This is a genomic window from Natronotalea proteinilytica, assembly GCF_055379935.1.
Window position 1 is genome coordinate 692,056 of sequence record NZ_AP043947.1, and the last position, 230,686, is coordinate 922,741.

Sequence of the window (230,686 nt, forward strand, 5' to 3'; positions counted from 1 at the left end):
GCCTCGTCCAATTCCCGAAGCCAGGTTGGTGGGGTCAAAAAGAGCACGTCCTACTCCCATACCCTCCAGCCATTGCGCCGGAATGTCGAAATAGATCAACAGATATCGTGCAGCCCCCAGTGCGGCCAAGAGTCCGCCCATGCGTAATGCGGGCGCCACGAGGGTCGACAGGTGTTCGCGATCGGCGTGCTTCCATTTGTTATGATGCCACCATGTGCCGCCCATGAGGAGCCAAATCAGAAGGAACGCTCCTACACCGCTAAGGAGCCGGTCGATGCGTTCTTGCTGTAAGATGAGGCGTTGGCTTACCGAGGGAAGGATAACCTGGACGTGTCCTACGATGCGCTGGTGTAAGTCGTACAGGTACAGCGATACTGCTGAGGGCGATGAGGGGTCGGGTAGGTCATATCCCCACGACACATCAATTGGAAGACGGACGCGGTGCGACCAGTCATCGCTAATACGATACGCTTCCAGGAAGCGGTTTTGCACGGGCGGAGATACGTCAACGAGGCGCATCAGTCGTACAGCCCCTACAACGCGGTCATTGTCACGTACCGGAACCCAGACGACCAGTGCGGTGCGTACGCCATTTTGGGAGACGATGGACACCTGTGTTTCAGAGAGAAAGGCTTCGTGGTCGGGGGCACGGTCAAGTGGCATGCTAAAGCCTGCCCAGGCCAGCAGACGTGGTGTCGGGGAGTAGACCTCGACGGCAGTCCGGTCGTCTAGATTGAGCGTAGCGAGGTAATTGGTGAGTGGCGTAGGACGCACCGGGCCAGAGGCCGTGCGCAAGCCGCGCACGATGGTTGAGTCGGTTGCAAATGTTTGGGCCTGGCGCACCAGGCGCGTGCGTAGGGATTTGTATCGATCAATGATCTGGTTCTGTACGCGCTCGACTTGGTCGCTCGTACGGGCTTCTACACTGGATTCGGTCATGAAGCTGCGCCACCCCCATAGAGCAAGGAGGCATACTACAAGCAGCCCAGTAATAATCCAGTACGTGCGGAAGCGTGCCGAGCGTATGCTCATTCGTAGACGATCCATCCATGAGAGCCTCAAGTACTGTACATGTTAACGACGCTCGGCCTCAACACGCAACTCATGGAGGATCCAATGGGGGGGATCTGAATCAAAACGAACAATTACACGGACGGGGCCGTCGGCTCGTGTGTGCTGGAAGTGCCCCATCACAAAAAAACTATCATCGGCCCATGCAGTACGCTGCACGGCAAACTGTTTGGGCGGATGCTGGCGCAGAAAATTACGCATTACGTAGAAGCCCTGCGAAGCGCTGTAGAACGACCGTGAACCGAGCAGGCTAAGCTCTACACGGTCGGCGGCTGTAGCGAATAGGGCCTCCGGGTCGCCATGTTGAAACGCGGTAGTCACACGGTCTACAGCAGGGGCGGTGTCTACCGAGTCGGGTAATGACGATTGGGCCCAGGACGCAGCGGGTACGAAAAATCCGCTGATTAGGCAGAAAGCGAGTAGGATGCGCAGGGGGCGCGCTATAAGTTGCAACGGCGGGGCAAGCATGAACGGTACCATAGAACCAGGCAGAGCACGACGCGAGAGGGAGGCGACACACGTCACAAACTACAAGGCTCTCCGAACAGCATACGATACAGAGCGCCTCGATTATAGATGGACGCAAGGACCATACCCATCCTACTGCTCCGTTAGATTGGCATCTTTCAAGAGTTCTGTGGGCGGCGTTGATTGCCGTATCTGTGGTAGCATCCTGTTCTTCCCAGAGAAGCTGTCCTATTGATCCACGCGACCCACACCGGTACCTTTGAAGTGGGAGGCACGGCGTTAAACCAGGAGGTATTGCCTATCCGGAGCAAGTGTAAAAGGTGGATGAACGCGTACATACCGTCTTATAAACGATACGGTTTGGCCAAATGGGCGTCTACGCACCTGTACAATATTGCCCCTGCCCTCCACAGCGTTCAGGTGTGATATGACATTAGCTGTTGACCACAGAAAGGGGGCGGATGCGAGCGACTTTTGATGCGAGGCCAGCACCTACCACCGTATCTACCACTTGGCCAACGGCTTCTTTTGTTTGCACACCGCCGTCGTTGTCAGTGAGGGGCAGTTCGGAAGGGACCTCCTGCTCGCTGATGGTGCGCCCTGCGCCATGGCACGCTGAGCCGTAGCTCTTCTTCATGCTATCGCGTGTGGCGAGCATGACGTATGAGGTATCGTTGCGTTCGCCCGGTACAATCACGGGCTGCCCGAGCGCGCGGTATGGAAGCGAAATGCCAGGTGTGCCCGGCCCAAAGGCACGTGCGGCTCCCTTGCGGTGTACGTAGCAGCGCACATGACGGTCTTCGATCTGATGCATCTCCACATGGCCCAGTGTATGAGCTACATCGTACACCGTGCGGAGCCGATCGCCGAGCCCGCCGAGTGCATCATCGGCTGCTTCACGAACGCGGTGGGCCAGCACCTGTCGGTTGGCATACGCGTAGTTGGCAGCAGCGCGCATGGCACCGATGTAGTCTTCGGCCTCAGGGGCGTCTAATGGGACAAATGCGAGATCCGGCGAGGGGGGCGTTGCATCGTACGACGGACCGGCTTCTTGAAACCGTGCGATATAGTCATCACAGACCTGGCGTCCATAGCCACGCGATCCGCAGTGAATGAGCACGGTAAGGCGCCCCTTGCGAAGCCCCATCGTAAGCCCAGCAGCGCGATTGTAGACCTCCTCAACCACGCCCACCTCAATGAAATGGGCTCCACTGCCCAGCGTACCCAGTTGACGTGCACCGGCATCGCGGGCAGCGGCGCTCACCTTGTCGGGCTTTGCCTCATTGAGCCGCCCGCCTTCTTCGGCGCGTACCAAATCATCCTGGCGGGCCATGTCATTACGAAGCGCCCATTGCGCGCCCGATTGGGCCACATGGTCTACTTCACTTTTGTTGAGATGCAGCGATCCTTCGGCGTCATTGCCACAAGGAATCGTATCACAAAGCGCATCGTAAAAGCCGTCGAGGTTGTCTTCAATATCCGAGAGACGGATCGACGACCCGAGCAGCCGCACACCGGTGTTGATGTCGCGCCCCACCGCGGCGGGGGCAATTGCACCCACCGGATACTTCGACACCGCTACAATGCCAACCGGTGCCCCCTTGCCAGGGGATACGTCGGGCATCACAACAAGGTGGCCGACAAGGCCCGGTAGAGAGGCCGTGTCAATAATTTGTTGGACCATGGGGCCGCGTAAAATGCGTTCAAGCAGCGCCTCATTGGCTAAGAATCGCACGGGAACGCGCATGTCAGCATGCGCAGACGCAGGCAATTCCCAGGTGAAGTCGTTGAGTTGCGCTACATCGGAACGATCCATATACACCGGGGGAGGAGCCACTTAGCGTGCAAGTGCACCTAAGCTAGCTCATCTATTTTGTTGTGGGCAAAAATAAACGTAGAGTAGTTTAATCACCGTAACATTTTACGTGTTCCGTTTCGGGTGGCGAACAGGGCGTGCAGCCAAGAAGTATAGAGCATTCACTGTTCGTAAGTTGCTGGTTGCTGATAGACGTGCCTGTGTTTTCGCTTGCTCTTCCCGATCGATTTGCCACGGCGTCGTTTAGCAACTATGTCCCCGCACATCCTACTCAGAAAAAGGGGGCCAACGCCGTGCAAGCGTTCGTCGAATCGGCTCCGTGGAACGTTTCGTGGTCGGATCGTCTGCAGCGCTTGTGGACCTCCGGCCGTGTCCCCCGCGGGTTGTATCTGGTTGGTCCTGTAGGAACGGGGAAAACGCATTTGCTGGCGGCCGCCTATCATGCTTTAGAGCCCGATACCCCGTGCGGATTCGCACATAGCCGCACCTTGTTTCAGCAAACGGCTCCCCCTCAAGAGGTAGCCGCCTTTATTGCACGCCAGTGCACCGTGCTTTGCTTAGACGAAGTGGAGATCGACGATCCGGCCAATGAGGCACGTCTTGTTCATACGCTTCAGGCGCTGAACGATGCCGGCGTCTTTCTGCTCGCCACCAGCAACGTGCGTCCAGAGGCCTTTGAGCGCACAAACGTAGGAGCCAGCCGATTTCCGCAATTTCTACGCAACGCGTTTGGCGATCGGTACACGCTGCATCCCGTGCAGGGCCCCGATCATCGGCGTGAGCATCCCGAGGCCCGGCCGGGCACCATCTGGGTGGGCTCGCCCGAAACGACGCGCCCACGGCTGCAGCAGGCCGTAGCCGACGGATGGTGTCTTTCGTTCGATGCCTTTCGCACACGCAGCCAGACGACAGCGCACGAGCAGCTGGTCGAATCCCTTATCGCGCACAAGAAGCTGGGGCTGTACGACGTCTCCATTCAAGACACCGACGACGCGCTGCGCCTTCTGCGCGTGGTGGATGCGCTGTACACAGCGCCATCTCCTCCCACGCTGTATATGACCTCCTCCACCCCTCCCGATGACTGGTTTGCCCCCGACCAGTTTGCCGGGCTTGCACAGGCCATCGCTGAAAAGTTCACGCGCACTGTGTCGCGGTTGCATGCTATGTGTACCGTAGAGCATGTAACTGAAGCGCCCGTCACCGCAGATGCGGCGCCCTCACGCTAAATCATTGCAGGAATACGCATCCGTTGGTGCGCAAGGCCCTCTCTGACTACGCAGCCTGAACTACTCAGCATGGTCGAGTGGCATCGCTTCGATAATATCGATGGGGGTGCCCCACATGCGCATTGAGGGAGCACCGGGGTTGGCTTCCCCCTCAAAGCGGATTTCCAGCCCTTCGGTTCGAAGCGAATCGGGAAGCGTATCTCCGGGGTCGTACTGCGTGCTATCTCTCGCAATGATGCCCCAGAATCCTCCTTCCATTTCTTTGAATACTACTGTCCCCGTGGTATTCACCACATTATCCGGGTCAGGGCCTTCGTCCTCTCCCGGAGATGGAGCGGCCCCACCCTGCCCATTTGATAGCGGCGGTTCCGAAGCGCTGCATGCAACGCAGAGGCTCCCCACAAGAAGCAGGACAATCCAGAGAGACGGCTTCAGCGTAGTCATCATGGCTCAACTATGTGGGTTTAATCATCGTGAAAACGAAAGCAAGTAACCCTCAATCATTCCAAACAGGTCGTGCAACGCGAAAGAAAACGGAAACGCGTACGGTGCAAGGTGTATGTATCAGTCCAATGTCGTCATCATCAAGCTGTTTTGCACATTATGAATACTCCTGCGGAGGCACAACGTTTGTCGGCCCAAATCAGCGGACGCGTACAGGGTGTCGGCTTCCGATATTTCACCCGCACCACGGCCCAACAGTTGGGCGTTGTGGGCTGGGTACGTAACGAACCCGACGGTACCGTTCGTCTTGAGGCGGAAGGTCGCCAGGAGGCCCTCAATACGTTGCTGGATGCGGTGCATGACGGACCGCCCTCGGCACGCGTTGAAGAGGTTGATGTGACGTGGGACGCTGCCCAAGGAGAGTTCGAGCATTTTGAGGTCGCGTACACATGAGCCGTCCTCCTAAGCGTATTCATGCCGCTCTGCAGTGGGGGGCGCAGCAGCTTGCCAATACCGGCCAGCGCCCCGATCAACAGGCGCGCTGGCTCCTGGCCGAGGTATGCGGCCAGTCCACAACGTCGCTCTTGGTTCAGGGGGATACGACGCTTTCAGAGGCCAACCGAACGGCATTTGCCACACTCATCGCGCGCCGCAGGTCGGGTGAGCCGCTGCAGCATGTGCTGGGTCATACCGAGTTTTACGGACTGCGCTTGGCTGTAAATGATGATGTGCTGGTGCCGCGCCCGGAAACGGAGATCGTTGTCGAGAAAGGGCTACAGCTTATCGCCGGATGCACGACGCCTCGCGTATTCGACGCAGGCACAGGAAGCGGGTGCATCGCTTGTGCCATAAAACACGAGCGTCCGTCGGCGGAGGTGGCGGCGGGCGATGTATCGGAGGCGGCACTCCGCGTGGCACAGCGCAATGCAGCGGCACTGGACCTGCACATCGACTGGATGCACTTCGATATGGCCGCCTATGACGCCAGGGCGAATGCCCCCACCGACCTGGATCTGCTCATCTCAAACCCGCCCTACATCCCCGATAGCGAAGCCGATACGCTCGACCCGGTGGTGCGCAATTACGATCCGCCCGAGGCGCTGTTTGCCGGCGATGATGCGCTGCATTTCTACCGGGCGCTCGCCGATTGGGGACGCCACGCTGTGAAGCCCGGCGGATACCTGCTCGTGGAAACGCACGACGAGGGCGCGACCGCGGTGGCCGAGTTGTTTCGCGCACACGGCTGGACCAATGTGGACTGGGCGCGCGACTTGGCTGACCGGCCCCGCATGGTATGGGGGCAGCCGCCTGCGGAGTCGTCTGCGTGATAATCACTTCCCCAACACCATGATACTCGTCGCGATGCTCCGCGTCGCGACGAAGCGGTGGACGCTCTGCGTCCCAACAGACCGTATCGACCACGGTTATCCCGCTGATGAACCCAAGGGGAATCTTCCAGCTGTCAGGTGTGACAGACCAATAGCGTCTTTATCAATGCACGGCAGAAGAGCGGCCATACACGGCAGCAACTTCGCGGTGCATCACGGCGTGTCGATCGGCGGTTTCTTCGGGGGTGTCAGCATATCCGCCGGAAAGCAAGAGCACAGCAGGCACATCCTGCTGGTGGAGCGTGCGCAGCACGAAGCGGTCGCGCGCATGCAGCCCATCGCGAGTCAGAGCGAGGCGTCCGAATCGGTCGTCCGCCAGCACATCGATACCTGCCAGGTAGAACACGAGATCGGGGCGCGCTACGTCGAGCACGGCGGGCAAATGCGTGGTTAGCGTATCGAGATAGGCGTCGTCTGAGCAGCCATCGGGAAGGGGCACATCGTGGGAGGATGGCGGTTTTTGGAAGGGGTAGTTTTTGGCGCCATGCATCGAGAAGGTGTACACGGTAGGCGTATCCGCAAAAAAGGCCGCATTGCCATTGCCCTGATGCACATCCAGATCGACGATGCAGACGCGGTTTACCCAGCACGCGCGCCGCAACACCTGAATGGCCACAGCCACATCATTCAACACACAGAAGCCCTCTCCATGACCGGGCATCGCGTGGTGCGTCCCGCCGGCTAAGTTGGCCGCTACGCCGTCTTCGAGCGCCATGTAGGCCGCGTTGAGGGTTCCCTGCACAGCCACGCGCGAGCGGTGCACGAGGCGCGGCGACCACGGCAGGCCCATGCGCCGTTCTTCCTTGCGCGAGAGCGTGCCCTCGGCCAGGGCGTTCAGGTAGGACGCGGTATGCACCTGCAGCAGATCCGACCAGTCAGCCTGGCGCGGTGCTACGACATCCTGGGGGGACAGCAGCCCCTCGTTAAGCAGAAGTGCGTGCAATGCAGGAAACTTGCCCATCGGAAACGGATGCCCGTCGGGCAACGGAACGTAGTACGCATCGCAATAGCTGGCGCGCATGCAATCAACTCGAAAACGATGGGAAGACGGCAGGCGGTTTACTCGTCGGCATAGTCGTCGAGGGCCTGCTCTTGGTAGGCGCCGGTACCTACATAGCGAACCAGGAGCAGGAAGTCCTCGCGATCGACCGCGCCGGGTAGCGTGCCGATGTGCTCAGCCTGGTCGTCCATGAAAATGAGCGTTGGAAAGCCGTGCGCCCCAAATGCACTGGCCAGTTCGGGGCCCGTGTACGTTTCTCCCTCAAAGACATGCTCCTCCTCCGGGTCGTCGGCGTTCAAGCGAACCATCACAAAGTGCTCGTGCATGAGTTCTTGCACCTCGGCATCGGCGTAGACCTCTTCTTCAAGCCGCTGACAGTGGGGACACCACGGAGCGTACACATCAATAAAGACGGACTTGCCCTCGGCTTCCGCCGTTGTAAAGGCCTCCTCCATGGAACTTATAGGCATGTCTGCCTCCTGAAAGGTGCCGTCTGGACTCGACTGGGCAAGGGCAGACAGCGGCGTGGCTACAAGCGCGCCCATAACGAAAACCAGAACAAGTGGGGCGATGCGAGACGAAGCCGTATCCATAGGAAAAGTAGAATCAAGGAGAAAAACAGGACCATTACGATAGAACTTGATACGACAAGGTTCCAGAAGCAGTTGCTACGAAGGGACATGCCCTTTCCGTCCGCGCTCAGTGATTTCGACCAGTCCAAGCAGAAACACCGTAAGCACCGCCGCGGGTAGGGTGCCTTCGAGGATGAGTCCGAGATCGGCGCGACGAATGCCGGTGAGGATCGGCTGTCCGTATCCCCCGGCCCCAATCAGCGCTCCCAGCGTGGCCGTGCCCACGTTGATGACCACAGCAATCTTGATTCCGGCAAAGACCGATGCGGCCGCCAGCGGAAGCTCCACGCGACGAAGCATGGCCCACGCCGTCAGACCAAGTGCACGGGCCGACTCAAGCAGCGGCGGGTCGATGTCGCGCAGGCCGGTGTATGTATTCCACACAATGGGGAGCAGGCTGTAGATGACCAGCGCCGTTACCGCGGGCACGTACCCCACGCCCAGCGGCGGCACCATCAGCGCGAGCAGCGCCAGCGACGGCACGGTGTAGGTAAGTCCAACCGCCAGCAGAATCCCAGGTCCTACCCACGCTGTTTTCGCGGCGACGATGCCAAGCGGAATGCTCAGCAGCACGGCCAGCACAAGCGACACCCCGGTGAGGGCCAGATGCTCTTGCGTGCGCGTCCACACGCGATTGGCACGCGTGTCGGAGGTCATCGCGGCGGATGGCGCAATGCCCAGTGCGCGCTCGACAAACGCGGCGGCAACCTCGCGTTCGGGACGATCTTGCACGGCGGCTTCGGCGTTTAGGGCGCGTATGGTGTCAGCAGGAAAACGTCCCTCCAGGGCTTTCAGCGCATCGACTGCCGACGGCGCACGTTCTTGCAGATCGGCGCGATAGAGCAGCACCGCCTGATAGTCGGGAAAGTGGTCTCTGTCATCGTGCAAGACGCGCAGGCCGTAGCGTTCAATTTCAGCGTCGGTCGAGTAGAGGTCTATCACATCGAGCGCTTCGTTGGCGATGGCACGGTACGCCAGATCGTGATCGAGCCCTTGCGGATCGAATGGGAGATCGTACGCCTGTCGCAGCGCGGGCCAGCCGTCGCCGCGATCCATAAACTCGTTGGTGAACCCGACCCGCAGGTCAGGATGCTCGCGCAGGTCCGAGATGCGGGTGATGCCACGCGCTTCGGCGTGCTCCGGACGCATCCCCAGCGCATAGGTGTTGTTGAAGCCGAGCTCGCCGGTCATGCGGATGCCATGGCGGGCCAGCACATCGGGCAGGGTGTCGGGCGTCACGTCGGCATCCGCCAGAATCTCTTCGATGAGTGTGCCGGTGTATTCGGGATACGCATCGATGTCGCCGCGCACGAGTGCCTCCCACAGAAAGCGAGAGCCGCCCAGCTGTTCGCGATGCTGCACCTGCAGGCCGGTATCGTTTAGCGCGTGGGTAGCCACCCAGCCCAGCACCACGCTCTCGGTGAACGCTTTTGAACCCACGGTGAGCGTCGAATCTTGCGCGGCGGCAGGCCCCGCGCTAAGGCAGCACAGGAGCAGGGCAAAGCAGAAGAAGCGAAGCATAGCAGAAAGGCTCTACGTATCGAGTGCGGAGGCGAGCGATCGCTGCGCCTGCACAAAGTCAGACACGAAACGGGATGCGGGATCGTTGAGAAGCGCACGGAAGGGGGCGTGCTGTGCTACGCTGCCCTCTCGTAGCAGCACAATCTGGTCGCCAAAGTAGGCGGCCTCGTGCAGGTTGTGGGTCACGAGCACCACGGTCTTGTTGAGTGTTTGGAAGATGCGCCGCAGGTCGGTCTGCAGGTCGGCACGGATGAGCGGGTCGAGCGCCCCCAGCGGTTCGTCGAGCAGCAGAAGCGGCGGGTCGAGCATGAGCGCACGCATCAGACTCACGCGCTGCCGTTGCCCGCCCGACAGCTGCGGAGGATGCACCGAAAGGCGCTCGGCGGGAAGCTGCACCAGATCCACCAGCGTGCGGATGCGCTCCTCGATGCGGTCGCTCGACCAGCCGAGGTGTCGGGGCAGGAGCGCCACGTTCTCGCGGGCACTCAGATGCGGGAAGAGCCCGCCTTTCTGAATGACGTATCCCATACGGTGACGCAGCGCACGCATGTCGGAGGCGGCAAGGGGCGTATCTTGAACGGAAACCGTGCCCGTATCCGGCTGAATGAGGCCGATGATCAGTCGCAGCAGCGTTGACTTGCCGCATCCGCTGGGTCCGATGAGCACGGTCGTCTTCCCCTCCGTTATGTCGAGCGAGACATCGTCGACGGCACGGGTTGTGTCGAATGTTTTGGTGACGTTGCGGAGTGTGACCATGGGCAGGTGGGAAGCAGAAATAGGGGCCCGGAGGATGGACTACGCGTAGCCAATCCACACCGCTCCCACCAGGGCCAGAGCGCTCAGGGCGAGCAGCTTCAGAATGAGCGGTCCGATAAAACGCAGCCAGCGATCGTACGGGATGCCAGCCAGTCCGAGGATGCCCATGAGCACCGGATTTGTGGGCACGATCATATTCATGAGGCCATCGCCCAGCTGAAAGGCAAGCACACTAATCTGGCGGGATACGCCGAGCAGATCGCCAATCGGCGCCATGAGCGGCATCGTCACGAACGCCTGTCCGCTGCCCGAGGGGATGACCAGGTTCAGCACGCTTTGCACGAAGAGCATGCCCACGGCGGCCACCTCGGCGGTGCCCCACTCCAGCAGCGAGGCGCCGGCGTACACAACCGTGTGCAGGACCTCCGCATCCTCCATGATAAGTGCAATCGCTCGGGCCACTCCGATGAGCAGGGCGGTGCCGGCAAGTTGAGCCGCGCCTTTTGAAAATGCCTTTGCGGCTGCATCTGCCCCGAGCCGCCCGACCGGAGCCGCCACCAGCGCGAGCACGATGAACAGCCCGCTGAGCTCTGTGAGGTACCACCCGTACTGAATGATGCCCCACACCAGCACGCCAAGCGCACCCACTGTAATGGCGAAGACGCCCCAGTGGTGATTCTGCAGTGCGGGGATATCGCCCAGGTCGTGCTCCTGCGCGGCGGGCACATCGTGCACCAGGCTCTGCATCGGGTCCTGTTGGATGCGACGGGCATAGCGCCATACGTGGTGAACGCCTACCGCGAGAAATGGAACGATGAGCGCAGCGCGGTATCCCATCCCCGAACCGGGGGCGACATCCGCCACGTCTTGCGCCACCAGCAACGTAAACGGATTGAGCAGCGCTACCCCGTATCCGATGCCATAGCCTACCACCATCGTGCCGATAGCCACGATGGCATCCAGCTTCATAGCCAGACACAGCGCCACGAGAATGATGGCGAACGGAATGTACTCCTCCGCCATGCCGAAGGTCGCCGAAGCGCCGGCGAACATCGCCATACCGCCCGTGATGAGCAGGAGGGGCGACTGTCCGAAGCGGTCGAGCACGCGTCCGAGCATTGCGTCGATGGTGCCGGTTTCGCGCACCACGGCCAGCGCACCGCCTACGATAAGCACAAAGAAGATGATGCCCTGCGCATCGGCCAGCGCTCGGGGGATGACGGTAAACAGCTCGGTGATAGAAGCCCCGTTTTGTTCATCGAGCGTCTCGAAGGTGCCAGGCACGACCACCTCGCGGCCCTCCTCGTCGGTAGTCATCTCGAAGGCGCCCGCCGGAATTATGTGCGTGGCCGTCCATGCGATAAGCAGAAAGCCGAGAAGGAGCACCAGCGTGTGCGGCACCGAAACGCGTTCGAGGAGGTTGCGAAGCATGAAGTAGTGTTGTGTAGCAGGTCAAAGTTTGGGTGGACAACGCCCCCCGCTTTATGTTTTCATCTTGAGCGGAGCAGCTGCGTTTAGCAGGGGCGGAGTCTGACACAAGCGCAGCGAGATCCCGGATCAGGTCCGGGACAGGCGAGCGCAGCGAATAAAGATCTCCTCCGAAATGGGCAAGGCTGTTGGTTTGCCAGTAGCTGCTGAGCGCCGACGAGATGTTTCGACGCGCTCCGGGCCCTGGGGGGGCCTTCGCTTGCTCAACATGACAGGAAATATGGACTGGGGCGATTCGGTGCGAGCCCCCGTCCATACCATAACATTCATGTATGACACAGCAGTAGCTGGTGGAACGGGGAAGAAAGCGGGCCCTTAATGCGATGAAGGATAAGGCTTTCCACACAGTTTCGCAATCGTATGGTTATCGCACCACCGTTAGGCGCCGGGTTTCGGTGAAGTTCTCGCCCTGCACACGTACGAAGTAGGCACCGCTGGAGAGCGTGCTTACAGGTACCTGCAGCGTTTCGAGGCGGTCGGGGGTGGGAGTGTCTTCGTAGAGTGTCTGCACGCGGCGCCCCACCACGTCATACAGCGTAACGGTAACCGACTGCGCCTCCTGCACAGCAAAGCCGAGCGTCGCCTGGGCGTGTGCCGGATTGGGATAGGGCGCATCCACACGATATGGCTCAGCGAGGGTCACCTCGGCCTCCACCGGGTCGTGGTGCGTGGTCGTGCCATCGGTGTCCACCTGACGGAGGCGAAAGGTGTGCACACCCAACTCCAGATCGTCGATGGCTATCTGATACGTCTGCGGTTCATCGGTGGTGCCAGCGCCTTCCACAAAGGTGTAGTCGCTGTAGTCATCCGCATCCGAAGCACGGTGCTCCACATAAAAGCCTGCATTGTTGGATTCGGAGGCCGTCTCCCATGCAAGGGTTGCTGTTTCCTGATCGACTGAAGCGGTAAACTCCGACAGTTCCACTGGCAGCGGGGCCTCGGGGCCCACATGCAGGCGGAGGTTGGGCAGGTCTCCGCTATTTGTTTCTGCGGCACTTGCCACGGTGGGCGTCGGATGATGCGCAGTGGATGGATCTGCCGCTTCTTGATTGGAGTCAGCGACTGTGTTCGATGCATCAGTTGTTGGACTCGTGAACGTGGGGTATTCCCCTTCACGCAGGTTGTAGAAGGCACCTGTGTCTTTATCTTCGAGGGTCACGTTCCAGTCTGCCGGGATGTCTTCAAGGCGTTTAGCAGCCAGTTCGTAGTCAGCTTCCGCGGTGATGTCAAGATCGAGGTTCAACTCAACTTGTGTATCAGGAAGGGGCAAGTGACGGTGGGTAAACAGCGCATCGGTCTCTTCTATGGTGAAGGCCACCTGGGCGTATTCAGTAGCGAACGAGCCAAGCTGGTAGGCATCGAAGCGATCTTTGCCGGAATTGGCGTCGGGCGAGAACCGGACGCTGGCCGTTTCGGCGCGGCTGCCGTCGGTGGCGCGCAGTTCGAGCGTGAGGCCGGGACGCGTAACCGTTTGTTGGAGAGCAGGCGGATCGTCTACATTAATCTCCTTGTCGTTGGATGTAATTGGAAGGTTTGGATCATCTTCGTTGGCCTTCACAAAGAAGGTTTGGAAGGGGGCGATGACGCGAGCATCGGTGTCGGCTTCACCTTCCGTATACGTCACATAGCCACCATCGCCGCCATTGGAGTTAGCATCCCACACGTAGACCGTGGCGTCGATGTTGGTCGTGTTGGGTGAGATGCTTTCCCAGTCGATGGGCGCGGCGAATGGATTCCCAACCAGGTTCCATCCGTTCTCATTTGAGTCGGTGTTGTTACCAGTAAACGTGACAGTGGGACCGGCATCGCTACCGTCTGTTTCACTCGTCGACACCGGTCCGGTTACCGACAGCGTAACCGGAAATCCACTGGGACCGGCTCCTAAGTTGTTCTGGAAAAGGAAGGTCAGAATGCCCGTGCCGGGCGATACGGGGTTATCGAGATCAGCGATCGGTTCCCATCCCTCTTGACGGGTTTCATCGACATTGACGCTTTCGTTGTAGTCATACACCGAGATCTGATTGTCATTGACGTTCGTGGCGTTGCCACCACTGCCAGCCGACTGGGTCCACACATTCGAGAGTAGATTCCGATCGTTGTCCGAAGCGCCCGCGTCGTCAATTTTTGTTTCGAACGGCGTCGTCAGAAAGCGGAAGTGGGACTCGTTGTCGCTTTTTCCAATGAAGCGCTCCATCGTCACATCGCCGTCGACGCTGCCATCTGCGCTTCCTGTGATAAAGGCCGACTGGGTTTCGGTGGAGGGCAGGGTTAGGGTGCGGTTGGTCGCGTCCACATCAAGTACGCCGCGGGTTAGCGTGAGAAGCCCGGCGATCTCCATATCCGAATCAAGAATGACGCGGTCGGTAGCGTTCGCTTTATCAAGAATGACAAACGGGATTTCAAGCAGTTCGCTGGATGAGGTGTTGACAATGTTCTGGTTGCCTGCTCCTGCGAAGAAGACCGCCCGATCGTTAGCTGCGAAGGTGCCCGCATTGGTCCAGTCGCCTAAGAGGCGGAGGTCGCCCCCGATTTCGCTGGAGAGTTCGAGCGTTGCATTGGATTTGATATCAAGATCGCCGAGAATGACAAGCGCTTCGGTCATTTCGTTCCCTGTCTCGTTCATCGTGAGCGTACCGCCCGCCTCGATGGTGAGAGATCCGGCCATTTCGCGTTCTGTGTCTTCCCCGTCGTTGGCGCCCAGGTCCAGAGTTGTGCCGCCTGCGATCTGCACATTGGTGGGATACCCGGGTCCGGAGTTATTGGACCACTCATCGGCACGTTCAAATACATTGCCGGTGTTGTACCGCAATGTAGCATTATTCCCATAGTTGGGCTCCAGCAATGTAAATCCATTTTCGTTAATCTGAAAAGTACCCTCTACGTCGAATGTGCCATCACCAGCGGCGGTACCACCAACGCCGTTTCCCACAGCGAGGGTATGGTCTTCAGACACGGTGAGCGTTGCGTTCTCGTCAATGTTGAGAGCACGATCTCCGGTTCCAGCGAGTGTACGCGAATCATTGAGTGTAACATCGGTCGTGCCGAGTACCTGTACGCGGAGGAGGCCGTCGTTTTCGGGCCACTCATCCGCACTAACCGTGATAGTATTGTTTTGAGCATATGCCAGCGTGGCAGTCTCGTAGGTGGGCGTGCCGTTATCGGCAATTGCTGCATTGTTGCCGTTCAGCGTGAGGGTGTTTGTGATCGTCTGGTCGCTGAGGTCTTGTGCGGTGTTGATTTGCAGGTTGTAGAACGTAAGTTCTGAAGTAGAGAGCCCAGCATCATCTGCAAGAATGACGGTGGAGGTTTCAGCGGTGAACGTGCCGTCTCCGGCGACATCAAGCGTGCCGCTGTCGCGAATGGTAAGTTCCTGGGCACCAAGGTTGATTTCGGCCCCGGACTCCACGTTGAGCGTGGTGGTGCCGCGGTTATCCTGCAGGTTCAGCGTGGTGCCGCCCTCAACGCGAACCGTTATGGGTTCGTCAGCGGATGGCCATTCGTTTGTTTGGTCATACGGTGCACTGACATCGTAAATAAGCGTTGTGCCGCTGCCATACACCGGGGAACTGCTCGCGAAGCCGCCAGGATTGATTTGCAGACTGTTTTCGATGGTAGATCCCCCGAGATTTACGGCTCCGGCGATCTCGATGTCATACAGCGTGAGCTCGTTGGTGAGCGTACCATCTGCATCAAACATGAGGGTGCCGGTTCCCGCATTGAAGGGGCCGTTGTTGGTGAGGGTCGCCGTCTCCTGAAACGTGAGGGTACCTGTGCTGGCATCGAAGGTGCCGTTGTTGGTGAAGGTGGCCTCGCTGCGCGTAGCGAGTGCCCCCGTGTCATCATCGGTGAGGGTGAGGGTGCGAGTGGTGCCATCGCTGCCCGTGAACGTGGCCCCGCTTTCAATTTCTATCGCGCGAATGGTGGCGTCGGTGTCCAGTGTGACAACGTCACCATTGGAGATAATCACTTCATCGCCTGCGCCAGGTACTTCGTTTGTGCTCCAGGTGCTGGGCGTATTCCAATCGCCATCGTTAACACTGCGAATGACCTCGGTATTGGTCATCTGTAGGCTGTTGAAGAAGAGGTTGCTTTCATCATCGTTGGTGGTGTCATCCACAAAGAACTCGATTTGGGCAATGCCGCCAGCGTCGATGGTTGTGTTCGTGCCCGATTCAGTCCCGCCCAGACCTCCGCTACGGTCGACTTGCCACGCGAGGTCGTTGTTCTCGTCACGTTCAAAAGTGAAGGAAAAGACCGTTTCTTCGCTGTAGTCATTATTAAACAGGTCATTTCCGAACAAGGTATAGGCGTCGTTCCCGACATTAAAGTTAGCGATAAAGTCTCCGTTGGAGTCTCGCAGGTTGAACCCTTTGTTTCCATTTCGAAAGTTGACCGCAATATCGAACGTTAGCACATCGCCCTCCTCAAGAGCGCGGGGCAGGTCTCGAAAGGCTTGTGAAAGCTGATTGCTATGTCCAAACATGCCGAAGGCCTCGCCAGCGGTGTTTATATCGCCGCCGTTGTCGTTTGGAGCCAAACTGCGCGAATCGCCGATGAAGTGGCCTGAATTGTCGCCGTCGTCTTGTAGACCCCAGTCGCCAAAGCCGAATCCGCCATTGTCGCTGTTATCCCAACTGGAATCATACGTGTCATCGCTTGCATCGTCTTCTCCCAGAATAAAGTCTTGCCCCTGCACCGGCACAGTCCAAATACCTACAAGCAGAAACAGTATCGCCGCTTTACTTAGCACGGTCATTATTTTTGACATTTGTATTGTGTGCTTCATTAGTACCCTGCTTCAATCGTTCATTGGTGGATGTCAGCGCCTACGGAGCAGCTACACGGTGGATGTAAGCGCTTACATTGACATTGTTAAGGAATCAATAACTAAATGTCAAGCAAAAATCAGGAATTGGTGTGCTGCTGAGAGGAGTGCAGAGGCATGAGCGCAGCCACGAGAAACAGTCCGACCGCTGTGCCCAGCACCACCCCGGTGAGCGCACGCGAGAGCGGGATGTTTGTCCAGAGTCCAAGCCACGGCCCGATCCAGTCGATCAGTGCGGGAAGGACGCCCACTGCGAGCCATCCAGCGGAAAGCGGACGAAGGGTGCGTCGGACCAATCCCCACCATCCTCCTATCGCCACCCCAATGACGGCCCCGCTGTAGATCCCGATGCAGCGGTCGCACACCGCCAGGGCTGCTCCGTCGATGTGCGGCATACGAGCGGGCAGTTGGTGGCAAAATGGGGCGAATGCCTGCATGAACACGGCCTGCAGGTGGGTGGGTAGCCAAGGGGGAGCCAAGGCGAAAAGCAGCAGGATAAACGCCGCGCCTTGCAGCCCCATCCACCCCCAATAGGCACGTGATCTAGTGTCAAATGATGGAGGCATGTTACAGGTAGCGTGCCATGTGATCTTACGTTTAAAGGGAGGGGAAAACGGAACACCCAAGGAGGCGTCAGGTTCAGCCTTATGGAATTGTTAGCACCCGGCACGCCCGAGTGCTAATAACAATTTGATTTGTACTGAACGCCTTACTATTCACTATCACGGAGGGATTGATTATGGCAAGTATCCAACCTCTGGGCGACCGCGTTGTGGTCGAGCCCAAACCTGCAGAAGAGAAGACCGATAGCGGTCTGTACATTCCCGATTCGGCCCAAGAGAAGCCGCAAAAAGGCACTGTTGTGGCCATCGGCCCCGGTCGCGTAGAAAACGGCAACAAGATTGATTTGACCGTTAATGAAGGCGACCAAGTGCTGTACGGTAAATACTCGGGCACCGAGGTGACGCTCGACGGAAAAGACTTTCTGATCATGCGTGAGAGCGACATCTTCGGCGTCGTGGAAGACTAACTTCCCTTCGTTGCTGCAGCCTCATCGTGGAGGTTTGCAGTTCGTGTCTCGCACTCCACCATACTATTAAACCAACCATCCAATTATGGCTAAACAAATTGTATTTGACGCAGAGGCGCGCAACGCGCTGAAAGAAGGCGTTGACAAACTTGCTCGTGCTGTTAAAGTGACGCTTGGCCCGAAAGGCCGCAACGTCGTCATCGAAAAATCCTTTGGTGCGCCCACCGTTACGAAAGACGGTGTTTCGGTAGCGAAGGAAATCGAGCTGGAGAAGAAGCTCGAGAACGTAGGTGCGCAAATGGTTAAAGAGGTCGCCTCGAAGACCTCTGACGTAGCCGGCGACGGTACCACCACCGCGACCGTGCTCGCCCAGGCCATCATGACGCAAGGTCTGAAGAGCGTGACGGCTGGGTCGAACCCGATGGATCTGAAGCGCGGCATTGAAGCGGCAGCGCAAGCCATCGTGGCAGATCTGCACACGCAGAGCAACCCGGTTGAAGGCAAAGATCGCATCAGCCAGGTCGCCACGATCTCGGCCAACAATGACGATGCGATTGGAAAGCTCATTGCCGATGCGTTTGACCGCGTAGGCACTGATGGAGTCATCACGGTTGAAGAAGCCAGCGGCATCGAGACGTACCTCGAAGTCGTGGAAGGCATGCAGTTCGACCGTGGCTACCTGTCGCCGTACTTCGTCACCGACTCCGACGAAATGGAGGCGGTCCTCGAAGACGCCTATGTGCTGATCCACGACGACAAGATCAGCAACATGAAGGACCTGCTGCCGATCCTCGAGAAGGCATCGCAGGCCGGCAAGCCGCTGCTCATCATTGCGGAGAACATCGAAGGCGAAGCGCTTGCCACGCTCGTGGTGAACAAGCTGCGCGGCACGCTGAAGGTTGCAGCCGTGAAAGCGCCTGGCTTTGGCGATCGCCGCAAGGCCATGCTCGAAGACATTGGCGTACTCACCGGTGGCACCGTCATCAGTGAGGAGAAAGGCTATCGCCTCGAAAACGCCACGCTCGACTACCTCGGGCAGGCCAACCGCATCACGATCGATAAAGATACCACGACGATCGTGGACGGTGCCGGTGCTGAGGAGCAGATCAATGCGCGCGCCAACCAGATCCGCCAGCAGATCGATAACTCTTCCTCCGACTACGACCGCGACAAGCTGCAGGAGCGTCTCGCGAAGCTCTCGGGCGGTGTAGCGGTACTGAAAGTTGGTGCTGCGACCGAGCCGGAGATGAAAGAGAAGAAAGCCCGCGTAGAAGATGCGCTGCACGCCACACGCGCTGCCGTTGAAGAAGGCGTGCTGCCTGGTGGCGGCGTAGCCTACCTGCGTGCGCTCCATACGCTCGATAACCTTGATGTCGAGAATCAAGATCAGGAGATCGGTATCTCGATTGTGCGCCGCGCACTCGAAGATCCGCTCCGCCAGATTGCCTCGAATGCAGGCATGGAAGGCTCGATTGTGGTGCAGCGTGTGAAAGAGGGCGAAGGCGACTTCGGCTTCAACGCCCGCACCGAAGAGTACGGACAGCTGCTGGAGCAAGGCGTGCTGGATCCGACGAAGGTCTCGCGTAGCGCGCTTGAGAACGCCGCGTCGGTTGCCGGACTGCTGCTAACCACCGAATCCGTGATCGCGGATCGTCAGTCTGAAGATGACGACAACGGCGGTGGCGGCGGTGCCCCCGCTGGCGGCGGTGGAATGCCTGCCGGAATGGGCGGAATGGGCGGAATGGGTGGCATGATGTAACGCACCCCGTTTCGCGCACACTGCGCGTAACACAACGCTGAACGCCAAGCGGCGACGCTCCACATTCGGGGCGTCGCCGCTTTTTTTTGTCCGATTGAGTAAGCACACCAGAGGTGTGATCTACAGCTCCTCTACGTCGCTATCAAGGACACACGTTTTCTGGAAAAGGCGTATGCGCCAGCGATGTTGTGAACACGAGCAACAGCTAAAGAGCACAACGTGTCCATGGCTTCGCGGCGATGTGGAGGGGCCAAAGATCATGCCGGTTGTACACCGCGACGGGTATTCGGTGAGTGAGGGTTCTTGATTCTGTTCTTCCTTTCAGACGTTGTCACCTTGAAAGAAGCGCAGTTGGAAGAGCCTCTTATCACGTCTCTACACCCCGAACGACTCGCCGCAGGCGCAGGTACGTGAGGCTTGCGGATTCGCGAAATGAAAGCCGTCGCCATCTAGCCCATCGGTGAAATCCAACTCCGAGCCGTCAAGATAAAGTGCACTGCGTGCATCAGCGATGACCGCAATGTCATTGACCTGGTGCTGTGTGTCTTCGTCTTGCAGCGTCGTATCCCACCCCAAGTCATAGGTCAAGCCAGAACAGCCTCCGGGGACTACCGCGATGCGCAAATACGTATCGCTAACATCCACCGATTCCTCTTGCGCAACGGTGCGAAGTTGGTTTTGAGCACGTTCCGTGATATCGATCTGCATAGCCAACACAGCAGTTTGGTTTGCAAAATACGGGCATGATGCATGTACCTGTCTCGCTGTTTGCAGGTTTCTTGTCGGGCGAGCTGCGCCGCCCTGTCAAACTGCAATAAAATGGCAACGCGCCGCGGAAAAGCCGGAACGCCCTCCTATTGTAGAGGTTGTAATCGCGAGTTTACATGACAAGCAACAAGTGTAAACCTGGGTTTACGCTGTTGTTCTCCCTTCGCGCCCTGTACGATTACGGACCCCAACGCCCCATGAGTACTTCCGAAACCGAATATCTCGAAAGTGTGGCCAACCAGGAGTATGAGCATGGTTGGCGCACCGATATCGAGAGCGAGACGCTTCCCAAAGGGCTGGACGAGGATATCGTCCGCTACATCTCTGAGCGCAAGAAAGAACCGGAATGGTTGCTTGAGTGGCGTCTGAAAGCATTCCGGTACTTTGAAAGCCAGGTAGAGGCGGGCAACTATCCGGATTGGGCCCATCTCGACTACGTGAAGCCTGATTTTCAGGATATGCGCTACTTCTCGGCGCCAAAGGAAAAGGCCAACTATGAGAGCCTTGACGAGGTGCCTGACGAGATTCTCGAGACGTTTGAGCGTCTGGGCATTCCGCTTCAAGAGCAAAAAGCGCTCACCGGCGTCGCGGTGGATGCCGTCATGGATAGCGTGTCGGTGGCCACCACCTTCAAAGAGAAGCTGAAGGAGGCCGGCGTCATCTTTATGTCGTTCGGTGAAGCTGCCCGTGAGCATCCCGAGATTGTGAAGCAGTACCTCGGGCGTGTGGTGCCGTACACCGACAATCTGTTCGCTGCTCTCAACTCGGCGGTCTTCAGCGACGGTTCGTTCGTCTACGTTCCCGAGGGTGTTACCTGCCCTATGGAGCTGTCAACCTACTTCCGCATCAACGAACAGAACACCGGGCAGTTTGAGCGCACGCTCATCATTGCCGAGCCAGACAGCTACGTAAGCTACCTGGAGGGTTGCACAGCACCCATGAATCAGGAGCATCAGCTGCACGCCGCAGTGGTAGAGCTTATCGCCCACGAAGATGCCGAGATCAAGTACTCTACCATTCAGAACTGGTACCCAGGCACCAAAGATGGTGAGGGCGGCGTGTACAACCTCGTGACGAAGCGGGGTATTTGCGAAGGCGACCGCTCGAAGATCAGCTGGACCCAGCTCGAAACCGGCTCAGCCGTCACGCAGAAGTATCCGTCTGTTATCCTGAAGGGCGACGAGTCCGTCGGGGAGTTCTACTCGGTGGCATTCACCAAGGGGCATCAGCAGGCCGACACCGGCACGAAGATGCACCACATCGGCAAAAACACGAAGAGCACCATTATCTCGAAAGGGATCTCCGCGGGTGTGAGCAACAACAGCTATCGCGGACTGGTGAAGGTTGGCAAGAATGCGGAGGGCGCTCGCAACTTCTCGCAGTGCGATTCGCTGCTGCTGGGCGACCAGTGTGGCGCACACACCTTCCCGTATATCGAGATCGGCCACCCTTCGGCCAAGGTGGAGCACGAAGCGACCACTTCGAAGGTCGGCGAGGATCAGATGTTCTACTGTCACCAGCGCGGTCTGGGCGAAGAAGAAGCGCTCAAGCTGATCGTGAATGGCTTCTGCCAAGAGATCCTGGCAGAGTTGCCTATGGAGTTTGCGGTAGAGGCGAAAGAGCTGCTTGCTATCGAACTTGAAGGCAGCGTCGGATAGCTTCCCCTTCGACCTAATACCCCCTTGCATGGCCTAACGGGAGGAGTCGCACCCCGGCGTCCCCCTGGCTCCTCCCGGCCATGCATCTGTGTACCCCCTGTTTTTTCGTATCATTGAAACCACAAATACCACATGGCACTGCTTGAAATTAAAGACCTTCACGTTGGCGTTGAAGGCGAAGACATCGAAATTCTGAAAGGCGTAGATCTCACCGTGAACGCCGGTGAAGTTCACGCTGTAATGGGTCCGAACGGATCGGGCAAGAGCACGCTGGCTGCCATCTTGGCTGGCCGCGAAGAGTATGAGGTAACCAGCGGATCCGTCACGTACAAAGGCGAAGACCTGCTGGACCTTGAAGCTGAAGAGCGCGCCGAAGAAGGCGTTTTCCTCGCGTTTCAATACCCGGTTGAGCTGCCGGGCGTGAGCATGACGAACTTCCTGCGCGAGGCGGTCAACTCTGTGCGCGAAGCGCGTGGTGAAGAGGAGTTGGGTGCTGCCGACTTTCTGAAGCTGGTGCGCGAACGCGCCAAGCTGGTAGATCTGGATCCCAGCCTCACCAAGCGGTCGGTCAACGAAGGCTTTTCCGGTGGCGAGAAGAAGCGCAACGAGATTTTCCAGCTCGCTATGCTGGAGCCAACCCTCGCAGTGCTCGACGAAACGGATTCGGGCCTCGACATCGATGCGCTGCGCACAGTGTCCGACGGGGTAAACAAGCTGCGCTCTGACGACCGAGCGTTCATCCTCATCACGCACTACCAGCGTCTGCTCGACTACATCGAGCCAGACCACGTACACGTCATGGTGGATGGCCGCATTGCAGAGTCGGGCGACAAGGACTTGGCGCTCCGCCTCGAAGAAGAGGGCTACGAGCGCTTCCGTCGCGAACCGGCAGCGGTGTAATCCTGTGCGGCCCACGGTTGCTTTCCATGCACGGTGGGCCGCCGCCCTTTTGTCTCGCTGATTCGCAACGTATCCCGCATTCCTATGTCTACCACTACCCTCGATACCAGCGCCCAACCCATCGACCGGTTCGTCTCGGCTTTTCAGGTGAACCACGGGCAGGCGCTCAATGGCGCAAACACCTCGGTGGCACGCCATCGTGAGGACGCCATCGCCCGATTCAAAGAGCTGGGCGTTCCCACACGCAAACAAGAAGCGTGGAAGTACACCAACATCGCCACGGTGCTCGACCGTTCGTACGCGCTTCCCCTGGCGCCTGCTCGTCCCGACGTATCGGCCGATGACCTTGCGCCGTTTCTGATTGATGACCTGGACGTGCACCTACTCGTTCTGGTGAACGGGCGCCCCGACCTGTCGCTCTCGCGTCTCGACGATTTGCCTGCCGATGTTACGGTGGCTCCGCTCGCTGAGTCGGGCGACCATCCGGCGTTTGAAGCGCACTATGGCGAATATGCCAACGTGGAGGAGCAGGCCCTCACCGCGCTCAACACAGCGTTTGCTCAAGACGGCGCATTTGTGCATGTACCTTCCGGTACCACCGTAGAGCAGCCGCTTTTGATTCTGCACGTGAATGCAGCGCAGCAAGACCTGCTGATGCAGCCACGTCATCTGTTTGTCGTTGAAGACGATGCCAAAGCCCACATTATTGGGCGGCAGGTGAGCCTCTCGGAGGCCCGTACCTTCACCAACAGCGTCACCGAAATGTACGTGGGCGCGCGCGGCTACCTCGATCACTACGTGCTGCAAGAAGAGCACAACGCGGCCTCACAGGTTACGAACCGCTTCGGCTACCACGAAGAAGAGAGCGTGCTTTCAACCGATACGTTCGTCTTCGATGGCGAGGTGGTCCGTAACAACCTTACGCTTACCCCCGCTGGAGCCCATTGCGAAACGAACCTGTACGGGCTGGTTCTGGGGTATGGCGATATGCATGTGGACAACAACACCCTCGTCGATCACGTCCACGCTGATTGCGAAAGCAACGAGCTGTACAAGCACATTCTGAATGATCGGTCTACCACGGTCTTCAACGGCAAGGTGTTTGTCCATCGCGACTCGCAACGCATCGACGCATACCAGTCAAACGATAGCCTGGTGCTGAGCGATGATGCCGACATCTACACCAAGCCGGAGCTGGAGATCTATGCCGATGATGTGGTATGCAGCCACGGCGCCACCGCCGGTCAGATCGACGAAGAAGGGTTGTTCTACCTCCGCTCGCGCGGACTGAATGAGGACCGCGCCCGCATCCTCATGATGCAGGCGTTTGCCCAAGACGTTATCGATGTGGTAGAGATTGAGCCGCTCAAAGCGCTCATCGAAACCCGCGTACAAGACCGCCTGCGCTCTTTTGCGTAACCCGGTCTGATGTCATCCGTTATACCGGAGCGTGGGCCTGCAGGGCACGCGTTCCGGTTTGCGGTTTACGCACCGACTTGTTTTCCCGACGTTAAACCCTCTTTTGCTCATGTCTGTATCTACTGCTCCTCGGTTTGACGTAGCTGCTATGCGCGATCAATTTCCCGCGCTCAAGCAGTCGGTGTATGACGACGATACGCCTCTCGTATATCTGGATAACGCGGCTACCACGCAGAAGCCGCAGCCGGTGCTCGATCGCCTGCAGCGCTACTACGCCCGCGAGAATAGCAACGTCCACCGGGGCGTGCACAAGCTAAGTCAAGATGCCACCGACTCGTTCGAGGAGGCCCGTGCCGAGGTGGCTCGCCTCATCAATGCACCCGCTACCGAGCAGATCATCTTCACACGCGGTTGCACCGAATCGCTCAACCTGGTGGCCCAGACGTTTGCACGGCCCCAGCTTGGTCCCGACGATACCGTGGTCGTCACGCACATGGAGCACCACTCCAACATTGTGCCGTGGCAGATGGCCTGCGAAGCAACCGGAGCCACGCTCAAGGTGTGGCCGATAAACGACGATGGCTCGCTCAACATGGAGGCCGGTGAACAGCTTCTGGCCGAAGAGCCATTCTTGCTTGCCATCGGACACGTTTCCAACGCGCTCGGCACCATCCATCCGATTGAAGCTATCATAGATACGGCTCACGCACACGGCGTACCGGTCGTAGTGGATGGCGCGCAATCCATTGCGCACCTTGAAGTGGATGTGCAAGCGCTCGATGCCGACTTCTATGCCTTTTCGGGCCACAAAATGTTTGGTCCCACTGGGATCGGTGTGCTGTACGGCAAGCGTGAACTGCTCGAGGAGTTGCCGCCCTATCACGGCGGAGGCGACATGATCGACGAGGTGTCGTTCGATGGCACAACGTACGCTGATCTGCCGCACCGTCTGGAAGCGGGCACGCCGCACATTGCTGGCGTCATCGGATTGGGCGCTGCTGCTCGGTTTTTGCAGCAGATCGATTACGATGCGATGCAGGCGCATGAAGATGAGGTCCTGCAGTACGCCCACGAACAGCTGGAGGCGATACCCGGACTGCGCCTCGTCGGTACAGCTGCCCACAAGACCAGCGTGTGCTCGTTTGTGCTCGACCATGCCCATCCGTACGACGCTGGAACCATCTTAGACCGCTTGGGCATTGCTGTACGCACCGGGCATCACTGCACACAACCGCTCATGGAGCGACTCGACCTTCCCGGCACCATCCGCGCCTCGTTTGCCCTCTACAACACCCGCAACGACGTAGATCGCCTCGTGGAAGGCCTCGATCGCGTTCAACACATGTTCGGATAGCCCGCCTTCACTCTTTTGCTCATTTTGTTGATCCCGATGGCTACCGATACAATTGACGACCGCGCGCAACGCATCGTAGACGACTTTGCCCTCTTTGATGACTGGATGGGACGTTACGAGTACCTTATTGAAATTGGCAAGGACCTGCCGCCGATGGATGAGGCACTGAAGCACGATGCTAATCGTATTCACGGCTGCCAGTCGAAGGTGTGGATTCATACCGACCTCGACAATGGCCACATGCAGTTTGATGGCGACAGCGATGCAATGATTACTAAGGGCCTTGCGGGCCTGCTCATTCGCGTACTTAACGACCAACCGCCCGAAGCAGTACGCGACGCCGATCTGTCATTTATCAACGACATTGGGATGCGCGAGCACCTGTCTTCAACCCGCAACAACGGACTGCACGCCATGATCGAGCAGATTCGTGAACGAGCCGAAGCCATAGAGCGGGCTGCTAACTCCGACGCTGTTTCATCTTAAGATCCTACATACCGTTATGTCTGACACTGCCGCCCAACCAACCGACGAAGCCGCCAACGAAACGGCCAGCGAGACAGAGGATCCGCGCCTCGATGACAACCGCTCGTTGGAAGTGCCCGACGTGGTTCCTGCACACATGCAAGATGATCCGGAGGAGCATACCCAGCTTTATCGCATGATCGTTGATGCGGTCTCTGAGATCTACGATCCGGAGATCCCCGTCAACGTGTTCGACCTTGGCCTCATCTACAACATCGACATCCACGACGATAAGCATGTCGATGTGCTGATGACACTCACAGCGCCCAACTGCCCAGCCGCTGGCATTCTTCCCGGGCAGGTGGAAGACGCTGTGCGCTTCGTCGATGGCGTGAAGAGTGTGTACCTCGAACTCAGCTTTCATCCTCCGTTTACGCCCCAAATGATGTCGGAAGAGGCGCAGCTTGAACTGGGCTTTATGTAATGCACCGTACCCTCCGACTCCAACGTGAGTGTTCTCGTTCATGACCTCCTTGTTTGCTCGCCGTGAAATACGCCTCCACTCTTGCCATGGCCACCCACCTGCTCGCCGAGGGGCGGGTTGGGGATGTCGTGCGCATGGTGGAGCCGTTAATCGAGCAATCCAGTGCAGAGTTCGACTCCGATGCAGAGCCGGGAACGCTGCGCTTGCATGCACTGTGGGCCCAAGTGCTTTGCACAGCACGTCTTGATCCCAATGCCGCGCAAACACATCTTCCTGCTCAGCACACCGAGTTGAACCACGCACCAACGCGTGCACGGGCCGAGGTCGCTCTGTGGAACGGATGGGTGGATGTGCTAAAGGGGACTAGCAAAGACGTGCTTGCCCGCGCCCTGGCGCGCCTCGACGCTGCCGAACGGTTGTTCGAGAGCGTGCTGCATCAGCCCGGACGCTATTGGGTTTTGATAGGACGTGCACAGGCATACTTTGCGCTGGATGAGTATCACTTGATGCGTCACACGCTTGACGAGGCGCAGGCGTTGGGTACGCATCAGCAGCATGCTCTGGGACGTCTTTGGCTGCACGATTTGCAAGTTCCAGCGCTTCGGTTTCAGGGGCATTACGACAAAGCCACGCAGCATGTTGAACAGCTCAAAGAAACGGCGCACTCGCTAGAGCAATCGCGCTGGGTGGGGCACGCGCAGGCGCAAGAGGCGGCGCTGGCGTACGATCAGGGGGCCGCCCCCGATGTGATCGTAGAGCGCGCCACCACTGCCGAAACGCGGCTTCAAGGCACCACAAACTGCCGCCCGTATCCACTCCTGGCCGCCTACCACGCCCACATCGGAGCCCTCATGCGTGCGAGTCAGTGGAGCGAGGCTCGGGCCTGCCTCGACGATGCGCTGCATGCAATGCGCGACTATCCGCTCGGCGAGGTGCACCTTCACTCGTTACGTGTGCGTCTTGCTCTGCGTATGGGTAATTTGGATGCCGCCCGCGAACGATTGCGTACCGTCATCGAACGAGCCGACCGGTTGCCCCACGGGCTGCACCGGTCGCACTTGGCTCTCCTGCGCGCTGAGGTTGCCCACCGAGCGCACGATCGTAGTACCGCCAATCAGTGGACCGAACGTGCCTACCAGAATGCGCGTGAAACAGGACATCAGGGCAATCAGCTGCGCGCGCTGCTGGCCCACGCACAACGGGCCCTTGCTTGCGACGATAGCGATTTGGCGCGAACTTATATGCAACGTGCCGAATCATACGACAGCTATCGGTCGGTGCTTCCCTTTGCCGCGTCGTGGATGCACACCGAAGCAACGCTCGCCGCCCACAGCATCGACGATAACGAGTCGGCTTCCTACGCAGTGCGGCGCTATCTGCAAGCCCGCGACACCTATCTCTTGATGGGTGATTCTTTGTCTGCCGCCCAGGCGACGCTTGCGTCGATATCTCCGGCCGACCATCTCAATGCACCTCCGCTGGAGCTGCCCGATGCCTTGAATGAGGCTGCGGATGCCTTCACCAATGCGCGGCGTCCCGACGAAGCAGCTCAGGCGGCCCGCGCGCGGCGACGCTTTGCAGCTTCTACGCCTGCGGCAGACCACACCCCGCTCTACCAACGGCTGGGCCACTTGGCCCGTGCGTGTGCCGAAAGCGCGCCCACCCATGCCAGTATTGGCACCGCGTGCAGCCACTTTCTTCAAGCAGATAACCACGTGCGTGGCCTCCAACTCATGTACCGACCGCGTCACGCACGTGCTGCCTGCCGCGTGGCCGACATAGGACACACCGATACCGATACCACAACGACCCTCTCATATCCCACCACAGAAGAGCCGCGCCTGAAACTGACGCTCCACACAACGGCTCCGATTCCCGACCTATCGCGTGCTATAACGATCCGCCTGCCGGTGGTGCTTATGGCGCTCGACCGCGTACCATCTTCTCACGGAGCCTCCTCGGTCGCGTCTTCGTCTGTTCGCTTCCCAGATGCGTTCATCGCTGAAAGCACTGCGATGCAAACGTTAAAACGTCACATCCAGCGCGTGCACGCCAGTCATAGCCCAGTGCTCGTTACCGGCGAACCTGGTGCAGGCAAAGCCCTTGCCGCACGGGCAGTGCACGCCGTGAGTGAACGCCGAACCCACCCGCTTCATACGGTAGAGGGCGGCGCGCTACAGCAGCACGAATGGGCCGCTCACCTTTTTGGACGGATCGAAAACGGGATGTATACACCGGGCGTCTTTGATCAGGCAGATGGCGGCTCGGTGTTGCTTAAGGCCGTTCATCGGATTCCTCGCAGCGTGCAAGATCAATTGCTGCGGATGCTAAATACGGGCTGCATGTTTCCGGTTGGAAGCGACTCGTGTCGTCATGTAGATGTGCGTCTGTTAGCCACCGCTCCGTGGCCCGATGACGCGCCTCCTGAAACCGCTATGCGCCCAGAACTTGCCCACCGACTCGGCATCATTACCTTGCAGATGCCATCATTGCGCCACCGCCGCGAAGACATTCCGGTGCTGGTACGTCACCTCCTCAACACACTGCGCGCGCCTCAAACCCCGCTGGCCACCATTACTCAGCAAGCCCTCGATGCCCTCATGCAATATGAGTGGCCCGGCAACGTGCGCCAGCTCCGCAACGAAATTGAACGCGCCTTCATGGCCGTCCGAAACGAACCGACCCCCCATCTTACGCTCGACGTATTTTCGGCACCCATTCGTGAGAGCCAGTCAACAGAACCCCCTGCTACACACCCCTACGACGCACTTCTGAATAACGAAGCGTCGCTTGACGGCGTCTTGGCTCAAACCGAAAAAGCCGCTATTGAGCATGTGCTGCGTGCTCACGATGGCCATATCTCCGCCTCCGCCGATACGCTCGGCATTTCCCGACAGGGACTATACAAGAAGATGAAACGTCTCGATATAGATGCTCAGGCGGTTGTTGCCTCCTCGTAATCTTACTGATGTAGTACGCTGACCTATGATTCGCCTTGACCATGCCTCGATCATGACTGCTAACCTGGAGGCTTCTGTTGCATTCTATGAGAATGTGCTGGACCTGTCGTTGCGCGTGGTTGAAGACGATCCTATTCGCGATGGACGCCGGCGCGCCATGCTTACCGACTCGGAAGGGTGCGACCTCATCGAAATTATGGAGGTTACCGATATGGAGCATCCCACCGTACCGGGGCGCGGCGGTATCCATCACCTGGGGTTTGCGTTGCCCGAGGACGAATGGCACGCCTTACGCAGCCGGTTAGATGCCGAGGAGTATCCGTATCAGGAAGTCGGCCCCCGCCTGTTTGTCCGCGATGCTGATGGCCTTGTTCTGGAAATCGAAACGACGTAGTGACACCCCGCTCTGTTCAAGATAATGGCGTTTGAAAGAGGCACGTTTCAACCATTTTGACCTGCGACACAGCAGTAAGTGAAGTCAAGTGTCAATGTTGGTGTTCAGGGGGAGTGAAAGCCTGTCCGATGATAATAACAAAACACCTGTCATGGTGAGCACGCGACGGGCCCCACCCGGAGCACGCCGAACCATCTCCTCGGCGTTCAGCAGCTTAGGGTCGAGTGGGCAGCCTTTCTTCTCTCGCTGTCATCCCGACGCCCCCGGCGGAGGGATCTCAACGCCCGCCGTCCACCCATCTGACACCGCGCACAAAGAAACCACCCCGCTCTCCTGCAAAGAGAACACGCGGAAACAGAAGGACGCAGAGCGTCCATTCGTCCGTCGCGACGCAGAGCATCGCGACGAGGGGACAAGAGTGTGAGTTATTCTCGGTACATTAGGAGACACATGCGTTACCTGAAGATTGACCTGTGACACAGTACTACTGCCACACCTGAATCTTAGGGTAGAAATCTTAGGGTAGAGCATGAATTGCCAACACGCATAGTCATCCCAGCCAAGGCGCCCCAGCGCCGTAGAGCCGGGATCTTCTCTGGCAACGCAGTCGGATTATTGGCACCACACCACCCAAACTTTAGCGTGTAACGCAGCACTTACTGCGCTTTATCACCAGACTCTGCAGGGGGGGGCTGTGAAGCTGTAGGGCTATCATCAGGCGTGGTCGCATGCTCCCCCTGCTCTTTTGGCGTTGGGGCGTCTCCCGATGACGAGGGCGGTGTTTTAGAGCGACGCTTTCGCTTCGATGTGGGGGTGCGGCTCGATTTGGCACGTTCCAACTCTTCGCGCTTCGCTTCGATCTTAGACGGAATTTCGCTGATGCGTCGAGCCAGGGGACCTTTTTCCCGCTCACGACGCGATGGCAGCGGACCCATAACAAATCCGAAGGGCTTGAGTGCATCCACCTCGTCAAACACCACTTTCAACATAGCCCCCATGGGAATGAACAAGATCATGCCGGCAAAGCCCCACACTTGCGCGCCCAGAAAGAGCAGAAGCAAGGTGGTAAGCGCATTCATGCTCACTTGACTACCGACGATGGTGGGCGTGAACAGATTGCTTTCAAAAAGCTGGATCACGTAAAAGCTCACCAAAATGATCGCCGGATAGATCAACGAGTCCATGGTGAGAAACGCATAGACGACCGGCAAAATAGATCCGAGGATGGGGCCAATAAAAGGAATCACATTGAGCAAAGCCGCAAACACCCCGAAAAACACCGCATGGTTCACTCCAACCAGAAGGAGCATCACCGAGTTAATCACCGATAGGATGGCAATGACGATGAGCATGCCGGTGATGTATTGCTGAACCACCCGCTTCACGTTTTCGGCTACGCGCGACACATGCTTCGTGCGTTCCGGGTCGCCTTGCCCAAAGGCGCGGAGCACAAACTCCTTCAGCAGACTTCGAGAGATGACTAGAAAGAAAATGAAGACAGGCACTAGAAAGGCTGCCGTAATAGTGGAAGCGGCTCCGGCGAGGCCTCGTGCCAGATCGGCGGCGTTGTCGGCCAGGTATTCGACGGCGGTGGTCCCAAGCGTACCTAACTCAACGAGCCCTTCTATGCCGAACCACTCGCTCATGAGTGGTTCAACAGTAGTCAGCATTTCTTCGATGCGTCCCTGGATTTGGTCTGCATCTTGCGCAAACGAAGCCAACTGCGTATAGAAGAAAAATCCCAACCCAACTAGGGCTGCAGTAGCCAAGACCATGGTAAGCAGCCCGGCGGCAATACGGGGCACCTTATACCGCTCCATCCAGCCCGAAACGGGAGCCAGCAAGATGGCTAGAAAGAGCGCAAAGAGCAGAGGAATCAGCACGGTTTTTGCCACGATCATGGCATATACCGTAAGCACCCCGCCGGCCAATACGGCCGTGTAGGTAATGTACCAAGGGTACGAAGAAGCGGACATAGTGCAGGGAGTCGTCAGTAAGAGTGGGCTTCAGCCTGCACATGGCCCGCAATCAACTCCCGTAGTAATCAACGCAACTACGGAGTTGGCATGGCTGGAGCGTCATCATCAGCCTCGGGGGTTGGGGCCGATCCAGGCGAAGGAAGTGCTTCTCCTTCAGGCATGGTACCGCCCTCTTCGCGGACGCGCTCTTCCTCTTGACGAGCCAGGGTAATGGCTTGGTCAGCCCGTTCATAGTACGGGGAGTCTGAGCCTACGATGTCTTTCACCGCTTCAAACTCTTCAACAGCTTCATCCACGCGCCCAATGTACAGGTGCATGATGCCTCTATTGAAGCGCGCCTGAAAATGTTCGGGATCATCTTCAATGACCCGGTTGATCTCGTCTACCCCCCGCATAGGCTGATCGGTTTGAAGCATCGCAGTAGCCATGTCTGTACGCACGTCAAGGTTGTCAGGCTCTTGGTCAAGCACTTCCTGATACGCATCTACGACATGTGGAGCCACCTGTGGGATAGCGTTGCTCGTGCCTCCCTGTCCGAGCTGCTCCATCCAGCTATACAGCAGGTCGCCGGTACGACGCCATGCATCTGGGTCGTTGGTGGCTGTGGCCATGGCATGTTGTTCTTGCGCAGCACGTCCCAAATCGCCTATACCAATGTACAGATTCACCAGCTCCTGTTGGATCGTCTGCTGCATGAGCGACTCCTCTTCCTGTTCTATTGCTGCTTGTAACGAGTCGGCTTCTGCAGCGACATCGCCTGAGAGGTCTTCGGCATAGCGCGCCACGAGCTCATCAACGGTGAGTGTTTCGGTTGCGGGGCCACTTCCCATGGGAGCCGCTTCCCCTTCGGCGCGCTCGCTTGGATCGGCGCCAATCACATTGCCGGCCTGTTCTTCCGCAGCGGTGCGCGCAAGAGGGTCGCCTCCACGCTCGCTAAGGAGCGTAGACCCAAAGAGCACAGCAATCAACAACACAGCGCCGCCTCCTACCCACATCAACTTGCGGTTGATAGCGGCATCGTCAAAGTCATCGCTGGTGGCGTCGGAAGGCGTCGGTTCGGAAGAGGCAGCAGCCTCCTTGCCCGTAGGAAGCCCGGCTTCTGACGCGGGCACCGGGGTGCCTTGTTCGGTTGGCTGAGGACGCTCTGCCCCGCACTGCCTACAGAATCGGTCGTCTGCTTCGAATGCCGTGCCACATTCAGTACAGTACGCGGCACCATGTGCAGGAGAAGCGCCATCGCCTTGTGGCACCGGTGGAGTCTCCTGCGGCGGCTCCTCCGGTGCGGGAGATGCCTCCTCGTCTTCGTCGGATGCCTCGGTCGACTCAACAAGTACATAGCCACACAAATCACAGGCGGCGGCATCCGCAGCAATCTGGGCTCCACACGAGGGGCAAGGGATTGTAGAAGCCATCTGATCAAGAACAGGTCGATGGAAAAAAACAACATGCTAGCGTATGCAACTAACACGGATTACGAAAACGATACGGTATCGCCCTTGATTCGGAATGTTGTGCAAATCTGTGGCGCAGCACCCGATTGAGGGCACGTTGCATTGTCTACTCTCTATCCATTCCATAGCCCGTTACGGTACATTTACAAAGACCAAGCACGAACATCGAACGTCTCCGGGATTGTTGAAGTAGAGCACATGGTATTTATGGTGCTTTTCCTTATCCCATACTTTTATGGATGTCAACACGCATTATACCCAATGGCAGTGGCAGGCTCCACTCGGACTTCTTGCCGTAGGGGCTGGGGCCAGTTGGATAGGACATGCCACCCTTAAAAAGGCAGACTCAAACACGTCTGCAACCGCGTGGGTGCTTCATGGTACGGGAGCGCTTATCTTGTTTAACGCGGGGCTATGTCTCTTTGCAGATGCCACCAAGCACCGCATGCATTACGAGCGTTTGCATGAGGCGGACAAGGCGGCGCAACCGAACGATACCACACGCGTTTCTGAAGCAGCTTAGGACCTTCCCCTTCGTATCTGTTGGATTGAACGAGCAAGCCCTTGAGTCTTACCGTCGTTGCGAATCGCGTCCCGATACGAAAGTCCGAAGACGGCCAATGGACGCCCTCGGTAGGCGGGCTTTCTACGGCCCTCTTGCCCGTCCTTCGAGATCGAGGCGGAAGTTGGGTCGGCATGGGAGAAGATCCCAGCCTTCCCGAGCGCCAGCCGTACCCTGCCGACAATCCCGAATTTACCGTCCGCCGCGTTCCGCTAAGCTCCGAGGAACTCGACGGGTATTACTACGGCATGTCAAATCGGGCGCTGTGGCCGCTCTCGCACTATATGGTTCAGCACTTCGAGCCCAACCCCGACTTCATGGAGGTCTATCGCAGCGTCAACAAGCGCTTTGCGGATGCGGTGCTCGATGAAACCACCGGGGCCGATGACATTTGGGTGCAAGACTACCACTTGATGCTTGCCCCCCAATGGATTCGCGAAGAACGTCCTGATGCCACAATCGGCCACTTTTGGCACATCCCGTGGCCTGCCATGGAGGTCTTTCGCATCCTACCGTGGGCCCGCGAACTGCTGCGTGGCCTCTTGCACTGCGACCTAATTGGTGTGCATGTTGACGAATACGTCGATAACTTCCTTGAAAGTGCCGAGGTACTCCTGGGAGCCGATATTGACGGGCAAACAATCCATTACAACGGACGCTCAACCACCGTTGAGGCGCATCCCATTGGCATTGAAGTCGATCGCTTCAAGCAAATGGCCGAGAGCGCCGAGGTCAAAGAAAAGGCCGCCCGATTGCGTGACCGGCTCAACACCGAGTTTATCGTGATCGGCATCGATCGGCTCGATTACACGAAAGGCGTGCTTTCTCGGCTCCACGCCTTCGAGCGGTTCCTGGAGCGCAACCCGTCGTATCATGGACGCGTCAGCTTCTACCAGATTGCCACACCCAGCCGCACCCGCGTCGACTCCTACCAACAACTCAAGCGCGAGGTCGATGAAGCGGTGGGGCGCATCAACGGACAGTTTGCCCGGGATAACTGGGTGCCGGTCAATTATCGTTATCGTACGTATACGCAATTCGAACTGTGTGCCTTCTATCGCGCCGCTGATGCCGCACTTATCACCCCGCTACGCGATGGCATGAATGTGGTCACACAGGAATTTATTACCTCTACGCAGAACGGAGCCCTCATTTTAAGCGAGCTGACCGGGGCGGCATACCTTTTGCCCGAAGCTATTCATGTAAATCCGTACGACCGTGATGGGCTGGCCGACTCGATTCGCTTGGCACTAGAAATGCCTGAGTCCGAACGACGCTCTCGTCTTAAGGCCCTAAAAACCCACGTCGAAGCCCTCGATGTTCATCGGTGGGCCCGTAGGTTTTTAAATACCCTCACGCAGTAACGTTTGTCGTGGCATTATCTACCTTAAGTAGACGGTAATCGATGGACCTTACGAGATAAGACTAGTGGACACACCAGCTTCATCGTGTTCGTCCCTCTTCTTGCATGCCGCTGCACTCCATCGTGTGCTCCGCAGGCTCCCCACTTGGTAGCGTTCAGCGGAGCGTTGCTAGCGCTCCTCGCTGCCACATACTCGAAGGTTCTTTTGTGGGCCTACTTACCATTGAACCGCTACCCCATAGCGTACATGCAATCCCTTTTCAGACAAACACTGTAGGAAAATCCCTACTCGCCGTTTCTTTCTCGCAATGCTTAAGCCCCCATGTCTGAACCTCCTGTCGTTTCTGACCCCCTCTTCTTTCTTGACTACGATGGCACGCTTGCGCCAATCGTAGACGACCCCGCCCAGGCCGTGCCTCACCCGCAGGTGCCCCCGGTGCTGCGCCAGCTGCGCACGCAACATCCGCTCTGGATTGTAACGGGACGTGACTTAGAGAGCCTATCGAACTTGCTTTCCATCGCTATTCCTGCAATAGGACTGCACGGTGCTCAGCAAGGCGTCATCGGACAGTCTAGCGAGCCGCGTCTTCCCGACGATGCCGTTGAAGCGCTCTCTGACCTACAACAGCGTGTACCCGACGAAGAGGGAATCAACGTGGAGTCGAAACCACCTACGTTTGCCGTCCACTATCGCCATGCCCACAACCCAAACGATGCTCGCAAACGGCTGCGCGCATGGGTTGACACCGCGCCCTCGTTTCTCGATGCCATTTGGGGAAAGAAAGTGGTCGAGCTGCGCCACACCGACCACAACAAAGGGCGCGCCGTGCAAGACGTTACCCGCGACCATCCCAACCACACGCCCGTTTACATCGGTGATGACGTAACCGACGAAGATGCCTTTCGCGTGCTGGCCGATTACGACGCAGCGTGCACCATTAAGGTGGGTCCTGAAGACACAGCCGCTCAGTATCGGCTTGCAGATGTGGAGGCTGTGGTTGCTTATCTACGCCGCTATCTCCCCAGCAAAGGATAGGCGGTCACTCCCAATTGCTCCTCGTCGCGTGCCGGCATGTCTCCTGCTCTGCCGTATCTGCCTCGCCGGATGCTTGGTCATCCTGCAGAGGTGGGGGTGGAGGCTCTCCAAACCAACGGGGCGGGTCGTATCCCGATCCTCCAAAGGGGTGGCACCGACTCACACGGTAGATCGTCAGAATCAACCCTTTTACAGCGCCATACTCACGAAGCGCCTGTTCAGCGTACGATGAGCATGTAGGATGAAAGCGGCACGTAGGCGGCGTAAATGGCGAAATCGCATTTCGGTACAGCCACAGGAGCCCCAACAGCACGTAACGCGGCATTCGCCAGATCGTGCGCGCTATTCGATAAGTAATGTCTCGTAGCGTGTGCATAGCGTTACCCCATACGCCCATCTGATTCGAAGAGATTCGCTGACCTACCCAACAAAAAAAACCGCCTGTCCTCAAGGCAAAGAGAACAGGCGGAGCTATAGACGTTGTTGGTCAGAGTCGGCTACGCGGCGAGTGAGCTATTCAACCCGTACGCGCTGCCGTCCGATCTTGTAGCTACCGCTCTTGGCACGGATCTGCTTGACATATTCGCTGGGCACATCCACCGTGGTGTGGCCTGCGTGGATGTCGATACGCCCGATGGCGCTTCCAGGCATTTTGGTGGCGCTGGCCAGCGTACCCACGACCTGCCCGGGCCGCGTGTTGTTGCGTTTGCCGGTGTTCAGGCGCAGGCGCACCATGCCGTCTTCGTGCGAGGCAACGGGCTGGTCTGCTTTCTTGGGGGATGCAGGGCGGTTCGCCTTCGCGCGCTGCTTGCGAGCCACCTGAAGGGCGGCAGCGGCTACGTCGAGCGGGTCATGGCCTTCGTCGGCCAGCGCATCTACGATAGCGCGCTCGCGTGAGGTGTTGTTGGATGCAATCCACTCGGACACCTCAGAACGCAGCTTTGCATCTCGATGCGTCTGCACATCCGATTCGCTCGGTACGTCGGTACGAACAATGGTTCGCTTGATGTGGCGCTCGGTGTGCTTCAGGCGCTTGTGGCGGTTCGGCGTAACGAGCGTAAGCGCCGTGCCTGAGCGTCCGGCGCGTCCGGTGCGGCCCACGCGGTGCACATACACCTGCGGGTCACGCGGCAGGTTGTAATTGAAGACATGCGACACATGGTCGATATCGAGTCCGCGAGCGGCCACGTTGGTGCCGACCAGAATGGTAATGGCACCGCTCCGAAAGCGATCCAGCATGCGCTGCCGCTCGGGCTGGTCCATCTCGCCGTTGAGCGCCCCGGCGTTGTATCCCTTCGACTGCAGCGTATCGGCGAGCCGGAAGGTGTCGTTGCGGGTGCGTGCAAACACAATGGCGCTGGTGATGTCTTCCGTCTCCAGCAGACGCATGAGCGCTGGTGTGCGGTCGCGCTTCGACACGGGATAGTAGCGCTGTTCAATGCTGGATACGGTGCGCTCCTTCGGCTCCAGGCGGCATGACTCGGGATTGTTCAGTTGCTGCTTGGCGAGACGCTGAAAGTCATTCGACATCGTCGCCGAAAAGAAAGCTGTCTGCCGCTCATCGGGAGTGGCGCTGAGGATCGCCTTGATGTCGTCGATAAAGCCCATGCTGAGCATCTCATCGGCTTCATCGAGCACGGCAACCTGAACGGTGCTCAGGTCGAGGGCCTTCTTCCGGATAAGATCGAGCATGCGTCCGGGCGTGCCCACAACCACATCTACGCCCTTCTTAAGACGGCGAATTTGGCGCTGGTACGGCTGTCCACCGTAGATCGGCAGGACCCGAATGTTTAGTCGGTTGCCATAGGTATAGACCGCCTCGGCGACTTGTTTGGCGAGTTCGCGCGTGGGGGTCACGACGATGCCACGGAGCGTGCCGGTGCCTTCTCCAAGGGTATGGAGCATCGGAAGCGCAAAAGCTGCGGTTTTACCCATGCCGGTCTGCGCCTGCCCGACGACATCGCGTCCCGCCAGTTGTGCGGGGATGAGGGCTTCTTGAATGGGGGTAGGAGTGGTGTAGCCGCGTTCGCTCACGGTTTCGGCGAGCGAGGCATTCAGCCCGAGGGCTGTAAAAGAGGTTGACATAACACTGTGCATATTCAGAACGGGCCTTCGCGAGATGGGCCTCAGCGATAGCCTGCGAAAAACAATCCGCCACTTCGTCCTGTCCAGCAATGAGCCGGAAAACCGCACATGAGCAGTGGGGCGTCGGCTCCTCAAACGAGTCGGACGACCCAGGGTGCGGAAACTATGTCCCTGTACACGATGCTGCCGAGCGAAGGATGTGCACAGCGCGTTTGCTTCGTGCGAACACTATGGGGATTTGTGTACCATACGTCAGTGCGCAACGTGACAGCGTGTTGTGGTACGTGTTTAACAACGTGCCATCCGAGACGCGTGCCGTCTCGACAGCATTCGCCTTACAGGGCGTCGGGGACGCAAGCGGGGACTCGCCTCCGGTTGCGTTATAAACCGTATCCCACACAATTCCAACTTTGACCTGTAACAGCGCAGCCGTAGATGCCCTTCAATTATTGGCTCCCAATTGATCCATCGCGTCATACACATTATCGCGATGGGTGGCTGGGTTACGGATTCCAAAAAATCGGACCTCTGCGTCGTCGGAGCCCGATGAATAGAACGATAGATCGCCCAGACCCAGGAGGCGTTGTCCCAGGCTCTGGTTCAGCTCTACGCTGCGCAGGTCGGCCAGCCGAATGCTTTGCTGATTGCGCGAGATGATTCCTTGATGGCGCGATATACGGTTTTCGTCGATGGTGAACCGCCACGAATAGCGCTGCATCAAGATATATCCATAGAACAAGACCGCCGCCCCTGCGCAGACCAACGCCACAGGGAGTCCGATGCCTGTGATTCCAATGATAATAGCAGCAATGATAAGTCCGTTGGCCAGAAAAAGGGTAGGCCAGTAGTTGCGCCAAGCAGGACGCAATGAAATCTCGACGTTAGCCATACAAGGTAGCGGGTATTTGTCAGTAGGTTGATGGGATGCCAACCTACAAAAGCATGAAGCGGCGATCAAATCATGGTGCAGGCAACGAACGCAGCATGTGCACGTAGCAGAAAACCACGTACGGTTTATGTATTCAACGGCTTCTATCTGTGGCTACCGACTTGCTTTCTCACGTTCAGTTCGATGATGATGGTCTTATAGCAGCAATTGTGCAAGACCATGCCACCGGCGACGTACTCATGATGGCGTATATGAATGCTGCAACTCTGCAAGAAACGCTCGACACCGGACGCATGGTGTACTGGAGTCGGTCGCGCCAAGCTGTGTGGCGTAAGGGCGAAACGAGCGGCAATGTGCAGCATGTCCGCGAGGTTCGCATCGACTGCGATGGCGATGTATTGCTCTTTCAAGTGGAACAGGTCGGCGATGCAGCGTGCCATACGGGCCATCGCTCGTGCTTCTATCGCCGCGTAGATGATGGCTCTCTCGTACGTGACGGTACACAAGTCTTTGATCCTGACGAGGTGTACGGCGCGTAGTCCCAAAGCCGGCGTATCAACAGAGCCTCCAATAAACCCTTCCATATGTTATGGCGGAAATACTCGATGTATTGGGGTCGTACTGGATCAAGTCCCGATCGTTGTGTAAAGAGGTCTTCTGTCAGGCTTCAAAGTTAAGCGGCTTTGGGTACGGGATTGTTGGGCTGCCTATCAGCGTATTCGAGCTGCGCTCTCCATTGGACGTACGCGTCCATGGTGAGGTATCTCCGGCCATGGCCCCACTCTTCGTGCTGTTCAGCACAGAGCGCTCCGATCAACCGCCAGGCCGATTGCATATTTGGAAAGATACGCACGACCTTCTCGCGCCTACGGATCTCCTCAATGAACCGTTCGATCATGTTGCTCGTCCGGAGGCGGCGCCGGTACTTCGCGGGAAGGGCCAGGACAGCGGTGGCGTCTTCGAAGCCCGCTTCCAGTACTTTGAGAGCAGTCGGGGCCTTCTCCTGAAGCTCGGGCGTGACTCGCTCCAGCGCTTTGCGCGCATCCTCTGGGCTTGGGGCCTCCAGGATCTTGTCAAGCATCTCATGTACGCGCTCTTTGCGGGAGGCCGGCACGCGGTCGACTACGTTGCGCCGAAAGTGGGCCTGGCAGCGTTGCCATATCGAACCCGGGAAGCAACGCTGTATCGCTCCGCGTAGCCCTTCATGAGCATCTGAGGTGATCACCTCCACGCCCGAGAGCCCACGCGCCTTCAGGTTCGAGAGGAAGGTTCTCCAGCCTTCGCCCGTCTCACGAAAGCCGACGTTGATCCCGAGAATCTCCCGGTAGCCCTCTTCACTGATTCCTATGGCAATCATCATGTAACCCCTAATCACCGTAGTGGATCGCACGGCCTGCTGACGCCGCACCTTCACCTGCATCGCATCGACAATGAGGAAGGGGTATTCATGCTCTAACTCACGTTCGGCCCAGGCTGCTACCTGCTCATCAAGGGTCTGCGCCAGGCGCGAGACGGTCTGTCGGCTAAAGCGTCGCCCGCACAGCTCATTGGTAATCTTCTTCACCTTGCGGGTCGAGACGCCCTGGACCACCATCTCCATCAAGGCCAGCACGAGGGCTTTCTCGTTGCGTTGATAGCGCTCAAAGAGTTCCGTTTTGAAGGTGCCTTTGCGATCACGGGGCACCTCCAGTTCGAGCGTTCCAACACGCGTAGTGAGCTTGCGTGTGTAGGACCCATTGCGGTACCCCCGGCGCTGCTCGGTTTGTTCACTGGGTCCGGCACCGAGGTGCGCAGTCATCTCTGCCTGAAGCAACTGATTGAACAGCGCCTCGGTCAACACCTCCATGCCGCGCTCGCCAAAAAGCATCGCTTGGATTTTCTCTTCTGATATCGTAAACTGTAAGTCGGCCATCGTTGGTATGTTAGGTTTGTGATTGGTGGATCTTTCTATAACCTAACAGAAGACGGTGGCTTTTTTCTATCGGCTCGACTGCTTTACACAAGAATAAGGACTCAACCTCGTACTGGTGGGTGCTTGTCATTCTGATTGTATTCGTGTACAGCGCGTTTGAAGAGTGGCTGTCGTTTAAATCAAAGCAGCGCGAATTGGGAGCGTCAGCAGACGACTTAGAAGACCGATTAGATGCGATGCAACGGGAGTGGGATGCTGAGCGGGCCCAGCTTAAGCAGCGCATTGAGCATCTGGAAACAATTGTCACGAGCGAAACCTGGGATGCGCTCCACGACGACGCCACGGTGCCGCTTACGGATCAGCACGAGGAGCCATCACAGCAAGAGAAAGCAGAACGAGTGGCTCGCCATCTGCGCAACCGCTAAGCACGCTAGTGCTCTGTCACCCCTGAATGTTAGAGTACGGAGACCGTGACAAATTTTGTGTCCCAACCCCCACCAAAAAAACCTGTCATGGTGAGCGAAGCCGTACCCTCTCCTCTGCGTTCATCATCTTAGGGTCGAGTGGGCAGCCTTCCTTCTCTTGCTGTCATCCCGACGCCCCCGGCGGAGGGATCTCAACGTTCGCCGTCCACCCATCTGACACCGCGCACAAGCCCCCCGCTCTCCTGCAACGAGAACACGCGGAAACAGAAGGACGCAGAGCGTCCGCATTTCGTCGCGACGCGGAGGGGCCGAAGGTCATGCCGGTTGTACATCGCGACGAGGGGGCAAGGGGGGGCGTTTTGCTCGGTACGTTAGGGTGCAGCGTTACCTGAAGATTGACCTGTGACAGAGCACTAGTTAGGTGCGTGAGACACTCGCCCAGCGGCATCAGCAGATACGGGCAGTTCGAAGGCGAATGTCGATCCTTGGCCCTCTACGCTTTCTATCTGGAGCTGGGTGTTGTGTGCTCCCAACAGGTGCTTGACGATAGAAAGCCCCAGTCCCGATCCTCCACGGTGACGGGCCCGGCTTTTGTCAACGCGATAAAACCGCTCGGTCAGTCGATTTAGGTGCTCGGAAGCAATGCCAATTCCGTCATCTTCTACAGCAACTCGAACGCCCTCTCCAACGTGTTCTGCACGCAGGTGAACGTATCCGCTCGCTGTGTTGTACTTAATGGCGTTCTCAGTTAGGTTAGCGAGCACTTGTCGGATGCGCTCGCGATCGGCATGGGCGGGAGGCAAAGCAGACGGTACGGTAGAACGTAATGTGATGCCATGTTTTTCAGCTTTGGGACCCAGCATCTCAATCACTTCATGCATCAACGATTCAATGTCAACCGCTTCGATTTCAAGTGCCAACTGTTCGGTTTCGATGCGTGCGATCTGCGAAAGGTCGCTTGCCAACTGGTCGAGGCGCTGCGTGTTACGCATGATCTTTTCCAGAAAGGAACGGTTCACCGTCTCATCTTCAAGCGCCCCATCGAGTAAAGTCTCGGTAAACCCCTGAATTGAGAAAATGGGTGTTTTGAGTTCGTGCGACACGTTGCCGATAAACTCTCGTCGATACGTTTCCATGCGCCGCATATCATCAATCTCGCGGCTAATCATCTGTCCTGTTTGATACAGCTCCCATAGCAAGGCGTCGAGTTCGTCGCCACGGGGCGAGGGGCTGTCGCTGAGCGCCTCAAATTGATGGGCGCGCAAGTGTTTGAGGGTTGTTCGGAACTGCCGTAAACGGCGGGCCACGATCCACCACACAAATCCATAGGCCACGCCACCAAGTCCGGCGGCGCTCAACCCAACCACGGGCCACGATGCCTGAAGCATCAAAGCCCCGAGTGCTCCGACAAGGGCAACCGGGAGGGCAACTTTACAAGCAAGCCAATACGGATGGTGCGGCCAGCTTAACATAGGCTATCGCTGGTTGGATAAACCCGTAGGCTCAAGACGATCAGGCAGATGCGCTGTAAGGTCGGTAAGAGGCGGAGTTGGGGCTTCTTGAAAGCACTCAAACCGCACGCCGTCTCGCACGCTATCGAGCGGACGATGTTTTTCGATCACGGGCAGGTACGTTTCGTAGCAATGCAGGGCGGTGCGTGCCGTTTCCAGGTCGTTGTCAGAAACCGGTACGATGCAGTCGATGGCTTCGTCGGGCGAGCCGGTAAGATGTTCAGGACGGTCGCTGTCTTCGGCTTGTAACGTGAAAAAAGCCAGGCGCTTTACATCGACAACGCCGTCGCGTAGGGCAGCGCACACAACACGCTTTACGATGGCATGCGTTACAAGGTGGTCGGGGTGCCCACTGATGCCGTGAACGGCGTAGGTAACGACGACATCCGGTTGGAGGCGCACCATATGCTGCCGCACGACGGTTTCTATATTCAGCGGCGACAGGTCAGCGAGTTCGCCGTCGGGTAAGTTGAGTACGTTGAGCGAGCTTAAGTCGAGCGCCTCTGCCACGTGCTGCATTTCTCGGAATCGAACGGCTCCCATTTCGTCTTTTGAGTACTCCAGACGGTGCCGTTGCTTGGTTGCCTCGCCCCGTGTGAGCGTAAGAAGGTGCACATCGTGTCCCGCGGCCCGCTGACGTGCAAGGGCAGGCGCGGGGCCGAAGCATTCGTCATCGGGATGCGGAAATACGTAAAGCAGTGTGGCCATACAGGGATGGAAGTATGAGAAGAAGGCTATCTGTTAAAGACGTTCTGCTACCTACAGAATGAATACGTGAGGAGGTCAGTGCAAGATGCTAGGAGTCCTGCTGTTGTGCTGGGGCGGGCTCATCGGCGTCTTCAATGACTTGGCGAAAGGTGGTGCGCCCGGTGCGCAGCATCCGCCGTACGTACGGATGGCACAGTTGACAGTTATGGCCAAAGCATGCGATCTCCTGCAATTCAGCTACGGTAGATGCTCCTGTATCTTGTGCAATGATGTGCAGCCGTTCAAATGGCACGCTGTAGCAATAGCAACGGTCAATTGTTACAGACATAACGCGCTGGATTGACAGGTGGAGCAAAGTAGAGTAATGGAAAACGGGCGATTCAAGCGCAAGCCCCACAACTTGATAGTACGTACTGTTTATTCGCCATCGAATCAGGCTTGATACGATACTAGGTAGCTCAAAAGAAATATATTTACACCTTGTCATCGCGAGGAAGGAGCCTGCGACTGACGTGGCGCTGTGAGCGGCAGCGAACGAGTACTCCTGGGGTGCGATCTCATGCCCCCGACCTGGACGGTGCTGTCCGGCTTGATGGCACAAGATTGCCGCGTCGCTAGCGCTCCTCGCAATGACATAATCAAAGATACTTTTGTGGGTCTACTTAGAGCCGGAGCCACCATACCGTATCCTCTATTACACATAGGTGCTGCTTACCGAATCGTTTACTCTTCTTCGGCGGATAGTACAAGATGCGCAGGTGCGATGCCTGCGTCATAGCTTTGGAGCTGCGCGCCCTCGCGATCGTGCACTGTAATCGTACCAGGGTCAGCAAATGGGTTGTCGGGGTCGGGGCGTCCTAGATACAGTTGGTCATTGATGGGGGCGTAGGCAAGCGCTCCAATCGGTGGGCCATCAATGGGAATTTGTGTGGTTTCGGAGGGAACGTCCTGGCCATTTTCAGAGCGGGGCAGAATGTATCGCACTACGGTGTTTCCTTCGAGGGTAACGTACAGCTCCTGGTTAAACCCGTCAAAAAAGGCACGCTGCCGGTCGGCGGCAGAGGTAAGTTGGCCAGGCAAGTCGACTACATCTTCAGCCACAGCTGTCAGTGGATTGATGGTAAGCAACGTACCGTTGGTTTCTTCGACAACCTCTCCCTCCTCATTGTGGATCGTGGCTCCGCTGCAGGCTAGCACCAGTCTTTCTTGTCGGCTTGTGAACAGGGCACGCCCCCCATCGCAATCGGGGTTGATAGCCCCTTCTAAAGAGTATGTCCCCCGTTGAAAGATGGGAATCTGTGTCGCCTGTTCTCCATCCTCGTTTATTCCGCTCGTTGCAATGAACAGGCTGCTTCCTATGACGGTTAGCCCTTCAGGCGGTAAGTCCAGTTCGAGGCGTTCTTCAACCGTGCGTTCATTTACATTCACCACAACCACTTCAGGATTGGGGGGCTCTGCGTCAGCATTGTAGCTGGTGGCATACAGTCTAAATCCGTCAGTAATTATGTGCCGAGGGTGTTCAATGTCCTCGATGCGGCCTACTTCTTCTTTGGTCTCCAGGTCAAAAATTCCAATAGCCGATTCCTCCTCAAAAGCCACAAAAAGCTGGGTGTCGGTGACAACGTGGCTTTGGATAGAGGACGAAAAAGAGGGTGTTGTGCTAGCGGTTCCTTCTTCAGGGTCAATCGATGTAAGGCTACTTGTGCCTTCTCCAAAAGCCCCCGCATTTGCGCTGATCACTTCTGCAAGGCGGAAGGTGCTCTGTTCACCTGTCTCTACGTCTGTCAGGTTATCGCACCCAATCAACAGAACAATTAAGACACTGCCTACGACTATAGGCATCGTAGACCGTGCAAATATCGGAATACCGTTCATATTAGCGACCTCATGGACCAATCAGGCAAAAGCAGGCTGAGCGTGGGCACATCTTCCATTGGCGAAGTTATCCAACGTAATGGTGCATCACTTGCTATACCGCTGATGGTGGATTTCGATTCGCTGTGCAGAAGCTCCGGCGATATCTACTCCGCATATCCCGTTCGTGTATGGAGGGGAGCGCTGTCACAAGTCAGCTGTCACAAATCAATCATAGAATATGCCCTTGTGTCGATGCGCCAACAGCAGCACGTTGCTAAACAGATACGACGCGGGAGCGTCTCCGCAGGCGTCGCGACGCAGAGCATCGCGACGAGAGCGATACTGTTCGCTTAGAGCCTAAAGTCAAGAGAGACCTATCACCAGAGACCCATCACCAGCCTGCTTGCCTGCGGTCCGCAGTACGTGTGATTACTCTTGGGCGACACGGACTTCAATGTGTCCGGGAGCAATGCCAGCGTTGAACGACTCGATTTCGGCGCCGCCGGGTTCATGTACGGTTACCGTTCCGGCTGCTCCAAACGGATCATTGGGGGCGGGGCGCCCCAAGTACAGTTGGTCTTCCACCCCGTCATACGCAATCGCTCCAATCGGGTCCCCTTCGACGTCAATCGTCTCCAGATCGTTTGTGGCGGGATCGTAGCGTAGCACGGTCGTACCGTTGATGACAGCAAACATAGCGTTGTTCACAAAATCAAAGGCTACGCGTTGTTGTGCACTGGCCGAGGTGAGCTGGCCGTCGAGGTCTTGCTCATCAATAATTGAGCCATCGGTGTCCATTAAGCGAATAGCGCCGTCGGTTTCGTCGATGACCTCGAAGTCGTCGTTGAAGATGGTGGCTCCAGTACATGCCACAACAATTCGATTTTGCGTGTCGGGAAACAGCGCACGCGGAGCATCGCACTCTGGATCGAACGTCTCAACGACCTCGCGTTCGTTGCGGTCAATTACCACAATGGAGCCGTCTTCGTTACCCATCGCCACATACACACGGTCGTCAATCACCATGAGGCCTTCGGGGTTTTCATCGAGTTCGATGCGTGCTTCTACCGTACGCTCAGGCACGTTCGCCTCGACAACTTCAGGCGCGGATTCGCCGCTAAAGTCTTGTCGGGTTATATATGCAACCGTACCGTCTGATATAATGGTGCGGGGATTTTCGATGTCGGTGATGGAGCCAAGCTCGGCGGCCTCTTCCAGATCAAAGATGCCAACGGTGGCCGTTTCGCCAAACGCCACTAAGAACTGGTCTTGTAAAACGGTGTGACTCTGAATGTACGAATCGAATGTGTCTGTGGTAGTCGGATCTTGTTCGCCTGTGGGGTCAATGAATGTAAGACTGCTGTTTGCACCGCCAAAGGCGCCCGCATTCGCTACAATGACATCAGAGGATTGAAGCGCGGGAAAGCCGTCGTCAGTGTCTGCAAAGTCGCATCCGGCCAGCACGAGCAGGATGGCAGAAAGCAGAATCAGAGGATGGATCAGTCGGGTGCGTAGCATAGGTGTAAAGCGTAAACGGTTCAACTATAGCGTTATGTGTAGCGCAAGGTGCGCATGCTGTGGAGGCACCGGCTGGTTGTTCAGCACGGTGTATTCGACATCAAACAGGTTATTGATTTCCAGTTGGATAGCGAGCGTCATGTTGTCGTACGTATGGCGGATGCGCAGTTGAGCATCAGTTGTTAGATAGGGGGGCTGCGACTGCGACCCGTCGCTGGTGGTGTAGCGGCGTCCTACATAGCGTGTGGTGGCGCCTGCTTCGACAGGACCCATGGTAATTGTTGCATGGGGCTTGACCATGGCTGTGGGTACGTAGCGCAGCGGTTGGTTATACGAAGAGGCGTCGGGAGTAGAGCGATTCCGAGTTTGGGTGTAGGTGGCGTTTAGGCCGGTGTCCAGGTGGATGAAGGAGGCAACGCGCCATTGCGTGCTGGCTGTTGCTTCCACGCCGTGCGTACGTACACGCTCTATGTTACGGGGACTCCACACGCCGTTTTGGCCAGCCTGCCACACAATGCGGTCGGTATGGTGTTGCTGAAAAACAGTAGCCTCTACGCGTGTGGTCTGGTGGTGCCAACGCAGTCCCACATCCAGGCTCCACCCGCGTTCGGGGCGTAGGTCGGGTTGGCCGCCGGGCTGCCAGTAGCGGTCGTTGAGGGTGGACATGCGAAACGAACGCCCGGCATGCGCATGCAGGCGAAGGGCATCGTACGTGGGCCACGGTGTTGCGTTGAGGCCCAACCGTGGCGTAAGCGCCATGCGGTTGGTGCCGTCTGATACGCGATACGCATCGGCTCGGAGGGCAGGGAACAGCCGGATATGGTCCCACGAGCCTACGGTGCTAGCAAATGCGCTCATGTGTTGCTGCGTGGCCGCAGTGCGCAGGCTTGGGTGCTCGGCCCAATCAGACTGCACACGCAGTCCCTGGTTGAGTGCCCATCGCGAACTCATAGCTCCCTCCCATTCAGCCTCGGCCTGCGCGCTGTACGTATGCCCGGTGTCGTCGATGTTTTGAGAGGGATTCTGGTAGCGAATAGCATCATACTGTCCGAAGGCCCGTGTGGTGAGCGTACCGCTGGCCAGGCGCCACCGATGGTGGCCCCATACACGCAGGGTGCGGTCGTGCTGCCGTTCATCATTCTGCACCACTCCGCGCCCGCCAGGCAGCCCACGGTCGGTTTCGGTGTAGAGTCCCGCGAAGCGCGTCCGGTCGGTGTCGGCGGTATGCAGCGTGGCATAGGCGCTCACGTGAGCCCGGTCGGCATTGGCTCGGCGGCGGTCATCGAACGGAAAGTCGCCTTCGTGCTGCTGATAGGTTACCGCGGCGGTTCCAGCCCAGGTTGTGCCTCGCGTACCTGCATGCAACCGCGCCTGCCGGTGGCCATAGGCACCGGCTTCGGTTGTAAGCCCTACCGTAGGCTCCGAAGGGGTGCGCGTACGCAGTTGCACGGCTCCGCCCATGCCGTCGCTGCCGTACAGGGGAGCCGCAGGGCCATGCATCACCTCTACGGTTTCTAGCAATGATGTGGGCAATATCGACAGGTCGGTCTGGCCGAGTTGCGGATTCGCGATGCGGTGGCCATCTAAGAGCAAGAGGGTTTGCGAGGCGCCGGCCCCCCGCACCGAGGCAGTAGCGCTGCCATACGCACTTGCCCTACGCACATGCACGCCGGCGCGCCGTTCTAATAGATCGGCTACGCTGTATCCGCCCGTGCGTGCGAGTGCGGTGGAGTCAAAACGTGTGACAGGAGCGGGAAGGTCGTGCAGCGCGGTGGGAATGCGTGTGGCGGTGACGGTAAGACCGGGCAGGTCCACATGCCACGCTGTGGTGTCGGGCGGTGCGTTGGTATCCGACGAGGCATCGGGGGGAAATGAGTGGGAGGGAGTTGCAGCGGTCGCATGGCTGCCCACGGTAAGCATGCCCCATACAAGTAGCGCAACGATCCATTGATATATCGCCATGCCGCATGATGGGAGGGTCGCTGTCCCCACGCACCATGCATGACATCCAGCGGATGCACACATGCTGGGCCGCCGATGCCGGCCGGTGCGATATATCAACAGAGGTATGCCTTACCTATGGCATACCACGCAAATGGGCTCAACGCCGCTCCCTCTAGTCCCGGAGGAAGGTGACGAGTCGGCATCGCAGGCAGGTCTCCTGGCTTATCGAACGAACAGGGAGTTCCCATAGGCGCCGTCAATAAGGCATGATCCTTCCCACAGGCAACAGACCTGCAGTGGATATGCATCTTGACTACGCCGTTCGATTCACAGTTGCGGGTACAGCTCTCGATTCAGGCATGCGGCCCTCACGAAATTCCCTTTTCATCACTGCCATCATGCAGCGAACCTGTGATGCGGCAAGGCGGCATGCGGTAAAGCATCCACGCTTGCATCTAATAGTATAGCACGCCTCCGGGCAAAGAGTCCACTGCTTCACGCAATCCGAAAACAGAGGTGCCTATCCTCGCAGTCGACGGGCCCACTGGGCCGCGATGTCGGAGGCGTCCGAAGCATCGGGCGTGCGATCTGCTGAAGGTGGATCGAGGGGAGCCGCGTCGTCCGAGAAGCGGTCCCAAGCTTCGTGGGTTACGATGGTTTCGAGGTGCTGGATACGTTCGGTAAGGCGCTCATGCGTCACGTGTGCATCGGCCAGGTCGCTCTCCAACTGGTTTACGGTATCCTTTAGATGCTCCACTTCGGTGTGGCTGACCGGGTCGGTGGTGCCTTGCATTTCAGCCCGTTTAGCAACCCAGGTGCGCATCATGTCGCGCACGAAGTAGGCAATTAAGGCCAGCAGGAGCACCGTGTAGAGGTTCATGGGTCAGACCGATAGTGCTTGAGCGGTTAAGAGGAGGCTTAGGCGGTAGCAGCGGTGGGCAGTTTCATATCCTGCAGAATGCGTTCCATGCCCGCCGCAAACTTTTTGGATCCGCCATGGGAGGGGTGTCGCACGTACACCGATTCCACCCCGATCTCGTTGAACGCCCGCTCGGCTTTGCGTCCGATGGCTACAATGCGCTCGGGTTGCATGATGTCGAGCAAACCGTTCGTGAGGTCGTGCCAGGCGCGCACCTCAGTGCGACGGGGTGTGCGAATGGTGAGGGGATCGTCCGTGTCATGCGGATGCAGCGGCATGCTGTTCCAGATAAAAAAGTGCGGAAACGCCGGTGTCATCACGCGCCAGAAGATAGAGCCGCTGTACTCGGTGTGCGGCTCATCAGCGGTGCTGGTGCGCTGCCCCGATAGCGGAAAGGCATCATCAAGCAGTTGGTCTTCGCTCGTAATTGGGATGCCTGTGAAGCGGCATCCCCATGGTCCGGGAGCCTCGGCCATCATGAACAGGCGTGGGTCTTGCAGCGCGTCAAGGTAGCCACGCAGGTTGGCCCGTCGCACCGCTGGCGCCCCCGGCTGATCCAGTTCCGGATGGCGATCGTGGTACGGGTTGAACGCTTCTTTCGTTGAGGGAATGTCGAACAGATGCGTATCCAGAAGGGACCAGCAGGACTCAGTCATACAAGGTGGATAGATGGCCAATAAGCGCGCAGCATGCAGTACGCACCGACCACTGAAGCCGTTGCATGAACGCTCTGTAGACGCGAAGCCGCCGTCGGTTGCAGGCTCCCTTCTCGTGATGACAATGTTGGTCCCTAACATTCAGAGGAGGCACCTACTGCTCTGTCACACCTGATTGTTAGGGTATGGAGACCGTCCGAAACTCTGTATCCCAACCCCCTTCCAAAAAACCTGTCATGGTGAGCGCCCTGACCGCAGGGAAGAAGTGCTTTTAGAGTGCACGCGACGGGCCCAGCCCGGAGCACGTCGAACCATCTCCCCGACGCTCAGCAGGCTCTGATCGATCGAGTGGCCCTGCTCATTTCGAGGGAGATCTTTACTCACTGCGTTCATCAGTCGCTTCGCTCGTGTCAGGACTCCGCACCTGCTAGACGCAGTTGCTCCGCTCAAGATGACATCATTAAGACGGGGGTGTTGCAACCCGAAGATTGGGCTGTGACAGAGTACTACTGCTGTGTTACGCCTGAATCTTAGGTTAAAGCTTGAGCTATCAACGCTTATAGTCATCCCGGCCAAGACGCCCCAGCGCCGCAGAGACGAGATTCCCCCTGACAACGCAGTCGGATTATTGACTCCGCCTCACCCAAACTTTGACGTATGACAGTGCGGCAGTGTAGGGCTCATCTGAACGTTGCGGTTCGAGATTGTCGTTGTAGGGAAACAGCCTGCGATTCACTTTGACCAAACGGTCTCCAGGCACCCCTAAATCAAAACCATTTTCTCACAGCCCCACCGCCACCCCGTCCAAGCGGGGATCGGCGCTGCCATGATAGGTCGCCGTGCCGTCATCATCATACTGGATGTGCACGCCGTGCGCGCGGCCCCACCGGCTGCGCACGTTGAGCGGCCAGCCGCGGGCTTCCAGGTTCTCTTGCACGTCCTGCGGAAAGCCGTGGCGCTCCAGCCAGACGGTTTCGGGACGCCACTGGTGGTGAAACCGCGGGGCCGTAATGGCTTGTTCGATATCCATCTCGTGGTCAATCACATTCATGATTACCTGAAACACCGTCGTGATGATCGTGGACCCGCCCGGCGAGCCAATCACAAGCTGCAAGCGCCCGTCGGGATCTTCCACGATCGTGGGCGTCATCGAGGAGAGCATCCGCTTGTTCGGGGCCACCGCATTGCGTTTGGATCCGAGCAGGCCAAACTGGTTGGGCACGCCTGGCTTCAGGCTGAAGTCATCCATCTCGTTGTTCAGGAAAAACCCGGCGCCATCCACCACGACCTTCGAGCCGTACGCGCTGTTAATCGTCGTCGTTATGCTCACGGCCTGTCCGTCGGCATCCACGACCGAGTAGTGGGTGGTCTCCATCGACTCAGCGCCCGCGGGCACGCCATGCGACACCGAATCGCTCGGAGTGATGCGGTTGGGATCGACATCTGACATCCGGGTGTGCATAAACGCCGGGTCTAAAAGTCCGTCAATGGGCATCTCCACAAAGTCAGGATCGCCCATCCACTCGGCGCGGTCGGCATACACGCGGCGCATGGCCTCGCCCATTGCATGGATGGTGGCGCTGGCGTTGAGTCCGTATTCGGCCACGTCGTGGTCTTCGGCTGCGTTTAGCAGTTGCGCCAGGGCGACGCCACCGGAAGACGGCGGGCCCATCGACAGGACGCGGTGGTTGTGGTAGGTGGATACGACCGGTTCGCGCTCAACTGAGGTGTACGAGGCCAGATCGTCATGCGTGATGAGCCCATCGCCGCGCTGCATCTCAGCGACGATCAGATCGGCAGTTGGCCCCTCGTAAAAGCCGCTGCGTCCGTTCTCTCGGATGCGAATGAGCACGTTCGCCAGATCAGGCTGGTGCAGGATCTGCCCTGGTTCGTAGCGTCCGCCATGGTCGGAATCGTCTCCAAAATAGCGGCGCGTGCTATCGAAGGCATTGAAGTCATCTTGGGCGCGGTTGAGGGCCTGCGCTTGCGTTGGGAGGACCTCGAATCCGTTGACGGCCAGATCGATGGCGGGCGCCAGCACGGCCTCGCGGGAGAGGGTGCCGTACTTCTCCAGGGCGTGCAACAGCCCATCGACCGTGCCGGGCACACCCGAGGCGAGGTGGCCGCGGCGGCTCCGTTCTGGAACCGCGTTGCCTTGCGCATCCAGGTAGACATCGGGTGTAGCGGCGGCGGGAGCAGTTTCTCGGTGGTCGATGGTAAGCGCGGTGCCGTCAGGCTGGCGCAGCACCAGAAAGCCGCCCCCACCGAGGTTGCCGGCCCGTGGAAAGACGACCGCGAGCGCAAACCCGACAGCTACAGAAGCATCCACAGCGTTACCGCCCTGCTCCAACATCTGGCGTCCGGCTTCAGCCGCTGCGGGATGTGCGGCCACGACCATGCCCTCGGTGCCGTACTCCAGCGTAGCGAGCGACGTTGGCATGGGAGCCGCCGGTGCTACGGACGGCGTCAGCAGGGCGCCTCCCCATACAAGCAATACGAGAAGAGTGATGCGTGTGGTCGCGTAAAGAATGGAAGAGCGCATGGCGTGCAGGAGAATGGCGTAAGCGAAGTGGACGGACAGGCAGGGTAGAGCCTCTCTACTCATCAAGTGGGGGCGGCATCACGTAAGCCATTCCAAAGTAAACCAGAAACATGGGGCCGCCAGAAAACACCAGCGCGAGCACAAAAGCAACGCGCACCATAGAGGGGTCTAGCCCAAAGTATTCAGCCAATCCCCCGCACACGCCCATGAGCTTCTTCTCGCTTGACCGTCGTAACGTGTTGTCTTCCTCTTCTTCGGCTTCCTCTGTGTCAGATTCCTTTGTATCAGATTCCGTTGACGTACTTTTCTTTTTTGTGCGGCGCCCTGCGAACAGCCCATAGCCGATGAAAGCCAGTAACACCCCCAAAATGCCAAGCCCAATGCTCGGGTCAACGGCCGCCACGCTTAGTGAGAGCATGGGCAGCTCCGCCAAGATCAGCACGCCAACGATCACGAGCATGGCCAGCCCAGTGTACGTGGCAATACGGCCGAAGCGCCCCGACGACGGGTCGGAGGTGTCGTCGAGCAGGCGATCAAGGTCTTCGTCGGAAATGCTGTTGAGCTCGTCCTCTTCCAACGGCGAAAAGTCAAAGTTTGACGACTCGCGTGAGGATTCTTCGGAGGAAGGCGGACGAGGCGGACGCTTTCGTGTGGACATAAGACTGTAGGGCTACGAGGTAGTGCAACAGGAATTATTTTGGGGGGCAGTGGTAGCCAGCGGACCTACCCTCTCGGTTTCGCTGATGACATAGTCGGCGGGCACGTCGTGGGAGGCGGTCGGCAAGCAGTCTACCAAGCAGGCGTCGAAGGTAAGCACCATAGAGGCTGCCGACAGCGTAGGCAGAAAGCGGTCGTAGAAGCCAGCGCCATGCCCGATGCGGTGGCCGCGGCGGTCGGCGCCAAAGGCGGGGACAATCACAAGGTCAATGGCATCATTGGGAACGGGGGTTCCGGTAACGGGCTCTAACAGGCCCCAGCGGTTACGCTCCAGCGCGTCGGCATCGGTAAAGGTGCGCGCCTCCATGGCTGGAGATGCCGGGTCAAACGACGTAACGACAGGCAGCACCACCGTTTTGCCTGCTGCGGCACACCATCCGATGAGCGGACGCGTATCTAACTCGCCCCGGTCTAGAGCCGGCCAGTATGCGTGCACCACCTTCGCATGCTGCACGGCATCATGTGCTTGCGCACGCTTGCACACGAGGCGGCTACGTGCATTGTGGTCGGTAGGCGATAAAGCCCGCCGATATGCATTAAACTGTTGGCGTAACGTATCTTTCGAGGTCACAGGCGTGCGATCCGAATAACAATTTCACGACAGTATCTAAACGCTTTTGCCATTCACTTTGTTACGTGGGTGTTGTGTATAGTCGCTTCATCAACTACGTATTTTTGTATGGCTGATGCGCCTGATGAGTCTTCGAATCGTCTGGATGCGTTCAACGCGCACCGTGAGCGCATGAATGCGCGCATTCTTGAGGAGGGCGATCATCTGGGGGTCAAACGGTTTTTCAACCTGGATGACGCGGCCTACCGAGACGGTGCGCTCGACGGCTCAACCAAAGAGCTGCTCGGGCTCGTGGCCTCGGCGGTGCTGCGCTGCAACGATTGCATCGACTATCATCTGCAACAGTGCATAGAGGCCGGGTGGAGCGATGACGAAATTATGGATGCGTTGAACGTTGCACTGGTGGTAGGGGGCTCGATCGTGATTCCTCACCTCCGCCATGCCGTCGAAACGATTGATTTACTGCGTAGCCGCGAACAACCCGGCGAATAACGCATTCTTATGCGATGCTTGCAATACTGAAGCGGCCCGCTGTATCGCACAGCACCGCTGCTTGTATCGGCCTGCGAATGTATCCCAGACCGCGCCTCCCTTATGTTTGAGAGTCTTTCCGATAAGCTAGACAGCGCCTTGAAGTCCGTAACCGGACAAGGGCGCATTAACGAGTTGAACGTGGCAGAGACCATGCGCGAGATCCGTCGTGCATTGCTCAATGCCGACGTAAACTACAAGGTGGCGCGCGACATCACCAACCGGGTGAAAGAGAAAGCCACCGGTGAAGAGGTGCTGCAGTCGGTAACCCCCGGCGAGCAGCTTACCAAAATCGTGTACGATGAACTCACGCGTGTGCTTGGTGGTGAGCATGTTGGCATTGAAATGGCCGACCACCCTCCCACGGTGATACTGATTGCCGGTCTGCAAGGCTCGGGCAAGACCACGTTTGTAGCCAAACTTGCCCGGCATCTGCGCTCGAAAGGCCATGCCCCGCTGCTTGCCGCCGCCGACGTGTACCGTCCGGCAGCCGTAGACCAGCTGCGCACGCTGGCCGACCAGGTCAATGTGCCGGTGTATTCGGTTGAAGAGAACGGCACCATTGTGCAAGACGCCGTGCGCGTGGCGGATGAAGCCGTTGCCCATGCCCGTGAAAAGGCCCGCGATGTCGTAATTATCGACACAGCAGGCCGCATGCATGTGGATGAGGCTATGATGGAGGAGGTCTCTAACATCAAAGGGGCTGTTGATCCCAATGAAATTCTGTTTGTGGTCGATAGCATGACCGGGCAGGATGCCGTCAACACAGCCAAAGAGTTCAACGAGCAACTCGACTTTGACGGCGTGGTGCTCACCAAGCTTGATGGCGACACACGTGGGGGCGCGGCCCTTTCGATTCGTACCGTGGTCGAAAAGCCCATTAAGTTTGCTTCGACCGGTGAAAAGCTGGACGCGCTCACTGAATTCTATCCCGACCGCATGGCCCAGCGTATTCTGGGCATGGGCGACGTGGTTTCGTTTGTGGAGCGTGCACAAGAAGAGTACGACGAAGAGCAAGCGCAAAAGCTGAAGAAAAAGATCAAGTCGGAAGACTTCGATCTGCAAGACTTTTACGACCAGCTGCAGCGCATTCAAAACATGGGGTCGATCAAAGACCTTATTGGAATGATTCCCGGTGTGGGATCTCAGATGAAAGACCTCGATGTAGACGAGGATGCGTTCAAACACATCGAGGCCATGATTTTGTCGATGACCCCCGAGGAACGCTCCAACCCGCAAATTCTAAACGGCACGCGCCGGCGCCGTATTGCCCGTGGCAGCGGCATGGATGTCCGCGATGTGAACCAGTTGATCAAACAGTTCCGCGACATGAAGAAGATGATGAAGAGCATGTCGAAGCTCACCGGCAAAGGCCGGTCGATGAACATGCAGAAACTTATGAGCCGTTTTGGAGGCGGAAGTGGAGGCGGCAAGTTCCACGGATAACGCCGCCTTCCCCAACACCCCCGTACCTGAGCAGGCGGGTGCTGTACTCCCGCTTTGCACAGCAACTTGCATTGATACGTTATTCTTTTACGACCAACCACCCAACATACCTGTGTCAGTTAAACTTCGCATGCGTCGGTTAGGGCGCAAAAAGATTCCGGTGTTCTCCATTGTCGCAACCGATTCGCGCAACGCGCGAGACGGGCGGTACATTGAGGACTTGGGCCGCTACTACCCATTGGAGCAACCCGCTACCGTCAAAGTTGACGAGGAGCGTGTGCTCTACTGGTTGGACAACGGCGCACAACCCAGCGATACGGTGCGCAGCATCCTTAGCAAGCTTGGTGTGATGCTGCATCATCACCTCAAGAAGCAAGGCAAGTCGCCCGAGCAGATTGCCGAGGCCGTGGATGAACACATTGAGCGCCTGGAAGAGAAGGGGCAAGATGTGAAAATGACCGCAGAAATGCGTCGCCAGCAAGCGCTCGAAGAGGAGCGTAAGCGTGCTGCCGAGCTCGAAGAGAAGCGTCGTAAGGAAGAAGAGCGCCGCAAAGCAGAAGCCGAAGCAGCCAAGAAAAAAGCCGAAGAAGAGAAGGCTGCCCAAGAAGCGGCTGAGGCCGAAGAAGCAAAAGCGGAAGAAGCAAAAGCGGAAGAAGCACAGGCAGAAGAGACCAGCGCGGACGAGGCAGACGCTGCTGAAGCGGACGCATCTGCCGAGGCATCCGATGATGCCCAAGACGAGAGCGCTGATGATGAAGCCGCCGATGAGCAAAAAGCAAAAGGCGATGCCTAACTCTGCGGCTGATACCGGTCCTGCATCGCCCCCACCGGGTACGCTTGTGCAAGTTGGACGCGTAGGCAAGCCGCATGGGCTTGATGGCACCGTCAAAGTCATTCCCGAAACAGACGATCCGGAGCGTTTCAGTACCTTCGAGACGGTCTATATCGGGCGTGATGCTGACCACGCTACCGCCCACACGGTCACACAGGTACGGTTTCAGCCACACAAGCGGGGCACTACCGTGCTGCTTACCGTCGCATCAACGACGGACCGCACCGCTGCCGAGGCGCTGCGCCGAACCCAGGTGTACGTGCCCGAGTCTGCGCTCCACATTCCGGAAGGGATGTACCACATGCACGACCTGATTGGATGGGCCGTGTACGATGCCGATACCGAGGCACCGTTGGGCACCCTTACCGCCATCATGCCGCTTCCAGGTCCCGATGCCCTGGTCATCCAGACTGAATCGGGCCACGAGGCGCTGGTCCCGTTTGTGGAAGACCTGGTCCCGCACATCGACGACGAGGCCGAACGCCTGTATGTGCAACCCATTGAGGGATTGCTCGATGCAAACGAGTCGGATGCTCCTGCACCGCCTGCTGCGTAACCTGCTATGCACATAGACATCATCGCTGCCATTCCCGACCTGGTTCGGGAGCCGCTGCAGCACAGCATCGTAAAACGCGCACAGGAGGCCGGCCACGTTCGCATTGACGTGCACGATGTGCGCGACTATGCGACCGACAAACACCGCCAGATTGACGACTATCCGTTTGGTGGCGGGGCCGGCATGGTGCTCAAACCCGAGCCGCTGGTCCGCTGTATCGAAGCGTGTCAGGCGGAGGGCGAGGCCGATGCGGTGGTGTACCTCACCCCCGATGGCGAACGACTTCGCCAGCCGCGTGTCAACCGATTTGCGATGGCCGATCACCTGGTGCTTGTTGCTGGACACTACAAAGGCATCGATCAGCGCGTGCGCGATCATTTTGTGACCCACGAAATTTCGATTGGTGACTACGTGTTGTCAGGCGGCGAACTGCCCGCGCTTGTTCTGGCGGATGCGGTGGTACGACTGCTACCCGGTGTGCTGGGCGACGCGTCGTCGGCACTCACCGACTCGTTCCAAGACGGCCTACTCGATGCGCCCGCCTATACACGACCCGCCTCGTTCCGCGGACACGAGGTGCCCACAGTGCTTCGCTCCGGCAACCATCAGCGTATTGACGAATGGCGCGATGCTAAGCGACTTGAAAAGACACGCAATCGGCGTCCTGACTTATTAGACGACTGCGACAACGAATCGCCTTCCGCGTAACCGTTGTACTACAGCCCGTACTGCTAAAGCATGTATCCATCGTAGAAGCAGGGCTGCATTCCATTTGATGTTGAACCTTTTAATACACCAAAACCATGGCAACCAATCTGATCGACGTAATCGAAGCGACGCAACTGAAAGACGACCGGCCCGAGTTTGGAGCGGGCGACACGGTCACGGTGCACCTGCGCGTCGTGGAAGGCGATAAAGAGCGCATCCAAAAGTATGAGGGCGTTGTGCTCAAGAAACGAGGCAGTGGCCCCAGCACCACCTTTTGCGTCCGTAAGATCTCGGGCGGCATTGGGGTGGAGCGTGTCTTTCCACTGCACTCCCCACGCATCGCCCAAATTGATGTAAAACGTCGCGGACGCGTGCGCCGGTCCCGCTTGAACTACCTGCGCGAACGTTCCGGGAAGTCGGCTCGTATTCGTGAGCGGCGTACCAACGGCGAAGGATAACGCCTTGCCATCATTGGCTTTTGCCTGATACGTTGCTGAGTTATGTCGCTACGCGTTGCGCTGTGGGACCGCCCTCCTGCTGATGTGCTAACTACAGAAATCGCGAAGACAAACGCGTTTGCGGTAGAGCATCATGCACCTGCCCAGTGCACGGCGCAGGTGTTGCAAGATGAGGTAGACATTGCGCTCGTACCCACATACATGGCGCTGCAAGCTGCCGATGGCTTCGATGCGCTGCCCGGAGTGGGGGTGTCGGCATGGCAATATCCGTTTGCACGGCTTTTGTGGGATCAGGGGCTGCACGACTTTCCGGAAACCGTAGCCTACCCCCGCACCGCTGTTCAGGAGCGCTTCACCGCCCGTGTAATTTTGCACGAGCACTACGGCGCGGATCCGTCGTTCGTGGCGGTAGACACCGAAGACCCCGCCGAACTGCAAGCGCACTCCGCCGACGCTGCGCTGCTCGTTGGTGAAGCCGGTGCCCATTACGATGCTGGATCCGCCTTCGCGATGGATCTCGGCCGAGAGTGGTACGAACTCACCAACTATCCGATGGTGTGGGGCGTGTTCGTGATGAAACGCGGACGCCCAACCACTGCACTGGTTGAGCAGTTCATGGAAATCGGAAAGGCAGCCACCGAGCACCGCGCCGACTGGATACAGGCTCATCTGCCCTCCGACGCGTTGCACACCTTCTACGAAGATGATTTGCGTACCGGTATCGGACGCCTGGAGCGGGCCAGCCTCACCGATCTACGCACGTATTTGTTCTATTACAACGTGACCGACGAAATCCCCGACATGCCGTTCGTGTCGGAAGACCCGGATAGTGAATCAGAGTCCGAAGAGGCTGCCGAATCGTAGCTCTGGTCTAACGCTGGACGAAATTCCCTGTAGTACTTCCTTTCTCTGCTCGGGCCGGGTTGTCGCGATCGTTTGGCTGATGCACAGGCCAAGCTGATTCAACAGCGGCACGAGAACAGACCGTCAAGCGTACCCTGGCTACGTTGGGTGCACACTCTACCTCCGCGCGCCTTCCTTTTTTCGCTTTCCCCTTTGTCTATATGAGCAGCGGTGTCAAAACGATTGAGCGCAATAAGAAAGCGCGCTACGAGTACTTTATTGAAGACACGCTCGAAGCCGGCATTGTGCTTGCGGGATCCGAAGTGAAGTCTGCTAAAGACGGTAAAGCCAGTCTTGATGGCACCTACTGCTCGTTCGATAACAAGGGCGAGTTGCTCATGCACAACGCATACATCAAACCGTACAAGCAAGCCAGCCACTTCAACCACGAGCCGAGGCGTTCTCGAAAGCTGTTGTTGAAGCAAGGGCAGCTTGAGAAGTGGGCCGGTGCCTCTTCGAAAAAAGGCTACACCATTGTCCCTTTGGAAATGTACGTGCGTGACGGCTGGATCAAAGTTAAAATTGGTCTGACAAAAGGCAAAGATGTGCGCGACAAGCGTCAGACCGTGAAGAAGCGCGAGACCCAGCGCAAGCTGCGCGACGTCAAGCACGACTTTAACCGATAGCCGTCTGTTTGTGGCCCCCTGTTGTTCATCCCCCTTCGTTTGATCTGTTTCCACCATGCCTTTTCCCCCTGTAGATGATCAGCTAGCTGTGCTCATGCGTGGTGTAGCCGATCTGGTACCCGAAGACGAACTGCGCAAGAAGCTAGAGCACTCACGCACCACCGACACGCCCTTGCGAGTCAAGTTGGGATGCGACCCCAGTCGTCCCGACCTGCACCTGGGGCACACTGTGGTCCTGCGGAAGCTGCGCCAGTTTCAGGATCTGGGCCACCAGGCGGTGCTTATCGTGGGTGACTTTACCGGAATGATTGGCGACCCCTCAGGCCGTTCGAAGACGCGCCCAGCGCTCACGCTCGAAGAGACGCGTGAACACGGTCAGTCGTACTTCGAGCAAGCCGCGAAGGTGCTGGACCCGGAGCGCACCGAGATCCGCTACAACTCAGAGTGGCTCGACGAGATGTCGTTCAGCGAGGTGATTGAGCTCTCGGCGCAGTTTACAGTCGCGCGCATGCTGGAGCGCGACGATTTCAAGACGCGCTACGAAGCGGGCAAGCCCATCAGCGTGCACGAGTTTCTGTATCCGCTGGCCCAGGCCCAGGACTCGGTCGAAATACAGTCGGATGTGGAGCTGGGAGGTACCGATCAGCGCTTCAATCTGCTGGTAGGGCGGCACATCCAGCAGGCACAGGACCAGGATCCGCAGGTCTGCCTGATGGTGCCCCTGCTTGAAGGCACCGATGGCCACGAGAAAATGTCGAAATCGCTCGACAATGCCATTGGTATCACCGAAGCCCCCGAAGCGATGTACGGCAAGGTGATGTCGGTGCCTGATGAGTTGATCTACCGCTACACCGAGCTCGTTACGGATACGCCGCTCGATGACTTGCCGAACGTGAAGGCCCACGCTGAAGAAAATCCGCGTGATGCCAAGCACGACCTTGCGTACACCATCGTGCGCATGTACCACGACAAAGAGGCTGCCGAGGCGGCCCGCGATCACTTCGAGAAAACCGTGGTGCAGGGCGACACCCCCGACGACATTCCCGTCTTTACGGCGGAGTCGGCCAACGGCGAAATGGGCCTGCTGAACCTAATGACTAATGCCGGACTCACCGAGTCAAACAGCGAAGCGCGCCGTCTGATTAAGCAGGGAGCCGTGACCATCGACGACGAAACGGTGGACAACTGGCGCCACTCGGTAGATATGCAGAACGATCTGCCGTTTGTGCTGCAGGTCGGCAAGCGTCGGTACGCGCGCATCGAAGCGCCCGATGCGTAGTAAGCGTGCATCTCCATACAGATTTATGCGTTGAGCAGCCCAACGACCCACTACAGGACGTTGGGCTGTTTTGCATTGGTCTACGCACAAGTAACTGTTTATGGATCGCTCTTACGACTGGCTTACCGAGGCAGCACGCCAAGGCATCATCAGCGATGCCCAGGCGCAGGAACTGCAGGCATTTGCAGAAAAGAACGGCCCCGTTTCATCGTCTGTCGATGCAGGCACAGCCCAATTTGAAGGGGCCCACCTGCTCTATTACATGGGCGGTCTGATTGCCATCGGGGCTATGACGGTGTTCATGACGTTGGGATGGGAGCAGTTTGGTGGATGGGCGGTGTTTGGAATCGCGGTGCTCTATGCCGCCGGAGGGATGGCCATCACAGAACGGCTCTATCAAAACGCGCTGCGCATTCCTGCTGGACTTACAGCGGCGTTCGTGGTGGTACTGGCCCCTATGGCCGTCTATGGCATTCAGCTGGAGTTGGGGCTGTGGCCCGACGATGAGACCTATCGGGCCTGGCTTACCGGATTTGATGGGCGGGGGCTCGTGCTGCAGGTGGTAACGCTGCTCCTTGGGAGCGCGCTGTTGGTCCGCTACCGGCTCCCTTTCCTGCTGATGCCGCTCGTCGTTGTAGCCTGGTACATGATGATGAACACAACTCCGTACCTCACAACGACAGAACCGCCCCCCGATGTGCTGTACCGTACCGTTGCGCTGGGGGCCGGTGCCATTCTCATTGGAGGTGCCATATGGATTGATAGGCAACGATACACGCATGACTTTGCGTTCTGGCCCTACACGCTGGGCACCCTTTCGGTATGGGGGAGCCTAACGACCATAGCCATTGTGAGCACCTGGCCCTCGATTTGGTACGCGGGTATCTGCGTTGTGCTTATGGGCATTGGCGTGATGGTGCGGCGCCGCATCTTTACGATTGTAGGCGCACTGGGACTTGCAGGCTACCTCTTTTACCTAGCGCGCGACATCTTCCGCGATAGCATCTGGTTCCCGTTTGTGCTTACGTTTATCGGGCTTGGCATCATTGCGTTGGGGGTATGGTGGCAACGCAATGAGAAAACAATCCACCGACGCATTCAGGATACGCTTCCCTTTTGACAGGATTGGCACGGCACTACCAGGCCATGACTTTCATGCAGAAGACGGAGCCGCCTGCCTTCAGAAATTCGCTGGTGTCGAGCGGAACGGATACAAAGCCTGCTTCATGCAGACGCGCCTCGGTGGTGGTGCAGCCCTCCTGAATGAGGACATGGTGCGCATCCGGACAATGGGCATTGCAGGCAAACAGGTCGCGGGCTTCGTCTTCGGGGGCTTCGATGAGCGTTTCGAATCCGTGGCGCAGTAGTTCACGACCTTCCTCCGTGAAGGCGCCCGGGTAGTACAGCGCCGTGTGTGGATCCAGTACACTCAGGCAGGTATCCAGATGGTAGAAGTCAGGATCGTGCAGACCAAGCGCATAGACGGGTACATCCAGCAGTTCGTGCAGGGCCTCATACACACTCAGGTCGGTGCGAAAGCCGTATCCGCCCCATAGCGCGGCATGATCGGGGTGCCAGATGGCATCGCCCATCCCCTCAAACGAGCCCGAGGCGGACTCGGGAAGGGTGTGCACCTGGTATCCAAGTTCACTGAAGAACGTACGGTAGTGCGGCACCTCGTCGCGGCGCTCGGGGGCATGCATGCGACTGAGCACGACGCCTGTGTCGTGTGATCCGGACGTGCAGTACGGCAGGGTTTGGTTGGCACAGAACACCATATCGGGCAGTCCTGGGGCGCCCTCTACCACGTGCACATCCATGTCGAGTGCGGTGTATGCCGCCCGTATGGCCTTCCATTGCTGCCAGGCCACCTCGCGGTTCACCGACCCCACGTTCGCCTCCATATGAGGGTTGATGACATACTCCACATCGAAATGGGCAGGCGTGGTAAGTATGGCTCGGGTAGGGCGAGGAAGCGAGGGGGCTTCGGTAGGTGAGGGGACTGCAGCGTTAAGGGTTGTATACACCATGGGGACAGCCAGATTAAGCGTTAGGAGGATGCGTTGAGCGCAAGTTCAGCAAGAAAGCGCTGGGTGGTGCTCATGTCGATGTGCACGAAAGCACCTTCGTCGCGTATCTCTATATTCTCAAGCATTGCTTGCTGATCCTCGGTCCAACGATCTTGGGATTGCGCTCCAGAGAGAACGCCGTTCAACAGACGACGTACATCCCGCGCATTGTCGTGTGCGACGAGTGTGAGACGACTCTGCACGTTTTGCTGATCGAGTGTAAATGAAAGCCCCCCTTGGTCAGTAACTTGGGCCACGCGTGCTAGGCGGCGCTGCCATTCTTCGGCATCGTCGGCGTCGTCAATCTCATCAACGGTCTGCTCGATTTCGCGCGGCATATCGAGCAGGACCGACCACGCCGAACCGCCTTGCGCCGCATAGCCAATGAGTCCGCGTGTGGTGGCATCAACGGATAGCCCATCGCGGCCTTCGGTATGGCGTGCAAGCAGCGCGTCGATGTCGTTCGCGTGCCCGACAGCAATGCGGTTATCATCCAGCAGAGCGATGTGGGTCGACGAGTCTTCGAGGTCGGCATCCTCGGCTCGGTCGAATGCAAAGCGGTGGGTCGCTTCGTCAACAGGCCGGATGAGGTCGGAGGCATCAAGGAGCGCTTCGGCCAGGGCATCGCGCGTAAAGGTGGCGCTGAACACGGCCAGCGGACGTTCAAGCGCCTCCGGATCGGTATCATCCAGCAGTGGGGTGGCGCCAATGAGCACGGCGTTAAGATCGGTATCCGGGTCAAAGCCCGACGCCTCGATGAAGGCGTTCAGTTCGGCGCGCTGCTCGCGAGTGAGCGGGTCGAACGTCATGTCGCTATCCAGCAGCGTAAGCTGGATGCCACGGGCTCCAAAAAAGGAAATTCCCGCTTCCGTTTTGAGTTGTTGCAGATCCACCTGTGATATGCTCTGGGTGGATTCAGGGAAGGTGCCCAGCATCGACCAGGTGTCGGCTGGAACGTCGGGCGGGTCGGGGGTGCAAGCGGTGAGCAAGCCCAGGATAAGGAGGCCGCCAACAAGCGAACGTAAACGCAACATAACAGGGGGGGCATGGTGAGCAAAAACGCCGCTTCTATCACGAAACGACAGGAGACAGTGTTACAGGTTGAAGGCAGCGGCGGGGACGCAAGCGGTCTCCGGCTATGTATTTGACTCGCATCGCGCCGTTCTGTAGCCCGGGATCAGGAGCGGAGCGGATATCCCGGGCAGTCACTTAGGGCTGCACCTCCAGCACATACGCACCCCGAGCCTCCAGGTCTACAGCCGGACCGTCCTCGCCCTCTACAACAGGCACCTCTTCGTCTGTCATCATATCGGTGAGGCGAAGCGATTCGGGATCGTCAAACATGTCGTCCAGTGGGGCCTGATGCGCTTCGTCGTGACCGTTGATGAGCACGAGTACGGTCTCGTCGTTGTGGGTGCGCAGATAACGGTACACATCCACAAAATAGGTCGGCTGGTAGTGAGTCAGCTCGCCACGGCGCAGCGCAGGGGTGTCCTGGCGCAGATGCAGCAGGTCGCGCAGAAACTGAAAGACGGCCTGCTCTTCGTCGGTGCGGCCTTCCTCAGTAAAGGCATCGCGTGTGTGCCAGGGGAAGCCGCCGGGAAACGGTTCGCGCAGCTCGACATGGCTTTCGCCGCCCACCATGTTGATTTCGGTGCCGTACAGCAGTTGAGGAATCCCGCGCGTGGTGAGCAAGAGCGTAAGCATCTGCTTTACCTTTTGCGTATCGCCCTCGGCCTCGAAAATGCCCCGCGTCATATCGTGGTTGTCGATGAACGTCATGAGGCGCGTGGGATCGTCGTAAACGAAGTCCTGGGCGATCACTTCGTAGATTTCGCCCAACCCACCGGTACCAGCCAAATAGTCGCGCATGGCTTCAGAGAGGGCAAAGTCCATGACCGACGACATGTTAGTCTCGAAGTCGGTTTGAAGCGGGCTTCCTGTTTGAAATTGCGCCAGAAACGCCGGATTGTTATTCCAGATCTCGCCCACAAGGCTGAAGTTCGGATATTCTGTCTTGATGGCCTCGGCCCAGTCGGCCAAAAACTCCTGATAGGCATAGGGATAGGTGTCCTCACGGATGCCGTCGAGGCCGGTCGTTTCGATCCACCAGATGGAGTTCTGAATGAGATACGTGGCTACGAGCGGATCGCGCTGGTCGAGGTCGGGCATGGTTTCGACAAACCAGAAGGTGCGCAACAGCTCCTCGGTTTGTGGATCCGCGTAGGGGTCGCTGATTGACATCATGTAGTGCGCATCCAAGACATGGTCATCCTCGCTGCCATGCACCCAACTGTCGCGGGGCAGATTATCCATCCACGGGTGGCGCAGCCCAATGTGATTGCTCACATGGTCGTAAATCACCTTCATATCACGTGCATGCGCTTCGCTGACCAGCGTGCGGTAGTCATCGTTCGTGCCAAAGCGCGGGTCAATGCGATACAGATCGGTGGCCTTGTAGCCGTGGTAGCTGTCGATGCCCCGGTTTTCGAGAACCGGGTTGAGCCAGAGCGTCGTTACGCCCAGATCCTCCAGGTAGTCGAGCCGCTCGATCAGCCCCGGCAGGTCGCCACCGTGGCGCATCCCGACGTCATCGGGATCATACTCGTCGAGTGTGTCGTCGGTCTCGTAGGGGACCGACTCGCTGTCGGCGAAGCGGTCGGGCGTAATGAGATACACCACATCGTCAGCATCAAAGCCCTGGTGGCGCCCCTCCGTATCGGCACGCTCCTTCACCGGATAGTCCACGGTCACCTCGGTATTGGCATGCTGAAGCGTAAGCGTGTACGTCTGGGCGAGAGCGTCGTCGGCAATGCGAATGGTAACGAAGGCATAGCTATCGTTAGGAAGCGTTTTGACCTCGGTCACCTCTACGCCCGATTCAGGCACCGTGGCGGATACTTCGCTTAGGTCGTCGCCATACACCATCAGTTGCACCTCATTCCATTCCATGCCGACCCACCAGTTTTCAGGCTCCACGGCATCCACGGTCTGTGCAGAGGCCATGTGGATCCATCCAAAAAGCACAAGCAACGCACAGCCCAATGTGCGAGACAGCAAACGAATCATGATCTTGAGAGCGCATCAGGGAAAAGACAATGGGGACATCCGAATATAGGAAAATGGGAGCAGAGGTGCAGACGGAATCCCAGCCAAAGCCCGCAATCCCAAGAGATCGCCTGTTTCACGAAAACATCACGGGAATCTCCGAAGATGAGGGCTCTCGGATGGAATGCTGTGTGCATCGTTGTTGTCTTTAACACAAATGTACGCCCGATGCATGCTTCCCCCACCGGTTTTTGCTTGTAGAATATGCCTGCTGATGCCTCCGATGATTCTCTTACAGACGAGATGGCGGCTGAGCAGGCGCTTGTAGATCGTGCCCGTGAAGGCGATCAGGAAGCGTTTCGTTCCCTTGTGGAGCGCTACGAAGACATGGTGGCGGCTACGGTAACGGGTATGCTGGGCGCGGGCCCTGAAGCCGACGATGTAGGCCAACGCGTGTTCATCACGTTCTACAAAAAACTGGACCAGTACCGGGGCGACGGGGGCGTGGCGCCTTACCTGAACCGGATTGCCGTAAACACCGCCTTGAACGCGCTCAAGAAGCAGAAACGCCGCACCCAGCAGAGGGTCTCTCGGGATCAAGAAGAGCACACGCCGCTGCCTGACCCCGATAGCAGGGCCTCTATGCAAACATTTAGCTTGAAAGAGATAACCGAGGAGGCCTTGCAAACGCTCTCCCCCAAGCATCGCTCGGTGGTTGTGCTCCGGCTGATTCAGGGGTACTCGACCCGCGAAACGGCTGAGATCCTTGATGTACCGGACGGTACCGTTCTTTCACGGCTGCACCGTGCCCGCAAACAGCTTCAAACCCTTTTGGCTCCGCACGTGGATACCCATGCCTACCGATAAGCAACACGATCTTTTGATCCGGTCGCTCGATACCGACCTGCCCGACGAAGACCGCGAGGCGCTCGACGAGTGGCTGTCGGAGTCGCCCCAAGCGCGCACGTCTATGGCTGAGCACCAGGCCGTAGCCGACGCTGTGGCTGAGCAAGGTCCCTCATCGTTTCGCGAGGGGTTTGCAGATCGGGTCATGGCGGCGCTTCCCGACGACACCCCGCAGGCCCCTGCGCATGCCTCGCGAAACCAGAGACCGCCTCGTCGCCCCGCCGTCTCTCGCACGCCCGGATGGAGAAGATATACTGCAGCGGGCCTGGCCGTGGTGGCTACCCTGGCCATTGCGGTGCTGCTGATGCGCCCCTGGACCACAACCGTCGAGGTGCCGCCGGGCCCGCCCGAACAGGTTACCCTGAGCGATGGCACCACCGTTGAAATGAGCGGCGGTTCATCGTTGCACTACACCGACTCCTGGTTCCACCGCGAACGCCGCGCCACATTGCTTGGCGAAGCCTTTTTCGATGTTGCCACGAACGACCGCCCGTTTCGCGTAAACACACACAATGCCCAAATTCGCGTCCAGGGCACGACCTTCAACGTCCGCGCGTGGCCCGAAGCGATGGACAACGAAACCAGAGTGTCGCTGCAAACCGGACAGGTAGAGGTGCAATCGCTTGGCGAATCCGCGGTGGCACACGCCCTTTCGCCCGGCGAAACGACCGTAACACACGGCGATAGCACGCACGCCGTATCGGCTGAAATCGACCAGGTTACGGCCTGGCGATCGGGCGGATTGGCGTTTGTCGATCAGTCGCTTGCATCGGTGGCACAGGCACTGTACCACCGGTTTGGTGTTGAGGTCGAAATCGAAGACCCCACTCTCGGCGAACGCACCCTCACGTACCTGAATCCTGATCCAGAATCGCCCGGTTCGGTTATTGACGACATCTGCCACACGCTCGACCTGCAGTATCACCGCACCGCGCAGGGGTACCGTATCCACCCATAACACCGCGCCCGCCCCGTTCTTCCCGGCCAGCCCCCGCCTCGTTGTGGATTGGTTGCTTCCTCGGTTTTTTATTGGATGTGCTGCTGTGGCACTGCTTATGGGCGCGTTACAGCCTGTTGCCGCTCAGGCCCCCGCCGATACCCATACGGTATCCATGCAGGGCGTCCCGCTGGATGAAGCGCTAGAGCGGTTTGCCACGGCTACAGGCATAGCCCTCTCGTACACCCCCGACCTGGTGGATGGGCACGACGTGTACTGTGTGGAGGAGGACGCGCCTGTCGAATCGGCGCTGGCTTGCCTGCTCGATGGCAGCGGACTGACGTATCACCGACTGGCGTCCGGGACGTACGTGCTAACCGAAGTGCCTGAACACGAAGTGGCTTATGGACATCTGGTAGGCACCGTATCCGATAAAAAAGCGGATGTCCCGCTGGTGCAGGCGCATGTCTGGGTGCCCGAACTGGGGCGTGGAACGGCAACCAACCGGAGTGGACACTTTGCCCTGAGCGATCTGCTTCCCGGTACGTACACGGTGTACATCAGTCATGTGGGATACGGCACATACCGAGATACTGTGCAGGTTGCGTCGGAGGAGCGGACGCGGGTGGCAGCCGAGTTGGAGCACGAACCCACGCGCATCACGCCGCTGATTGTGGAAGGCTTGCAGCGTCCCGCCACCCACTCATCAGAGTCCGACCCGTCGGCAACGCACGTGGATGCCGAAGACCCGCCCATCGGATACGCTGCTGCCGAACCGGATGCCTTTCTGGCGCTTGATGCCCTGAGCGGGGTTCGGGTGAACAACGTCACCTCCGACTTACACGTGCAAGGAGGCGCCCCCGGCAGCACGCTGCTCCGCCTGGATGGCGTTCCCGTGCATCTGCCACGCAGCACAACGTTTGGATACATCGGCCCCTTCAACCCGCTCGCTATTGATCGCATCACGGTACGTCAGCCCGGATTTGACGCCCAGCATGGGGGCGCCACCGCTGGGGTGATCGAGGCCACCCACCGCCAGCCCGATGAGCGTGGGGTGGAAGCGCAGGCCGATCCGCTCAGCCTGAAAGCCACTGTCCACGGCACCCACACGTTTGGAGAAGACCGCACGCTCACGGCCATGACGACCGCCCGCGTAGGGCTCTGGGATGTGCATGCTCCTTCGGCCCTGGACCAGCGCCTGCAGTCGTGGAGCACCCCCGACCTGTTTCCGTTCCGCACGGTATCGTCGGTAGAGGTGCCGCTGCGCGATGATAGTGCTATCCGCCCCGACCAGCAACTTACCGATATACACACCTCGGCCCGGCTGCACCTTTCGCCCCTGCGCACCCTGCACGTATCGGGGTACCACGGGCAGCGCGGACTCTCTGGCCAGCACGATGCATTGGGGCCAGATTCAGCTCCGGATCCGCCGCTGATTACACTCAACGACGCGTATACGTGGACGAACACGCTGGGGCAGGCAAGCTACCACGCCGTTGTGGGCAACCGGACCCTCCTCACCACACAGGCCCGAGCCAGCCGGTATGTGCTACGCCACCAGTACGATGTGCTGGCCGCCGACTCTACGATCGACCGCGGCTTTACACAGGTTGGCCTTAGCGATGGCAACAGCGTACACACCGCCGCCCTCGAAGCGGATGTGGAGCACGCCCGCGGCAACTTTCATCTGCAGCTGGGCGCCGAGGCGGAGTGGATGCAAAGTGAATTTGGACTCTATGGCCTCCGCTTCTCCAGACCAACCTCCACTGACATTCCAAACTTTGTAAGCATATCCTTCGGAGCCAGTGATGCGCCCCAACGGGTAGCTCACCGCAACGAATCGGTGCAGGCGACGGTGTTTGCCAGCACCACCTGGTCGCCCACTGCAACACTCGACCTAACAGGAGGCACGCGGCTTACGTATCGTCCGCAGTCTGGCACCGTGTATGCCGAGCCCCGCCTGACGCTCCACCTTGCCCCATCCGAACGCCCCTGGTCGATGCAAACAGCGCTGGCCCTGCATCGCCAATTTACGTATCAGACCGATGCCAGCGTGCTGAACACCGGTGCCCTGCAATCGTCCACCCGCATCTGGTTGCCATTGGATGCCACCGTGCGTCCCCCAAAAACGGCGCACCTCACGCAAGAGTGGGTCATCCGTCCGCACGACCGCTGGACGTTTCGAGCCGAGGGATACGGAGCGCTTCAGATGCATGACCTTGCGGTGCGCTACGCAACACCCGGTGATGAATCTACGGCTGAGCGGGTGAGCCAGCAACACGACTTTCTGGCTCCAGCGCAGGGTTATCGCTATGGGGGTACCGTGGCCGCCGAATGGCGCAGCAGCCAGTTGCAGACGCAACTTCGATACACGCATGCCCAGGCCATGACACAGAGCAACGTCCGCTTCGATGGGCGCTGGACCTCGGCCCCCGACCGCGAGCCGCATCGCGTAGAGGCCGGCCTCGACTGGCACCTCAACACGCACCTGACCGCCAGCCTGCGCGGGCACGGCGTGTGGGGACGCACCTGGGGGTTTCGGCAGGCCTACTACGACTACTTCGGTGCCTCCGCTGATGCCCCTACCCAGGGCGCATTTGACCTAAGTCAGCCGGATGCGCACCGCCTTCCTCCGCTCTACCAGCTTGACCTCAGCATCGCATACACGCGCTCCGTACGCAATGCCATGCTGCAGGCCCGCATTGATCTGCACAACGCGACCGGGCGTGCCAACGTGGCCGAATGGCGACTCATCCAGGACGAAAACGACAACTGGATCCGCGACCCCTACCATCTACCCGGCCGCTTTCCTTCGATCGCCCTGCAAGTGCGGCTCTGAGGGGGGAGAGGGGGCTGATCACGCTCGTTATCTACACACTCAGCCCACTCGTACTGGGCATCGAGTTGGGCACGCTGCCGGGTGGACGAGGTGAAGGGAGGGCAAGTCGTTACTAAATCAGCAGAAGGCCGTCTATTCCGATGATGACTTAGCCTAGCCTTTTTTGCTGTAGAAGAAGTCGGGGGCGCGGCGTGACTTTCACCGTAGGGCGCTTTTGAGGTTGTCGTGGCTTGGCTCCTTCTCTTGAGTATTTCCTACTCCGATTGCGCCTCGTTGTCTTCTGTTTACGTTTAGGCATATCCAGATACCGTAATGATTCTGCAACTGACGATCCGCCCGGGATATTCGCTTTGCTTCTGATCCCGGGCTACAGAGCGGAACGACGTAAGCAAACCCGTAGCCGGGGACCGCTTGCGTCTCCGGCGATCTGTAGTCCATTGCTAAACGCGCATGCGACGGTTCACCGGCTACGAGCACTTACCGAAACTTCAGGAAGCGCTAAAGAACGCACTCCCTGACCAAGAATGAGATCACTGGGGAGAGCTTCTTCTCCCAACGTTTCAACTAAGTTTGCATCTTTGCCAGACGTAGAGAGAAGAGCGATTATAGAGGAACGGAGGGCTGTTTGCCTCAGCAAGATAGGGGTGTCTCGCTCAGTCCGCTCATGCTGGACGGGATAGAAGGCACCGCTACTCTTCGTTGAGGCAGGGCTTACGCATAGTGTGGAAAGGCGTTGGGGGCGTGGTCCAATCGTGCGTTTCCCGAACGCTCAAGAACAAGTGCAATGCGCCCGTAGGCCCAACATGAAGCGCGGGGAGATAATGATGCATGTCAGGCATCCACTCCTCTGGATCGGACCACGTGCCGTCTTGCCATTGGGTGTAATGGACCATGCCGCGCTTTTCATCATGGTTCATTGTGTGGTATGCTGCATGTAATCCACCGCATGGGTCCAGTGCTGTGCGTAAATGACGAAACCCACCCTCTTCAGACGCTCCCACTTGGGCAGGCTCGGTCCAAGTTCGGCCTCCATCCGAGGATGTAGAATGAAACACATGGGCTCGAAAGACACTGCGTCCCATCTGTTGGCCCCAGAGCAAGTGTAATGTACCCGAAGACACATCAATATGAAGTCGTGGTCGATTAGCATTATCAACTTGGTCAGCGTGGATGGCCTGCGATTCTGACCACGTTTTGCCTTCGTCATCTGACCACTTGATAAACAGCCGACCTTGGGGCCCATCCATTACAGGCGCAGTATACACCAGATAGAGACGGTCGTCTCCATCGCGTTTAAGAGTAGAGTAGACCGCATGTTCAACAACGGGAGATCGATCGACCCAGCTTTCACCATCGTAGCGTAGATACGTGACATCCGTCTCCTTCCGCGAAAGCATGTTGTCAAACTGGAGATGAAGCACCTCGTGCTCGTCCACAAAAAAGGCAGGCGGTTTCTGCGCGATCATTTCAACGGTCCCCTCAAATATAAGGCGAGGTTGTGACCAGCCTGCGTCGGCACGCTGAGCGTAATAGATCCCGTCATACTCACCAGGACGGGCATGAACCCCCTCTTGACTCTCTTCAATAGCCTTTTCGAGAGCTTCAGGGTCAGGTTCCATCCACACCATGTGCAGCGTTCCACTGTCGCTCAGGGCAACCTGCGGAAACGAGTAGGTGAGTGTATCTCTTCCAGGAGGTGGTGCCATTGGACCTTCATACAGCGAAGTGAATCCCGCGGCAGACGCCTGTGAAAAGTACGGAGCACGTTCAACGTAGTGCGGTTCATTTACAAACCACGGGAGCGGTACCGTATTTCCGGCAAGGATTAACTCTTCAGCATTGCTGGCTGCCGCAAAGTTATGAATCGGCCTACTATCTTGATCTGGAAGCTCTTCGGGCTCTGACCAATTCAGCAGACAGGAGCAGTTGCGCTCTTGAGCACAGACCTGTAGAACAGTGATGTGAGCCAGAACCAATGCGAACAGCGTTGACCACTTCACGGAATACATGTGATGGATAGGAGTGCGTGAAGAACAATAATTTTTGCTACATGTCGCGCTAACACTGCCCGTACGCAGCAGAAAAGGCAGTATTACTTCCGGATCCCCATCTGAAAAAGGCACTGTGCGTACTCCTGAGATTACAACTCACTTGTTCGCCAGAAAGATGATAGGTGAAAGACGTGGAGCACTGTGTGATTTCCCAGGATCTGCAAGTTCCTGTACTGGTGCCATTAAATGCTCCTACAGTAACTCTCTTTCTATTGCTCATTTGATTATAGGTATTCGGGTCATCCGGAAGGACCCAGCCGAGAGCCGTAAACCCTACAATGCGATATGAAGGTGGCTCATCACCGACAACAATGCTGGATACACCTCGTATTTGTCCTGTTCCAAATAGAGGCTCCACATCAGTTTCATTGTGTTCGTGTTCGGTCGTATCGCGAGACCTCAGTAAAGTGAGAAGTTCTTCAGGAGTGAGATTTTCTCCGTCCGTATTATTGATGGTGATGGCCCCATTGGGCTCTCCTGTCTCAAATCGTTCAAGGTCTCGAATGAAACTCTGCATCGCCTCATCTCCAACTTTCACCTCACCGGGTTTACCATTAATCGTCTCCTCATCTTCCATTGCTGAGTCAACATTTGCGGAATCACATCCGGCACAGATAACGAGGAGGATGAGCAATACACTCAAGTTGCGTGTTGTAGACGTAATCATCGCGTTCGGTTATGTGCTGTTAGCAGTGCATTCACTCTCCATGATTATGAACGTTTGTGATAGATACACGTCCTTTTATCTTTCCAACTCTCTTGACTTCTTTCTGAATTGAGCAGGCGTCATGTCTACACGGCGCTTGAACGCTTTCGTTAACGCACTCGCGCTGCTGTATCCTATGCTGTATCCGATGTGCGAGATGGCCACGTTGTTATACTCCACCAGCAAACGTTTTGCAAGTGCAATGCGATGGTGCAGGATGTACGCCTCCGGACTCATTCCAACGTGATGTTTGAAACGACACGAGATGTTGTGACCTCCAATACCACAGGCTCGTCGCACTTCACCGACACGTAAGTCCGAATCAAACAGACAGTGCTGAATTTCGTCGTAGAACGTACGCACGTCTGGAGGCCATGCAGAGTCCGAGGAGGGAAGGGTCTTCTTGTATGCCTTGCACTGTTCTTGGATGGATTCGAGGGAGGGGGCATACCGACGCGCATTTCTTTTGGGAATCATGTGTCATGTACACACAATCGTTCTCTTAAACCTAACGTCTTTTACTGATGCGTAACATTCTTCGGGGGAAGTGAGCGTCATCCACGGACCTGTACCGCCGCAGCAACGCCGCGGCGGTACGGGAAAAGATCTTGTCGGTAGTTTTTTGCTCTTGCTACGCCGTCATCGACGTTTTCTTCGGATGGACAGGGCGCAGCGCGTGGGGATCGGGCACGATGCTGTCGAGGACGCGGGCGGTGGAGAGCACGCCGGGCATGCCGGCTCCGGGATGCGTACCGGCGCCTGCAAAGTACAGGTGGTCGATATCTTCGCTCTCGTTGTGCGGACGGAACCAGGCGCTCTGCTGCAGCACCGGTTCTACGCTAAAGGCGGCACCCTTCAGGCTCTTGTACTCCATCTGGAACTCGCGCGGCGTAAGCATGCGGGAAGTCACGAGGTGCTCGCCCAGGTCGGGCATGACCGTTTCGGCCAGGTAGTCTTCGACCGACTGACGGTACGGCTCGGCCTGCACGCGCCAGTCTACACCGCTATCGAGATGCGGTACCGGACTCAGCACGTAGAAGGCGTCGTGCCCTTCGGGCGCCATCGACGGGTCGGTTTTGGTGGGACGGTGCAGGTAGAGGCTGAAGTCATCGGCCAGCTCCTGCTTGTTGAAGATGTCGTCGAGCAGGCTCTTGTAGCGCTCGCCCATCAGAATGGTGTGGTGCTCGATGTCTTCGTACGTCCGATCCGTGCCGAAGTACCAGACAAAGAGGCTCATGGAGTACTTCATGTTCTCCACGCGCTCGTCGGTCCACGTTTTGCGATCCGACGGGTGGATCATGTGGCGATAGGTGTACCCCACATCGGCATTCGACACCACGATGTCGGCATCGATGACCTCGCCGTCAGTGAGTCGCACGCCGCTGGCGCGTCCGCCGTCGACCAGAATCTGCTCCACATCGGTGCTGTAGCGCTGCGTGGTGCCATCGAGCTCGCTGATCAGGTTCGACAGGCCGCTCACGAGCGAGCCGGTGCCGCCCATGGCATACCACACCCCCCACTTGCGCTCCAGAAACGCGATGAGCGTGTAGATGGAGGTGGTGCTGAACGGATTGCCGCCTACCAGCAGCGGATGGAAGGAGAGTACCTTGCGGACTTTCGGGTGCTTGACGTACTTGGAGACGAGGCTGTAGACGGTACGATGGCTTTCCAGCTTCATCATCGCGGGCACGATCTTGAGCATATCGCTCAAGTTGTGAAACGGCACGTGTCCCAGTTCCTCAAAGCCGATCTCGAAGATCTCTTCGCTCTTTTCGAGGAAGCGCCGGTAGCCCTCGACATCTGACGGGTTGAACTTACGGATCTCGCGCTCCATAACGTCGGAGTCGCCCGAGTAGTCGAAGTGCGTGCCGTCGTGAAAGCGGATGCGGTAGAACGGGTCGACGGGCACCAGCTCCACGTCGTCTTCGAGCGATTTCCCACAGAGCGACCACAGTTCCTCAAACAGGAAGGGTGCGGTAACTACAGTAGGACCGGCGTCGAAGGTGAAGCCATCTTGCTTGAAGACGCGGGCGCGTCCGCCGGGCTGGTCGAGGCGATCCAGAAGCGTGACGCGGTAGCCCCGCACGCTCAGCCGAATGGCCGAAGCGAGTCCGCCCAGGCCGGCGCCGATAACGATGGCGTGCGGAGCGTCTGGGCCAGGGGATACGGGCTGAGTGGAGGTGTTGAGTGAGGCATCGTCGCGATGCACGAGGCGGTTCATCCAGGACATGAGCGGGGGGAAGCAATCGAAAGGAGCATAAACGCGAGCTGTGCAGCAGGGCACAGGCCAGATAAATCAACGAGCCACCGTTTTGGCCGGTTCGGGGGGAGGCGTCCAAAACTTGCAACAACTCAAAACCTGTTTGAGGATTGGTCTGGCGACGCTCGCTCACAGCCCCCAATAAGAAATCAACATACCAGGTTCTCAGACGGTGAGAGACAGAGATGTGTATTCTGCGTGCGGGGTCACGCAGCGTCGTCTACACCGCTTTCGGTTGTGTTCAGCACTTCATGCAAGGCCGTATACAATTTTTCAGCGGTAAAGGGTTTGGGTAAAAACTGGCGGGCCCCCGCCTCCATAGCCGCATCGGTTTGCCCGTCGGCTACGCCACTTGCAGCAATAATGGGCAGTGCTGGGTACGATTCGTTGAGCGCACGGATGAGGGCATGGCCATCCATGTTGGGCATGCGCAAGTCGGTGATTACAGCATCCAGCGCCTCATGATAATCCTCAACCATAGAAAGGGCCTCCTGGCCATCAGCGGCTACGATGGCACGATAGCCTGCGCTTTCAAGCGTTTGCTGCGCGGTGTCTCGGATAAACTCTTCATCATCTACAACCAGAATAACTTCGCCTTGTCCATGCGTCTCCGAGGAGGGCGTGTCGTTGTTCTCGGTTTCATTTCCGGACAGCGCAACGGGCAGGTAGACCCGAAAGGTGGTGCCCTCTCCTTTATCGCTGCGTACGTCGATAAAGCCATCGTGACTTTTCACGATGCTGTACGCACTGGAGAGCCCTAAGCCGGTGCCTTCTCCTTCGGGCTTTGTTGAAAAGAACGGCTCAAAGATTTTGTCGAGGTCGTCCTCAGGGATCCCCGTTCCCGTATCTGCTACTGTGATGCAGACATACGGCCCCGGCTTGGCGTCGATGTTGCGGCGGGCGTCCGTTTCCGACAATTCGACATTTTCGGCTTCAATCGAAAGCGTGCCGCCGTCGGGCATGGCGTCGCGGGCATTGACGCTCAGGTTCATGAGCACTTGTTGGATCTGGGTGGCATCGCCCACAATGGTGTTTAGATCGCCCACCTCCGTGTTGACCGTTACGTGGTCGGGGAAGGTTTCTTGGATGATGTTCTCTACTTCGTCGATCACAGCCGTGGGGTCTAGAGCCACGCGTTCGCCTTCCACGCCCCGTGCAAACGCCAGCACCTGCTCGACCATGTCGGAGCCCCGCTCAGCGCTTTTTTGAATCATGGAGAGGGTGCGCTTGGCCTGCTCGTCGTCGAAGCGTTGTTGCAGCACTTTAACGCCCAGCAAGATAGGTACAAGCAGGTTCCCTAGATCATGTGCAATACCGCCTACGAGTCGGCCAATGCTTTCCATGCGTTGCGAGCGCAAGAACTGCCGCTCTAGCTCCTTGCGTTCGGTAATATCGGTGTTGATAACCAGTACGGAAGACGGGGAGTTGGTGTTATCTCGCACCAGCGTCCAGCGGCTTTCAACGACCAGTTCGTCGCCCTCTTTGGTTTGCTGGCGTAGTTCACCCGTCCATTCGCCCTCCTCGTAGATGGTGGAGAAGCATTCCTCTTTGAGTTTTTCGCGCTGGCTGTCTGTATAGAGATGGTGGCGCGCCTTTTCGCCAAGCATTTCATCGGCGGTCCAGCCGGTGAGGCGTTCTGCGCTTTTATTCCAGTACACGACGGTGCCATCCATGTCGTAGGCAATAATCGCATCGCGCGCTTTGTCGAGCAAGGCGGCTTGCTCGCGGATGCGCTGGTCGGCCTGGGCGCGCTCAACGGCGTAACGGATGGTACGCTCTAACAGCGGAGCATCGATTTGCTCTTTGGAGAGATAGTCGGCCGCTCCGGCGGCCATAGCCGTGAGGTCAATTTCGAGGTCGCCTTGGCCGGTGAGCAGAATGATGGGGGTGCGCCCCCCGCGCTCATTGACAGCATTGAGTAGGTCGAGACCGGTATGCGTACCGAGTCGATAATCAACCAGGCACGCGTCGTAGGTGCCTGAAAGAATGGCCTGCAGCCCCTCCTGATAGCTGGTGGTCCAATCCAGGTTACAGTCGATGCTCTGCGCTTTTGAGAGCAACGCCTTGGTAATGATATAGTCGTCCTCGTCATCCTCTACAAGTAGGATGTCGAGCACTTCAGTGGTAGCCATCATTCCATCTCTTCATGCTGCGGAGGAAGCTTCACGATTTCGAACCAGAAGTCACCAAGCGTTTGGATCGCATCGGCCAGTCCGTCAAAGGTTACGGGTTTTGTGACAAAGGCGTTCACCCCCAGATCGTAGCTTTGCAAAATATCCTGCTCTGCTTCTGAGGTGGTCAGCACGATAATGGGAATGCGCCGCAGGCTGGGGTCAGACTTGATTAGCTTAAGCGCTTCTCGCCCGTCCATGCGAGGCATATTCAGGTCAAGCAAAATGAGGCCAGGCCGGGGGGCCTCTTCGGGATCACTATACGGCCCTTCATGCCGCAAGTATTGCATCAGTTCCTCGCCATCTTCGACCATAGAGATGGTGTTGGCAAGCCGACTTCGTTTTAGGGCTTGTCGGGTTAGTAAGCGGTCATCAGGGTCGTCTTCGGCAAGGAGGATGCGAATGCTTTCGTCACTCATCCAGGATCGTCTCTGTCGTTGGTTGGTCATGCTGGGTAGGCGCCGTAGGCGCGTCGTTGGAAGAGGTATGACGAATGGGCAGCCATACGGTGAAGGTGGTGCCTTCTTCGGGCACACTGGTTACGCCGATGCTGCCGTTGTGCCGTTCTACAATGCGGCGACAAATGGCCAATCCCATACCGGTGCCGTCGTAGTCACTGCGTCCGTGCAGTCGTTGAAACGGGGTAAAGATACGGTCTACGTACTTGTCTTCAAAGCCAATGCCGTTGTCGCTAACGTCGAGGCGGCACAACGGGCCTTCGGTGTCTTGCATCGACGTGGGCACCGCCGAAGCGTCTGCATCATCAAAGGTGTGGGCGCGCACTTCTACGTGGGGGGGCACATCAGAGCGGTGAAACTTGAGGGCGTTGCCAATCAGGTTTTGCAGCAACTGTCGCATTTGCGTAGCATCGGCCTCGAGGGTAGGCAGATCGTCCACATCCACCGTGCCGTTCACATCATCAATTTGCATGCTCAAGTCGTTGAGCACGTTCTGCACCAACTCGTTAAGATTTACCGGCTCAAAAGGGCGAGCCCGCGTGGTGATGCGCGAATAAACAAGCAAGTCGGAGATAAGCTGCGACATGCGGCGCGCGGCGTCTTCCATGCGCTCCAGGTAGTGCTGGCCGGTGTCATCCACAGCATCCCCGTAATCTTCGAGCATAAGGCTCGAAAACGCGCTTATTTTGCGGAGCGGCTCTTGTAGGTCGTGTGAGGCAATGTACGCAAAGTCGCGGAGCGCGCGGTTACGCTGTTCAAGCTTTTTATTCGCCACCGACATAGCCTGGGCCGCCTCGCGTCGCTCCGACACATCCCGAAAGGTAACCGCCACGCCGTCTTCAATCTTCACGGCCATCACCTGGTACCAGGTGCTTGTGCCGTCTAAGTTAGGGAGGCGCAGTTCATCTTGGTACGGCTCCTCGGTGCGTATCACCCGGACATATTCATCAAACAGTCCGTAATCGGCGTGTTCGGGCAATACGTTAAGCATGCGCGCACCGGTCATCTTCTTGGCCGATACGCTCATCAACTCTTCGGCGCGAGGGTTGATAAGCACGCACTCAAAGTCAACAATGGTGCCGCGCTTGTCGCGGATGGCGGAGTATACGATGATGCCGTCCAGCGAGCTGGTGAGCACACTCGACAGCACATCGCGCGAGGTTTGCAGGGCCTCGTCTTTCAGTTGCTCGTTGGTGATATCCTCAAAGCAGATGAACACGCCGTACGGCTCTTCGGTGTCGAGCTGGAACAGCGGACGGGCGTTCACGCGGATCCAGCGCGGCGGCGAATCGGGCGGATAGATGCCCATGACTTCATCGGTTACAGGGGTGCGCTCGTAGCACGCCACCCAGAACGGAAATTCGGTGTTGGCCAGCGGTGTGCCATCTGGACGTAGGCCGCGCCACTTGTCGTCGTTAAAGTGAGATCCAATGATCTCGGACCGGGGACGCCCAAAAATACGGGGGACGGCGTCGTTGCAGTCGCGAAACACGCCGTCGCTGTCCATAAGAAGGGCGCCGCCTTGGATCGTTTCGAGCAGCGTATCGAAGCGGGCCTCCACTTGCTGGCGCAGGCGATCGGTTTCGTGTTCGCTTGTTCGATCGGTTAGGTGAAGTAAGACGTGGGTGGGACGCTCGGCCTCGTTGAGCGTAACAGGTTGCATCTCCCAGTCAAACCATCGCATTCCCGATTCCGGAAAGGTCATCGGCCGCCGCCGTCCGGTGAGTGTGCGTGCCTCGCTAAGGGCACGCTCTATCGCTTCATGCCAGGCCCCCTCGGGGTCGTCGATGATTTCAAAAAGCGATTCTGTATCCGGCGCTTCCACTGCAAATGCACGCAGCTCGCGCGCCCACCGGTCGCTTTCGGCCACAATAGTACCAGATGCATCAACCAGGGCGATGGACCCTGGCATTGCGGCCACACAGTTGGACAGTGACGAAAGGGTAGCCATGACAAGTTACAGCAGCATCTATAATGGAAACGAGCAGCGTACGAATGAGAAGCGCTCCTCACAAACCGCGCCCTGAAAATGCAAACCAACCCAATGTTGGCGTGCTGGGACGTACAGACGGGAGTTGGGGGCACCCGTATGAGGCGAAAAAAGACATTGCACCAATCATAACTTTATGTAACGTACGTAACGGTCCTGTTATAATCAACCAGTTCGTTACGCAGCGTTTCCCACAAGGGGGCGTTTCATACGCAAAGGCGCCAAGCAGGCACACGCCACGCTGGATTGGTGCTATGCGTCGTGGACGTTGCGTGTGGCCTCTACATGGGCCTGGAGCGCCTCAAATGAATCGCCACCGTACTTTTTGAGGAACGCTTCGGCCAGTGTCCAGGCTACCGTGGCCTCGGCCACTGTGGAGGCCGCCGGTACACTGGTGATATCGCTACGTTCGTAGCGCGTTGGCTGCGCCTCGCCTGTCGCTACATCGACCGAGTCGAGCGGCTTGATAAGTGTGGGAATGGGCTTCATATAGCCGCGCACGACAATGGGCATTCCGTTCGTTGTGCCCCCTTCGAGTCCGCCGGCCCGGTTGGTGCGGCGCGGGTAGCGCTCGCCCTCGGCAGGCAAAATAGGGTCGTGCACTTTTGAGCCGGGGCGCCGGGCGTTGCGCACGCCATCGCCAATTTCGGCAGCCTTTTGGGCTTGGATTGAGCAAATGGCCTGCACAAGGCGTCCGTCGAGGCGACGATCCCAGTGCACGTAGGAGCCGAGTCCGGGGGGTACGCCGGTGGCAATCACCTCATACGCGCCGCCGAGGGAGTCGCGGTTGGACTTTGCTTCTTCGATGTGTTCAATGCACCGCGTTGTCATGTCGTCATCGAGCATACGGGTTTCACTGGCATCGGCCTGCTCGTACACGTTGCGCGCCCCCCCGTCGGATTCGATTAGGGTCTGTACGCGGTCGTACCATTCGTCAGGGCTGTCGTAGCCCACTTCTCCAATCCGCGTTACATGGCTGCCTACCTCTATGCCAAAGTGACGAAGCAGGGTGCGCGCCACCGAGCAGCACGCCACGCGCATGGCCGTTTCGCGTGCACTGCTGCGGTCGATGACGGGGCGCATATCATCGAAGTTGTACTTTTGCATGCCTGCCAGATCCGCATGGCCGGGGCGGGGCAGTGTCACTGGCTCGATGCCTTCACCATCTCCCTCTATAGCCATTTTTTCGGGCCAGCCTGCTTTGTCTTTTTTGTAGGCCCCGTTGTCGATGCGCATGGAAATGGGACTCCCCAGCGTCTTTTCAAAGCGCACGCCCGAGTAGATGTGGACTTTATCGTTTTCAATTTTGGAGCGTCCACCTCGTCCATAGCCCAGCCAGCGCCGCGCCAGATGTTCGTTGATGTCGGCGGGGCGCAGAGGGACATGCGCGGGCATGCCTTCTACGATGCCAATAAGCGCTTCGCCGTGGGACTCGCCTGCGGTTAGGTAACGGATCATAAACAGGGGGGACTGCAGAAGAAAAACCAGATGCCAGTATGCTGGCAAGAACTACATGGAAACACGTCTAACTCTCTGGTGCCACAATGGTTGAGCAGATAGGAGACCTTGGGCGTTAGGGCGTCGAAATGTCGTAGAAGGCTCCCGTTCCATCGCGCCGATGAACGCGCACAAGGACGCGGTCAGCGGTGGTGTCGTTCAACTGTTGCACTACGTCTTCGGCATCGGTAACAGATTGATCTTCGATGTGCGTGAGGACGACATCGCGGGGCATCCCAGCCCGATCGGCGGGGCCGCCGTTCTCAACAAAAGCAACATATGCGCCTCGATCAATGCCGAACGCGCGTTTGTGCGACTCAACAAGCGGACGCAGCCCCAATCCCCAATCGGGCAGATCGAGCGTGGGCGCCTCGTCATCCTCGGGCGGATCGGCGTCGGGCCCGTTAGGGGGGGCGGGCAGCGTATCTTGCGGATCCCCGCCTTCCAGTTCGTCAACCCATTCTTGATACGCAAGTGTCTCGCGGCCCATAAGCTCGATCTCTTTGGTTTCGATATGCCCAGAACGCCACACGCGTATTTGCATGGTATCGCCCGGACGCCGTTGCGCAACGGCGCTTTGCAGGGTGTTTGGAGCGTTGATCTCGCGTCCGTCAATGGAGAGCACCACATCGCCATCCTCGATTCCGCCGCGTGCGGCGGCGCCACCCGGGCGTACGGTACCGATGTACACACCGCGAATATCGTCCATATTGAGGCGGCGGGCACGCGGGGCGTCGACCTCTTCAATGCTCACGCCCAGATACCCGCGTTGAACTTCGCCATATTCAATCAGATCGGTGACAACGCGCTGCATAAGCTGAACGGGGACGGCAAATCCGTACCCCTCGCTCGCGCCGCTTTCGGTGGCAATGGCCGTATTGATGCCAACCAGATCGCCCTCCAGGTTGACCAGGGCGCCGCCCGAGTTGCCCGGGTTAATAGCGGCATCGGTCTGAATGAAGTCCTCGATGCTAAACGTGTCGTCAATGATGTCGACTTGGCGCCCCAGCGCGCTGACAATGCCTGCTGTAACGGTGGAGGTGAGTCGAAACGGGTTACCCACGGCCACCACCCAGTCGCCCACGCGTAGTGCGTCTGAGTTACCTAGCGAAACGGTGGGAAATGGGGCGCCCTCTTCTTCCACTTTCAGCACCGCCAGGTCGGTAGAGGGATCGCTGCCTACAATCGTTGCCTCGTACTGCCGCTTGTCGTGCAGGGTTACGTTAATGGTGCGCGCCCCTGCAACCACATGTTCGTTGGTTACGATATATCCTTCGCTGTTGAGGATGACCCCACTGCCCACACTGCGCTGCGGACGCGGCATAAAGCGATCCATTTCGTTTCCATCAAACTGGAAGGAGCGTTCATTCCCAGAGCGTCCTGTCTCGATTTGGATGAACACAACCGCCGGTGTTACGCGTTCGGCTACCGTCCGAAACGCTTCGTTGAGCGTTGCCAGTTCGGGCATCGACGCCGGGGTGGCGCCGGTGTCGGCCTCAGAGGGCGTGTGCCCGTAGGAGGGGGCTGAATTGTCACCAAGCTCAATGCGTGGGCGGGGGGCGTCGTCCTCATCGGCAAGTTCGGACGCCGAGGGCGATGTCCACAGCATGAACAGAATGCCAGCCAATAGCCCGACACATACCAAGCCGACGGCAATTCCGATTTGTAAAAGACGACGGGTAACCGGCATGGGAATGGGCTAATCTGCAGTGTAGAACGCGCCTATACAGTATAAAAAGCGCACAAGAAATCACCCACTGGGCAACCATATTGTTTCGTTTTGATAAAGGCGGGCGTGTCGTGCAGCACGCTCTTCGTGCCCGTAGGCAGCAGCAACCGCCAGCCCGCACGCCGGGTAGTCTGTGATAAACCCGTCTACACCATACGTTATGAGCTGCTTCATAGCTGCAGGTGCATTGACCGTCCAGGGCAGCACCTGCATGTTGCGCGCATGTGCGGCCTGAACCACGGTGCTATCCACCAGACGGTAATCGGGACTGTAGATGTGCGGCGTGTAGCCGAGAGCCTGGCAAGCTGCCTCAACGCCGCCCTCGTGGTCGCCTGCTACCAGTATCGACTGACGTATCGATGAGGCTGCGGTGCGCGTATACTGCAGGGTACGCACATCGAATGATTGCAGCGTAACGCGGTCGGAGACCCCCGCGGCATGCACCACATCCAGAAACCGTTGTGCAAACTCATCGGGCGGAGGCTGGTGCGTGCCTTCCCACTCCGGACGGCTTTTCGTTTCGATGTTGTAGAATACCGGTGCTCGTCCGATAGTGGCCGCGAGCGCTTCAGAGCGGGTGAGCACATCGTAGAGACGCGGCTTTATCGCCTGCATCGATGCCTGCTCGGGGAAATGGGGCGGCGTTTTGCATCCACAGTCGTAGGCAGCCACCTCGGCGTACGTCATCTGGTAGATGCTGGGCGGGTTGTCTTCTGGGAGGGAACTCCCATCGGGTGCAGTGCAAATGGCGGGATCCATCCAGGGCTCGTGTGATACGACCACTTCGCCATCCGTACTCACCACAATGTCGAGTTCCAGCGTAGGCACTCCCAGTGCAAGGGCACAGGCAAACGCCGGCCAGGTGTTCTCCGGACGCACGCCGCGGGCTCCACGATGGCCCTGCACATCAAACTGAGCCGGAACGCGAACAGGAGGGAATGTCGCTGAAGCAGTCATGGATGGATCGGTAAATGGGGGAGCGGATGAGACAGGCTGTCATTGCAGCAACGGCAATGGCAGCATCAAGATAGGGGACCGAGATCTACAAATCCACTTTTGGAGCCTGTTTGAGAGGGCCGCGACAGCACTCCGTGAAGAACCGCTAAGACCCCTTGTTGGGGAATGATTGTCCGCCTCAGAGTGGTTTTTGGGGGCACTTTTGCGTACATTGGTTTGTTAGGCAACTAACAGCCCTCTGCCTCTGATTGTGCGTTGCAGGGGGTTTTTCATTGTTACAACGAGTATCATACCCCTGGCAGCATGGAAGCAGACGACTCTCGCGTCATCCCTATCCAGATCGAGGAGGAGATGAAGTCCGCCTACATCGATTATTCGATGTCGGTGATTGTAAGCCGGGCGCTCCCCGATGTGCGCGATGGGCTTAAGCCCGTGCACCGCCGTGTGCTTTACGGCATGCACGAGCTGGGCCTTACGCAAGGATCGAATTACAAGAAGAGCGCCCGTATTGTGGGAGAGGTGCTGGGTAAGTACCACCCGCACGGCGACTCCTCAGTGTACGATACGCTGGTGCGTATGGCACAGCACTTTTCAATGCGCTATCCGCTGGTGGATGGCCAGGGCAACTTTGGCTCGGTTGATGGCGACTCAGCCGCAGCCATGCGTTATACCGAAGCCCGCATGGTGAAGATTGCCGAGCGCATGCTCGACGATCTCAACAAGGAAACGGTTGATACGCGCGAAAACTTCGACGGCACGCTCGAAGAGCCGACCGTACTACCTGCCGCGTTCCCAAACATGCTCGTAAACGGGGCCGATGGTATTGCGGTAGGAATGGCCACAAAGATTCCGCCCCACAACTTAGGCGAAGCCATCGATGCGGTGGTGGCCTACATCGACGACCCCGAGATTGACATCAGCGGGCTTATGCAGCACCTGCCTGCGCCCGATTTTCCCACGGGCGGCATCATCTACGGATATGCGGGGGTGCACGAAGCCTATCATACGGGCCGGGGCCGCGTTATTATGCGGGCCAAGATGCACGAGGAGGAGATCCGTAAAGGCCGTACGGCGCTGGTGATTACCGAAATTCCGTACCAGGTCAACAAGAGCACCCTCATTGAACGCATTGCCAAGCGCGTACGCAACGACCGCATCGAGGGCATCTCGGATCTGCGCGACGAAAGCGACCGCGACGGGATGCGCATTGTGGTGGAACTGAAGCAGGATGCGGTACCACTGGTGGTAAAAAACCAGCTCTACAAGCACTCGCGCCTGCAGGAGACGTTTGGCGTGAACATGGTGGCGCTTGTCAACGGGCGTCCCCGCGTGGTGAACCTGAAAGACGCGGTGCATCATTATGTGGAGCACCGCCACACCATCGTAGAGCGCCGCACCCGCTACGACCTAAAGAAGGCGCAGGCCCGAGCCCATGTGCTCGAAGGGTTGACGCGTGCGATGGACCAGCTGGATTCAGTGATTGCCATCATCCGCCACTCGCCCGACACCTCCGAAGCCCGCGAAAATCTGATTGCAGGACGCTATCCGGATACGCTCACCGAAGCCGATCTCGACGCGCTGGGCCTTCCGGCAGCCCATCCGGCTGAGCGCGAATCCGATACACCCATGGCAGAGCGCCTGCTCGACGACGACACGTTCGACGAGCGCGCCCGTCAGGATGCGCCCCACGCCTGGCTCACCGAAGACCAGGCCAATGCCATCTTGCGCCTGCGCTTGAGCCGCCTTACCGGACTCGAACGCGAGAAGATCGTGAACGAGTACCGCGACATCATGGCCAAGATCAAAGAACTGTACACCATCCTCGATGACCGCAGCGAGCGGATGGCCCTGATCCGCGAAGAGTTGCTGGAGGTCAAAGAAGCTTTTGACGATGAGCGCCGCACCGAAATCGATTACACCGGAGGCGGCGACATCATCATCGAAGACCTGATCGAACGCGAACACGTGGTGGTGACCGTAACCCATCAGGGACTCACCAAGCGCACCAGTGTAGATACGTATCGGTCGCAGGGACGCGGTGGCGTGGGACTGCGCGCCAGTGGCACCCGCGAAGACGATTACATCGAGCATCTGTTCGTGACGCACTCCCACGACATGCTCCTCTTCTTTACCGATCATGGCCAGTGCTACTGGCTCCGCGTCTTTGAAATCCCTGAAGGCAGTCGCACCGCCAAGGGCCGCTCAATCCGCAATCTTATCGAGATTGCCCCCGACGATCGGATTCGCGCCGTGCTCTCTGTTAGCAAGGAAGACTTCGAGGACGAGGACTTTCTGAACAACCACTATGTGCTGATGGCCACCCGCAAGGGGCAGGTCAAGAAAACCGTGTTGGAGGCGTTTAGTCGTCCACGCTCCAACGGCATCATCGCCATTTCAACTGATGAGGACGATGTGCTGCTGGAGGCCGCCCTTACCGCGGGAGACAACACCGTGGTGGTCGCCTCTTCGGGGGGACGCGCCGTGCATTTCCACGAAGACGATGTGCGTCCCACCGGACGCAACACGCAGGGCGTGCGGGGCATGACGCTGGACGAGGGGGAAACGCTCGTAGGCATGGTTTCAGTGGATCCTGGCCAGTCGCCCGATGTCTTCACGCTCTCTGCCAACGGCTACGGCAAACGCTCCGAACTCGATCGGTACCGTGTACAGGGGCGAGGCGGCAAGGGCCTCATCACCCTCAACAAAACCGACAAGACCGGGCCGCTATCGACAATCAAAGGGGTGAGCGATGCCCAAGATCTGATGGTCATCACGGAGAACGGCATTATGATTCGCACCAGCGTGGACGAGATTAGCACGATGGGCCGTAACACGCAGGGCGTTCGTGTCATCAACTTAAAGGATGATGATACCATTGCCGACGTAACGCGTGTGGCCCTTGATGATCTGGCCGATGCTGCTGAAGAGGAAGAAGCCGATGCGGATGCCTCTGATGAAGAAGAAGCCAGCGATGACAAGGCCCTGCCCCCGGCCCAATCGAACGGACAGGCCTGATGGTTTGACTGACTTTTTCCAGGTCAACGCTTCATTCCGATCCCTATATGCAAACGCCCCGCCCTTCACAATGAAGGCGCGGGGCGTTTTTTGTAACGGGAATTCGTTTCAGTAGATGATCTGGTAAGGGAGGCTACTGACTTATCGGACCAGCGATACCTTGCGCGTTTCGCTGAAGTCGTCGCCGGTAACCCGCACGAAGTACATGCCACTAGCCCACTGTTCTGCGGCTCCAATCTCGATCACCTGGGCCTGGTTGCCGTCGGCGCGCCGTTGGTCGCGGTATACGCGGCGGCCAATGGTATCATACACCTCAACCAGTACGTTCTGTGTATTCTGTGTGGTTAGGTCTAAACGGATGGGACCGCTTGTTGGATTGGGATACGCTCCGGTAAGGGCTGCGGTGTCATCCAGCGGAATCTCAACGTCAACCGCATCGCTAAACAGCACATCGTCATCCTCAGTGATGGAACGCACCCGATACTGGTAATCGCCTGCAGGCTGTAGACGCGAACGTAGGGTGGTCGCACTGACAGGCCCATCCATATCCGGCTTGACGTTCTCGATGCTAAAGACCGGCTCTTCGTCTTCACGGGGTTGTACCGCACGCTCCAGCTCGAATGTAAATCCACTTTCGCTTTGCAGATGTGCAGGAAGCTGCCAGCTCAGCGTCACATCACCGCGCCCCTGGTTCTCGCGGAGATCGATTTCAATGTCCTCTTCGGCAACAAATACATTTACTTCCCCATCGGCTGTAAACCCGCCTCGTGTTTCACCGTCACGCTCCCAACTCAACCGAAACACATGGTTCCCTAACTCCAAGTCACTGAACGTCTCATTATAAGCGCGTCCAGGCTGGGGCTGAATAGTTCGTCCTGTGTCGTCGAACCCATCTTCACCGTTGGCGTTTTCCGCAAAACAACGATCTCGGTCCTTAATCTCGCCGCCATTTTCAGCCACATCGTCATAGTAGGTGCAGCGTTCCAGGGTGTACGAGTCAATGTCATCGGCCTGCGAAGATTGAGTCCACTGAACGGTTACCTCATCGCGTGTGCTGGTGGTTACCGCAGCAAAGTCAAGCACCTCGGCGCCAATGAGTTCATCACAAGCCTGGGTGAGTGGCCAGCCCATGTCGGCTAGCAGTCCGCAAAAGATAGGGCCGGGGGTACGAGTCACCTCATTGAATCCGATTTGCGGACGCATGAGCGCATTTGGGTCGCCGCCGGGCGTGGTGTAAGTGTCTTGGTCGAAGTGAGCAATGCTCGATCCGGGTTGATAGCTGGATGGCGCATAGATTTTTGCGGGGACCGGGCCGGTGCTATTTTCAGCAGCCAAATCAGTGTTGGGTCCTTGCGCGAACAGCGCATCACTGGTTAGCGCATTTCCAAGATTGATTGAGGGATTCGGATACGTATCGCGATCAATGAGCTGGTTGAACGTGCCGGGGGTTGCCTCGTGTTGGAGCAGCACTTCAAGGACGCCCGGTATTTTGTCGTCCTCTGGGCGGTTTGGTCCTTGTCCAAGTCCCCAGTGCCCTTGTCCGCCAGACGCTACGCCCGTAAGATTGATGAAGTTAAGCCCGTGTCCAATCTCGTGCATGATCACCGTTGTAAAGTCAATTTCCGCTGGGCCGGGCGGTCCTTCTCCAAAGTGCCAATCTGTGCGGTTGCTGTTCACATTCACGATAATCTCCGGTTCGGTGGGCGATTGATTTTGCCCGGTCAGTGCATTGATGAGCGCATCGCCAAAAGCAACCTCCTGGCCATCTTCCAGCTCTACCGTGTAAAGGAAGCGAGGCCCAGCGGATGCAAGGACGCCCTGCCCTAGATCCTGAAACGAAGCATCAATCGTAATCGGTACGGATGAATCGATGTAGGTAGCCCAGATATCAGCCGCCCGCTGAAAGGCTTCTTGCGCTTCGTTGGTAAACCCCGAACCGTAATCGACATTGATTTCGGTTTGTTGTGACTTCGGGACTGCAGCCTTCGACTCAACAAACGTGTTCATATTAACCGGGTTGTTGTCGAGGTCGCACACGTCATCGTACGACATAACTTCCTCGAATGGGACCCGCTCTTTGATCACGAAGTCATCAGGCGCAGGGAAGGGGGCTTGCTGAGCCTGAACCGTAGGCCGACCAAATACAAACACGGCCATGAGTACAATGCCAATGACCCCGTAGCGAAACAGGGGGTGGGGGGGCGTCAACTGCATAGATTAAAAACCGTTATGATGGGCATAAACTACATCGAGCGTCTGTCGCTGCGTCATATACATGTGTCACACTACATGCGTCACATACAGCGGTGCAGCGAGATCTCTTACTGCATCACATCTTAAGTATAGCTTCCGGATACACAAACTGCAAAGAGAGGTTTTCCCGACCTGACTGTCTACACAGGCACGCGTAGCATTCAAGACCGACGGTAGTGCCGTGTCAGCCGGTTCAACATTGGCATCGCGAGGAGGGAGCCCTGCGACTGACGCTGCGCTGTGAGCGCTAGCGAACGAGTACTCCTGGGGTGCGATCTCATGCTGTTGATTGGGCGGCTGCATTCGGTCTGATAGCATGAGATTGCGTCGCTGCGCTCGCAATGACATGATTGTGGATTATTCTCGGTACGTTAAGGTGCCCGTGCGTGACCCGACGTTTGACACGGCAACAGCTTCTTTTTTCTTGTTTTGCTGGTATCAGGTTGGTATCATCAAACAGCCCCGCCTCTGCATAGTGAGGAGCGCGGGGCTGTCTAAGTCTCTCTTGAGGTCTTGACCTCGCTTGATGGAGCATGCAGAGTTGGTATTACCGCACACGCACAAACTGGCGATGCGTGCTAAAAGAGTCGCCCGTTACGCGCAGGAAATAGGTGCCACTGGAGAGCCCCAGGTCGTCGACCGAGAGCGAGAGCGGGGTTTCCGCGGCAACAGCGCCATCGTGTACGGTGGCCACGCGTTGCCCCAGTACGTTGTACACCGTGGCCGTTACGTCTTGAGCCTCGCGTACGGCAAGGTCAAACCGCGTGACGGAGGTGCTGGGGTTCGGATACGGAGACGACAGTTGATACGCCTCTTGCATGCCGATGTGAACGGTAAGCGGCGATTCGAGCGTTTCCGTGCCATCCACATCAATCTGACGGAGGCGAAACTCGTGCTCGCCGACCGATAGCTCGTCTGTCGTGAAGCTGTACGACTGCGGCTCATCGGTCGTGCCATAGCCTTCTACAAAGCCGAGCTCGCTAAACGTTGTGGCTTCCTCCTGTACAGGGCGATGCTCTACCATGAATCCGCTGTTGTCGGTTTCGGAGAGCGTATGCCAGTTCAATGCAACGGATTCGCCTTGCACCGTGGCGTTGAAGGACGCCAGCTCAACAGGCAACGCTCCGCTTACGCCATCAGTGGATGCCACCTCGGCACGGATAATCAGGTTGGTGCCGGTTCCCGACCAATTGTCTCCGTCGAGCACTTGCGAACGCCCCGAAGCGGTGCTTCCATTTTCGGCAGCGAGCACTATTTCATCAGAGGCTGTTTGCGGCTGCACAACGATGTGGTAGTCGGTGCCTTCGTTGACTGCCGCTTCCGCATCCATGAGGCTGATGTAATTCGGCCCAAACGGCGAAAGCATATCGGCATCTACTGTGACCGTCTGGCCAATCTGCTGGTCGGGCGAACCACCATCATCGGTCCAAATCTCCACCTCCAAGGGGTCGTTGAGGTTGTCCGTGCCATTGGCTCCAGGTGTGATGTAAGTACCTGTGGCGAATCCGTCAAACGAGGGCGTGAACCGAAGCGCGGCGGCATCACTTGTACCTCCTCCGACCGTCGTTGGAGCGTAGGCGTTGAAATCCCATGGCGCTTCGTACCAGAGCATCTCGCGCTCGCCGCTGCCCCCCAAGAGCGCAGACATGGCTTCAAGAACATTGGCCTTGCCCGATCCGAATGAGGTGTTTGGCGGCGTGCCCCAATTTTCTACTGCAGTATCGACCGTGGTATGATCCATCAAGAGATCCTTGACCTCGTTGCCGGTGAGTGTTGGAGCTTCTTGAAATAGCAACACTGCTGCTCCGGCCACTGCAGGAGCCGACATGCTGGTTCCTTGCGTGAGACGGTGTAAATCCCCTTCCATGACGACTGTGTTCGGGGGCTGAGGATTCATGTCTTGTGAATAGGCCGATGCCATCATTTGACCGGGCCCTGTTACATCGGGCTTTATGGAGCCATCGCGTAGTGGACCACGACTGCTGAACGCAGCGATGGCATCGCTATCATCAAAGTTACCACTTACCGCTCGTGCAGAGCCGTCGGTATCTGTCCAGCGCCAGCGGTGTACATGCGCCCCCACGGTGAGCGCACTGGCGGCTGTACCCGGCGATCCAATGGTGTAGGCGTTGTCGCCATTTACAAAAGCCGCGGAGGCGCCTGTTGATACGTCGAAGGTCCAGGCATGATAATCAAGACTTGCGCCCTCATTGTTGGTGATATCAATCGACCACATGCCTTCGGCTACATCATCGCCGCCATCATTGCTGAGCTGGATGATAATGGAGCGATCGTCATTTGGATTGTTGACTTCAGAGATCAGCCAGATGCGCCCATCTGGGGTGTCTGTCATATCGCTATCGCCGTCGTTGGCATCCAGGTCGAGCGTTGCCGTTTCATTTCCAGGGGTGGTGACAGTCACCTCCACCGCTGGTTCACCATCGAGCCAGGCGTTGATTCCGAAGCTGCTTCCAGAGGGGGCTTCGTCAACCTCCCAATCTTCAGAAGCGGTGCTGTTTCCATTGATCGTGCCAGACACATGCTGGCGTTGTGCGGGACTACCGGAATTTCCAGCGGATGTCACCGCTAACCGGCCCATGTCCGTTCCATTCGACGTAAACGCGTCGGTGATTTGTGCAAGGGCGCTTGTGCCGTCGTGGGGCCCAAAGCTAGTGCCCAGGCTCATATTGGCTACAACGGGCTGACTTTCCTCATCAGACAAGATGCCGCAATAGGAAAGTGCGTCGGCTACATTGGCACCTGAGAAGCCTCCGTCTCCCGCTTTTACGACGATCAGGTCCGACTGTGGGGCAATGCCAACATGACGGGGAGCATTGGTTTCCCCAGCCTCCAACAGGGCGCGTCCGTTTCCGGCCATGGTGCCAGCTACGTGCGTGCCATGACCATCGATATCTTCCTGATTAACGCCTCCGCCATCAATGTCTGATGCGGTGTATTCCGTTCCGTGGTCAAGCCCACTGAACGCGGCGTCGCGGTCTTCCGGACTGGGCCCGGTGTTGTCGGTTTGATCCCACAAGTACTGGATGCGCGTATCTCCATTTGCGTCCTTAAAGTCGTCATGATTGACATCAATACCGGAGTCAATGACACATGAAAGCATCCCTTGGCCTTGATATTCGGTGTTGTTAATGGCCCCCTCGTGAAGCGGAACTGCACCCATGTCGCCCGCGGCCTCATCGTTGTGGGGTTCAAGAACAGCAGGCACGGTAACCCGCGTTACGCCTTCCATCGAAGAAAGCGTTTGCAGATCACCAAGACGGGCTCGCACCGTAGCGATTTCTCCTTGATGCGACTGCACGGCAATGCCTTCGCGGCGCAGACGCTCTGGATCATCGGTTTGTACAAAGGCGCGATAGGCAATGGTACCATCAGCTAAGGATACCTGGGCACGCTGCAGCATGGGTGGAACTGAAACCGTGCCGGTTTGCAGTGCTTGAGGATCTTGCTGGAGCAGATATTCAAATTGTTGGTCGAGCACTTGCTGAGCGTGCGCAGGAAGCACAGCACTTCCCCACATAAAAAGCCCGGCAAGCAAAAGAATCGTAACACGATATAGCATAGCAGTCTAGTTCGTTGTGGTCTTTATAGCTTAGTGCGGCTCGTGGGGACGTGCATGCGTGATGCGCTTCACCGCTTCCATTTGCACGGCAGTGTGGATTTCTTCACGCGTCCATCGTGCCGTGGCAATACCTCCTTGTACAGATCCAAGCGTAAGATCGGCGGCACGTAGGGCATCGGGGTCGGAGGTGTGCACGAGCACCGCATAGACGGTCAGGGTGTCGTCACGAAGGTGTGTTTGGAAGGTACCTGCGGGCACTGGTTCGCCAGCAAGCAATCGCTGTAGCGAGTTGGTTAGCTTACGCGCATCCTCCTTCGACATAGAAAGCGCTTCCATAGTGTCGGGAGCAGCGATTTGCGAGGAATCTGAATGTGTGGAGGTCACCTCAGACGCAGGAGATTCTGTGCTCGTACAGCCTGCACTTGCCAAATAGGCCAGAGTGTACACAAGCACACCAATGCAGCCCATCCATCGCCCTATCGCGTGGTTATGTGCCATCCACTTGTTCATGGGTTTCCCCCTGCAAATCAAACCACCTAAACACCCTACTCAAAATAGACAAAACCTTAGTGCCACATGCAAGTGCATTAGAAAAAAAGATGTGGAGAGAAAGGGCTCGAACAAAACGAGATGCGACTTGCCATTTGTGATGAGATACAAGTTACGTGATTCCATAGCTATCCTCTGTGTTGTAGCAGAGAACCGCGTGCATCTCCAGAAACAGAAAAACGCCCCGACCCCCAATTGGGTCAGGGCGCAGGTTTTGCTGAACCGGATGTCAACGATTGCGGTCAACTGGCGGCTTCATAAAGCGCAGCATCCATCTTCTCGATCCCCTCGTCAATCTCTTTGGGGGTGATGGTGAGTGGCGAGCGGAAGCGGATTGCTGCATCTCCACAGCCCAAAATGATAACGCCGTTTTCGAAGCACGCCTCTAGCACCGCGTCGCGATGTGCTTTCGTGGGCAGGTCAAATGCGCACATCAGCCCTTTGCCACGTACGTTGGTCACGGCATCGTGCGTATCGGCTAACTCGTGGAGCCGGTTTTGTAGGTGCGTGCCAGCGTCGGCAGCATGCGCTACGAGGTTGTCCTCTTCAATGATTTCGAGGATGCGGTCGAAGCGCACCATGTCAACGAGGTTACCGCCCCAGGTGGAGTTGATGCGGCTGGTTGTTTCGAAGACATGGCCATCGACCTCGTCGAGCTTGCGTCCGGCCAAGATGCCGCAGACCTGCGTTTTCTTGCCGAACGCCATGATATCAGGGGCTACGCCCAGCGCCTGGTGAGCCCAGAACTTACCGGTAATGCCCACCCCGCTCTGCACCTCGTCAAAGATAAGCAGGGCATCGTTTTCGTGAACCAGCGCTTTTAGATCCCGCAGGAAGGACGTTCGGAAGTGGTTATCGCCGCCCTCGCCCTGAATCGGCTCCATGATAAATGCCGCAATTTCATCGGGGTGCTCATGAAACGCCCGCTTGGCTTGCTGCAGGGCCTGCTGCTCTCTTTTGTGGAGACGTTCCTCTTCCGCTTCGTCGATAGGGAAGTGAATGTTCGGGTTGCTGATGCGGGGCCAGTCGAATTTCGGAAAGTACATCGTTTTCCGCGGATCCGACGTGTTCGTGAGTGAGAGCGTGTAGCCGCTGCGTCCGTGAAAGGCTTGATCCATGTGCAAGACTTTGTGCCCAACCTCACGCCGGTACCCTTTCTGGAAGTTTTTGCGCACCTTCCAGTCGAAGGCGGCCTTGAGCGCATTCTCAACCGCAAGGGCTCCACCCGAGATGAAAAAAGTGTACGGAAGATACGGCGGAATGCCCACGCGGCTGAACGTATCCACAAAACGCCCCATGTGGGCGGTCATGACGTCGGAGTTAGTAATCTTGTTGAGCGCGGCATCCATGATGCGTGACCGGAACGCCTCGTCGTTGGCAAGCTTCGGATGGTTCATTCCGAGCGGGCTGGACGCATAAAAGCCAAACAGGTCGATGTAGGTGCGGCCTGTGGTTTCGTCGTGGAGGCGCACGCCCTGGCTTTCGTCCATGTCAAGCACCATGGGCATCATGCCTTTGGTAAGCATATGCTTTGAAAGCACCTCGCGTACATTTTCGGCACGCATTGAATCAGCTGCCGTTGCTGCGTCTGCTTGTGTCATGTGAGAAGATACTTGGTCAATAAAAACAAGAAGGATGCTGGCCCACAGGGGCAGCAGGGGACATGTTATAGAGGAACGCCCCATCGGATGTATCGTTACGTGTGAAGCAGCAATTCTTTCCGCTGCTTTGCTGTGCGGTGTACAAGACGCCGCTTATCGAGAGCTACGTACAACGGCCCCAACGCATGTCTGACTCCAGCAACAAAACGTCCCCTAAAACGCCGGGCAACCTCAATCTGGGTACCGTCGAAAAGGAACCGCTTTCCGCCTCAGGCGATGGCGATCCGGGTTTTTTCGAGCTTCCTGTGGTCGAAGATACAAATAAGAACAAACAAGGCAAACGTCCGGAGTGGCTGCGTGTGAAGCTGCCGCAGGGAGAGACGTTCAAAAAGGTGCGCAGCATTATCGATGAGCATGACCTGCACACGGTGTGCGAAAGTGCCAATTGCCCTAACATGGGTGAGTGCTGGAGTGCTGGCACCGCCACATTCATGATTCTGGGCAACATTTGCACGCGCTCATGCGGCTTTTGCGCCATCAAAACGGGGCGTCCGCAAGACGGACTCGACTGGGATGAGCCGCGCCGCGTGGCGGAGGCCGCTGACCTCATGGGGGTGCAGCATGCGGTAGTAACCAGCGTAAACCGTGACGAGCGCGAAGACGGCGGTGCACCTATCTTTGCGGCCACCATCGAGCGACTGCACGATCTGGGTTGCACGGTAGAGGTGCTTACGCCCGACTTCCGCGGTATTCGCGAAGCCTGCCAGACTGTGTTTGATGCACGTCCTGACATCTTCAATCATAACATGGAGACGGTGCCCCGGCTGTACCGGCGTGTCCGTCCGCAAGCCGACTACCAGCGCTCGCTTGACGTGCTCGAATGGGCTAAAGAAGATGGGCTGCGTACCAAAAGTGGCATTATGGTTGGCCTGGGCGAGAAGCCCGAAGAGGTGCTCGAACTCATGGACGACTTCGTCGAGATCGGGCTCGATGTGATGACCATTGGGCAGTACATGCAGCCTACCAAGATGCACCTTCCGGTTGAGGACTGGGTTGAGCCTGAAACTTTTGCCTGGTACAAAGAGGTGGGCGAGGCGAAAGGCATTGAGCACGTTGAAAGCAGCCCACTCACCCGGTCGTCGTATCACGCTGAAAAGCACGTGTAACCTTTTCTAACTGGCCGTCTTGTCATGCCTGCAACGGCCCCACCGGTCTCAAAACCGACGCCGCTCCGCTTTACGGTGAGTGACTATCACCGGATGGCGGAGGCGGGGGTGCTTGGCGCAGATCGACATATCGAACTCATAGACGGCCACCTTTACGAAATGTCGCCGATTGGAAGCCAGCACGCGGCGTGCGTAGACCGCCTCACGCGTCTTTTTGTGCGTGCTGTTGATGACCACGCCATCGTTCGTGTGCAAAATCCGATTATACTACCGCCCAACTCAGAACCGGAGCCGGATGTCGCTCTGCTTCGACCGCGCGATGACGGATATGCATCCCGCCATCCACGTGCGAAAGATGTGCTCCTTGTCGTAGAGGTAGCCGACTCGTCGCTCACATTCGATCAGGAGGTGAAGGTACCAATGTATGCACACGCGAGCATCCCTCAGGTATGGGTCGTAGCGCTTGATGAGGATTGCGTACATACATATCGTGATCCGGATGGAGGGGCCTACATGAGCCAACACACGTACACGCACGAAGAGACCGTATCTCTACCCAATAGTGTTGACGCTCCGCCGCTCCCTGTAGCAGCGATTCTGGGAGCTTAAGCGCTGTGCTGCCGTCCTTCACCAAACATCGCCGGTTGATTCATCTTGAATCAACACCGGTCCACTTGGCACGTCCGTATCGGAAACGTATTCTTCATGGCTGTTGCAATGATTGAAACAGCTTTTTTATCGTTATCCTAACGTTTCCCGATATTCCTTATGGCTACCGAACGCACCCTTGCAATTCTCAAACCCGACTGCGTCCGTAAAGAACTCATTGGCACCGTGCTAGCCCGCATTCAAGAGGCTGGGTTTGCTGTGCAGGCCCTAAAAATGGTCACGTTGAGCAAGTCCGAGGCCGAAGGCTTTTACGCCGTACACAAAGGCAAGCCGTTTTTTGATGACCTGACCGACTTCATGTCAAGCGGTCCGTGCGTACCTGTCGTGCTGGAGAAAGAAAATGCAATCGCTGACTTTCGTGCACTCATCGGCGCAACCAATCCGGATGAGGCTGACGAGGGAACCATTCGTGCCGACTTTGCAGATTCCATCTCGCAAAACATCGTGCACGGCTCCGATTCGGTAGAGAACGGATTGAAAGAGGCCTCCTACTTTTTCCCGGAGCATGAGATTGTGGCCAACCAGGGTGCGTAGTACTCCGTCACAGGTCAATCTTCGGGTTGCACCCCCCATTTAAATGTTGTCATCTTGAGCGGAGCGGATCCGCCTAGGAGACGCAGAGTCCTGACACGAGCGAAGCGACTGATGAGCGTAGCGAATAAAGATCTCCCCCGAAATGAGTAGGGCCGCTCGATCGATCAGAGCCTGCTGAGCGTCGGGGAGATGGTTCGGCTGCGCTCACCATGACAGGTTTTTTGGAGGGGGGTGGGGCACAGAGTTTAGCACGGTTCCCGTACCCAAACGATCACGTGTGACAGAGAAGTAGTACGGTGTCAACCTTGAATGGTATCGTCCGAAGCTGTCATCGCGAGGAGGGAGCCCTGCGACTGACGTGGCGATCTCATGCCGTTGATTGGGCGGCTACATCCGGTCTGGCAGCAATGAGATTGCACCCCAGGAGCACTTCCTCCCTGCGGTCGGGGCGCTTCGCTCCGCTCGCAATGACAAGGACGTGAGTTAGTTTGGGTACGTTCGAAGATTGATCTGTGACACTGCACTACGATTGGGGCGAGGTAGGCTCGGAGGCATCGTGATTGGTGCTGGGCTCCCAAAGCAGGGCATAGATGATTTCGACATAGCCCCCGACAAGCAAGAGAGGGCCAACGTACAATGAAAGAACCCCTTCAAGGGCACCTTCCATATACATTAGCGTAAATCCAAGAACGATGCAGGCAATCCCAACCAGCAACAGCACGTAGTTGGTGCGCCGCAGCACAGGAGTTTGAGATCCGCGGCGACGTGAGGAGGATGTGCGGCGGCGAGAGCGCGTGGAGCGGCGAGCCATACGAAACGTTTGGCAATCCGAGTGAACAGCGAGTACATCGGCCCAACCTTTGCACCTGCTGTACAGTTCCACACAGCACGCTTGGCATGGTGCGTTGTGTCTGCGGGTCTTTTTTATTCGTCATTCTGTACGTTCATGTCATCTCGGGTTTTGATTCGACGCCTACTAGCTCTGTTCTTTTTGCTGGCGAGTTCACTAATTGCTGTACCGTTCGCCTCGGCCCAGTCGGTTTCCAAAGACGCAGAATCGCTACAACGCGACATTGATGCGCTCCTTTCGGATCGATGGTCTAGTCAGCCTGCGTTTTGGGGGGTACATGTGCTGGATGTGGAAAGCGGCGAATCGCTCTACAGCTACCAGGCCGACCATGCGTTTATTCCGGCCTCCAATCAGAAACTGTTCACGACCAGCGTTGCGCTTGACCAACTGGGCAGTTCGTATCGCTATGAAACCGAACTGCACTTCAACGGCACAACAGAAGGCGGTGTGATGCGTGGTGATCTTACGCTACGCGGTTCAGGCGACCCTACGTTTGGAAGTACCGAAGTCCGTCAGGCCGATCCGCTTAAGGCCTGGGCCGAGCAGTTGGCCGAGCAGGGGGTAGAGCGTATCGAAGGGCGCCTTATCGGCGATGGGCGTCGCTTCGACGGGGTCAACTACCCTGATAGCTGGGACGTAGGCTATATCACACGGCAAGCCAGTCGCTATATTGGCACAGCGAGTGGGGCGCTTTCGTATGGCGATAATGTGGTGGCGCTACGCATCAACGCCACCCAACCGGGACAGCCCCCCACGATCCGCCCGTACCCTACGGATGCGCTGCGTATCAAAAACAACGCCACGACGAGTAGCCGGTGGCGCGGAAACGCGCTTCAAATGGATCGCTCTTTTAACGCGAACGACCTTCGACTGCACGGGTCCGTGGCCCGATCGTACAATGGCACAGTAAATGTACCCGTTACTGCACCCACCGATTTTACGACTCGGAGTTTTGAGCTTGCCCTTGAAGACGCTGGCATCGAACTTGATCTAACCCGCGTGCAAGCCGATACGCTTGACACCGTCCCCGATCGCGGCGATCTGCTTTTTGTAGCGTTGTCGCCGCCATTGCAAGAGATCCTGTCGATCATCAACAAACGCTCCAACAACTTTTACGCCGAGCAAGTGATGCGCACCATCGGCTGGGGCGGATCGATTCGAGGAGGCACCGAGCGCATCGAACAGTTTGTTCGGCGAGCTAACATTTCGGGGACGGTAGATGTGTACGACGGATCGGGCCTTTCGCGGCGTAACCTGGTATCTCCACGGGCCTTAACAGAGCTGCTCCGGTATATGGATAGCCACAGCGAAGCCGAGGCGTTTCATGCTTCGCTTCCGCATGCTGGCGAACGCAACACGACGTTGGAGTACCGGCTCTCTCGTGAACCGGTGCGTGCCAAGACCGGATCGCTTCGCAACGTTCGCTCGCTTGCAGGATATGCCGAACGTCCCGATGGCTCACGGGTCGCGTTCGCACTTATTGCCAACAACTATTCCGGAAACGCGTACCGTGTGCGGGAAACGATGGACGACATTGTCCGCCTCATTACCGGCAGTTCGTCTCCGTAATCCTGTTCACTGAATAGCCTCCACGTCATGTCTACGCCTGTCCGTTACGCTCTTCTTGGCGGAGGCGCTGTGCTCGTGCAGTGGCTTCTGCTGCAGCACCTTACGTTGTGGGGCGCTGCGCCCGATGCCGTACTGCTTGCTCTGGCCTGGATTGCGCTTCAGGTAGACCGGCGCATGGGCAGTCTCATTGGGGTTGGGCTGGGGCTGGCCCTTGACATCGTCTATGGCACCTGGGGACTGCACATGTTCGTCAAAACATTGATCGGGTTTGTGTTGGGATCCGTCACCATCAGCGACGACCGCGGCGCCCTTCTGATTGAACCTCTCCAAGCCTTTCTAGGTGGACTTGTACTGGCGCTCCTCCACAATGGCGTTCTTGTACTTCTTCTTGCTCTCCAGGCTCAGACGACCAACACCTTTCTGGTAACCAGCGTTTGGCTGGGTAGTGCTGTGTACACAGCCGCTCTGGCTGTTCTTGCTGCTCGGCTTTACAACGAGGCGATTTCGCGGTAGCCTGTGTGTTCCATCGTGTCTCTCTACAGCAGCGGCAGATGCGGGGCAAAGGCATCCAGCACGCGGCGGCGCGTGGCCGATTCGGGCGGCAGCGGCTCCATCGGAAGACGCACATGCTCATGCATCTGAGTGGTAGCTGCCAGCACCGTTTTTACAGGTACCGGATTCGTAGCGTGGAAGCACGCACGCATCGCATCCAACAGTTCAAAATGCTTTTTTTGCGCTGTGGCAATGTCGCCTACCAGCGCCGCCCGTGTGAGGGCACTGAAGGCAGCAGGCAGCACGTTGCTAATGACCGATACCACGCCATCTCCGCCAAGTAGAGTCACCGGCAGTGTCATCTCGTCGTCGCCTGCGTACACGGCAAACTTATCGGGGCGATGCGCCAAAATGTCTGTGATTTGCGCAAGATCGCCAGAGGCCTCTTTCATGCCCACCACCTGCGGGACTTCAGCCGCCAGGCGGAGTGTCGTTTCGGCTGTGATGTTAAAGCTGGTACGCCCCGGCACGTTGTAGAGCACAATGGGCAGGTCCGACGCGTCGGCAATGGCGGCGGTGTGGGCCACGAAGTTATCTTGCGATGGCTTATTGTAGTAAGGCCCCACGACCAGTAGACCGTCGGCACCCGCCTGCTCGGCTTCTTTTGAGAAGCGAATGCTCTGTGCGGTGTTGTTTGTGCCGGTGCCTACGATAATCGGCACGCGCCCGTCGGTAGTGTCTACAGCCCAATCAACTAGCTGGCGGCGTTCGTTGTCGGTGACGGTGGGATTCTCTCCGGTGGTGCCTAAGACCACCAGGGCCGCTACACCTCCGTCAATCTGTGCTTCGATGAGCGCACGAAAAGCCGATTCGTCGAGGTCGTTGTCGGGCGTGAAGGGGGTAACGAGAGCAGGCGCCGATCCGCGAAAGAGCATAGAGGTTGACATAGGGAGCAGGAGCGTTGATGAGCAGAAAAAGTGAGGACAAACGAGCAGAGCAGTCGCTTTTACGCGGCATGCTGTGCATCCATTAAGTAAATCAGCAAAAATACATTTGCACCTTGTCATCGCGAGGAGGGAGCTTGCGACCGACGCGGCGCTGTGAGCACTAGCGAACAAGTACTCCTGGGGTGCGATCTCATGCGCCCGTTAGAGCGGTTTATTCTGCTTGGAAGGTACAAGATTGCCGCGTCGCTGGCGCTCCTCGCAATGACATACTCGAAGATTTTTTCTGGGCCTACTTAGAACCTGCTTTGATTTCTTAATTTGGGCTCCGAGCGGCGGCGCTGGACTGCAAATTGCCCCCGATGTCGGCCCGTAGCCCCGGCTACGAACCTCCATCGTGGTCCAATTTTCGCCTCAGCGGCGCTCGCTCTCGCCTGCAAACCAAAACCCAAACAGGCTCTTAAAACGTTAGTCGTTTAGCAGGTGGTCGAGCATGTCGTCGAGCGTGAAAAGTCCGGTGCGTCCAGGCAACCATTCGGCAGCAGCAAGGGCGCCGGCGGCGAATCCGGTGCGCCCCTTGGCTTCGTGCGAGAGGCGCAGCTGATCATGCGGACTGTCGAAGGCAACGGTATGCTCCCCAAACACCGACCCGGCGCGTGTGGATGAGACGTGCAGCGCCTCGGGATCGATCCGGTCGTGTTGCGTTTCGGCGTCAATGTGGGTTTTTCGTTGCAACGCATCGCGCACCACCTCGCCCAGCATCTGCGCGGTGCCGCTGGGGCTGTCCACTTTCTTGCGATGATGCACCTCATGCACGAAGGCATCGTAATCGGGCAGCGCATCCATCAGCGTAGCGGCTTTTTGCACAGCCCGCCGCAGCACGGCTACGCCAACTGAAAAGTTGGGCGCATACAGGAGGGCTGCGTCGTGTGTATCAACCAGGGCCTGCACCTCGGCCAACGCATCGTACCAACCAGTCGTGCCCACGACAGCTGGCACGCCTACCGTGCAGTATCGCTCAATGTGATCAAGGGCAAGCGAGGGCAGCGAGAAGTCGATCACGACATCGGCATTCGTAAGCGGTTCCGGATTGGCATCGAGCAGCGGGTGGTCGGCATCGTACGTCGCAATGAGTGTGTGTCCGGCGGCGCGCGCCTGGTCGGCAACGATAGATCCCGTCTGTCCAGTTCCCACAAGGGCAATGGTCATCATAAGGTGGGATGTGTTAAAAGAGAATACGCTGCAAGGATACGGATGCGCTACGACTGCGCTTCTTTGTGTGGGCTGGGTGGCGCGAAATTATCGTCAAAGATGGCTTCGGTAAGCATGTGTCCTGAGACCTCAGCAAGGGCACGGATGTGGTCGGCTCCGGCGCGCCGTAGGTTTTCGACCATATCAGAGCTATCGACCCGTGCTGCAATCGTAATGCTTGGATTCAAGTTGCGGGCGACCAATGCCGCAAACGTAGCTGTCGTGTCATCGCCCACCGTGATGATAAACGCCTCGGCCTGCTGAAGTCCGGTTTCCTGCAGAACCTCGGGCTTTCGCGCATCTCCCACATAGTCAACGTTGGGACCTTTAACGCTATCGAGCACCACAACTGATTCAACGTGATCACGAAGCGCTTCGTGGGCTGATTGACCGGCTTCTCCAAATCCAGCGATGACAACGGTTGCAGTTGGAGCGCTTTCAGAACGAATGAGCGTCCCTAACTCATTTCCTACCAGTTGGCGTGGCGATAAGATGGTAGTCGCGCCGGCTGCACGATGGTAGCGCGCCAGCGACAGGTCTTTGATGAATGTAATGACCGTGCATTCGGAATGGGCTTCACGGGCAGCCAACACGATGCTCGCGTTCACGTCGTCGGCCACATCAACAACGAGCGCTCGTGCTGTTGCAATGTGCGTCCGGTGTAGGGCAGCTACCGATTCTCCGGAGCCATGGATCGTTGTATATCCCTCGTCATGAAGGGTGTTGGCGCATTCTTTTTCCGACTCCAGGACGATGTATGAATGTCCGGCCTCTTCAAGATCATCAATAAGCACTGATGTGCGCTCAGTAAATCCACATACCACTACGTGTCCTTGAACGTCAGGATGCGTACGGGGAGCCGTAGGGCGCAAGGTGTCGCGAAGCCAGGGCACGATAAAAATGTCAACCGCGCTAAGGATAAACCCGATCCCTGTGAGCTGCATGGCGATCATGAGCAGCGACATCTTCAGGGTCTCCCACGGGGCATCCTGTCCGTATCCGGTGGTCGTGAACGACTGTACAACCACCTCAAGGGCATGGTACCAGGGGCGGGGACGGTCTTCGAGCACAGCCATGCCTATGCTGTAGAGGAGGGTGAACCCGAGTGTTGCTCCTGCAAGAGCAACGATGTAGTATAACGCTCGGCGTGCCAGAGGGGTCATAACGGTAGGGGGATACGGAAAGCTGTTTCGCTACAAGAAACGAATGTGCCCCATTGTTGACAAGTACAGGATGAGTTGCCGCTGTCGGTCAAAGTTCAGCATGGAGGCCTTGCAGGGGCGCTTTTGTGTTGGCCTTGGTTATTCGTGCATGTTAGATTCATGTACTCCACTGAACACCGCTTCCTTGCTCTCGGTACAGCTAAACTGTTTTCAGGCTCACGCTGTTCAACGAGAAAGCTGCAAGCAAGAATATGTAGTCGGAAGGCGATGTTGAACGCTTGACTTGTTTGTCGCGTTGTTTCCTCGGTCTTGCGAACGGCGTCTGGCTGGGCTCACATTCAACCGCTTTCTATCTTCTGCCCGGTTTGTCTTGACAGCGCACAGGCTGTTGATGCTTCTCGATCATACCTATTCGTGCCATGGACTTAACCGTTGATCTTGCCATTATCCTGCTTAGTGCGGCGGTGATGGGATTTGTGGCGAAGCAGACGCGTCAGCCTACTATTGTGGGATACATTCTTGCGGGGGTTCTCATCGGTCCCGCGGTGCTGGGCATCGTAGAGGTGGGCGAGCTTACCGAAACGCTCTCTGAACTGGGGCTGGCCTTTCTTCTCTTCCTTCTTGGCATCAAGATGCGGCTCGATGAGATCCAGCATGTGCTTGCTCCGGTTGTCAAAATTTCGGGGCCGCAGATGGCGCTTGTAGCTCTTGCTGGAGGGGGCATCGCGCTATCCTTGGGGTTCACCAGTATGGAGGCACTCATCATCGCTCTGGCGGTAATGTACAGCTCGACCGCTGTGGTGATTAAGATGCTCACGGATAAAGACGAGGCCACCTCGCTGCACGGAAAGATCGATGTCGGTATACTACTCGTGCAGGATGTCGTGGTAGTGATTCTGCTGGCTGTGATGGCCGCCGGACGCCCCGAGAGTCTCGCTGAAGTGGGGGCCACGCTGGCTGTTGTGCTCACGCTGGTGGCTATTATCAGCGTTGCAGCGCTCGCCGCCTCCCGCTATGCACTGCCCCCGCTGTTTCGGCGCATTGCCGACAACAAGCAGGTGTTTTTCCTGATCGCCATCTCGTGGGCTTTCCTTTTCGTGCTCATCTCTAAGGAGATCAATGTGATCCTTTCCCCGCTCGGCATTGAGGCGTATCTCTCGATCGAGATGGGGGCGTTCCTTGCCGGACTGGCTATCGCGCAGCTGCCGTACAGCAAAGAACTAAAGGACCGCATCAATCCGCTCACAGACCTCTTCGTGATGGTCTTCTTTGTGACGGTTGCGCTCGATCTTGAGGCCAGCGCCCTGCTTTTCTACTGGCAGGAAGCGGTGATTACTGCGCTTGTCCTCATGCCCGTGAAGTTCTTCATCTTCTTCGCGCTCATTAACTGGCAGAAGTTTGACCTGGAAACGACCTTTCTCGGCAGCATCAATATGATCCAGGTCAGCGAGTTTGGCATCATACTGGGCGTGGCGGCGTTTGCCGGTGATTTTGTTGGGCAAGAAGTGCTGGGCTATCTGACGCTGCTCGCCCTTATCACCATGGCGGTGTCGGTCTACTTCATCGAATACAATCATGCGCTTTACACGCGTCTTAGGCCATATCTCAAACGCTGGGAGACAGAAAACACGTTCGAAGGCGGGAAGAAAGAATATCAGAACCACGCAATTGTAATCGGCTACGATGCGGTCACCCGAAATATCTTGCCATTACTCGCCGAGCGATATGACGATATCGTCGTGGTGGACCGTCGCGTCGATCATATCCAGACTCTTACAGAGGAAGGGTACACCACCCTCTATGGCGACTTCCGTAACGCGACTATTCGCAAAGACACCGCGATCAAACGAGCCGCATTTGTGATCTCTTCGTCTGTCGAGCTGGATGTAAACAGTGCACTTCTTCGCGAGGCGCCTGATGATGCGATCGTCTTTGTGGAAGCAAGAGAAATCGAGGATGCCCGTGAACTGTACGAGCGAGGCGCACACTGCGTCATTATGAGCACACGATTGGCAGGCGACCGGCTTTCGTCCTACCTCAAGGCGTATCTTGAGGATGAAGACGCGTTCAAACGAATTGCTGAAGCCGATGCCGAGTTGCTCCGTAGCCCCGATCCCCTTCCCGCTATGCATAAAAAAATGGTAGGTGGCCTTGATGGTTGATCTTCTTACGACCCTCTCCATCATTTTTATTGTTGCCGGTCCGTTCCTGCTTGTTGCCAACAAGTTTGAGATACCTACCGTCCCGCTACTTATCGTAGCAGGACTTGTGGCAGGAATGTTTATTGAAGAAGGGCTCACTCTGGAGCTTGCGCGGTATGGTATTGCGCTGCTCGTCTTTTCCTTTGGCGTGGGGGTCCAGTTCGATACCGTGCGTACTGTGCTGCTCGATAGCGAGATCGCCACCCTCGGGCAGATTCTCATAGTGGGTTCGCTTGGGATCGGGTCTGGACTGGCCTTTGGCATTCCCCTGCAGGAGTCGATCTATCTCGGGATTGCCGCTGCTCTGTCGTCGACTATTGTAGGAACATCCCTTCTCCGAAAAGAAATTCGACGCAACCTCGTACGGGGACGACTGGCCCAGTCGATCCAGTTTGTTCAAGATCTGATTGCGCTCGTTCTGCTGCTCATATTGAGCGCTGAGGCATTCGCGATGGACCCGATCGCTACGCAAATCGGGTACGGATTGATGTTGCTCGTGGGGGCCGTCTTCGTCAACCGGTACGTGTTCGACCTGCTCGGGCGGCTGGCTGGTGGATCATCAGAGCTGATGATTATTGGTGCGGTATCGCTTCTTGTTTTGTTCATGAGTGCAGCGGAAGCCATTGACGTTTCAATCGTTGTAGGAGCATTTGCTGCGGGACTTGCCGTTCGGCACGATCAAGACCGCTATATGGGGTTGTTTAATGGCATTGAGTCGATTAAGGACTTCTTCGTTGCCATTTTCTTTGTAACAATTGGTGCACTTGTAGCGCTCCCCACGCTCGAAGAAGTGCTCGTTGTTGCAGTCCTTGTGCTCCTAACGGCTGTCGTAAAACCGATCGTAACCACCTCGATTCTGATCTATCAGGGCTACGAAGCACGCTCGGCAACGCTGACGAGCCTAAGCACCGACCAGGTGAGTGAGTTTGCTCTTATCATTGCCATTGAAGCGCTGATTCTTGGCTTTCTGACGCAGTCGGTGTTTAGTGCCATCATTTTGGCGACTGCGGTGACGATGATCACTTCCAGCCTCAGTCAACGCTATGACGAACAGATCTACCGGGCCCTCGCTGATCGTGGGCTGATTGTTGGACGACACGACAAAATCGATGCCTGGAGCAGCTGCGCAGATGATGTTACCGACCATGTAATCATCGTCGGTTATGGTCGCCAGGGTCAGCAGCTTGTCAAAACTTGCGAGGCGCTCGGTCAACGGTATATCGTAATCGAGAATGATCCTGTACTACGCGACACGGTACGCCTGGAGTGCGAAGAGTTTGTCTTTGGCGATGCGATGGAACGGTACACCTGGAAAAAGGCCAATCCTGCAGCGGCCCGGCTTGTTATCTCAACAATCCCCATCGGTACGCTCTCACAACGGATTCTCGACCTGATTTCTGGAACCGACGTTATTCTGAGTGCAGACGATGTAAATGAAGCGCTCGCCCTCCTTGATCGAGGCGCCCTGTACGTTACAGTAACTGACCTGTTGGCTGGTGAACAACTGGTGCAGTACGTGCAGGCACTGATACATGGAAACTTGACGCCTGAGGCACTTCGCGATAAGCAGCAGCGGTTTCTTGAAAACCAGCCTGAGAATATCGTGTCCACTCTCTGAAGTTGATCGCCCCGCTCTTACATCTATGGAATGTAGATGAAAGGGGGGCACAGCCGTAATGAGCTGGAACCAATACCCATTCGCTACAATACCACACGACTGTAACCCACAGGCGGGGCCATAGCTCAGTTGGTAGAGCGCTTGCATGGCATGCAAGAGGTCCGGGGTTCGAATCCCCGTGGCTCCACACCTTCCGCCCGATAGCTTCCCCCGGCTGTCGGGCTTTTTTGTTGGATGTGCGTTATGCGCATCCCTCTCCCCACCTCTCCCTGCTTTCCCCGGAAGCATATTGTCCGGTAGCGATTCCCGCGCGCATTACCTATCTTGTAACAGATTGTCTTCCTGTACGCTACTCTGCGCTCCAACACTGCCCTGCTATGCAACTAATTGCCTGGGACATCGAAACATGCCCGTTTCCCGAAGACAGCTATTCAGAGGCGCAGCAGTCGCGCTATGAAGAGCGGCTGGCCAAACGGCGCGCCAAGCATCCCGATGAGGATCCCGACGATGCCTCGCGCCTGGTGCGGAGCCTGCATCCGTTCTTAAGCTGGATCTGCTGCATCAGCGCGGTGCGCAGCCCACTCGGCGATGCCCCCAACCGCCCCAAAAGCTGGACCGCCGCTACGCCTGACGACGAAGCCGAACTGTTAGATCGTTTTTGGGACGATATTAAGCACATCACGTCCAACGCATCGTCCATTCGGTGGGTCACGTTCAACGGCAAGCAGTTCGATGTGCCCTTTGTCGAAGCGCGCAGCGTACACCATGGCGTTACGCCCTTTGGAAAACAGCTGCTCGATACGTATCCCTTCAACGACGCTCCGCACCTCGACCTCATGAAGCTGTGGCCCATGCCGCTTCGGCTGCACGAGCTCTGTGAACTGGTGGGCGTGGATTCTCCCAAAGACGAAGGCGACGGCAGCCGCGTGGCCGACCTTGTAGCTGACGGTCAGATCGAACAGGTGGCCCGCTACTGTGAGAAAGACGTGATGGCCACGCTCGCCTGTGCAAAAAAAGTCTGGCCGCTCCTCCAGGCCCGGTAACGGATTGGGCTATCCGCGCACTACGTTGAGGCAGCGGCTACGTTGGCAGAGTAGATCCCGAGCGGCCATTGAACCGCGCCAAACAGAGACAGCGTACCGCGAGGCCGTTCTATACATGTCATGCTGAACGAAGTGAAGCATCTCAGCGCTATGGGGGCGGGGGGCCTGCTGCTCAGTGTCCACGATGGGCACCCTGCGCGCCCCGGACGTAGCGAGCCCGTAAGCATGGCGTTGAGATCGTTCCGCCTAGCGGCGTCAGGATGACCTGCAGCACGATATGATCTAGAGCATGTATGTGTTTAGCGACGTGCCACAGATCGCCGGAGACGCAAACGGTCCCCCGCTATGGGGGTGCTCACATCGCGCCGTCCTGTAGCCCGGGATCAGGAGCGGATATCCCGAGCGGCCTTTGAAACACGCTAAACATGTACCTTCCCCGAGGAGGAAGGCCAGGATGGAGGGGAAAACACTCATCTGAGCTCAATGCACTCAGGGTTGGTAGAGCGCTACCGTAAAGACTAAGCAGACACGCTCAACCTACTGGATGAGATCTGTATCCCAGGAAGACTCGTTCACTGCGCTCACGCAGATTGGAAGACCCCGCAACGTTACCCCCAATGCTGGAACGGAGTCTATCAGTCGGCTTACCACTACACAAATGTACGTGCCCCCCTAATATCTCTCCCCCTGTCTCCGATGCAGAACATCCCCTGCTGTCCTTGCTGCTGTTGCTGTAAGCCGAGAGGCTGTTGGAGGTAGGGCGTGCATGTACATCGTGTGTTTCCTTCTGCTTCAGCCTCTCCGGATTGCCGCGAGAGGCTTTTTTCGTTGATGCCCCCTGTTCTGATGTCTTACCCTGACACCCTATCTCCCGTGCCTGAGGCTCCGGAAACCGATTCGCGTCCGGCGTTGCTCAACCAGATCGGCGCGACTCCGCTGCTGCCGCTTCGCCGCATCGGAGCGCATCTGTCCGATACCGTAACGCTGTGGGCGAAAGCCGAACACTTCAACCCCGGCGGCTCCGTAAAAGATCGTCCGGCCCGCCAGATGATCGAAGCCGGACTCGCTAGCGGGGCGTACCAGCCCCATCACACGCTGATTGATGCGACCAGCGGCAACACGGGCATTGCGTATGCTATGATCGCCGCCGCTCTAAACCGCGACGTGACGCTCGCGCTTCCAGAAAACGCCTCTGCTGAACGCAAGGCTATTCTTCGCGCCTACGGTGCCGAGCTGATTCTGACCGATCCGATGGAAGGCACCGACGGCGCGCAGGCGTACGTACGCCACGAGGTCGAGGCCCACCCCGATCGTTACTTCTATCCGGATCAGTACAACAACGACGCCAACTGGCAGGCACATTATGTACACACCGCCCCTGAAATTATCGACCAGACGGGCGGAGCCGTTACCCACTTTGTGGCCGGGCTCGGCACCACCGGCACATTCACCGGCGTGTCGCGGCGCCTCAAAGAGCACAACGCATCCGTCACCTGCATCGCCATGCAGCCCGACACCCCGCTACACGGACTCGAAGGACTCAAGCACCTGCCAACCGCCGAGGTGCCGGGCATCTACGACGATACCCTGGTGGATACGCACGCTACCTGCTCGACCGAAGACGCGCTCGCGATGACGAAACGGCTGGCCCAGGAAGAAGGGCTCCTCGTTGGTCCATCAGCGGGCGCAAATGTAGCGACCGCCCTTCGCATCGCCGAAACGCTCGACGCCGGACACGTCGTCACCATCCTCTGCGATACCGGCACGCGCTATCTGAGCGATGACTGACTGAGCGATGACTAACGCTTCGTATCCCGCTTTCTGCTTTCCCTTACCCGCAATGCAATCATGCAGACCACACCTGATGTATTAGACGCCATTCGCACCCACGGAGCCGAAGGCTATCCGGAAGAGGTCTGCGGCCTTTTGCTGGGTAACGTGCACGATGGCACAAATGTGGTAACGGCCATCCACCGTGTCGACAATGAAGAGGACGCCAATCGCGAGCGGAACTATCTCATTCCGCCCGATGCCTTCCGGGAGGCCCAGCAATCGGCTCGTAGCGAAGGACGCGATATCGTAGGGGTTTACCATTCGCATCCCGACCACCCTGCTGAGCCCTCCGAGACGGATCTAGATCAGGCTACCTTTCCAGGCTACACCTATGTGATTGTCTCCGTGTACGAGGGGACGCCCCAAGATCTGACCGCGTGGCAACTGATCCGCGATCGTTCTCGCTTTAACGAAGAACCCATTCACACAGAGGCTGAATCCTCTCGCTAACTCACCTTCTATCCCTCTACCTTTATTCCGTTTATGAGCACACCAACCATCACCATCGAAATACCCACCCCGCTGCGCAGCTTTACCGACGACCAGGCCACGGTAGAGGTGGAGGGCGCAACGGTGCGCGAGGCGCTAAAGAACCTCGTGGCTCAATATCCCGATCTTGAAAGCAATCTGTACACCGACGCGGGCGAACTGCGCCAGTTCGTGAACATCTACGCGGGCGACGACGACATTCGCTATCTCAACGGCCCCGACACTGCTCTTGAAGACGGCACCGCGCTCTCCATTGTGCCATCCATTGCAGGCGGATGACCCTCACTGTCCACACGCATCATTTGTCACAGCGGCACTGGTTAAACACCAAATGATAAGGTGATTGAAGATCGCAGTTTTGTCTTGTTCGAACCCCCACTCCCTACGGGTTTCTCCCCCTTAGCCAAGGGGGAGATGTCCACAGGATCACGCCTGCGGCGAAGCTCGAAGACAGAGGGGGTTTGAGCGAGTTGCGATGATGTAACCCACATGTCAATCACTTAACATCTTACCGCTACCTGTCTCAGTAAACCGACGCTCCTATGTCTACTACAACTGCCGAACCGGTGCTCTCGACCGATGAGCTGCGCCGCTACAATCGCCATTTAACACTGCCCGAGTTTGGACGCGCAGGCCAGGAGAAGCTCAAAAACGCTTCGGTCTTGCTCGTGGGTGCAGGCGGACTGGGCTCGCCAGCGGCTACCTATCTGGCTGCCGCCGGTATCGGGCACATCGGCCTGGTCGATTTTGACACGGTCGAAGCCTCGAACCTCCAGCGACAGATCTTGTACGGCACCAGCGACATTGGCCGCCCCAAGCTCGACGCTGCCGAAGAACGCCTGCGCGACTTGAATCCTCATGTCGACATCACGCGCCATGAGGTGCGGTTGAGCAGCAAGAATGCGCTCGACATCGTGGATCAGTACGACGTAGTGGCCGACGGAACCGACAACTTCCCCACGCGCTACCTGGTAAACGATGCCTGTGTGCTTACCGGCACCCCCAACGTGTACGCCTCCATCTTTCGGTTTGAAGGGCAGGTCTCGGTCTTTGCTACCGAAGATGGCCCGTGCTACCGCTGCCTCTATGAAGAGCCGCCGCCCCCCGGACTCGTGCCGTCGTGCGCCGAAGGCGGTGTGCTGGGTGTACTCCCCGGACTGGTCGGCACGCTGCAGGCGACCGAAGTTATCAAGCTGATTACGGGCATTGGCGAGCCGCTCATTGGGCGCCTGCTCATGGTGGATGCACTGCGCATGAACTTCCGCACGCTCACCGTACAGAAAAATCCGGATTGTGTGATCTGCAGCGATAACGCCACGCAGACGGAACTGATTGACTACGAAGCGTTTTGCGGCATTCCCGATCCTGACGAATCAACCGACGACGATATGGCCGTTCCCGAAACGACTGTTCAAGAGCTAAAAGCCGCCCGCGACAATGGCGATGCTCCGTTCCTGCTCGACGTGCGCAAGCCTCACGAAGCCGACATCGCCTCGATCGATGCCGACCAGCTGATTCCAGTTGATGAGCTTGCGAGCCGCCTCGACGAACTCAACGCCCCGAAAGATAAGCCCGTCGTGATACACTGCCGCTCGGGCGCACGCTCCGAACGCGCCACCGAGTTTCTGCGTCAGCATGGTTACGACGCCTCGAACCTGAAAGGCGGCATTCTGGCGTGGAGCGAGGAGATCGATAACAGCGTACCGACGTATTAGCGTTTGGGAGTGGGCGAGCGTGTTTCCTGAATGTCATGCTGAACGGAGTGAAGCATCTCAACGCCCTGTGGCCGGGGCGCTTTGCTCCTCATTGTCCATGGGGGCTCACGCGCCCGGACGTGCCGAGTCTGCGGAGATGGCGCTGCGATCTTTCCGTCTAGCTGCGTCGAAAGATCTCCCTCGAAATGAGCAGGGCCACTCGATCGATCAGAGCCTGCTGAGCGTCGGGGAGATGGTTCGACGTGCTCCGGGCTGGGCCCGTCGCGTGCTCACCATGACAGGCTTTTTGAAGGAGATTGGGACACAGAGTTTGCCACGGTCTCCGTATCCTAACATTGTCATCGCGAGGAGGGAGCCCTGCGACCGACGCGGCGCTGTGAGCGGCAGCGAACGAGTACTCCTGGGGTGCGATCTCATGCTGTTGATCCGGCGGCTACATCCGGCCTGATAGCATGAGATTGCGTCGCTGTGCTCGCAATGACAACGACGTGAGTTATTTTTGGTACGTTAGGGGGCACATGCGTTATCCGAAGTTTGACCTATGACACACCAGTAGTTCGCGTCAGAGAGATTCAGGAGGAGGGATTTCGTACGCTCACGCAACACGAAAAGGCCCTTTCCGAGATGGGCAGGCCACCTGTGCGTCAGATTGGCTCTGACCATGTAGGTGGTATCGCGTTGCCTATGCCAAAAGGCATTGTGCACGAACCAATGCGCCCGGTCACAGGGTAGACCTCCATTGTAGCCGCACCCACTTTTGCTGACTCGCTGTTTGTTGTTCGTGTCTGTTTCCCTTGTTTCCCGGATACGCGGCCTGGCGCTCTTGGCCATCCTCTGGGGAGTTGTGCTACCCGTCTCGGTGTCGGCGCAACAACAACCCATGCTCGACACGGCAGACCTGGAAGACCAACCCATTGTACGTAGCGTTGTCATTGAGGGAAACGACGAAATTCGCACCTCGCGCCTACGCGGGCGCTTGCAAACCCAAGCCAATCGGCGCATTCTGGGCATCCCCGGATTCACCTGGTGGCGCTGGGTGTACAAGACCGGTGACGCCATCGGCGGACGCATCGGCACAGCCATGCGATCGAGCGGAGAACCGCCGGCTCACCTCGACTCCACCCTCATCGACGGCGACCTTGAACGCCTGCGCGCCTTCTACGAACAGCAAGGCTTTCGCGAAGCTACCATCGATGCCGAGGTGCGCGCCTCTCGATATGAAGACCGCGTCACCGTAGCTTTTCAAATCGATGAAGGCCCCGCCACCTACTTGCGTTCCATTGAGTACAGCGGACTTGCGGGCGCCCCGGAATCCGTACAGCGTGAGGTCGTGAACGAATCGATTTTTGAAGAGGGGACGCCCGATCCGAGCAACCCCTTTAAGCTGTACTTAGACGACCAACGGTATGAGACGCCTAAGCTGTTGGAGGAGCGCCAGCGGGTGCTCCAAGCATTACGCAACGGCGGATATGCAGGGGTTTCACGCGACTCGCTGCGCGCATTCGTTTTCACGCCGCGCCCCGACTCGTTCGATGTTCAACTGCAAATGCGCACCGGTCCACGCTATCGATTTGGAGATGTGCAGTTTGATATCGAGGGCCCCAGCCGCACAGCCTCCCAGCGCAACGACACGCTCGACGTACCTGTGGATCCACGTGCAGGGCATACGCCCACCGTTACGGCCACCTTCTCTAACGAGCGCCGTATGAGCCCGAGTCTACTCCGCCGCGCCCTCCAGTTTACACCCGGCACGTACTACAGTCAAGAGCGCGTGCTGGCCACCAAGCGGCGTCTTGAAGGCACAGGCACCTTCACCTTCACGAATCTCTCCCCACAGCTTGAAGACACCCTGCGCGTTAACAGCAGCGGAGAAGTGTTTGTACCGATTCAGGTCTCTGGCCGCACGCGCGAGCGTCATCAGTTGCGCGCCGAAACATTTGCACTACAGCGCGAAGTCGTTACCGATGTCGAGAATGAACTCGGGCTTGGGCTTGGGCTCACCTACGAGAATGCGAACCTGTTGGGCGGGGGCGAACGCTTTCAGATGCGCACCGCCGCCTCTATCGCCACCAACCTCGACTCCCTCACATCCATGCAGCTAGAGGTGGCTCCCTCAGTCACGCTCCCCTACCTTATCGGTCCGTTTTCCGGACTCGACCAGTGGTTTCGTCTGGTGGATACGCGAACGCGGGTCTCCCTTAGCGCACTTACTGCCCGCCGCGACGACCTGCGCCTGCGCATCCGGGCTCGCATTGGTGCGCAGGTACGCCTGGAGCTCGACCACACCGAATCCCTCCGCTCGCTGATCGACGTGACCGACCTCAGTATCAGCAACCCGGATACCCTTGACCAGTTCAGCGAGCGTTTTCTCGATCGCGTGTTTGGAACAGGAGAGGACGGAGGGCTCACGGATCCGGTGCAGCGAAATCAGATTCTCGAAGACTACACCGAGCCGCAATTCAACAGCGCCATTCGGTACACCCTGCAGTCCATGACAGCCAACCCGCTTCGGCGCAACCAGGGGCATGTGTACGAAGGTACCGCTGAGGTCGGCAACCTGGTTCCGCTGGCCCTCGACCGGTTTGTCTTTTCGCCGAGCACGGTAAGCAGTACCTTGCCGGGGTTTGGCGACCAGGAACTGATCTATCGGCCATACGTGCGCGTTCAGGCAGATGCGCGCCGCTACCTTCCGCTTAGTTCCAGCACCACGCTGGCCATGCGTGCATTTGGCGGCATGGCGCATCCGATTGGCATTCCGAATGTCGTTCCGTTCGATCGACGCTACTTCAGTGGCGGCGGTACCAGCGTACGCGGCTGGGCCCTTCGCGAACTGGGGCCGGGGGGGGCGTCTGTTGCCGCCCAACCCGACGCCTCGACCATGAATGCAGCACCAACCGATGCCGAAGTGGCGAATCTCTTGGGAGGGGATGTAAAACTGGAAGCCAACATCGAACTGCGCACCCGCATCATCCGCCGATTGCTGGCTGCCGATTGGCTTCTAACAGGCTTTGTGGATGCGGGCAATGTGTGGTTTGGACCGCGTAACCCCGGCTTTGGGTCGCAGTCCGAAGAGCCCCTCCCTGCCCGCGCAACTGGGCGCTTTCGCTTTCCTGAAGCCGCGACCGAGATCGGGGTGGGCTCCGGGGTTGGACTCCGGCTGGCCTGGGAGTTTTTTGTGATGCGTCTGGATGTTGCGTACCGCGTACACGACCCCTCACCCCTGCAAGATGACCTCTTTCGAAACGGACTACGCAACCCGCGCTTGCATTTTGGCATCGGCCATGCATTTTAAGAGATACGGCGACACGGCACCACTTTCATCTGACTGCTGACCTGACTGTCTGGCCCCTATGTCAACCTTCGGTTTTCTTCGCCGCTCGGTCGAGCGCCTCTACCACCAGTTTCAGCAAACGTCAGATACAGATTATGTAGACGAGGTGCGGGCCGTTCTTACGAACACGCCGGTGTTTCAGTCGTGCTCGTACCGCACGCTTGGCGCTTTGGCGGCCTCTATGCATCGCCGCACGTACCAGCCGGGCGAGGTGCTTTATTACGAGCGCGATCCTGGTCTGGGGCTCTACGTAATTGAGCATGGACAGGTGCGCCTTTCTGCTGATTGGGAGCAGGAACGAATGGATATGCGGGTGGCGGGTCCCAACGATTTGTTCGGCGCCCTCTCGCTGGTCGGTGACTTTCGCCGTATGGAAACCGCTGAGGCCACCACCGAAGTGCGTGTGCTTGGTCTCTTTCAACCTGATCTGGAGAGCCTCACGCAGCGCCGTCCGCAAGCATCCATCGAAATCCTGCAGGTCCTCACACAACTCCTGGCGACGCAATACATCGAGCTCATCGACATCATTGCCGATCGAGACGGCGAAGACATCGCCCTGCAAAGCTATGCTCAGGTAACCGCTCAAACCAATCGCCCGGCTGACGATTGAAAAGCGACCCCAAAAGCTTCTGGCGGTGTTGCATTAGGGCAACAGTTGCTCGTTGATTTGTCCCACCCGCCAGTGCGATTCGAAGTCATGGTCGGGATGTGCGAAAAAGAGCTCGCCCGTCTCGGGGTCAACCGCCAGCAAGCGTGGCGTGTCTTCCACTTCGAAAAGCACCTCGCCTTCTGTTGTTACGGCAGCCATCCGGCCCCACATGCTGCAATCCTGATACATTCGTCCGTGCAAGCATCAGGGCATGGATCTCACATGCGTTGTGGTGGTTGAGTTAGGCTGTATTATTCTGTCTCGCACTCCGCATGTCATGGGTCCGCTCTCCACCCTTAACCATTACTTTTGGCGGTACAAGTATCTGTTTATTCCAGGCTTGCTGTGTACCATGATCTCAGCGGGCTTCCAGATTACAGTGCCCATGGTGGTGCGCCAGGCCATCGACAGCATCCCGCGCTTTGTGCGGCTCTACAACGTGTTTGAGGGCGGCACGCTACAGAGCAGTCTGTACGTCTACTTCTTCAGTGGACTGCTCATGTTTGCGCTTGTCATTGTGGCACTCACCGTCATCAGTGGCCTCTTTAAGTTTTTGATGCGCCAGACGGTGGTAGTGGCGTCGCGGCACATCGAGTACGACCTGCGCAACACGCTCTACGACCACCTGCAGAAACTCTCCCCAGCGTTCTACCAGACCTACTCGACCGGCGATGTTATTACGCGCTCAACGGATGACATTGAGAAGGTACGGCGCTACATTGGGCCCGCCATCATGTACATCACGCGGTCGCTTGTAATGGTAATCGTGGCCGTATCGGTGATGTTCGTCATTTCGCCGCGTCTTACGCTGTATGTGCTTGCTCCCATGCCGCTCTTGGCTATCGCGGTCTTTTTTATGGCGCACATGGTGCACACCCGCAGCGACCGTCTGCAGCGACAGTATTCCACGCTTACCAGCCGTATCCAAGAAGCTCTGGCTGGCATGCGGGTGCTCAAGGCGTACACGCGAGAGCCTGCTGAATCCAAGGCGCTCAATAAAGAGAGCGATGCCTACAAGTGGCGCAATCTGGATCTGGCACTTGTGGAAGCCGCCTGGCGTCCGGTGTTTCTGCTCATTGTGGGGCTCTCCACCATTATTGTGGTGTGGATGGGGGGACACATGGTGGCCGAAGGGCTTGTTACCATTGGCAACATTGCGGAGTATATCATCTACGTGAACCTGATGACGTGGCCCGTGGCGTCGCTCGGGTTCGTTATTACCATGATTCAGCGCGCCTCCGCATCGGTCATCCGGCTGAACAAGATTCTGGATACAGAGCCCGTCATCGCCGATGGGCCGCAAACCAACGAGGCGATTCAGAAAATCGACGGACGCATCACGTTCACCAACGTGTCGTTCCAGTATGACGACGAAGAGACGCCCGCGATTGAAAACATCAGCTTTGACCTGCCCGCCAACGGCACCCTGGCTATTGTGGGCCGCACCGGTGCAGGAAAAACAACGCTATCAGAGATGATCCCGCGCTTTCTGGATCCAGATACGGGCACAGTGGCGATCGATGGATATGACGTCCGTACCATTCCGCTGCAAACACTTCGACAGCACATTGGCTACGTGCCTCAAGATGTGTTTCTGTTTAGCGACACGGTCGCCAACAACATTGCGTTTGGCGACCCGGAGGCCAGCCGAACAGCCATTCGCGAGGCGGCCCGCGAGGCTGATTTGCTGGAGAATGTGAAGGATTTCTCGGATGGCTTTGACACGTACGTTGGCGAGCGGGGCATCACACTTTCGGGTGGACAAAAGCAACGCACATCCATTGCCCGGGCCCTCATTCGCAACCCGCAAATCCTTATCTTTGATGATGCCCTTTCGGCGGTGGATACGCGCACGGAGCAGCGCATCCTGAAGCGGCTGCGTGAGCGCCAGGGTGACCAGACCCTCGTGATCGTGACCCACCGGATGTCTGCCGTACAAGACGCTGATCTGATCCTGGTGATGGACGAGGGCCGCATCGTGCAAAAAGGCACTCACGATGAGCTGATCGACGAAGAGGGCTTGTACGCGACGCTTTGCCGCAAACAGCAACTCTCGGAAGAAATCGAGTCGATGCGGTAGCTCGATGGTTAACTCCCTCACCCTTGTTTCCTCTGCCGGCGGGGAGCTAAGTAGACCCACAAAAGTATCTTTGATTATGTCATTGCGAGGAGCGCTAGCGACGCGGCAATCTTGTGCCATCAAGCCGGGCAGCACCGTCCAGGTCGGGGGCATGAGATCGCCGCGTCAGTCGCAGGCTCCTTCCTCGCGATGACAAGGTGTAAATATATTTCTTTTGAGCTACCTAGTCTATGCACACAACTCGAGATGGTGATAATCGTTGATCACGGGTTGCAATCTGGACTTCTTGCAATCTGGACTTGTTGTTGACTGTTGTTGACGGGATCATCAACGTATTGGCCAGAACGAGGGACGGCGCCCGCGGGACCTCGCGCGGCCGATGCCTGTTCTGGATCCTGGATCGCGCTCGCAGGCTCGCTTGCCTGTTCTGAACTCGATTCAGGATCCATTCCCCCGACTATTCCCCTGAGAAGACGCCCAGATGGGTTCTTGTTGTAGGATCCAATTGTAGGATCCAACAGCCTCTCATTGAACAGGCGGTGGAGGAAACCAACGTTAAATAAACAACAGTAGCGAAGAAAAAGTTATGTGTAAGGACTAGGGCGGGGAGAGGGAGACTTGATTCGAGGGGCGATGGGATATTTTGCAGGGGCGATACCAGCTGCGAACAACCCATTCAGCATCACCCCCAAGTTCCTTCTCCCCGGGGAGAAGGACAGGATGAGGGGCGTCGGACTTCCGTTCTTGACACATCCGCCCCACGCTCGCCATACCCAAGCCGCCCCCAGCCAAAGTTGGACGTATCGCATCCGTCCCATGCATGTCATGCTGAACGGAAGTGAAGCATCGCAGCGCTATGTGGCCGAGGGGCTCTGCTGCTCATGTCCGCAAGGTGCACCCTGTGCGTACCGGACGTGGTGAGCCCGTAGGCATGGCGCCCAGATCCTTCCGCCTGGCGGCGTCAGGATGACTACTGATGCGGTAACTCCATCTCTAACGTCAACCCACCGCGGCGCGTTCGTCGTCTGTCAAGCGGCTTGGGTCGATGTGGGACGTTAGATGCGAAATGCGGTCTTGGATGTCGAGTGGAAGCGGGGTCGTCGGGGTTGATGCATCGAGCAGGTGGCGGTATAGCGCCAGAGCACGCACATGGCAACGTTGGGCCGTATCGAACTGATCTTGCCGCCGAAACAGATCGCCCTGATGCCGCAGCATATCAGCCACCTGCAGGCCCAGGTCGTGTGAGAAGCCATGATCGAGGGTGCAGTGCGCAATGGTATCGGCAACCGGACGTGCGTGCAGCGGACGGGTGCCGGGCTCGGTGAGCGTATCGAGCGCCTCGCGGATTTCTTCGTGGGCCGCGTCAATGCGTCCGTCGCTGACCAGCGCCAGCGCCTCCGCCAGCGCTTCGGTCATCTGCTTGATCTGGCGCATTAGTACATCGTTCTGAATCATGGCGCTGGGGAACGGTTGAGGGAGTCAGGCTAGACGTTGGGTGTACGGCAGGCGCGCAGGGCACGTTCAGAAGGGGCCGTACGCAAAAGCAAAAGAAGGCGGTGGGTAGACGCTAAGTGATAAAGCCATCAGATACTGCAGGTTTGTCTTGTTCGAACCCCCTCTCCCTTATTCCGCTTCGCTCCATCAGTCGCCCTCCGGGCTCGTGTCGGGTTTCTCCCCCTTAGCTCTAGTCCTTACACATAACTTTCTCTCTAGTATTTCGTTCGTGGGAAATTTGACTTCCCCACCGTCTGTTCAATGAGAGACTGTTGGATCCTACAACAAGAACCCATCTGGGCGTCTTCTCGGGGGAATAGTCGGGGGAATGGATCCTGAATCAAGTTCAGGATGACGTGTCGGGGGGACGGTGCTGGAGACGAAAGCTCCCTTTCAACCCAAATGCCTCCCTGCCGAACGTCATCCAGATCCTGAATCGAGTTCAGGACAGGCAAGCGATCATCAACGATTATCACCATCTCAGGTTATGGCATAGACTAGCTTGTCCAAGTGGGAGATGTCCACAGGATCACGCCTTCGGCGAAGCTCGGTAGACAGGAGGGTGAGCCGGATTCGATAGTGTCGGCTATACGACAATCACTTACCATTGAACCGCTACCCACAAGAAACGGTAATGGCCGGCTGTTTACGACTCGGGCTCCTCGTTTGCTTTGTGGTTTTGCCAGCGATACAGGATTTCGTCAAGCGCCAGTACAGTGCCTACGAGCGAGCCCAGCACCACCAGTGCCGGACCCGGGGCCCAGATGATCCATCCGCCCAGTACCCCGAGCACGGCGCCCAGATACTTGATGTAGTTCAGTTGCGTGTTGGTGGTTCGCTTCAGCAGTCGTTCGAGTTGCCGCTCATCGTAGGCACGTACCTTTTCTAAAATGATGCGGTCGATGGGAATGCGCTTGATGAGTCGAGAAAGCAGCAGCGTAATCGACGCGTCGATGTCGTGTCGCTGGGTGCGTAGGTAGTACGGCACCTGGTCGGCGGTAGACACCAGTTCGCGAGCAAGCCGAGGGGCCGCCTCGGGCAGTTCAGCGAGCAACGCGTTAACATGCTCTTCCACCAAGTCGGGCCGGATGCGACGCACGGTGCGAAGCATCCAGCCGGACATTCCGGGCGTCTCTTCGCGCTCCAGCATTTCGTGGATTGCGGTGCGCAGGCGGTCTTGGGTCGCCGGGGCAGCCAGCACGTCGTGCAGGGCGTTTTGGAGCCACTCGGTCGCATCAGCGCGGAAGGCTGGGTCGTGCACCAGCGCATCGGTCATATCGGTAACCCCTTCTCTTAGGCGGCGGGGCCAGCGTTTTTCGCGGAGCGTGGCTTGCAGAATGGAGGCGTTGATGAGTTCATCGGAGACCGCCTGTGCGAGCCGATGTGCTACATACTCGCGCTGTGCCGGGACCAGCCCTTGTCCGATGAGGGGGCGCTTTTCGCGAGGCTGAAAGAGCATTGTGATCGCCAGCCAGTTGGTGCCAAACCCGATGAGGCCGCTCACGCACAGAATGCGCAACAGCCCCTCGGCAGGCAACGTAACCGGGCCCACCGTCCAAACTGTGTCGGGGAAGTCCCACACAAACGAGAACCCAAACCCGAGGGCCAGCAGGTACGGTACGAGGCGAAGCACGGGAAGCCACCGTGCATGCGCGCTGTCGTTACGGGGCGGCGGAGACGAATCATGCGTGGGACGTGATGACGGGGCGTGCCGAAGCAGGTGCCGCCACAGGGCCGCCGATGTGTTGGTGGATGAAGAGGACTGTGTATCCGCCATATTTTGTGATGCCAATAACTATTCCCCATGCGGGGCTCAACCTGCGGAGGAGACTGTGTCTAAAACACGCGCATCAGGGTCATGTCTTCGAGGTAGCGTTCGGGATTTTCCTGAAGATCGCGAAGCAGATGATCGAGTTGTTCGCTGGCGGAGTCGAGATTCTCGTAGAGGCTTGGGTCGTTGGCCAGGCGTCCTAAGGTGCCTTCGCCCTCGTCGATTTTTTCGGAGAACGAGCCGAGGGCACTGGTGGTGCGTTCAAGGTTGGCCAGGTTTTGCTCCAGGCGGTCGAGATTGCGATTGACGCGTTGCACGGTTACGCCGAGCGTGTCTACGTTTTCGTCGGTGAAGGCGCTAAGGTCGTCAGTTAGCGCCTCGAGGTTGCGGATGGTAGCACGCAGGGACTCTTCTTCCGCGCCTCCTGATATATTTTCGAGTGATTCGGCGGTGCGGCGCAGCGAGGCAATCATCGCAGTCATGTTGCCCTCTTCGTCGAGCTGTTGGGCAAGCGATTCGGTAAATTGTTCGGTATTGGTAAGTACGCCCTCGGTTTTGTTGGCGAGCTCAGGCGCCTGTCCGGTTAGTTGTTCAAGCAGGCCGGGGCCGTCGGGGGTGTCAATGCTCGAGTTGGGCTGCAGGGGCGGGTTGGAGGCCGGGCCGGGGCGGATGCTTAGCCGTACGCCTCCGAGTGCTGAAAAGCCTTCCACGCGAGCCTCAGAGCCTTCGGGGATGAGCACATCGTTGTTAACGCGGAACCGCACGCGCACAATGCCTTCGTCTTGCATAAGGCGGACCGATTCAACCGTCCCTATGTTAACGCCGCTTAACCGTACGGGATTGCCAGACGCCATGCCCCCGACGTTCTCAAAGTCGGCAGTCAGCATATAGCTGCCGCGTAGGATGGGCAGATCTTGAAAGTAGCGCACACCTACAATCAGAACGATAGCGGCCAGGATGACCGAAAGGCCTACTTTTACTTCATTGCTGTACTTCATTACGCAGGCATGGAGCGTTAAACAGGAGGGGTTACGAAGTTGAAGATGCCACTGAGCGGCCCACATGGTACTCGTTGGCGGTTACAAACGCGTCGAGCACCTCATCGTCGCGGTCGTGAATGGCTTCTACGGATCCAACCCAGTGCAGGGTTTTGCCGTACAGGAATGCTACACGATCAGCTACGGTGAGCACCGAGTGCATGTCGTGGGTGATTACAACACTGGTAATGTTCATTTCTTCGGCCAGGTGCTCGATCAGCTCGTCAATGGTGTTTGAGGTTTCGGGATCGAGGCCGCTGGTGGGCTCATCGTACAGGATGTAGCGCGGTTCAAGTGCGATAGCACGGGCCAGGGCGACGCGTTTGCGCATCCCGCCAGACAGTTCTGCAGGCTTTTTGGGACCCACATCGGGCATGCGTACCAGCGTAAGGCACTCGGCCACCCGGTCGTGGATAGCTGGCTCGTCTAAATCCGAAAAGAAGCGGAGGGGAAAGGATACATTTTCGAATGACGTCATCGAGTCGAATAGCGCTCCGCCTTGAAAGAGAACGCCGAAGCGTTTGCGGACCTCCCGTAGCTTTTGATACGGGACACTACAAATATCGATGTCGTCAACGAACACGCGTCCTTGGTCGGGATCGAGCAGTCCTACAATGTGCTTCATGAGCACACTTTTGCCGGAGCCGGAGTGCCCGATGATCGCCAGCGTTTCGCCGTCTTGGATGTCGAGCGACACGTCTTCGAGCACCGACAAGGTGCCGAAGCTCTTGTATAAGTTTTCAATACGAATCATTCAGGTAGCGAAGCCAAGACATACAAACAACGGATCCGTAAACGTACGCTGGTGAGGCGCAACGAGGTTTTTAGGGAGCAGGTTCAGAGCAGCAGGATGGCCAGCCCCAGGTCAGCCAGAAGCACAAATACGCAGCTTTGTACTGCCGCTTCGGTCGTGCTTTGTCCTACGCCTTCGGCACCTCCCCTGGTGTAATAGCCTTTGTAGCAAGCGATGGAGGTGATGATAAAGCCAAACGTGACCGACTTAATCAAGCCAAAGTACGGGTCAAACGGCTGATAGAACTGGCGGGCCCCTTCGATGAATTCGGCGGTGCTAAGCAAGCCGCCGGCTTCGGCAATGAGAATGCCGCCGCCAATACCAATCAGGCACGCGAACACGTACAGTACCGGAAACATTACGATACCAGCCAGCACGCGGGGCAAGATCAAGAAACTGATGGAGTTGAGCCCCATCACCTCTAGCGCATCAATCTGTTCAGATACGCGCATGGTGCCCAGTTCGGCAGCGATGCGCGCGCCTACACGACCTGCCAGAATGAACGCCGTAATGACCGCTGCCAGCTCCAACATCATCGACGGCACCACAATGGAGCCAATAATCGTGTTGGGGACAAACGATTCTTGCAGTTGGTAGGCCGTTTGTACGGTGAGCACTGCGCCCGTAAATGCGGCGGCTAAGGCCACAATCGGAATCGAATCGACTCCGATGCGCACCATTTGCGTCACGAAGTTTTTCCAGTAGGTGCGCACTTCGCCAATCGACGAAAACGCCCGTCCGAGCAAAATAAAGTACTGCCCGAGAGCCTGCAAAGGAGCAAGAAGGCGATCCGTCACGAAGCGAAAAGGGTCGTTACCAAGCAGGATACGAATTGAGGAAGGCGCACCGTCTTTAGCATCGGCATCGCGTAAGGGTACGCGAAAAGCCGATTCGGCACAAGTCGTTCCGATAACAGTAGGTGCATGCCATGCACGGCAGAATGGTTCCTATATCGATCCGCGGGAGGTGCTATTCCGACGGTTGTCACACACTCCTGTAGAGCATCTGCACGTTGTATTGCCCCCGGCTGTGTTTCGTTACATAGCTTCGAGTTACATTCACGTCACCCTCCTCAAGTCACGTTCAACGTCTCATGGGTTCTTCGCCCCGTTTTGTTTGTCAAGAATGTGGACATGCTGCGCACAAGTGGATGGGCAAATGCCCAGGTTGTGGCGCGTGGAATACGCTGGTTGAAGAGCAGCCTGCCTCTGATGTCAAGGCGCGCGTTCCGAAATCGGCATCGAAGAGTAGCAATGGCACCTCGTCTTCAAATCGGCCCGAGCCCATTACCGATGTAAGCCTGGGCCCCGAAACGCGCCTGGAAATCGGTATGGCCGAGTTCGACCGGGTGATGGGCGGAGGGATTATGCAAGGCTCGTTCAGCCTTATTGCGGGGGATCCGGGCATTGGAAAGAGCACGCTCATGACCGAGTTAGCCCGCTTTGTGCCCGACCGCACCATCTTGTACGTAACCGGCGAGGAGTCGAAGCGACAGGTCAAGCTACGGGCGCAACGCCTTGGGGTCGATACCGACAGGCTCTTGTTGCTCTCCGAAACTAACGTCGAAGCTATTGGCCAGGCGGTGCAGTCGTGCGATCCGGATCTACTCATTGTAGACTCCATTCAGACGATCTTTCGCCCCGACCTGTCGAGTGCGCCGGGGTCCGTCAGTCAAGTACGCGAGAGCACGGCATCGCTTCTCAAGATGACGAAGGAAGACGAGTTCTCCACCTTTCTGGTAGGACACGTCACCAAAAAGGGCACCATCGCCGGGCCGCGTGTGCTGGAGCACATGGTGGATACGGTGCTTTACTTTGAGGGCGACCGCCACCATGCCTTTCGGATTCTACGGAGCGTAAAAAACCGCTTTGGCGCGGCCAATGAGATTGGCGTGTTCGAAATGCGCGAAACTGGGCTGCACGAGGTGCCCAACCCGAGCGAGATTTTTCTGTCGGAGCGCGGCTATGGGGTGAGCGGGTCGGCGGTGGTGTGCTCGCTGGAGGGCACACGTCCTATTCTTGTGGAGGTACAGGCGCTCGTCTCCCCCAGTTCGTACGGTACCCCGCAGCGGACGGCCACCGGCTTCGAGTACAGCCGGCTTCAAATGCTGCTGGCTGTGCTGGAAAAGCGGGTGGGCCTGGCCTTTTCTGACCACGATGTGTTTATCAACATTGCAGGCGGGGTGAAGCTGAACGAACCGGCTGTAGATCTGGGGATTGCCGTGGCAGCAGTGTCGTCGTTTCGTGATGTGCCGACCGACACCGGGGCGGTGCTGATTGGCGAGGTCGGTCTAGGGGGCGAAATTCGCACCGTGAGCCAGCTCGGACCGCGTCTCAAAGAGGCATCCAAGCTCGGATTCGAGCGCGCTGTGGTACCTGCCAACAATCTGGAGCACACCACGGCCCCCGACGATTTAGATGTGATTGGGGCAACTACACTGCAAGATGTGCTAGATACCGTGCTTTGAGCTGTGGCTTATACACAACAGAACGGGAGGCGAACTCCCGCTTGCGTCCTCGTCGCGATGTACAACCGGCATGATCTTCGGCCCCTCTGCGTCGCGACGGATGAATGGACGGCAGAGTACTCCTCCAACCGTCCATACCTCAACACCTCCAACCCTCAATGACGTATGCGGAGTGGGTATTACTCGTCACGGGTCCAGGTAAAGCGGTCGCCTTCGAGGATGCCACGGCGGTCGGCTTCGCCAGCGGGAAGTTCAAGCACGTACTTCGCCGGATCGCCCGACTCGACCTGGTCTTGCGAAAACGGGGTCGTGTATTTGGCGATCGATACAATCGTGCTATCCGCATCGGCAAACAGGATGTCGAGAGAAAGGGGCGTGTTGGCCATCCAAAAGCTTTGGGGGGCTTCCTCGTCGAACAGGAACAGCATACCCGAATCGTCGGGCAACGAGGCGCGGTCCATCAAGCCCCGGGCGCGGGCCGAGTCGGTATCCGCAATTTCGATGTCGAAGGTGCTTAGGGTGTCATCATCTTGCAGCACGTGCAACGTACCATGCTTTTCAAATGGGATAGGATCTTCGATATCCTCGGCTGCTTCTACATCTGGGGCCGTGGCGCCGTCGTCGTCCTCACCGCAGCCCAATAAGACGGCGCTGCAAAGAAGAACGACGAGTGCAGCAGGCACCCAGGCGAAACGGTACGAAGCAGGTAGCATAGCGAGTAGACGGAAGATGCACAGGGTAGCGGAGTCAAAAAGCACTGCTTAGTCGTCAAGCCGTTCCCAGTGGATGCGGGTGTTAGCATCCAGGTTGTGTCGATCTGCAAATCCAGCACGTACTTCGACCACGTATCGGCGCGGGGCTTCGGGTTCAACGGAGTCTTCCGAGAACGGACGGGTGTTTTTGGCGATGTTAATCACCTGCTCATCATCATCCACGAAGATCATATCGAGGGGCATCGGTGTGTTGCGCATCCACATGCCCCCGGTGTCGACGGTGTCAAAAATAAAGAGCATGCCGCGATCTGCTCGCATGGAGGTGCGATGCATCAGTCCCTGTCGACGGGCCTCATCCGTATCGGCAATTTCGATCTGGATGGTTGTGATGGAGTCGCCCTCGGCGGTTTCAAAGGTGAGTGTGCCGTCGTGGCGAAACGTGGTGGAGGGCAGCGCATCGTCATCGCTCTCGTCACTGGCACATCCGCCAAGCACAGACGACGTGAGCAGCAGGGCAACGAGAAGGAGAACAGGGGATGTCGCAGGCCAAGTTGCCGAATCAAAACGGTTCATGTAAGTTCTTTTTCCATGTAAATGACATTGGGTAGCGGATTGGTATAGTACGCGGTAATTTCCACAAAACCAAGGTCGCGATACAGTGCAAGGGCTGCATGCAACGAGTCGAGGGTGTCGAGGCGCATGGTGGTGTAATTGCGTGATCGGCCTGCTTCGAGGATGCGTATCGCGAGACGGCGCCCAAGTCCATGGCCTCGGTACTTGGGAATGACGTACAGACGTTTCATTTCGCAGATAGCGGGCGGCTCTAACGGCTTTAGGGCGACACACCCGGTTGCGGTGCCCTGCTCATTTTCTGCCAGCAAGATGGTGCCTTGTGGCGGAGCATAAGAGCCAGGAAGTGTATCGAGCTCCTCCTGAAAATCTTGAAAGCAGAGGTCAATCCCCAGTTCTTCAGCATAGTTGCGAAACAGCACTCGGATGGTGTCGAGGTCTGCTTCGGTGGTGGCAGTGCGGATAGGCATGGAAGCAAGCAACTAATCGTCAGGACGAGTCGGGCAGTAGACGATGTACGATAGAATCAGATACGAGCCAGCCGTCATGGGTGAGGCGCAGGATGTTGTCATCAAGCGGGTGCACAAGACGGTGTTCGCTGAGGCGATCGAGTAATTCGGAATGCGTTGCACGCAGGTCAATGCCGTATCGTTCGTGATACCGGTTCAGGTCGAGGCCCTCTCGGGTGCGTAGACGCAAGGCCAGATATTCTTGGGCCAGTGTGATTTGGTCAACGCAATGTTGAAAAGAAAGGGGGCGGCCCCCTCTTTTGATTACATCTAGATATTCGTCAAGATCTGCAACATTGGCCCATCGTTGCGGGAAGTTGGCAGCGGGCGGCCACCAGAAACTATGCGCTGCGGGACCGATGCCCAGAAAGCTGTCGTGATTCCAGTACGTGGCATTATGCACCGACGCGTAGGAGGGGCGTGCAAAATGCGAAATTTCGTAAGCGGTATAGCCGTTTGATTCCAGGTGGTTCAGAGCATACCGATACTGCTTGGTGCGTTGCATTACGCCCTGTTCATCGGCAGGGGGGGCGGGCCACTCTTGCAGGCTAATATGTTCGATTTGAAGGTCCACCGCTTCGTGGATGCTTCGTTTCCAGCGTTGCATAGGCAACTCTGGCCACCCGAACACAAGATCGATCGATATATTGTCGAATCCAATTTCACGAGCCCGTTTGAGAGCCTCCCGCCCCCCATACTCGGAATGGGGAGCCGAGAGAATACCGAGGTCTTCTTCGAAGAATGAGAGCATCGTAACGCTCAGTCGATTGAAACCGGCTTCACGAAGCCCTTCCAAATACTCTGTAGAAGCATCTCCCGGACATAGCTCGATGGTGACTTCTGCAGAGGAGTCGATGTTAAATACGGCCATGGTATGCTTAACCAATGGCTTTAAGTAGGCAAGAGGCATCATAGAGGGGCGTCCTCCGCCTACATAAACCGACTTGATTGGGAATGTATCAGCATAGGGGATTAAATGATCGCTCAATTCGCATTTTATTGCACGGGCAAGCCGCGCGTAATCGGGCTGTGGTGTTGGAACCACAAATGCTTCGTCAAATGGACGATCTTTGGTGCGAAATGGGGTATGGAAGTAGAGGCCAGCCACAAGACAGGAGAAGCGTTAGGAGGGAGGTATACGCTTAGGAAAAGATATCCGTACAGAAAAGACATCTGTATAGGAAGAGTGGCAAGGAGTATGCCGTGTCTTTATAAAAAATCATCTCCTAAGGATCTGTATAGGCTCTGGTTACGAAACCGGTGAAGCGTCGCGGGCCGGAGTGTGTTTAGGATCCCATCTCGATAGGTCAATCTGGTCTTTAATAACATCTAGTGAATCAACAATAAGTGACCGGACTAGTTCATTGAGTGTTTGCTCGAACTCATCCGAGAATGCAGCGTCAACCGAGATCGTTGTAATTTGCGCCATCACCTTGTCATTTTCGCGCGAGCCGACATCATCCATCATCTGATTGATGACGCTGTAGACGATGTCGCTAATGGCGCTTTGGAGGAGATGGGCAATTGTGGGTCCCACACCGGGAATCATCCCAATCGTTTTGATTTCGCGGTTGTTATTTACGGCCTGTTGGATGACGCCATCCATGTACTGTTGAAAGTCGGTGCGGTACGAGCCGTAGGCTTTGGCGGTAGCTTCCTGGAGCCGATGGGTGAGCGCTTCGACAAGGGCTTCGTGTTGTGGTCGAATGACCTCTTCGGCAATGCGGTCAACAACAGGATGGTTGCGTTCAATTTCGTGTTGCACGCCGTCGAGGATGCGCAGCGTGACGCGGTCGGTAAGCTCTTGTACAATCCAGTCGCGGTATCTGACAAGCGTATCGTATAGCGCCGTTTGTCGCAGGTCGATGATGCCCAAGCGCTGCATCTTAGGGATCATCGAGAAGATGCGCAGTACGCGCAACGAGCGGAAGGTGCCGACGGGGATGCAGCCGAGCACGTCGTACCAGTGAACAATTGGGTAGAAGTACCACCGCCGATATGTTTGACGGTAAATGGCTAGCCCCCATCGGATGATGATCTCCGTCAGAAAGATAGCGACGAAGATGAGGTCGTAGAAGAGAAAGTGAGGGTGGACTTCGCTGGCGTAGAAGTCGTGGAAAGTAGGGACCGTTGCGGCCAGTACATCCTGGACGTAGGAGTTGGCGAACGTCCAATCGAAAATGATGAATGCGAGGTTGGCGATGATGAGCACGAGCATCACCACATCAACAACAAACTCGCGCCACGTGAGGCGATCTGCGTCGGATTCCTCGATGGTAGGCATACAGCGGGGCAGCAGGTTGTACATAGAACACGAAGCGTTCTAATGTACAAAACAGCGTATCCATTTTCTGATGCTCTCAAAACACCGGTCAAACACCAGTTACGGGGGAATCGAAAGGGCTTGCTTATTGCCTAAGTGCGGTGTCACACCTGAATTATGGCACGGAGGGGTTCTCTTGTGTCGATGCACCAGCGGCATAACCTCCGGTCCTTTTGGGGCGACACGGTCTGTTGGGACGATCCGGCCTTTCGATAAAGATGTTCAGCGTTCTGAAAAGGAGATGCGATTTCGCGACGTGCCGCAATAGAAGAACGCAGAGCGTCTACGGCTTCGTTGCGACGCGGAGCATCGCGACAAGTACGCATCGAAAAAACACCCCCTTGTCATTGCGAGCGGAGCGAAGCGCCCCGACCGCAGGGAGGAAGTGCTCCTGGGGTGCAATCCCATTGTTGTCAAGCTGGATGTAGCCGCCCAGTCAACGGCATGAGATCGCAGCCTCCCAGAGTACTTGGTTGCTGCGCTCACAGCGCCACATCGGTCGCAAGCTTTCTCCTCGCGATGACAAAGTGTAAACGTATTTTTGCCGACTTACCTTAGATCCATTACCAGAATCGGAAACACGAACGGTTGTATCCAATGGATTTTGTTTGTAACCTACACAGTTCATTCCTCAAACCATTGAAATCCTTTATGGACGACGTTGAAACCCTCAGGTCCATACTGCACGCGCTCAATGATGCGGTGCCGGAGCACATTGAAGGCAGCTTGATTGCATCTCCTGACGGGTTTTTGATTGCGAGCACACTCGGCGAAGAAGACGCGGAGCGAGTAGCGGCAATGGTGGCTACAACGGTAGGGGTAAGTCGGCGTATGACCCACATACTCAACGCCGGATCTCTTAACGAAACAGCGATTGTTGGCGTAGATCGGCACATTCGCTTGTACCTCGTTGATGATCGAGGGGTACTTGCTGTAATTGCAAAAGCCGACTCGAACACCGCTCTCATTAATCTATCAGCGCGTGAGGCTGTGCGTGAGGTTGCTGATCTAATGAACAAGGCTAACCCATAGCTGGGGCGGGGCTATACGATTGGTTTTTTTATTTCTATGATGTGTTATGGTGCCACTTAAAGTACTTGTTACAGGAGGAGTCGGAGCAGGAAAAACAACACTGGTGTCTGCCCTTTCAGAAAAAGAGGGAGTACACACCGATGCGGTACGCCATGCGTCTTCAGACCCCGAAAAGCAAACCACAACAGTCGCGTTTGATTACGGCCAATTAACAATAGATGGCACGCCAGTCCGCTTGTTTGGCACTCCGGGTCAAAAGCGGTTTGACTACATGTGGGAGGTGCTTTGTGAGGGTATCGATGGTATCGTTGTGCTCGTACACACAGCACAGCCAGATGTGATTTCCTATACCACCGAACTTCTTGACATCATTCAGGAGGGCCAGCAAGACGTACCGTTTGTTGTGGGGCTAACCCATACCGACCGTCCCGCAGCTGACCCGGCGCGTATTAAAGAGGCCGTATTTGCACAACAGGCCAAAGCCGTACATCGTGTTGATGCTCGAGATGCAGATTCGAGTCGATCACTCATGACCACGTTAATAGACCATGTTGTGTGATGTTTTTTTTATATCTTTGTTAGCGGGGGCCATCCCCCTGAATACCTTTATGTTTATTTGGAAGAAGTGAACGAAATAAAAAGTTGCCCGTCTACTGCTTGGATAGAGCACTTCGTCGTTTGTAGGTGCTCTTTCGTTGTGTAAAAGCATAGATCGTTTCCAGAGCAGGTTGCCTGCCTCATTTTTCTGACTTCATGGCGCGTATGTCCGATGTCGAAGTTGCCCCCTCGTCGTCTTCGCTTCGCCCTGCACTGTTGAAGCAGTACGGTTTGCTTGATGCTGCTCCTGAGGCGGCTTTTGATCGCATTGCGCGTATCACAGCCGACTTATTTTCGGTTCCCACGGCAGTTATTAGTTTTGTTGACCCTGATCAACAATGGGTTAAGGCGCAGGTGGGGTTTCCAGATAAGACACTTCCGTTTAACGATGGTCCGTCTACCCGTATTGTAGAGCAAGGCACGCCCCTCGTCGTTTCAGATGTTGAGGTTTTGCGCGATGGAACGAGCGAATTTGTACAAATTGATGGCGAATCCGTGCAGTTCTATGCGGGCATTCCGTTGGGCCCTCCTCATACCGACGAGGTGATCGGAGCGCTGTCTATCATGGATACGGCTCCACGGCATATAGATGGCGAAGAGCGAGGATGGATTGTGCGCCGGCTTGCCGACATGGGGGCGATGGTGATGAATGAACTCGAACGCCGTCGAGAGGCTGCCACCCGTGAGCAAACGAGGGTACACCTGCAGCATGTGGCCGATAACGTATCGGAAGGCATATACCGTAGCACGCCGAATGATGGACTCATGTACGTCAATCAGGCCTTTGCCGACCTGTTTGGCTACGATAGTCCCGAAGAAATGCTTCATCTTCCATCTATACGCTTCTATCGCAATGCAATGCAGCGCGATGCGTTGTTGGAAGAAGAGCACGAAACCGATGGTCTCGAAGGCAAGGCTGTTGAACTGCGACGCAAAGACGGATCGACGTTCATTGGGCGCATTAGCAGCACAGTACTGCGCGATGACGAAGGCAACGTAGTGTATTATGATGGAGTTGTTACCGATATCACCGAATCATACCGGGCGCAGCGTGAGGTCCGTCGCCAAAAAAAGATTCTGCAGACGGTTGTCGAAAACGTACAGTCTATTGTCTTTTTGCTTGATGAAAACGGCCGTTTTTTGGTGTCGGGAGGACGCGATCTCGCCGCGTTGGGCTTAGAGTCGGGGGAGGTGGTAGGAAAGTCGGCCTTCGAGTTATATGTTGATTATCCTGCGATTATTCAGCGCCTTCAACGAGCGCTGCAAGGAGAGGCTGTACAGGGCACCTTTGAAATGGAGGGTCGTGTATTCGATACCCGATACTCGCCGGTGTATAGTGAAAGTGGGTCCTTTGTAGGCTGCGTAGGTGTAGCCCAAGATATCACAGAGCATAAAGAAAAGGAGCGTGCGCACCGGCGAAGTGCCGAGCGCTGGGAGCGACTTGTTGAGGTGCATCCCGACCCCATCGTCGTTTCAATAGATGATCGGATTAAGTATATCAATCCGGCGGGAGCACGGGTCTTGGGTGTAGACGATTCGTCTTCGCTCACAGAGTGCTCACTGTCTAGCTTTGTAGACGAAGATGACAAAGAAAAGGCGGCGAACAACTTGCGTCGTGTCTACAATGAGCGGCGCATCACCATGCCGCAGGAATATACCGTACGGGGGCGCGATGGTGTATCGCGGGTGGTAGAAGCACGCTCGGTGCCTATCATATACAATGGGCAGCGGGCTGCACAAACCATCGTACGTGATATTACGGCAGAGCGCACCCTGGAGCAGCAGTTGCGCGTACGCAACGATCGATTTCAAACGTTGCTCAAGTATGCCCAACCTGCGATCTTTTTGCTCGACGATGACGCCAATATTCTGGTGGCTGAGGGCAAACACTTGTCGCGGCTGGTCGATGCTCCCGGTACGCTGGCAGGAGATTCTTTCCATGCGCGTTATGCCGATGCTACGGCATTTACAGACTGTGTAGACCAGGCGCTATCTGGCACGCCAGTCGACACCGTAGTTGAGGTCAACGAAGCTACGTTTGATGTATGGTTTGCTCCGATTCAAGATGTAGATAGGCAGGTCAGTGGATGTGTTGGCATGGCGGTGGACATAACCGAGCGCATTGAAGCCGAGCAGGCGCTTCGCCAAGAGCGGGATCTGCTCGAACGCATTTTCAACACCAGTGCAGCAGCCATTACCATCTTAGATACGGAGGGACGTATTACAGAGGCCAACTCACGGGCGGAGGAGGTGCTGGGGATTTCGGCCAACGAAGCGTCAGAGCGTACCTATAACGACCCCGACTGGGGAATTGAACGCATTGATGGGACTTCCTTGCCCGAAGACGAGTTGCCGTTTTCCCAAGTTATGGCGACCCAGGCACCGGTGTACGATATCGAACATGCAATCCGGTGGCCAGATGGAACGCGTAAAGTTGTGTCGATTAACGGCGCCCCTCTTCGTAATGCTAACGAGGAAGTGGTGGGAGCTGTCTTTACTGTGCATGACATTACAGAGAGACACGAGCAAGATCGCATGTTGCGGCGTACCCAGCGCATGCTTGATGCGATTATAGATAACGCAGGGATAGGTATTTGCGTAACGAATGCCGATCGGAAATTTGTGCAGATTAACCCGGCGTTTAGCGAGTTGTTTGGGTGGACTGAGAAAGACCTTATCGGAGCATCTGTAGGAAAAATAGTAGCGCCCGAGCAGCGTGCTCAAGCGTTGAAAGTTCACGACCGAGTCATCCACGAAGGGATTGATGAAGAACCAGGCGAGTGGAAGGTGCTTCACAAAGATGGATCCAAGCGTGATGCCCTTGTAACGGCAGAACGCGTTATCTTAGACGGGGAGCCGTACAAAGTAATCACCATCGCCGATATCACAGATCGCGTGGCCGCCGAACAGGCATTGCGTAAAGCAAAGCAGAGTGCCGAATCAGCCGCCCGCCTTAAGTCGGCTATGCTCGCCAACATGAGTCACGAAGTGCGTACCCCGCTCACATCGATTATTGGGTTTGCAGAGGTGTTGCAAGATGAAACCCATGGCCGTCAGTCTAACTTTGCGCGGCATATCGTACGAAGTGCCAACCGGCTTCTTACAACCCTCAACTCGGTTCTTCGACTGTCGAAGCTTGAGGCGGGAACAGAGGCGGTAGAGACCGTGCCCATGGATGCCGTTCAGCTTGTCGGCGAGATTGTAGACGAAATGGCCCCCCAGGCCGAACGCGCTTCGGTGTCACTTACAGCTAACATGAGGGTCTCGTCTGTGCACCTCGAAAGTGATCCTGGAGCGCTCCAACGGGTTTTGTACAACACACTCAGCAACGCAATCAAGTTTACACCAGAGTCTGGGCAGGTAAATGTGTGTGTGACTGAAGGCCCTTCGGGAGCTCTCATTGAGGTCACAGACACAGGTATTGGCATGAGTGAGTCGTTTCAAGAGCGAATGTTCGATGCATTTACGCAAGAGTCGGAGGGGTTTGCTCGTTCGTACGAAGGCAGCGGACTGGGGCTTACCATCGTGCAAAAGTTAGTGCATCAGCTGGGTGGGCGCCTTGAAGTTGAGTCGACCCAGGGGTATGGAACGCGTATCAGCATTTTTCTGCCCAAGTAAAACGGACTAAGTGAAGTCACGTGTCAATATTGGAGTTCAAGAGGGAGTGACAGCCTGCCCGATGATAATAACAAAACATCTGTCCTCTCGTGGCGATGCACAACAGGCATGACCTATGATCCCTCTGCGTCGCCACGCTTGCCGGGACGCTCCAGCATCCCTAATCCACCACCTGGTTTCTTTACCTCGGGGGGTACGTTGGACGCAGAGCGTCTATTCGTCCGTCGCGACGCAGAGCATCGCGACGAGGACGCAAGCGGGAGTTCGCCTCCGGTTGCGTTGTGTATACACCATAGCTCCTCCGAGGGGGACGTGATGAACGCCTTCCACGGTTCCTTCCTCCTCGGGGAGGAAGGGTAGGATGGAGGGGAAACCAACCGGCAATCCCCACAACTATTGTTGAGGTCACTTAGTGCTCTGTCACAGGTCAATCTTCGGGTAACACATGTACCCTCTAACGTACCGAGAATAACTCATAGTCATGTCATTGCGAGCGCAGCGAAGCAATCTCATGCTATTAGGCCGGATGTAGCCGCCCAATCAACGGCATGAGATCGCACCCCAAGAGTACTCGTTCGCTAGCGCTCACAGCGCCGCGTCAGTCGTAGGGCTCCCTCCTCGCGATGACAAGTTTGGCCCCTAACAATCACGTGTGACAGAGAACTTATGACGAGCAAAAGCCCATTCACGTCAGATCGTATTGAAGCATGCAAGGCGTACATCAATCGGGAGGCGAAGACTCGGGCTGGGGGGCCATCGCTCATCGAAGCCCTGAAGATTCTAGGGGCTCTCTCTGAGCATATGCAGGATGCAGGATTGCAGGCAATTGCTCCGCTGTGTGGAAACGACACAGTACAGCAAGCCTGGAGCACGTGGAGTCACGAAACCGATCGGGAAGAGCTTCGGCTGCGATTGGAATGTCTGCAACACGTTGAAACCGTCTCTGCTTCGCTCAACGATCTGTTGTTCTTCTTTTTCCGGTCGTCAGATCCGGTCTTGTATCAGGCAGCAGCCCGTGTGATTGGGCGCCACCTGCATGCAGATACAGAGCGGTGGCAGCGTGTGCAGCACTACGCACAAGCACAGAGCATTGCACTGGATCAACCCGTGCAGTTGAACGGACGCCGAGCTCGGCGTCGCGTTCTTGTTATGGCTGCAGCCCATCATGCGCGAGCCACTCCGCCAATGGAGGACATCGCTTACCCTGTGGAGTTAGATTCTCCGCACGGGTACGTAAAACACGAGGCTGCCGATGTGCGGGTGTTGCTGCAGGCAATGCATATTCTGCGTGCGGCTCCCCATTCAGGTTGGAGAAAGGCCGCCCGAACATTTGTCCAAGACATAGCCGCGGGCGACGGTCCGCCCCTCGACCCATTGCTGGTCAGACCATGGGCGTTGGTCGAAACATCGAGTCATACAGAAGGGCAGGCGCTTGCCGCTTCTCCATGGCCTGCTTTTCTACAACGTGTAGCTGAGGCGCAAGCAGATTCCGTGCCCTCCTTTAGCACGGCTGCGCGCCATCTTCGCCTTATCGATGAGGCTATGAAAGGACTTGCCCGGCGTGCAGAAACCAGTGCCGAGGCGGTGAGAGCGTTGCTAAACGGGGTGAAACTTCGGCATAACGAATTTGCCCATCGGCGCTACATGGTAGCTCGGGATCGTTTGGAGCACGGGACGGCCCGGCTTGCGTGGCGGGCTGCGGCCAAGCGTATGGTAAGTCCCGTACAATGGACGTTGGCCGATCCGGAGGAGCGGGCTGAGGCCGCCTTCACTCTATTGGATGCGAGCCGTTTTCTACCAAGCGATGAGTATGAGGCATTCACCCATCTTTTGGATGCCTTAGATATCGGTCCCGCCTCCATCCTTAATGACTCGTCTGCTCTTCCGGGTGCCATGCGTGGCGCCACCGTGCGTTTGCTCTTGCACCTGCGTAAGTGGGAAGCATCTGGCGATGAGGGCGTGCTCGATCCCCGCCTTGTTCATCAGGTAGGGGCATTCGAGGTCCTTATCGATCTAGTGCCGAACGACGTTAGCGATGAGTCTGCTGCGATTTTCGCTGATGCGATTGAGAATCAGTTGCGTTCATACATCGCGACGGCGTCGGATCCGCGACCTGAACACAAGGTGTATGCCCTGGCAGCTCGTGCACCGTATGCGTTGCTCTTCGAAGAAATTGCTGATGTGTGCCACGGACGCGAATACCTGACGGCCGAGGGGGACCCTGTTGCACTCGAAGCGCTAATTCGTGCGTTTGCCCCACAATCGTTGACGCAAGAAGCCGCTACTCGGGAGAGCGCCGTCCACGCTGCTGATTCCTCCTTTGGAGACGCGCTGCAAGGTGTTCGACGCGCTCTACAGAACGTACAGGAAGTGGAAACACCCACAGCGGCTGTTGCAGGCTGGGTTGCACTGATGGTTCGCCAAGACCAGAGCGATGGAGCGTCCGCCTCTGTCTATGCGTTTGTGCGGCGTGTGTACGGGGCCTCTGCGGATGCGTCGTTACGTGTACAGGCGGCCCAGACGGTGGCCGAGTTGCAAGCGCAGCGCTCACATCTCACACTACAAACATTATCGGATGCACCGGCTCTGCAGGACGCTGCGCAAACCGTGCAACAGGAGGTTGAGGCGTTTTGTACGGCGCTATTGCCTTGGCTGGCGCCATCAGAGGCAGAGTCGCTTCGGCGGGCACGGGATCACCTTGTTGCCTTGCTCCACCGATGGAGTGAAGCGGCATCGATTCGGTACGAGCAGAGTCGAAAAGAAAAAGATATTCCTGTATCCCCTCTGCTTAACGCTATTTTGCAGCAAGAGCCTGGTCCACTGCGTCACATGCTCGTAGCGGCTACAGCGCGCAGCGCGATGCGCAGCACCCCCTCCGCGTCGGCATTCGATGCGGCGTTATATCGTACTGTTCGCCACCCAAAAGCACTTGAGCAGGCCACCCCGGGGGAGCGTCGTAGCTGGCAGCGTGCTATGCACGAGGGATGGGAGCAGCAGGAGCGTCGGGCCATGGAAGATGGGCGCGAAACAGAAGTCACGGCGTTGATGCAGGCGTATGCAACGCAGAAAGGGACTGATCGTCCGTCCATGAAGCAGATTTCCGAAGAGATGGAAGATTGGCTCTTAGATCGCTACCATCTGATTGGCGCCTTTCAGGCACGTCGGCTCCGCATGCCACAGTCCCATTGGGGAGCGTGGGTCGGCGGCACAATGATGGCCTATTTAGGCCATTTTATGTACGTGTGGTTTGCGTTGCTGGTGGGGGCCTTGCTCATGCTCGACTTTGGCGATGCCTGGTTTGCCATGGCCGAAGAGGGCGACCAGGCAGGTATCGCGCTTACGTTTGGGTTGGGCGTGGTAGCTACGCTGGGATATCTGTTTGCGGATTTGCGGGGTAAGGTGACTGATGAGGCTGCGTACAGCGGGTGGGCGTGGCTGCAACGCACGGGACGCCTGTTGATCTTTCTGGGGGTGGCCCTGTGTGTGGCGACCGCCTACACCAGCGGTTTCTGGTACTTGCTTTCGGGCACTGAAGAGGTCGTGCAAGAAGGCTACGAAGCTGTACTTAGTGTGGTGGTATGGACGAGTTTTGCACTCTTTGTGGGTGTGTTCCTGGGGCTCATTGCTAAAACAGACGCTTAGCATCCACCCCTCCATACTTGCACACATCCAACCTTCCACACATCCATACCTCCAAACCCTAACCGTTTTCGCCGTTTGGCAATGGGGGAAGCGGACGCCCCGCTACGTGGTGGAGCCAGCGGGCGTATCCCATAGAGGTCTCCTGCGTAAACGCTACATCAGGTAGGTCGGTGAGCCACAGGTACTTGGCGTGCCCCAATGCATCAGCAAGTGGCTGTGCGGGGTCCGTGGTCTCGGCTTCGATGCAGACGCTCCAGGCCGTCTCGCCACACGCTTTGATTTGCGTCAGTTCAATTTTGATTTCGATGCCGCTGGGAAGCGATTTTGTTACCTGTTGGCGTGCCTTATACACATCAATCCATAAGGCGCTGTCGGTTGGGGCATTGTCATCAGTGCCAAAACTCCACTTGTGCCAGCATTCTTCCCAGCCGGTATGTCCGGAGGGCGTGGTGGTAGGGGTGGGGGTGCGCATACGGCGCTTGGTCTGGATCTTGCCGCTGCGCCACTTTACATTGCAGGCGGGCGAGTCGGTGAGCACGTAAACGTCATCGCGTTCTTTCGAAGAAGCATTGCCAAGCGTATCGAACCAGTCGTGGAGGGCTTCTACATCAGTTTTGTCGTCAACAAACCAACGGATTTCAAGCGTGCGGTCCATAGGCAAATCAGGGGATTCGTTGCAAAAGTCAGTCGGAAGTAGCGGCGGTGCGTGCATCTTCCATAAGGCGCCATTGTAGGGCCTGGGTGCGACGCGCATCAGGGGTGTCGCCGGACGCGTCTTGGACGTAGTGTCCGTCTGCGTGCAAATCCCATCCGCTGTAGGTGTCGTTGCATGCGTAGTTGAGAAGGCGCACAATGCGTTCGCGCAACGCCGAGTCGTGGATCTCTACGGCGGCTTCCACGCGGCGGTTTAGGTTGCGGCTCATCCAGTCGGCACTGCCCATAAACACGCGGGCAGGCGCCTCATGATTCTCGAAATAGTAGATGCGGTCGTGTTCAAGAAAACGATCCAGAATGCTTCGCACGCGGATGTTTTCGCTGTAGCCTTCCAAGCCGGGACGTAACCGCGAGTGGCCGCGTACAATCAAGTCAATCGAGACGCCGGCCTGCGAGGCAGCGTAGAGTTTACGGATCATGCGGGCATCGTTGAGCGCATTCATCTTAGCAATGATGCGTCCGGTGCCATGGTCTTGTTGATGGCTGATCTCTTGATCAATAAGCTGCTCGAAACGCTGACGCATGGTGTGGGGAGCTACCAACAGTTCGTTGTATGTCTGCTCCGGGGCGTATCCGGTAAGATAATGGAACAGATTCATCACGTCCTCGCCGATGGCCGGGTTGCTGGTAAACAGGCCCAGATCGGTGTAGAGGCGCGCGGTTTTGGCGTTGTAGTTGCCGGTGCCGATGTGGCAATACAGGCGCGGATTACCGTCCTCCTCACGCACGACAAGCGTAACCTTGGTGTGGGTTTTTAGGCCAACAAGCCCGTACGCAACGTGTACGCCCGATTCTTCCAGTTTGCGTCCCCACTCAATGTTGTTGGCTTCGTCAAAGCGGGCCTTCACCTCCACGAGCACAGCCACCTGTTTGCCCTGTTCAGCGGCGCGCACCAGAGCGGCAACGATGGGCGAATCGTCGGAGGTGCGATACAGCGTCTGCTTGATGGCGAGCACCTGCGGGTCGTTGGCAGCGGCTTCGACAAAGCGCTGCACGCTGGCATCGAACGATTCGTACGGATGGTGGACCAGCACATCAGCCGAGCGGATGATGCTGAAGATGTCTTTCGGGGCGTCCTGATCGGTGTTCAGGAGGGAGGGGCGTACGTTTTCTTGTTGCAGTCGGGGCGGGGTGACGGGCGTCCACGACGGGTAGCGGTGGTCGGGGCGGTCAAGCCGGCTTAGCGGCATGAGGTCGGCGTGGCCGAGAAGCGCCGGAGCGGTATACACGTCTTCGAGACGCAGGTTGAGTTCCTCGACCAAGAAGCGGCGTACGTCGGGGGGCATGCTGGCCTGCACCTCCAGCCGCACGACCGGGGCGAAGCGCCGCTCGCGGAGCTCTTCTGAGATCAGTTCGATCAGGTCGTTAGCCTCTTCCTCATCGCGACGAATGTCGGCGTTACGGGTCACGCGAAAGGCGTGTACGGACGTGACTTGCATGCCCTCGAACAAGGACGGGGCGTTGTGGGCGATGATTTGTTCCAGTGGGACGTAGTGCCCCTCGGTGGGAAGTGCCACCCAGCGTTCCTGATTGTCGGGCACCTTCAGCCGTGCAAAGTGGTCGGTGTCGGATTCGGGGTTGTGCAGCCCAATGGCAAGAGAGAGGCTAAGGTTAGAGAGAAAGGGGAATGGACGGCTGGGGTCTACGGCCAAGGGGGTAAGCACGGGAAAGATGTGCTCCTCGAAGTGCGTATCGGCATAGTCGCGCTCGCGTTCGGACAGGGTATCGTAGTCGCGAAGGTGTATGCCTGCTTCTGTGCGAAGGAGCGGGCGCAGCGTATCGGCCCAGCAAGTGGTAAGGGTGCTGTAGAGTTCTTCAACGGCAGTGTTGATGAGTTCAAGCTGCTCGGCGGGGGTGCGACCATCGGGTGAGAGCGAAGAGACGCCTGCCGCCTGCTGCCGTTTGAGGCCCCCCACACGCTTGCGGAAAAACTCGTCGAGGTTGCTGCCGGTGATGGCGCAGAAAAAGACCCGCTCTAACAAGGGAATACGTGGATCCAGCGCCTGATGCAATACGCGCTGGTTAAAGTCGAGCGTGCTCAGCTCCCGGTTAAAGTACAGGCGCGGATCATCCAGCGATGCATCGGCAGGCACCGGGCGGGCTTCGACCGAGGGCGGAAAGGTGCGTCCGGTAGCAGCAGGGTCGGTCATATTGGGCGAATCGGTTTACTTTGCGATTCAGGATGCGTTACTTGGATACGTAGGTGAAGCGGTATACCGCGCACCGAGGTCCCTCTTTCTGATTATGTGTTGATCATGGTTTCTCTCTTCCGATTACTACGCCTGGCTACCGTTTTCCTCATCGTTTTGGCGGTTGGTGTTGTAGATGCAGAGGGGCAAGTCAACCGGGTAGATGCCATATACAACGTCGAGAACCGTCCCGATTCGGTGTCCTACCGCGTGCTGGAGGTGGATGGCTACGACATTATCTATCAGGCGGGTTACCGTGCATCGGCCAAGCGGGCAGCACACAAGATGATACAGAGCGAGGCGGGTACCGATGTCATCATCGGGTCTGCGCAACCGCAACGGGCTATGCCCGTCGTGCTTAACGCGTACAACGACCGGTCCAATGGGTTCGTGCGCTCGTTGCCGTTTAAGCAGGAGATTGAAATCCCGTCGATTCGTAGCAATACGCTTACGCCTCGGTTTGCCTCATGGTTTGATGTGGTGGTGCCGCACGAACTCACCCACGCGCTTCATGCTGAGTACAATCCGGGGTTTGGGGTGGGAACCATCATGGGCACGTTTGCTCCAGATGCCGAGCGATCGCTTAACTTGTCGGCCCCACGCGGATGGACCGAGGGCGTGGCGGTGTATCGTGAAAGCCAGGTGCGCGAGGGGGCCGGACGCATGAAGCTGCCCGCCGCCCTAATGTCGTATCGAGCGGCGCTTGGCAGCGATAGCCCGTGGGGACATGCTCGCGTGCTGCACGCCCCGGCCCACACCCAGCCCTTCGACCGCCATTACATTGGGGGCGGTCAGTTTTTTCGGTATCTGGTCGAGCGCGACACCGAAGACGAGGCCCGCGAGCCCTACGATTTCTTTCAGCGGACGCTGGGCGCATATCACCGCTTTCCGCTTTTGGGCTATGGCATTCCGCTGTGGTATGGCACCGGACGCGCGCCGGGCTCCCTTTCCCGCGAGTTTATGGACCATGAGCAAGCGCAGGAGGCCAAACGCATAGAGGCACTGGGCACGCTTACGGAGCCAGACTTGGTCGTGGAGACGCGCCGCGGGCTCAACCACCGGCGTCCGCTCTGGAAGGATGACGATACGCTTGTTGCCTATCGGTTTGGGTATCGTGATGTGCCGGGCATCTACCGCGTTGACACCTCAACTGGTGATGCTGAGCGTCTTGCGGCTCAGCAGGTTACGGGCGACTACCACATGCACCTTAGCGCCGATAGCCTGTCGGTGTGGGTGAGTCGCTTTGATCAGGCCGCCACGGTCCCCTCGCAGTTTGTTGCCGAGGTGGAAGCGGTGGACCTGCAGACCGGCACGCGCACATCGCCCACTGACGCAAACCGGTTGCTGGCGCCTGCCCCTCATGAAGCTGGAGGCTTCTGGGCTGCTGAAAACGATGCATCTGAACATCGGCTGGTGCGATACGACAGCCGCGACGAGGAGGCCGTACGCCGTGCTCATGCCTTGCCGCCGCGTACGCGCATCCAACAAATTGGGGCACACCCTACCGATGACGAGCGTGCAGTGGCGCTGTTGAACATGAATGGCGACCAGTTTCTGTTTGCGGTGCACGACGATGCGGACGATCTGCGCGTGGAGCCGCTGGTTGGCTTCGAGGAAAGCGTCATTTACGACGTACAGTGGGGGCCCGATGGACGGTACTTGCTTATGAGCGCCGATCCTACGGGCGTGCCGAATGTGTTCGCTGTAGATCTGGAAACTGAAACGGTGTATCAGGCAACCAACGTTGCGTATGGAGCGCTGGAGCCTACGCTTTCGCCCGATCGTAGCATGGTGGCGTATGTTGAGCATCAACACGAGCGCCACGATCTGGTTACGGTGCCGTTTGAGCCGGAGACGTGGGAAACCCGTACCGAAGACGTGGTGTGGCATGCTCCGATTCGTGAGCAGACCGAGACCGGTCCCGAAGATCTGGAGGTGCCGGATGATCTGGTTCAGGGGGAGCGCACCTACCGGGCGAGTTCGTACCTGAGCCCGCGCATGGTGTATCCTACGATTCGGCTGGATGCTGATGAGTTGGAAACAGGGAGCGCACTGGACGAAACGCTCGGGCTGGGCGTGGGTCTGGGGCTTGCCGGGGCCGACCCGCTGCAACAGTGGGCCTATCGGATGGAAGGGTACTACCAGGCAGGACAAATCTGGGGCGAAGGTCGGGTACAAACAAGTCGTCTGTGGGGGCAACCGAGCCTGGGACTCTATCGACGTCCGTTTACGACCAGCGCTACGGTGACCGATGAGGAGGGCACGTCTAGACCCCTTCGGATTGGGGTCGATGAACGGGGCGCTGACCTGACGGTGCAGCAGTCTATCACGCGTCGGTCAAACGTATATCGTTCGTTGTGGCAGGTGCAGTGGCGCAGCGAATTTCGCCAAACCCGCCTCTTTGCCGATGCGATTCAAGATACGCCGTTTCAGGGTCGGATTACGTTGCGTCCCAGCGTGCAATACATCTGGCGGCTCCAACAGAACACACGCGATCTGATTCCCCGTCATGGGGTGGTCGTAGGAGTAACCCCGTTTGTGGATGCCTGGACGGATGGAATAGATGCCGGACGAGCCGTGCAGGGAGGGCTTAGCGCGTATCTACCATGGTTCGACCGGTTCAACACGGGGGTGCGCGTGGGGATGCAGGCGTTGAGTCAGAATCAGGGTGCTATTTTCAACCTGGAGCAGTTTATGCCGCGCGGTTACAGCGACACGGCCTTGCCGCGCGGCACATATACACGAGCCGATTTAGAGGTGGTACAGCCGATTGGATACCCGGATCGCGGCGGTACGGTGTTGCCTGTGTACATGCGAGCGTTCTATCTATACGGTGTGGTACAGGGACTTTACGAATGGGCAGACCGGGTGCCCACACTGTCTAGCAGCACCATTGGCGTGGGGGCACGACTACGATTGTTTTATAATCTTCCGGTGGATGTGCGGATTGGTGCTACCTATCGCCACTTTGATGACAGTTGGGTCGGCACCGTGCGCTAAGAACGAATTGTGCTATGGGTTCAGAAGGCGCAGAGCTCCCCATCGTCCTGTCATCCCGGACAAGGCGCCCCTGGCGCCGCTGATCCGGAGCCGAGCGAAGCGACGCACAAAGTAATCCATTCCGCCGGTTGAAGGCTGCCTTTACGTCCGGCACGCACCCATCTGTTGGGCTATTGGGGGATGGATCCCAGATCGTCGCTACGCTCCGTCTGGGATGACCGTGTAGGGGCATAAACATGCTTCTGCACGTTCAACGGCAGATACGTGTATAGCACAACACGTGCTAAGAAGACGCGTTTCCGGTTTTGATGCACGCCTCCATCACTGAAAGCAAGTCCTTTTGAGAAAACGGTTTGCTTACATATGCATCGAACCCCTCCCTCTCAAGGCGTTGCTGATCGCCGGGCATCGCATACGCGGTAAGGGCCAAGGCCGGAGCCGCGATGTTGTATGGGGGCTTCCTTAGCAGATGCAACAGATCGGTACCGGTGCGGTGCTCCCCGAGATTAATGTCGAGCATTAAGAGGGCGAACGTCTCTTCACGGCAGGCTGAAAGTGCTGCGTCGACCGAGTCCACAATTGTTGCGTCGTAGTCATTTCGCAAAATGTGCTGAAGCAACAACTGGGTTTCGGCGTTGTCCTCTACAACTAAAACGCGAGGGGTTGGACTATTCATGGGCATCGATTCACTCAAAAGTGCAAATATAGCAGGGTGGGTTCAGAGTTAAAGACAGGCCCTAAGCGTCTACTACCCATGTACACAGCGGGGGGCATTCACAGCGGGGTCATTTGGGCAAATAACGTGTGGTGGGAGCGCCTTCGTATTCAAGGTACAGGATAAAATGCTAAAAAGCCCACCGTAGTTGAATGCGCCAATCGCGCACCCGCGAGTCATCAATGCGCCCTTGGCCAGATCCTATAACGGCGCGGTGGGTGTACGCCGTTACACTGTACCGACTTTCAAGCAATAGAGCATCCGTAAGTTGCACGCGTGCTAACAAATGGGCCCGCTGTCCTTGGTCGAACAGGGCAGGCACCGAAAATCCATACAACACATCGGGTTCGTAGGCAAAGAGTCGGCTGTCAAAGCTGTCGGTATCGAAGAGCGTCCAGCGCGTATTCAGATGCACTCGTGTGGTTGGCGTGTACTGGACTTCCGTCCACAGCAAGGTGCCAGACTCCGTGTTGGCACTATGATGCACGTGTGTGTACGCAGTGCGGGCACTCCATTGCCACTGCGAACTAAATGTATGGGTAACATGCACGCGCAGGTTCGCTTGATCGCGGAAGGCATGAACGGGGAAGGTGGAACCATGAGGCGCTGTTGTTTGCGTGCGCACATCGTGGCGCCGCATCTGTCCCTGCGCATACACGTGCAGCGCTTTATGGGGCCGATAATGGATGGCTAAAGCACCACGAAGGGATGTCTCAGGTCGTGTAGTTTGAAATTGAGGGATACGGATATGCTCTTGCTGTAGCGTACCTTTCAGTGTCCATGACGGGTGTACATCGAGGGCTATTCGTGTCGTGAGACCACGCATTCCGCCATGCGCTCGACCGTCTATGCCTCCCCAGTCCAGTGGGTCATAGGATGCATTCGTGTAATAACCACGCACCGCGAGGGTGGCATGCCGTCCTATGGCTGTGTGCAGGCCCGCAGCGGCGGCTTGCCCGCGTGGACCGGTTTGGGCGCCTTCTGCAAATAGGTGCGTGTTCGCGGAGGCAACGTACTGAGCATGAACACTCCAATGGGTGGTCCATTCTCCTGCAAAGGCCGGCTGGGTGTCTGGGCGCAATGCAGGACGAATAGGATGCCCAAATTGTGTGTAGAGACCAAGCACACCCACATGAATTCTTGCAGATTGCCATTGCATGTGGCTTCCGATGTGCGTTGTAGGGAGCTGACGGCGGTGTGAGCGTTCCGTTTCTGTGCGTCGTAATGACGAGGACCGTATCGATCGGGCTACTACGGCACCAGTGTGAAGCGTGTCGAGTGTTGCATCGAGGTTGCGGTGTGATGCAAAAGCGGTAGCCTGCAGCGAGCGAAATAAATTGAGCGTAATGCCTGCTCCGCGTAGATAGGTGTGCGGGCTTGTACCTCGGTACGGACGCAACCCGCTCCCTTGCTGGTTCAGGTTACGCGGTCCTCCGTAGACCGACGAAAAGCGTGGGCCGGTCCATAGCGCCAACCCTTGCCCGAATGCCACCTGATAGCTACCCACGATTAGCTGGTTAACCGGCCCCTGATTGCGCAGCATGGCGTATCCAATGAGATGATCGGGGCCGTACTGGCCGGCGTCAGGATTCCATTCGATTGGCTCCCCCGGCCGCTTGTCGGCTGTGAGGCCGAGGTCGATATGACGATTCCATGCGCGTTGTCGGATTACCATACGGTAGGGAGAACCCAGGTAGGGAACAGCGGTGGCATCGGTATAACCGCGAGCGCGCTCAAGTCGCCTTCCAGTTCGAAGAAGGCCGCGTACATTCCAGCCGTGTTTCCACCAGGACGGTTGGGAAGAAGAGGGGTCGTGTTGGTCGGCGTTGGACGCTACCCGTACAAATGGGCGGATGAGCGCTACTGTGGAGGCATCCAACACGTCATGGAGGTCCTCAACAGATTGAAACGGTCCATGGGTGCGGCGATGCGTGAGAAGGCGGATGGCTTGTGACACATCCAGGCCAGGCAGCTGGTGTAATTCGGCAGATCCCGCCTGGTTGAGAAAAAGCGGAGCCTCCCACCAGTCGCTCCACTGCTCCCACAATGCTTCATCAATCTGTTCATCGAGATACGGAAGCAGATGTGTGCGCAAATCCGTGGTGTCGGCGGGAGACAGCGAGTAAGCATGGGTAGGCAAGGGGCTACCCATGCCCATTCCAATCAACAGGAAGCACGCTATGACAACGTTGACGAGGCGCATTGGTACATACCGAGAATGTTACCAGGTAATGCGAAGGTCAGCGGCTGGAGACCAGCCCAACTCCCAATGTTGCTCGGCAGCTACGCCTACATAGATTCCTTTCCATCCGATACGTCCCCCAAGTGCGAACTCAGACGGCGTGGTTTGGACGCCTCCATAGACGGTGAGCGGCGCAATGACTGTAGCTTCGATGCCGCTACGAAACCGCATGGGAAACTCGACATCGTTGAACAAGTCAGCGCTCATTGTTACGCGATCTGTAAGTCGATAGGCCAACCCCACACTCAGCGTCCGCGGAAGCGGCGTTTCATCCGTCCACTGTGGTTGGTTGATATTCGTGGCATGTACGCCTACATCTACCAGCGGCATGATTTGCATCACCATGCCTGCGTGAATACCCACGGCAGCGGCGTTTCCGAATCGAGACATAGCGACATGGTAGTATCGAACCGTTGTGCCGAGGTGAAGAGGACGACTGCTGCCTAGATGCAGCGTACGGGCAGCGCCTACCGAGAGGTAGGTTTCACGATAGGCCTCGGTACCAAATGTGCCCACACCGGCTGCTGCATGACCCAATGAAGAGGGCCAATGGATACTTATCGTGCCATGCTGCAGCTCGGGCAACCCATACGATTGGCCTGCGTACAGCGTTATTGATGGGTTTTCCATTGGAGCCCACCCAGCTGGATTGCCATGAATACCGGGCAGTTCCGTGCGTGCAGTGGTAGCATGGCCTAGGGCTGTGCTATGCGTAGCACCGCGTAGATCAAAAAGAGATTGGGCCGCTGCATTTGGAAGAACAAATCCCCACATCAAAATGATGAATCCCCCTATCGACCCGAGTCGTCGTGTGCAGGTCATTGTAACCAAAGTCGGCGATGCGTAGTAGCGTGTAATCTGCTCACATGGACGACACGGAAGAATGCATTAACGTAGCGTGAGTGTAGCCCCTATTCATTGAAAATACAAAATCGGTTGTGGGCAGTTGCAAACCAGGTTACTTTGTGTGCAGAAAGGTGCTTGCTCTGCTCGTGGTGTGTGGGCTATGCGGTGTTCAGGTACACGCTCAAGAGCTAGACTGTGGCATTCGATTGGATTACTCGCAGGTTTCGGGGACAGACACTTCGACCTTAGATGATCTTGAAAATCGTATTGATCGGTACGTGAATGAGCGTTCATGGACCAAACACGAGGTGCGTCGCAATGAGCGTATTTCTTGTTCCATGCAAATTGTTATTGAAGATGAGCCTAGTCGAGGGGAATACGAAGCGCAGATTGTTGTGTCGGCGCGGCGTCCTATTTACGGCACGGCACAGTCGTCTACCGTGCTTCGCGTTAACGACACCGAATGGAGTTTTTCGTATGGACGGGGCGAGAGTCTAGAGTATAACCTGAACCGACATGATCCGCTCACGTCGGTGCTTGACTTCTATGCATATCTGATTATTGGAATGGACTTCGATACCTTTGACGAGCATGGGGGAACGCCTTACTTAGAGCAAAGCCGCGACATTGCTGACCGGGCTCGTTCGGCGCCGGGAAGCTCTGGATGGGACTCGTTTGGTACGAGTCGAGGCCGGACCGATCTGGTCGAAACGCTCTTGGGTAGCCGACATCAAGAATTCCGCTCGCTCGTGTTTCGTTACCATTATCGGGGACTTGATCGCTTCGTAGAGGACACTGATGCTGCTCGTGAAGAGCTCATAGAGGTGCTCCGCGATATAGAAGAGTTTGAAAACAGCAGAGGTCGAACCGAGGCACTTGATCACTTTTTTGGGGTTAAATATCAGGAGTTTGCTGTGGCTTTTGAGCAAAGCAATATGGCGCAAGAAGCGCATGCACTGTTGACACAGGTTGACCCTTCGCATGCTTCAACATATAACAACACGCTCAACTAGAAGACGGCGTTATAGCACGTAAAAATAGGACTGATCTCTATTTTTGCGCTTTTGAGGACAAAAAACAAACGATCCTTTGCCGTTAGCGGCATTAATGGCGTTGTGGATAACGGTGAAGTGGAGATGTCGCTGAATGGCTCCACGTTAGATACATGAAGGTTTCCTTAGCTACGCTGATCTATGATTTCGTATAGATGATATGAGGCACTTGAAGTGTTGCCATTCTGTAAAAAATAAGCAGTATGCATATACCCCTTTCTAATTATAAAAAAACTGTATAGGTGGTAACTAGAGAGTCGGTATTACGTCGTAAAGGATAGAACAATGAATGCTGTATCGGTCTGCATGTGGTTCCGTCAATATATACCCGACGGTTTTGCCACAATACCGGAGTAGGTATTGAGACTGTTTGAACACATGCGTCGGGCCGATTTTTCCTAAATAAGATACGTTCTGTTATGTACAATACCGAAGGAGTTGACGCGATCGCAACGATCACAGAATTGCGGTCTGAAACGTCCGAACTGATTGAGCACGTACGCAAAACCAAAAACGGCGTACTCATTCAAAAGAACAATGACCCTTACGCCGTACTCATTGATTGGGAAACGTACAAAAAGATCAAAGAAAAGCTCGGTGTTGACGAGTTGCGCGAACTGGAGTAAAGCCAGTGGTTGCGACTAAAAGATCAGAGGTGCTAAAGTTGGCTTCGCATCACCACAATGCGATAGCGCAAAATCTGCGACGTGTATGCACCGAATGAATGGGTCGTAGTCAAGACGACTCTTTTGTGGAGTGAAAGCGACTCCCCGATCTTTTTGCGAGCGTGAAAGCTTCGCATTGGTCGGTAGACGAGTCAACAGAGCAATCGTTCATACGGTACGTATGTACAGCTTGTGTGCGCTAAATCTCATGACTGTCCCGCTTGTGGCATAAAGGCCACCCCTCAGAATTTTTAGTCGGGGCAGCATTCAAACGCACTACGTGCAGACAGCGTACAACAAAGTGGCACTCCCACTACCGGGGGTGCCACTTTTCTGTGGGCAAAATAGATATGGCGTATGCTACCTGTTCTATCACACGTCAAACGTCGGGTAACGCATGTGCTCCCTAACGTATCGAGAATAACTCACCTGTCATCGCGAGCGCAGCGACGCAATCTCATGCTGTCACGTCGGATGCATCTGCCCAATTAACGGCATGAGATCGCACCTCAGGAGGACTCGTTCGCTATCGTTCACAGCACCGCATGGGGTACACACTTCTCTCCGCAAGGTCCCGCTGCCTTCAGATGAGATCGTGCGCTATACAGTCTGCCAGGTATATCTGGCGTCAAAAAAACACCCCGATGTGCATGTGCACAACGGGGGTAAACTACTCAGATAAGGTGCGAAAGGAGGGACTCGAACCCCCACGCCCTATTGGGCACGAGGTCCTAAACCTCGCGCGTCTACCAATTCCGCCACTTTCGCAATGGGAAAGTCCATATTGATTATGGAAAAGAGGAGTTCCCTATCCGGTACAAATTGACGGTTCCTCCTCGTTCCGGCAACTCAGAATAGAAAAAAGAAAGAGACGAATGAAACCCTGTTGTGCTGTCTTCACAGTTGCATCTTGGTTGCACTCTGTGCTTGACGCAAAATACATGGTTATGTAACCCATTGGGGTGCTGTGCGTCTACGTAATGAATGCCAAGCATAAAAAGGTATTCAGCGTCCATGTAGCTTCACCAAACGGGTGCGCCTAAGACGGGTCTGTTGCTGGGTAAGAGCTTTTGGAAACAGCACATAGCAGATAGATCCTTTCCGCGTGCGCCGATGTACTGTCTTATATCCATTCCTATTTGTATGCGCTACTTATCGAAATTGCGATCGGGATCTGCTGTGCGCACTGTTGCGCTTTTGGCAATGGTTGCCATTCTTGCCGTGGCTTGCTCAGCACCGCGTGACATGGTCTCGGTCGTAGACCGACCGGAGTCTACCGAAGGGGGAGCTGAAACGGAGGCGCGACTTCCCACGCTCCCGCTTACCGATATGCCCGCGGGCTACGATACCGTTGCAGTGCGTCCGTTTGACCTCGGCAAGATGTGGATGCTCGATAATATCCCCGCTGATCACTTTGCCGATACGTACGACATACATCCTGATGAGGATTGGAAGACGCACATGCAGCAGGCGGCGCTTCGATTTGGAACGACCTGTTCAGCAGGCTTCGTATCTGAGGATGGGCTTATGGTAACGAATCATCACTGTGCACGAACGCACATTACGGCCGTTCAAGAACAGGGCGAGCGGTTGGATCAGGACGGTTTTCTGGCCTCTACCCCGGATGAAGAACGCGCCACGCCCGACCTGCACGTTGATAAGCTGGTGGATACTCGAGACGTAACCAATCGCATCTATCGAGGAGCCCGCACATTACGGTCGCATGTGCGTACTGAGCGTGTTAATAGCCTGGAGCGCGAGCTAAATGCGCAAGCTCGCGAGCGAGACGCTAACCTGCGCGTATCAGTCGTCCCCACATATCGCGGGGCTCGTTATAAAGCATATACCTACCGTCGCTACACCGATGTCCGTCTGGTCATGGCCCCCGAGCAGCGTATCGGTTTCTTTGGGGGCGATACAGACAACTTTACCTATCCTCGGTATAATCTCGATGTTGCATTTTACCGGGTTTACGAAGATGATGAGCCTGTGCGCCCAACCAACCACTTTACATGGAGCCACGAGAGGGGAAGCGAAGCGGGCATGCCCGTCTTTACCGTTGGGACACCTGGAAGCACAGATCGTCTTTCCACCGTTAGCCAAATGGAGTATGAGCGCGACCACGGTATCCCCAATCAGTTGACGTTTCTGTCGAACCGGATTGATGTGATGAAAGCGTTCCTCGAAGCCAATCCGGAAGAAGAGGCGCCTGATTTGCGCAATACGCTGTTTTCGCTTATGAACTCGCGCAAGAACCTGGAGGGGCAACAGGTGGGACTTGACGACCCCCACTTTATTGCACGGCGCACCGCCAATGAACGTGCACTGCAAGACTCGATCCGGTCTGTAGATACGCTGCGCCAGAGATATGGAGGGCTGACGCGAGATATGGAGCAGCTGCAGCAATCCAAAGCCTCCGTCAATCGTCGTGGAAAGGCCTTTAATGGATTTGCAAACACAAACATCGGATCACGCATTCTTACGCGTGGCATGTACGGCTATTATATGAGTCAACTGCGTCGGAGCCGGGGGGCACAGCGCGATGCACAGCTTGAACAGGCCATCACCGAAGCCGATCAAATTAAAGACTGGCCTGCTGAAGTGGAGGAACAGCTTCTTGCACGCCGCCTCGAAGACCTGCAGGATGCGTATGGGGCCTCTGACCCTACCATGCGCCAACTTTTTGAGGACCGTACGCCACGTGAGTGGGCAGAGTATCTAGTTGAGGAGAGTCGGCTCTTTACAAAAGAAGGCGCAGACCGCCTGTTTGACCGTGGCTACCGCGATAGCAATGATCCATCGCTTCGCCTGATTGAAGGGCTGGCTCCGCTTTACTTTAGCATTGTAGAGCAGCAGCAAGACCTACGTGCTTCAGAGGTTTCGATTAATGCCCGCCTCAACCGGGCTCGACTGGCTGTGTTTGACGAGCGTCGCATCGCCTCGGATGCTACGTCAACACCTCGCATTAGTGACGGACGGGTGCAAGGGTACACGGTAGACGATACAACTCATGTAGCGCCGTACACTACCTTTGAGGGACTTTACACACGAGCAGATGAGAAAGACGGGGAGTCGTGGACGTTGCCTAGCCGCTGGATGGAAGCCGCATCCGATAGCACGTTTCTTAACGTCCCCCTTAACAAAGTGTCTACCAATGACATTGCAGGCGGAAACTCAGGGTCGCCCCTCGTAAATAGCGACTTAGAGCTTGTCGGTGTGGCGTTCGATAGCAACTACGAGGCCCTCCCCAATCGCTTTTTGTATCGCGATGAGCAAGCCCGTGCGATTTCAGTAGACAGCCGTGGTATCATTGCTGCTTTGGAACGGATCTACAATGCCGATGCCCTTGTCGACGAACTAGTGCAGGGGCGTCTGCCCGATCAAGAGATGGCTGCTCAGCAGTAATCAAGATTGCGGCATCTCGTTGGTCACAAGATCGACAAGCGTAGGAACAACATCCGTGATGGATGTCGCATCCGAAAAGGCGCCGGCTCCACATCCATAAGCAACCAGGGGAACGGGGTGACGGGTGTGGGGCTTTTGGTCGGGGGCTTCGAGGTTGCCATGATCGCTACAGAGAAGCAAAAGATCGTGTGCGGGCGAAAAAGCGTCCAGAATGCCTTTAAGTAGCGCATCCAGCCGGTGCAGAATGGTGGAAATGCTGAGTGCAGAACGTCCATGGCCAGCCTTGTCGGTTTCGTAGTATTCAAACAATGTAAACCGATGGGCTTGCATGAGGCGGTACAGTTGCTGGCCAGCCTCAAATGGGGAAAGGTGTGGAATGGATATGTTAAGGTGGTTTTGCCACGCCGCTCCAACAATGTCAGCCGTAAGGGCACGCCCCGTACGTACGTCTTCTGTAGAGCGCAAGCGTACGCCTGCTTGGCGACTACACAGCGTGGTGACGGTCCACCGGTTGCTTTGAGCGCGCTTTTCAAAAAATACGGGTGGATAGGCGTTCGCAAATGCACAGCCGTGCTCAGCAACTTCGGGTTGGAGGCGCTGAAATATGTTTTGAGCTTTCAGGATGGGCTTGGAGGTGGAGTGCGGAAACGGGCCGAAGTGGCGCCCAGCTCGTGCGGCGCAGTTCACCCCGCTAAAAAGCGATGCCTGTCCTGTTCCGCTTTGGGGCAGCCCGGAGGTTTGAAGGGTTGCGTCCACCGGTCGAAAGACGTGAGACGGGGTGTGTACGGTGGGAGTCTGAAGGGTCCATTGGGTGCATTGACTGAGCAGGGCAAAATGAGGGCCTACAGTGGTTAACGGATTCGCCGGTTGATTAGGCCCCAGACCTACACCATCCAGAAATAGAAAAAGGACATGACGAGGAGGCATATCGCGCAAAACGGTAAGCAGCAAAAGGCGGGCTGTAATTGGACGGCGTGCCCGCTATATTGATGCAAGTAGGTGCTTTTGTAGCTAACTATTACGAAGGATGAGCAACTGGTATCGGCGCTTTCTCCCTGATCGTTTGTTTCAGACACCGGAGGCAGACTCGCGCAAGCAGCAGGCCGATACGCCTACCATTGCGCTTGTGTTAGGCGGCGGTGGGGCGCGGTCGGCATATCAGGTGGGGGTGCTTCGGTACATGGCCGAGACCTTTCCCTCATTTCGGTTTTCAGTGCTTACCGGTGTGTCTGCAGGAGCTATCAATACCACACAGTTGGCAAACCATTCTGGCACGTTTGCACAGGCCACAGCCAGTTTAGCACGTAACTGGCGCAATTTGTCTGCCGATCAGGTGTTTGACATTAACTCGGGGATTGACATTGTGCGTAGGTTAGTGGCCGATCGTACTCCCGAAAAACGGGCTCAGGGCGATCCGCAACAGCGCGGATTGCTGGATCCAAGTCCGCTTCGGACGTTCTTGCATTCTAAGATGGGCACAACAGAGGGCGAGTTGACGGGAATCCAGCAAAACTTACGCACCGGATGGCTAAAGAGCGCTGCCGTAGTAACAACAAGTTACACAACGGGCCAGACGGTAACCTGGGTGCAGGGATGCGACTTTGACGAATGGGAGCGCCCAGATCGCGTGGGCCGCCACACCCGATTGTGCGTCGATCATATCATGGCATCCACAGCCCTTCCGTTGGTTTTCCCTCCCGTTCGCATCAATGATGCGTGGTATGGAGATGGAGGTGTACGTCTCATGGCTCCGTTGGCACCGGCAGTGCATTTAGGAGCAACGCACATTATGGTCATCGGTACGCGTCATAAACCAACGCAACGCGAGGCTGGAACGCCCTCGGTTTATGGCCATCCGCCCTTGGCGCAAATCATGGGGTTGCTAGTAAATGCTGTGTTTACCGATGCATTGGAGCAAGATATTGATAACTTGCAACGGATCAACCGGCTCGTGAAAGAAAAGCAGCGTCGCAATGGACAACACGAAGGGGGCTCCTCAGAGCGAGTCATCGATCTCTTTCAGTTACGCCCCTCTGTAAACCTGAGCAGCTTTGCACATGAGTACACTAGCGAGTTACCTACTACACTTCGGTATTTAACGAACGGGGTAGGAGCCAGCGAGGTGCGCAATGCCGATTGGTTAAGTGTACTGCTGTTTGCTCGCGGATACATTGATCGCGTTATGGAGATTGGATACGCTGACGCGCAAGCCCGTCACGGCGAAATTTGCGACTTCATAGCAGCATGCCGGCGTTAATTAGGCCGTCGGAGACGTTACGAATTGCTTGCGGATGGGTCGTAAGCGATGTACCGGTTGCTGACCTGATTTACATTGGCATATGCTAAGCCGTGTTTGGAGTAGCACAACAATTGGGGTAGACGCGTTGCCCATCGAGATCGAAACCCATATCGACTCTGGGCTTCGGAAGTACACGGTTGTCGGGCTTCCTCACGGAGCAGTACGCGAGAGTCGTGACCGCGTTATGTCGGCGCTCAAGACCAGCGGGCTGCCTATACCGCGTGGACGTATCACGGTAAACCTGGCTCCGGCGGATGTGCCCAAAGAAGGATCTGCCTTCGACCTACCTCTGGCGATTGGGTTGTTGGCAGCCTACACAGATCACATGCCGAAAGACCGGTTGGCTCGGGCATGGGTTATGGGGGAGTTGGCGCTAGACGGAACGGTGCGTCCCGTTCGAGGGGTTTTGCCCATGGCTATTAAAGCTGCATCCAAAGGGTGTGATTATGTAATTGTCCCGAAAGAAAATGCCCGCGAGGCGGCGGTGGTAGATGGTCTTTCCGTGGTGCCTGTACAGACAATTAAAGAAGCTGTGCATTTCTTGTCTGAAGGAGTGCGCCCTGCAGAACCGCTGCCTAACGTAAAGCAAGCGTTACAGAACGGAACAGAGGCGCCAACTGATTTTTCAGATGTGAAAGGACAAGATAACGTGAAGCGGGCATTGGAAGTTGCTGCTGCGGGGGGACACAATGTGTTGCTTGTTGGGCCTCCTGGAGCAGGAAAGACCATGTTGGCCCGGCGGATGCCGGGCATTTTGCCGCCGCTTTCGACATCTGAAGCGCTAGAGACGACCAAGATATACTCGGTAAACGGTACGCTCGACCCCGGAAAAGGGCTCGTGACGCAGCGTCCGTTTCGGTCACCGCACCATACAATTTCTGATGCTGGTCTGTGTGGAGGGGGAGCGCACCCGTCACCGGGTGAGATTTCGTTAGCACACAATGGCGTACTGTTTTTAGATGAGCTTCCTGAGTTTCAGCGCCGCGTGCTGGAGGTGATGCGTCAACCCATTGAAGAAGGGCGTATCACTATTAGCCGAGCGCGCTCCACAGTTACGTACCCAGCTCGGTTTATGCTCATGGCAAGCATGAACCCATGTCCCTGTGGTTATTTGAATGACCCTAAGCGAGAGTGCGTGTGTCGGCCTGCTCAAGTGCAGCGCTACCTCAGCAAAATTAGCGGCCCACTCATGGACCGCATCGACCTGCACATTGAGGTGGCACCTGTTGACTTTGACGAACTCCAAGCCTCTGAGCAGGGAACGGAATCGTCAGAACAAGTGCGATCTCGTGTTGTAGCAGCGCGGAATCAGCAGGCGCACCGATTTAAGTCGAGCGATGGTGTGCACGCGAATGCGCAGATGAACGCCGCTGCTGTTCAGTCGTACTGCAATTTAGATGAACCCGGAACGACGTTGCTAAAAACGGCCATTGACCAAATGGGGCTTAGTGCACGAGCATATACGCGTGTATTAAAAGTATCTCGTACCATTGCAGATCTTGCAGGAACTGCAGCAATTCAAGCTACTCATGTTTCCGAAGCGATTCAGTATCGTTCATTAGATCGTAGTTGGTGGCATGGCTAAGCAAGGCTTTTCATAAAGATGGAGGATCAATGCATGGTGGGGGTATCGTAGTAGCCTCAACAGATTAGTCGAAGGTATCTCTATAATTCCCCTTTCTGTGCTGCTTGGTCTTGTTTTTGCGTTAAAGTGGTGCCGCACTTTGCATGCAAGCAATGTATTCCCTATTGTGTTTAAGCAACACAGGTAAAAGGCTGCTTATGCGAAGGCAAGCCAGGTTTGTAATAGCTTGCGCGACGGTTTAAGCAGTTGATGCAGCCAGTTTAGGAAGTTCTGGTTATCCTTTTACACTCGGTTTGTTACTTGTCCAGCTACGATGTATTATGTAATGCAGCGTAGTGACAACTGCTAATGTTGTACCTTAGGTGCAGCGGGCAGTCTTCGATTCTAAAAGAACTATAACGGCGTTGGGTACATGCCTACCAAAGCACTACATACGGTTACGTTTGCGTTTGTCTTTGTTGTGTCTCTGCTACTTATGCCTGTGCAGACAATGCAGGCACAAGGCCTGCAAGGGTTGGGGCAAGGCGAAGCGCAAGAGGAGGTCTCAGGAGAGTCGTTTATCCATGGCATCAAAATTGGGGTGGGTATCAACACCTATCAAGGTGACTTGAGTCGCAACCCTGGCAACAACATCCTAAAGTATGTTAGTTCAGCTAATCCATCTATTGGTGTTGCGTTAGATCGTCGTTTAGGTGAGTTCGACCAGTATGGATTGAATGTTGGTTTGCAATATCACCGCATTGACGGGCGTACTACAGGTCAAAATGCCCCGATTGAGTTCACAAACAACTTGCTCGGTTTAGATGTCACAGCTGATTACGATCTTCCCTATGTTAGACAAGGGCTATTCCGGGTTTTTGTTGGTGGAGGTCCTCTCTTTCTTATTGCACCAACCTACGAAAACTTTCCAGAAGGGGACAGCCGGTTTGAGGAGCTCGGTAGCCGTGTTACAGGGTCGTTTGTTGGAGGGGTTTCTTTTTTCGACACCTTCCGGATGGGAGTTCGTGTTCCAACTACTGGGTGGCTTGACGGACATACAGGAATCGACGGGGTAGAGCGTCCTGATTACATGGGTTTTGTAGAAATCACGTATCGGTTTGACTTTCGATGATAATCGCTCTGCCCCTTAACAGCGGAACTAAGAACCGGGCTTGATTTTATATGTCTCGATATTCATCATAAGTGCACAGGTTGGGGCAAGGTTTCTGTGCACTCACACATTGCTTGTTTGACTGTTGTAATACACATGATTATGCGGCGTACGCTTACGATTCTTTGTGCCCTGTTGCTGGTTGGGTTAGTTAGCTTGCCACAAGACGCAGACGCACAGCGCCTGTTTGTTACTGGTGGTGCGCTTCTTTCCGAAGATGCGACTCCTTCTAACCTCGCAGGTACGAACCCTGCCATTTCAGGGGGGGTGATGTTTGACCTGAATCGCGTAGCTCGCGTTCGAGGGGGGCTAACGTATCAAGAACTAACTTCCGCGGATCTTGGCGTTGAGTTCCATGTCCTTGGGTCAGACAGTCAAGTTAGTCCCTATCTGCATGTCGGGTATGGGCGGTTCATATTTGGGCAGGAAGAAGAGCGCGGTCTCTTTCCTGCTGGTATCGGACTTGACTACGATGTTGGGCAAAACGTCCGCCTAAAAGCTGAATTGGCCGGCCGATGGGCCTGGAACGAGGAAATTGATGGCGGGGTTGTGCAGCCAAACTTAGTTGCGAGCTTCATGCCTTCTCTTGGTGTGTCGTATCAATTACAGCGTGTTGACCGAGAGCTTCCCGCACGTGGTGTTACTGACCAACCAGATTCGTTTGCTGACTCCGATGCCGAGTGTGGACCGTTCGGGTACTGCCCGAGTGATGACGAATTTGCCGATGGTGACCTGGAATTTAACATACCGTATACCAAATGGGATTTGGTTGGAGGGTCGCCACTTATGCTTCCACGTACGGTAGAGGTTGCCCGCTTCTATGGGGAGTTTGGTGATCCCGGCCGTCTTCCCTATGATCGCGAAATAGATCCGGAAGAAGACCTGTTTGAGTTTGCTGATCACAGTGACATGATTCGCCTTCCCAGCGGGACATTCCTTATGGGGCCGACCGACCCTCGTAGCGATCTTGATCAAGATCCAGGACGCCTTCGGATCTCTATGAGTGGATTCTTCATGGACCAGTACATGGTGACTAACGACGATTATAAACGCTTCCTTGAAGATCTTTCGGGCGATGAGCTTCAAGAAAATGAATTGGAGCTTCCTGATGCAGAAGCGGAGCGTTATTTTGAAAGTGAAGGCCAGTCTCCTGTTCTTTATGCTACTTGGGATCAAGCCCAGGCCTACTGTCAATGGCGTGGACACAGCTTGCCAACCGAGGCACAATGGGAATACGCTGCTCGTGGAGGTGTGATTGGGTCTGCCTACCCATGGCCAGGACTTAGCGCCGAGCGTCGTGGCAGCCCGTTAGCAAACTTTAATTCCTCAAACCCCGACCCCGTTGGTTCGTATGAACCAAATCGTTGGGGGCTTTTCGATATGGCTGGAAACGCCTATGAGTGGACCGCTGATGCCTGGACACGTGATTACGGACGTCATGCCGAGCGAAATCCGCGGCATACCAATCCCCGTGAAAACCAGCGCACCATCCGTGGGGGATCGTGGCGTTCAGGAGAGTTCGAAATTGGTGTTGGTGTTCGGGAGCGTGCACCGCGTGACATTCCCGTAGATCGTGTACGAGATGGGGAGTCGATTGGCGGAGATGAGGTCAGCTTCCGGTGCGCAGCGACCCTAAGTCAGGTTGATATTGATGCCGTAGAAGAAGAAGTAGAAGCTCCACCGGAAGCAGATGCCCCTGACGTGGAAGTGGAAGAAGATGTTGAAGAAGAACCTCAGGAGTTGGATCCGTCGTTTCCGGAGCCTTGATCCATGAGGTGGTAGATTGATCTCACTGCGATACGTTCGTTGTTGTCGTTGTTATAACACGCCTGTATCGTATAATTTGCACATTGCTGACTAATTTACAGGTATGAAGACCCCAAACGATAAATCGGTACATTGGCTTTTATCTTCCGCACTCGTTGCTGGTACAAGCCTATTTTTGCTGGTCGCAACGCTCGGTATGGTGTCTAACGCCACTTTCGATGGAGATGGAGAGGTGGATAATGAACTGCAGCCCATGGTCGCAGATGCTATGCTTCCGAGCCTAAATCCTGATGACCCACATACGTACGGCGATATGGTCCGTATGCCCACGGGCACCTTCATTATGGGCTTAACGGATGAAGATGTACATGATCGTGAGGAAGCTGGACGTGTGGTGCTTGCAATGAGTCAGTACTACATTGACCGATTTGAAGTCACAAATCGGGAATATCTAGAGTTTGTTCTAGATCGAAACGATCGAAACTTGCTTCCTGATGCTGATGCTTGGGGAGGAGATGAGGATGCTCGAAATAGCTATATAACCCAGTCTCAGTTTGAAGATTATCCTGTCATTGGTGTAACATGGGAGAATGCACGTGCATTCTGTGAATGGAATGGAAACCGTCGCCTTCCTACTGAAGCCGAGTGGGAATATGCCGCACGGGCCGGCCAGGTTGGAGCTGTATATCCATGGCGTGGGTTTAGAGCCACTGATGAACGAGGGCGCTACCTTGCTAACTTTAGCCCTGAAGGAAATCCAGCTGCTACAGGGTACTCAAACGTAGCTCCAGTCGGTGCATTTCCTCCTAATCGATGGGGAATACATGACATGGCTGGAAATGCTGCCGAGTGGGTTGAAGATGCATACAGTTCAACCTATGATCACTACGATAATGAGGCAGAGCCTACCGCTTTCCACGACGAATCTCAAGAAGATCGCGTTGTTCGGGGTGGGTCTTGGTCATCAAACTCATTCGATATCGGTGTAGGTGTTCGAGATTCGCATCACAAAGATAGAGGAAGTCGAGAAATTGGCTTTAGATGTGCGGCTGATCTCACGGTAGTAGAAGGTGATACAGGCACTGACCTTGCTCTTCCTCCTGCCGCTGATGATCCCGACGAGGAGGAGGACGACGAAGAGCCCGATGATCTTTTCGACGACTAACAAGTGAGATAAAGAGATCGGTGCGTTTTCTAACCCTGCTATCCCTTACCGACGGTGTTACCAATTAGACGTTGCATAGCCATGTAAAACAATCCAGAAGCCTTCTCTGTAATCTTAGTAACTAGGGTAACCCCTTTTTTGCTACTGAAGTTGTCTTCAGTATGCTTTAATCACCCGCTGTAACCGATTTACCGAAACATACCTTGATCTCATGGCCAGTAATAGAAAGGAATACATTTTCGAGCTCGTAACAAAAGTGCTCGGATTCTTTATTGGAATATTTGGCTCTGCTGCTATTCTTGGGGTCTTTTTCAAGATCTGGGATAACCCTGCTGGCGAGCCCTACGCAGACACCTTCATGGTTGTAGGGTTTCTTGGCGAGGCTGGTGCCTTTATTATCATGGGTATACTAGAGCTTGCTCAAGCATTTGTGATGGAACCCTTTGAAGAAACTGAAGAAGGCCAGAAAGCAGGGGCAGGTGCAGCAGCAGGTGGAGGCGCTGCCGTTGTACAGGCCGCTCAAGGGCCTGCACCGAGTGCATCCGCTCGCAAAATGATGGAAAAGAAGGTCAACGATGACCTAAATGTCATGATGAGCGCGCTTGGCAAAGAAATTAAGCAGTTCGGGGGTGAAATCCATGACATGGCAGGTGAAATGAAGCGTGCTCGCGTCGCTGTCAAAGATATGCGTACCAAGCTTTCGGAGGTTGCTAGCGGTGAACTTGCCGAAGATGCGAGCCGACTGGGCGAAGGTATGCGTACGCTGGGTAGTGAAATGGAAGGGGCCGGTGAAACGGTTGAAACCATGCGCAATGATCTGGACGATATGCTTGAGCGCTTTCGTACTTTCAATGAGTCGGGAAGTAACGGCAGTAAGTAGCTGCTTTACAATGAGGCTGGCAGCAATAGTGTCAGGCCGCACCCACCAGTAGTGCTCAATACGTACATCTTAAAGCCAAGGTAGAGAATCCCATGGGAGACGCAACAATACGAGTAAAGACGCTAAGGTACCAGATTATGCTGGCCTTGTATCTTCCCATCCTGCTCTATGCGATGAGCACATTCGATATTGAGGAAGATACAGCATATTTTCGTAGTATTGAGTCTATTGTGGTCGGTCAAGACAACATGGTGTTGGGGCAGACCCATCAAGCTGGGGCATACCTTGCTGCTGCTCCTACTGAGTACGAAATCGAGTCGCTTGACGAATTATTGCGTGTCGAAGAGATCGAGGATGAAGATGGCCGTACCCGTTCTGTTCTTAGAATGGATACTGGCAACCTTTTGGAAGAAGGACAAAACGAGCGAGACGTAACCTATCAAGCTTTGCTAACTTACACTACTGTGGATGGAGAGCAAGCCACTGAAGAGATTGAAGGCGGCTTTACCGTGCGGCGTCCTGAGGTAATCGGGCAAACCGTTGCTGCCGATGCAATTTACCGACAAGTGCGTAATGAGGTGCGTATTCAAGTACCCGGGCTTGAAGGCGAACGGCTTCGTCTTGAAGCTGCAGGACAGTCAGCAGAAGGCACAACCTTGCAGTTAAGTCCTTCATCGGGCGAATCCATTGAGGTCATGGCCTATCTGATTCAAGAGGACGGTGATGATGTACCGCTTGGAAGTCAAGAGTTTGGAATCATCGATCCCCCCAATCCGTCGTTAAATCTTGCCGATCAGGATGGTCAGCGTATTGATGCAGGAGATCGAATCGGAACGTCTGCAACGGTAACCTTCAATGTCGAGCCAGATGCAGAATTTGCGAGCCGGTACAGTGCCGATGCCAACTACGAAGTCGGTGAAGTAGAGGTTCTTTATCAGGATGGTATTGGCTTTAGTCGTCTGGGCACCTTTCAGCCTGATGCAAACGGCCAACTCAATCTTCGAAACGATCTTCAGCGACAAGGAGCTCTCTCCGGAGGGGTCAATTTAGCGTTCCGTGTGAACTCAGTTAATCGGATCAACCATGCTGGTACTCGCATTCCTGTCCCCATTGAACAAATGACATCCTCATTCAACGCGAGCCTGTAGAGTTTTAGACTTGGCTCTTAGGTTGTCGTCTTGAAAACCATGAAAAAGGAGAGTCTCATACAGGTGGGGCTCTCCTTTCGTTGAAAAAGGCACGACGGGTTCTTCTATAATGTATAATGTGCTTTAATGCGTCTCTATTTTAGAGCGCATGGGTGTATATAGGAATGTACAATAAAGAAAGGGCATGACATGAGATTCCCTGGGTATGTCGAAAAAAGCAACCTGGACCGCTTTTTGATACGAATGCTAAGTGCCTAGCTTTGTAGGTTCTACTGAGTAGTGGACGACCCCTTTTGTTAACCTCGATCCCAATCCGTTATACTGACATGCTTCTACGAAATACAATTTACAGCAGCTTTGCCCTTCTACTTGGACTGTTCCTTTTTCAGGCTCAGTTGCAAACGGCGCAAGCGCAGTGGTCTTCTAATGTGCAAATTGGTGTACCTGCTGCACCAACCCAAAGCGTCAATCAAGATGAGGATCAAGAACTGGTCTTTTCTGGAGTTAATTTTCAACATCGTGACCACGTTGGAGCAGCTCTTGAAGGGATGTACAATATCATCCGCAATGAAGATATAGAACTTACCTATCTTCTGAGAGACGATGAGGTCTCCATGACGGTGTCGGAGATCGAGGATGCGATGGCGATGGATGGCGATTTCAATGTTTTTGCCTTGTATGAGGAAGACCCATCCATCACATATTACATGACCTATGATCTTCGAATGACGCGGCGTGGGGCCCGCCAACAAATAGAAGAGTTGCTCATCGTTATTGAGGAAAGAGATGGAGTTCCTGTCGAAGTAGCTAAAATAACCGACGGAGACCTTATCGAGTCAATCCTCAATACGGGAACGGTACAAGATGATGTTTTCAATCTTGAAAGCACCGTTCCATACCAAGATATTCTAGCTTTCGAGGTTATCTCGATGGATCCGCGACGTGAAATATTCGCCCAAGAAGTAAACGGGTTTGGAGTTGATGAAGTCATCGCTAGCGGTGCTGTTGACGTAGACCAGAACGCCTCTGACGGATTTGATGAAGGCGAAGATGAGTTTGGCGAAAGTCAAGGACGTTCTGCAGAACGAGCTGTGCTTGAGGCCGTCCTTGACCAATGGAGACAACGTCAGGGCTAAACCTCTTTCTACGTGCTGTTTCTGATGATACTTTCGTGTCGCAGACTTTGAAAAGAGCGGATCTCGCTCACTCTTAAAAGCTAGTACGGCGATTGCATCCGATCGCAGAAAGACCCCTTCCAGCAGTCTCGCTCTTTGCTGGAAGGGGTCTTTCTATGTCTAAGCGATAGAGTAGTGGATAGACGTCAAGAGACATTGTATCTTCGTTTTGGTCGAACCGCTTGTCATCGCGAGAAGAGAGCCTACAACCGACGTCGTGATTACTTTTAGGACATCTCAATAGATGCTCTAGAAGCACTCGTCCGCTGTGTCCAGAGCGCGTCGTGGGTAGTGTTCATTGCAATGAGATGTTAGTTAAACGATACGTTTGTGTATCTACTTAATCACGTATCAACTGAACCGCCACCAAGAATAGGTTCTCGGGTGAGGTGAGAAAAAAGCAATACAAACCACGGGCGTTTATGAGGTGCAGCAGTTTATCCGATATGAAACCGCCTCTGTAAGCACTGCAGCGATGTCCATTACCTCCTTTTCCTATTATCAAACCGCATCCGTGAAGGCGATATCAGCTTGATCTTCGTTCGGTTGCCATTAGGACCCGAAGTTCAAGTGCCTGAGCCGCAGAAGCGACATTTGCGAATTGAGCAATGGTAGCGCCCTGGTCGGCACGTAGGACGACCGTTGTGGTCTCAGGCGTACGTGCTTCTCGAATACGATCTACAAGTTGGGCTTCTTCAACGGGGTTGCCATCAACGAAGTAGGTTCCGTCGTCGGTGAGAGAGACGGTGATATACTGCTGTTCGACAGGGGCAGATGAATCCACCTCGGGTAAGGTGACTTGAATACCAAGTTGTGGAACGAAGCTGGAAGTGAGGAGGAAAAAAATCAGAAGCAGCAGTACGACATCTGTCATACCGGCTAAACTGATTGAAGAAACGGGGGGGCGTGAAGGAGCAAAGTCAAAGGCCATAGCAACTGAAGCTTAAGTAGAAGCAGTCATGATCTGGAAGCCAGTCACGAAACTGGTTCTTGAAGCAAGTCAATAAAGTCAGTCGCTGAGCGCTCCATATCGTTGGTAAGACGCTTGATACGGTCAAGCAGGTAGTTGTAGGCCAGCGAAGCCAGTATACCCACGAAGAGCCCTGCAGCTGTTGTAATAAGTGCTTCCCAAATTCCGCCAGCCAGCACGCTTGGGTTTACATTGCCCTGCAAAGACTGAATATCTTGAAAGGCCCGAATCATACCCAACACGGTTCCAAAAAAGCCAAGCATTGGCGCTACACTTGCAATGCTGGCAAGCATATTGGTCCGCTTCTCTAGGAGAAAGGTTTCGTGTTTGCCAGCGGCCTGGACCGCGTCTTGAATCTCGGAAATAGGGCGTCCCAGCCGTTCCAACCCCTGCCTTAAGATACGAGTAATGGGCACGTCTTTGCGGCTACAGTAAGAGAGCGCCCCGTCAATGTCATTGGCTCGGATGTAGTCGCGCACTTGATTCGTAATTGCATCCGGGTTGCTCGCAGCTTGACGAATGGTAATAAGCCGCTCAATAAATAAGTAGATGGCAATAAACGAAAGCAATAAGATAGGAATCATCACCCATCCGCCCTGAATCAAAATGTCAAGGACGGACATGGCCCCTTCTTCTGAAGCTGCTGCCAATGTGTCTTCAGCAACAGAAGCGTCTTCGGGGGTAGACTGCAGGGCGAACTTCATAAGCACAGGGTACAACAAATCAGTTCAGGGTGTGAATTAGGGCTCTAGTTGAAGGCTCCAGGCGTCTTCAGGGAGACGATCTTCATACGTTTCGCGAATCTCTTGAGCTGCCGTACGAGATTCAAATTGACCTACGACAACGCGATACCGCATGGTTCCATCTCCTGCTGGACTGGGAAAAATATCGACAGGCAGGTTTGTTTCCTGAAGAGCTCCGGCGAACTCATCTCGAATGGAGCGAGCCTCTTCCTCATCAGGGCGAGATGCAACAACGAGCGTCCACCCGCCAGCTGTCAGATCAATGGCAGGAGGGGGATCAGCATCCGGATCGGTATCTGGATCTGCATTGGTACCTGGATCTTCAGCAGGCGAAGGGGTTTCGCCATTGGTAGGCTCAGGCTCGGAAGCGGCCGTCATGCGTTCGACGACATCGAGCGGACCTGGAACGGTGCCTCGCTCTCCGAGCACGATCCACGTTGCGGCCGCTACAAGAAAAACAGCAAGCAAGCCTACAAGGAGTCTAGAGCGGTTACTGGAGGAGCTTCCCGGCGGTTCGTCGGGTGGTGGAGGGGACTTTGAAGGGCTTTGGGCAGAGGAAGAGGGTGACGCTGAGGCTGGCTCTGAGCGAGAGGGTTGATCTGCCGAAGAACTAGAAGGCGCCGTGCGCGATTCTTCAGGACGCGGCGCGCTGCTACTCTCTGTGTGGTCAGATAGCTGCTCTTCAATAGGAGCATCATGATCGATATCGTTAAACGCAACAGTAGACAGATCCCATTCACGGTCGCGACTCCAGAAGTCATCGTCGATTTCCTCGTCCAGGTCACTGTCCATGTCTTTGTCGGACGCAGAGGATGATGCAGAACCAGGAACATTAAACTGTGCCGTGTCGGCGTTTGCCGCATCTGTGCTTGACGAAGTAGACGCGGACGAAGGTGGTGATGACTGCATGGCAGCCCCCCAAAGGCTTCCCGAATCAGGAGCCTCCGAAGGCGACGCAGCAGCGTCTTCCTCTACATCAGAAGGCTTCGTCTCTGTAGTGGTTGAGGGGGCATCGGTAGAGGCCGGGGAGGCTGAACCTGCCGCAGGTTCTTCGTGGAGCCCTTCGTAAGGACGGTTCGCGGCTTCTTTGAGCGCATCGGCAGGTTCAAACCTGAGCGTACCATCTTCGTCAGTAGCAAATGTACCGAGGTCAGGAATGCGCACACCAGAATCGCTAGACTGGGCGCGGCTACGCACCTGATTGAGGAGTGCTTCCATAAGGGGACCTGCCTCGGACTCGGACAGATCAAGGTAGTCAGCCAGTCGGGAGAGCAGTCGGTCAGACATAAGGAGGTAGCGCTATTCAGTCAGCAGCAGACGAGTTTTTAGGCACGAAGACGACCGTGCGTTGAGGCGGCACCCATGCAGCATCGTTGGACTGTGCAGCATCCGTCTTGGAGCTGGGTTTGTGCTCCACTTTTAAGACACCAAGGCCTGGCAGTTCAACGCTACGCCCCTCGGCGAGCTCGTCTTGAACTGCGGTGGCAAATGCCTCGATGATGGCTTTTGGGGAAGGTTGGGCCATAGCCATACAGGAAAAATTGGAGTTATAGTGAATGGCTGCACTATAGACTACCACATTTCTAGTCCATCGTCAATGCATAACCGAGCCAAATGTCCAGAAAACCTGTTTTTGATGGTATAATGAGTGTTTTTACCAGAGAAGCCGAACGCCGCCGCCGATACGAGCAGTGGGTTGTGGGTATCCAGGCCATTCTTGCACCTCGTTTGAACCGAGGTCTTTAACATATCCGGTTACTTCTAAGTTAGGCGTGATCTGCACGTCTCCGGAAAGCCCAAGCGCAACAAAGCCAGGAACAGTTGTGGTTCCGTCATTATCCAGGTCGCGCGGGCCTTGTCCATGCATGTGCAGTTGGATACGAGCTTGACGATCAGCAAACTGATAGCCTACGGTAGCTTCGCCGCGAGCACGCGCAACAAGAGGAAGTCCATCTGCTTGCTCAATAGATCCATCTGTATATTGGAGATGGAGCGTTCCAAACCAGGGTGACAGCGCTTGTAGCGTAGCATCAATCCCGATGTGGCGGGTGTCCGATTCGAATGAGTTTGGCGTGTAGAGGCCGTTGTCAAACGCGAAAAACATGCGTTGTGGACTCCGTTGGATACCAGCATGTAGATCGAGGGTTAAAGGTCCTGGCGTCCATATAAGTCCGGCAGTTGTGTTGAGGGTGTGCACGGTGGCTCCCGCCCCAGGATCGGTAATCGTGTAGGGGTTCGTATCAAATAGAGTCGAGGGCGTGTGGAGCGTAAGTGTTGGAGTCTGGTCGGCGTAGACTGTCCAACCAGGGGTAGGGTGCCACTTGACATGGGCGTAGGGAGCCCCGTATGTGTTCGAAAGGCTTGAGGAAGCGGAAAACGCATAGGGTGCATCAACAGCAACATTCATGAAGGTAAAACCAGCCTCTACGTGAACATCAGGACTGTCGACTAAATGGGCGGTGGTGTGGAGAAGTCCGCTTCTTGCATCGGCAGCAAAGGCTGGTTCACCATTGAGGCCGGCCAGTGTTGTGCGTCCATCGAGTCGTAGATCGAAGATGTTGAGGGGGAACGTTACGTTGAGCTGACTGGTGAACTGCTGAGTCGTACGGCTTTCCCCAGGTGTTGGTAAGCCCGTTCCGGGCGCCGTATCGTTGTCGGCGTCGAAGGTGGCGGTGTGCGCTTCATATCCGGCCGAGAAGGTAACGGGCACGTTGCCATAAATATCGAGGGTGTGATGGGTGCCAACTTGGGTGCTCGTTCGGGCTGGCGATTCAAAGGCCGATACGTTGGCGAGACCGTAGAGCGATCGGTCGGTATAGGCGCCATCAATGGCAGAGCGCCATCCCCATGATCCTCCGCGATGCTCCAGGTCTAGTGCGCCATCGAACACGTTATACGTGGTACGCAGCGCGCTTTCCTCGAAAGGAGAGCTACCCCGCATGCCTTCATATTCGGCATCCAGGTTGATGTGGGTAGTCCTGCTTACAGGCAGTTGAAAGTGCGCGTGAGCAAGCCGTTCGGTGAAGCGGCCGCCGGATGCTTCGAGGAAGCCGTTTATGCCATCGAGTGGAGACTCGGGCATGCCAGCAAGATCTCTGCTAAAGTCCGGCGGGTCCAAATCGAGCGGAGGCAGGGCATCGATTTGAAACGTAAAGGGGGTGGCTGGGGGAAGGCCATCTAATGGCAGGGCCTGCACGTTGGTGCGGGGCTGCAACTCATCCAACATGGGGCGTTCTAGCGAGGGAAATACGACGCTGTACTCGCCTCGGATCTCAATTTCACGAGGTGTGATTTCGGGAAGAACGGGCTCATCGTCTTGTGTTTGAGCCAGACTGGCTAACGGGGTGGCAAGAAGTAGGCTGCAGATGAGAACGGCAAAGCGCATAGGGCGAAAAGGCGTTAGAGCACAAAACATGGAGGGAGACCGGGGGGGACAATTACAGGTCTACGCGTTCTTCCTGGGCTTCTTCGGCAAAGGGAGTGCCTCCATACGAACTAATGACGCGGTCGTAGAGGCGCTGTGCTTCACCGGTTTGGCCCATTTGATTGTACGTGCGGGCCTGCTCCAGATAACTTTGCGCAACCCAGTCTGGATAGCCAGAATACAGGGTGGGAATGCGGTCGAGTTCGGTGAGGGCTTCGTTGTGGCGTTCGGTAAGCCGTAGCAAGCGTCCGAGGCGGTACTGGGCTTCGGCTCCGGTTTCGTTCGAGGCGGCGTCTGCGACCTCACGGTACAACCGTTCGGCTGCTTCAAGTTCGTTGCGATCCTCTGCCAGGCGCCCGAGTCCAAGTTGAGCAGAGGTTGCTATGCGGTCTGAGTCACTCGTCTCGGCCAGGGCACGCAGCAGCGTTTCTGCGTCGTTGCGGCGATCGAGGTTCAGCAGTGCTACTGCTTCGCCGTAGCGAGCCCGGGCAATGATGTCGGTTGGGGCTGCTTCGTGATCGGCGGCGCGCTGGTACGCGATAAGCGCTTCGTCGTAGCGTTCAGATTGAGCAAGCAGCTCGCCGAGACGAAGCGATGCATCGGGGACGCGTCGATGGTCTTCATATTCGCCGATGAGTTGCTCGAAGTAAGTGCGCGCTTCATCAGGTTCTTGCTGACTGGCGTGGCCCCGTCCAAGAAGGAAGTAGGCTTCTGGCAGGTACGCATCGGTGTGGGCGGTACGCACAAACTGACGCAGTTGACGCAGCGCCTGGTCGGTATCGCCACTCTGGTAGACAGTCTCAGCCGCACGAAAGCGCAACGCGTCGCGGCGGTTGGGGTCGTCGATCTGGTCGGCAATTTCTTCAATCAGTTCGCTGCCTCCTTCGACATCATCGCGGACGACAAAGATAGATTGGATGCCAGCTGCCGCGTCGGAGAATAAGTCGCTTTCGGGATGATTTTCCAGCACCTGCCGATATGCAGCAATGGCATCGTCCATGTCGCCTCGGTTAAAGTAGGCGTCACCAATGCCGTACTGGGCTCGCGCTGTGAGAGGGTGGTCGGGGTATGAAGCGAGCAACTCGGCATACGAGGAACGAGCCGCCTCGTAGTCCTGCATCTGGAAATAGACGCGTCCACGGCGGTAGAGAGCTTCAGCATGCCAGCGGCTGTCGTCGTCATAGCTGGCAACGAGTTCGTCAAATGCTTCGGTGGCCGACTCTGGATCGTTGAGCAGGTTATAGGCTTCGCCTATTTGGAAGAGAGCATAATCGCGTCCGGTATCCTCTACGTTCTGGTATGCGGCAATGGCACCTTCGTAGCGGCGGAGTGCAAAGTAGCTGTCGCCCAGGCGGAGTTGCGCATCGGCGCGGTAAGGGATGCGCGTGTCGCCGTCATAGGCGTCCAGAAACTGCTGAAAGGCGCTCGCTGCCGATTCGTAGTCTTCCTCTTTAAAATACGACCAGGCAATGGTGTATCGTGCAGCCGCTGCCGACTCGCCCCGGGGCGCCTCGCTTACATAGCGTTGCAAATGCGTGCGTGATTGAGCGTGGGCGCCTTCTTGAAAGAGGCTTTCCCCGGCCCAGAAAAGAGCCTCCTGCCGTTGTTCCACCTGGCCTCGCTCATGGACATTCAAGAACGCGTCGGCGGCGTCACGATATTGCCGACTTTCGTAAAGCGACCAGGCCTGCTGAAACTCAACGGCATCGCGGATAGAGTCGGGCGCTGCGCCACGGTCGATGGCCTCATCAAACGCATCCATGGCGCCAGGCAGGTCCTCGCGTTGCAGGGCTACGTTGCCGAGCATAAGGTGAGCCTGGCCGCGCTTTTCAGAGCCCGCATAGGATCGCAGCAGGCGCTGCATGGTTTGCCCGGCCTGGTCGTAGTCGCCGTCTTGATAGTAGAGGCGTCCGACCTCGAACATGGCCTCATCGGCACGTTCGTCCGAAGGGTTTACATCGATGTAGGCAGCGTAGGCATCACGGGCTTCGTGGGTTCGGCTAACTTGTTGAAGGTTGCGGGCCGCCTCAAACCGGGCAGTTTGGGCTGCTGGATGATCGGAGTTGCCCACCTGGGCAAAGTATTCGGCGGCCTGCTCATGGTTGCCCTGGTGATACGCCGCCCAGCCGAGTCCATATGCGATGGATGCGTCGGGGGAGCCGCCTTCGGTGGCATCGGTGAGGGCGCGCTCGGCGCTGTGCCAGTTGCCCACCTCCAGGTATGCATAGCCAAGCAGTTGATTGGCGCGTGCCGACCGGTGCGAGGCGGCTTCGAGTACGTCGATGGCCTCCTCGTACTGCTCAAGCCGGGCATGCGCTTCGGCGAGGGGGTCACGGGACTCTTCAGCAAAAGGAGAGTCGCTGTACCGGTTGATCACGGTCTGGAACGCACGGGTCGCGTCTTCAGGGCGATCGCGCTGTAGATAGAGCTGGCCGGCTCGAAATGCAGCCTCGGGCGCCTCGGCATGGTCGGGGTGCGATTGCACCAGATCGATATACAGCGAAAGGGCTTCTTGCGAACGGCCTTCGCGGTGGGCGTGTTGAGCGAGGAGCGCCGTAGCCGGGGCGGCTACCTCACTGTCGCCGTCTTCGCGTAGCCGTTCGAGATAGGCCCGCGCGGTGTCTCCATCGCCGCGCTCAAGTGCATCCTCACTGATGGCAAGCAGGAGGCGCCCCGCCTCGGGATGACGCGGGTAGCGGCGCTGCAGCTCTTCCGTGAGGCGAAAGGCCTCTTCGGTACGGTCGAGCGCTTGCATGGAGCGGATCTCCAGATACAGCGCTTCGGGGGCCGCGCTGTGTCGGGGATGAGCCCGCCGAAAGTCGCTTAGCGCGGTTGCCGCCGAGGCGTACAGTCCGCGATCGTACAACGTTTGGGCCCGATCAAAGGCAGAGGCTGGCGAGCCCGACGACTGGCTGAACGCGGAAGCGGGGGCGCCCATCCACATCCCAAAGGCAAGCGCAACAACGAGAAGAGGTACACATCGACGCATGGCACAACTGTCGAATGGCAAGAAATCGAGACGGTAACGCGGAGCGGGCAGATGCAACACATCTCATACACAAGCCGCGAGGAACCAAACACCGTGGGTGCGAAGTTGAGAAAACGGTGCGCATCCCATAACCTACAATGCGCAGCACACATTCACCACATCCACCCACAAAAAATTGGCTATGAACGCTCCTACTTCGAACGCTCCTACTTCGAACGATCCAGACAGCGGCAACGATCCGACTGCCAACGATCCATCAGCCAATGGGCCTTCCGAAGGACCGGCCCCGGACTCCCCATTTAACACATCATCGTCCGAATCCTTCCAGGGACCGCAGCCGGGCGGCGACAATCCGTTCGGCGGCGGCGATCCGTTTCAGGCCGAGGCAGGGGGCAACGATCCGTTTGCTAACGATCCATTTGGCGGGCAAGCGCCTCCGTCCTCAGTAGCTGACGACTGGCGCACCATGGCCATTCCCGCATCCATTGCGGTTGATGTGGCGCGCGACTGGGTTCGTGAGCGCCAAACCGCAACGATGCTTGGCGCGTTTGCGGTAGGCGTGTTTGTCGGAGTGCTTTCCCGTTAAGTCCGGTTTTCATTTGTGTAGAATTCGAACTCGATGCCCAACGTTTGGAAGGGGTATGGGTACGTGTTCTGTTCGTCGCTTATCATTGCCATCTGCTGATCTGTGAGTATACTTGCTGTAGGAACGGTTGCGTTCGATTGCATAGAAACCCCGTTTGGCAACGCGCCCCGCGTGTTGGGGGGCAGCGCCTCGTATCTATCGCTTGCCGCGCAGTATTTCACCAACGACGTACGCCTGGTGGGTATTGTGGGGGGCGATTTTCCAGCGGAGTATCTGCAACTGTTTCGGGATAGCAACATCGACTTGCAAGGCCTTGAGGTGGATGAGGACGGCAAAACCTTTTTGTGGAAGGGCCGCTACCACTACGATCTGAATGAGCGCGACACGCTCGACACGCAACTCAACGTATTGGTTGACTTTAAGCCCACCCTGCCCGAAACGTATCGGAACAGCCGCATCGTGTGTTTGGGGAATCTCGACCCGGCAGTGCAACGTCATGTACTCAGTCAGGTGAACGATCCGGAGTACGTGCTGTGCGACACCATGAACTACTGGATCGAAAACACGCCCGACAGCTTGCGCGAAACCCTCACGCAGGTAGATTGCCTGGTTGTCAACGATTCTGAAGCGCGCGAATTGGCCGAGGAGCCGAATCTGGTGAAGGCGGCGGCGCGCATTCAAAAGATGGGACCCGCAACAGTTATCATTAAGAAAGGCGAACACGGGGCGCTGCTGTTCAACGGCGAGACGGTCTTTAGCGCTCCCGCCTATCCGCTTGAGGACATCGAAGACCCTACCGGCGCAGGCGACACTTTTGCTGGCGGACTCGCGGGCCATCTGGTGCAGGCTGGCAGCTACACGTCGGCTGATCTACGCCGTGGTATTATCTACGGAAGTGCTATGGCGTCTTTTGTGGTGGAGCGTTTTGGGCCCAAGCGCTTGCTTGCCCTCAATTCGGAGCTCATTGTGGAGCGTGCCCGTGCCTTTCGGGAGCTCTCCGCCATTCCTAAGCTCAGCCCTCTGCAGGTCGCGTAGGGCTACTCGTCGTAGCAAACTATCATACAGTCAGGTTCTCGCAAGACATGCAAGGAACGGTACGGCTCGTCAATGCGGTGTTTTATGGCCATCATGGTGTGATGGAGGAGGAGCACCGTCTGGGCGGCCGGTATGAAGTTGATGTGTCTGCTGAGATGGATGTGTCGGATGCTGTGGCGTCGGATAGCTTGCACGACACGGTAAACTACGAAGCGATCTACGACCTGGTCAAAGCACAGGTTACGCAGCACGAATACGCGTTGATTGAGCGACTTGCTGGGCTCATTGCCCAGGAGGTGGGGGCTCAGTATCCCAAGGTAGACGCGGTGGAGGTTACGGTGCGCAAATGCGGCCCTCCCGTAGGCGGGCTGGCCGATCGAGCGGAGGTTACGTTGCGTCATGAGCCGTAGTGGTGTGTCACAGGTCAATCTTCGGGTTGCAACACCCCTACTTTAATGATGTCATCTTGAGCGAAGCGGCTCCGCCTAGGAGACGCGGAGTCCTGACACGAGCGTAGCGACTGACGAACGCAGTGAGTAAAGATCTCCCTCGAAATGAGCAGGGCCACTCGATTGATCAGAGCCTGCTGAGCGTCATGGTTCGACGTGCTCCGGGCTGGGCCCGTCGCGTGCACTCTAAAAGCACTTCTTCCCTGCGGTCAGGGCGCTCACCATGACAGGTTTTTTGGAAGGGGGCTGGGATACAGAGTTTCGGACGGTCTCCATACCCAAACATTCAGATGTGACAGAGCAGTAGTGCTGTGTCACAGATCAATGTTTGGGTTGTACGAGGCCAACGATCCGGCTATATTGCCAAGGGAGATCCCGGCGCTGGGGCGCCTTGGCCGGGATGACTATGCGTGTTGGCAGTTCATGCTCTACCCGAAGATTCAGGTTTACCCTCGTCGCGATGTACAACCGGCATGACCTTCGGCCCCTCTGCGTCGCGACGGATCAGATGGACGCTCTGCGTCCGATGTAAAGGCGTAATCGATTATGCGGCATACTCATGCAAGAAGCGGTGCAGCAGGTCGTCCACCTCTGGGGTGTCGCGGAGGTTGTCGAGCACTTCCTGGAACTCCTTTTCGTCGGGCATGTCGGCGCGGTAGTACTCGCGATATTCGATGAGGCGCTCCCGCTCCCGCTTCGCATCCAGTTCGCTGTGAAACTGCGTGCCATAGAACGGCAACGCTTTCATACGAAACGCCTGGTTGGGCTGCTCATTGGCCGCTAGCGATACTGCGTTGTCAGGCAACTCTACAACCCGGTCGTGATGTCCCATGTTGGCGTGAAATGATTCGGGGAGGGTGCCGAAAAGCGGGTCTTGATGGCCTGCCTCAGTCAGTGAAACCGAGCGACATCCGAGTTCGGCATAGTCGGCATCGTGAATGACGCGTCCGCCAAATGCACGGGCCATGACTTGGTGTCCCCAGCACGATCCAAAGAGCGGAATGGTGCGGTCGGCGATGCTGTGTATAAAGTCGATGAGCGTGCCGATCCACGGGTGATCGTCTTTGGCCGAGTACTCTCCAGCGCCGCCAATAAACACCGCATCTACGTCAGCGAGCAACTCGCGGGGAAGCGGGTCGCGCAGAACACTCCGTGCCGTAAGTTGATCGGGACGAAGGCGCGTGCGCTCTAGAAAGCATGTCTGTTCCTGTCGCTCCATTTGCGCTGAGGTGCGCGCTTGCAACAGCAACACCTGCACATGATGTAGGTCGGGGTCGGGGGTGTAGGTGGCTGGATTCATGGAGCAGTGGTTAGGTCAGAGAAAACAGTGCGGAGGGTGGAGTACAGGGTGCGCAGTGGCAAGCCCATCACATTATAATAGTCACCATGGAGGCGTTCTACAAAAAACGGGGCAATGGCGTCTTGGATGCCGTAGCTTCCGGCTTTGTCAAGCGGAGAGCCGCTGTCTACATAGGTGCTAATCTCAGCATCTGAGAGGGAAGCCATGTAAACGGTGGTGCGCGTTACGGTGGTGGTGCGCCGCCTGGTTGCAGGATGCTGCAGCGCCATACCGGTAAGCACATGATGGCGGTGCCCTTGCAGGCGTTTCAGCATAGCGTGGGCGGCCTCGGAGGTATCAGGCTTGCCAAGGATGTCGCCCTCAAACACGACAATGGTGTCAGCCGCCAGCGTGAGGGCATCGGGATGGGCCTCGGCTACGGGGGTAGCTTTCTGGGCCGCTACCTGCTGAACCGCCGAGGTCGGGCGTGTGTTAGCAGGCCATGTCTCGTCGGCAGGCGATACGGTGGCTTCAAATGGAAGCTCGGCCTGGGTAAGCAACGCACGCCGCCGCGGTGACTGCGAAGCCAGGATGAGCGGCACCTGAAGATGAAATAGCGGCGGGGGGGCGTCGGACATACGGTGTCGATGTTGGGGACAGGAGTTTAGAACTGGCGGCGTATCGTACCCAATACGAGCAGCAGCCCAACAGCGGTCCATGCGATGTCGATGGAGATAGACCGGTGGGTGTACAGTCCGGGCGGCTCGAGAGTAGGAAGCCGGGCCGATGCAACAGCAGCGTCGTTATAGGAAGCCAGTTGCTCCAGGACGCCTGAGGGGTGAATGAGCGTGCTGGGGCCACTCACCGAGGCAATCAGCAAGGGCCGCCCGGTCTCAAAAGCGCGAAGCCGGCTGTACCGGATGTGCTGGCGCGCCGGTTGAGCCTGCTGCCACCACCCCGTTTGGGCAACGGTAACAAGCACATCCATATCGGTTAGGGCCGGCAAGCGGGCAACATATCCCCCAAACAGACTTTCAAAGCACACAAGCGGACCAATGCGTAGCGTTTCGGTGGTGAGAGTGGTCGGCCCCGGTCCGCGCACATAGCGCCGTTCTGGATCCTCCGCAAACTGAAGCAATCGAAGCCGTTCCCACTGCGTCATGCCCGGTACATACTCCACCATCGGAACCAGGTGGTGCTTGTCGTAGCGATGCACTGCGTGGGAGTTGGGGCGCCACAGCAGGGTCGCATTCGTTACCTGGCCAGGAGAATCGGTAGCCGCCACGGCTCCGCTCAATAGAGGAATGTGAACATCGGTAACAAAGGACTGGAGACCGGTTGTGTCAGCCGGATGCAGAGCGGTTTCGGGCCATACGATCAGGTCAGGGCGCTGTGCAGTGGTATCAAGCGCCGTGCGGGTCAGTGCCTCCAAGTGACGGCGGCGGTCTGGACGATCGGCTTCGGCCCAGGTTGTTGGGGAAAGCGCGGGCTGAACGGTCCACACCGTATGGTCGCTGCTAGCAGACGGAGCCGGCGCGGGCTCGGCAAGGCCTACGCCAAGGAGCACAACTACGAGGGTGCCTCCCCCAATGCGGACGGATGTTGAGGCCCGTAACAAGGCCCATCCGGTGGCGTGGGCCGTACCCAGGGCAGCGGTTACGGCAAGCGGTCCGCCCAGGCGAACGAGCGTTGGCGTTCCGGGGCTATCGACAAGGGCATGGGCTGCGGTTCCCCACGGAAAGGCCCAGGGGCCGTACTGCATGGCGGCATCAATCAAGAGCCATCCGCCCACCCATACGGCCAGCCCGGCGAAGCGGCGGTGCCGGCGTGCCAGGAGGCCGCCCGCCCATAGCGGAAGGCTGTACAGCAGCGTGAGCACGCCAAAGGCAGCCAGCCCGGCCTGTATGCCCGTGGTTGACGCATGGTGGATGATCCACGGAAATGCCAAAAGAAAAGCACCAGCATGCACTACAAGTCCTGGACCTACAACCAGGCGAAGCGCGGTGCTTGGAGAGGGCGGTGCGTACATCCATACCATCCAGAGCGGGAGAAACGCGCCCCATCCAAGCGGCCAGATGCCATATCCCAGCGCTGCCCCCCACGCCATAGCGCTTATCACCGCCGCGCCATACGCATAGCGCAGCCACGGGGCGGCAGGTAACGACTTTGAGGCCGGACGCAGCGGGATTGAAAAGGAACGCATCAACAACTCCAGAAAATCATTTGACAGACGAGGCGTGCACGCCTACTTTAGAGAGAGTGTTCTCGACAGGAAGCTTTGTTCATGCGTGTAATTACGTTTTGTAACCATAAAGGAGGCACCGGTAAGACCACAAGCACCATTCACGTGGCTGCAGCGCTTGGGTTATCGGGGTATCGGACGCTTGTTGTGGATCTGGACCCGCAAGGGTTTTTGAGCCAAACGATGGGCGTGGATCCGGACAATCGTCCCGACACCGTACTCTCGCTCTTCGAGCCTGATGCCAGCTTGTGGGAATGCCCCGTGCGCTCGATGAGTGGGTTCGACCTGATTCCATCGTCTGCTCGGATGACGCGCCGGATGCGCGATTTAAATAAGCCCACCGATGCGCTTTGGCTCCGTGAGGCGATGGGGGCCCGCGATGAGGCGCCCTATGATATGGTGCTGTTCGATACGGCTGCGGCTGTAACCGTGTTCAGCCTCAACGCACTCGTCGCCAGCGATCATTCCGTTATTCCGGTGCTGCCCGAGCCGCAAGCAGTGGTGGGTGCCGAGCAGACCTTCCAAACGGTGTCGATGATTCGCAAGAGTCTGAACCCGGCCCTGTATCCTCCCATCTTTTTATTCACTCAGGTGCACAAGCAAAAGCGCGTGCATCGGGCCTACCGTCATTACATCCGCAAAAAGTATAGCCATCGTGTACTGAACACGTACATCGGCACAAGCACATCGCTGACGGAGCCCTGCGATGATGGCGAGACGGTGTTCGACGTGGATCCGTATTCGAGAGGCGCAAAGAGTTACGCCAACGCGACCGATGAACTGCTCGAACGGATGGATGATCTCGAAGACGAAGACGCTCTTCCCGATACCGAGATCATGGCCCCTCCCTCTTCCACGCAAGCCCCATCGGTGTCATGACCAACGCGGTACAGCAAAGCCTGAAGGCTGGCGTCGGCGCGCTCATTCTTGTTGGGCTGTATCTGGGGCTTACCATGTCGTGGGGCGGACTTCCGCCCGTAGAACGCTTTGTCGATCCGGGCGATGGTCTCTGGTATACCGCCCGAACCGCTGAATTACCGTCTTCTGAAAAACGGTTGGCGTTGGACGCGTTGGAGGCGCCCGTCACGGTGGTGCGCGATGAACGCGGCGTTCCGCACATCTACGCTGAGAGCGACCGCGATGCCGTCATTGCTATGGGCTACACGGTGGCCCAAGACCGTCTCTTCCAGATGGAGTTTATCTCGCGCGTGGCCCAGGGAGGGCTTTCGGGGCTGGTCGGTGCCGACATGGCCGAAGCCGATCGTTTCTTGCGTTCCACGGGAATGGAGTGGGGCGCACAGCAAAACATCGACCGGATGGAGGAGGAAGCCGACATCGAGTACGATGCCATGCAATGGTATGCAGACGGGGCCAATGCGTATATCGAGGGACTGCACGAGCGCGACTATCCGCTCGAATACCGCGTGCTCGATACCGCTCCCACCCCACGCGCCCCAATCGATGGACCGCGGTTGGTGCAGTTCATGGCCTATGATCTAACGTACAACAGCGATTCGCCGCTCTATGCCACGCTGCAGGAACGGCTGGTGGCGGACGACTATGCCTCTCTCTACCCCGACCATCCGCCTGGGCTGTATGCTTCCATGTATCCAGAAGGCCAGGCCGAGGCGTCGCACCGCGATGCGATTGAAGGCGCTACCGCCAACAAGGCCGCCCCCGCTTCTCCGTCTGAAGGCGCACTGCATCTCCTACAGGCCCACCACGATGTCCATCAGAGCTTGCAACACACGCTGCTGGAGGGATACCGTTTCGGCAAAGGCTCAAACAACTGGGCGATTGCGCCCGAGCGCAGCGACACCGGGGGCGCGTTGCTGGCTAACGATATGCACCTGGGGTTGAACCTGCCCGCGATCTGGTACGAGGTGCATCTGCACACGCCCACCACACACGTATCTGGACTCACCATTCCGGGGGCGCCCATCATCGTACAAGGTATGAACGATCATGTGGGCTGGGCGCTTACCAATACCGGCGCCGACGTGGTCGATCATTACGCGCTGGAGCTGAATGACGACCGCACCCAGTATCGCTACAACGACGAGTGGCACGATCTGGATATGCAGGTCGATACCCTGTACATGGACGGCAGCACCCCCATCACCGATACGCTGCGCATCAGCCGATGGGGGCCGCTGCTGCATGCACCGTCCGATGCGCTTGAGCTGGCGTCGAACGAAGCCGTGGCGCTGCAGTGGGTGGCCCACCATCCCAATACTACGCTGAAGGCGCTCTGGGCGATCAACCGGGCGACATCCACCGCCGAGATTGACGAGGCGCTGACGGACTGGAGCGCGCCAATGCAAAACATCGCTATGGCGGATACGGACGGAAATATCGGGATGCGTACGGCGGGGCGGCTTCCCGTGCGGGCCTCGGGCACCGGGCGCGGACTGCTGCCGGGCGATACGGACATGCATGAGTGGACGGGCTGGGTGCCGCACGATGAAATGCCGCATGTCCACAATCCAGAGCGAGGCGTTCTTGGGTCGGCCAATCAGGTGCCGGTAGAGACGTCATATCCGCACTACATGGGGCACGACTGGCGCGACGGCCACCGCTCGGTGCGCCTCGATACGTTGCTGGATGCGCAGGAGATGCACACGCTGAACGATATGAAAGCCTATCAGCAGGATGTGGTTGCCATCGACCAGGCGCTGTTTGCCCCGCATATCCAGGCTGTTGATTCCGAGTCGCTTAGCGAGGCGGCTCAGTCTGTACAGTCCACCTTGCTCGAATGGGATGGGGCCGCCACCACCGAGACTCCAGCGGCGCTGCCCATGCAAATCTTTTTACGTACCCTACGTGCTCACGTATGGGACGACCCGGCCTTTGACGGTATGCCCACACCGCAAGATGCCGTGTTGCTACAGTTGCTTGAGGAGGAGCCCGCTGCCCCCTGGTTCAGCCGCGCCGACACCGACGAACTGGAAACCGGCCCGGAGATGATTCAGGCCGCACTGGAAGACACCGCCGATACGCTGGCTGAAGAATATGGCGACTCGCCGGACGACTGGGCCTGGGGGCAGCATCACCAGCTCGTGGTCGATCATCTGCTGGGCGAGGGGCCCTTCGCTGCACTGGGGCGCGGTCCGCACGCCATTCCGAGCTTCGGCACCGCGCTGTTTCAGGCCCCTGGACTGCGCGTAACGGGCACAGCCAGTCAGCGGGCAGTGATGGACTTCTCGGGCGAACGCCCCGAGGCTCATGTGGTGTATCCTGGCGGACAGAGCGGCCACCCGCTGCATCCCACCCACTACGACCTGTTCATGGAGCCCTTTCTGGCAGGCGCCTACTACGTGCAGGCTCGCCCACAGGCCCCCGATGAAATCGAGGCAGCACGTGTCACCAATCGCATGACGCTACAGCCTTAACTCGTAACACGCCGCCTGTGCCCATGTGCGGATGTGAATGTCTTTTCTTATGTTGGGGGCTGTGTTTGCGGAGTACTGCTTCACGTCGCTGTGTAATTCCACGCATGTAACGACAGCTTCCGCGGACCTGTAGGCTGCACACTGGTTAACCTGTTCACACATCCCCTAATTGCTGCTGATGGCTTCTTCGAACGCACGTTTTTCGACCCGATGGGCGCTCATTCTTAGCGTATTGGGCATTGCGGTGGGCACAGGCAACATCTGGCGTTTTCCACGCATTGCCGCAGAGACGAGCGGCGAAACGGGCGCCGGGGCGTTTTTGGTGGCATGGGTGCTGTTTTTGTTCGTGTGGAGCATTCCCCTTATCATCGCCGAGTACGCGATGGGCCGCAAAGGCCGCATGGGCATCGTGGGGTCGTATGCGCAGGTAGCCGGCAAGCACCGGGGCTGGATGGGCGGATTCATTGGGGTGGTGACCACCGCCATCATGTTTTACTATGCTGTGGTGGCCGGGTGGTGCTTGTTCTACTTCTGGGAGACGGTGGTGAATCCGCTGCCGCTCTCCAACGAAGCCGCCCAGGCCGGATGGGATCGATTTCAAGCCGGAAATCTTCCGATGCTGTTTCACGCGCTGGCGATTGGCGTTGGCGGGCTGGCCGTGTGGAAGGGGGTCTCCTCTATTGAGCGCGTGAACCGCGTGCTCATCCCCACGCTGCTGGTCATTCTCGTCGTGGCGCTCATCCGTACGTTTATGCTCGATGGCGCCTGGGAGGGCATCGCCTTTCTGTTTACGCCGGAGTGGAGCCGCCTCAGTGATCCGGAGCTGTGGCTGCAGGCACTCACCCAAAATGCCTGGGACACCGGAGCCGGGTGGGGGCTTATTCTAACATACGGTGCCTACATGCAGGCCAAACATGGGGTGGTGTCGAACGCCTTCATCACCGGCATCGGCAACAACATTGTGTCGCTGGTTGCCGCTGTAATCATTTTCGGCACCGTCTTCGCTGTGCTGGGTGCACAGATGTCGCAAGGCGAGGTGCTAGAGGTGATGCAAACCAGCGGCCCAGCCGGCACCGGGCTCACATTTATTTGGATGCCGCAACTGTTCGAACAAATGGCGTTTGGGCGCCCGCTTGCCATGCTGTTCTTTCTTGGGCTGGCGTTTGCCGCGTTCAGTTCGCTCATCTCCATGATCGAGTTGGCCACGCGCTCGTTTGTGGATGCAGGAGTTGAGCGTCAGCAGGCTGTACAGTGGGTGGTGGGGCTTGGCTTTGTGCTGGGCATTCCCTCCGCGGTAAGTCTGGATGTGTTTGCAAATCAGGACTTTGTGTGGGGCGTGGGGCTGCTCATTTCGGGAGCGCTCATGGCGCTGGCTATCATCACATACGGGCCGCGTGCGTTCCGAACAGAAACGATGGGACAAGGCGGTGAGCGAAACCCCGGACGCACATGGGATCGCCTCATTGGGCTCTTTATTCCGTTGCAGGCCGTTATTGTGCTGGGCTGGTGGATCTACCAATCCATTTTCGAGTTTGCGCCAACAACCTGGTTCAATCCGCTGGATCCATTCAGCATTATGACCTGCCTGGTGCAGTGGGGGCTTGCCGCGGTGATACTGTGGGCGCTTAACGATCGGTACGTAGATCGGATGGCCGCACGCTCCGACGCGTTGTAGCCGACCCATGCAAAGCGTGGTCCGCAATGCATCGTGAAGCACGACCTGCACCGCGCCGCTTTTTCGAACTTGATGGCTGCTACTATGCGTACGCTCTCACTTGTATTGATTGCAACCTTACTGTGTGGATCGGTGGCGCTGGCACAGTCAAACGAGCCCTTACGCCCAGGGGCCAACATGCCCACTCCCGGTGTGAGTCTATACGATGTGCAGGCTGAAGCCGAGGTCGCGCTTGGCGACCTTACAGGCGAACGCGCCACGGTGGTCATCTTCTGGAGCAACCAGTGCCCCTGGATCGAACGCTACCAAAGCCGATTGCACGACCTGCGCGACACGTTTGTCGATGACGGGGTCTCGTTCGTGCTCGTGAATGCCAACGACGCCGACGCTTTTCGCAACGAAGGACGCACCGCCAGCCGCGAGCACGCACGTAGCAACAACTACGATAGGATGCATTACCTGCGCGATGACACCGCCGCACTGGCCACCGCTTTTGGAGCGCAGCGCACGCCGCATGCGTTTGTGTTCAATGCCAACCGTACGCTCGTGTACGTAGGAGCAATCGACGACAGTCCCGCCGAGGCCGATGACGTAAACGCGGCCTATCTGCGCAATGCGCTGAATGCCCTTGTCGAGAATCGATCCATCTCCGAGTCTGAGACCCGCGCGTTTGGGTGCCTCATCAAGCTGCCGCGCTAATCCACCCGCTTCTCTATCGCCACCTTTACCAGCTATGGCCGACCGTTCTGCGCTTGCCGATGCGTTGCATGCTACCGCACATGCCTGGACTGACCCCGATCATCCGCCCCGCGTGCAAGCCATTGCCGATGCCTGCGACCAGAGCGATCTGTTTACCGAAGACCACGCCACCTACGCGGTCAATCAGCAGATGGATGCGTGCGTGCATGCCGATCTGCAGGAGGCCGCTCATTCCGCCGCAGGGCCACATGCAGTAGATCTCCACCTGACTGGCACCGCTCCGCTGTACGGACACGCGTTCATTGCATATCTACTGCTGCGCGGCACCACCGTGCACCTCCACAACACCCCCGATGAGCGTCCGCTGTTGCATGCCGTGTGGGAGGCTGTGCCGGAAGCGCCCATCCGATGGAAAACCCACGAAGAGGCCGATCAAAAAGACAAGAGCGAGCGACCCACCTACGTGCTGGGGCCTGCTGATGAGGCGATTCCTGCCGATTGGCAGAGCACGGAGCGTCCGGCTGTCGTGGTGCTCGATGGACACGAATCGGCTGATGAGCGGGAGGCGCTGGCCGAGGACATCCTTGTGTACGACGGACGCGCGCCGCAGCATGTCGGACTCATCTGGGCCCCCGACGACCTCATGCCCGACGCCTACCTGGAAGCAATGGCTCATCTGCGTGCCGCTATTCCTGCGCACGACAGCCTCCCCGGCGCGTTGCAGATGCAACAGGCGTTTCTGGAGGCTCAGGACCAGCCGCATGCCTACGCCGAAGACATGACGTTTCTGTTCAGCAAAGGCGCTCCCCAGATTCAGGACGGCGCGCATGTGCGATGGACCCCGTACGACACGCCTCGCGATATAGCCACCTGGTACGATGCGCATGCCGATGCGGTAGGCTCGGTACTGCATCGAACGGACTTGCCTGAGAAGCTGCTTCCCTCTGCCGCCTCAACCCGCCATCTGGGTACGCTCCACCGCCTTGACTGGTGGCCGCCGGTTGTGCAGCAGTGGGCCGCCTGGTGGGAGACCGAATAGAGATTCTCGGTTGCAATCCCAGTCGCATTCGCTCTAAAGATCGCCGGGGACGCAAGCGGTCCCCGGGCAGTCATCTTCCGCATAGCGGCGTTAGGATCACCTGCGGACGCAACAAAACCCACCTCTCGTGGCGATGCTCCGCGTCGCCACGCCGGGAAGGACGCTCCGGCGTCCTCAAACCAAGAACCCCACATCAACACCGGCTCTATCTTTGGGTGCGTTGTGTATAAACCAGAGCCTACTGCTGTGTCACACCTGAAAGTTAAGGTCCGAAATTGTCATCGCGAGGAGGGAGCCCTGCGGTCGGGGCGCTTCGCTGCGCTCGCAATGACATGATTGTGAGTTATTCTCGGCACGTTAGAGGATAACACCCCCGTTTTAATGTTGTCATCTTGAGCGGAGCAACTGCGTCTAGCAGGTGCGGAGTCGAAAGATCTCCCACGAACTGGGCAGGGCCACTCGATCGATCAGAGCCTGCTGAGCGTCGGGGAGATGGTTCGGCGTGCTCCGGGCTGGGCCCGTCGCGTGCTCACTATGGCAGGTTTTTTTGGAGGGGATGGAACACACAGTTTGGTACGGTCTCCGTCCCCTAACAATCAGCTGCGACAGTGCACTACCCCTCCGCACAGTGCTCTTTGATGAGCGCTTTTGCATCCTCGATAGTCGTGCCCCAGGCTGCATCATCGGCCTTGGTGAGCGTTACGAACGCCGGCATCAAGAACACATCAACGACACCGTCAAGCTCAATAAGTGCTTCGCCCAACGGATCGCCCTGCGCATCCTCCGGCGTTTTGATCGCCAGCAGCTTAGCATCGGTAAGGGCCCCCTCTGAAGGCGTAAGCTTCACGCTATTAGGATTCGGGGTAGTATCAGTTTGGATCGTCATAGAAAAGGGGGCAATGTGTGTAACAGTCAGGCAAACAATGAACAACCGGGGGAGGTAAAGCGGTATATTGGGCGGATGCGCAAATGTGCCCCCGCAATGTGCCCTTGTGCGGCAGAGTGAACGGGGTATTCATTTGCGATATGCTGCACAACTGCTATATTGAACGCACCTGTAGACTTGTCCCGATTCGCCTCTTATGGAGCCTACGCGTACGCCATCCTCGCCCCCTCCGCCGGAAAGCCGCTTCGAGCGCATTGCCACCCACGCCCAAGGCGTGGTTGACGACGTGCGCCAGTGGGTCGATCTGCGCCTTGACCTGGCGGTCATGGATTTAGAGAGCACCCTCGACGAACGGCTCAACCGAGTGGCCATTGGCATCATCATGGCCGTGTTTGGCGGGCTGGCTGCGTTCTTTCTGCTTACCACTGTAGCCATCGGATTGGGATGGCTGCTGGGCCATCCGTTCTGGGGGTTTCTTATCGTAACGCTGGGGCTGGGCACCGTTGCGCTGGTCGTGAAGCGCACACAGCCTACGCTGGTGCAAACCGGCTTGTATCGACAGTGGAAGCAAGCCCAGGCCAAACGCGAACAGGCCGAGGCCGCTGAGGAGAATGGCTCCGTAGACGATTCGGCCGACGAAGAGGCGGACGAGACACCGCCCTCCGTTTCAACGCCTGCCTCAGCACCTAAGTAGATCAACAAAAATACATTTACACCTTGTCATCGCGAGGAGGGAGCCTGCGACCGACGCGGCGATCTCATGCACCCGTTAGAGCGATTTACCCTGCTTAGAAGGCACAAGATTGCCGCGTCGCTGACGCTCCTCGCAATGACATACTCGAATATTCTTATGCGGGCCTACTTAGCCCTGCGTCCTCGTAACCGTTTATCGTACCGCCTTCTGCTTTTTCTGCTATGCCTAACGATTCCACGCCCTCGCGCGACGACGTATCCGATCAGCTTGACGCCACCAAGGCGTCGCTCACCAGTCGCTTTGATGCGCTCAAGGATGAGGTGGACGACGTAAAAGAAACGGTGCGCACTACGCTGCGCGAGCACCCGCTGGCCAGTGCCGCCGGTGCGCTTGGTGCCGGATTGGTTGTGGGCTGGCTCTTTAGTGGACGTCCCACGCGCTCGCAGTGGGCCTCGCGGTATGCCACTGCGGTGGAAGACGATCTGCGTGCTGCTCTCGAATCGGGCGCCGATGCCGATACCATCGTCGATGAGGTGCTGCGCGACCGCGTGCCCATTGTTGTGGAGGCCGCTCCACCGTCCCCTAAGTCCAGCCTGCTGCGGCGCGCTGCCGGCACGGTCACACAGGCCGCGCTGCATGTGGCGCTCTACCAGCTGTCGAATCGGTTGGCGCAGCGCGCCCTCGACGATCCGTCTGATGAAGCCGCGTAGCGCGACCCGCGCGGCTCTTCTTCTGTTTGTGTTATCCTACGTTACTATCTGCTCCTATGCGCTTACTCCTCTTTGGTCCGCCCGGTGCGGGCAAAGGTACCCAGGCTCGCAAACTGGTAAACCGCTATGACCTGACCCAAATTGCGACCGGCAATATCATCCGGGCTGCTATGAAAAACGAAACGCCGGTTGGGCTCGAAGCCAAGGCATACGTCGAAAAGGGCGAACTCGTGCCCGACGACGTAGTGCGCAAACTGGCCGAAGATGCCATCGAAGATGCCGGCGCGCGCGACTTTATCCTCGACGGATACCCGCGTACGCTGCAGCAAGCCACCTGGCTCACGTCGTTTTTGGCGGCGCAAAATGCTCCGCTCGATGCCGTGCTCAGTCTAGATGTAGCTGATGAGGAAATTGTCGATCGCCTTTCGAAGCGGCGCGTCCATGCCGAAACGGGCGAAAACTACCATCTCGACGTAAACCCGCCCCCCGAGGATGTCGACGACGATCTCATCATTCAGCGTCCCGATGACAAGCCCGAAACGGTGCGCAATCGCCTATCGGTGTACCACGAACAAACCGAGCCGCTGAAGAACTACTATCGCGACCGCAGCCTGCTTATTGCGGTAGACGGTACCGGCAGCCCCGATGACGTCCACGCACGTATCGTTGACACGCTCGAATCGCTTGCGTAAGTGCCCATGTCGGTCCCCCCTTCTGTATCGGTGGATGCGCTGCGTATCCGCTGTAACGACGCGTTGGCAGCCGTTGCCGCCAATCGAACCCCCGATGCGCTGTTTGCGCCCGTGCGCTACGTGCTGCAGGGCGGCGGAAAGCGTGTGCGTCCGGTTCTGGTGTATCTGGTTGCGCAGGCATACGATGTGCCACTGAAGCAGGCCGATCCGGTAGCACTGGCTGCCGAGGTGTTTCATAACTTTACGCTGGTGCACGACGACATCATGGATGCAGCGCCCGAACGGCGAGGGCGTCCTACCGTGCATGAGAAGTGGGATACGCCAACGGCCATCCTGGCGGGCGATTGGCTTATGGGATACGCCACCCAACTGCTTCGCAAAGCCGATGCCTCTACCGAAGCTCTGCTAGACGTCTATCAACCCATGGTAGATGCGCTTTGCATAGGCCAGGCGCACGATACCGATTTCGAGACGCGCACCGATGTGACGGTACAGGCGTACATCGATATGATTGATGGTAAGACGGGCGCGTTGCTTGCTGCCTGCATGGCGTGGGGGGGCGTGCTTGCGGAGGTGCCAGAAGCCAGCCGCACTCAACTGCACGATGCAGGCATGGCACTCGGGCGCGCCTTCCAGATTCAAGACGACTTGCTCGATGTAATTGCTGATCATGACGACTGGGGCAAGGCCATCGGCGGGGATCTGCAGGTAGGCAAGCGCACGTTTATTACGCTTACAGCCCTACAACGGGCTTCCGGATCGACCCAGACGTGGCTGCGCGACACCCTCTTCGAAAACGGCGGTTGTCCGCCTGATCAGATTACGGCTGTGCAGAAAACGATGCGCGACCTGGGCGTGTTTGAGGCGGCCCGTGAGGCGGTGGCGCAACACACCGCGTCGGCTCATGAGCAGCTAAGGCTCCTTCCCGAGACGCCCGCCCGTGCCGCGCTCTTTGATCTGCTTGATCGGCTGCAGCAGCGGGCGTACTAAATAGCCCAGCAGAAACACGCGCCCACGGTGCCACTCCAGAGAAAGCGCGTTCGACCGGTGTGGCGCTAGGGGAGCCCGCGTACACCTCCAGCGCGTGGCGTGCTGCAGCCTCTGCTCCGACGCCCCCTCATCGATTTCATGTAGCCCCGCCGACTTGCCCATGACTGAAGCCACAGTGACCGTCCAAAATCGCGCAGGCATCCACACACGTCCGGCGTCAATCATTGTGCGAACCGCGTCGAAGTTCGAGTCGGAGATTCACATCCAGCGAGGGGCCTACGAGATCAACGGCAAAAGCGTGATCGGCGTAATGACGCTGGCCGCCGAGCAAGGGGCAGAGCTTACGCTGCGTGCCGACGGCCCCGATGAAGAGGACGCCCTTGCCGCGCTCAAAGCGTTATTCGATCGCGGGTTTGGAGAGCAGCCCACTGACGAATCGGCCAGCGAGTCATCATGAGCACTTCAGAGCACGACGCACCGTTGGGCGAGGTACACGTATCGGGGTATGCAGCGGCGCCGGGCACGGTCTTAGGACCCGCCTGGATGTTAGAGCCGCGTACGGCTGCTATCAACGAAGCAATGATTGCCGACGATCAGGTTGAGGCCGAGCAACAGCGCTTCAAGAAGGCGGTGCAGAGTGCGCTGCGCGATGTGCAGGCTGTGGTGGATCTGGCCAACGCCAAGATCGGATCGGAAAGTGCCGCGATCTTTGATGCGCAGGCGATGATCTTGCGAGACGATGCACTGCTCCAGGCTGTTATGAAGCGCATCGAGCAGGAGCAGATGGATGCCACGGCTGCCGTGCATGCTGTGTTGGAGCAATACCGCACGCGCCTCGAATCGAGCGACACGGCGTATCTACAAGACCGTGCCGCTGACTTGCGCGACACCGAGCAGCGCCTGCTTCGCGCCCTCAACCACACGCCGCTTCCCGCTGCCGAGGGCGAGCGGGGCATTGTGGTGGCCTCCATGCTTACCGCTGCCGATGTGGTTCGCTTTAGCCAGCGCAACGTGTTAGGCTGTGTATGCAGCACAGGCGGCCCCACCTCGCATGCGGCGCTCATCGCACGGGCGCTGGAGTTGCCCACCGTGGTTGGCGCTCGCAATCTGATGGCTCACGTAAAACCGCGCGATTGGCTGCTTGTGAATGGCGATACCGGCGATGTTGTCGTACGCCCCAATGCTGATACCCGTGCTGCCTATCAGGCTGCGCAGCAGCAAACGGAGGAACCGCCGTCCGAGGTGGACGCCGTCCCGATGCGCACCGCCGATGGCACACGCATCCAGATGCTGGCTAACGTTGAGTTTCCCGATCAGTATGAGATGCTGTCTGCCCACAACGCAGACGGTATTGGGCTCATGCGCACCGAAATGCTGTTTCTGATGCAGTCGCGGATGCGCGTGAAAGAGGCGGCCCAGTACGAACAATACACCGCAGCCGCCCAGGCGCTGCAGGCCACCCAGCCGCTCACCATTCGCCTCCTCGATGTGGGCGGCGATAAAATGCAACCGCTGCAAGTCCACGAAAGCAATCCATTTCTGGGATGGCGAGGGATTCGAGTGCTGCTCGACCGGCCCGATCTGGTACGTCCGCAATTGCGGGCGGTATTGCGCGTAGCACAAACGCGTTCGGTGCGTTTGCTTCTGCCCATGGTAACAACGATGGCTGAGGTTAAGGCCATGCGGCGTATGATTGCGACGACTGCGGCCTCGATGGAGCTGCCCCATGGGACCGATAGGCTGCAGGTTGGGGTCATGGTGGAGGTGCCCGCTGTGGCCTGGCAGGCCGAGCGCTTTGCCCGCATCTCCGACTTTTTAGCGCTTGGCACCAACGACCTGACACAGTACACGCTGGCCGCTGACCGGAGCAACGCTCGTGTAGCCCACCACGCCGATGCGATGCACCCGGTGGTGCTCGACCTGATTCGCCGCACAGTGCAGGCGGGGCAGGCAGAAGGGTGCCCGGTGAGCGTGTGCGGCGAAATGGCGGCGGACCCAACCGCTGTTCCCGTGCTCATCGGACTCGGTGTGCGTGCGTTGAGTATGGCACCGCCCTTCTTTGCCACCGTACGGCGCGTGGTTTCTCAGATCGAGCGGGCCGAGGCTGAAGAGATGGCCCACGCTGTGCTTCACGAGTCAGATGCGTCGGCAGTACGGTCGGAAGTGGGCGCGTGGCTTAATGCACGCGATATTGAGGCGGGGGCGTGAACAACGGATGGGGTTGCGCATCCAATATATCCGTGCAATTATGCACGTACAGACTGTCGATTCTCATGCACATACTGGATCTCCTCTTCTATGCTCGACCAAATCACCGACGACATCAAAGACGCCATGCGCGCTCGCGACAAAGTGCGCCTTCGCACGTTGCGGTCGCTACGAGCGGCGCTGCAGAACAAGCAGATTGACAGTCGTGAAAGCGCCGACGACGAAACGGCGTTGTCTGAGCAAGCGGTGCTATCCGTGATCCGTAAAGAAGCCAAGCAGCGCAAAGACTCGATCGAACAGTTTGAGGCCGGGGGGCGCGACGATCTGGTGCAGAAGGAGCAAGAAGAGCTGGAGATTCTACAGTCCTACCTCCCCGATCCACTTACCGACGACGAGCTGGAGGCCACCATCGATGCGATCATCGAAGAGGTCGGCGCCTCCTCCATGGCCGATATGGGGCCAGTGATGGGAAAGGCGATGGGCAAGCTGCGCGGACGCGTAGATGGCGGACGCGTGCAGCAGGTGGTTAAGTCAAAGCTGATGGAGTAACATCCAGGTATACATCCAAATGGTGGCGCCATGACGTTTCTTGATGGCATTATTTTGCTGGCCCTGGCTGCCGCGCTGGTACGCGGGTTTATGGTGGGCGGCATCCGGCAGGTAACCAGCTTAGTGGGGCTGATTCTGGCCTTTGTGTTGGCCGTGCTCTATATGCGTCCGCTGGGCGCGCAGGTGGCCTCGGCGTTTGAGATTAGCGCCTCGGTGGGCGAGTTGATTGCGTTCGCCGGGATCTTTGTGGCGGTGCATGTGCTGTTGATCTTGGCAACGCGCTTCTTAGAACACCTCATCAAGGCGTTCCGGCTTGGCATTTTGAACAAAGCACTGGGGAGTGCGCTGGCAGCGATCAAGATGGTGCTGGTGCTGAGTGGTATTTTTGTGCTGTTGGCGCATGCCGGGTGGCCTAACCCCGATGTGCAGGACGAGTCGGCGTTTTATGAGCCGGTGCGTGAGGCGCTTCCCACCGCCTGGGACCACACCGCCGCCTACGTGGGCGATACCGACGACCTGTACGACTTTTTCCCGGGGGCTGCTGACTGGGAGGCGTTCCTTCCAGACACTACCGATCCTGGGGACGGGCCTGATGGTTTACCTGATGGGATGCCCAATGTGAACGTTCCTGAAGAGCTGCCCGAACTCCCCAGCGATCGTTCTACCGATACAGAGAGTCATCCCGGCTGGTAGTACCGTGTCACACGTGATTGTTAGGGTCCAACATTGTCATCGCGAGGAGGGAGCTTGCGACCGACGCGGCGCTGTGAGCGTAGCGAACGAGTACTCTTGGGGTGCGATCTCATGCTGTTGATTGGGCGGCTGCATCCGGCCTGATAGCATGAGATTGCGTCGCTGCGCTCGCAATGACAAGATTGTGAGTTATTCTCGGTACGTTAGGTGGCCATGTGTTACCAGGGCAATCGCATTTAATTTCCACCGGTGAGGACCTTCAATAAGTAATCGGGATTCCAGGCGGCTTCTTTGCGCTTGATTGCGATTCCTTGGCTTCGGCTCGTCTCTTGCTTCAACAGGCTAAGCGCGAGCCGACGGACCACGCCCAAATTCTGCGCTGCGTGCCCGGTTCGCACTCGGCTCTCATCTTCCCCAAACGCTACATCCAACGACCAATGCAGCTTGTTCTCCACATGCCAATGGTGACGTACGGCTTTCAAAAGTTGATCGGGGTCCGCTTCTAAGCTGGAGATGAACAGCCGTTCTTTTGTCTCAATGGACCCATCAGGGTGGTGGCGCTCCGACTGAATTCGGCAGATCGTTGACAGTCCGGGCCAGCCTTCCGTATTCGATTCTCCCGTATTCGATTCTCCCGTATTCGATTCTCTATTCAATTCTGTATTATTGACATCTGTATTATTGACAGCAAGGGCCCAGCAGCGACGTACTTCGACGCGATCATGCCCGCCGTCAACCGACTTATGCGGCTCGGGAAGACGCCCAATGGCCTCTAACTGGTCAAAAAGGGCCTTTGCCTCCCGATATAGATGCTTCTGGTTAGCTTTCAGCGTGATCACGTAGTCGGCTCCTGCGCGTAGAATCTCCTCAGCAACCTCCGCATAACATCCCGCTGCATCAATTGTCACGATCGCTCCTTCCAGTTCCAGCAGGTGGAGCAGCGGTGGAAGCGTCTTGGTTTCGTTGGTGGTCGCAGGCACCGCTTCCTGTCCTAAAACCACTTCTTGCTCACACGACCAGGCATTGACCATCTGGAGCGCGGCCTTGCTTGACTCGCGGTCATAGCTGCTGCGAAGCGTCTTTCCATCGATGGCAATGACCTCCTCGATTCCCTCTGTCAAATCGGCCATCCATCGCCGAAACCCCGCTTCAAATTCGGTCGGGTTGATCCGGCTCCATACCCGGCCCAGCGTGTCATGCGAGGGGATGCCGCCCTCCAATTCCAAAAACTGCTCCAGCCACGCTCGACGCGCTCGGCCAAACCGCTCGATGGCGGTGAACGTGTCCGCTCCTGCGATGACCGCACAGATCGTCAACCCGATGATATCGAGCAACGTATGCTGTTTGCACCGGTCGATGCGCGGGTCCGTGACCTCGGCAAAGTGAGCAGTAAGGTCCAACACAGTCGGGTCAGAGGCTGCAGAATCTTCGTCAGACACCATTGATTCAGGTCTACTTGTCCATAACACCACTTATCTTGTGTAATGAAGCTAAGCCATCAAAGATTTTAATGCGATTGCCCTGCATGTGTTACCCAAACACGGACCTGTGACAGAGGTAGGGCGTTGTCACGTGTCCGGCAATTTGTTACCGCGCCGCCTCCAAGACCGCTACGCGTTTTTCGAACTGCGCCATGCCCATCTCCACGAAGAAATCCGGTGTCACGCCAAACGGATAGGGCGGATCGTACGGCGCCAGGGTGTCGTGGATGTGCGTGGTGATCAGCGCCAGGCCCTCGCTAAGCGTCTCTTCGATCACTGGCCACACTGTATCGCCGTGCGTCTCGATAAGCGTGGTGAGGAGATGCAAGCCGTACGCCACATGACGTGCCTCATCGCGCTGCACGTACGTCACCAACTCGCGAATGCCCGGACACAAATCGCGCTCTTCTAGCACCCTTCGGTAGGCGCCATATCCCGTTTCGGCCAGCGTGCCCTCCACCACAATCTGGTACGTAGAACACGCCCGCGCCAGTGTCGCCGGGTCGTCGTCGGTGTGGAGGGCCTCCATGGCGGTGGGCAAGCGTTCGGTAAATAGCGTACGGTACGCATCGGTGAGATAGCCGTCCAGGTCGGCCTCCGTGCCGATCACCTCCGCAAGAAAGCGATGGAAGCCCTCCACATGCTTGGCCTCCTCCCACAGATAGGCGGTCAAAAACATTTCGTCTTCAATGCGAGCGTGTCGGCTCATGTACTGCAGCAACGGCAGCAGGTCGCGCGTCACCGATTCCTCGCCGGCCTCAAACTGAGCCGTCAGGCGGAGCAGAAGATCTTGCTCACGGTCGGAGCAGCTCGCCCAGTCGGCATGATCGTCAGAGAAGTCGATGTCAGCCGGATCCCACGTGCCCAGCTTCTTGGCTTTGCGCCAGAGCTGCATCGGACGGCTTTCAGGATCCAGACGGGTGGCGGTGGTTGCAAATTGGGTTGGCATAACGGTGCACGGGATGGGCAGTCAGATCGAGAACATGGCCTGTGCCGCTTGGACCCCAGACGCACGGGGGCGTTCCGAAGAAAGCGTCTGCATCCCTTCGCATCTTCTTCGTGTCTTTTGTACGTTATCGGTATGCTTGTCTCACGCACCCCGCGCTTTGGCTATGCCTACTCGATACACCGTCGTTGCTTCGCTTGCTCTGTTGCTTGGAGGATTTCTGATGCTGGTAGGATGTGGAGGGGGCACCCCTGCAGCCGACGAGGTGGAGTCCGTTCCGCTTGAAGAGCGCGAGACCACCGAGCGCTACACCCCTACCCTTGACGGTCCGCTTCGCCTCATCAGCGTGAGTCCGCGTGGCACCCGTACGACCCATCGCCCCCGGCAGGCCATCACGGTCACGTTTAGTCGCCCCATGGTTGCGCTGGGTACCGAAGAGCCGCCCCCCGAATCGGCGCTCACAGTTGAACCCGAGATCGAGGGCACGTTTCGCTGGGAGGGCACACAAACGCTCGTGTTTACGCCTGAGGACGACCTGCCGCCTGCTACGGCGTTTACCGTCACCGTACACCGCGATGCCCTCACATCCATTGAAGATGAACAGATCGAAGAGGATTACACGTGGACGTTCGAAACGGTGCGCCCCCGTCTCCTTTCGTCGGTTCCAGCAGATGGAGAGCGGTTCGCCGAGCGTGATACCGACCTGCGCCTCACGTTCAACATGGCAGTAGATGCCACCGACGCCAACCCGTATATCGACTCCGACCGGTTGCCCATTGGGCTGGCCGAGAACGATGGCGACAGCACCCTCGTGATGCCGCTCAGCACCGAGTTGGCGCCCGACCAGGAGTACACGCTGACGCTTGCCGAGGGCCTGCCCACCACCGAAGGGCCGCTTGGGCTGGCTGAAGAGGAAAGCATTTCGTTCCGCACCTATCCGCCGCTTGCATTGGGCGACATCGAGCAGTCGAGCTGGCAATATCCGGATGATGAAGGGCGTCTGGAGCCCGGTGAGCCGTTTACGCTCACGTTCAGCACGCCGGTGCGACGCGGCGACCTGCGCGAAGCGCTGGTGCTGGAGCCCGAGGTGGAGTGGTACGCGGGCGCCGAGGCCCGCGATGGGCAGGTGTCAACCGCCCATACACTTCCGCTCCCCCTGGCTGCCGAGACCAACTATACATTGCGCATCGAGGGGCTTACCGATACGTTCGGGCAATCATTGGGAACCGTTGAGCGTCAAATCGCCACCGCCGCGCATCGTCCGTCGCTGTCGGTGCCCACCCGACTGATGCTCGTCGAGTCGCGCGAGGCCCGCATGCTGCCGGTGCGCTACGTCAACGTATCGGATGTGCAGGTTGGCGCTGAACGCATTGCGCCCGACGACATCGTACCGGCGGTGAATCGATACGACCAGTTCCGCAGCGATGGCGAGGACCTCGTCCCATTGCAGCGCTCGTGGGACCTGCAGGAGGCGCGCACCGAGCGGCGGATGGCGCCGATGCATTTCGATTCGCTGCTGACCGATACACGGGGCGTGGTGGGATGGCATCTGGCCTATTCCGATCTCAATGAATCAACCCAGCGCCGGTTTGGACTGGTGCAGTACACCGACCTGGGCCTCACCGCCAAGTTCAGTCCGCACCAGAGCCTCATCTTCGTGACCCATCTGCACAGCGCCGATCCGGTTGAGGGCGCTACTGTTGAGATCCGCACCGCCGAGAACGAGGTGGTCGAAACGCAAACGACAGGACCCGATGGACGCGCAGAGATCTCGGGCTGGAGCGAACTGTTGCCTGACCGCGAAGACGACCGCGTGCCCGAGCTTTATGCTATTGTTGAGCATGGAGACGATCTGGCGTTTACCAGCAGCCAGTACGGATCCGGCATTCAACCCTACCGATTTGGCATTAGCACCAACTGGCGTCCGCAAACCGTAACGCGCAGTGCATCGCTCTTTAGCGATCGGGGGCTGTATCGTGAAGGGGAGCGCGTGCACGTGAAGGGTATTGCCCGCAGCCGCACCGACCTGGACTGGCAGGCGCTGACCGACTCGGTGCGCCTGGTCATTCACGATCCGCGCGACGAAGTGGTGTACGATAACACGCTGGCTCCCTCTGCATCCGGCGGCTTCGACACGTCGTGGCGCGCTCCAAAAGGCGCAGCGCAGGGCGAGTACGAGATGCGTGTGGGGCTGGCCTCCGACACCACCTTGACCGCCGACCGAAGCTGGCGGCGAGAGGGGTTTGCAACAGGCAACTTCCGCGTCGATGCGTTTCGTACCGCTGCATTTACAGTGGATGCCACGCCTGCCGCTGATGAATACATAGCAGGCGACTTCTTCGAGGGGCGCGTCTCTGCGCGCTACCTGTTTGGCGCTGGCATGCCGGGGGCTCCCGTGGAGTTGCGGCTGCGGCAAAGCACCACCAGTCACCGTCCACTCGGATACGACGACTACCAGTTTGGACCCACGCAAGGCCGCGTATCCAACACGCTCCTTTCGGACGACACCACCCTCGACGACGAATCAATGGCCGAAGCCCGCGTGGCTACCGAGGGGAATTCCGAGGGGCACCCCACGAGCCTTGAATGGGTCGGGCGTGTGACCGACCGCTCGCAACAGCAAATTGCCGGGCGCGCCTCCGCAGTGCTGCATCCGGGGCAGTTCTACATCGGCCTGCAGCCGTCGACCTCTTACCTTGATCTTACCGAAACCGACGAGCTGGCGGTAGACCTCATCACAGTAGACCCCGGCGGACAACCGCAGGGCGATCATGAGGTTGAGGTGGAGCTGGTACGCACCGAATGGGAGAGCGTGCGCGAGGTCGGCTCCGATGGACGCATGACGTGGCGCAGCGAGGAAACCGAAACGGTGATTGATGAGCGCACCGTCACCTCCACCGCTGATGCAGCACAGCGCATGCGGTTCACCATTCCGCAAGGCGGCATGTACCATATCCGCGCCGCCTCCGAAGATCTGCGGGGCAATCCCATCAAAACTGATACCCGCGTGTATGCCGCCGGATCGGGCTACGTGGCCTGGCAGCGCGAAGATAGCGACACCATCGAACTGGTCGCCGATCAAGACACGTACGCCCCCGGTGAAACGGCGCGCATTATGGTGCCCTCGCCCTTCGAGGAAACCACCGCCCTGATCACCGTCGAGCGCGATGGTATTTTGGAGAGCCGCGTGGAGCACTTTACCGAGAGCGCTCCGCAAATCGAACTGCCGATCGATGAAACGCACCTGCCCAACGTGTTCATCAGTGTTATCTTGCTGAACGAGCGCACCGCCCCGCCGCAAGACACCTCCGACCCCGGCGCGCCCGGTTTTCGGGTGGGATATGTAGAGCTTCCCGTGGATGCGGGCGAGCGGCGGCTCAATGTCGATGTGACGCCCGAATCCGACACCTATGGGCCCGGCGATCCGGTTACGGTTGATATGCAGCTTACCGACCATGCCGGACGCGGCGTGCCCGGCGAAATTACCTTTAGCGCGGCGGATGCGGGGGTGCTCAACCTGATCGGCTACCAGCTACCCGATCCGTTTGAAGCGTTCTACGGATCGCGATCGCTAAGCGTGACCACCACCGAAACGCGCTCAGCCATCGTGAAGCAGCGATCGGAAGAGGTGGCCTTCAAAGCCAGTCTGGATGTTGGCGGTGGAGGTGGCGAGGAGGAGATGCGCACCGACTTTTCGCCCCTGGCTCACTGGGATGCCACCGTTGAAACCGACCGGCGGGGCCGCGCCCAGGTGACGTTCGACCTGCCCGACCAGCTCACCACCATGCGCCTGATGGCCGCCGCCCACACCGATGACCACACGTTTGGACGCGGAAGCGAAGACATCACCGTCACGAAGCCGCTTGTGGTGCAGTCGGCGCTGCCGCGGTTTATTCACGATGGCGACCGATTTGCAGCGCGGATGCTCGTGACCAATCGCACCGACGAGGATGGCACCATCGAGGTGAGCGCGCAGACTGACGGCCTCTCACTTGAGGACGACACCCCGCAGTCTGTGGAGGTGGCCGCCGGTGCGACGCAAGCCGTATCCTTCCCCGCCCACGCCGACACCGAGGCCGACACCGCTTTCGTTGCGTTTCACGCCGAAATGGGCGACGACCGCGATGCCATGGAGGTATCCGTCCCCATCGAGCGAAGCACCGTTACCGACGTGCAAGCCACTGTGGCCGCCACCACCGACACCGCGACCGAGGAAATCCGTCCGAAGCCCGATCGCGTGCCCGGGAGTGGACGCCTCGATATCCGTCTGGCGAGCACCGCGCTGACCGGCCTCGACGGGGCACTAGAGCACCTGCTCACGTACCCCTACGGATGCGTCGAGCAACAAACCTCACGTATCCGTCCCCTGCTGCTGGCCTCCGACTTGCTCGACGCCTTTGCGCTGGACCTCCCGCTTGAGGACCCCGAAGGGCTTGTAGACGAATGGAAGGGCGACCTGCAGGCGTTCTGGACCGGCACCGGCTTTGCTATGTGGCCCGGCAGCCGGCATGATCAGCCCTATCTGACCGGATACGTCACGCTGGCGCTGGCCGAACTGGACGAGGCGGGCCACGACCTGCCGCAGCCGCTGACGCGCAACGCGCTGGATGCGCTCGACGAAGCCGTCCGCGACTCGGATGCGCAACCCGACTACTACAGCGATGCCATGTGGTCCGACACGCGGGCGCTGATGCTGTACGCGCTGGCCCGTCATGGTCGCGTGCTGGAGTCGGAGCTGTCCGTGCTGGCCGACAACCCACCGGACTCGCCCGATGGGCTGAGCTACCTGCTGCGTGCGCTGCATGAGAGCGATGCATCGGTCTTGCGTACCCGTCGCGCCGCCATTGCCGAGCGCCTCGAAGAGCGGATTCGGGTGGAGGCCACACAAGCCTATCTGACCGCCCCCGATGACGATCAGTACGGTTGGATTTTTGCCAGCGATGCGCGCGCTACGGCGTTTGGCCTTTCGGCGTTGCTTACGCACGATGCCTCCTCCGACTTCCAGCCGCTGGCGCAGCGCATGGTGCAGTATCTGATGGATGAACGGACACAGGGGCACTGGACCTCGACCCAGGACAATGCAGCGGTGCTTGAAGCCTTTCGCGCCTACGTGGATGCGTACGAGGCCGATGCGCCGGACTTTGCCGCACGTGTGGAGTGGGCCGGCCAAACGCTGCTGGAGGCGTCATTCCGCGAATGGAGTCTGGAATCGCCCACCGCTACTGTACCCGATGCCGACCTGCCCAACGAAGTGACTCCGCTACACATCCACAAAGACGAGGGCCCTGGACGTCTGTACTACAGCGCGCGCTTGCGTGCAGAGACAATGGCACCGGTAGAGGCGCGCGAGCAGGGATTGCGCGTGGAGCGCACCATGGATGTGTTGGATCCGGATGGCGAGGTGGTAGGATCTGTACCCACCAATGCCGATGGGGCACGCCAACTGCAGGAAGGCGATCTGGTGCGTGTTACGCTGCGCGTGGAAGCGCCCACCGACCGCAATTACGTGGTGGTAGATGATCCGCTTCCGGCTGGGTTGGAGACGGTAAGCGGGGCTTTCGATACGGTGGATACAGGCGTGCTCGATGCCGCCGACACCGGACAAGATCGCTGGTGGGGGTCCTTCAACCATACCGAAATGCAGGATGAGCGCGTGCTGCTGTTCGGCGATATGATGCGCCGGGGCACGCATACTTATCGGTATGTGGCGCGGGCCACCACCGCAGGCACCTTTACGCATCCGGCTGCCGATGCTGAGATGATGTATCAGCCCGAAACCCGTGGCCGCACTGCCACCGAAGCGCTTGAGGTGATGGAAGACGAAACCCTGCGCTGAGGGGGAGACGGTCGTGCTGTGTCACCGGTCAATGTTTGGGTGACGCGGAGTCAATGATTCAGCTACGTTGTCAGGGGATATCCCGGGCCGCCATTGAACCGTGCTAAACAGATACGGAGTACCGCGAGGCCGTTCTATACGTGTCATGCTGAACGAAGTGAAGCATCGGGGCGCCTTGAGGCCCTTCGCGTGCGTATCATGAGCAAGTTCTTGGGAGGGGGCAGGGCCGCCCGCTCGCCAGGAGCTGTTGGGCGCGTGAGCGTGATAGCACCGGTGGGACGTTGCGGGCCTGGAGAGGCGGGGGCACGACACAGTCGCTCGTTCTGTTCGATTTGTTGCAATAAGACCGGGCGCGGCACACCACAGCCTGTTTTTGAAATCGGATGCTGTGAATGAGGGGTTAACGGACGGTGCAGTCGGCTTCAAATCGTGCATATTCATCCGGGATTAACCACCCCCCTGCTTGCCCCTACGAACGGGCTTCCCTACTTTGCGATGCAGGTTGACTGCTCTCCACACAGTCATTTGTGTTCTATCCACCCGCCCGCACTGCATTCATGGCTCTTGCCCCCGTTGTTTTTTTCGTGCTTGCCATCATCGCCATTGCCTCGGCAGTTGGGGTGCTGGTTGCGCGTAGCCCCATTTACAGTGCGCTTTCGCTCGTAATGAACCTGCTATGTGTGGCGGGGATTTATCTGACCATGAGCGCCTCCTTTATTGGCGTACTCCAGATTCTGGTGTATGCAGGGGCGATTATGGTGCTGGTGCTTTTTGTGATTATGCTATTGAACCTGGAGGCGTCCAGCATGAAAGAGTTGGGCGACGTGGGATGGGCGCCCATCGCCGGGTTTTTCTTGGGGGTTATCGTATTGGCTCAATTGCTATATACCATACTGACGGGCTTTGATGTGCCGATTGAGTCAGCGGTATCCGCTGAAGTGGCGGCTCAAACCGGCTCTGCAGAAACGCTGGGATTGATGCTCTTCACCGAGTACGCCCTGCACCTGCAGGTGGCTGCCCTCTTGCTGCTGGCCGCTGCTATTGGAGCCGTGATGTTAGCAAAACGCCACTTCGAGTAACCCCACAGAGTCCACTGCGGCTCGCGTACTCCGCCCTGTTTCCGTTTTTGATCAGCCTCTGCTGCTTTACTCATGGAAGTCGCTCTTGACTGGTATCTAGCCCTTAGCGCCGTTATGTTTACTGTTGGCGTGTTGGGGGTGCTGATTAAAAGTAATGCCATTGTCCTGCTGATGTGCGTTGAACTCATGCTGAATGCGGTCAACGTTGCTCTCGTCGGCTTTAGTCAATCGCTGGCCGACCCGACCGGACAGATGCTGGTCTTCTTTTCAATTTCGGTGGCTGCTGCCGAAGCGGCTATCGGGCTGGCGATTATCATTGCGATGTTTCGCAACAAGAACACGGTCAATATCAACGATATTCACCTGTTCAAGCACTAAGCGCCACCGCGTCGTGTTGGCGCGTTGCTCCTTTGTCTTGTATGGCTGCTGTGCCCGTTGGCAGAGCAGCTTGCCCTCACCCCTTTGATGTTGCCTCACGCTTCCGAGCATGGATCCTGAACTGCTGGTACGACTTATCCTTCTGCTCCCGCTGGCCGGTGCGCTGCTGTGTGGAGTGCTCCCCCTCTTCCAGGCGTCGTTGCGCACCAACGAGCGGCTGCTTGGCGCTGTTGGCACAGCAGCCGTAGCAGTGCCTTTTGCAATGGCCGTCTACCTGTTTGCTACGTATCCGGGCGAGGCGATCGTTGTTAACTTCTTCACGTGGATGGAGGCCGGGGGGCTTACCGTTGACTTTGCGTATCGCATTGACGAGCTCTCGCTCATCATGCTTCTGGTGGTGACCGGCGTAGGAAGCGTCATCCACTGGTACTCCACCGGCTATATGCATGGCGATCCTGGGTTCTGGCGCTTTTTTGCCTATCTGAACCTGTTCATCTTCGCCATGCTGAACCTCATCCTGGCCGACAACCTCGTCGTGCTGTTTCTTGGATGGGAAGGCGTGGGGCTGTGCTCGTACCTGCTCATCGGGTTCTGGTACACCGATCTCAAAAATAGCGAAGCCGCCAACAAGGCGTTTATCGTAAACCGCATTGGCGACTTTGCTTTCCTGCTCGCCATGTTCTTCCTCTTCCGCGAAGTGGGCGCGCTCGACTTCGGGACGCTCCTCGCTGAAGGACCAGGCATCGAGACAGGTGTGCTGGGATTCATTGTACTGCTGCTCTTCATTGGAGCCACCGGCAAAAGCGCGCAGATTCCGCTCTTCGTGTGGCTCCCCGACGCGATGGCCGGGCCCACGCCCGTGTCGGCGCTCATTCACGCGGCGACCATGGTGACCAGTGGCCTCTACCTGCTGGCGCGTCTCTCGCCGATGGTGCTTGAAGTGCCCCACATCATGGCTATCATTGCTGTGGTGGGAGCCCTCACTGCGATTGTGGCCGCCACCATTGCCATCACCCAGAACGACATCAAGAAGGTGCTGGCGTACTCCACCGTGTCGCAGCTCGGGTTTATGTTCATGGCAGCCGGCGTAGGCGCGTTCTTTGTCGCCATCTTTCACGTCGTTACCCACGCCTTCTTCAAAGGATGCCTCTTCCTCGCCTCCGGTAGTGTGATCCACTCGATGGAGCACGTTAAACATGACCTGGAGGATGAGGGGCGCGACATGAGCGACTTCGATCCGCAAGACATGCGCACGATGGGCGGGCTCAAAGAGTACATGCCCTCCACGCGCTGGACCTACCTCATATCCACCTTGGCCATTGCAGGGATTCCGCTGCTGGCCGGGTTTTTCTCCAAAGATGAGATCCTGTTCAAGACCTTCGAGATGGGCTACAGCGGGGCGTTCTACGGATATGTGGTGTGGGCCATTGCGATTGTTACGGCTCTGCTCACCGCGTTCTACATGCTACGCTCCTACATGCTCACCTTTGAGGGCACCCCGCGTTGGCCCGAGGCCGAATCGGTGCATGCCCACGAATCGCCTGTGTCAATGACCGGGCCGCTGTGGATTTTGGCGGGGCTCTCCGTTGTGGGCGGATACATCGGCCTCCCGGCTGTCATCCAGGGCGGCGATCTGAACTGGATTCACCAGTTCCTGGGCACGCCCTACGGCGGTCCGGTGGCCGAGCCGACCGACCTTGCGGCGGTGCCGCTTGCGCTGAAGTGGGCGTTGGTCGGACTCGGGTCGCTCGTGGCGATTGGCGGGGCGTATTGGGGCTACAAAGCGTATGCCCCATCGCGCGAACCCGCTAATGCGTTCGATGCCACGCTCCAAGATCGATTGGGTGGCGTCTACTCGTTCTGGGATGCGAAATACCACATCGACGACTTCTACAACGAAGTGATCGTAGATGGGCTTATGTCGATCTCTGAGAAGGTGCTCAACCCGTTGGATGCGAAAGGCATCGACGGCATTGTGAACGGGCTGGCCTCCCTCTCGCAGACGCTAAGCGATGCCGTGAGCCGCATGCAAACCGGCATCGTGCAAAATTACGCGCTGATGCTTGTTGTGGGCGTGGTGCTCGTGCTTGGGCTCGTCCTCTTTGGCGGATGATCGCCAACTGGTCTTGCAGGCGGTTTTTCCGCCGGTCGGGCCGTCTGCTTCTATTGCTCTCCTTCACTGCTTAACGTCGCGGAATACATGGACTTTATCACATCGCTGGTCATCTTTCTGCCGCTGTTGGGCGCGCTGGTGCTGCTGGCGCTTCCATCCGCCCGGGCGATCAAAATGACCGCCCTTGGAACGACCGTGGTTACGTTTGTGCTGTCCATCGGCCTGTTCATGGGGTACGACCCGGCTGCCGATACGAGCGCCGCGCCCCAACTGGTCGATGCGATGGCGTGGTTCCCGGAGGGCATCGACATCAAGTACTTTGTGGGCATCGACGGGCTGAACATCCTGCTCGTGCTCCTCACCACACTGCTGGGTCCCATCGTGGTGCTGGCCTCCTGGTTCTACATCGATCGCTATGAAAAGGGCTACTACGCTCTGCTCTTGGTTCTGCAAACCGGTATCACCGGCGTGTTTACGTCGTTTGATCTGGTGCTCTTCTACATTTTCTTTGAGCTCACGCTCATCCCCATGTACTTTATCATCGGGATATGGGGCGGCAAAGACCGGATTTACGCGGCCATCAAGTTTGTGCTGTATACGCTGGTCGGTTCGCTGCTGATGCTGGGCGGCGTGCTCTATCTTGGGTTTGCCGCTGGGGCCGCTCACGGCGTTGGCTTTACAACCGACTGGTACCTGCTGCTTGACTATACCATTCCGCTGGGTACGCAAACCTGGCTCTTCTTTGTGTTCGCGCTGGCGTTTGCCATTAAGGTGCCGCTCTTTCCGCTGCACACGTGGCTGCCGGATGCACACGTGCAAGCCCCCACCGGCGGCTCGGTCATTCTGGCCGGCGTGCTGCTGAAGATGGGTACCTACGGACTCATTCGCTTCTGCCTGCCGTTCTTCCCGAATGCCGCGCAAAGCGCCGCCGTGCTGATTGGAGCCCTCGCTGTGATTGGCATCATCTACGGCGCGCTCCTGGCCCGAGTACAGCCCGATGCCAAAAAGCTGGTCGCCTACTCCTCGGTGAGTCACCTGGGCTTTGTGGTGCTGGGCATCTTCGCCTTTACCACCGAAGCGATGCAGGGCGCCGTCATCCAAATGATTAATCACGGCATCTCAACCGGCGCGCTCTTCCTGCTGGTAGGCATGCTCTACGAGCGCCGCCACTCGCGCCTAATGGAGGACTACGGCGGCCTGGCGACCTCGGTGCCCATCCTCACCACGTTCATGATTCTGTCGGTGCTCGCGTCTGCCGGACTGCCGGGACTGAACGGATTCGTAGGTGAGTTCCTGATCCTACTGGGCGCCTTCAAGAGCACCGTGCTGGATAGTCCGATGCTGGTCGCACTGGCCACTACCGGCGTGATCCTGGCTGCCGTGTATTTGCTCCACATGGTGTACCGCACCTTCTTTGGCGAGCTAACGCACGAGGCCAACGCCGATATGCAGGACATGACGCCCCGCGAGTTTGCGCTGATGGCGCCGCTCGCTGTGCTGATGGTCGTGATGGGCTTCTTCCCACAGCCGTTCTTGAACCAGACGGCGGAAACGACCGACTTCCTGCTCGACACCATTGAAGAAAAGCGTGTAGCAGCTATCGAAGCCGATGAAGCGGATCAAACGGCAGCGGCAGCATCCGAAGCCGAGCCGCTCTTCGATGGTACCTACCGCGATGTGAACCTCAACGAGATGACTTCACTTGCTTCTGAATAACACGCTGCCTTCCTCCTATGGCTGACCGTACCCCCCTCGATTCCGATGCGATTCACGATGCGCTGGATGATCTGCCCGGTTGGTCGTTCGAAGACGATGCCCTTACGGCCTCGTTCGAACTGGCCGACTTTCAGGAAGCTGTAGCGTTTATCGTGCGCATTGGCTTTCATGCCGAAGCGCTGAACCACCACCCCGAGCTGTTCAATGTCTACAACACCGTAGACATTACGCTAACCACACACGACGCAGGCAATACCGTGACTGCGCTCGATGTGGAGATGGCTCGCCGCATCAACGACTGTATGCCATCCACCGCGTAACCCGTGCGTGGTGTGGCCTCCTTCCGACACCGATTTCACCCCTTAGCGAATCAACAGTATGGACCTCGCGCACGCATTCTCCACGATGTGGGCAGACCTGCCCGCTATCTTTTCGATGCTGATTGTAGGTTTGGTCGGCCTCGTTGTTGTGCTGGTGGAGGCTTTTCGGAATAAACACGCCAGCATTCCCTGGATGACCGCGGGCGCGCTTGGCCTGGCGATCGCCTGGGAAGTGACGCACCTTGGCGCCGAGCCTGGCACCGCCTTCTTTGACCATGTGCGTACGGGCGGCTTCGCTGCGTACGTGAATATCCTCATCCTGGGGGCGGCCCTGTTTACCGTTGCGGTCTCGCCCGCCTACCTAACGCGCATCGGGCGCAATTACGGCGAGGTGTATGGCTTGCTGCTCTTTGCTACCGTAGGCATGATCTTGCTGGGCACTGGCAACTCGCTGATCTCCATCTTTGTGGGGCTAGAGGCGATGTCGATTTGCCTCTATATCCTAGCCGGCCTGCTGCGTAACGACCGCGGCGGGATTGAAAGTGCGTTTAAGTATTTCCTGCTTGGGGCGTTTTCGACTGGGTTCTTCCTCTACGGCATTGCGCTGATGTATGGCACCACGGGGACGATGATTCTCCCCGAAATGGCTGGAGCATTCACCGATGGCGTACCAATGCTCTTTTGGGCAGGCGTTGGGCTTCTGCTCGTCGGCTTTGGCTTTAAGGTGAGCGCAGCCCCCTTCCATATGTGGACCCCCGATGTGTATCAGGGCACGCCCACGACCATCACCGGATACATGTCTACCGCTTCCAAAACAGCAGCCTTTGCAGCGCTTATTCTGGTGCTCTACTTTGCGCTGCCTCCAGAGCGGTGGAGCATGGTACTGGTTGTGCTGTCCATCATTACGATGGCTGTAGGCAATATCATGGCACTGCGCCAGGCTAACGTGAAACGGATGCTGGCATACTCGTCCATCGCCCACGCCGGGTACATGTTTGTGGGGCTGGCAAGCGGGATCCCTGCTGGATACAGCGGAGCCCTCTTCTACTTGTTGGTCTACACCCTCATGAACCTCGGGGCGTTTGGCGTTATGGCTATGCTGGAATGGGATGGCCACGCCGGACGCGAACAGACGCTCGACTCGCTCGCGGGGGCCGGACTCGAACGGCCCATCCTTGGGGCCTCAATGGCTGTGTTTATGTTTAGCCTGATTGGGTTTCCGCCGTTCGGTGGGTTCATCGGCAAGTATTTTCTCTTTGCTCCAGCCGTAGATGCCGGGCTCACCTGGCTGGTTATCATTGCCTTGCTCTTTAGCGCATTGTCGGCCTACTACTACCTGCGTGTGATCTACGTCTTCTACATGCAATCCCCTGACGAGGTGGAGGCTGCTTCAGCGGTTCCACAGGGGGCATTCATGCGCTTGTCAGGCATATCCACTATTGCGGTGGCTACTTGCGCGGTGCTGTTGCTGGTGCTGGGCGTGTTCTTCGGCGGCGTAACCGGACTGACCGAGACGCTCTTTACGGTTGATGCGATGGCGCAGACGCCGTAAACGTGCATCTTGGGGGCGTGCAGAAAGCGCCCCATCGATGTTCGGCGCAGCGCGTTGCGTCGCTACAGATGTACGTAGGCTTCCGAACCGATGTCTGTCATTTCTATTCTTTGCACCAACCTTGCTCTCGTGGCGATGCTCTGCGTCGCCACGCGGGCTGGGATGCTCCAGCGTCCCCGAGTCGCTCTCCAGTTCGTTCCCGCTCCCGACGGTGGGCGCAATCCCTCCCCCCTAAATCCCCCTCCTCCGAGGGAGACTTGGAGACTGCGCTCTGTACAGAACCGCCCGGGATATCCGCTATCGCTCCTGATCCCGGGCTAAGGAAACCCATAGCCGGGGACCGCTTGCGTCCCCGGCTATCAAGAAGCACGCCGCTAAACACGTACCTAGCGTCCCTAATCCACCACCTGTTTTCTTTACCTCGGGGGGGGGGTACGTCGGACGCAGAGCGTCCATTCGTCCGTCGCGACGCAGAGCATCGCGACGAGGATGCATGCCTGTTCTGGATCCTGGATCGCGCTCGCAGGCTCGCTTGCCTGTCCTGAACTCGATTCAGGATCCATTCCCCCGACTATTCCCCCGAGAAGACGCCCAGATGGGTTCTTGTTGTAGGATCCAACAGTCTCTCATTAAACAGGCGGTGGAGGCAACTAACGTTAAATAAACAACATAGCGAAGAAAAAGTTATGTGCAAGGACTAGTCTCCCTGGGAGAGAGGGAACAAGGGTGAGGGGGGAACCAATCGAAAACCAGTATGCTGGCAAGAGCAGTGAATGCAAGGGCAGAGCGGTGCATGCCCAGGACGGACGTGTGAGGACACTTAGTCCAGAACAAACGGTTCGGATCGGTGTGGACGCTATTAGAAGACACTGCTTCTCGACACCCCCCAACACAAAAAACCCGATCGGCGGGAGAACGCCAATCGGGTTTTTTGTAGCTCGGTTGCTGTAGCGGGGGCGGGATTCGAACCCGCGACCTTCGGGTTATGAGCCCGATGAGCTACCAGCTGCTCTACCCCGCGATATACCATCTTAGGAATGCTGCGGATCGTCCGCGCGTCATCTTGCGCTGCAGCATAGTAATAGACCTCTCCAACACCTTTTTGTTCTATGGAACCGCGCGTTTCACTGCTCTTTTGCATAGTTGTGGCCTAACGCGAAATTTTGGTCATCCTCCTGCAATTGGGATGTCCATTTGCTACTCTGCATGCAACGCTCCCTAAAATATCTTTGCGTGCTTCCCATACCGCAATGGCAGACCTCCACCCGTTTCGCGCTGTTCGTCCCTCCTCCGAAGTCGTTGCTGATGTATGCTGCGTGCCGTACGACGTGGTAAGCATGGAAGAGGCCCATGCATTGGCACAAGGGCGCTCGCGTTCCTTTCTTCGCGTTATACGTCCCGAAGTCGATTTGCCGGGAACCACTGATCCACACGCCGATGCGGTGTATGACAAAGGGGCCGAGAATATGCGCGCCTTCATTGATGCCTCCTACACCGTGCGCGAAGACGAACCCAGCCTGTATGTGTATCAGGTGGACACGGGAGACCACTCCCAGACCGGCGTGTTTGGATGCGTATCCGTGCGCGATTATGCCCAGGGCGTAATCCTTAAACACGAAGCCACGCGCCCCGACAAGGTGGCCGACCGGGCGCGTCACATTGAGGCGCAACAGGCCCATGCCGAACCAGTTATGCTCACCTACCGAGACCGTCCGGTGTTGAACCGGCTTACCACGGCTGTGACAGAAACCGCGCCGCTGTTCGATTTCGAAGATGGTACGTCGCGGCATCGGCTGTGGCGCATCACCGACCCGGCACCGTGGGTTGAGGCGTTTGCAGATGTGTCGCACCTGTACGTGGCCGACGGCCATCACCGCTGCAAAGCAGCCCATCAAGTGGCGCGTGGACGCCAGTCTAACGGGACGGGCACGCCTGAAGCGGCGTATTTTCCCGCGGTCTTGTTTCCGATGGGACAGATGCACATTATGGCCTACCACCGGGTGCTGCACAACCTGGAATGCAGCGCCGCCGAACTCCTCGATCAGTTCGAGGCGCGGTACACACTGAAGCGTAACGTGGACTACCGCACGCCCCGCCAGAAGGGGCACGTCTGTGTGTATGCCGAGAGCGCCTGGCACGACCTGACCTTGCCTCCTGCGCAGGGCCCCCGCACCGTTGATCACCTCGATGCCGCGCGCCTTACCGACGGTGTGCTACGCCCCTTACTGAACCTGACCGACCCGCGCCGCGATGACCGAATCGACTACGTGGGCGGCATACGCGGACCCGAGGCGCTCTCGGATCGTGTTGACACCGGTGCCGCAGCCGTTGGCCTTGCGATGTATCCGACGGCTATTGAAGAGCTAGTCACCGTGTCTGACGAGGGCGACCTCATGCCGCCCAAGTCGACCTGGTTCGAGCCCAAACTCATCAGCGGAATGCTCGTCCACACATTTTAGCACCTGCCTGCGGCGCCTGCCTAGGTCGCGTGTAGTACCGTACCGATACAGCTTTCCTTGCGCTTTTGGAGATCCACTGTAGGGTGGACGCCGAGAGTGTGCACCTAAGCGATATGAGGGCGTCAAGGCCACGGAGCCTGTTGAGGTTGGAGCCGGTATGGGGAGACACCACGCTGCGTCGCATCCCTCTACACATATATCTCGAAATACAACCCTTTATCTATGCCAGATACCACGACGTACACCGGCAAAGACATTCAAGTGCTCGAAGGGCTGGAGCCGGTGCGCAAGCGGCCCGGCATGTATATTGGCGGTACGGGGAAGCCCGGGCTGCACCATATGCTGTGGGAGGTGGTGGATAACGCCGTTGACGAGGCCACCAACGGCTATGCCTCGTACATTGATGTGGTGCTGCATGAGGATGGGCAGAGCATGACCGTGCGCGACAACGGGCGCGGCATCCCGGTGGATGTACACCCGGAGAAGGGCACTTCAACGCTGCAGCTGATCCTGACCACGCTGCACTCCGGCGGCAAGTTTGACGGCAGCAACTACATCACCTCGGGCGGACTGCACGGGGTGGGCGCCTCGGTGGTAAATGCGCTCTCGGAGGAGATGATTGCGACCGTGAAACGCGATGGCGGGGCCCACCGGCAGCAGTACCGGGCGGGCACGCCACTGGGTGATGTGGAGCAGATTGAGGATGACCCGCACGGGACCGGCACCGAGATCTTTTTTCGTCCGGATGCGAGCATCTTCGAATCGACCACGTTCGACCCGGCCTGGATCAAGGAGACGCTGGAGGTGAAGACCTTCCTGAATCGGTCGCTCAAGATCGTGTTCAAGGACGAGGTGAACGACGAGCGCCATGTCTTTCAGCATGAGGGCGGCATCGTGGAGTATCTTGAGCACATCCTGGAGGATCTGCAGGTGGCGCCGATCCACGACGATGTGTTTTCGCTGGTGGATGACGACTTTGAGGGCGACGGGCGGCTGGAGGTGGCCTTGCAGTGGACCGATGCGCCGAAGCCGAAGATTCTGTCGTACGTGAACGGCATCCCCACGCAGGATGGCGGCACCCACGAGCAGGGGCTGCGCCGCGCGGTGCGCACTACGCTGCGGGCGTACATGGATACGCACGACCTGGTGCCGCACCGGCTCGACATTGCCAGCGACGACACCCGCGAGGGGCTCGTGGCGATTGTGAACCTGTTTCATGTGGACCCGCAGTTTCAGGGGCAGACAAAGGACAAGCTCAACAACCCCGAGGTGCGCTCGCAGGTGAGCGGCTCGGTACGCGTGGAGCTGGAGCAGTACCTGAACGACCATCCGACCACGGGTGAGGCCATTGCCACCCGTGTAATTCAGGCCGCCAAAGCCCGCAAGGCCAGCCGCAGTGCCGCCTCGCGGGCCCGCAAGAGCAGCAGCAAATCGCGTCGCCTGAACCTGCCCGGTAAGCTGGCCGACTGCTCGTCGGATGTGCCGAGCGAGTGCGAGCTATTTATCGTGGAGGGGGATTCGGCAGGCGGATCCGCCAAGCAGGCCCGCGACCGTGCCACGCAGGCGGTGCTTCCGCTGCGCGGGAAGGTGCTGAACGCCGAGCAGGCCTCGCTGAAGCGGGTGCAGAACAACAAGGAGCTATCCAACATCGTGCAGGCGCTGGGGTGCGGGCTCGGCGAGGGCTTCAACCTGAATCACCTGCGCTACCACAAGATCATCCTCTTGATGGATGCGGATTCGGACGGCCACCACATCTCAACGCTGCTCCTGACGTTCTTTTATCGCTACCTGACGCCGCTGATTGAGGGCGGCTACGTGTACATTGCCCAGCCGCCGCTCTACCGCATCGACGCCGGCAAGGAGACTCACTGGGCGCTTGATGACGCTCAGCGCGACGCGATTATCGATGAGATTAAGAGCGACGGCCGCAACCTGAACGTGGACATTCAGCGCTTCAAGGGCCTGGGCGAGATGATGCCGAAGACGCTCAACGAGACCACGCTCGACCGTGACAAGCGTCGCCTGTTGGAGGTTACGATTCCGGACACGGAGCGCCTGCACACCGAGCAGACCATCACCGACCTGATGGGCCGCGACACGTCGGCGCGCTTCAACTTCATCATGCAGCACGCGACGGAAGCGGATGAGCTGGATGTGTAGGGGGGCGATTTGTTAGGGACGCTGGAGCGTCCGAGCTCGCGTGGCGACGCGGAGGGGCCGCAAGGTCATGCCTGTGGTGCATCGCCACGAGATGCAGAATATTGTCGGGCTGCCAGTCATCCTGACGCCACCAGGCGGAAGGATCTCAACGCCCTGCCTACGGGCTCGCCACGTCCGGGGCGCGTAGGGTACACCTCGCGCACACTGAGCAGCAGAGCCCCCTGGCCACACAGCGCTGAGATGCTTCACTATGTTCAGCATGACAAACATGGCATGATGTCCAGCGAAGTCTAGTGGTTCGGTACGCGGACCATCAGCATAAACCGCAGCCGGGGATATGGCAATTAGGCAGATAGATGGGTCCAAGTCTCGCCAAAATACTGCACCTCTCGTCGGATGTTATCTGCAGCGGGTCCGTCCTTGAGAGCTGAAGGCATCCCCAGGTCAACGTGGTAACGCTCCCGCAGGTACGGAATCTCGTCGTGAAGGGCTTGCTTTAGGTCTGCGAGGGTCGTCATGGCACTGAAGATAACATGTTCGTTTTTGCTTCATACTCGATACGCGACTTGTAGGGTTCATGGTGGTCAACAGTCCGCAGGATCTGCCCGGTCTGTGTGTCGCACGCTCAGTGAAACAAAAGGCAACGCCAGATGAGCTGTGTATGTAAAGGAAAAGGGAACGTCTGCCTTATTGCAAGATAGTCACATCTTGAAGCAGGCACTCCGACAAAACAAGGTGGGGCGATGGTAAACGAGCGGACGTTCAACGAAGAGCAAATCCGGGATGTAATTAAGCGGGCGGCAGAGATTCAGGCCGCCTCATCCTCGCGCGAAGGGGCATCGCAACTAACGCTGCAGGAACTGGAAGAGGCTGCTGAAAGCGCAGGAGTCGATCCAGGGCATGTGCGTCAGGCTGTTCGGGAGATGGATGCCGCCCGTGTGACTGGCGGCAAGACTGAAACCAATCGCTCGCACATCTTCGTAGAGCGCTGGGTCAGCCGTCCGATGACCGATGACATGACCGAAACGATTCAGGCCGAGCTAAGCCACCGGCTTGGGGTACCGGTGAATTGGTCGATTGAGAGCCCCTTTGAGTGGTGCTCCACCAAACAGATTGGAGACACGTGGGAGTTGACCCATCGGGAGTTTATGGATACGAAGCTGCGTGTATCGGTGCGGCCCCATGGCGATCAGACCCACGTGCGTTTGGCGGAGAAGTATTCAGTGGGAGGCTATCCGGTACTTGAGTCCATGGCGTTCAGTGCGGCAGCAGCAGGCGTTTCCGTGCCCATCCTCATGGCGGTGTCAGTAGCCCCCGTATGGATTGTCACGATCTGTGCACTCATTTTCTTGGTGGCGTCACCTGCCATCTATGCAGGGCTGACCATGTACAAGCGGTCCAAACAGGAGTCGCTTGAGACCTTAGCCGATCAGGTGTGTGATGCGGTGGTTGGTAGCGAAGCACCGTCGGGATCCGCCCGTACCACGGTAGCCAGCAAGCAAACACAGCCAACATCTGACACGGAAGAGGTCTCTTCTGAATCAGGGGGGCAGCCCAGCCCAAGGTCTCGCACTCGGGTGTAGTGTTGTGTCGCTGCGCTCGCAATGACAAGGGTGCGGGTTTTTCTCGGTGCGTTAGGGCCGAAGATAGACGTGTGACAGAGCAGTAGGCACGTCCTCAGATGTGGTCAGACGCTGTTCTCTTGATCGGAAGGAAGGTCACTTAGAAACGGGGTTCTGGGGATGCGATCCCGTTTCCATGCTTCGTTGATATTGGTTGTCTTGATTCGTTACTTAACGATGTCTCCATGCGGTCATTGTGGAGGTTCTCTTTTTCTGCAAGCAGCTGTCATGCGGCTGTTTGTGTACAAAGAAACAGTGCGCCCATGTCTAATGATTGTGTACCAGCCTCATGGATGATTCGAGTCTGCATCGACGTATTGAAGCGTTAGCCCACGACGCCCTCACGCGTCCGCCTGAGGAGCGGGAGGCCTTTTTGGATAAGGTCTGCCCCACGCAGATGATTAAGGAGGCGGTGCGTGCCCATATCGCTCAGATGGAAGGCACCGACTCCACTGAGCCGATGCCCGACGCGCAAGCGCCCACGGTGCCGTACACAGGGGCAGATACAAAGCTCATGGAGGCCGACCGTGATGATGCAGAAGACGATCGTTCAGATGATGAGTTAGCGGATGCACGGGGCAAAGGCCTTGCGGAGAAGCCCCCTGCAGAAGAGCCTGGTTCCTCTGCCCCCGAAGCGTTCGAGGCCACGCGTACCCGCACCGACCCGCCGCCTTCTGCGGATGCCTCTCGGCGCGACGAACCATCGGACGACGAACCATCGGACGACGAACCATCGGACGATGAACCATCGGACGGGTCGTCGCCCCATGAGCCCACTCGCACTCGCACGGCTCCGCCTCCGTCGAGCGTCTCGGGGTCGCAGATGTCCGGCACCGATGCACCAGGCGATGGAGGATCGGACGGTGGGGGATCAGACGATGGATTGCCCTCCTTCGACACGTTGGGGGCGTCAATCACGCCGCCTGCGCCGGGGAGTTCGCATCCGGAGCGCATTGGGCCGTGGCGCCTGGAGCGCCAAATTGGCCGCGGCGGCATGGGGGCGGTCTACCTGGCCGAGCGCGCCGACGGGCAGTTTCAGCAGCGGGCCGCGCTGAAGCTCATTCGCCACGACCTGGGGGCCTCCGCGCAGCAGCGCTTTCTGGGCGAACGGCAGATTCTGGCGCAATTACAGCACCCGAACATTGCGCATCTGCTCGATGGGGGCGTAACGGAGGACGGGCGGCCCTACTTTGCGATGGAGTACGTAGACGGTACGCCGCTGAATACGTACTGCAACGAGAACAACCTGGGAGTCGAAGCGCGGCTGCAGCTGTTTCAGCAGATCTGCGAGGCGGTTCAGTTTGCGCACCGGAATCTGATTGTACACCGCGACCTGAAGCCAGGCAACATTCTGGTGACGGATCCGGGGACGCATGTAGCGGCGGGGACCGACCCCTCGGGCGGAAGCGGCCCACAGGTGAAGCTGTTAGACTTCGGGATTGCTAAGGCGTTAGAGGGGGCGGAGGCGGTGCAATCGTATACCCGCACAGGTGAAGGCGGCCCGATGACGCCGTCGTACGCGGCCCCGGAGCAGGTGCAGGGCGAGGCGATCACGACAGCCACGGACGTGTACGCGCTTGGCGTGGTGCTGTGCGAGCTATTGACCGGCGTGTTGCCCTACGATGTGCGTGGGCGTCCGATGGTGGAGGCGGTGCAAGTGATTGCCGAGGAGGAGCCAGAGCGGCTAAGCGCGCTGATTGACGCTGAACATTCCGAGCAGGTCCTTAGCGCGTCTGATCTTTCAGCGGAAGCGCTCAAAACGCGGCTGCAGGGCGATTTGGAGGTGATGGTCCGCAAGGCGCTGCGCAAGGAGCCGGAGCGGCGCTACACCTCGGCAGCCGAGTTCGGTCAGGATATCAATCGGCACTTGAACGGCTTGCCGGTGGAGGCGCGCCCGGCGACGACGGGGTACCGGCTGCGTCGATTTATCGCGCGCAATCGTCCGGCAGTGATGGGGGCAAGCGCGGCGGTTGTTGCGCTGATCCTGGGACTGGGCGTAGCGATCTGGCAGGGCCAGGTGGCGGCGACGGAGCGCGACCGGGCGCAGCAGCAGGCTGAACGGGCGGAGGCGGTGCAGACGTTCTTGGTGGACATGATTGGCCGGGCGGCGCCAGCAGTGACGGGTGGAGAAGAACTTACGGTCCGCGAGGTGCTGGATGAGGCCGATGCGGAGTTGGCCACTCCGACGCTGCAGGAACAGCCTCAAGTCAGCATCGAAGTGCGACAGACGATCTCTGACATGTATCGCCTGCTTGATCGTCATGATGCGTCGGTGGCGCAGGCGCACGAGGCCTACGAAACGAGCAGAGAGGCATTTGGCCCCGACGCCCCTCGCACGCTTCAGGCAGCCGGGCTGTATGGAGGGGCGTTGCTAAGCGGTGGGGAGACGGAGGAGGCAGAGCGTTTGTTCAGCGAAACAGTGCCACGTCTTGCGTCCGCGCAGGTTGATCCGGAGACCCGCTTTACGGTGCTTGCATCCCACGGCGACGTGTTGCGCACGCAGGCCCATCTCGACAGTGCCGAGGTCACGCTGCAGCAAGCGCTTGATTGGCACGATCAGATGGCGTCTGTCGATACGCTTGGGAAAGCTGGGGTGTTGAACAGTCTGGGAAGCGTTTATCGAGACCAAGAGCGTCTTGATGAAGCCGAAGAAATGTATCAACAGGCCTTGGCTCTTATGGGGGATGAGGTTACCGGAAGCCGAGGTCCTCTACAAGATGACTTGCTAAACAGCCTGGCTATTGTGCATCGGCAACGAGGCAACTACGACGAAGCTGAACAGATGTATCGAGAAGCGCTGGATCTTTCAACCACGTTGTATGGCGAAGAATCTGGCGTAACGGCACGCGCGGTGACAAACCTTAGTCGGCTCTTGCATGATCGAGGCCAATTGGAGGAGGCCGATGAGTTAAGTGCTCGTGCCGTGCGTTTGCACCGTGCCATCTATGGAGACGAAGACTATCGGACGGGCTTTGCGCTGTTTTCTAGAGCGCGTGTGCAGCGCGATCAAGATCAACTCGACGCGGCAAGTACCACGGCAGAGGAGGCGCTTAATCTGTTTCAGGAGGAGTTTGGAGCTGTGCATCCGCATACGGCCACACTAAATGGTATGTTGACTCGCATCTATATCAACATGGGTATGTTCGACCGGGCAGAGCAGCACGGCACTGAGGCCCTCGACGCTTACTATGCTCTCGCTGACAGTACGGATGCCAATGTCGCGGTTATGCAGAGCCGGCTTGGGCGGGTGTACACCGAACAAGGACGCTACAACGAGGCGGAAGAGCACTTGCTTCAGGCCCTTGATATCCAGACCAATATCCACGAAAACCCATCACGCGCTGCCGACACCCGGGCACGGTTGGGGAATCTCTACGAGGCGTGGGGACGCCCCGGAGCGGCTGATCAGTTCGACGGCGAGGATCAACAGGCCGAAGAGTAAGGGGCTTAAAAAACCGTGTCTTGACGGACGTATCATTGCGAGCGCAGCGAACGGGTAGGTCCATATAAGGTAATGGATCATCCCGATATATACTGGTATATAGTTGTGCAGACGTAAATTTCGGTGCGACTGTACGCCGTTGCTATTGTCTGCTTTATTTCCTTGCTTAACATCACCTCCACAAGTCAATTGTAGGGTGTACTCTTTTCTTAATATACAGCTGTCATGTAGCTGTTTTCCACAAAGCACAGCGCGCCTTTGGCTACTGATTGCGTATCAGCCGTATGGATGACTCCAGTTTGTATCGACGTATTGAAGCGTTGGCTCACGACGCCCTCACGCGTCCGCCTGAGGAGCGGGAGGCCTTTTTGGATAAGGTCTGCCCCACGCAGATGATTAAGGAGGCGGTGCGTGCCCATATCGCTCAGATGGAAGGCACCGACTCCACTGAGCCGATGCCCGACGCGCAAGCGCCCACGGTGCCGTACACAGGGGCAGATACAAAGCTCATGGAGGCCGACCGTGATGATGCAGAAGACGATCGTTCAGATGATGAGTTAGCGGATGCACGGGGCAAAGGCCTTGCGGAGAAGCCCCCTGCAGAAGAGCCTGGTTCCTCTGCCCCCGAAGCGTTCGAGGCCACGCGTACCCGCACCGACCCGCCGCCTTCTGCGGATGCCTCTCGGCGCGACGAACCATCGGAAGACGAACCATCGGACGGGTCGTCGCCCCATGAGCCCACTCGCACTCGCACGGCTCCGCCTCCGTCGAGCGTCTCGGGGTCGCAGATGTCCGGCACCGATGCACCAGGCGATGGAGGATCGGACGGTGGGGGATCAGACGATGGATTGCCCTCCTTCGACACGTTGGGGGCCTCCATCACGCCGCCTGCGCCGGGGAGTTCGCATCCGGAGCGCATTGGGCCGTGGCGCTTGGAACGCCCAATTGGGCGCGGCGGCATGGGGGCGGTCTACCTGGCCGAGCGCGCCGACGGGCAGTTTCAGCAGCGGGCCGCGCTGAAGCTCATTCGCCATGACCTTGGCCCCTCGGCCCAGCAGCGCTTTCTGGGCGAGCGGCAGATTCTGGCGCAGCTGCAGCACCCGAACATTGCGCATCTGCTCGACGGGGGCGTAACGGAGGACGGGCGGCCCTACTTTGCGATGGAGTACGTAGACGGCACGCCGCTGAATACGTACTGCAACGAGAACAATCTGGGAGTGGAAGCGCGGCTGCGGCTGTTTCAACAGATCTGCGATGCGGTCCAGTTTGCGCACCGGAATCTGATTGTCCACCGCGACCTGAAGCCGGGCAACATCTTGGTGACCGATCCGGGTACACATGTAGCGGCGGGGACCGATCCCTCGGCAGGTACCGCCTCCTCGGCAGGCGGTGGCCCGCAGGTGAAGCTGTTGGACTTTGGGATTGCCAAGGCGCTGGAGGGGGCCGAGGCGGTGCAATCGTACACCCGCACGGGCGAGGGCGGCCCGATGACGCCGTCGTACGCGGCCCCGGAGCAGGTGCAGGGGGAGGCGATCACGACAGCGACGGACGTGTACGCGCTTGGCGTGGTGCTGTGCGAGCTATTGACCGGCGCGTTGCCCTACGACGTACGCGGGCGCCCGATGGTGGAGGCGGTGCAGGTGATTGCCGACGACACGCCCGAACGGTTAAGCATGCTGGTTGACACAGATTCATTAGGCAGTGAGTCCACTGAAGCGGTGCTCACCGCGTGCGATATGTCGGCAGAAGCGCTCAAAACGCGCTTGCAAGGCGACCTGGAGGTGATGGTCCGCAAGGCGCTGCGCAAGGAGCCGGAGCGGCGCTACACCTCGGCAGCCGAGTTTGGGCAAGACATCAACCGGCATCTGAACGGCTTGCCGGTGGAGGCGCGCCCGGCGACGACGGGGTACCGGCTGCGTCGGTTTATCGCGCGTAATCGTCCGGCAGTGATGGGAGCAAGCGCGGCGGTTGTTGCACTGATACTGGGGTTAGGCGTAGCGATCTGGCAGGGCCAGGTGGCGGCGACGGAGCGCGACCGGGCTCAGCAGCAGGCCGAGCGGGCGGAAGCAGTGCAGACGTTCTTGGTGGACATGATTGGGCGTGCGGCGCCGGCGGTGACTGGGGGGGAAGAGCTTACGGTGCGCGAGGTGCTGGGCGAGGCCGATGCGGAGCTAGCCACCCCGACGCTTCAGGAGCAGCCCGAGGTGGGTATGGAGGTGCGGCAGACGTTAGGACGGATGTATCTCTTGCTCGATCGTTTTGAAGAAGGGGTAGCCCAGACACAAGAGGCATTCGAAATCAGTCAAAACGAATACGGAGATGACCACCCTGAAACATTGAGCGCTGCTGCTAACTACGGGCATGCACTTTTTCAAAACAACCAACTATCAGAAGCAGATAGTTTGTTCTCATCTTTGCTTCCAGTTCTTGATTCTGAAAACATCCCAACGGATCTCCGATTCCGTATGAAGTCGCGCTATGGAGAGGTCTTGGCTGAAAAATCAGAGTCTGATCGTGCAGAATCTATGCTCAAAACGGCTCTGGATGGATATGAACGTGCTCGGCAACGAGACACGCTGGAAATGGCAGGCACACTTTCAGCGTTGGGCACTTTGTATCGGCAAGAAAACCGCCTGGACGAAGCAGAAGAAATGTATCGCTATGCATTGTCCATATCAGAAGCGCGTGAGCATCCGGAACAGCGTCGCGTAGAACCCACGGTATTAAATAATCTGGCGTTGGTGTACCGGGATCAGGAGAACTACACCCGTGCTGTAGAAATGTATCGTCGCTCACTCGATCTGTCTATTTCCCTGTACGGACGCGAAACCAGTGTGAGTGCCCGCGTTATGTATAACCTCGCGTCTACGCTGCGCAGCAAAAGCGAATATTTGAGGGCGCAGGAAGGCGAGAATGCGCCTGCCCTTCAGGAAGCGGAGGCTACGCTCAACGAAGCCGACGAAAAAAGTAGGGCGTCACTAGCGTTACACCGTGAACTGTTTGGAGACACGCATCCACAAATCGGTTCTGCGCTTTTTGTACGGGTAGACGTATTGCGTAGCCAGGAGCGACTTGAAGAAGGGATTTCTCTTGCTGAAGAAGCGCTTGCTATATATGAACAAGCGTTCGGCAGTTCGCATCCCGTTACGGCTATCGTGTATGGTATCTTGGGGGAGATGCATCACGATATGGGAGCGTCTTCGGTGGCCTTGGCGTATGCGCAAGAAGCACTCAACCAGTTCAAATCTATATATGGCGAGGACGCTCCGCATAATCGTGTTGCTTATGCGCAGAGCCATCTTGGCGCGGTACACACCGAACTCGGAAATTACGAACAGGCAGAAACGCTTTTGAGCGAAGCAGCCGATGCGCAGGAGGTGCTCAATGATCAGGAGAATCTCTCCATTACGCACTCAAGATTGGTCGACCTTTACCAGGCGTGGGGGCGCCCCGAAGCGGCTGATCAGTTCGACGGCGCGGATCAACAGGCCGATACGTAAACCACGATCTCAGAAGCTTGTCTGGGGTACGTATTTAGTGCGGTTCAATGACCGCCCGGGATATCCGCTTCGCTTCTGATCCCGGGCTACGGAACGAGACGAGGTGAGTCTAACCCATAGCCGGAGACCGCTTGCGTCCCCGGGGACCTTCCAAAATTGACACGTGACCTCACTTATCCACGCGTGAGGCGTTCAATGAGATCTTGGTGCTGCGGATATGCGTCCACCAGTGTAGCACGATCGGGCGCCGCAAAATCGGCAAACTCGAATCCGGGGGCTACAGTGCATCCCACCAGGGTGTAGCTGTCTGGCGTGTCCACGGTAGCGGCAAACAGATGTTCACGCGGCACAACGACCTGCAGCGACTGCCCCGCCGCCAGGTCGCGCCCCAACGTAGGCTGCGAGAGCGTGCCCGAATCCGGGTCAATGATGTGTAGCGTGCAGGGGGATCCAGCGTAAAAGTGCCAGATTTCCTCCTGCTGGATACGGTGGAAGGCCGAAAAGTCGGGATGCTCTAGCAGATAGTAAATGGAGGTGCTAAACGATCGCTTGCTTTCGAAGCGTCGGGGAAGCGCCTCCGCCGAAATGGACTCGTCAGAGCGATACACCTCGTGGTACATGCCGCCTTCCTCAGGTAACGGCTTCAAGTTCAGATGCTCAATCCAATCATCCGCGGTAGGCATAGGAGGGTAAGAGATTGTTTAGTATAGCGTGATGCTGTTTGTGTGTTGGGCTTTCCTGTTTGTCGGAATCACGTGGCTACCTTTGCCACAAACCCGTTTCGAGATAAGGACATCACCATCAAGGTGTAACGTTTTCATTGTAAAGTTTTGTCAACATTGAATACGGTCAATCTTTTGTTTTGCTTGCAATTTGCATGCAAAAGTAAAAGCGAGAACGTTTCGTTCGATGATCTCCTGACTGACGCCCTGCACCAACTATGGATATGTACCAAGCCGTACTTGATAATGCCGCATTAGCATCTTCGATATACGTAAACATCGCACTAGCTGGGCTTACGATTCTCGTGATCGCGTTTATGTCGCGGAGTATCACAGATTCGAGGGCCAATCTAATCACGATGGCCACCCTCATGATCTCCGTGGTGTCCATCTCCAGTTACATGGGGCTGGCCTCGGGGCTCACCATTGACACGCTGGTGATGCCAGAAGGACATCCGCTAGCTGGTGAGGAGGTTATCTCACTTTGGGGACGGTACCTAACCTGGGCCTTCTCGACCCCCTTCATTTTGCTGGCTCTCGGCTTATTGGCTGGAAGCACCACCGATAAAATCTTCTCGGCCATCGTGCTCGATGTGTTCATGTGTCTGACGGGGCTGGCTGCCGCGCTCACTACGAGCAGCCTTGCCATGCGCTGGTTCTGGTATGCGCTGAGTACCGCCTTCTTTCTCGGTGTGCTCTATTACCTCCTGGTCGAATGGCCTCGTGAAGCCGAGAAGCAAGGCACTGGCGACATCTTCAATACATTGAAGCTGCTCACAGTCTTCATGTGGATCGGCTATCCCATTGTATGGGCCCTTGGCAATGAAGGGCTGGCCATACTCGAAGTCGGAACGACGTCCTGGGCATATAGCTTCCTGGATATCGTTGCGAAGTACATCTTCACGATTCTGCTTGTGCTGTACGTGAAGAAAGAGCCTGAATCGGTTACGTCAGCACCCGCTACGGCATCGGCCACGGCCTAACAAGAGTAGGTTCCAACGCTTGTTGAGTCACCCTGCCAAAGCCCAGTCTCTTGCGAGGCCGGGCTTTGGCTATTTTCTGTTGCCCTGGCGTATCCCACTGAAGAGTGCAGTGCAAGACGCTCAGTACTGCGCAGGCTGGCCTTCTTCAGGAATAGAGGCTTCGATAAACTCGCGGATGTGTTCGTTGGAGGTGACCAAGTCCTCATCGCGCAAGTACATCATGTGGCCACTCTCATAGCCCTCAAATCGCATCCGCTCGGCCAGCCGGCCACTCGGATCCATATTCCACAGCACATACTTGGCCGAAAAGTAGTCGGTTGCTCCGTCGTAATAGCCCGACTGCACCATCACATGCAGGAATGGATTCTGGGCCATAGCCTGACGCAGATCTTCCGCTACGTCATAGTCTCCGCGTCCGGCCCATGGGTGTACAGATCCAAACACGTTATACTGCAGATCGGTGTCGAAACCCAGGTCGTCGCGGAGGTAGGTGTTGATGGCAGGCGTAAAGGCATGATTCCACGCCGTAAGTTCGGGCGGATAGTCGTAGCGCTCGCCTGCATCCTGCCGGTCGATGCCTTTGTACCGCGAGTCGAGTCGTCCAATGGTGTACCCCTCGTCACGCAGCAGCTCTTTCCAAAAGTAGGAAGCCGGCATGGCCAGATTATGGTTCAAGATGGTTTGCTTAGAGACACCCGCATAGCGTGCTACCTCATCAGCAATGGTCTCGCGGCGCTCTTCATCCAGCATCCCCCCACGCGAAAGGGCAGGCACAAACACGTCAAGCGTATAGTCTTCCACCTCATCTAGAAGATCCAATAACTCGCGTTCTTGCAAATCGGCGTCCAGCTTTTCATGATACCACGCAGCCGCGGTGTAGTACGGTAGCTTCAGCGCCTGTGAGCGCGGAGAAGGACCCGGCGGTTGCATGCCAAGTCCGGTAGGAGATACCAGAATCACGCCGTTCAGATACATCCAGTGGCGGTTTTGAAGTGCACCCGCCAGTCCGGCCACGCGCGTACTGCCGTAGCTTTCACCGATCAGATATTTCGGAGACGTCCACCGCCCTTCGCGCGAAACAAACACATCGATCCAATCGGCCAGATACGTGATGTCCTCCATGGTGCCAAAGAACTGACTGTCTTCAGCATCCTCATCCACAATGCGTGAGAAGCCCGTGTTTACCGGGTTCACGTACAATATGTCGGCCACGTCAATGATCGACTCCGGATTATCCTCAATGCCGTACGGCTGAATCGGGTAGCCTTCTGCATCAATCTTTAGCAGCTTCGGACTGGTGTAGCCCAGGTGCATCCACAGCGATCCTGAGCCCGGTCCTCCGTTAAACGAAATAGCGAGCGGACGCTCTTCGGAGTCGTCTACGTCGGTGCGTTCATAGTACGTGTAATGCAACGACGCCATGGCATGCCCTTCCTCAGGATGATACACTGGCTGTGTGCCGGTGGTCACATCGTAGGGCACCGTCTCACCGTCAATCTCCACGGAGGCACTGCTCGTAATCGTTGTGTCAATCGGAAGCGCTCTCTTATGGTCGGTCGCCTCATACGGGTCTTTGGGAGCCTCTTGCGCATAGACAGGCAGCATCACCACGCAGCTCGCAATCAGCACACTCAATAATGTCGTAGCGGTACGCATACACATAACCTCTTATGAGAAAAGACAACAAGAGCAAGATACGAGCAGTCGTCTGCACATGCAACGCGCTGTTATGAGTACAGGGGGAGGCGACATGGATTCCGATAGAGGCGCTGGGAAAGCCCGTCTCATGGTATAGGGCTACCCCGGTACGCCTCCCCCAAAATTGCATATGCATTCCCGCTTGCTAGCTCCTATCTTAGATATCAGCCTATATTCCCGTTGAATACGCTTTCTCTGCTATGCGCTTATTGGTTCGATCTGCTGGGTCATTGCTGGCCGCGCTGTGTCTTCTTGTTCTGCTTGCTCCGCTGACGCAGGCGCAAGAGCGCGGGCTGGAGCCTGCTGATTACTATCACTTTCAAATGACGGGGGATGCACAGGTGTCGCCCGATGGCGAGCGCGTGGTGTTTGTGCGCACAACCGTGGCTGATGATCGCCGCAGTCGGGATACGAACCTGTGGATGGTGCCCTCCGATGGCTCCGAGGCACCGCGCCGCTTTACGAGTGCAACCTCCGACCGTGCGCCGCGCTGGGCGCCGGATGGCTCCACGATCGCGTTCCTCTCCGCCCGCGACGACCAGCCGCAGCTCTACACCATCCGCACCGATGGTGGCGAGGCCAAGGCCGTCACCGATCTCAAGCAGGGGAGCATCAGCGCCTACGAGTGGTTGCCAGATGGCGACCATCTTCTGCTGACGCTTTCCATCGACCCGGCGGTGGAGGACCCAACGGTGGAAGCCGAGGAGCCGGAAGGACCGCAGCCGGACACCATTATGGTGCGCGAGGCGCTGTATCGCACCGGACCCGGCAGCTATCTCGACGAAAACCGCCGCACGCTCTGGCTGCTGTCGCTGGAAGATGGCTCGCTTGAGATGCTCGCAGGAGATTCGGCCTACCACGTGCACAACGCCACGGTCTCGCCGGATGGCGCGCACGTAGCCTTCAACGCCGACAAGACGGGCGAGGAGTTCGACGCGGGCTATAACCAGGATATCCATGTACTTCGGTTGGACGATGGCGAGGTACGCACGCTGGAGACCCCCGAGCGGCGTGCGCAGCGGCCCGTGTGGTCGCCCGATGGACAGCACCTGCTCTATCACCACGAGGCTGATCGATACGAGCCCACGGAGCTACACCGTATTTCTGTTGAGGGCGGCGAGCCGGAAGTCGTACATGACGGGATGGCCCTCACCACCTCCGGCGTGCAGTGGCCAGAGGGGCACGAGCAGCCGTTCTTTGGGACAGATTACCGCGGCTCTCGACCCATCTTTCAACTGACAGATGATGGCGAGTACACGGCGCTGACGGACAAGGATGCGAGCTTTAGCCAGCCTTCCTTCTCCGCCGACGGTTCGCGCATTGCGTACACTCGGCACGATGAAACCACCCCTTCTGAGGTGTGGACCGCCCATGCCGATGGCTCTGAGGCCCAGCAGCTTTCCTCATTTAACGAACCGCTCCTCGATTCGCTCATCGTGCAGCCGTACGAGCGCTTTTCCTTCACGCATGATGGTGGCGGTGAAGCCGATGCCTTCTATTTGAAACCAGTAGGTTACGAGGACGGCGAGACGTATCCGCTTGTGCTGAACATCAAGGGCGGTCCCGGTGGGATGTGGGGACACCAGTGGTTTCACGAGATGCAGATGCTGGCCGCAGCGGGGTACGGGGTGGTGTTCACCAACTACCGCGGCAGCACGGGCTATGGCTATGAGTTCTCGAATGAAGTGCGCCTTGACTATGGCGGCGTGGACTTCCGCGACAACATGACGCTGATGGATGAGACGCTTGAGCGGTTTGACTGGATCGACGATGAGCGTCTGTTCGTGACAGGGGGCAGCCATGGCGGCTTTCTTACCAACTGGATTACCACGCAGACCGACATGTTTCGGGCAGCGGTCACCCAGCGCAGCGTGAGCAATTGGATTTCCGAGGCTGGGACGCAGGCCTATCCGCCACGCCAGATGAACGCCGAGTTTGGCGGTTCGCTCTGGGAGAACTTCGATTACTACTGGGACCGCTCGCCGCTCAAGCACGCCGATCAGGTTACCACGCCCACGCTCATCATTCACAGCAAAGATGACCACATTACGCCCATTGGCCAGGGCCAGGAGTGGTTTTATGCGCTGAAGAATGTGGATGTACCCACCGAAATGATCATGTTTGAGGGCGAAGGCCATGGCCTCTCTCGCGGCGGTACGCCCGTTAACCTCGTCGAGCGTCTCAATCAGATTATGCGCTGGTTTGACGCATGGGATGAGTAAGAAATGATCTCAAGTGTCGAGGCTAGTCCTTGCACATAACTTTTTCTTCGCTATGTTGGTTATTTAACGTTGGTTTCCTCCACCGCCTGTTCAATGAGAGACTGTTGGATCCTACAACAAGAACCCATCTGGGCGTCTTCTCGGGGAAACAGCCGGGGGAATGGATCCTGAATCAAGTTCAGGATGACGTGTCGGGGGGGACGGTGCTGGAAGACGAAAGCCCGCTTTCAACCCAAATGCCTCCCTTCAACGCCCCCCTCGAATGTCATCCAGATCCTGAATCGAGTTCAGGACAGGCAAGCGAGCCTGCGAGCGCGATCCAGGATCCAGAACAGGCATCGGCCGCACGAGGTCCCGCGGGCGCCGTCCCTCGTTCTGGCCAATCCGTTGATGATCCCGTCAACAACAGTCAACAACAAGCCCAGATTGTAACCCGTGATCAACGATTATCACCATCTCGAGTTGTGTGCATAGACTAAGTAACCTCAACAATGGTTTTGGGGATTGCCGGTTGGTTTCCCCTCCATCCTACCCTTCCTCCCCGAGGAGGAAGGAACCGTGGAAAGCGTTCATCACGTCCCCCTCAGAGGAGGGGGATTTAGGGGGAGGGATTGCGCCCACCGTCGGGAGCGGAAAAGAACGGGAGAGCGACTTGGGGACGCTGGAGCGTCCCGGCAAGCGTGGCGACGCAGAGGGGCCGTAAGGTCATGCCTGTTGTGCATCGCCACGAGAGGCAGGTGTTTTGTTGTTATCATCGGGCAGGCTGTCCCTCCCTTTTGAACTCCAATATTGACACGTGACTTCACTTAGGTGACCTCAACAATGGTTTTGGAGATTGCCGGATGGATTCCCCTCCATCCTACCCTTTCTCCCCGAGGAGGAAGGAACCGTGGAAGGCGTTCATCACGTCCCCCTCAGAGGAGCTATGGTGTATACACAACGCAACCGGAGGCGAACTCCCGTTTGCGTCCTCGTCGCGATGCTCTGCGTCGCGACGGACGAATGGACGCTCTGCGTCCAACGTACCCCCCCGAAGTAAAGAAACCGGGAGAGCGACTTGGCGACGCTGGAGCGTCTCGGCAAGCGTGGCGACGCAGAGGGGCCGTAAGGTCATACCTGTTGTACATCGCGACGAGGACACTGGACCTCAGCCTATAGCACAACCCGTCTTGAGAGACTCCCTCTTCAGGGTCCGGACTGTATCGATGACGCGTGCTTCATGTAGAGGTGAAGATGGGTATGGCAGCCCGGATTGAACGCTGCCCCGCACGACGGACAGGCGTGGTCGCTGTTGAGATACTGTCGCCATGTGAGAACAGTGCGGCATGTGCCACAGAGAATGGCCTCTTCATCCAGGTCAGTTCGGGCATCCCACCGCTGGGCTTTGTGGTCGGCTACGGCGTCGTGGCATGCATGGCAGGGGTAGAACACATCACAGCATGCAAACCGGATCGCGATGATGTCGTGTGAATCGTTGTAGTGCGCACAGCGTGTGGCGTGATCTACTGACACCCCTCGCAGGGGCACGTCAAACCGGGGGTCGATTGCCGGGGCAAGCGTTGTGCGGAGCGCGTTGGACATAACCGAAGGGGGAGCGGCTAATCTGCCTTGACAGGTGGTTCTTGTACTGTGTTGTTAGAAAAGTGAGCCACCGTAGCCCGTGGCACACCCAGTGCATCCGCTACCTGTTTCATGTCGTCATTGCACACATGCAGCGCATGCGCAACGGCCATCTCCTGTAGTTTGCTTAGCGGGACAATGTCATGGGGCGACTGGGCTGCCTGCATGGCCTCTAACGGAGACGGCGGTGCCGAGTCGTTGGCATCAGTTGAGGAAGCGGAGACCGGCGGTTCATCGTCAGGCTCGGGCTCCATATTGAACATAGAGCGTGTAGGAGGAGACTCGGTCTCGTTGATCTCCTTCTGAG

General features: G+C 57.4%; 178 protein-coding genes, 3 tRNA genes and 1 riboswitch (2 of these 182 running past the window's edge). Of the genes, 95 read left to right on the forward strand and 86 right to left on the reverse strand.

Annotated elements, in window-relative coordinates:
- The 3 genes from ACZ5AL_RS02995 to ACZ5AL_RS03005 form a co-directional block, all read right to left on the reverse strand.
- Positions 1–1,047, reverse strand: the 5' portion of a protein-coding gene (locus ACZ5AL_RS02995) for a sensor histidine kinase (protein ID WP_464512084.1). Its footprint begins 3,063 nt before the window's first position; 1,047 of the gene's 4,110 nt are visible here — the first part of the coding sequence; its start codon is at positions 1,045–1,047; the stop codon falls past the left edge of the window.
- Positions 1,048–1,074: 27 nt separating this feature from the next.
- Complete coding sequence (locus tag ACZ5AL_RS03000; protein ID WP_464512086.1) at positions 1,075–1,539, reverse strand: DUF4783 domain-containing protein; 465 nt, start codon at positions 1,537–1,539, stop codon at positions 1,075–1,077.
- 433 nt (positions 1,540–1,972) lie between these two features.
- The gene (locus tag ACZ5AL_RS03005) at positions 1,973–3,355 is read right to left on the reverse strand and encodes an RtcB family protein (protein WP_464512087.1); all 1,383 of its coding nucleotides are present in this window, start codon (positions 3,353–3,355) and stop codon (positions 1,973–1,975) included.
- A 200-nt stretch (positions 3,356–3,555) separates the two neighbouring features.
- Here ACZ5AL_RS03005 and zapE point away from each other — a divergent pair, with 200 nt between their 5' ends.
- Entirely contained in the window at positions 3,556–4,581 is a 1,026-nt protein-coding gene (zapE, locus tag ACZ5AL_RS03010) for an AFG1/ZapE family ATPase (RefSeq protein ID WP_464512088.1), read from the forward strand.
- A 60-nt stretch (positions 4,582–4,641) separates the two neighbouring features.
- On the opposite strand, the gene ACZ5AL_RS03015 is transcribed toward zapE, so the two are convergent.
- A complete protein-coding gene (locus ACZ5AL_RS03015) occupies positions 4,642–5,028 on the reverse strand; it encodes a hypothetical protein (protein WP_464512090.1) in 387 nt (128 codons plus the stop codon).
- A gap of 156 nt (positions 5,029–5,184) precedes the next feature.
- On the opposite strand from ACZ5AL_RS03015, the gene ACZ5AL_RS03020 reads away from it, so the two are divergent.
- Entirely contained in the window at positions 5,185–5,478 is a 294-nt protein-coding gene (locus ACZ5AL_RS03020) for an acylphosphatase (protein WP_464512091.1), read from the forward strand.
- The gene (prmC, locus tag ACZ5AL_RS03025) at positions 5,475–6,353 is read left to right on the forward strand and encodes a peptide chain release factor N(5)-glutamine methyltransferase (RefSeq protein WP_464512092.1); all 879 of its coding nucleotides are present in this window, start codon (positions 5,475–5,477) and stop codon (positions 6,351–6,353) included. The genes ACZ5AL_RS03020 and prmC overlap by 4 nt, the downstream gene beginning before the upstream one ends.
- A 163-nt stretch (positions 6,354–6,516) precedes the next feature.
- On the opposite strand, the gene ACZ5AL_RS03030 is transcribed toward prmC, so the two are convergent.
- The 7 genes from ACZ5AL_RS03030 to ACZ5AL_RS03060 form a co-directional block, all read right to left on the reverse strand.
- Positions 6,517–7,434, reverse strand: coding sequence for a histone deacetylase family protein (locus ACZ5AL_RS03030; protein WP_464512094.1), 918 nt, complete (start codon positions 7,432–7,434; stop codon positions 6,517–6,519).
- 38 nt (positions 7,435–7,472) lie between these two features.
- Positions 7,473–8,006 (reverse strand): thioredoxin family protein, encoded by a 534-nt coding sequence (locus tag ACZ5AL_RS03035; protein ID WP_464512095.1) that lies wholly within the window; start codon positions 8,004–8,006, stop codon positions 7,473–7,475.
- A gap of 75 nt (positions 8,007–8,081) precedes the next feature.
- Positions 8,082–9,566 carry an ABC transporter permease/substrate-binding protein gene (locus ACZ5AL_RS03040; RefSeq protein WP_464512096.1) on the reverse strand — a complete coding sequence of 495 codons (1,485 nt, stop codon included), beginning with the start codon at positions 9,564–9,566 and terminating at the stop codon, positions 8,082–8,084.
- A gap of 12 nt (positions 9,567–9,578) precedes the next feature.
- Positions 9,579–10,322, reverse strand: a complete 744-nt coding sequence (locus ACZ5AL_RS03045; RefSeq protein WP_464512098.1) for an ATP-binding cassette domain-containing protein — start codon at positions 10,320–10,322, stop codon at positions 9,579–9,581.
- Positions 10,323–10,361: 39 nt separating this feature from the next.
- Positions 10,362–11,753: a YfcC family protein gene (locus tag ACZ5AL_RS03050; protein ID WP_464512099.1), complete on the reverse strand. Its 1,392-nt coding sequence runs from the start codon at positions 11,751–11,753 to the stop codon at positions 10,362–10,364.
- A gap of 421 nt (positions 11,754–12,174) precedes the next feature.
- The gene (locus ACZ5AL_RS03055) at positions 12,175–16,578 is read right to left on the reverse strand and encodes a T9SS type A sorting domain-containing protein (protein ID WP_464512101.1); all 4,404 of its coding nucleotides are present in this window, start codon (positions 16,576–16,578) and stop codon (positions 12,175–12,177) included.
- Positions 16,579–16,715: 137 nt separating this feature from the next.
- Complete coding sequence (locus ACZ5AL_RS03060) at positions 16,716–17,201, reverse strand: DUF2085 domain-containing protein (protein ID WP_464512102.1); 486 nt, start codon at positions 17,199–17,201, stop codon at positions 16,716–16,718.
- 173 nt (positions 17,202–17,374) lie between these two features.
- Between ACZ5AL_RS03060 and groES the strand changes: the two genes are divergently transcribed.
- Positions 17,375–17,665, forward strand: coding sequence for a co-chaperone GroES (gene groES, locus ACZ5AL_RS03065; protein ID WP_464512104.1), 291 nt, complete (start codon positions 17,375–17,377; stop codon positions 17,663–17,665).
- 82 nt (positions 17,666–17,747) lie between these two features.
- Positions 17,748–19,424 (forward strand): chaperonin GroEL, encoded by a 1,677-nt coding sequence (gene groL, locus ACZ5AL_RS03070; RefSeq protein WP_464513265.1) that lies wholly within the window; start codon positions 17,748–17,750, stop codon positions 19,422–19,424.
- A gap of 375 nt (positions 19,425–19,799) precedes the next feature.
- Here the strand turns inward: groL and ACZ5AL_RS03075 are convergent, their stop codons facing one another.
- Positions 19,800–20,132: a HesB/IscA family protein gene (locus tag ACZ5AL_RS03075; RefSeq protein WP_464512105.1), complete on the reverse strand. Its 333-nt coding sequence runs from the start codon at positions 20,130–20,132 to the stop codon at positions 19,800–19,802.
- Between the two features lie 257 nt (positions 20,133–20,389).
- On the opposite strand from ACZ5AL_RS03075, the gene sufB reads away from it, so the two are divergent.
- The 8 genes from sufB (at position 20,390) to ACZ5AL_RS03115 (ending at position 29,826) form a co-directional block, all read left to right on the forward strand.
- Positions 20,390–21,850, forward strand: coding sequence for a Fe-S cluster assembly protein SufB (gene sufB, locus ACZ5AL_RS03080; protein ID WP_464512107.1), 1,461 nt, complete (start codon positions 20,390–20,392; stop codon positions 21,848–21,850).
- Between the two features lie 132 nt (positions 21,851–21,982).
- Positions 21,983–22,750 carry a Fe-S cluster assembly ATPase SufC gene (sufC, locus tag ACZ5AL_RS03085; RefSeq protein WP_464512108.1) on the forward strand — a complete coding sequence of 256 codons (768 nt, stop codon included), beginning with the start codon at positions 21,983–21,985 and terminating at the stop codon, positions 22,748–22,750.
- Positions 22,751–22,834: 84 nt separating this feature from the next.
- Positions 22,835–24,169: a Fe-S cluster assembly protein SufD gene (gene sufD, locus ACZ5AL_RS03090; protein ID WP_464512110.1), complete on the forward strand. Its 1,335-nt coding sequence runs from the start codon at positions 22,835–22,837 to the stop codon at positions 24,167–24,169.
- A 109-nt stretch (positions 24,170–24,278) separates the two neighbouring features.
- Positions 24,279–25,523, forward strand: coding sequence for an aminotransferase class V-fold PLP-dependent enzyme (locus ACZ5AL_RS03095; RefSeq protein ID WP_464512111.1), 1,245 nt, complete (start codon positions 24,279–24,281; stop codon positions 25,521–25,523).
- 36 nt (positions 25,524–25,559) lie between these two features.
- Positions 25,560–26,009, forward strand: coding sequence for a SufE family protein (locus tag ACZ5AL_RS03100; RefSeq protein WP_464512113.1), 450 nt, complete (start codon positions 25,560–25,562; stop codon positions 26,007–26,009).
- 136 nt (positions 26,010–26,145) lie between these two features.
- Positions 26,146–26,472: a DUF59 domain-containing protein gene (locus ACZ5AL_RS03105; protein ID WP_464513266.1), complete on the forward strand. Its 327-nt coding sequence runs from the start codon at positions 26,146–26,148 to the stop codon at positions 26,470–26,472.
- 86 nt (positions 26,473–26,558) lie between these two features.
- Positions 26,559–29,432, forward strand: coding sequence for a sigma 54-interacting transcriptional regulator (locus ACZ5AL_RS03110; RefSeq protein ID WP_464512114.1), 2,874 nt, complete (start codon positions 26,559–26,561; stop codon positions 29,430–29,432).
- A 25-nt stretch (positions 29,433–29,457) separates the two neighbouring features.
- Positions 29,458–29,826 (forward strand): VOC family protein, encoded by a 369-nt coding sequence (locus ACZ5AL_RS03115; protein ID WP_464512115.1) that lies wholly within the window; start codon positions 29,458–29,460, stop codon positions 29,824–29,826.
- A 656-nt stretch (positions 29,827–30,482) separates the two neighbouring features.
- Here ACZ5AL_RS03115 and ACZ5AL_RS03120 read toward each other — a convergent pair.
- On the reverse strand, positions 30,483–31,802 hold the full coding sequence (locus ACZ5AL_RS03120) for an AI-2E family transporter (protein WP_464512116.1): 1,320 nt from the start codon (positions 31,800–31,802) through the stop codon (positions 30,483–30,485).
- 77 nt (positions 31,803–31,879) lie between these two features.
- Positions 31,880–33,217 carry a tetratricopeptide repeat protein gene (locus tag ACZ5AL_RS03125; RefSeq protein WP_464512117.1) on the reverse strand — a complete coding sequence of 446 codons (1,338 nt, stop codon included), beginning with the start codon at positions 33,215–33,217 and terminating at the stop codon, positions 31,880–31,882.
- A gap of 274 nt (positions 33,218–33,491) precedes the next feature.
- Between ACZ5AL_RS03125 and ACZ5AL_RS03130 the strand changes: the two genes are divergently transcribed.
- The 3 genes from ACZ5AL_RS03130 to otsB all read left to right on the forward strand — a co-directional run bounded on the left by ACZ5AL_RS03130 (position 33,492) and on the right by otsB (position 36,217).
- On the forward strand, positions 33,492–33,779 hold the full coding sequence (locus tag ACZ5AL_RS03130; RefSeq protein WP_464512118.1) for a hypothetical protein: 288 nt from the start codon (positions 33,492–33,494) through the stop codon (positions 33,777–33,779).
- A gap of 41 nt (positions 33,780–33,820) precedes the next feature.
- Positions 33,821–35,182 carry an alpha,alpha-trehalose-phosphate synthase (UDP-forming) gene (locus ACZ5AL_RS03135; RefSeq protein WP_464512119.1) on the forward strand — a complete coding sequence of 454 codons (1,362 nt, stop codon included), beginning with the start codon at positions 33,821–33,823 and terminating at the stop codon, positions 35,180–35,182.
- A gap of 321 nt (positions 35,183–35,503) precedes the next feature.
- Complete coding sequence (gene otsB, locus ACZ5AL_RS03140) at positions 35,504–36,217, forward strand: trehalose-phosphatase (RefSeq protein ID WP_464512120.1); 714 nt, start codon at positions 35,504–35,506, stop codon at positions 36,215–36,217.
- A gap of 4 nt (positions 36,218–36,221) precedes the next feature.
- On the opposite strand, the gene yidD is transcribed toward otsB, so the two are convergent.
- The 3 genes from yidD to ACZ5AL_RS03155 all read right to left on the reverse strand — a co-directional run bounded on the left by yidD (position 36,222) and on the right by ACZ5AL_RS03155 (position 39,191).
- Positions 36,222–36,614 carry a membrane protein insertion efficiency factor YidD gene (gene yidD, locus ACZ5AL_RS03145; RefSeq protein WP_464512121.1) on the reverse strand — a complete coding sequence of 131 codons (393 nt, stop codon included), beginning with the start codon at positions 36,612–36,614 and terminating at the stop codon, positions 36,222–36,224.
- Between the two features lie 116 nt (positions 36,615–36,730).
- On the reverse strand, positions 36,731–38,302 hold the full coding sequence (locus tag ACZ5AL_RS03150) for a DEAD/DEAH box helicase (RefSeq protein WP_464512122.1): 1,572 nt from the start codon (positions 38,300–38,302) through the stop codon (positions 36,731–36,733).
- A 442-nt stretch (positions 38,303–38,744) separates the two neighbouring features.
- A complete protein-coding gene (locus ACZ5AL_RS03155; RefSeq protein ID WP_464512124.1) occupies positions 38,745–39,191 on the reverse strand; it encodes a PH domain-containing protein in 447 nt (148 codons plus the stop codon).
- Positions 39,192–39,340: 149 nt separating this feature from the next.
- Here ACZ5AL_RS03155 and hisI point away from each other — a divergent pair, with 149 nt between their 5' ends.
- Positions 39,341–39,730 carry a phosphoribosyl-AMP cyclohydrolase gene (gene hisI, locus ACZ5AL_RS03160; RefSeq protein WP_464512125.1) on the forward strand — a complete coding sequence of 130 codons (390 nt, stop codon included), beginning with the start codon at positions 39,341–39,343 and terminating at the stop codon, positions 39,728–39,730.
- A 134-nt stretch (positions 39,731–39,864) separates the two neighbouring features.
- Here hisI and ACZ5AL_RS03165 read toward each other — a convergent pair whose 3' ends face one another.
- Complete coding sequence (locus ACZ5AL_RS03165; protein ID WP_464511429.1) at positions 39,865–41,103, reverse strand: IS256 family transposase; 1,239 nt, start codon at positions 41,101–41,103, stop codon at positions 39,865–39,867.
- Positions 41,104–41,222: 119 nt separating this feature from the next.
- On the opposite strand from ACZ5AL_RS03165, the gene ACZ5AL_RS03170 reads away from it, so the two are divergent.
- Positions 41,223–41,528: a hypothetical protein gene (locus ACZ5AL_RS03170; protein ID WP_464512126.1), complete on the forward strand. Its 306-nt coding sequence runs from the start codon at positions 41,223–41,225 to the stop codon at positions 41,526–41,528.
- A gap of 413 nt (positions 41,529–41,941) precedes the next feature.
- Here the strand turns inward: ACZ5AL_RS03170 and ACZ5AL_RS03175 are convergent, their stop codons facing one another.
- From ACZ5AL_RS03175 to ACZ5AL_RS03225, 11 genes are all read right to left on the reverse strand, one after another.
- The gene (locus ACZ5AL_RS03175) at positions 41,942–42,916 is read right to left on the reverse strand and encodes a sensor histidine kinase (RefSeq protein ID WP_464512127.1); all 975 of its coding nucleotides are present in this window, start codon (positions 42,914–42,916) and stop codon (positions 41,942–41,944) included.
- A gap of 87 nt (positions 42,917–43,003) precedes the next feature.
- On the reverse strand, positions 43,004–43,747 hold the full coding sequence (locus tag ACZ5AL_RS03180; protein WP_464512128.1) for a PIG-L deacetylase family protein: 744 nt from the start codon (positions 43,745–43,747) through the stop codon (positions 43,004–43,006).
- 88 nt (positions 43,748–43,835) lie between these two features.
- A complete protein-coding gene (locus ACZ5AL_RS03185) occupies positions 43,836–44,075 on the reverse strand; it encodes a (2Fe-2S)-binding protein (protein ID WP_464512129.1) in 240 nt (79 codons plus the stop codon).
- A 395-nt stretch (positions 44,076–44,470) separates the two neighbouring features.
- The gene (locus ACZ5AL_RS03190) at positions 44,471–45,589 is read right to left on the reverse strand and encodes a YncE family protein (RefSeq protein WP_464512130.1); all 1,119 of its coding nucleotides are present in this window, start codon (positions 45,587–45,589) and stop codon (positions 44,471–44,473) included.
- A gap of 444 nt (positions 45,590–46,033) precedes the next feature.
- Entirely contained in the window at positions 46,034–47,122 is a 1,089-nt protein-coding gene (locus ACZ5AL_RS03195) for a hypothetical protein (RefSeq protein ID WP_464512132.1), read from the reverse strand.
- Between the two features lie 24 nt (positions 47,123–47,146).
- Entirely contained in the window at positions 47,147–49,084 is a 1,938-nt protein-coding gene (locus ACZ5AL_RS03200; protein WP_464512133.1) for a TonB-dependent receptor plug domain-containing protein, read from the reverse strand.
- A gap of 172 nt (positions 49,085–49,256) precedes the next feature.
- Positions 49,257–49,494: riboswitch (cobalamin riboswitch) on the reverse strand.
- 92 nt (positions 49,495–49,586) lie between these two features.
- Positions 49,587–49,946, reverse strand: a complete 360-nt coding sequence (locus ACZ5AL_RS03205; protein WP_464512134.1) for a hypothetical protein — start codon at positions 49,944–49,946, stop codon at positions 49,587–49,589.
- Between the two features lie 38 nt (positions 49,947–49,984).
- A complete protein-coding gene (locus ACZ5AL_RS03210) occupies positions 49,985–50,641 on the reverse strand; it encodes a uracil-DNA glycosylase (protein WP_464512135.1) in 657 nt (218 codons plus the stop codon).
- 781 nt (positions 50,642–51,422) lie between these two features.
- A complete protein-coding gene (ggt, locus tag ACZ5AL_RS03215) occupies positions 51,423–53,183 on the reverse strand; it encodes a gamma-glutamyltransferase (RefSeq protein WP_464512136.1) in 1,761 nt (586 codons plus the stop codon).
- A 55-nt stretch (positions 53,184–53,238) separates the two neighbouring features.
- The gene (locus ACZ5AL_RS03220) at positions 53,239–53,841 is read right to left on the reverse strand and encodes a PspC domain-containing protein (protein ID WP_464512138.1); all 603 of its coding nucleotides are present in this window, start codon (positions 53,839–53,841) and stop codon (positions 53,239–53,241) included.
- A gap of 12 nt (positions 53,842–53,853) precedes the next feature.
- Entirely contained in the window at positions 53,854–54,471 is a 618-nt protein-coding gene (locus ACZ5AL_RS03225; RefSeq protein ID WP_464512139.1) for a 5-formyltetrahydrofolate cyclo-ligase, read from the reverse strand.
- A gap of 108 nt (positions 54,472–54,579) precedes the next feature.
- Between ACZ5AL_RS03225 and ACZ5AL_RS03230 the strand changes: the two genes are divergently transcribed.
- The 10 genes from ACZ5AL_RS03230 (at position 54,580) to ACZ5AL_RS03275 (ending at position 62,930) form a co-directional block, all read left to right on the forward strand.
- Positions 54,580–54,963: a carboxymuconolactone decarboxylase family protein gene (locus ACZ5AL_RS03230; protein WP_464512140.1), complete on the forward strand. Its 384-nt coding sequence runs from the start codon at positions 54,580–54,582 to the stop codon at positions 54,961–54,963.
- A gap of 102 nt (positions 54,964–55,065) precedes the next feature.
- Positions 55,066–56,448, forward strand: coding sequence for a signal recognition particle protein (ffh, locus tag ACZ5AL_RS03235; protein WP_464512141.1), 1,383 nt, complete (start codon positions 55,066–55,068; stop codon positions 56,446–56,448).
- A 112-nt stretch (positions 56,449–56,560) separates the two neighbouring features.
- Positions 56,561–57,241, forward strand: coding sequence for a 30S ribosomal protein S16 (rpsP, locus tag ACZ5AL_RS03240; RefSeq protein WP_464512143.1), 681 nt, complete (start codon positions 56,561–56,563; stop codon positions 57,239–57,241).
- Complete coding sequence (rimM, locus tag ACZ5AL_RS03245; RefSeq protein WP_464512144.1) at positions 57,234–57,836, forward strand: ribosome maturation factor RimM; 603 nt, start codon at positions 57,234–57,236, stop codon at positions 57,834–57,836. The genes rpsP and rimM overlap by 8 nt, the downstream gene beginning before the upstream one ends.
- Before the next feature lie 6 nt (positions 57,837–57,842).
- Entirely contained in the window at positions 57,843–58,544 is a 702-nt protein-coding gene (gene trmD, locus ACZ5AL_RS03250) for a tRNA (guanosine(37)-N1)-methyltransferase TrmD (protein ID WP_464512145.1), read from the forward strand.
- 95 nt (positions 58,545–58,639) lie between these two features.
- A complete protein-coding gene (gene rplS, locus ACZ5AL_RS03255; protein ID WP_464512147.1) occupies positions 58,640–59,002 on the forward strand; it encodes a 50S ribosomal protein L19 in 363 nt (120 codons plus the stop codon).
- Positions 59,003–59,044: 42 nt separating this feature from the next.
- Positions 59,045–59,866, forward strand: a complete 822-nt coding sequence (locus ACZ5AL_RS03260) for an MqnA/MqnD/SBP family protein (RefSeq protein ID WP_464512148.1) — start codon at positions 59,045–59,047, stop codon at positions 59,864–59,866.
- A gap of 200 nt (positions 59,867–60,066) precedes the next feature.
- Positions 60,067–60,531, forward strand: coding sequence for an SsrA-binding protein SmpB (smpB, locus tag ACZ5AL_RS03265; RefSeq protein WP_464512150.1), 465 nt, complete (start codon positions 60,067–60,069; stop codon positions 60,529–60,531).
- 55 nt (positions 60,532–60,586) lie between these two features.
- Complete coding sequence (tyrS, locus tag ACZ5AL_RS03270; RefSeq protein WP_464512151.1) at positions 60,587–61,810, forward strand: tyrosine--tRNA ligase; 1,224 nt, start codon at positions 60,587–60,589, stop codon at positions 61,808–61,810.
- Positions 61,811–61,910: 100 nt separating this feature from the next.
- Positions 61,911–62,930, forward strand: coding sequence for a DUF2157 domain-containing protein (locus ACZ5AL_RS03275; RefSeq protein ID WP_464512152.1), 1,020 nt, complete (start codon positions 61,911–61,913; stop codon positions 62,928–62,930).
- A gap of 16 nt (positions 62,931–62,946) precedes the next feature.
- Here the strand turns inward: ACZ5AL_RS03275 and ACZ5AL_RS03280 are convergent, their stop codons facing one another.
- From ACZ5AL_RS03280 to ACZ5AL_RS03290, 3 genes are all read right to left on the reverse strand, one after another.
- Positions 62,947–63,840: a dimethylarginine dimethylaminohydrolase family protein gene (locus tag ACZ5AL_RS03280; RefSeq protein ID WP_464512153.1), complete on the reverse strand. Its 894-nt coding sequence runs from the start codon at positions 63,838–63,840 to the stop codon at positions 62,947–62,949.
- A 20-nt stretch (positions 63,841–63,860) separates the two neighbouring features.
- A complete protein-coding gene (locus tag ACZ5AL_RS03285; RefSeq protein ID WP_464512155.1) occupies positions 63,861–64,913 on the reverse strand; it encodes a hypothetical protein in 1,053 nt (350 codons plus the stop codon).
- Between the two features lie 175 nt (positions 64,914–65,088).
- On the reverse strand, positions 65,089–66,948 hold the full coding sequence (locus ACZ5AL_RS03290; RefSeq protein WP_464512156.1) for an alpha-amylase family glycosyl hydrolase: 1,860 nt from the start codon (positions 66,946–66,948) through the stop codon (positions 65,089–65,091).
- A gap of 243 nt (positions 66,949–67,191) precedes the next feature.
- On the opposite strand from ACZ5AL_RS03290, the gene ACZ5AL_RS03295 reads away from it, so the two are divergent.
- Genes ACZ5AL_RS03295 through ACZ5AL_RS03305 form a run of 3 tightly spaced genes read left to right on the forward strand, consistent with a single transcriptional unit; the run spans position 67,192 to position 71,609 of the window.
- Positions 67,192–67,794, forward strand: coding sequence for an RNA polymerase sigma factor (locus ACZ5AL_RS03295; RefSeq protein ID WP_464512157.1), 603 nt, complete (start codon positions 67,192–67,194; stop codon positions 67,792–67,794).
- A complete protein-coding gene (locus ACZ5AL_RS03300; protein ID WP_464512159.1) occupies positions 67,781–68,791 on the forward strand; it encodes a FecR domain-containing protein in 1,011 nt (336 codons plus the stop codon). Before ACZ5AL_RS03295 ends, ACZ5AL_RS03300 begins: the two co-directional genes overlap by 14 nt.
- 43 nt (positions 68,792–68,834) lie before the next feature.
- Positions 68,835–71,609 carry a carboxypeptidase-like regulatory domain-containing protein gene (locus tag ACZ5AL_RS03305; RefSeq protein WP_464512160.1) on the forward strand — a complete coding sequence of 925 codons (2,775 nt, stop codon included), beginning with the start codon at positions 68,835–68,837 and terminating at the stop codon, positions 71,607–71,609.
- A 689-nt stretch (positions 71,610–72,298) separates the two neighbouring features.
- Here the strand turns inward: ACZ5AL_RS03305 and ACZ5AL_RS03310 are convergent.
- The 10 genes from ACZ5AL_RS03310 to ACZ5AL_RS03355 all read right to left on the reverse strand — a co-directional run bounded on the left by ACZ5AL_RS03310 (position 72,299) and on the right by ACZ5AL_RS03355 (position 85,428).
- A complete protein-coding gene (locus tag ACZ5AL_RS03310) occupies positions 72,299–73,609 on the reverse strand; it encodes a sialidase family protein (RefSeq protein ID WP_464512162.1) in 1,311 nt (436 codons plus the stop codon).
- 58 nt (positions 73,610–73,667) lie between these two features.
- A complete protein-coding gene (locus tag ACZ5AL_RS03315) occupies positions 73,668–74,327 on the reverse strand; it encodes a hypothetical protein (protein ID WP_464512163.1) in 660 nt (219 codons plus the stop codon).
- A gap of 75 nt (positions 74,328–74,402) precedes the next feature.
- Positions 74,403–74,843, reverse strand: a complete 441-nt coding sequence (locus tag ACZ5AL_RS03320; RefSeq protein ID WP_464512164.1) for a helix-turn-helix domain-containing protein — start codon at positions 74,841–74,843, stop codon at positions 74,403–74,405.
- A gap of 154 nt (positions 74,844–74,997) precedes the next feature.
- A complete protein-coding gene (locus ACZ5AL_RS03325; RefSeq protein ID WP_464513268.1) occupies positions 74,998–76,587 on the reverse strand; it encodes a phytoene desaturase in 1,590 nt (529 codons plus the stop codon).
- Between the two features lie 245 nt (positions 76,588–76,832).
- Positions 76,833–78,758, reverse strand: a complete 1,926-nt coding sequence (locus tag ACZ5AL_RS03330) for a hybrid sensor histidine kinase/response regulator (protein WP_464512166.1) — start codon at positions 78,756–78,758, stop codon at positions 76,833–76,835.
- Positions 78,758–79,216, reverse strand: coding sequence for a response regulator (locus ACZ5AL_RS03335; RefSeq protein WP_464512167.1), 459 nt, complete (start codon positions 79,214–79,216; stop codon positions 78,758–78,760). Before ACZ5AL_RS03335 ends, ACZ5AL_RS03330 begins: the two co-directional genes overlap by 1 nt.
- On the reverse strand, positions 79,209–81,206 hold the full coding sequence (locus ACZ5AL_RS03340; protein ID WP_464512168.1) for a sensor histidine kinase: 1,998 nt from the start codon (positions 81,204–81,206) through the stop codon (positions 79,209–79,211). Before ACZ5AL_RS03340 ends, ACZ5AL_RS03335 begins: the two co-directional genes overlap by 8 nt.
- Positions 81,207–81,497: 291 nt before the next feature.
- Positions 81,498–82,703 (reverse strand): chorismate synthase, encoded by a 1,206-nt coding sequence (gene aroC, locus ACZ5AL_RS03345; protein WP_464512170.1) that lies wholly within the window; start codon positions 82,701–82,703, stop codon positions 81,498–81,500.
- Positions 82,704–82,818: 115 nt separating this feature from the next.
- Positions 82,819–84,432: a trypsin-like peptidase domain-containing protein gene (locus ACZ5AL_RS03350; RefSeq protein ID WP_464512171.1), complete on the reverse strand. Its 1,614-nt coding sequence runs from the start codon at positions 84,430–84,432 to the stop codon at positions 82,819–82,821.
- A gap of 60 nt (positions 84,433–84,492) precedes the next feature.
- Positions 84,493–85,428, reverse strand: coding sequence for a glycerophosphodiester phosphodiesterase (locus tag ACZ5AL_RS03355; RefSeq protein ID WP_464512173.1), 936 nt, complete (start codon positions 85,426–85,428; stop codon positions 84,493–84,495).
- A gap of 303 nt (positions 85,429–85,731) precedes the next feature.
- Between ACZ5AL_RS03355 and gyrA the strand changes: the two genes are divergently transcribed.
- On the forward strand, positions 85,732–88,443 hold the full coding sequence (gene gyrA / locus ACZ5AL_RS03360; protein WP_464512174.1) for a DNA gyrase subunit A: 2,712 nt from the start codon (positions 85,732–85,734) through the stop codon (positions 88,441–88,443).
- A gap of 141 nt (positions 88,444–88,584) precedes the next feature.
- On the opposite strand, the gene ACZ5AL_RS03365 is transcribed toward gyrA, so the two are convergent.
- From ACZ5AL_RS03365 to lat, 4 genes are all read right to left on the reverse strand, one after another.
- The gene (locus ACZ5AL_RS03365) at positions 88,585–90,657 is read right to left on the reverse strand and encodes a T9SS type A sorting domain-containing protein (RefSeq protein ID WP_464512175.1); all 2,073 of its coding nucleotides are present in this window, start codon (positions 90,655–90,657) and stop codon (positions 88,585–88,587) included.
- Between the two features lie 586 nt (positions 90,658–91,243).
- Complete coding sequence (locus tag ACZ5AL_RS03370) at positions 91,244–94,276, reverse strand: S8/S53 family peptidase (protein ID WP_464512177.1); 3,033 nt, start codon at positions 94,274–94,276, stop codon at positions 91,244–91,246.
- 30 nt (positions 94,277–94,306) lie between these two features.
- Positions 94,307–94,612 carry a hypothetical protein gene (locus ACZ5AL_RS03375; protein WP_464512178.1) on the reverse strand — a complete coding sequence of 102 codons (306 nt, stop codon included), beginning with the start codon at positions 94,610–94,612 and terminating at the stop codon, positions 94,307–94,309.
- Positions 94,613–95,067: 455 nt separating this feature from the next.
- Positions 95,068–96,426, reverse strand: coding sequence for an L-lysine 6-transaminase (lat, locus tag ACZ5AL_RS03380; RefSeq protein ID WP_464512179.1), 1,359 nt, complete (start codon positions 96,424–96,426; stop codon positions 95,068–95,070).
- Between the two features lie 185 nt (positions 96,427–96,611).
- On the opposite strand from lat, the gene lipA reads away from it, so the two are divergent.
- From lipA to ndk, 3 genes are all read left to right on the forward strand, one after another.
- The gene (gene lipA / locus ACZ5AL_RS03385; protein ID WP_464512180.1) at positions 96,612–97,592 is read left to right on the forward strand and encodes a lipoyl synthase; all 981 of its coding nucleotides are present in this window, start codon (positions 96,612–96,614) and stop codon (positions 97,590–97,592) included.
- A 24-nt stretch (positions 97,593–97,616) separates the two neighbouring features.
- A complete protein-coding gene (locus ACZ5AL_RS03390) occupies positions 97,617–98,201 on the forward strand; it encodes a Uma2 family endonuclease (RefSeq protein ID WP_464512181.1) in 585 nt (194 codons plus the stop codon).
- A 159-nt stretch (positions 98,202–98,360) separates the two neighbouring features.
- Complete coding sequence (ndk, locus tag ACZ5AL_RS03395; RefSeq protein WP_464512182.1) at positions 98,361–98,795, forward strand: nucleoside-diphosphate kinase; 435 nt, start codon at positions 98,361–98,363, stop codon at positions 98,793–98,795.
- Between the two features lie 523 nt (positions 98,796–99,318).
- On the opposite strand, the gene ACZ5AL_RS03400 is transcribed toward ndk, so the two are convergent.
- On the reverse strand, positions 99,319–99,606 hold the full coding sequence (locus ACZ5AL_RS03400; RefSeq protein ID WP_464512184.1) for a DUF3098 domain-containing protein: 288 nt from the start codon (positions 99,604–99,606) through the stop codon (positions 99,319–99,321).
- Between the two features lie 135 nt (positions 99,607–99,741).
- Here ACZ5AL_RS03400 and dacB point away from each other — a divergent pair, with 135 nt between their 5' ends.
- Together dacB and mreD are read left to right on the forward strand one after the other, a co-directional pair.
- Positions 99,742–101,214: a D-alanyl-D-alanine carboxypeptidase/D-alanyl-D-alanine endopeptidase gene (gene dacB, locus ACZ5AL_RS03405; RefSeq protein ID WP_464512185.1), complete on the forward strand. Its 1,473-nt coding sequence runs from the start codon at positions 99,742–99,744 to the stop codon at positions 101,212–101,214.
- Between the two features lie 27 nt (positions 101,215–101,241).
- Complete coding sequence (gene mreD / locus ACZ5AL_RS03410) at positions 101,242–101,727, forward strand: rod shape-determining protein MreD (RefSeq protein ID WP_464512186.1); 486 nt, start codon at positions 101,242–101,244, stop codon at positions 101,725–101,727.
- A 23-nt stretch (positions 101,728–101,750) separates the two neighbouring features.
- Here mreD and dapA read toward each other — a convergent pair whose 3' ends face one another.
- The 3 genes from dapA to ACZ5AL_RS03425 all read right to left on the reverse strand — a co-directional run bounded on the left by dapA (position 101,751) and on the right by ACZ5AL_RS03425 (position 105,064).
- Positions 101,751–102,653: a 4-hydroxy-tetrahydrodipicolinate synthase gene (gene dapA, locus ACZ5AL_RS03415; protein WP_464512187.1), complete on the reverse strand. Its 903-nt coding sequence runs from the start codon at positions 102,651–102,653 to the stop codon at positions 101,751–101,753.
- A 465-nt stretch (positions 102,654–103,118) separates the two neighbouring features.
- Positions 103,119–103,862: a 4-hydroxy-tetrahydrodipicolinate reductase gene (gene dapB / locus ACZ5AL_RS03420; RefSeq protein ID WP_464512188.1), complete on the reverse strand. Its 744-nt coding sequence runs from the start codon at positions 103,860–103,862 to the stop codon at positions 103,119–103,121.
- A 47-nt stretch (positions 103,863–103,909) separates the two neighbouring features.
- A complete protein-coding gene (locus ACZ5AL_RS03425; RefSeq protein ID WP_464512189.1) occupies positions 103,910–105,064 on the reverse strand; it encodes an NAD-binding protein in 1,155 nt (384 codons plus the stop codon).
- A gap of 419 nt (positions 105,065–105,483) precedes the next feature.
- Here ACZ5AL_RS03425 and ACZ5AL_RS03430 point away from each other — a divergent pair, with 419 nt between their 5' ends.
- The 10 genes from ACZ5AL_RS03430 (at position 105,484) to ACZ5AL_RS03475 (ending at position 117,904) form a co-directional block, all read left to right on the forward strand.
- Complete coding sequence (locus ACZ5AL_RS03430; protein WP_464512190.1) at positions 105,484–107,226, forward strand: cation:proton antiporter domain-containing protein; 1,743 nt, start codon at positions 105,484–105,486, stop codon at positions 107,224–107,226.
- Positions 107,219–108,883, forward strand: coding sequence for a cation:proton antiporter domain-containing protein (locus ACZ5AL_RS03435; RefSeq protein ID WP_464512191.1), 1,665 nt, complete (start codon positions 107,219–107,221; stop codon positions 108,881–108,883). Before ACZ5AL_RS03430 ends, ACZ5AL_RS03435 begins: the two co-directional genes overlap by 8 nt.
- Before the next feature lie 114 nt (positions 108,884–108,997).
- A tRNA-Ala gene (locus tag ACZ5AL_RS03440) sits at positions 108,998–109,070 on the forward strand.
- Between the two features lie 190 nt (positions 109,071–109,260).
- A complete protein-coding gene (locus ACZ5AL_RS03445) occupies positions 109,261–109,926 on the forward strand; it encodes a ribonuclease H-like domain-containing protein (protein WP_464512193.1) in 666 nt (221 codons plus the stop codon).
- Between the two features lie 846 nt (positions 109,927–110,772).
- Entirely contained in the window at positions 110,773–111,714 is a 942-nt protein-coding gene (locus ACZ5AL_RS03450; RefSeq protein WP_464512194.1) for a PLP-dependent cysteine synthase family protein, read from the forward strand.
- A 60-nt stretch (positions 111,715–111,774) separates the two neighbouring features.
- Positions 111,775–112,209, forward strand: a complete 435-nt coding sequence (locus ACZ5AL_RS03455) for a M67 family metallopeptidase (protein ID WP_464512195.1) — start codon at positions 111,775–111,777, stop codon at positions 112,207–112,209.
- A gap of 33 nt (positions 112,210–112,242) precedes the next feature.
- On the forward strand, positions 112,243–112,527 hold the full coding sequence (locus ACZ5AL_RS03460; protein ID WP_464512197.1) for a ubiquitin-like small modifier protein 1: 285 nt from the start codon (positions 112,243–112,245) through the stop codon (positions 112,525–112,527).
- A gap of 263 nt (positions 112,528–112,790) precedes the next feature.
- A complete protein-coding gene (gene moeB, locus ACZ5AL_RS03465; RefSeq protein WP_464512198.1) occupies positions 112,791–113,963 on the forward strand; it encodes a molybdopterin-synthase adenylyltransferase MoeB in 1,173 nt (390 codons plus the stop codon).
- A 781-nt stretch (positions 113,964–114,744) separates the two neighbouring features.
- The gene (locus ACZ5AL_RS03470; RefSeq protein ID WP_464512199.1) at positions 114,745–117,255 is read left to right on the forward strand and encodes a BamA/TamA family outer membrane protein; all 2,511 of its coding nucleotides are present in this window, start codon (positions 114,745–114,747) and stop codon (positions 117,253–117,255) included.
- 58 nt (positions 117,256–117,313) lie between these two features.
- The gene (locus tag ACZ5AL_RS03475) at positions 117,314–117,904 is read left to right on the forward strand and encodes a Crp/Fnr family transcriptional regulator (RefSeq protein WP_464512201.1); all 591 of its coding nucleotides are present in this window, start codon (positions 117,314–117,316) and stop codon (positions 117,902–117,904) included.
- 33 nt (positions 117,905–117,937) lie between these two features.
- On the opposite strand, the gene ACZ5AL_RS03480 is transcribed toward ACZ5AL_RS03475, so the two are convergent.
- Complete coding sequence (locus tag ACZ5AL_RS03480) at positions 117,938–118,102, reverse strand: hypothetical protein (protein ID WP_464512202.1); 165 nt, start codon at positions 118,100–118,102, stop codon at positions 117,938–117,940.
- Positions 118,103–118,154: 52 nt separating this feature from the next.
- Here ACZ5AL_RS03480 and ACZ5AL_RS03485 point away from each other — a divergent pair, with 52 nt between their 5' ends.
- The gene (locus tag ACZ5AL_RS03485; protein ID WP_464512203.1) at positions 118,155–120,023 is read left to right on the forward strand and encodes an ABC transporter ATP-binding protein; all 1,869 of its coding nucleotides are present in this window, start codon (positions 118,155–118,157) and stop codon (positions 120,021–120,023) included.
- Between the two features lie 999 nt (positions 120,024–121,022).
- On the opposite strand, the gene ACZ5AL_RS03490 is transcribed toward ACZ5AL_RS03485, so the two are convergent.
- The 5 genes from ACZ5AL_RS03490 to ACZ5AL_RS03510 form a co-directional block, all read right to left on the reverse strand.
- Complete coding sequence (locus ACZ5AL_RS03490; protein ID WP_464512205.1) at positions 121,023–121,478, reverse strand: hypothetical protein; 456 nt, start codon at positions 121,476–121,478, stop codon at positions 121,023–121,025.
- Between the two features lie 685 nt (positions 121,479–122,163).
- Positions 122,164–123,294: a DUF445 domain-containing protein gene (locus ACZ5AL_RS03495; protein ID WP_464512206.1), complete on the reverse strand. Its 1,131-nt coding sequence runs from the start codon at positions 123,292–123,294 to the stop codon at positions 122,164–122,166.
- A gap of 59 nt (positions 123,295–123,353) precedes the next feature.
- On the reverse strand, positions 123,354–124,286 hold the full coding sequence (locus ACZ5AL_RS03500) for an MlaD family protein (RefSeq protein ID WP_464512208.1): 933 nt from the start codon (positions 124,284–124,286) through the stop codon (positions 123,354–123,356).
- Between the two features lie 31 nt (positions 124,287–124,317).
- Entirely contained in the window at positions 124,318–125,079 is a 762-nt protein-coding gene (locus ACZ5AL_RS03505) for an ABC transporter ATP-binding protein (RefSeq protein WP_464512209.1), read from the reverse strand.
- 83 nt (positions 125,080–125,162) lie between these two features.
- Positions 125,163–125,915, reverse strand: a complete 753-nt coding sequence (locus ACZ5AL_RS03510; RefSeq protein WP_464512211.1) for an MlaE family ABC transporter permease — start codon at positions 125,913–125,915, stop codon at positions 125,163–125,165.
- A gap of 353 nt (positions 125,916–126,268) precedes the next feature.
- Between ACZ5AL_RS03510 and radA the strand changes: the two genes are divergently transcribed.
- Complete coding sequence (radA, locus tag ACZ5AL_RS03515) at positions 126,269–127,585, forward strand: DNA repair protein RadA (RefSeq protein WP_464512212.1); 1,317 nt, start codon at positions 126,269–126,271, stop codon at positions 127,583–127,585.
- Positions 127,586–127,764: 179 nt separating this feature from the next.
- On the opposite strand, the gene ACZ5AL_RS03520 is transcribed toward radA, so the two are convergent.
- From ACZ5AL_RS03520 to ACZ5AL_RS03540, 5 genes are all read right to left on the reverse strand, one after another.
- On the reverse strand, positions 127,765–128,298 hold the full coding sequence (locus tag ACZ5AL_RS03520) for a DUF192 domain-containing protein (RefSeq protein ID WP_464512214.1): 534 nt from the start codon (positions 128,296–128,298) through the stop codon (positions 127,765–127,767).
- Positions 128,299–128,346: 48 nt separating this feature from the next.
- A complete protein-coding gene (locus ACZ5AL_RS03525) occupies positions 128,347–128,871 on the reverse strand; it encodes a DUF192 domain-containing protein (RefSeq protein WP_464512215.1) in 525 nt (174 codons plus the stop codon).
- Positions 128,868–129,338: a GNAT family N-acetyltransferase gene (locus ACZ5AL_RS03530; protein ID WP_464512216.1), complete on the reverse strand. Its 471-nt coding sequence runs from the start codon at positions 129,336–129,338 to the stop codon at positions 128,868–128,870. Before ACZ5AL_RS03530 ends, ACZ5AL_RS03525 begins: the two co-directional genes overlap by 4 nt.
- A gap of 19 nt (positions 129,339–129,357) precedes the next feature.
- Positions 129,358–130,485 (reverse strand): coproporphyrinogen-III oxidase family protein, encoded by a 1,128-nt coding sequence (locus ACZ5AL_RS03535; RefSeq protein WP_464512218.1) that lies wholly within the window; start codon positions 130,483–130,485, stop codon positions 129,358–129,360.
- A gap of 141 nt (positions 130,486–130,626) precedes the next feature.
- Positions 130,627–131,661, reverse strand: a complete 1,035-nt coding sequence (locus ACZ5AL_RS03540; protein WP_464512219.1) for an ion transporter — start codon at positions 131,659–131,661, stop codon at positions 130,627–130,629.
- A gap of 690 nt (positions 131,662–132,351) precedes the next feature.
- Between ACZ5AL_RS03540 and ACZ5AL_RS03545 the strand changes: the two genes are divergently transcribed.
- The 4 genes from ACZ5AL_RS03545 (at position 132,352) to ACZ5AL_RS03560 (ending at position 140,589) form a co-directional block, all read left to right on the forward strand.
- The gene (locus tag ACZ5AL_RS03545) at positions 132,352–132,732 is read left to right on the forward strand and encodes a roadblock/LC7 domain-containing protein (protein ID WP_464512221.1); all 381 of its coding nucleotides are present in this window, start codon (positions 132,352–132,354) and stop codon (positions 132,730–132,732) included.
- A gap of 46 nt (positions 132,733–132,778) precedes the next feature.
- Complete coding sequence (locus tag ACZ5AL_RS03550) at positions 132,779–133,291, forward strand: GTP-binding protein (protein ID WP_464512222.1); 513 nt, start codon at positions 132,779–132,781, stop codon at positions 133,289–133,291.
- 203 nt (positions 133,292–133,494) lie between these two features.
- Positions 133,495–136,947 (forward strand): PAS domain S-box protein, encoded by a 3,453-nt coding sequence (locus ACZ5AL_RS03555; RefSeq protein ID WP_464512223.1) that lies wholly within the window; start codon positions 133,495–133,497, stop codon positions 136,945–136,947.
- A 666-nt stretch (positions 136,948–137,613) separates the two neighbouring features.
- Complete coding sequence (locus ACZ5AL_RS03560) at positions 137,614–140,589, forward strand: hypothetical protein (RefSeq protein ID WP_464512224.1); 2,976 nt, start codon at positions 137,614–137,616, stop codon at positions 140,587–140,589.
- A 58-nt stretch (positions 140,590–140,647) separates the two neighbouring features.
- On the opposite strand, the gene ACZ5AL_RS03565 is transcribed toward ACZ5AL_RS03560, so the two are convergent.
- Entirely contained in the window at positions 140,648–141,244 is a 597-nt protein-coding gene (locus ACZ5AL_RS03565; RefSeq protein WP_464512225.1) for a hypothetical protein, read from the reverse strand.
- 28 nt (positions 141,245–141,272) lie between these two features.
- Positions 141,273–143,453, reverse strand: coding sequence for a polyphosphate kinase 1 (gene ppk1, locus ACZ5AL_RS03570; protein ID WP_464512226.1), 2,181 nt, complete (start codon positions 143,451–143,453; stop codon positions 141,273–141,275).
- Positions 143,454–143,558: 105 nt separating this feature from the next.
- On the opposite strand from ppk1, the gene ACZ5AL_RS03575 reads away from it, so the two are divergent.
- The gene (locus tag ACZ5AL_RS03575; RefSeq protein WP_464512227.1) at positions 143,559–146,492 is read left to right on the forward strand and encodes a TolB family protein; all 2,934 of its coding nucleotides are present in this window, start codon (positions 143,559–143,561) and stop codon (positions 146,490–146,492) included.
- 283 nt (positions 146,493–146,775) lie between these two features.
- On the opposite strand, the gene ACZ5AL_RS03580 is transcribed toward ACZ5AL_RS03575, so the two are convergent.
- From ACZ5AL_RS03580 to ACZ5AL_RS03590, 3 genes are all read right to left on the reverse strand, one after another.
- Positions 146,776–147,168: a response regulator gene (locus ACZ5AL_RS03580; protein ID WP_464512229.1), complete on the reverse strand. Its 393-nt coding sequence runs from the start codon at positions 147,166–147,168 to the stop codon at positions 146,776–146,778.
- A gap of 169 nt (positions 147,169–147,337) precedes the next feature.
- On the reverse strand, positions 147,338–149,347 hold the full coding sequence (locus tag ACZ5AL_RS03585) for a ComEA family DNA-binding protein (protein ID WP_464512230.1): 2,010 nt from the start codon (positions 149,345–149,347) through the stop codon (positions 147,338–147,340).
- Between the two features lie 81 nt (positions 149,348–149,428).
- On the reverse strand, positions 149,429–150,271 hold the full coding sequence (locus ACZ5AL_RS03590) for a hypothetical protein (protein WP_464512231.1): 843 nt from the start codon (positions 150,269–150,271) through the stop codon (positions 149,429–149,431).
- Positions 150,272–150,426: 155 nt separating this feature from the next.
- Here ACZ5AL_RS03590 and porD point away from each other — a divergent pair, with 155 nt between their 5' ends.
- Complete coding sequence (gene porD, locus ACZ5AL_RS03595) at positions 150,427–151,308, forward strand: type IX secretion system protein PorD (RefSeq protein WP_464512232.1); 882 nt, start codon at positions 150,427–150,429, stop codon at positions 151,306–151,308.
- A gap of 458 nt (positions 151,309–151,766) precedes the next feature.
- Positions 151,767–151,973 (forward strand): type II toxin-antitoxin system Phd/YefM family antitoxin, encoded by a 207-nt coding sequence (locus tag ACZ5AL_RS03600; protein WP_464512233.1) that lies wholly within the window; start codon positions 151,767–151,769, stop codon positions 151,971–151,973.
- Positions 151,974–152,696: 723 nt separating this feature from the next.
- On the opposite strand, the gene ACZ5AL_RS03605 is transcribed toward ACZ5AL_RS03600, so the two are convergent.
- A tRNA-Leu gene (locus tag ACZ5AL_RS03605) sits at positions 152,697–152,780 on the reverse strand.
- 375 nt (positions 152,781–153,155) lie between these two features.
- Between ACZ5AL_RS03605 and ACZ5AL_RS03610 the strand changes: the two genes are divergently transcribed.
- The gene (locus ACZ5AL_RS03610) at positions 153,156–155,417 is read left to right on the forward strand and encodes a S46 family peptidase (RefSeq protein WP_464512234.1); all 2,262 of its coding nucleotides are present in this window, start codon (positions 153,156–153,158) and stop codon (positions 155,415–155,417) included.
- Here the strand turns inward: ACZ5AL_RS03610 and ACZ5AL_RS03615 are convergent, their stop codons facing one another.
- Positions 155,418–156,344 carry an alkaline phosphatase family protein gene (locus tag ACZ5AL_RS03615; RefSeq protein WP_464512236.1) on the reverse strand — a complete coding sequence of 309 codons (927 nt, stop codon included), beginning with the start codon at positions 156,342–156,344 and terminating at the stop codon, positions 155,418–155,420.
- 100 nt (positions 156,345–156,444) lie between these two features.
- Here ACZ5AL_RS03615 and ACZ5AL_RS03620 point away from each other — a divergent pair, with 100 nt between their 5' ends.
- The 8 genes from ACZ5AL_RS03620 to ACZ5AL_RS03655 all read left to right on the forward strand — a co-directional run bounded on the left by ACZ5AL_RS03620 (position 156,445) and on the right by ACZ5AL_RS03655 (position 166,547).
- A complete protein-coding gene (locus ACZ5AL_RS03620) occupies positions 156,445–157,674 on the forward strand; it encodes a patatin-like phospholipase family protein (protein ID WP_464512237.1) in 1,230 nt (409 codons plus the stop codon).
- Between the two features lie 82 nt (positions 157,675–157,756).
- On the forward strand, positions 157,757–159,301 hold the full coding sequence (locus ACZ5AL_RS03625; protein WP_464512238.1) for a YifB family Mg chelatase-like AAA ATPase: 1,545 nt from the start codon (positions 157,757–157,759) through the stop codon (positions 159,299–159,301).
- 412 nt (positions 159,302–159,713) lie between these two features.
- Entirely contained in the window at positions 159,714–160,412 is a 699-nt protein-coding gene (locus tag ACZ5AL_RS03630; protein WP_464512239.1) for a hypothetical protein, read from the forward strand.
- Positions 160,413–160,529: 117 nt separating this feature from the next.
- Positions 160,530–162,218, forward strand: a complete 1,689-nt coding sequence (locus tag ACZ5AL_RS03635) for a formylglycine-generating enzyme family protein (RefSeq protein ID WP_464512240.1) — start codon at positions 160,530–160,532, stop codon at positions 162,216–162,218.
- Positions 162,219–162,321: 103 nt separating this feature from the next.
- A complete protein-coding gene (locus tag ACZ5AL_RS03640; protein ID WP_464512241.1) occupies positions 162,322–163,383 on the forward strand; it encodes a formylglycine-generating enzyme family protein in 1,062 nt (353 codons plus the stop codon).
- A 211-nt stretch (positions 163,384–163,594) separates the two neighbouring features.
- Positions 163,595–164,263 carry a hypothetical protein gene (locus tag ACZ5AL_RS03645; RefSeq protein ID WP_464512243.1) on the forward strand — a complete coding sequence of 223 codons (669 nt, stop codon included), beginning with the start codon at positions 163,595–163,597 and terminating at the stop codon, positions 164,261–164,263.
- A gap of 137 nt (positions 164,264–164,400) precedes the next feature.
- Positions 164,401–165,411, forward strand: coding sequence for a hypothetical protein (locus tag ACZ5AL_RS03650; protein WP_464512244.1), 1,011 nt, complete (start codon positions 164,401–164,403; stop codon positions 165,409–165,411).
- Positions 165,412–165,737: 326 nt separating this feature from the next.
- A complete protein-coding gene (locus ACZ5AL_RS03655) occupies positions 165,738–166,547 on the forward strand; it encodes a hypothetical protein (protein WP_464512245.1) in 810 nt (269 codons plus the stop codon).
- Positions 166,548–167,112: 565 nt separating this feature from the next.
- Here the strand turns inward: ACZ5AL_RS03655 and ACZ5AL_RS03660 are convergent.
- The 6 genes from ACZ5AL_RS03660 to ACZ5AL_RS03685 all read right to left on the reverse strand — a co-directional run bounded on the left by ACZ5AL_RS03660 (position 167,113) and on the right by ACZ5AL_RS03685 (position 174,712).
- Complete coding sequence (locus tag ACZ5AL_RS03660; RefSeq protein ID WP_464512246.1) at positions 167,113–167,517, reverse strand: ExbD/TolR family protein; 405 nt, start codon at positions 167,515–167,517, stop codon at positions 167,113–167,115.
- A gap of 44 nt (positions 167,518–167,561) precedes the next feature.
- Complete coding sequence (locus ACZ5AL_RS03665; RefSeq protein WP_464512247.1) at positions 167,562–168,260, reverse strand: MotA/TolQ/ExbB proton channel family protein; 699 nt, start codon at positions 168,258–168,260, stop codon at positions 167,562–167,564.
- A gap of 36 nt (positions 168,261–168,296) precedes the next feature.
- Positions 168,297–169,586 carry an SPOR domain-containing protein gene (locus ACZ5AL_RS03670; RefSeq protein ID WP_464512249.1) on the reverse strand — a complete coding sequence of 430 codons (1,290 nt, stop codon included), beginning with the start codon at positions 169,584–169,586 and terminating at the stop codon, positions 168,297–168,299.
- A gap of 16 nt (positions 169,587–169,602) precedes the next feature.
- A complete protein-coding gene (locus ACZ5AL_RS03675) occupies positions 169,603–169,830 on the reverse strand; it encodes an HU family DNA-binding protein (protein WP_464512250.1) in 228 nt (75 codons plus the stop codon).
- Between the two features lie 123 nt (positions 169,831–169,953).
- A complete protein-coding gene (locus tag ACZ5AL_RS03680) occupies positions 169,954–171,684 on the reverse strand; it encodes a TonB-dependent receptor (protein WP_464512251.1) in 1,731 nt (576 codons plus the stop codon).
- A gap of 52 nt (positions 171,685–171,736) precedes the next feature.
- The gene (locus tag ACZ5AL_RS03685) at positions 171,737–174,712 is read right to left on the reverse strand and encodes a tetratricopeptide repeat protein (protein WP_464512253.1); all 2,976 of its coding nucleotides are present in this window, start codon (positions 174,710–174,712) and stop codon (positions 171,737–171,739) included.
- A 181-nt stretch (positions 174,713–174,893) separates the two neighbouring features.
- Between ACZ5AL_RS03685 and ACZ5AL_RS03690 the strand changes: the two genes are divergently transcribed.
- The 3 genes from ACZ5AL_RS03690 (at position 174,894) to folB (ending at position 176,743) form a co-directional block, all read left to right on the forward strand.
- On the forward strand, positions 174,894–175,298 hold the full coding sequence (locus ACZ5AL_RS03690; RefSeq protein WP_464512254.1) for a hypothetical protein: 405 nt from the start codon (positions 174,894–174,896) through the stop codon (positions 175,296–175,298).
- Positions 175,299–175,400: 102 nt separating this feature from the next.
- A complete protein-coding gene (locus tag ACZ5AL_RS03695) occupies positions 175,401–176,333 on the forward strand; it encodes a PfkB family carbohydrate kinase (protein WP_464512255.1) in 933 nt (310 codons plus the stop codon).
- Between the two features lie 47 nt (positions 176,334–176,380).
- Positions 176,381–176,743: a dihydroneopterin aldolase gene (gene folB, locus ACZ5AL_RS03700; RefSeq protein ID WP_464512257.1), complete on the forward strand. Its 363-nt coding sequence runs from the start codon at positions 176,381–176,383 to the stop codon at positions 176,741–176,743.
- 583 nt (positions 176,744–177,326) lie between these two features.
- On the opposite strand, the gene ACZ5AL_RS03705 is transcribed toward folB, so the two are convergent.
- Genes ACZ5AL_RS03705 through lnt form a run of 3 tightly spaced genes read right to left on the reverse strand, consistent with a single transcriptional unit; the run spans position 177,327 to position 180,264 of the window.
- A complete protein-coding gene (locus tag ACZ5AL_RS03705) occupies positions 177,327–178,082 on the reverse strand; it encodes a type 1 glutamine amidotransferase (protein WP_464512258.1) in 756 nt (251 codons plus the stop codon).
- Positions 178,079–178,699 (reverse strand): Maf family protein, encoded by a 621-nt coding sequence (locus ACZ5AL_RS03710; protein WP_464512260.1) that lies wholly within the window; start codon positions 178,697–178,699, stop codon positions 178,079–178,081. Before ACZ5AL_RS03710 ends, ACZ5AL_RS03705 begins: the two co-directional genes overlap by 4 nt.
- 26 nt (positions 178,700–178,725) lie before the next feature.
- The gene (gene lnt / locus ACZ5AL_RS03715; RefSeq protein ID WP_464512261.1) at positions 178,726–180,264 is read right to left on the reverse strand and encodes an apolipoprotein N-acyltransferase; all 1,539 of its coding nucleotides are present in this window, start codon (positions 180,262–180,264) and stop codon (positions 178,726–178,728) included.
- An 81-nt stretch (positions 180,265–180,345) separates the two neighbouring features.
- Here lnt and ACZ5AL_RS03720 point away from each other — a divergent pair, with 81 nt between their 5' ends.
- From ACZ5AL_RS03720 to ACZ5AL_RS03740, 5 genes are all read left to right on the forward strand, one after another.
- Complete coding sequence (locus ACZ5AL_RS03720; protein ID WP_464512262.1) at positions 180,346–181,182, forward strand: ParA family protein; 837 nt, start codon at positions 180,346–180,348, stop codon at positions 181,180–181,182.
- On the forward strand, positions 181,179–183,695 hold the full coding sequence (locus tag ACZ5AL_RS03725) for a penicillin acylase family protein (protein ID WP_464512264.1): 2,517 nt from the start codon (positions 181,179–181,181) through the stop codon (positions 183,693–183,695). Before ACZ5AL_RS03720 ends, ACZ5AL_RS03725 begins: the two co-directional genes overlap by 4 nt.
- A 178-nt stretch (positions 183,696–183,873) precedes the next feature.
- Positions 183,874–185,370: a sodium-dependent transporter gene (locus tag ACZ5AL_RS03730; RefSeq protein WP_464512265.1), complete on the forward strand. Its 1,497-nt coding sequence runs from the start codon at positions 183,874–183,876 to the stop codon at positions 185,368–185,370.
- An 84-nt stretch (positions 185,371–185,454) separates the two neighbouring features.
- A complete protein-coding gene (locus tag ACZ5AL_RS03735) occupies positions 185,455–186,069 on the forward strand; it encodes a redoxin family protein (RefSeq protein ID WP_464512266.1) in 615 nt (204 codons plus the stop codon).
- A 34-nt stretch (positions 186,070–186,103) separates the two neighbouring features.
- A complete protein-coding gene (locus tag ACZ5AL_RS03740) occupies positions 186,104–187,108 on the forward strand; it encodes a hypothetical protein (RefSeq protein ID WP_464512268.1) in 1,005 nt (334 codons plus the stop codon).
- Between the two features lie 613 nt (positions 187,109–187,721).
- On the opposite strand, the gene ACZ5AL_RS03745 is transcribed toward ACZ5AL_RS03740, so the two are convergent.
- Positions 187,722–187,994: a NifU N-terminal domain-containing protein gene (locus tag ACZ5AL_RS03745; protein ID WP_464512269.1), complete on the reverse strand. Its 273-nt coding sequence runs from the start codon at positions 187,992–187,994 to the stop codon at positions 187,722–187,724.
- A 196-nt stretch (positions 187,995–188,190) separates the two neighbouring features.
- Here ACZ5AL_RS03745 and ACZ5AL_RS03750 point away from each other — a divergent pair, with 196 nt between their 5' ends.
- The 8 genes from ACZ5AL_RS03750 to ACZ5AL_RS03785 all read left to right on the forward strand — a co-directional run bounded on the left by ACZ5AL_RS03750 (position 188,191) and on the right by ACZ5AL_RS03785 (position 194,530).
- Positions 188,191–188,688 carry a phage holin family protein gene (locus ACZ5AL_RS03750; RefSeq protein WP_464512271.1) on the forward strand — a complete coding sequence of 166 codons (498 nt, stop codon included), beginning with the start codon at positions 188,191–188,193 and terminating at the stop codon, positions 188,686–188,688.
- A gap of 221 nt (positions 188,689–188,909) precedes the next feature.
- Positions 188,910–189,398, forward strand: a complete 489-nt coding sequence (locus ACZ5AL_RS03755) for a hypothetical protein (protein ID WP_464512272.1) — start codon at positions 188,910–188,912, stop codon at positions 189,396–189,398.
- A gap of 56 nt (positions 189,399–189,454) precedes the next feature.
- Positions 189,455–190,090 carry an adenylate kinase gene (locus ACZ5AL_RS03760; protein ID WP_464512273.1) on the forward strand — a complete coding sequence of 212 codons (636 nt, stop codon included), beginning with the start codon at positions 189,455–189,457 and terminating at the stop codon, positions 190,088–190,090.
- A gap of 6 nt (positions 190,091–190,096) precedes the next feature.
- Entirely contained in the window at positions 190,097–191,080 is a 984-nt protein-coding gene (locus ACZ5AL_RS03765) for a polyprenyl synthetase family protein (protein WP_464512275.1), read from the forward strand.
- A 160-nt stretch (positions 191,081–191,240) separates the two neighbouring features.
- Entirely contained in the window at positions 191,241–191,537 is a 297-nt protein-coding gene (locus ACZ5AL_RS03770) for an HPr family phosphocarrier protein (protein WP_464512276.1), read from the forward strand.
- Entirely contained in the window at positions 191,534–193,288 is a 1,755-nt protein-coding gene (gene ptsP / locus ACZ5AL_RS03775; RefSeq protein ID WP_464512277.1) for a phosphoenolpyruvate--protein phosphotransferase, read from the forward strand. Before ACZ5AL_RS03770 ends, ptsP begins: the two co-directional genes overlap by 4 nt.
- 90 nt (positions 193,289–193,378) lie before the next feature.
- Positions 193,379–193,837: a GatB/YqeY domain-containing protein gene (locus ACZ5AL_RS03780; RefSeq protein WP_464512279.1), complete on the forward strand. Its 459-nt coding sequence runs from the start codon at positions 193,379–193,381 to the stop codon at positions 193,835–193,837.
- Between the two features lie 30 nt (positions 193,838–193,867).
- A complete protein-coding gene (locus tag ACZ5AL_RS03785) occupies positions 193,868–194,530 on the forward strand; it encodes a CvpA family protein (protein WP_464512280.1) in 663 nt (220 codons plus the stop codon).
- Between the two features lie 236 nt (positions 194,531–194,766).
- Here ACZ5AL_RS03785 and ACZ5AL_RS03790 read toward each other — a convergent pair whose 3' ends face one another.
- Positions 194,767–195,972 carry an ISAs1 family transposase gene (locus ACZ5AL_RS03790; protein ID WP_464510861.1) on the reverse strand — a complete coding sequence of 402 codons (1,206 nt, stop codon included), beginning with the start codon at positions 195,970–195,972 and terminating at the stop codon, positions 194,767–194,769.
- A gap of 145 nt (positions 195,973–196,117) precedes the next feature.
- Positions 196,118–196,960: a R2-like ligand-binding oxidase gene (locus ACZ5AL_RS03795; RefSeq protein WP_464512281.1), complete on the reverse strand. Its 843-nt coding sequence runs from the start codon at positions 196,958–196,960 to the stop codon at positions 196,118–196,120.
- Between the two features lie 163 nt (positions 196,961–197,123).
- Here ACZ5AL_RS03795 and ACZ5AL_RS03800 point away from each other — a divergent pair, with 163 nt between their 5' ends.
- The 7 genes from ACZ5AL_RS03800 (at position 197,124) to ACZ5AL_RS03830 (ending at position 209,951) form a co-directional block, all read left to right on the forward strand.
- A complete protein-coding gene (locus ACZ5AL_RS03800) occupies positions 197,124–202,793 on the forward strand; it encodes an alpha-2-macroglobulin family protein (RefSeq protein WP_464512283.1) in 5,670 nt (1,889 codons plus the stop codon).
- A gap of 557 nt (positions 202,794–203,350) precedes the next feature.
- Positions 203,351–203,872, forward strand: coding sequence for an NADH-quinone oxidoreductase subunit J (locus ACZ5AL_RS03805; protein ID WP_464512284.1), 522 nt, complete (start codon positions 203,351–203,353; stop codon positions 203,870–203,872).
- A 72-nt stretch (positions 203,873–203,944) separates the two neighbouring features.
- Positions 203,945–204,250, forward strand: coding sequence for an NADH-quinone oxidoreductase subunit NuoK (gene nuoK, locus ACZ5AL_RS03810; protein WP_464512286.1), 306 nt, complete (start codon positions 203,945–203,947; stop codon positions 204,248–204,250).
- Positions 204,251–204,359: 109 nt separating this feature from the next.
- A complete protein-coding gene (gene nuoL / locus ACZ5AL_RS03815; protein ID WP_464512287.1) occupies positions 204,360–206,363 on the forward strand; it encodes an NADH-quinone oxidoreductase subunit L in 2,004 nt (667 codons plus the stop codon).
- An 87-nt stretch (positions 206,364–206,450) separates the two neighbouring features.
- Positions 206,451–208,079 carry a complex I subunit 4 family protein gene (locus ACZ5AL_RS03820; protein WP_464512288.1) on the forward strand — a complete coding sequence of 543 codons (1,629 nt, stop codon included), beginning with the start codon at positions 206,451–206,453 and terminating at the stop codon, positions 208,077–208,079.
- A gap of 17 nt (positions 208,080–208,096) precedes the next feature.
- Entirely contained in the window at positions 208,097–208,399 is a 303-nt protein-coding gene (locus ACZ5AL_RS03825; protein WP_464512290.1) for a 4a-hydroxytetrahydrobiopterin dehydratase, read from the forward strand.
- Positions 208,400–208,457: 58 nt separating this feature from the next.
- The gene (locus ACZ5AL_RS03830) at positions 208,458–209,951 is read left to right on the forward strand and encodes an NADH-quinone oxidoreductase subunit N (RefSeq protein WP_464512291.1); all 1,494 of its coding nucleotides are present in this window, start codon (positions 208,458–208,460) and stop codon (positions 209,949–209,951) included.
- 948 nt (positions 209,952–210,899) lie between these two features.
- Here the strand turns inward: ACZ5AL_RS03830 and ACZ5AL_RS03835 are convergent.
- Positions 210,900–210,972, reverse strand: a tRNA-Met gene (locus ACZ5AL_RS03835).
- A 229-nt stretch (positions 210,973–211,201) separates the two neighbouring features.
- Between ACZ5AL_RS03835 and ACZ5AL_RS03840 the strand changes: the two genes are divergently transcribed.
- Together ACZ5AL_RS03840 and ACZ5AL_RS03845 are read left to right on the forward strand one after the other, a co-directional pair.
- On the forward strand, positions 211,202–212,410 hold the full coding sequence (locus ACZ5AL_RS03840) for a DUF1015 domain-containing protein (protein WP_464512293.1): 1,209 nt from the start codon (positions 211,202–211,204) through the stop codon (positions 212,408–212,410).
- Positions 212,411–212,632: 222 nt separating this feature from the next.
- Positions 212,633–214,570 carry a DNA gyrase/topoisomerase IV subunit B gene (locus tag ACZ5AL_RS03845; protein WP_464512294.1) on the forward strand — a complete coding sequence of 646 codons (1,938 nt, stop codon included), beginning with the start codon at positions 212,633–212,635 and terminating at the stop codon, positions 214,568–214,570.
- Between the two features lie 344 nt (positions 214,571–214,914).
- Here ACZ5AL_RS03845 and ACZ5AL_RS03850 read toward each other — a convergent pair whose 3' ends face one another.
- Positions 214,915–215,088: a ubiquitin family protein gene (locus tag ACZ5AL_RS03850; RefSeq protein WP_464512296.1), complete on the reverse strand. Its 174-nt coding sequence runs from the start codon at positions 215,086–215,088 to the stop codon at positions 214,915–214,917.
- 225 nt (positions 215,089–215,313) lie between these two features.
- Here ACZ5AL_RS03850 and ACZ5AL_RS03855 point away from each other — a divergent pair, with 225 nt between their 5' ends.
- The 3 genes from ACZ5AL_RS03855 (at position 215,314) to ACZ5AL_RS03865 (ending at position 223,134) form a co-directional block, all read left to right on the forward strand.
- The gene (locus tag ACZ5AL_RS03855) at positions 215,314–216,153 is read left to right on the forward strand and encodes a hypothetical protein (RefSeq protein ID WP_464512297.1); all 840 of its coding nucleotides are present in this window, start codon (positions 215,314–215,316) and stop codon (positions 216,151–216,153) included.
- Between the two features lie 328 nt (positions 216,154–216,481).
- Positions 216,482–219,634 (forward strand): tetratricopeptide repeat protein, encoded by a 3,153-nt coding sequence (locus ACZ5AL_RS03860; protein ID WP_464512298.1) that lies wholly within the window; start codon positions 216,482–216,484, stop codon positions 219,632–219,634.
- Positions 219,635–219,918: 284 nt separating this feature from the next.
- Positions 219,919–223,134, forward strand: coding sequence for a tetratricopeptide repeat protein (locus ACZ5AL_RS03865; protein ID WP_464512300.1), 3,216 nt, complete (start codon positions 219,919–219,921; stop codon positions 223,132–223,134).
- Between the two features lie 173 nt (positions 223,135–223,307).
- Here ACZ5AL_RS03865 and ACZ5AL_RS03870 read toward each other — a convergent pair whose 3' ends face one another.
- Entirely contained in the window at positions 223,308–223,817 is a 510-nt protein-coding gene (locus ACZ5AL_RS03870; RefSeq protein ID WP_464512301.1) for a cupin domain-containing protein, read from the reverse strand.
- Positions 223,818–224,080: 263 nt separating this feature from the next.
- Here ACZ5AL_RS03870 and ACZ5AL_RS03875 point away from each other — a divergent pair, with 263 nt between their 5' ends.
- Positions 224,081–224,839, forward strand: coding sequence for a bacteriorhodopsin (locus ACZ5AL_RS03875; protein WP_464513269.1), 759 nt, complete (start codon positions 224,081–224,083; stop codon positions 224,837–224,839).
- A 120-nt stretch (positions 224,840–224,959) separates the two neighbouring features.
- On the opposite strand, the gene ACZ5AL_RS03880 is transcribed toward ACZ5AL_RS03875, so the two are convergent.
- Complete coding sequence (locus ACZ5AL_RS03880) at positions 224,960–226,495, reverse strand: S10 family peptidase (protein WP_464512302.1); 1,536 nt, start codon at positions 226,493–226,495, stop codon at positions 224,960–224,962.
- A gap of 242 nt (positions 226,496–226,737) precedes the next feature.
- Here ACZ5AL_RS03880 and ACZ5AL_RS03885 point away from each other — a divergent pair, with 242 nt between their 5' ends.
- Entirely contained in the window at positions 226,738–228,759 is a 2,022-nt protein-coding gene (locus ACZ5AL_RS03885) for an alpha/beta hydrolase family protein (RefSeq protein ID WP_464512303.1), read from the forward strand.
- Positions 228,760–229,944: 1,185 nt separating this feature from the next.
- On the opposite strand, the gene ACZ5AL_RS03890 is transcribed toward ACZ5AL_RS03885, so the two are convergent.
- Both ACZ5AL_RS03890 and ACZ5AL_RS03895 read right to left on the reverse strand, forming a co-directional pair.
- Positions 229,945–230,340, reverse strand: a complete 396-nt coding sequence (locus ACZ5AL_RS03890; protein ID WP_464512305.1) for a CHY zinc finger protein — start codon at positions 230,338–230,340, stop codon at positions 229,945–229,947.
- Positions 230,341–230,357: 17 nt separating this feature from the next.
- Positions 230,358–230,686, reverse strand: the end of a protein-coding gene (locus ACZ5AL_RS03895; protein ID WP_464512306.1) for a sigma-54-dependent transcriptional regulator. It continues 1,195 nt past the right edge of the window; the window shows 329 of its 1,524 coding nt (coding positions 1,196–1,524); its start codon lies off the right edge, out of view; it ends in the stop codon at positions 230,358–230,360.

Bases quoted from the DNA above. Each gene is read 5' to 3' on its own strand.
- ACZ5AL_RS03205 (WP_464512134.1), bottom strand. From the start codon at position 49,946: ATGAACCTCTACACGGTGCTCCTGCTGGCCTTAATTGCCTACTTCGTG.
- ACZ5AL_RS03650 (WP_464512244.1), top strand. From the start codon at position 164,401: ATGCTGGCCTTGTATCTTCCCATCCTGCTCTATGCGATGAGCACATTC.
- ACZ5AL_RS03860 (WP_464512298.1), top strand. From the start codon at position 216,482: ATGGATGATTCGAGTCTGCATCGACGTATTGAAGCGTTAGCCCACGAC.
- ACZ5AL_RS03290 (WP_464512156.1), bottom strand. From the start codon at position 66,948: ATGATTCGTTTGCTGTCTCGCACATTGGGCTGTGCGTTGCTTGTGCTT.
- ACZ5AL_RS03185 (WP_464512129.1), bottom strand. From the start codon at position 44,075: ATGTCTGTAACAATTGACCGTTGCTATTGCTACAGCGTGCCATTTGAA.
- ACZ5AL_RS03665 (WP_464512247.1), bottom strand. From the start codon at position 168,260: ATGAAGTTCGCCCTGCAGTCTACCCCCGAAGACGCTTCTGTTGCTGAA.
- ACZ5AL_RS03350 (WP_464512171.1), bottom strand. From the start codon at position 84,432: ATGCCGGTTACCCGTCGTCTTTTACAAATCGGAATTGCCGTCGGCTTG.
- ACZ5AL_RS03340 (WP_464512168.1), bottom strand. From the start codon at position 81,206: ATGGCTACCCTTTCGTCACTGTCCAACTGTGTGGCCGCAATGCCAGGG.
- ACZ5AL_RS03750 (WP_464512271.1), top strand. From the start codon at position 188,191: ATGGAGCCTACGCGTACGCCATCCTCGCCCCCTCCGCCGGAAAGCCGC.
- gyrA (WP_464512174.1), top strand. From the start codon at position 85,732: ATGGAAGCAGACGACTCTCGCGTCATCCCTATCCAGATCGAGGAGGAG.
- sufC (WP_464512108.1), top strand. From the start codon at position 21,983: ATGGCACTGCTTGAAATTAAAGACCTTCACGTTGGCGTTGAAGGCGAA.
- trmD (WP_464512145.1), top strand. From the start codon at position 57,843: ATGCACATAGACATCATCGCTGCCATTCCCGACCTGGTTCGGGAGCCG.
- ACZ5AL_RS03880 (WP_464512302.1), bottom strand. From the start codon at position 226,495: ATGCGTACCGCTACGACATTATTGAGTGTGCTGATTGCGAGCTGCGTG.
- smpB (WP_464512150.1), top strand. From the start codon at position 60,067: ATGAGCAGCGGTGTCAAAACGATTGAGCGCAATAAGAAAGCGCGCTAC.
- ACZ5AL_RS03075 (WP_464512105.1), bottom strand. From the start codon at position 20,132: ATGCAGATCGATATCACGGAACGTGCTCAAAACCAACTTCGCACCGTT.
- ACZ5AL_RS03870 (WP_464512301.1), bottom strand. From the start codon at position 223,817: ATGCCTACCGCGGATGATTGGATTGAGCATCTGAACTTGAAGCCGTTA.
- ACZ5AL_RS03365 (WP_464512175.1), bottom strand. From the start codon at position 90,657: ATGCAGTTGACGCCCCCCCACCCCCTGTTTCGCTACGGGGTCATTGGC.
- ACZ5AL_RS03300 (WP_464512159.1), top strand. From the start codon at position 67,781: ATGCCTACCGATAAGCAACACGATCTTTTGATCCGGTCGCTCGATACC.
- ACZ5AL_RS03015 (WP_464512090.1), bottom strand. From the start codon at position 5,028: ATGATGACTACGCTGAAGCCGTCTCTCTGGATTGTCCTGCTTCTTGTG.
- ACZ5AL_RS03280 (WP_464512153.1), bottom strand. From the start codon at position 63,840: ATGGTGTATACAACCCTTAACGCTGCAGTCCCCTCACCTACCGAAGCC.
- ACZ5AL_RS03330 (WP_464512166.1), bottom strand. From the start codon at position 78,758: ATGGCTACCACTGAAGTGCTCGACATCCTACTTGTAGAGGATGACGAG.
- ffh (WP_464512141.1), top strand. From the start codon at position 55,066: ATGTTTGAGAGTCTTTCCGATAAGCTAGACAGCGCCTTGAAGTCCGTA.
- ACZ5AL_RS03190 (WP_464512130.1), bottom strand. From the start codon at position 45,589: ATGCCTATAGTCGTAGGCAGTGTCTTAATTGTTCTGTTGATTGGGTGC.
- ACZ5AL_RS03115 (WP_464512115.1), top strand. From the start codon at position 29,458: ATGATTCGCCTTGACCATGCCTCGATCATGACTGCTAACCTGGAGGCT.
- ACZ5AL_RS03220 (WP_464512138.1), bottom strand. From the start codon at position 53,841: ATGTCCACACGAAAGCGTCCGCCTCGTCCGCCTTCCTCCGAAGAATCC.
- ACZ5AL_RS03850 (WP_464512296.1), bottom strand. From the start codon at position 215,088: ATGACGACCCTCGCAGACCTAAAGCAAGCCCTTCACGACGAGATTCCG.
- ACZ5AL_RS03690 (WP_464512254.1), top strand. From the start codon at position 174,894: ATGAACGCTCCTACTTCGAACGCTCCTACTTCGAACGATCCAGACAGC.
- ACZ5AL_RS03610 (WP_464512234.1), top strand. From the start codon at position 153,156: ATGCGCTACTTATCGAAATTGCGATCGGGATCTGCTGTGCGCACTGTT.
- ACZ5AL_RS03890 (WP_464512305.1), bottom strand. From the start codon at position 230,340: ATGTCCAACGCGCTCCGCACAACGCTTGCCCCGGCAATCGACCCCCGG.
- ACZ5AL_RS03785 (WP_464512280.1), top strand. From the start codon at position 193,868: ATGACGTTTCTTGATGGCATTATTTTGCTGGCCCTGGCTGCCGCGCTG.
- ACZ5AL_RS03580 (WP_464512229.1), bottom strand. From the start codon at position 147,168: ATGAATAGTCCAACCCCTCGCGTTTTAGTTGTAGAGGACAACGCCGAA.
- ACZ5AL_RS03645 (WP_464512243.1), top strand. From the start codon at position 163,595: ATGGCCAGTAATAGAAAGGAATACATTTTCGAGCTCGTAACAAAAGTG.
- nuoL (WP_464512287.1), top strand. From the start codon at position 204,360: ATGGATCCTGAACTGCTGGTACGACTTATCCTTCTGCTCCCGCTGGCC.
- ACZ5AL_RS03885 (WP_464512303.1), top strand. From the start codon at position 226,738: ATGCGCTTATTGGTTCGATCTGCTGGGTCATTGCTGGCCGCGCTGTGT.
- ACZ5AL_RS03460 (WP_464512197.1), top strand. From the start codon at position 112,243: ATGAGCACACCAACCATCACCATCGAAATACCCACCCCGCTGCGCAGC.
- ACZ5AL_RS03105 (WP_464513266.1), top strand. From the start codon at position 26,146: ATGCAAGATGATCCGGAGGAGCATACCCAGCTTTATCGCATGATCGTT.
- ACZ5AL_RS03745 (WP_464512269.1), bottom strand. From the start codon at position 187,994: ATGACGATCCAAACTGATACTACCCCGAATCCTAATAGCGTGAAGCTT.
- rimM (WP_464512144.1), top strand. From the start codon at position 57,234: ATGCCTAACTCTGCGGCTGATACCGGTCCTGCATCGCCCCCACCGGGT.
- ACZ5AL_RS03845 (WP_464512294.1), top strand. From the start codon at position 212,633: ATGCCAGATACCACGACGTACACCGGCAAAGACATTCAAGTGCTCGAA.
- nuoK (WP_464512286.1), top strand. From the start codon at position 203,945: ATGGAAGTCGCTCTTGACTGGTATCTAGCCCTTAGCGCCGTTATGTTT.
- ACZ5AL_RS03430 (WP_464512190.1), top strand. From the start codon at position 105,484: ATGGACTTAACCGTTGATCTTGCCATTATCCTGCTTAGTGCGGCGGTG.
- ACZ5AL_RS03370 (WP_464512177.1), bottom strand. From the start codon at position 94,276: ATGCTATATCGTGTTACGATTCTTTTGCTTGCCGGGCTTTTTATGTGG.
- ACZ5AL_RS03230 (WP_464512140.1), top strand. From the start codon at position 54,580: ATGGCTGATGCGCCTGATGAGTCTTCGAATCGTCTGGATGCGTTCAAC.
- ACZ5AL_RS03040 (WP_464512096.1), bottom strand. From the start codon at position 9,566: ATGCTTCGCTTCTTCTGCTTTGCCCTGCTCCTGTGCTGCCTTAGCGCG.
- ACZ5AL_RS03730 (WP_464512265.1), top strand. From the start codon at position 183,874: ATGGCTTCTTCGAACGCACGTTTTTCGACCCGATGGGCGCTCATTCTT.
- ACZ5AL_RS03685 (WP_464512253.1), bottom strand. From the start codon at position 174,712: ATGCGTCGATGTGTACCTCTTCTCGTTGTTGCGCTTGCCTTTGGGATG.
- ptsP (WP_464512277.1), top strand. From the start codon at position 191,534: ATGAGCACTTCAGAGCACGACGCACCGTTGGGCGAGGTACACGTATCG.
- ACZ5AL_RS03705 (WP_464512258.1), bottom strand. From the start codon at position 178,082: ATGAATCCAGCCACCTACACCCCCGACCCCGACCTACATCATGTGCAG.
- ACZ5AL_RS03725 (WP_464512264.1), top strand. From the start codon at position 181,179: ATGACCAACGCGGTACAGCAAAGCCTGAAGGCTGGCGTCGGCGCGCTC.
- ACZ5AL_RS03520 (WP_464512214.1), bottom strand. From the start codon at position 128,298: ATGCTACCTGCTTCGTACCGTTTCGCCTGGGTGCCTGCTGCACTCGTC.
- lat (WP_464512179.1), bottom strand. From the start codon at position 96,426: ATGACACAAGCAGACGCAGCAACGGCAGCTGATTCAATGCGTGCCGAA.
- ACZ5AL_RS03770 (WP_464512276.1), top strand. From the start codon at position 191,241: ATGACTGAAGCCACAGTGACCGTCCAAAATCGCGCAGGCATCCACACA.
- ACZ5AL_RS03630 (WP_464512239.1), top strand. From the start codon at position 159,714: ATGCCTACCAAAGCACTACATACGGTTACGTTTGCGTTTGTCTTTGTT.
- ACZ5AL_RS03540 (WP_464512219.1), bottom strand. From the start codon at position 131,661: ATGCCTACCATCGAGGAATCCGACGCAGATCGCCTCACGTGGCGCGAG.
- ACZ5AL_RS03055 (WP_464512101.1), bottom strand. From the start codon at position 16,578: ATGTCAAAAATAATGACCGTGCTAAGTAAAGCGGCGATACTGTTTCTG.
- ACZ5AL_RS03485 (WP_464512203.1), top strand. From the start codon at position 118,155: ATGGATCTCACATGCGTTGTGGTGGTTGAGTTAGGCTGTATTATTCTG.
- ACZ5AL_RS03030 (WP_464512094.1), bottom strand. From the start codon at position 7,434: ATGCGCGCCAGCTATTGCGATGCGTACTACGTTCCGTTGCCCGACGGG.
- ACZ5AL_RS03335 (WP_464512167.1), bottom strand. From the start codon at position 79,216: ATGAGTGACGAAAGCATTCGCATCCTCCTTGCCGAAGACGACCCTGAT.
- ACZ5AL_RS03165 (WP_464511429.1), bottom strand. From the start codon at position 41,103: ATGGCCGACTTACAGTTTACGATATCAGAAGAGAAAATCCAAGCGATG.
- ACZ5AL_RS03790 (WP_464510861.1), bottom strand. From the start codon at position 195,972: ATGGTGTCTGACGAAGATTCTGCAGCCTCTGACCCGACTGTGTTGGAC.
- ACZ5AL_RS03710 (WP_464512260.1), bottom strand. From the start codon at position 178,699: ATGTCCGACGCCCCCCCGCCGCTATTTCATCTTCAGGTGCCGCTCATC.
- ACZ5AL_RS03425 (WP_464512189.1), bottom strand. From the start codon at position 105,064: ATGACCCCTCTGGCACGCCGAGCGTTATACTACATCGTTGCTCTTGCA.
- ACZ5AL_RS03285 (WP_464512155.1), bottom strand. From the start codon at position 64,913: ATGTTGCGTTTACGTTCGCTTGTTGGCGGCCTCCTTATCCTGGGCTTG.
- ACZ5AL_RS03375 (WP_464512178.1), bottom strand. From the start codon at position 94,612: ATGGAAGCGCTTTCTATGTCGAAGGAGGATGCGCGTAAGCTAACCAAC.
- ACZ5AL_RS03600 (WP_464512233.1), top strand. From the start codon at position 151,767: ATGTACAATACCGAAGGAGTTGACGCGATCGCAACGATCACAGAATTG.
- groES (WP_464512104.1), top strand. From the start codon at position 17,375: ATGGCAAGTATCCAACCTCTGGGCGACCGCGTTGTGGTCGAGCCCAAA.
- ACZ5AL_RS03530 (WP_464512216.1), bottom strand. From the start codon at position 129,338: ATGCCTATCCGCACTGCCACCACCGAAGCAGACCTCGACACCATCCGA.
- ACZ5AL_RS03155 (WP_464512124.1), bottom strand. From the start codon at position 39,191: ATGGCTAACGTCGAGATTTCATTGCGTCCTGCTTGGCGCAACTACTGG.
- ggt (WP_464512136.1), bottom strand. From the start codon at position 53,183: ATGCGCTCTTCCATTCTTTACGCGACCACACGCATCACTCTTCTCGTA.
- ndk (WP_464512182.1), top strand. From the start codon at position 98,361: ATGGCTACCGAACGCACCCTTGCAATTCTCAAACCCGACTGCGTCCGT.
- ACZ5AL_RS03830 (WP_464512291.1), top strand. From the start codon at position 208,458: ATGGACCTCGCGCACGCATTCTCCACGATGTGGGCAGACCTGCCCGCT.
- ACZ5AL_RS03475 (WP_464512201.1), top strand. From the start codon at position 117,314: ATGTCAACCTTCGGTTTTCTTCGCCGCTCGGTCGAGCGCCTCTACCAC.
- ACZ5AL_RS03675 (WP_464512250.1), bottom strand. From the start codon at position 169,830: ATGGCTATGGCCCAACCTTCCCCAAAAGCCATCATCGAGGCATTTGCC.
- ACZ5AL_RS03525 (WP_464512215.1), bottom strand. From the start codon at position 128,871: ATGAACCGTTTTGATTCGGCAACTTGGCCTGCGACATCCCCTGTTCTC.
- ACZ5AL_RS03325 (WP_464513268.1), bottom strand. From the start codon at position 76,587: ATGAACCGCCTCGTGCATCGCGACGATGCCTCACTCAACACCTCCACT.
- ACZ5AL_RS03275 (WP_464512152.1), top strand. From the start codon at position 61,911: ATGGATCGCTCTTACGACTGGCTTACCGAGGCAGCACGCCAAGGCATC.
- lnt (WP_464512261.1), bottom strand. From the start codon at position 180,264: ATGCGTTCCTTTTCAATCCCGCTGCGTCCGGCCTCAAAGTCGTTACCT.
- ACZ5AL_RS03625 (WP_464512238.1), top strand. From the start codon at position 157,757: ATGCTAAGCCGTGTTTGGAGTAGCACAACAATTGGGGTAGACGCGTTG.
- ACZ5AL_RS03210 (WP_464512135.1), bottom strand. From the start codon at position 50,641: ATGACTGAGTCCTGCTGGTCCCTTCTGGATACGCATCTGTTCGACATT.
- ACZ5AL_RS03260 (WP_464512148.1), top strand. From the start codon at position 59,045: ATGTCGCTACGCGTTGCGCTGTGGGACCGCCCTCCTGCTGATGTGCTA.
- ACZ5AL_RS03865 (WP_464512300.1), top strand. From the start codon at position 219,919: ATGGATGACTCCAGTTTGTATCGACGTATTGAAGCGTTGGCTCACGAC.
- ACZ5AL_RS03095 (WP_464512111.1), top strand. From the start codon at position 24,279: ATGTCTGTATCTACTGCTCCTCGGTTTGACGTAGCTGCTATGCGCGAT.
- ACZ5AL_RS03545 (WP_464512221.1), top strand. From the start codon at position 132,352: ATGGACGACGTTGAAACCCTCAGGTCCATACTGCACGCGCTCAATGAT.
- ACZ5AL_RS03550 (WP_464512222.1), top strand. From the start codon at position 132,779: ATGGTGCCACTTAAAGTACTTGTTACAGGAGGAGTCGGAGCAGGAAAA.
- ACZ5AL_RS03565 (WP_464512225.1), bottom strand. From the start codon at position 141,244: ATGGACCGCACGCTTGAAATCCGTTGGTTTGTTGACGACAAAACTGAT.
- ACZ5AL_RS03180 (WP_464512128.1), bottom strand. From the start codon at position 43,747: ATGGCCACACTGCTTTACGTATTTCCGCATCCCGATGACGAATGCTTC.
- ACZ5AL_RS03050 (WP_464512099.1), bottom strand. From the start codon at position 11,753: ATGCTTCGCAACCTCCTCGAACGCGTTTCGGTGCCGCACACGCTGGTG.
- ACZ5AL_RS03435 (WP_464512191.1), top strand. From the start codon at position 107,219: ATGGTTGATCTTCTTACGACCCTCTCCATCATTTTTATTGTTGCCGGT.
- dapB (WP_464512188.1), bottom strand. From the start codon at position 103,862: ATGATGACCATTGCCCTTGTGGGAACTGGACAGACGGGATCTATCGTT.
- ACZ5AL_RS03150 (WP_464512122.1), bottom strand. From the start codon at position 38,302: ATGTCAACCTCTTTTACAGCCCTCGGGCTGAATGCCTCGCTCGCCGAA.
- sufB (WP_464512107.1), top strand. From the start codon at position 20,390: ATGAGTACTTCCGAAACCGAATATCTCGAAAGTGTGGCCAACCAGGAG.
- ACZ5AL_RS03005 (WP_464512087.1), bottom strand. From the start codon at position 3,355: ATGGATCGTTCCGATGTAGCGCAACTCAACGACTTCACCTGGGAATTG.
- ACZ5AL_RS03780 (WP_464512279.1), top strand. From the start codon at position 193,379: ATGCTCGACCAAATCACCGACGACATCAAAGACGCCATGCGCGCTCGC.
- ACZ5AL_RS03805 (WP_464512284.1), top strand. From the start codon at position 203,351: ATGGCTCTTGCCCCCGTTGTTTTTTTCGTGCTTGCCATCATCGCCATT.
- lipA (WP_464512180.1), top strand. From the start codon at position 96,612: ATGTCTGACTCCAGCAACAAAACGTCCCCTAAAACGCCGGGCAACCTC.
- ACZ5AL_RS03760 (WP_464512273.1), top strand. From the start codon at position 189,455: ATGCGCTTACTCCTCTTTGGTCCGCCCGGTGCGGGCAAAGGTACCCAG.
- ACZ5AL_RS03740 (WP_464512268.1), top strand. From the start codon at position 186,104: ATGGCCGACCGTTCTGCGCTTGCCGATGCGTTGCATGCTACCGCACAT.
- ACZ5AL_RS03120 (WP_464512116.1), bottom strand. From the start codon at position 31,802: ATGTCCGCTTCTTCGTACCCTTGGTACATTACCTACACGGCCGTATTG.
- ACZ5AL_RS03445 (WP_464512193.1), top strand. From the start codon at position 109,261: ATGCAACTAATTGCCTGGGACATCGAAACATGCCCGTTTCCCGAAGAC.
- yidD (WP_464512121.1), bottom strand. From the start codon at position 36,614: ATGGGCGTATGGGGTAACGCTATGCACACGCTACGAGACATTACTTAT.
- ACZ5AL_RS03825 (WP_464512290.1), top strand. From the start codon at position 208,097: ATGGCTGACCGTACCCCCCTCGATTCCGATGCGATTCACGATGCGCTG.
- ACZ5AL_RS03100 (WP_464512113.1), top strand. From the start codon at position 25,560: ATGGCTACCGATACAATTGACGACCGCGCGCAACGCATCGTAGACGAC.
- mreD (WP_464512186.1), top strand. From the start codon at position 101,242: ATGTCTACGCCTGTCCGTTACGCTCTTCTTGGCGGAGGCGCTGTGCTC.
- ACZ5AL_RS03720 (WP_464512262.1), top strand. From the start codon at position 180,346: ATGCGTGTAATTACGTTTTGTAACCATAAAGGAGGCACCGGTAAGACC.
- ACZ5AL_RS03455 (WP_464512195.1), top strand. From the start codon at position 111,775: ATGCAGACCACACCTGATGTATTAGACGCCATTCGCACCCACGGAGCC.
- ACZ5AL_RS03840 (WP_464512293.1), top strand. From the start codon at position 211,202: ATGGCAGACCTCCACCCGTTTCGCGCTGTTCGTCCCTCCTCCGAAGTC.
- ACZ5AL_RS03735 (WP_464512266.1), top strand. From the start codon at position 185,455: ATGCGTACGCTCTCACTTGTATTGATTGCAACCTTACTGTGTGGATCG.
- ACZ5AL_RS03555 (WP_464512223.1), top strand. From the start codon at position 133,495: ATGTCCGATGTCGAAGTTGCCCCCTCGTCGTCTTCGCTTCGCCCTGCA.
- ACZ5AL_RS03000 (WP_464512086.1), bottom strand. From the start codon at position 1,539: ATGCTTGCCCCGCCGTTGCAACTTATAGCGCGCCCCCTGCGCATCCTA.
- ACZ5AL_RS03575 (WP_464512227.1), top strand. From the start codon at position 143,559: ATGGTTTCTCTCTTCCGATTACTACGCCTGGCTACCGTTTTCCTCATC.
- ACZ5AL_RS03020 (WP_464512091.1), top strand. From the start codon at position 5,185: ATGAATACTCCTGCGGAGGCACAACGTTTGTCGGCCCAAATCAGCGGA.
- ACZ5AL_RS03045 (WP_464512098.1), bottom strand. From the start codon at position 10,322: ATGGTCACACTCCGCAACGTCACCAAAACATTCGACACAACCCGTGCC.
- moeB (WP_464512198.1), top strand. From the start codon at position 112,791: ATGTCTACTACAACTGCCGAACCGGTGCTCTCGACCGATGAGCTGCGC.
- ACZ5AL_RS03765 (WP_464512275.1), top strand. From the start codon at position 190,097: ATGTCGGTCCCCCCTTCTGTATCGGTGGATGCGCTGCGTATCCGCTGT.
- otsB (WP_464512120.1), top strand. From the start codon at position 35,504: ATGTCTGAACCTCCTGTCGTTTCTGACCCCCTCTTCTTTCTTGACTAC.
- ACZ5AL_RS03495 (WP_464512206.1), bottom strand. From the start codon at position 123,294: ATGGCGGATACACAGTCCTCTTCATCCACCAACACATCGGCGGCCCTG.
- ACZ5AL_RS03200 (WP_464512133.1), bottom strand. From the start codon at position 49,084: ATGGCGATATATCAATGGATCGTTGCGCTACTTGTATGGGGCATGCTT.
- ACZ5AL_RS03480 (WP_464512202.1), bottom strand. From the start codon at position 118,102: ATGGCTGCCGTAACAACAGAAGGCGAGGTGCTTTTCGAAGTGGAAGAC.
- ACZ5AL_RS03590 (WP_464512231.1), bottom strand. From the start codon at position 150,271: ATGACCTGCACACGACGACTCGGGTCGATAGGGGGATTCATCATTTTG.
- ACZ5AL_RS03130 (WP_464512118.1), top strand. From the start codon at position 33,492: ATGGATGTCAACACGCATTATACCCAATGGCAGTGGCAGGCTCCACTC.
- rplS (WP_464512147.1), top strand. From the start codon at position 58,640: ATGGCAACCAATCTGATCGACGTAATCGAAGCGACGCAACTGAAAGAC.
- sufD (WP_464512110.1), top strand. From the start codon at position 22,835: ATGTCTACCACTACCCTCGATACCAGCGCCCAACCCATCGACCGGTTC.
- ACZ5AL_RS03855 (WP_464512297.1), top strand. From the start codon at position 215,314: ATGGTAAACGAGCGGACGTTCAACGAAGAGCAAATCCGGGATGTAATT.
- ACZ5AL_RS03195 (WP_464512132.1), bottom strand. From the start codon at position 47,122: ATGCTACGCACCCGACTGATCCATCCTCTGATTCTGCTTTCTGCCATC.
- ACZ5AL_RS03060 (WP_464512102.1), bottom strand. From the start codon at position 17,201: ATGCCTCCATCATTTGACACTAGATCACGTGCCTATTGGGGGTGGATG.
- radA (WP_464512212.1), top strand. From the start codon at position 126,269: ATGGGCAAATGCCCAGGTTGTGGCGCGTGGAATACGCTGGTTGAAGAG.
- ACZ5AL_RS03505 (WP_464512209.1), bottom strand. From the start codon at position 125,079: ATGATTCGTATTGAAAACTTATACAAGAGCTTCGGCACCTTGTCGGTG.
- ACZ5AL_RS03175 (WP_464512127.1), bottom strand. From the start codon at position 42,916: ATGCTTCAGGCATCGTGGCCCGTGGTTGGGTTGAGCGCCGCCGGACTT.
- ACZ5AL_RS03875 (WP_464513269.1), top strand. From the start codon at position 224,081: ATGTACCAAGCCGTACTTGATAATGCCGCATTAGCATCTTCGATATAC.
- ACZ5AL_RS03295 (WP_464512157.1), top strand. From the start codon at position 67,192: ATGCCTGCTGATGCCTCCGATGATTCTCTTACAGACGAGATGGCGGCT.
- ACZ5AL_RS03755 (WP_464512272.1), top strand. From the start codon at position 188,910: ATGCCTAACGATTCCACGCCCTCGCGCGACGACGTATCCGATCAGCTT.
- ACZ5AL_RS03490 (WP_464512205.1), bottom strand. From the start codon at position 121,478: ATGATTCAGAACGATGTACTAATGCGCCAGATCAAGCAGATGACCGAA.
- ACZ5AL_RS03125 (WP_464512117.1), bottom strand. From the start codon at position 33,217: ATGGCTTCTACAATCCCTTGCCCCTCGTGTGGAGCCCAGATTGCTGCG.
- prmC (WP_464512092.1), top strand. From the start codon at position 5,475: ATGAGCCGTCCTCCTAAGCGTATTCATGCCGCTCTGCAGTGGGGGGCG.
- ACZ5AL_RS03560 (WP_464512224.1), top strand. From the start codon at position 137,614: ATGACGAGCAAAAGCCCATTCACGTCAGATCGTATTGAAGCATGCAAG.
- ACZ5AL_RS03655 (WP_464512245.1), top strand. From the start codon at position 165,738: ATGCTTCTACGAAATACAATTTACAGCAGCTTTGCCCTTCTACTTGGA.
- ACZ5AL_RS03670 (WP_464512249.1), bottom strand. From the start codon at position 169,586: ATGTCTGACCGACTGCTCTCCCGACTGGCTGACTACCTTGATCTGTCC.
- dacB (WP_464512185.1), top strand. From the start codon at position 99,742: ATGTCATCTCGGGTTTTGATTCGACGCCTACTAGCTCTGTTCTTTTTG.
- ACZ5AL_RS03615 (WP_464512236.1), bottom strand. From the start codon at position 156,344: ATGCCTCCTCGTCATGTCCTTTTTCTATTTCTGGATGGTGTAGGTCTG.
- aroC (WP_464512170.1), bottom strand. From the start codon at position 82,703: ATGATCCGTTACCTAACCGCAGGCGAGTCCCACGGCGAAGCGCTTATT.
- ACZ5AL_RS03400 (WP_464512184.1), bottom strand. From the start codon at position 99,606: ATGGCTCGCCGCTCCACGCGCTCTCGCCGCCGCACATCCTCCTCACGT.
- ACZ5AL_RS03820 (WP_464512288.1), top strand. From the start codon at position 206,451: ATGGACTTTATCACATCGCTGGTCATCTTTCTGCCGCTGTTGGGCGCG.
- dapA (WP_464512187.1), bottom strand. From the start codon at position 102,653: ATGTCAACCTCTATGCTCTTTCGCGGATCGGCGCCTGCTCTCGTTACC.
- ACZ5AL_RS03450 (WP_464512194.1), top strand. From the start codon at position 110,773: ATGTCTTACCCTGACACCCTATCTCCCGTGCCTGAGGCTCCGGAAACC.
- ACZ5AL_RS03315 (WP_464512163.1), bottom strand. From the start codon at position 74,327: ATGATTACGTCTACAACACGCAACTTGAGTGTATTGCTCATCCTCCTC.
- tyrS (WP_464512151.1), top strand. From the start codon at position 60,587: ATGCCTTTTCCCCCTGTAGATGATCAGCTAGCTGTGCTCATGCGTGGT.
- ACZ5AL_RS03800 (WP_464512283.1), top strand. From the start codon at position 197,124: ATGCCTACTCGATACACCGTCGTTGCTTCGCTTGCTCTGTTGCTTGGA.
- ppk1 (WP_464512226.1), bottom strand. From the start codon at position 143,453: ATGACCGACCCTGCTGCTACCGGACGCACCTTTCCGCCCTCGGTCGAA.
- ACZ5AL_RS03320 (WP_464512164.1), bottom strand. From the start codon at position 74,843: ATGATTCCCAAAAGAAATGCGCGTCGGTATGCCCCCTCCCTCGAATCC.
- ACZ5AL_RS03660 (WP_464512246.1), bottom strand. From the start codon at position 167,517: ATGGCCTTTGACTTTGCTCCTTCACGCCCCCCCGTTTCTTCAATCAGT.
- ACZ5AL_RS03640 (WP_464512241.1), top strand. From the start codon at position 162,322: ATGAAGACCCCAAACGATAAATCGGTACATTGGCTTTTATCTTCCGCA.
- ACZ5AL_RS03355 (WP_464512173.1), bottom strand. From the start codon at position 85,428: ATGACTGCTTCAGCGACATTCCCTCCTGTTCGCGTTCCGGCTCAGTTT.
- ACZ5AL_RS03390 (WP_464512181.1), top strand. From the start codon at position 97,617: ATGCCTGCAACGGCCCCACCGGTCTCAAAACCGACGCCGCTCCGCTTT.
- ACZ5AL_RS03795 (WP_464512281.1), bottom strand. From the start codon at position 196,960: ATGCCAACCCAATTTGCAACCACCGCCACCCGTCTGGATCCTGAAAGC.
- folB (WP_464512257.1), top strand. From the start codon at position 176,381: ATGCAAGGAACGGTACGGCTCGTCAATGCGGTGTTTTATGGCCATCAT.
- ACZ5AL_RS03035 (WP_464512095.1), bottom strand. From the start codon at position 8,006: ATGGATACGGCTTCGTCTCGCATCGCCCCACTTGTTCTGGTTTTCGTT.
- ACZ5AL_RS03620 (WP_464512237.1), top strand. From the start codon at position 156,445: ATGAGCAACTGGTATCGGCGCTTTCTCCCTGATCGTTTGTTTCAGACA.
- ACZ5AL_RS03680 (WP_464512251.1), bottom strand. From the start codon at position 171,684: ATGCGCTTTGCCGTTCTCATCTGCAGCCTACTTCTTGCCACCCCGTTA.
- ACZ5AL_RS03500 (WP_464512208.1), bottom strand. From the start codon at position 124,286: ATGAAGTACAGCAATGAAGTAAAAGTAGGCCTTTCGGTCATCCTGGCC.
- ACZ5AL_RS03110 (WP_464512114.1), top strand. From the start codon at position 26,559: ATGGCCACCCACCTGCTCGCCGAGGGGCGGGTTGGGGATGTCGTGCGC.